Here is a 230,686-nt window from a genome sequence, read left to right on the forward strand (position 1 = left end):
AGCTTCTTGGTCGGCTGCCATGGCCAGGGTTTGTTGCTTCATCTTTGTCGCCTTGCGAGTGATGAATACAGGCATGCAAGTCACGCGCCAGTTCTGGACTTATTCAGCCTTGCCTTAAGGCAGTTGAATTTCCTATCCGTTCAACATTGAAAAACGGGTTTTCCCGCTAGTGGCGATGTCAGCCAAGCGACAGAATTTCACCGTTTAGTCATCAAATCCACCTAGCATTCGTCCCTTTACCCTCCGTCAGGAACTTACATGCAATTCACCCGTTTGGCATTGGCCGTGGCAGCTGCCGCCTTCACGCTCTCTACCGCCCAGGCGCAGACCGAGATCCAGTGGTGGCATTCGATGAATTCGGTCAACGGGGAGTGGGTTAACGATCTGGCCAAAGACTTCAATGCCAGCCAGAAAGACTACCGAATAGTGCCCACCTACAAGGGCCAATACGACGAGTCCATGACGGCCGCCATTGCCGCCTTCCGCGCGGGCAATGCACCACATATCCTGCAAGTGTTTGAAGTCGGAACGGCCACCATGATGGCCAGCAAAAAAGCGATTCAGCCAGTGGGTCAGATGATGAAAGACGCGGGCGAAAAATTCGATCCTAGCGCCTACATTCCCGCGGTGGCCAGCTACTACACGGCAGCTAACGGCCAGATGATGAGCTTCCCGTTCAACAGCTCGACCACGGTTTTTTACTACAACAAAGATGCCTTCAAGGCAGCCGGCTTGCCGGTAGACAAAGCCCCCGGCACCTGGCCGGAAGTAGCTTTGGCGGCGGCCAAGCTCAAGGCCAGCGGCCACAAATGCCCGTTGTCCATCGCGTGGCAGGGTTGGACCCAACTGGAGAGCTTTTCCACTTGGCACAACGTCGAATTTGCCACCAAGGCCAACGGCCTGGGCGGCATGGACGCACGCATGAAGATCAACTCGCCGCTGCACGTGCGCCACATCGAGAACCTGGGCAACATGGCCAAGCAGGGCCTGTTCGTCTACAAGGGCCGTGGCAACGTGCCCGAGGCCAGCTTTGTGTCTGGCGAATGCGCCATGATGACCACCTCCAGCGGCTTCTACGGCAACGTCAAAAAGAACGCCAAGTTCGCCTTTGGGCTGGCGCCCCTGCCCTTCTACCCCGATGTGCCCGGTGCACCGCAAAACACGGTGATCGGCGGCGCCAGCCTGTGGGTGATGGCCGGTAAAAAGCCCGAGGAATACAAAGGCATCGCCAAGTTCTTTAGCTACATATCCAGCCCCGAAGTGCAGTCCGCCAGCCACAAGCGCACCGGCTACCTGCCCGTCACCACAGCAGCCTTCGCACTGACCGAAAAGTCCGGTTTCTACACGGAAAACCCCGGCACCGACGTAGCCCCCAACCAGATGATCCGCAAGACCACTACCAACTCACGCGGCATCCGCTTGGGCAACTACCTGCAAATCCGGGCAATTGAGGACGAAGAACTGGAACAGGTCTGGGGTGGAAAAAAGACCGCCAAGGAAGCCCTGGACACCATCGTGCAGCGCGGCAACGAGCAATTAGAGCGCTTCGAAAAAGCCAATAAAGGCAGCTAAGTCCCATGAAAAGTAACTACTCACCCACCACCGATGGGCCAGACAGCCCTCAGGCCAGGAACCCGTGGAACCGGCTTTGCCGGGCCACTGGGTTCGCCCCCTGCAAGGGGGTTGGCGCAAACGCGAAGCGTGTAGCCTGGGGGTGTGCATAGTCCATGGAAAAACGCGTCGTCTTCTCGTCAAGCTGGCTACCCTGGGCGCTCATCACGCCACAGGTCATCGTGATTACGGTGTTCTTCTTCTGGCCTGCGGGGCAGGCGATGTTGCAGTCGCTACAGCAGTCCGACGCGTTTGGTACCTCGGTGGAATGGGTGGGGCTAGAGAACTTCCGCAACCTGTGGAACGACGCCAGCTACCTGGCCTCCTTTCAAACCACCGCCGTCTTCTCCATCCTGGTGGCGGTGCTGGGCATTGGCCTGTCGCTGATGCTGGCGGTGTTTGCCGACCGGGTGGTGCGCGGCAGCAGCATCTACAAAACCCTGTTGATCTGGCCGTATGCCGTGGCCCCGGCCGTGGCGGGTGTGCTGTGGCTGTTTATGTTCTCCCCCAGCATCGGCATCGTGGCCTACTGGCTGGGCCTGCTGGGCATGGACTGGAACCACCTGCTCAACGGCACCCACGCGATGGCGCTGGTGGTGGGGGCGGCGGTGTGGAAGCAGCTATCGTACAACTTCTTGTTCTTTCTGGCGGGGCTGCAAAGCATCCCCAAATCATTGATCGAAGCCGCCGCGATGGACGGTGCCCGGCCCTGGCGGCGGTTTTGGACCATCCAGTTCCCGCTGCTCACGCCCACCAGCTTCTTTCTGCTGGTGATCAACATCGTTTACGCATTTTTTGACACCTTTGCCATCATCGACTCCACCACCAAGGGCGGACCGGGCAAGGACACGGCCATCCTGGTCTACAAGGTGTATTACGACGGCTTCAAGGCGATGGACCTGGGCGGTTCGGCGGCGCAGTCGGTGGTGCTGATGGTGATCGTGGTGGCGCTGACGGTGGTGCAGTTCAAGTTTGTTGAAAAGAAAGTGAATTACTGATGGCGAATAGCAATGGTTGAGCGCCGCACCACCGGGGGCATTTTGGCCCACCTGATTTTGATTTTGGGCGTGCTAATCGTCGCCTTCCCGGTCTACATCACCTTCGTTGCCTCGACCCACACCGCCTCTGAAATGGTGCAAATGCCCATCCCCATGCTGCCGGGATCGCACCTGATCGACAACTACACCGCTGTGCTCAAAGGCGGCAGCGCAGCAGGCGGGTCGAACGCTCCGGTGGGGCAGATGATGCTGGTCAGCCTGATCACCGCGCTGACCATCGCCCTGGGCAAGATCACCATTTCGCTGCTGTCGGCCTTTGCGCTGGTGTACTTTCGGTTTCCGTTCAAACAGTTCTTCTTCTGGGCCATCTTCGTCACGCTGATGCTGCCAGTGGAGGTGCGCATCGGCCCTACCTACAAAGTGGTGGCAGATCTGGGCATGCTGGACAGCTACGCGGGGCTGACCATCCCGCTCATTGCCTCCGCCACCGCCACCTTTTTGTTCCGCCAATTTTTTATGGGCGTGCCCGATGAACTGGTAGAGGCCGCGCGCATGGACGGCGCCGGGCCGATGCGTTTCTTCTGGGACATTCTGCTGCCCCTGTCGCGCACCAGCATGGCCGCGCTGTTCGTGATCCAGTTCATCTACGGCTGGAACCAGTACCTCTGGCCGCTGCTGGTCACCACCAATGAGAATATGTACCCGGTGGTGATCGGCATCAAACGCATGATCTCCGGCGGCGACGGCCAGACCGAATGGAACCTGGTGATGGCTACCGCCATCCTGGCCATGCTGCCGCCCGCGCTGGTGGTGATGCTGATGCAGAAGTGGTTCGTCAAAGGCCTCGTCGATACCGAGAAATAATTTATAAGAAATAAGCCTCTAGCGCTTATTCCACCTGCACAATCAGCTACATATTTAATAGTAAACCGTATGGCCGCCATCACCCTTCACAACGTCATCAAGCGCTACGGCAAAGGGCCCAGCGCCAACCAGGTCATCCACGGGGTCAACGCCGACATTACCGACGGTGAATTCATCGTCATCGTCGGCCCCTCGGGCTGTGGCAAATCCACGCTGTTGCGCATGGTGGCCGGGCTGGAGGAGGTCAGCGACGGCAGCATCCGCATCGGCGGGCGGGTGGTCAACGACCTGGAGCCGTCAGAGCGCGACATCGCCATGGTGTTCCAAAACTACGCGCTCTACCCGCACATGAGCGTGTTCGACAACATGGCCTATGGCCTGAAGATCGCCAAAGTTCCGGTGGACGAGATCAAAACCCGCGTCGATAAAGCCGCCAAGATCCTGGAGCTGGGCCCATTCCTCGGCCGCAAGCCGCGTGAACTGTCGGGTGGCCAGCGCCAGCGGGTGGCGATGGGCCGCGCCATCGTGCGCCAGCCGCAGGTGTTTTTGTTCGACGAACCCCTGAGCAACCTGGACGCCAAGCTGCGCGCCCAAACCCGGCTGGAAATCCAGAAGCTGCACCGCGAACTCGGCATCACCAGCCTGTTCGTCACCCACGACCAGGTCGAAGCCATGACGCTGGCGCAGCGCATGCTGGTGATGAACGGCGGTGTGGTCGAGCAATTCGGCACGCCCGAGCAGGTCTACACCCAGCCCGCCAGCACCTTTGTGGCCAGCTTTATCGGCAGCCCGCCGATGAACCTACTCAAAAGTGCGCCCAACACCGCGCTCGGTGGCCCTGCCAACGCCATCCTGGGCATCCGCCCCGAGCACCTGCACCTGGGCGAAACGGGCTGGTCTTTGAAAGTCGAAACCACCGAAATGCTGGGGGCCGAGCGCCTGATCTACGCCCGGCTGGGCAGCACCCCCGATAGTGAGCTGCTGATCATCCGCACCGACGAGAGCCTGGCCGCCCCCGCCATCGGCAGCACCATCCACGCCACGCCGCGTGCCGACCGTTTGCACTGGTTTAATAGCGAAACTGGAAAACGAATTTAGACCATGCCCGTCACCGCCCCTGTCACCGCAAAGAATTGGCCCTACCCCCGCTGGGTAGCCCACCGGGGCGCGGGCAAACTGGCCCCTGAAAACACCCTGGCCGCCTTCCGCCTGGGGGCCCAGCACGGCTACCGCATGTTCGAGTGCGACGTGAAACTCAGCGCCGACGGCGTGCCCTTTTTGCTGCACGACGACACGCTGGAGCGCACCAGCAACGGGACGGGTATTGCGGGCGACCAAAACTGGGGCACTCTGGCCCAGCTCGACGCGGGCAGCTGGCATGCACGCAGCCATGCAGGCGAGCCGATTCCCACGCTGGACAACATCGCTACGTTCTGCCAGCGCAACGGCTTGTTTTTGAATATCGAGATCAAACCCTCGCCCGACACCGACCGCCTGACGGGCGAAAAAGTAGCCGATGCCGCCGTCCGACTGTGGCTGGGCCAGGCCGTGCCGCCGCTGCTGACATCCTTCAGCGTCGCCGCGCTGGAGGGCGCACAAGCCAAGCAACCCACGTTGCCACGGGGCTTGCTGCTCGATACGCTATGGGATGGCTGGTTAGATGCAGCGCTGCGCCTGGGCTGCTGCGCCATCGTCTGCAACCACACCCTGTGGACGCCCGACACCGTGGCCCAGGTGCAAGCTGCCGGGCTGCGCACCGCGAGCTACACGGTAAACGACGCAGCCTCGGCGCAGCGCTTGGTGGGTTTGGGCACCGATGCCATCATCACCGACCGGATTGATTTTTTCACCCCCGCCATGCAAGGCTTGTAAGACTTGCGCGCTTCTTGCTAGCATCGGCATCCATGTCCAGCCGTTCCACCCCCCGCCCCGTTGACCCGGAACTGACACCGCTACGCCAGCGCTTCTCGCGGATGGTGGCGCAGTGGGGCGCTTGGCGCAGCACGCTGGGGCTGAGTGCGGCGGTGTCGCTGCTGTCGCTGCTGTTCACCTACAGCTACATCCGGGCGCTGGGCTACGAGACTATGGGCGAGGCGTTCTACATCTCGCTGCTGGTGCCGCTGCCCATGACACTCACCAGCGGTTGGCTGATTTTTTCGCTTGTCGTGGCGCTGGAGCAGGCCCGGCATGCGGCCCATGTGCAGTCCATCACCGACAGCCTGACCGGCTTGGCCAACCGCCGCCACTTTGTCCACACCGCCCAGCAAGCAATGGACCTGGCCCTGCGCCACCAGTGGCCGCTGGCCTTGCTGATTCTGGACATCGACCACTTCAAACGCGTCAACGACACGCACGGCCACGACGCGGGCGACAAAGTGCTGGTAGAAGTGGCCCGCCGCTGCGCCCAGTGCCTGCGCACCACCGACCTGCTGGCCCGCTGGGGTGGTGAAGAATTTGTGGTACTGCTGCCCAACACACCGTTGGAGCACGCCCACCAGTTGGCCGAGCGCATGCGCGAAGCGGTGGGGTTTTCGGCCCAGCTCTACGCGCAGTCGGATGCGGTGCGGGTCACTGTCAGCATAGGCGCAGCAGGCATGCTCGCAGGCGAACCCATCACCCTGGACACGCTGGTGCAAGCCGCCGACAACGCCCTGTATGACGCGAAGCGTGCGGGCCGCAACCAGGTGTCGCTGGCCCCCAGCCAGCACAGCGGCCTATCGCGCTTCGGCGACTTAATGGCGACTTAACAGCCACTGGCTGCTGCCACTGGCCAGCACCAACAAGGCATAGGTGGCCATCTTGCCGTCATGCCCAAAGAACCACAGCCCCCCCAACAGCACCAGCAGGCATGCTACAGAATTTATAGCAGCCTGCGCATACCAATGTTGCGCTAACGGCTTATTTTTCATAAATAAGCTGGAGAACAGAGCCGTCAGCACGCCCACCACCAGCGCAGGCGCAGCAAAATTCAGCAGGTGAAAAAAGGTATCTATAGGTCCCATAGCGGTAATTTTGAGGCTTTGGCGGTGCGCAGGAAATTGTGCCCCGCACAAATTTTATAATTGCGGCATGGCAGTTTGGGCATTAGGCATTAACCACACCACCGCACCTCTGGATTTGCGCGGTCGGTTTGCGTTCGCCTTGGACCAGATCGCGCCCACGCTGCACGGCCTGCGTGCCGCGCTGCAAGGCCCCGAGGCCGCCATCATTGCCACCTGCAACCGCACCGAAATTTATTGCGCAGGCGACCAGCAGGCGCTGGCCCACACGGTGGACTGGCTGGCCCATACCGGTGGCGTGTCGCCCGCCCTGCTGCGCTCCCATTCCTACACCCTGCAAGACGGCCCGGTGGCCCGGCATGCCTTCCGTGTCGCCAGCGGGCTAGACTCGATGGTGCTGGGCGAGCCGCAAATTCTGGGCCAGATGAAGGACGCGATCCGTGTGGCCGAGCAGGCCGGCGCCCTGGGCAGCACGCTGAACCAGCTGTTCCAGCGCTCGTTCGCGGTGGCCAAAGAGGTGCGCACCTCCACCGAAATCGGCGCGCATTCCATCAGCATGGCCGCCGCTGCGGTGCGTTTGGCGGGCCAGTTGTTTGAAGACCTGTCCAAGCTGCGTATTTTGTTTGTGGGCGCGGGCGAGATGATCGAACTGGCCGCCACCCACTTTGCCGCCAAAAACCCCCAATCCATCGCCATCGCCAACCGCACCCTGGAGCGCGGCGAAAAGCTCGCCACCCGTTTCGGCGGCGAAGTGATGCGCTTGGCCGACCTGCCCAGCCGCCTGCACGAATTCGACGCGGTGGTCAGCTGCACCGCCAGCACCCTGCCCATCATCGGCCTGGGCGCGGTGGAGCGGGCCCTGAAGCTGCGCAAGCACCGCCCGATGTTCATGGTCGATCTGGCCGTGCCGCGCGACATCGAGCCCGAAGTCAAGGACTTGGAAGACATCTACCTGTACACCGTGGACGACCTGGCCCACGTAGTGCAAAGCGGCCAGGCCAACCGCCAGGCCGCCGTGGCGCAGGCTGAGGTCATCATCGACGCCGGTGTGCAGAGCTTTTTGCACTGGATGGACCAGCGCGACCCGGTGCACGGCGTGGTGCCGCTGATCCAGCAGCTCAACGCCCAGGCCGACGAATGGCGCACCACCGAACTGGCCCGTGCCCGCCGCCTGCTAGCCAAGGGCGACGACATCGAAGCCGTGCTGGAGATGTTGAGCAAAGGCCTGACGCAAAAAATGCTGCACGGCGCGATGGCCGAGCTGCGCGCAGGCGATGCCGGCAACCGTGAACACACGGTACAGGCCATCCACAAACTTTTTTTGCGCAAAGAGCGTTAGCGACGCTGCTGCCGCGCCCTCCCCGTCACACGGGGAACCCCACCCCGCACGGGGTTGTCTCCATTTGAATTACCCGTTATGAAACCCTTTCTCCGCCAACAGCTTGAGCGCTATGTTTTTCGCCTTGCAGAACTCGACTTTTTGCTGTCCCGCGAGGACATCATGGGCGATATGAAGCAGTTTTTGGCGCTGTCGCGCGAGCATTCCGACGTCGGCCAGGTGGCCAGCCGCTTTGTCCGCTTCACCCAGCGCGAGGCTGACCTGGCAGCGGCCCACGCCCTGAAAAGCGACCCGGAAATGGCCGAGATGGCCGAGGAAGAAATCACCTCCGCCGAGGCCGAGTTGCAAAAGTTGGAAGCCGAGCTGCAACGCATGCTGCTGCCCAAAGACCCGGACGATGCCCGCAACGCCTTCATGGAAATCCGCGCCGGCACCGGCGGCGACGAATCCGCCCTGTTCGCTGGGGACCTGCTGCGCATGTACACCCGCTATGCCGAACGCCAAGGCTGGAAAACGGAGGTCATGAGCGAGTCGCAAAGCGAGCTGGGCGGCTACAAGGAAGTGGTGCTGCGTATCGAAGGCGACAACATCTACGGCCAGCTCAAGTTCGAGTCCGGCGGCCACCGCGTACAGCGCGTACCCTCCACCGAAACCCAGGGCCGTATCCACACCAGCGCCTGCACGGTGGCGGTATTGGCCGAGCCCGACGAAGCCGTGGCTATCAAGATCAACCCGGCCGATCTGCGCATCGACACCTACCGCGCCAGCGGTGCCGGTGGCCAGCACATCAACAAAACCGACTCTGCGGTGCGCATCACCCACATCCCCACCGGCATCGTGGCCGAGTGCCAGGACGGCCGCAGCCAGCACAGCAACAAGGCCCAGGCGCTGAAGGTGCTGACCGCCCGCATCCATGAAAAAGACCGGTCTGAGCGCGCCGCCAAAGATGCCGCCGAGCGCAAGGGCCTGATTGGCAGCGGCGACCGCAGCGATCGCATCCGCACCTACAACTTCCCGCAGGGCCGCTGGACCGACCACCGCATCAACCTCACGCTGTACAAGCTGCTGTTCATCATGGAAGGCGACCTCAGCGAACCCATGGAAGCCCTGCGCGCCGCCCACGAGGCCGAGCAGCTGGCCGAATTAGAAGTCAACGTATAAAAGGAACCCTATGGCTCGCTCCATCAACAAAGGCCCCAAGCCGAAAGCCGGCTACGGCCAAGTGTCCAGCAAGTCCCTGAAAGAGGCGAAGGAAAAAACCGCCAAGCGCATGGCACCACGCCCGGTGCACCCCGGCCTGGGCAAACAAGCGCGCGCTGCGGCCCGTCCCATCGCGTCGGTGTATAGCGACGAGGCCAGCACCCTGCAAGTCGCCCTGCTGGGTGCGCAAAAGCATGGCATCGACAAGCTGGATGCGCGCATGCTGCTGCTGCACGCCCTGGGCAAAAGCCCGCTGGATGCCGCCTGGCTGCTGGCCCACGGCCAGGATGCCCTAAAGCCCGTGCAGGCGGCCGCATTCGGCACCGCCTGCACCCGCCGCCGGGCCGGTGAACCCGTGGCCTACATCACCGGCCAACGCGAATTCCACGGCATCAACCTGCACGTCGATGCCCGCGTGCTGGTGCCCCGGCCTGACACCGAAACCCTGGTGGATTGGGCGCTGGAACGCTTGACCGGACAGACCGCCCCGCAGGTGATCGACCTCGGCACCGGCAGCGGCGCCATCGCCCTGGCGATCCAAAAGGCCCGGCCCGACGCGCAGGTCACCGCCGTCGATGCCAGCGCCGATGCCCTGGCCGTGGCCCAGGCCAATGCGGTACGGCTGGCGCTGCCGGTGGCTTTTGTCCACGGCTCATGGCTGGAGCCGGTGGCGGGGAGCTTCCATCTGATCGCCACCAACCCGCCTTACATTGCAGAAGCCGACCCGCACCTGCCCGCGCTGGCCTTTGAACCCCGCAGCGCCCTGACCGCCGGTGCCGACGGCCTGGACGACATCCGCCAGATCATCGCCCAGGCCTCGGCGCACCTGCACCCCCAAGGCTGGTTGCTGCTGGAGCATGGCTACGACCAGGCCTCAGCGGTACGTGCGCTGCTAGAGCAGGCAGGATTTGCGCAGGTGCAATCACGGCCCGATTTGGCGGGGATTGAGCGCTGTAGCGGCGGGCAGAAAAACGGATAGTTTTAGGGCTCTAGCGCATATTTCACCTGCGCTAGAAGCTATCAAAAATGTAGCCATAAGCCTTAGCCTGCCGTAGTGTCTCTGGCAGCGGACAGCACGCAGAATAAAGGTCCCAATGGCGCAATCCGCCACTCAACGATGCGTGTCATGCACTCATTTACTATAAATTTAATGCACTATATTTTTATATCACTATAATTTCCTAGTAAGCCATTCAAAGGATCGTTCATGGACAATATTGCGGGCTCCCCTGTTGAAGGCGACAACTTCCACGGCCGCGAAGCCGATGTTGTCCGTCTGCGCGAAACCCTGGACCACCATGACATCTTGCTGCTGGGACCCCGGCGTATCGGCAAAACATCGATCGCCCGCGCCATCATCGCCAAAGTTCGCACAGATGGCTGGCGGGCGAGGGAGGTCAACGTCGCAGCGTGCCAAGATGAACGCGAGTTTCTCGACAAGCTGGATGCGGCGCTACGGCCAGAGTTGGCCACACTGCCGGGCAAGGTCAAAGACGCCATTGCCAGCACATGGGATGCCACGACCCAACGCATCAAGTCCATCAAACTGTCCATTGCAGGCACTGCCGCACTCGACGTAGGCATCACCAGCAGCGCGCCAGAAGACTGGACGCTGGTTGCCAATGACCTTCTGCGGCTGATTGCCCAAGCCAACCAGCCCTGGCTGATTTATGTGGACGAGCTGCCCATCCTGCTCTTTAACATTATCCGTACCGACCCTAAAAATGGTGTCCAGCGGGTGCGCCGCTTTCTGGACTGGTTTCGTAACGATGTACGCGCCATCCCCGAGGTTGGCAAAATCCGCTGGCTGGTATCCGGCTCGGTGGGCCTGGACACCCTGGTCCAACAACACGGCATGGCCGACACCATCAACAGCATGAAACCCGCAGGGCTGGAAGCTTTTACAGAACCGGTCGCCGTGGCCATGCTGGACAAACTGGCCCTGCGTTACGCCATCCCCTGGGCGGAGGGGGATGCGCAAAAAATCATCGCCGCCGTTTTATGGCCACAGCCTTACTACTTGCAGGTTGCTTTTAACCATTTGCGGGACTTGAAAACACAGATACCTACAGCCCAAACGGCTGCATTGATTGCGCAAGCCATCGACAAAATGGTGCAGCCGGGGGGCGACAACGACTTTCACCACTGGGAAAAACGGCTCACCATCCAACTCCCAAGCGCTGACGCTGCCCACTGCCAAGCCTTACTCAACCTCGCAGCAATCGATCCGCAAGGTATACGCGCCGAAAGCCTGTTGGCAGCATTACAAGAACGCCTACCTCAGGCAACAACCGAAGAGGCCACGCAAGTCTTCGTCAACCTGCGCGACATCCTGCAACGCGATGCCTACTGGTGGCCCGACGACAGTGCAGGCCACAAGCGCTACCGCTTCCGCCTGGAGCCTCTGCGCCTCTGGTGGTTACGGAGGAATACGCTATGAGCAACTCCACGCCCACCACGGCCCACCACCACTACAACCCCGACTGGCTCACTGACGACGCCCTGGTCAGCAACTTCGTCGCCCGCCAGGATGAATTTGCCTTCCTGCGCGGCGAGCTGGCCCATGCCCCCCCGCAAGGCAGTGCCCAGCACTACCTGCTGGTGGGCGTGCGCGGTGCAGGCAAAACCACCCTGCTCAAACGCTTGGCCGTGGCCATTCGCCGCGATGCCGATCTGCACGACCACCTGATCGCCTTGTCTTTCCCCGAAGAGCTGTACCAGGTCAAAAACCTGTCCGACTTCTGGTGGGCGGCGTGTGAAGCACTGGTGGATGAACTGGACCGCAACGACAACACCCAGGCCGATGCCGACCGCCTGATGGATGCCGTCACGCAGGCCAAAAAAACCAAACCACCCGCAGACCCCTTGTCGGACGTAGGCTTCCAGCTCTTGCAGCAAACCTGTGCCAGCCTCCAGCTGCGCCCGGTGCTGCTGGTAGACAACCTGGACATGGTGTTCCAGCGCATCGACAAAACGGGGCGCAAGCTCAAAGACCCGCACGCACCTGCCTACTGGGCACTGCGCGAAGCTTTGTCCACCACCACCTCGCCCATCGTGATCGGCGGCTCGGTACGCTTGTCGGAGCCGTTTACCGATTACGACAAAGCGTTTTACGACTTCTTCATCCCCAAGCGCCTGGGCAAGCTGGGCCTGGCCGAAGTGCGCGAAGTACTGAACCGCTTGGCCGATGCCCAAAACCTGCCCGAGGTCAAGCAACGCCTGCAAGACCACTCCGGCCGCCTGCAAACGCTGTACGAGCTGACGGGCGGCAACCCACGCGCCTTGGGCCTCATCTTCGAGCTGCTGCGCCAAGGCCCGAACAGCCGCGCCGTGGAAGACTTCGAGCGCCTGATGGACATCACCACGCCCTACTACAAGGCCCGGTTTGAAGAACTGGCCGAGCAGGCCCAGGTAGTGGTGCACGCCCTCGCCGTGGGCCGCCCCGACGGCGGTGCAGGTCTGCGCTTTGGCCTTACTGCGGCTGAAATCGGCACCCACGCGGGCCTGCCCACCAGTACCGTATCCGCCCAGCTCGACCCGCTGGAACGCGAAGGTTTGGTTGAAAAGTCTGCTTCCCACGGACGCACCCAATACCGCATGGCGGAACAACTCTTTCGCCTGTGGCTGCAAATGCGCGGCAACCGCCGCGTGCGGCAGAACGTGGTGGGGTTGACGCAGTTTTTGGAGGCCATGTTCAGCGTGGATGAACTGCAGACAGGCGTGCAAAAGGCGCAAAGTGCCAGCTTCTTGGCGCAAGCCCGCTACGCCTTCGCCTTCGCAGAAACCAGCGATGCCGTGCACTTACGCCATGGACTCAAAGCCAAGGCCGCCGACTACATCGTGCAGCATCTCAAGGCGCAAGGCGGCAGCATCGACGACTACGTGGTGGCAGGCGATTTACCCGAAGACGTGGAAGCGCTGGCGCGCTTGCGTGACAAGTTGGGGCAATGCCGCAATGGCCTGACAGAAGATGAACAGGAGGCTTTGATGGGCTCCATCCAACTCAGCCAAGACGAGAAGAATGCGAGTGTGCAGGCGCTGTGCACCGCCTCCATAGCTGCAGCAGAGCTGGATACCTTGCGCCCGAAACTAGTCCAGGAACATACCCATTTACTAAATGCAGGTCTCACCGAGGCAGATGTATCTATCTTGTTCCATGCCCGTGCATTGGGCTGTTTAGCGCTACCCGAGTTAAGTCCGCACGATGTCGAAAATGCATGTGTCGCAGTCAGTGACGGGCCTGCTTTACGTGCCATGGTTTGGCGTTTGCTTGGAGTAAGAAACATCATCACTATCCGCGATGAAGTCAAGGCAGATGCCTGGGTTGCTTGGGGTATGAAGCATGCAACGGAAGCAACACACAGTGAATGGGTCTACGTGGCATCAGAGTTGGGCTTATCCGGCTTCAGCAAGTATGCCCAACAGGTTTTAAAACAGGCATTTATTAAAGGTGAAAGCTTCTATGGGTGGCTGATCCAGGGTCTTACCCTGGAGGACTTAAATGGAGAAGCCGTAGAAATAAACCACGCATTTAGCAAGGCAATTGAGTTCGACGATAAGAATGACAGCGCTTGGTATTTCCTAGGCTGTTCCTTACTGCGAGAGGGTCGCCATGCAGAAGCTGAGGATGCATTCCGTCAGGCCATCAAACTAAGGCCTGAGGATACGAATTACTGGTGGACACTTTCAGCCGCTCTTTCAGAGCAAAGTCGGCTGATAGAAGCATTTGAAGCGTCTAAGAAGTCCATAGAATTCTATAAAAAATCTAACAAATTCATTTACGACTGGCATAAGGAGCTGCATACACGGCTGTGCATCGCTAACGCCTTGCAAGCGCTGGAAACCAGCAACTTGACGGCTGTTGCTGAAGCATTAACCCAACTCTTCACCGAATCCGCCGATCTTCCATCGGCACTGATCAGTGTCCACTTCGTTGAGAACTTCTTGGCTAAGTTACTAAGGCAACAAGGTCAAGCCACCACTGTCCGTGACGTCCTGGTGAACTTAGGCATTGCTCGCCATGCCCGCCCTCTGCTTCTGGCCTTTGAAGCTGCCATCGAAAAACGGCCCGACATGCTGCTGGAACTGGAGCCAGAAATCCAGAGCGCAGCACTACGGATGTACAAGCGACTGACAGATGAAATAAGCCTCTAGCGCAATTAGAACCTGCGCTAGAGGCCATCAAAACAATAGCATCAAGCCATCGCCCGCCGCAGCGTCTCCACCACCGGCCGGCGCAGCACGTCGCGCAGGCCCCACCAGCCTGCTGCCAACGCCAGCACGGCCCCGGCCAATGCGCCGAACACGGGCACCCATAGCGAGCCATTCCAGGCGAACTCAAACACAAAACGGGTCAAAGCCCAGCCCACGGCCATAGCCACCACGCTGGCCAAAAAGCCCGCCAGCAGGCCCACCCCGGCCAGCTCGGCGCGTTGCACCTGGCGCAGCAGGCGGCTGGGTGCGCCCAGGGCCCGCATGATGGCGAATTCGCGGGCGCGCTCTTCGCGGGTGGCGGTGATGGCGGCAAACAGCACCACCAAGCCAGCGGCCAGGGTGAAGCCGAAGAGGAATTCCACCGCCCGGATCACCTGGTCCAGCACGCGCTGCAACTGGCCCAGGGTGAGGCTCAGGTCCACCGCCGTGATGTTGGGGAATTGGCGCACTAACTGGTTGTCAAAACCCTTGGCGGCGGGGGCCTTGAATGCGCCCAGGTAGGTTACCGGCACGTCGGGCATCTGGCTTACGGGGTAGATGACGAAGAAGTTGGCCCGCATCGAGCCCCAGTCCACCTTGCGCAGCGAGGTGATTTTGGCATCCGACTGCACGCCGCCGATGTCGAAGCGCAGGCTGTCGCCCAGCTTCAGGTTCAGGGATTGGGCGATGCCCTCCTCTACGCTGATGGCAGCTTTTTCTTCGGCTGTCCAGCGGCCCGCCACCAGCGGGTTGTGCGGCGGCCGGGTGGCGCTGTGGGACAGGTTGAACTCGCGGTCCAGCAGGCGTTTGGCGCGGTCGTCCACAAAGTTTTCGGGGGCTACGGCTTTGCCGTTGATGGCCACCAGACGGCCCCGGAACATGGGGTACCAGTCGTAGTTTTTCACGCCTGCTGTGGCCAAGTTGGCCCGGAAATCGCTGGCCTGGTCGGGCATCACGTTGATGACGAAGCGGTCGGGCGCATCGGGGGGCGTGGCCTGGCGCCAGCTCTGGACCAAGTCGGTGCGCAGCAGCACCAGCAGGATCAGCGCCAGCAGGCCCACCGCCAGGGCGCTGATTTGCACCACGGCGTAGGCGGGCCGGGCCGATACCTGGCGCGTGGCCAGCACCAGCCAGCGCGGGGCGGTGGCCTCGTTCACGCTGCGGCGCAGCAGCTTTACCGCCACCCAGCCCAAGCCCGCAAACACCAGCACGGCGGCGGCAAAACCACCCACCGCAATCAGGCCCAGCGTGATGTCGCTGCTGGCCGCCAGCAGCAGTGCGGCAAAGCCCAGCACGCCCAGGCCCAGCACGCCGATGGAGGTGGGCTTCAAGCCGCCCACGTCGCGGCGAATCACCCGCAGCGGCGGCACGGCGGCCAGTTGCAGCACCGGGGGCAGGCCAAAGGCGAACAGCAGCGTCAGCCCCATGCCCATGCCCAAAGCGGCAGGCCACCAGGTGGCCGCAGGCAGGCTGGAATCGACCAGGCCCGCCAGCAGCAGCACGAACAGGTAGTGCACGCCAAAGCCGATGGCCAGCCCCAGCGCGCTGGCGAAGATGCCGACCAACGCAAACTCCAGCGCGTAGCTCAGGGCGATGGTGCGCTGGCTCTGGCCCAACACGCGCAGCATGGCGCAGTCGTCCAGATGGTTGGCCGCAAAGCCGCGCGCCGCCAGGGCTACGGCCACGGCGCTGAGCAGGGCACTCAGCAGGGCCACCAGGTTCAGGAACTTGTTGGCCCGGTCCAGGGTTTGGCGCATTTCGGGGCGGCCGCTTTCCAGCGACTCGATGCGCACGCCCCGGGAGTCAGGTTTTTTAACTTCGGCGGTGGCCCACTGCACATAGCGCTGCACGGCGGGGTCGGCCCCGGCTACGGCGAAGCGGTAGTTGACGCGGCTGGCGGGCTGGATGAGGCCGGTGGCGGCCATGTCGCTCTGGTGCAGCATGGCGCGGGGCGAGAAGTTGAGGAAGCCGCCGCCCCGGTCGGGCTCGACAGCAATGGTTTTGGTCACCCGCAAACGGCTGTCGCCCAGCAGCAGGCTGTCGCCAATCTGCAAGTTCAGCGACTCCAGCAGCGACGCATCGACCCACACCGTGCCCGGCGCGGGGATGTCGCGGGTGGGGTGGGCGGGCGCGTCGGCAGCGTCGGCAATTTGCAGGTTGCCGCGCAATGGGTAGCCGGGCACCACGGCTTTCAGCGCTACCAGCTTGCTGGCCCCGCCCTGCGCGTCTTCGGCCCGGGCCATCGTGGCCAGGGTCAGCGTGCCCACGGTTTGCAGGCCCTGCGCTTGCGCCTGGGCCAAAAAGGCAGCGGGCGTGGGGTTGTCGCTGGACACCACCGCGTCGCCGCCCAGCAGTTGGCGGGCATCGCGCTGCAAGCCGCCTTGCAAGCGGTCGGCAAAAAATCCGACGGCACTGAGCGCGGCCACGGCCAGGGTCACGGCAACGATGAGCAAACGCAGCTCGCCCGAGCGCAGATCGCGCCAGAGGGTGCGCCAGGCCAGGGCGATAAAGGGGGAATTCAAAGTGGGTTCTCCTAACTTGCAGGGACTCGGGTACCGAGCACCGCGAGCCACGCAAGTTGTTTCAGGTTAAGCAGGCTTCTATTATTCCCGCCCTGCCCGGCCTGCGGCGATCGCAGGGGCATACTGCTTATCCGACTAAAAAAGAGAGGCATCCGATGTGGCAACCCTGCGAGCGCCACCCCGACCCGGCCATCACCGTGCTGGACCCACGGTTTGAGGCCTACCGCCTGTTCAATGCCGCCGTGGAACGCATCGCCACCGGCATGCGCTGGGCCGAGGGACCGGTGTGGTTTGGCGACGGGCGCTACCTGCTGTGGAGCGACATCCCTAACAACCGGGTGATGAAGTGGGAGGAGCAGACCGGCGCGGTCAGCGTGTTCCGCCAGCCATCCCACTTTGCCAACGGCCACACCCGTGACCGCCAGGGCCGCCTGGTCAGCTGCGAGCACGGCGGGCGGCGCGTGACCCGCACCGAGTACGACGGCAGCTGCACCGTGCTGGTGGACCAATTTGCTGGCAAGCCGCTGAATTCACCCAACGATGTGGTGGTCCACACCGACGGTAGCGTGTGGTTTACCGACCCGCCCTTCGGCATTCTGGGCCACTACGAAGGCTTTAACGCCACGCCCGAGCAGCCCACCTGCGTCTACCGCCTCGACCCCGCTACCGGCCAGTGCACGGTGGTGAGCGATGCGGTAGACCGGCCCAACGGCCTGTGCTTTTCACCCGACGGGCGGCGGCTGTACGTGGTCGAATCCGGGGCCACACCCCGGCGTATCCGGGTGTTCGATGTGGACGGCGCGCGCCTTGGCAACGACCGGGTGTTTATGACCTGTGCCGACGGCCAAAGCCCCGACGGCTTTCGCTGCGATGTGGATGGCAACCTGTGGGCCGGCTGGGGCGGCGGCCCCGGCTTGGACGGCGTGATGGTGTTCGCCCCCGATGCCACGCCCATCGGCCACATCGCCCTGCCCGAGCGCTGCGCCAACCTGTGCTTTGGCGGCCCGGCCCGGAATCGCCTGTTCATGGCGGCCAGCCAGTCGGTGTATGCGCTGTATGTCAATACACAAGGTGTGGCTGGGGGCTGACAAGGATTTATAAGAAATAGGCTGCTAGCGCATATACCACCTGCGCTAGCAGCTATTTTTTATATAGCATTCAAAAAACCGTGGTCGCTCACGCTCGGGCCGCAGCAGCGGCACGGTGCGGGAGCGGATGTAGACCAGCACCTGGCTGGCCTGGGCGCGCAGCTTGGGCGGTGGAGTCCAAGAGCCCCAGCGCCAACCTTCAATTAGACCGGATAGTTCTGCACCGATGGCTCAATGGTGATCCACTTGAGTTCGGTGAATTCGTCGATCACTGCGCGGCCATCAAACTTGCCATAGCCGCTGTTTTTGGTTCCACCGTAAGGAGCCTGGGCCTCGTTTTGCACGGTGGAGCCATTGACGTGCACCGAGCCCGATTCGATGCGCATGGCAACGTCTAGTGCGCGGGTCACATCGCGGCCGAACACGGCTGCCGACAGTCCATAGTCGCTGTCGTTGGCAACGGCAATCGCCTCTTCTACGCCTTTGACGCGTACCACGGTGGTGATGGGGCCGAAGGTTTCATCGCCATAAATGCTCATGCCGGGCTTGACGTGGTCCATGATGGTGGCCGGCATGATGGCGCCAAGGGCCTTACCACCACACGCCAGGATGGCACCCTTGGCCAAAGCGTCGTCAATCATGGCATTCAAGCGGGCGCCCGATTCGCTGGACACCATAGGGCCGATCACGCAGGCGGGGTTCACGCGGGGGTCACCCATGACCAGTTCCTTGGCGCGGGCGGCAAACTTAGCGACAAACTCGTCGGCAACAGCCTCATCTACCACCAGGCGTTCGGTGGACATGCAAATCTGGCCTTGGTATAGGAAGGAGCCAAACACGGCGGCCTTCACGGCTTCGTCGATATTGGCATCGTCCAGCACGACCTGTGGCGACTTGCCGCCTAATTCCAGCAGGCAGCGCTTCAACTGGGTGGCGGCCTTTTGCGCAATGATGCGGCCGACACGGGTGGAACCCGTGAAATTAATGCGGCGCACTGCCTTGTGGGCAATTAGTGCATCGATCACTTCAGGGGCATCATTGGGTGCATTGGTCACCACATTCAACACGCCCGGTGGAAAGCCAGCTTCCACCAGCGCATCGGCCACCAACGTATGGGTCTTGGGGCTGGCTTCCGAAGCCCGGAACACCACCGTGTTGCCGCAGGCAATAGGGTAGGCAATGGCACGGGCGGCCAGCACCACAGGGCCGTTCCAGGGCACGATGCTTAGCACCACACCGACGGGCTGACGTACCGTCATGGACAGTGTGCCGGGCTTATCGGTAGGAATGGTTTCGCCCTGGATTTGGGTCACCAAGCCGGCGGCCTCGCGGAACAGGTTGGCGGCCAGGTACACGTTGAAACCGGCCCATAGCCCGGAAGCCCCCACTTCCGCGCCCATAGCTTCGATGAATTGCGGTGTCTTGGACTCCAGCACGTCGGCGGCCTTGAGCAGCAAACGGCGGCGCTCGGACGGCGCGCTGTTGCGCCAACTCAGGAAGGCGGTCTGGGCCGAGTTGACTGCGGCCAACGCATCTTCTACGCCACCTGCAGCGGCACGGGTTACCACTTCTCCGGTGTGGGGGTGGTTTCGGGTGAACGTGGCGCCGGATTTGGCGGCGACGGACTGGTTGTCAATAATGAGTAGGGATTCCATGCTGTATGCCTTGGTTAAATAATGGGGGTTTGTTTAGTTTGTCTGCGCGGCTTCAAGCGCGTTCGGTCAGGATGTCGGCCATACGTTCACCGATCAAGGCACAGGTCGCCATAGTGGCCACACCGGCAATGCGCGGCATGATGGAGCTATCGGCAATGCGCAGGCCCTGCACCCCGTTGACGCGCAGCTTGGAGTCCACCACGGCCTCGGCATCCTTGCCCATGCGGCAGGTACCAGACTGGTGGAAATAGGTGGTGGCACCATTGCGCACAAAGTCTTCCATGGCCTTGCCCGTCAATTTCTTGCCGGGTGCCACTTCCCGCTTGACAAAGTCTTTCATGGCGGCGGAGTTGCCAATCTCGCGGCACACCTCGATGCCAAAGGCCAAGGCCTTGACGTCATCCGGATGGCTCATGAAGCGGGCATCCACTACCGGGCGATCGGCCGGGTTGGCAGAGCTCAGGCGGATCTCGCCACGACTCTTGGGTGCCACCAAGCCAGCGCACAGCGCCCAACTGGTGCCTGGAGGTGCATATTCCTTGCCCACCACGTCGCTGGCATAAGGCAACTCGATTTGCACCAGGTTGACATCTGGCGATACCAGCGAGGCTTGGCTCTTGAGAAAACCGGCTGCATTGGCCCCGCTATTGCGGTGTGGAATGTGCTCTTTAGGCTCCCAGATACAGCCGCCATGCAGAATATGGTCCTGGAAGTTGCGCCCTACTTCCTTGGCATTGACCAGGGTCTTGATACCGTGCTGGCTCAGCTTCGCATCGTCGCCAATACCGCTGAGCATCAGCAGCTTCGGTGTATTGATACCACCGGCACTGACGATCACTTCGGTGTTGGCGCCAATGTTTTTCGGCCCAGCTGCGGTGGCAATCTGAACGCCCGTGGCCCTGGTACCGGCAAAGGTCAAACGGTCCACATGGGTATTCACCATCACGGTGACATTGGGACGCGACAGAATCGGGTACAGATACGAGCGGGCCATGCTCTGGCGACGACCGTCGCGGATGATCTGGTTCATCAGCGCGAAGCCAATGCCGCCTTCTTCGCGCACGCCATTTTGGTCGGCAAACACCGGATAGCCCAGAGAGCAGCAAGCCTCCAGCATGGCAGGTGCTGCGGGGTGTGGGTTGTTGGCAGGTTGGCACCAGACAGGTCCGTTCTTGCCACGGTAGCGGGCATCTGGCGCACCTTGCCAGTTTTCCATGCGCCGGTAGATTTCGAGCCCGGACTCGTAGCCCCAGGCGCGGTCACCGCTGGCCTCGGCCCAAAACTCCAGGTCGGCTTTGAAAGGACGGGCCCAGACGGTTGCATTGATACTGCTACCGCCCCCTACCACCCGGCCCATGTGTTCAGGAATGGCGCGGTTATTGGTGCTGGGTGCGGCCAGGGCTACGTCCTTCCAGTCGCGCTCGGAGCCAAGGTTGGTAAACCAGACGGTCGGGTCCATCACCGAGGGGGCTACATCCCAGTCGCCCGCCTCGATCATGAGAATGGAGGCATCCTTGCGGGTGGCCAACCGGCCCACCAGCGCACAGGCGGCAGAGCCCGTTCCAACGACCACATAGTCGTACGCCGCCTGCGGTTTCGCGCTACGTTCATTCTGGTTGGCACGAATGGCGTCCAGCTCATCTGCCAAGGCGCTGAGTCCCACGGTAGAGATGCCGGCAGCAGCGGCTGCACGCATAAAGCCGCGGCGGCTCATGCGACCTGCAATGAGGGCGCGTTCCAGGTGCTCCAGCAAGCCGTCCGAGGGTGCATTCGGGCTGGTTGAATGGGTATTCATAGTCATGGGAGTTGAATGGATAGTGGTTAAAAATGTTGTCTCCAGTGGCACTTGCCATGCGCACACACTGCGCCACTGAAGCCAACTTTAGAAACTTGCTAAAGATTCAAATACATCGGGATTTCCCTAGACGCTAGTTGTTCCATATGAGAACAACTGCAGCCCAAAAAGGAATGGACATCGGGCCCGCTGGCCCTACGCTGTAGCGATTTACGTAACCTGAATCCGGCGGTAAATCAGTCCGCGAGACACACGCAGTTTTTTAGCCGCTGCAGATACATTGCCACCACACTCCTTAAGCGTTCTGGCAATCAAATCCACATCAGCATCACGCAGGCTTGCCGACTCGGCTGGCTCACCTGGCTCTGCCTGTGCGACCGAAGGCGGCACCGACGTGTCCTCCGGCGCGCTCACAGCGGGCAGCACAGCATCTGTACGGAGGTACTCTGCCCGAGCGACGGGTGCAGAGTGCCCGACAGCAAACACTTGCGGGTGTCCGTCGCGCGCCTGTAGTTCGCAACGCACATGCACCTGTAGTCCATTGGGTAGACGCAACAAGGACGGGCGGGAGCCACGGACGGAGGCTAGCTCCGCAAAGCTGCTTTGCAAAATCTCGTCCACTTTGCTGTGCCCGGTCTGTTCGCCCTCTGGTCGCAACCCCAAGAGCCTGGACGCAGCAGCATTGCGCCAGACGATGTGCCCTTGCATGTCCACGCCCATCAGACCGGCCAAGGGGGTATCCAGCATGGCCGGGGAAATCTGGAAACGCACGATCAGGTGCTCATTGGACTGCGACACCAGCAGACGGTTTTCGATCGAAGACGCGTAAAGGCCCACGACCGATGCCACATCAAAATTAAAGGCAATGCCTTCGCTAGACAGGTCCAGCACACCGGCCAGATTGCCATGGATGTCGCGAATCGGTGCTGCAGCGCAGTGCATGAAGTTGACACTCTCGGAGAAGTGCTCAGCACCCTGTACACACGCCTGCTTGCCGGTCCGCGCCACAATACCGGGAGCGGTCGTGCCTACGGCCTCTTCTGCGAAGTTGACACCGATGCGATGCGCCACCGGCGTGATCTTTTCATGCACACGCCGGGAAGAGGTAGCCCCGATCAGCACGCCGCTGGGGTCGGCCAGCATGGCACCACAGTTCGTGGCCCCCAGCACTGCGTCGAGCTCGCTGGCTTCTGCCAGCCAGGCATCGCGCAGCAGGCGGTTCTTTTGCAAAGCCAGCTGCGACCGGCTGGCCGACACTGGCTGAAACTCCAGCTGCGCGCGCGGGTCCTGCTTTTGCCGCAAACACCGGGCCCAAGACTGGAACACGGCCTCGCTGACAATGCCTGAGCACAGCTCACCCTCTTCAAAATAGCGCCGCCGCGCCAGTGCAATCCGGTCCGCCTGGGTAGAAAAGAAGAGGGATTGCATGGCCGATCTTTCAAGAAGAGGCTGATGCTAAGCCAATTGCGGGGCGTCGGGTTGCGCCATGGGTGCTGCCCGCTGGAAAGCCTCCAGGGCGCTGCAGTTCGCATCCACTTCCATGATCAGTGGCCAGCGTCCCAGGTCCACCTTGAAGCGGCGTGCGCTGTCAATTTGCGGAATCAGGTACGCATCGGCCACGGTGGGTGCAGCGCCAAAGCTGTAGCCAACACGCCGGGTATCTGCCGCCAGTAGGGCCTCATACGCATCAAAACCATCGCTGATCCAGGTGCCACACCAGTGGTTGATGGCTGCTTCGTCTGCACCAAAACTGGTGCGCAGTGTGTCCAGAATGCGCTTGTTGTTGACCGGATGGATGTCGCAGCCCACCACCGCTGCCAGCGCACGCACGCGGGCCCTGTCGTTCTGGTCGGTGGGCAGCAGCGCAGGCGTGGGGTAGCGCTCTTCCAGCCACTCGATGATGGCTACGGACTGTGTCAGCACCTGGTCTGCATCTACCAGCGCGGGTACCAGGCCCTGCGGATTGAGGGCTTTGAAGGCCGCTCCCAGGTGTTCGTTCTTGCGCAAATCTACCGCCGCATACTCGTAGGCCAGACCTTTGAGGTTGAGCGCAATGCGCAGCCGGTGCGAGGTGCCGCTGCGAAAAAAGTTATAGAGTTTCATCGTCATCAATCCAGAGAAATTTTGGCGCGTTTGACGATTTCACTGAACATGCGCGAATCACGTTCCATGGCCTTGGTGAGTTCACCGGGCGCACCGACAAAAGGTTCGAAGCCGAAGGTGGCCAGGCGTTCCTTGACCTCGGCGGTTGCCATCACCTTGCCAACATCGGCATTCAACTTGTCGATGGCCGCCTTGGGGGTGCCGGTGGGGGCGAACAGGCCGACCCAAGTCTTCACCTCGAACCCAGCCGGGCCGCCTGCCTCGCTGACCGTCGGCACATCGGCGTAGCCCGGCAGCCGCTTGGGTGCAGCAAACGCCAGAAACTTGACCTTCTTCGCTTGGTACATCGGCCCGGCGGTCGCTGCCGTACCGAACGCCCACTTGATATCACCGGTCGCAACAGAGGTGTAGACATTTCCCATGTCCTTGAATGGGACGTGCAGCATCTTCGTGTCTGTCGCCGCCTCGAGCATGGCTGCTCCAACATGGGCAACGCTGCCGATACCCCATGAGCCATAGGTAATGTCGCCGGGCGCGGCCTTGGCCGCCTTGATCAGGTCGCCCACATCCTTCCACGGCGAATTGGCGGCCACAACGACGAAGAAGTTGGTGAAGTAGATCGGTGCAACCGGCTCGAAGTCCTTCACCGGGTCATAGGGCAACTGCTTGAACAGGTGCGGTGCCAGGGCCATGTGCGTGTTGTCCACCTGCAGCACGGTATAGCCGTCTGGTGCGGCCCGTTTGGCGTCTGCGATTGCAATGAAGCCATTGGCACCGGGCTTGTTGTCGATCACGAGTTGCTGACCCCAGCTGCGCGACAACTTGTCGCTGAGGATGCGCATCACCGCGTCGGGACCACTGCCGGGCGAGTAAGGCGCCACCGACCGCACCGGCTTGGTGGGGAAAGTCTGCGCCATGGCGCTAGACAGGTACGTGGTGCCCATGAGGAAAGCGGCGCAGAGCGGAATGGCAAAACGAAAAATCGGTGTTTGATCGGTGGTGTGCATGGCTGAGTCTCTCTTGAATTAATGGCCGAACTCGGCCGGGTGAAAGATGGCTGGCTGGATGGGGTTGGGTTGGATATCCGATGGGTGTGCGCGTTGCGGGCCGCTTTTTAGCCGGTGACTTCGGCCCGATGCGCATGCAGCGCCTCGAAAATGGGCGCGTCACTGAAGCGGAACAGGTCCAGCGCGCCACCGTTGGATGCCTGCGCCGAGAACGGTTGCCACGAGGGCACGACGAACAGGTCGCCACGTTCCACCTGCCAGGTGCGCTCACCCACCGTGACGCTGCCGCCCCCATCAAACACCTGGAACACGGACGAGCCCACTTCGCGCTGCACCCGCGTCGCAGCGCCCGCACGCACGCGGTGCATCTCGGTGCGCATGGTCGGCAGCACATCGCCACCGGTGGTCGGATTCGTGAAACGCACGGCCGCGTGGCCGGGGCTCAGCGTGCCGGCCTGGCCCTCGGCCTCCAGCGCGAGCTGGTCGGCCAGCGCCCGGTCGGTGTCGACCCAGCGGTAGGCCAGGAGTGGCGTGGCGGATTGAGCCCCCAGACTGGAGACCGGGCGCAGCCCGGGGTGGCCCCAGAGCCGCTCGGAGAACGAACGCTCGGCCGTAGTGCGCTCGGCCGGTGAGATCTTCTCGCGGCCCACCTCGAAGAACTGGCTCTCGGTGTAGTACGAGAACGGGATGTCCAGGCCATCGATCCAGGCCATCGGCTCGGTGGCGGCATTGTGGTGGGCGTGCCAATTCCAACCGGCCTGCGGCAGGAAGTCGCCGCGCGACATGCGCACCGCGTCGCCATTGACCACCGTCCACACACCCTCGCCCTCCACCACGAAGCGGAAAGCATGCTGCGTGTGGCGGTGCTCCGGCGCATCTTCCCCCGGCATCAGGTACTGGATGGCGGCCCACAGCGTGGGCGTGGCGAAGGGCCTTCCGCCCAGGGCCGGGTTGGCCAGCGCGATGGCGCGGCGCTCACCGCCACGGCCCACGGGTACGATTTCACCGGCCTGCGCGGCCAGGGCCTTCAGCCGACTCCAGCGCCACAGGTGCGGCACGGCCTTGGACTTCGGATGCCGGGGCATCAGGTCTCCGATCTCGGTCCACAGCGGCACGAGCAGCTCCTGTTCGAAGCCGCGGTACAACTGCTCCAATGCGGGCGAGGGATCGGGTTGGCCGTGGCCCGCAACGGCATGTAGCCGCACGGGGGAAGGCGTCAGGTCGGTGATCATGGTGGGCTTGTCTCCTCTTTGTTCAGCGATGTGTCATTCGGCCGGGCCGACGTTCAGCACGATGCCGCCGACGCCTTCGATCTGGCCCTCGATGCGGTCGCCCGCCTGCACGGCGCTCACGCCTTCGGGCGTGCCGGTGAAGACCAGGTCGCCAGGCTGTAGGTGGTAGAACTTGGACAGATCGGCAATCAACTCGGGGATGTTCCAGATCAGCTTGGAGAGGTCCGACTTCTGCCGCACCTTGCCGTTGACCGACATCGACAAGTCGCCCTGGCTCAGCACCGTGTTCGGCAAGGGCACGATCTCCGAGACGATGGAGGACTCTTCCACGTCCTTACCCAGGTCCCAGGGCCGGCCCTTCTCACGGGCCACGAGTTGCAGGTCGCGTCGCGTCATGTCCAGGCCGCAGGCGTAACCATAGATCAGGCTGGGCGCGTCGGCTTCACTCACGCGAAAACCTGGGGCGCCGATGGCCAGCACCAGCTCCATCTCGTGGTGGTAGTCCTGGGTGCCAGGTGGATAGGCCACTGTGGCACCGGACTCGACCAGGGTCGATGGTGCCTTGGTGAAGTAAAACGGCACCTCGACCGACTTGTCCACGGGGCGGCCCATCTCTACCGCGTGCGCGTGGTAGTTGCGGCCGACAAAGAACAGTCGGTTGATGGGCAGACGCTCGCTGCGGCCGCGCACAGGTAGGGAATAAACGGGAGGTGGGGTCCAGAGGTAGGTGGTCGCGGTCATAGGATTTCCTTTGAGGGTGGGTGGGAGAAAAAAGTAACTAGCGAATGCTGCGCGGGTAGGAGCCATTGCCGAATCGGTACGTAGAGCTGGGCGCTACGCTATAGCCGATTTGCGGTGATCGATCCGTTATGAATGGGGCCAGCTCTATCAGAGCTTGGACATGGGGGTGTTGGGGTCTGCCAAGCGCTCGGTATCCACCGGTTTTCGCTGCTCAATCAGCCGACGCGCAAATCGCAGGTCGCGTGCGGCGTTGGGTCCGATCGCCGCCTGGATCACGTCGTCGGCCAGATAGAACAACACAAAACTGCCGGACGCAGGATCGCCGCGCCGCACAACCCGGTGGGTAGGCATGGGCATGCCGTAGATTTGCAGGTTCATACCGTACTGGTCGGACCAGAACCAGGGCAGCGGCTGGTAGTCCACCGCGAGCCCCAGGGCTGAACGTGCAGCAGCGATACCCTGCTCTTGGGCGTTTTGCCAGGATTCAAGCCGGAGCCGACGCCCGGCCCAGGGGTTGGCGGCCACAGCGACATCGCCTGCGGCCAAGATATCTGGGTCGGAGCTCTGGCAGCGCGCATCGACCAGCACACCGCCATCGCAATCCAGGCCCGCCTCCCGCGCCAGTTCGTCGTTCGGCACCAGGCCGATGCCCAGCACGATGGCATCACAGGCCAGCACACTGCCGTCACTGAGCTGAACCAGCGAACGGCCATCGGCGTTCTGCGCAAAGCCACTGACGCCCGCGCCAAGCAGCACCCGCGTCCCTTGCGCACCGTGCAGCGCCAACAGGTGTTCCGATATCTCGGTCGGCACCGTTCTTTCGCACAGACGGCTCTGGGTTTCGACGACCACCACCTCGGCACCGCGCAGGCGTGCCGTGGCGGCAACCTCCAGGCCGATCCAGCCGCCGCCGATCACCACCACGCTGTGCCCCGGCGCCAGGACTGGCGACAAGGCTAGCGCGTCCTCAATGGTGCGCAAGGTATGCAGTTGCACCTTATCTGCACCCGCAAGGGAAATCTGACGCGCCCGACCACCGGTGCACAGGATCAGCTTGTTGTACGCCACCGCCGTGCCGTCGGCCAGCATGACCTGCTTGCTTGCGCGATCGATACGACCGACCCGGGCGCCGGGCATCCAGTCGAGCGCCAGCGCATCAAAGGCCTCGGGTGTCATCAGCCGGGTGCTTTCGGGCAATGCCTCGCCGGACAAGACCGCCTTGGACAAAGGCGGTCGCTCATAGGGTGGGTGTAATTCGTCGCCGATCAGGACTACCCGTCCGGCAAATCCCTCCTTGCGCAGTGTCTGGGCGGCCCAGCCACCCGCTTGCCCGGCACCAACGATCACAATGGTTGCGTTCGGGTGCGCAGCGGCTGCGACCTCAGGTCGCTCAACAGCATTCATACGGGTCTCCTTGTGGTGTGGGCTACGTGTCAGTCGAGGGCCAGCCAGACGCGGCCAGCCTCGATCTTCACGGGATAACTTCGCAACGCCGTGGTCACCGGGGCGCAGGTCGGCTGTCCCGAGCGCACGTCGAACTTGCCCTGGTGCAGCGGGCATTCGATCTCAAAGCCATCCAGGAAACCATCGCACAGCCGTGCGTGTCCGTGGGTGCAAATGTTGTCGGTAGCGAAGACTTCGCCGTCCACGCCGTACAGCGCAATATCGCGGCCCGCAATGGCCAGGCCCATGACATCGTCCTGCGGCACCTCATCTTGGGCGGCTGCATCGATCCAGTGTGTGGTCATATTGGCACCTTAGATGGGGTAGATCAACGAGTTGGGAATCATCTCGCTGTCGTAGATGACCAGGCGAGAGGCAAACTTCAGGCCCTCCGGCGTGCGAACCACCACATCCAGCGTGCGGCCGACATTGAATACGGTTGACTCCTTGGACAGGCGCGTGCGAAACACTGCGTAGTTGGCTTCGCAGTGGATGCGACCGTCCGCATCCACCTTGTGCACGACCGGAGCACCAACTACATGGCGTTGGTAATAGGGATCGTGAAACAGCGTCTCCCGAATGCCATAGACACGGTCTTTGAGCATTCCTTTGCTGTCGAAGGCCAGCGTCGACAACGGGAACCCACGGTCGTAGTTTTCACGTGGCTGCAGTTTGTATACGCAGTCTTCAATGAAAAACTCGGGCCAGGCATCCCAGTCAGCCGCGTCCAAGGCCGAGGCGTACTGGCCGTACAGCTGGGTCAATTCGAAGTAGTTCTGTAAGTCCATCATCATGCCTCCATCACTTTGCGCCAGTATTCGTACATGCCGCGGATCAGCGTCTCAGTGACCATGTGGTCTGCGTCGCCCACCTCACGCCCCCCAAGCTCGACGAGCGTGCGGTGCGAGGGCTTGGTTTCGAAGCCTTCCTGCGACCATTCGATGACCTCGCCGTCATCTGCCGATACAAACCCTGCCGGGCCGAACAGATTGGCCTGGCGCAGGCGGCGCTGCGTCATCTCCTCGCTGTCGTCCTCAAAGCCGAAGTGGGTCCATACGAAGTTGAACGCCCCATGGCCATCGGGTTGGATATGGCGGGTAGACACGCTGTTGACCTGCTGCTGGAAGATGACGCTCGGAAAGACCGTCATCATCACGGCGGTCGGCCCGCCCCACCAAGGCTCTTGAACGATGTCCAGGAAGCGCGGATCATTCAACTCCATGTTGGCCTTGAAGCTCGAAACCTGCGTCACGTCAGAGGCTTTGTCGGAGGCCTTGCCGGCGGTACCCCGCGTGGACACCATAGCCGCATGGCGGTGGTGCGCATCCATCAGCAACTGCGATTTGTTGTCGGCGCGCCAGAGCCCGAAGGTGACGAACCAGGTGTGCAGCAGCCCTGGGTGGTAGGGGTCCTTGATGTTCTCCTGCATCAGCTTCCAGTTGCCCGGAATGCGCTGGCGGTTGTAGCCCAGGATCTTCAGCTTGCGCCCGTCAAACAGCCGATCGAAGTAGCCGGTGATCACCGGGCCGAGGAAGTCTTCCAGCGGCTCCACGCCGTGGTCGAACGAGGCAAAAACCACGCCGCCCCGCGTGGCGACCTTGAGCTTGGTGAGGTTATGGTCAGATGGTTTGAAGTCCGCCGGCATACCTCCGTTGACCTTACCGTCCTGCTTGACACCACGGCGGAACGGCACGCCCTGCAGATCGCCCGACAGCGTGTAGTTCCACTGGTGGTAGGGGCAGGTCAGGCTCTCGCGGTTGCCATGCCGTTCGCGGCAGAAAGCCATACCGCGGTGTGCGCAGACGTTCTCAACCACATGGATGGAGCCATCTTTGTCTCGCACCAGCAGTACCGAGCGCTCGCCTATGACGGTGCGCTTGAAGTCGCCCGCATTCGGGACTTCCGCTTCCAGGCCAACGTAGCACCAGTGGTTGTTGTAGAACAGGCGATCCAGTTCCTTCTTATATAAATCCTCTTGGGTGTAGGCCCAAAATGGCACACGGCTGTTTCCCTCTTCCGGCCACGTAGGGCTTTCGGGGAACACGGTATTGGTTTCACGCATTACTTGTCTCCTTTAGTTGCTTGGGTGTCAATAAATCTGGTGCGTTTCAGACACCGCTGGGATAGAAGGCATCCCCATGGACGTGGCCGGGCTCTATGCCCAGTCGGGTCACGAACAGGTTGAGGGCATCGACCAAGGCCGGAGGGCCGCACAGATATGCGCGCCAGCCCTTCAGGGTTCCAAGGTCCCCTCCAATGGCATCGGTGACCAGGCCGCTGCGTTGGCCCGTGCGGGCCGCGCCGGTGGCCACGAGGATGTGAACTCTCACATTCGGATGCGCAGCGGCCAGTGCTTGCATGCGATCTGCGTCGTACACATCTTTTGCACTGCGCACGCCAAAGTACAGGTGAATGGGGTTGTCCATGCCGGCAGCCAATGCACCTCGCACGATGGACAGGGTGGGCGCCAGGCCAGTACCCGCACCGACACAAAGCATGGGGCCGGGGTGCTGTGTGCGCAGGTAGCCAGTACCCATTGGGCCGCTGATGCGAAGAGTTGCCCCCACCGTCAATTCGTCAAAGATGAAGGCTGTTACCCGACCATCGGGAACGCGGCGAACCTGGAACTCCCATTCACCGTCGTCGTGCAAACCGGCCATGGAGTAAGGCCGAATGTGTTCAGGCGTGAATTCGACCATGGCAAACTGACCTGCGCTGAATGAAATCGGCTTGGCCAACTTCACGCGGATACGTCGGATGTCATGGGTAACCGCTTCGATGGCAGTGACTGTGCCCTTCACAATGCGGGCGGTGTGAACCACGACCTCGTCCACCTCGGGCAATTCGATGGTGCAGTCATCCATGAGCACCGTCTGGCAGGCCAACACGTAGTCGGCCTTGCCCGAATGGGGTCTACCCGCCTCGGGGCCGCTATTACGCACCTGGCCAGACAGTACCCGGCAACGGCAAATGCCGCAACGGCCCGACATGCAACTATAGGAAATCGGAAATTGACCCGCCCTGAGCACGTCCAGCAGATTGCTTCCGCGATCCACGTTCAAGCGCACGTTGAGGGGTTCTAGAACGAGTTCCATGTTTTGAAGGCGGATGCCTTTGTCTCCTGTTTGTAGCGATTCTGGAGACTTGCGTCATATAAGTCGATAACGCAAAACCAATAGATAAAATCACCAACGTGAATAATGGGGTGCTCTATGGAACTGCGTGAAATTGACCTGAACCTGTTGCTGGTCTTCAACCAGTTGCTGCTGGACCGCAGCGTATCCATCGCCGCCGAGAAACTGGGCTTGACGCAGCCCGCTGTCAGCAATGCTCTCAAGCGCCTACGCGCCGTGCTGAAGGACGAACTATTTTTGCGGACCTCACGCGGCATGGAGCCGACGCCCTATGCGCTGCATCTGGCAGAACCGGTTATTTATGCGTTGAATGCGCTACAAACAGCGTTCACCACACGGGACACGTTTGATCCGCTCACCAGTACCCGCAGCTTCCAACTGGCCATGACCGACATCGGCGAGATGTACTTCATGCCACCCCTGATGGTGGCCCTGTCCAAGCTAGCGCCCCATTTGCGGATCAGCACCGTGCGCCCCTACTCCGCAAACCTGAAGGAAGACCTGGAGTCCGGCACAGTCGACCTGGCGTTGGGGCTGTTGCCCAACCTCCAAGCAGGCTTCTTTCAGCGCCGGCTGTTTCGCCACAGGTATGTCTGCGTCTTTCGCAAAGACCACCCCCTGGCCAAATCACCTATGACGCTCAAGCAATTTTCAGAGTTGGACCATGTCGGTGTCGTGGCGGCAAATACAGGGCACGGTGAAGTCGATAACCTGCTGGAGCGCGCCGGCATCAAACGCAATATGCGGTTAATGCTGCCGCATTTCATAGCAGTGGGACACGTACTACAGAACACGGATCTCATCGCCACCCTGCCAGAACGCTTCGCCGAACGCTGCGAGGCTCCGTTTAGCCTGGTCACCTCACCGCACCCGGCGCGCCTGCCCGACATTGCCATTAATCTTTTTTGGCATGCGAAGTTCAACCGAGATCCTGCCAACATGTGGATCAGGCAGCTCTTTGTGGAACTTTTTGCCGATCGCGATGGCGATAAATCACCTTCACTCACGGCACGCAGAAAACCCCCATCCAAGTGACCACAGTTGCCTCGGGCAGCTCTGCAAGACTGGCTGCCTCTTGGCCATCTGGCGTACTGTCAAGATTCGCCAGAAGGTGTCGGGCTGCTTGTCGCACGGACGCGGGCGCCACGACGTTCTTCACCATCCGCTCGTATCTGCAAACCATACGCAAGCAGCAGGCATGTTTGTTTGATGGCCTCATCTGCGTCTTCAAGGGCCAGCCGATTCAGCCCTCTTGGGCTAGTTGAGCTGTAGGTTTTGCCTCAGGCTCCATTGGGACCTGAGTCGGTACAAAAATTTATAAGAAATAGGCCGCTAGCGCAAGTACCACCTACGCTAGTAGCTATTTTTTATATAGCATTCAAAAAACCGTGGCCGCTCAGGCCCGGGCCACCGCCAAGCCCTGCCAGCAGGTGGTGTAGCCGGTGGAGCGGAGTTCTTGCTTCATGGACCAGGTGCGCGCTGCCCCGGCTAAACCGGCGCTGCCCAGCAGCACCGTACCCCGGCCGTAGCGCTGGTTCAAACTATCCAGTGCGGACATCAAGCGGCGGCGGTCTGGCGGCGCAGTGGGTTCACTGTGCAGCGCCAGTTCGCCCTGCTGCTGCGGGTCGGGCTGCAGGTCCAGCAGCATCACCCCGGCCTTGGACAGCAAAAATCCGGGCTGGTAAATGGCCTGCAAACCATCCAAGGCCGCGCCCACCAACACGGTGGTATCGGCGCTGGGCCGCAGCAGCGGCACGGTGCAGGAGCGGCTGAACTGGGCCTCGTGCCGAAACGGGCTGGTGCGGATATAGACCAGCACTTGGCTGGCCAGGCTGGCCTGGGCGCGCAGCTTGGCGGTTGCGTGGCTGGCGAATTCGGTCACCGCCTGTTGTAGCTCCACCAGGCTGGACACGGGCTGCCCAAACGACCGGGTGTAGGCGATCTGCTGGCTGCGCGCGGGGGCGGTGTCCAGCGTGAAGCACGGCGTGCCTTGCAGTTCGCGCACCGTGCTCTCCAGCACCACCGACCAGCGGGCCCGCACCATCGCCGGCTCCAGCCGGGCCAGCTGTAGCGCGGTGGTAACACCCATTTTTTCTAGCTGGGCGCCAATGCGCCGACCCACGCCCCACACGTCCTGCACCGCCGTGGCACCCAGCACTGCGGCCCATTCCGCCGGGGCCAGGGCCGCCAAGTTGCAGACCTGCGCCAAATGCGCCGGGTAGCTGCCGGGCGTACGCTCGGCCGTTTTAGCCACGTGGTTGGCCAGCTTGGCCAGGGTTTTGGTGGGGCCCATGCCAATGCCGCAGGGAATGCCCACCCATTGCAGGATGCGGGCGCGGATTTTGTACGCCCGCGCCACCAGGTCGCCGCGCACGCCGGCCAGGTCGATGAAGCTTTCGTCGATCGAATACACCTCCTGGCCCGGCCCCAGCCCGGCCGCCAGGCTCATCATGCGGTCGCTCAGGTCGCCATACAGGGCAAAGTTGGCCGACAAGGCCACCAGCCCGTGCGTATCGGCCATGTGCCGGATCTTGAACCACGGCGCCCCCATCTTGATGCCCAGTGCCTTGGCCTCGTTGCTGCGGGCAATCGCGCAGCCGTCGTTGTTGCTCAGCACCACCACCGGGCGGCCATGCAGGCCGGGGCGGAACACCCGCTCGCAGCTCACATAAAAATTGTTGCCATCGACCAGGGCGTACATGGGGCTACACGCTGAATTGCTTGATGCTGCTGGTCACCACGCCCCAGACCTCGATGGTCTGGCCGTCGCGGGGCACGATGTCGGGGTAGCCGGGATTGGCGGCCTGGAGCCAGATGCGGCCGGCCTGCCGGTGCAGGGTTTTGACGGTGAAGTCGCCGTCCACCACGGCCACTACGATGTGCTTGTGGCGGGGCTGGATGGCCCGGTCGACCACCAGAATGTCGTTATCGAAAATACCCGCCCCCACCATCGACTGGCCGCTGGCCCGCAAAAAGTAGGTGGCCTGCGCATGCACCACCAGCAGCTGGGTCAGGTCAATCCGCTGGGCGCCCAGGTCCTCGGCCGGCGACGGAAACCCGGCGCTTACCCGGTTGGCCAGCAGCGTCGCCCACAGCGGCACCTCGGAGATGGGCACGGGGGTGTGGGCGGCAAAAAAACTGTTCATCCATACAGTATATTCGCCGTGGCTGTTTTTGAAAGGCCCGAAATAGCAAGAGGTCAATCACAGACAAATTTAGGCATGAAAAATGCCTTTGGCGCAATTACCACCTGCGCCAATAGCTATTAAATATATAGCAAATACTAAACAGCGGTATAGCGCACCGCGCGCGGGTCGCGGCACAGGCCCCAAAGCTGCAAACCGGCGGTGTTGGCAATCTGGATCGCCAGCGCGGTGGGGGCCGAAATGGTGGCCAGGGCGGCGATGTTCAGGCGGGCACATTTGCGCACCAGCTCGTAACTGGCGCGGCTGGACATGACCACAAAACCGGGCTCGCCCAGCCTCCCCTGTTGGGCCAAGCGGCCCAGCAGCTTATCCAGCGCGTTGTGCCGGCCCACGTCTTCCAGCACCTCGGTCAGCACGCCGTCGGGCGTGGCCCAGCCAGCGGCGTGGAGGGATCCGCAGGCGGCGTTCAGCACTTGCAAGGCGGGCATGGCTTGCATGGCTTGCAGCACGGTGGCTGCCGGCAATTGCGTGGCCCAGGCTTGGGGCGGCATGGGCGCAGGGTCCAGGTCCAATGCACTCAGGCTGTCGATGCCGCAGACACCGCAGCCGGTGCGTCCGGCCAAGGACCGGCGGCGCTCTTTGAGGCGGGCAAAGCAGCGGGCAGATACCTCCAGCTGCACCTCCACAGCATCGGCATGGGCTTGCACCTCGATGCCGTAGCAGTCGGCCACGGCATCCAGAATGCCCTCGCTCAGCGCAAAGCCCAGGGCGAAGGCTTCCAGGTCTTGCGGCGTGGCCATCATCACCGCATGCGAGATGCCGTTGAACACCAGCGCCACCGGCACTTCGGCGGCCACCATGTCCTGCTCGATGTACAACTCGGTATTGCCCTGTGGAAAGCGCTGCACCGGAGTGGCGACCAGCGGGGCGGGCAGATTAGCCATGCCTAGCATTCCTGCGCGCAAAACTGCCGCCCGGCATCGGTCAGCACCACCGTCCAGCGTTCATCGTGCAGGGCCACGGCAACCCAGCCGGGGCCGGGCTGGCCGCCCAGGGTGGCCGGGCCCATCAGGGTCAGGGCGCGCATCAGCACGCTGGCCCCCTGGCCGAGGCGTTTGCCCAGGCGGGGCAGCGAAATGGGTTCGGCCTCGGGTAGCAGCGCCGCCAGGATGGATTGCTGTAACGGGTCCATCACGGTTTCTGGTGCGGCAGCATCAGCACCGGGATGCATTTGGAGGTGGGCGTGCCCGCATTGGCCGCCACCGACGACAGCGGCACCAGCGGATTGGTCTCAGGGTAGTAGGCCGCCACGCAGCCACGCGGGATGTTGTAGGCCACCAGCTTAAAGCCGTCGGCACGGCGTTCCTCGCCGTCGTCCCAGACGGTGTGGAAGTCGATCCAGTCGCCGTCTTTCAGCCCCAGGTCGCGGATGTCTTCGGCATGCGCAAACACCACCCGGCGCTGGCCGTACACGCCCCGGTAGCGGTCGTCGGCACCGTAGATGGTGGTGTTGTACTGGTCGTGCGAGCGGGTGGTCATTAGCGCGAAGACGATGGCGTCACCCTTGCGGGCACGGGCGCGCTGCAAGGGGGTGTCGGTCGGCACCTGGTGGGTTTTAAAGACGGCTTTTTTCGACTCGGTATTCCAAATCCGCTCGCTGGCGGTGTTGCGCAAGCGAAAGCCGCCGGGCACCTGGATGCGCTGGTTGAAGTCTTTGAAGTCGGGGAACACGGCTTCAATCTTGTCGCGGATGCGGCTGTAGTCCTCCAGCAGCCAAAGCCACGGGGTTTTGCTGCGGCCGCGCAGCACGGTGGCGGCCAGCCGGGCGACGATAGCGGGCTCGGACAGCAGTTGCTCGGACGCGGGCGGGTTGATACCCACCGAGATGTGCACCATGCTCATCGAGTCTTCCACCGTCACGCCCTGGGCACCACCGGCCTGCATGTCCACTTCGGTACGGCCCAGGCAGGGCAAGATCAGTGCGGCCTTGCCGTGCACGATGTGGCTGCGGTTGAGTTTGGTGGTGACGTGGACGGTCAGGTCGCAGTTGCGCAGGGCCTTCCAGGTTTGCACGGTGTCAGGGGTGGCAGCAGCAAAGTTGCCACCCAGTGCGAAGAACACTTTGCCGCGCCCGTCGAGCATGGCGCGGATGGCTTCGACGGTGTCAAAACCGTTCTCGCGCGGCGGGGTGAAGCCAAAGACTTTTTGCAGGTTGTCCAGCAAGGCGGCAGGCGGTTTTTCCCAGATGCCCATCGTGCGGTCGCCCTGCACATTGCTGTGGCCACGCACCGGGCAGGGGCCGGCACCGGGGCGGCCAATGTTGCCGCGCAGCAGCAGCAGGTTGGTGATCATCTGGATGGTAGCCACCGAGTTTTGGTGCTGGGTGATGCCCATGCCCCAGCAGGCGATGACGCTCTTGGCTTTGCGGTAGACCTCGGCGGCAGCGCGGATGTGCTCAGTACCCAGGCCACATTCGGACTCCAGCAACGCCCACGATTCGGCCCGCAGGTCGGCCAACATGGCATCGAAACCAATGGTGTGCTCGGCTATGAAAGCGTGGTCTAGCACGGCCTCGCCAGCGTCCTCCAGTTCCACCAAATGCTTCATCATGCCTTTGACAAAGGCAAAGTCGCCACCGATGCGCAGCTGGTAGTAGTGGGTGCTGATGGCGGTGTCGCCCATCGTGGCCATTTGCAGTTTGTCTTGCGGGTCGGCAAAACGCTCCAGCCCGCGCTCGCGCAGTGGGTTCAGGCTGACGATGCGCGCACCGCGTTTGGCGGCCTGGCGCAGCTCGCCCAGCATGCGCGGGTGGTTGGTGCCGGGGTTTTGGCCGAAGACGAAGATGGCCTCGGCCAGCTCGAAGTCGTCCAGCGTGACCGTACCCTTGCCGATGCCCACGCTCTCGCGCATGCCGCTGCCGCTGGGCTCGTGGCACATGTTGGAGCAGTCGGGGAAGTTGTTGGTGCCGTATTCACGCACCATCAGCTGGTACAGAAAAGCCGCCTCGTTGCTGGTGCGGCCCGAGGTGTAGAAGATGGCCTGGTTGGGGTCGGGCAGCGCGTTCAGGTGCTGGGCGACCAGCGCAAAGGCGGCATCCCAGGCGATGGGGTGGTATTTGTCATCGGCCGGGTCATAGACCATCGGCTCGGTCAGGCGGCCCTGGTCTTCCAGGTAGAAGTCGCTTTGGGTGGCCAGCTCGGCCACGGTGTGCTGGGCAAAGAAGTCGGCCGTGACGCGGCGCGCTGTGGCTTCTGCTGCCACGGCTTTGGCACCGTTCTCGCAAAATTCAAAGGTGGATGCGTGGTTGCGGTCAGGCCAGGCGCAGCCGGGGCAATCAAAACCGTCGGGCTGGTTGGCCGACAGCAGGGTTTTGGCACCTTTGAGCGCGGCATCCTGGTGTATGAGCGCTTTGCCCACACTTTTAAGGGCACCCCAGCCGCCTGCGGGGCCGGTATAAAACTCGATTTTTTGTTCGCTCATGGGGATTCCTTTGCATGAAAAAAACAGCCAGACTTCAAGTCTGGCTGTTCATTCCGGTTTATACGGCTTGCTTTAAAGCAGCGTTCAGCCTGGGGTTTTAAAGCTGTTGACAGCGGCACCCAGCATGGATGCTTGTTCGCGCATTTTCATGGCGGCAGCGGCCGACTGCTCGACCAGCGCGGCGTTTTGCTGGGTCATCTGGTCGATCTCGCCGACGCTGCGGTTGACATCTTCGATACCGGTGCGCTGCTCGTTGCTGGCCAGCGCAATGCCGTCGATATAACCAACGACTTGCTGGATGGAGCCGGTCATGTCGGTCATGGCCTGCTGGGCTTGCGCGACCAGTTCACCACCGGTATTGGCGGTTTCGACCGAGGCCACGATCAGCGTGCGGATTTCTTTGGAGGCGGTCGCCGAGCGCTGGGCCAGGCTGCGCACTTCCGAGGCCACCACGGCAAAACCCCGACCTTGCTCGCCTGCACGGGCGGCTTCCACCGCCGCATTCAGCGCCAAAATATTGGTCTGGAAGGCGATGCCGTCGATCAGGCCAATGATGTCGTTGATGCGGGTCGCGCTGGTCTTGATCTGGCCCATGGTGTTGACTACCTGGCCCACAATGCCGCCGCTGGTGCGTGCCAGGCTGGACACATCACCCATCAGGCTATTGACCTGGTTGGCCTTGTCGGCGTTTTGGATGACGGTGGCCGTGAGCTCTTCCATGGCCGAAGCCGTGGCGTTCAGCTCGCCCGCCTGCTTTTCGGTACGCATCGCCAGGTCATTGTTGCCGTCGGCGATTTCGCGGCTGCCGTCGGACATCAGCGCGGCGGCCTGCCGCACATTGCCCACCAGCCCGGTCAGGCCCACGCTGATGCCGTTGATGGCCAGCAGCAACTGGCCCAGGTCGTCGCGGTCGCGCACATGGACCTGGTTGGTCAAATCGCCACTGGCCAAGCGCAAAGCCGCTTCCCGGCCTTGTTGCATAGGCAGCGTGACATGGCGGTGCATCAGGCCATAGGTCAGCGCCCACACCAGAGCGGTGAGAAACACAGAGAAACCCAGGTACACAGGGTCGGTCAAGCTCCCCACGGCCGCATGGAACGCCACTTGCCCAGCCCCCACCACCAGCGACAGGGTCAACGCCATCTTGCCAGCCACGCCCAGGCCCGACATGGTGCTCACATCCAGACCCACATACAGCACGGCCACCACCTGACCCGACGCATCGCGCACCGGGTCGTAGCGGGTCATGCACTGCTTGCCAAAAATCGTGGCGTAGCCCACATAGGGCTGGCCCGCCAGCGCACAACGGTAGGCGGGCTGGGAGCGGTCTAGTTGGGTGCCGATGGCACGCGCGCCATCTTGCTTGCGCACCGAGGTGGTGATGCGGGTGAAGTCATCACCATTGCGCACAAAAATCGTCGCCATCACCCCGGTTCTTTGGGTGAATCCGTCGGGGATGGCGAAGTCTAAATTCAGTACCCGTGCGCCATTGCGCAACACAGGGGTGGATTTGCCCTGCACCTCGACTTGCCGAGATACATCCAGTGCAAACCGGTCTGGCAAAGCTTTGGCAAAAGCCGTTGCAGCAGACTCAATCCGTTGCTTGAGAGTCATCAAAAAAAACATCTACGTTCACTCCATCAAAGACCACACACACACGCTCTTGCCCGATATAGCGGGCAAGAGCGTGCAGGTTTAGTGGATGAACTTAGCTACGCTGAGCAGCGTGCGGTACACACCCCAGGCCAGTGGCAGGCCCACAGCAGCCCAAGCCAAAGCAACCCACACAGGGCTCACGGCGTGGTCATCCACTACGCCGCTGCTACCGACTTCAGAAGCGGCGGCTTTTTCATGCGCCAGCTTCTTTTCGTGCGCCAGCTCTTCGGTCGTCATGAAATGCTTGTCAGCCACCGGTTTGACCAGCAGATTGCACACCAAGCCCACCACCAGCATACCCACCAGGATGTACATGGTTTGGTTGTACACCTGCTCACGCGGGATTCCCAAGCCGAGTTGGTAGTCACGCATGTAGTTCACCACCACCGGGCCCAGCACACCGGCAGTCGCCCAGGCGGTCAGCAAACGACCGTGGATAGCGCCCACCATTTGGGTGCCAAACAAATCGGCAAGGTAAGCCGGCACCGTGGCAAAACCACCGCCGTACATGCTCAAAATAATACACAGCGCGCCGACAAACAGCACGATATTGCCAGCGGAAGCACTGCCAGGCACGCTGAAATACATTGCGCCACCCAGTACAAAGAACACCACATAGGTCAGCTTGCGGCCCATCTTGTCGGACAAACTGGCCCAGAAAAAGCGGCCACCGATATTGAACAGACTGAGCAATGCGGTAAAGCCAGCGGCCACCGAGGCAATTGCCGCCAGCTGCACTTTGTCGAGCTCACCAAACTTTTGGGTCACACCAATCAACGAACCGCCAAACACTTCTTGCAACATGGGCGAAGCCATACCGATCACGCCAATACCGGCGCTCACGTTCATGCACAACACCATCCAGATCAACCAGAACTGGGGAATGCCCCAGACCTTTTTCACATGCACATGGCGCTGCGTGATCATGGTGTTATTGACTTGCGCGGGCGGAGGGGTCCAGCCAGCGGGTTTCCAGCCGGTTTCGGGCACGCGGTAGGTGAGCGCACCCGCCATCATGAACACGAAGTACACCAACGCCATCACCACAAAGGTCTGGGCCACGCCCACATCGGTGGGGGTGGCGAAGTGCTTCATCAAATCGGCAGCCAAGGGCGAGCCAATCATGGCACCGCCACCAAAGCCCATAATGGCCATGCCCGTGGCCATGCCGCGACGGTCAGGGAACCACTTGATCAAGGTAGACACCGGTGAGATGTAGCCCAGCCCCAGGCCAATGCCACCAATAATGCCCGAGCCGACAATCATCAGCCAGAACTGGTGCAAGTACACGCCCAGCGCCGACAGCAACATGCCGCCACACCAGCATACGGCGGACACCACACCGGCTTTACGCGGACCTGCGCGCTCCAGCCAACCACCCCACAGTGCAGCCGAAGAACCCAGCAGCACGAAGAACAAGGTGTACATCCAACCCAGGGTCGAAATCTTCCAGTCGCAACTAGAGGTAAACAGTTCAGCCCAAAAACCCACATCGGGACCACACTTAATGGCCTCTTTAATGCCTAGCGCCTTGGACAGCGGAAGCCAAAAAACCGAAAAGCCATACGCCATACCAATGCACAAATGGATCGCCAGCGCAGCCGGAGGCACCAACCAACGGTTGAAACCAGGGCCCGCAATAGTGCGTTCCTTGTCAAAAAATCCTGCCATTCATTTCTCCCTTGCGTTGAATGCCCGAAACGGGTTGTTTCAGTTTACACAATTAGTAACAATCAACGATGTCACCAGGGTATCAAATTTCACCGTTTGAGAGGCCACTAAAAACACCTGACCTCCACCCGGTACGACGCTAATCAGGTGTTTTTCGAAATCGTAATGGAGGGAAATTTAGCCGAAAAATCCTTATTTTTTCCGGCGATAGACACCGCCACCTGGCGGGCAATGGACTTGTACAGCGTGGCTATCTCGCCCTCTGGCTCGGACACCACCGTGGGCTGGCCACCGTCGGCCTGGACGCGGATCTGCATGTTCAGCGGCAGCGCGCCGAGGTAGTCCATCTGGTAATCCGCCGCCATCTTTTTGCCGCCATCGGCCCCGAAGATGTGCTCTTTATGGCCGCAGTTGCTGCATACATGCACGGCCATGTTTTCCACAATACCCAAAATCGGCACGCCGACCTTCTCGAACATCTTGATGCCCTTGCGGGCATCCAACAGGGCGATGTCTTGCGGCGTGGTGACGATGACCGCGCCGGTCATGGGCACGCGCTGGCTCAAGGTGAGCTGGATGTCCCCGGTGCCGGGCGGCATATCGACGACCAGATAGTCCAGATCTTTCCAGTGGGTTTGGCGCAGCAGCTGCTCAAGCGCCTGGGTGGCCATCGGGCCGCGCCAGACCATCGCCTGGTCCTGGTCCACCAGGAAACCAATCGACATGACCTGCACGCCGTGGTTCTGCATGGGCTCCATCGTCTTGCCGTCCAGGCTCTCGGGTTTGCCTTGCAGGCCCATCATCATCGGCAGGCTGGGGCCGTAAATATCGGCATCCAGCAGGCCCACACAGGCCCCTTCGGCGGCCAACGCCAGCGCCAGATTGACGGCGGTGGTGCTCTTACCCACACCGCCCTTGCCAGAGGCCACGGCCACAATGTTTTTCACACCCGGCAGCAGTTGCACGCCGCGCTGCACGGCGTGGGCGGAGATTTTGGTGGTGATACTGACCGCCACCTGGCCCACGCCGGGCACGGCCTGCACGGCCGCCGTCAATGCGGCTTGCAATGCGGCATGCTGGCTCTTGGCGGGGTAGCCTAGCTCCACGCCAAAAGCGACATCGTCGCCTTGAATGGTCAATTGGCGGATGGCCTTGGTGGATACGAAATCTTGGCCGGTGTTGGCATCTACCACGCTTTTGATCGCGTCCAGCACCTGTTGTTCTGAGAAAAGCATGCATAACTCCTATGGGCCGGGTAGTCTAGACCAGCAGCCCGGTAGTACCCTTGTAAAAGCAGAGAATCACCCTACTCCACCCACCGAAAAACTTAGCCCATGACCGAAGCCTTCAGCTACCGCCACCTGCATTACTTCTGGGTCGTTGCCCGTGAAGGTGGCATGGCCCGCGCCGCCGACCGCCTGGGCATGGCGGTGCAAACCGTGAGCACCCAGGTGCGCGAACTGGAGCGCTCGCTGGGTGTGACTCTGCTCAAACCCGTGGGGCGCGGCCTGGTGTTGACCGAAGCCGGGGTGGCTGCCATGCGCCAGGCCGACCTGATCTTCCAGTTGGGCGAAGAGCTGCCCAGCGTGGTGCGCGATGCCATCAGCGCGCCGTCGGTGCGGCTGGCCGTGGGCATCTCGGAGGGCCTGCCCAAGCTGGTGGTGCGCCGCCTGCTGCAGCCGGTGATGCCCGAGCCACACCTGCGCCTGCTGTGCCACGAAGACGAGTTCGACGACCTGCTGGGCGACCTGGCCCTGCACCGGCTGGACGTGGTGCTGGCCGACCGCCCTGCCGCCCCGAACCCCAACATCAAGGTCTACAGCCACGCACTGGGCACCTCGGCGATGGCCTGGTACGCGCCTGCGGCCTGGGTAGAGGCCGCACAACACAACTTTCCCCACAGCCTGGCCACCGTGCCGGTGCTGCTGCCCACCACCCACGCGGCAGTGCGCCCGCGCATCGACCAGTGGTTTGAGCGCATCGGGGTCAAACCGCACATCGTGGGCGAATTTGAAGACAGCGCCCTGCTAGTGACCTTTGGAGCGGGCGGCATGGGCGTGTTTGCCGCCGCCGAATGGGTGCACGACGAGCTAACCACCCGCTTTGGCGTGCAGCGCATCGGCCCGTGCGACGGGGTGGAAGAGCGCTTTTATGCCATCGGCACCGAAAAGAAGGTGCAGCACCCACTGGTGCAGCGGCTGCTGCCGGGCAAACCGTGATCAGGCCGCCCCCAGGGCCCCAGCCATGCCCAGCCCCTTAGGTGCCCGCCGGATGCGCGGAGCGCGGCGCAGCGCAGCAGGTTGCGCAATCTGAAAATCCACCGACGGCTCGGCACTCAGCCGCACCAGCACCGCCTGCGGCGCAATCCAGCTGCCGTGCGTCTGCAACCACACGTCTTCGGTGCAGCCCTCCTGCGTCAGCCACAGGCGGCCGGTGCGAACACGGAGCACCGCGCCTGCGGGCAAACGCAGCGCCACCACCTCGGGCGTGCGCAGTTCAAACTGTTCGATCTTGACCATCGCCGTCTCCTGAAAAACCCTCCACCACGGCTTGCGGTGGAACGGCATTCACTGTAGCCTTGTAACCTATACAGCACCAATACAGTTAGCGGGATACGTCACTCCACTGGCCTGCCTAATCCACCAATACAGTCCATGCCCACCAACACCCCCGCTACCGACCACAGCGCCACCCTGGGCGCACAGACTACCCTGGTAGACCAGCTGGTGCAGTGGGCCGAGCAGCGCATCCAGCAGCAGGTGTTTCGCCCCGGTATGCGCATGCCGTCGGTGCGCGAACTGGCGCAAGAACGCGGTGTGTCGCGCTTTACCGTGGTGGCGGCCTACGAGCGGCTGGTGGCGCGCGGGCACCTGCTGGCGCGGCGCGGGGCGGGGTTTTTTGTGCGCGAAGCCCAAACCAACCCGCGCAGCAAGTCGGCCCCGGTCCGCGCCAAACCCCAGCAGGCCATCAACATGGGCTGGATGGTGCGCAACATGACCAGCGGCATTCCGGCGAACCTGTCGCCGGGTTCAGGCTATATGCCGCCCGACCTGTGCGGCGGCGACCTGCTCAAAATGGGCCTGCGGGCGCTGGCCAACCACAGCACCAGCCAGCAGCTGGCGCAGGGGGCTTCGGCCCAAGGCTACGCGCCGCTGCGGGCACAAATCCAGCGCACCCTGGCCGAGCGGGAGATTGAGGCCCATCCGGCGCAAATCCTCACCACCACCGGGGCCGCCCAGGCGATTGATTTGATTTTTCGCATGGTGCTGCGCCCGGGCGACACCCTGCTGGTGGGCGAACCGGGCTGGTGCAACCCGCTGCTGGGGCTGCAAGGGGTAGAGGTGGTGGGCGTGCCCTACACCCCGCAAGGGCCCGATGTGCAAGCCCTCACCGCGCTGGTGGAAAAGCACAAACCCAAAATCCTGTTTCTCAACCCCGTGCTGCACAACCCCACCGGCACCCTGTTGAGTGCCGCCACGGCCTACCAAATCTTGCGGCTGGCCGAGGCCCACGACATCCTGGTAATCGAAGACGACATCTATTCCGACTTTCTGCCCCCGGGCATGGCCGTGACCCGGTTGGCCAGCCTGGACCAGCTACGCCGGGTGGTGTACGTGAACAGCTTCTCCAAAATGCTGGCGCCCAACATCCGCGTGGGCTATCTGGCGGGCCCGGCCGAGCTGGTCGATACCCTGACCACCCACAAGCTGTTGACCTCGCTGAGCACCCCCGAAATCAATGAACGCATCGTCTACAAGGCCCTCACCGAGGGCAGCTACCGCAAGCACTGCCAGCGGGTACACGCCACCTTAGACAGCCTGCGCGAACCGGCCTTCAAACGCATGCAAGACCTGGGGCTACAGGCTTTTAGCCAGCCGCAGGCCGGTTTCCTGGGCTGGTTCAACACGGGGGTAGACACCAACCACCTGGCCGCACTGGGGCTGGACGCGGGCTACCTGCTGCGCCCGGGCGCGCTGTTTTCGCTCCAGCAAACCGCCAGCCCGTGGATGGGCATCAACATCGCCACCAGCCAAGACCCCGGCATGCTGGCCTGGCTGGCCACCACCCTGGAGCAACTGCGCCAGCGTAACGGAAAACCCTGATAACTTCGCCGCAAAATGCCCCCCCCGACCGCCGACACCGGCTTCCATAATCGGGCATGCCCCTCACATCCACTTACACCCAGCCGCCGCCCCATAACCAGGCTGTGGGCCTGCTGCTCACCGGCGGTGGGGCCCGGGCGGCCTACCAGGTGGGCGTGCTGGAAGCCATTGCCGACCTGCGCCTGGCCAGCGGCGCAGGGGGCACAGGCAACCCCTTCCCCATCATCACCGGCACCTCGGCCGGAGCGCTGAACGCGGCCGCACTGGCCTGCGGGGCGGATGACTTTGACACGGCGGTGCGGCGCATCGTCAGCGTATGGCAAAACATGCAGGCGGACCAGGTCTACCGCACCGACCCCATCGGTGTGATGCGCAGCGGCGCACGCTGGCTCACGCTGCTTTCGGTGGGCTGGATGCTGGCCAAATGGCGCAAGGTGCAGCCCCGCTCCCTGCTCGACAACCGCCCCCTGCGCGAATTGCTGGCCAAGATGGTGCCGCTGGAGCGCCTGCCCGGCCTGATTACCCAAGGCCATGTGCGGGCGTTGGCGGTTACCGCGTCGAGCTACAGCTCGGGCGAGCACCTGACCTTCTTCCAGGGCAGCGACGATCTACAGCCCTGGACCCGCACCCAGCGCCAGGGCCTGCGCGACCCGCTCACGCTGGACCACCTGCTGGCCTCGTCGGCCATTCCGTTCGTCTTTCCGGCCATGCCGCTGCCGATGCGATCCCACACCGAATACTTCGGCGACGGCTCCATGCGGCAATCGGCCCCGGTGGCAGCCGCTATTCATTTAGGAGCAGAGAAGGTCCTAGTGATAGGCGCTGGACGCATGGTTGAACCCAAAGGTGAAGCCCCCACCCTGGCCGTTGACAGCTATCCCTCGCTGGCGCAGATCGCGGGCCACGCCCTGTCCAACATCTTTCTGGACGCGCTGGCGGTAGACGTAGAACGGGTGCGCCGCATCAACACCACGCTGGCGCTGATCCCCGCCGACCTGCGCCACAACAGCCCGCTGCGCCCGATCGAGATGCTGCTGATCGCCCCCTCCCAGCGCATCGACGCGATTGCCGCCCGCCACGTGCACGACCTGCCGCCCACCATCCGCACCATGCTCGGCGGCCTGGGCATGTCCTCGCAAACCGACGACGCCAAGGGCTCGGCACTGGCCAGTTACCTGCTGTTCGAGACCGGTTTCACCCGCGAGTTGATGGCCTTGGGCTATGCCGATGCCAAGGCCCAAAGCGCCGAGGTATGCCGGTTTTTTGGCTGGGCCGATGCAAAGCTGCCCGACTAAAATCGCGGGTTGTTCTAAAAGCCGCACGCCCCATGTCCCCACGCCAACTCTTCGTCACCACCGCCCTGCCCTACGCCAACGGCAATTTCCATATCGGCCACATCATGGAATACATCCAGGCCGACATCTGGGTGCGGTTCCAGCGCATGCAGGGCCATGCGGTGAACTTCGTCGGGGCCGACGACACGCATGGCGCGCCGATCATGATTGCGGCCGAGAAGGCAGGCATCACGCCCCAGCAGTTCGTGGCCAACATCGCCGCCGGGCGCAAGCCCTACCTAGACGGCTTCCACATCGCCTTCGACAACTGGCACAGCACCGACGCGCCCGAAAACCACGCCCTGGCGCAGCAGATCTACCGCGACCTGAAAGCCAACGGTCTGATCTCCAGCAAAGTCATCGAACAGTTCTTCGACCCCGAAAAGAACATGTTCCTGCCCGACCGCTTTATCAAAGGCGAGTGCCCCAAGTGCCATGCCAAAGACCAGTACGGCGATAACTGCGAAGTCTGCGGCGCGGTCTACGCACCCACCGATTTGATCAACCCCACCTCCACCCTGTCCGGTGCCACACCCGAGCTAAAAAGCTCTGAGCACCTGTTCTTCCAACTATCCGACCCGCGCTGCGTGGCGTTTCTGGAAAGCTGGACCCAAGACGGCCGCCTGCAGCCCGAAGTGGCCAACAAGGTCAAAGAGTGGTTCTCCGTGCGCACCAACCCCGACGGCAGCACCAGCGAAGGCCTGGGCGACTGGGACATCAGCCGCGACGCGCCCTACTTCGGCATCGAGATTCCCGACGCACCCGGCAAATACTTCTACGTGTGGCTAGACGCGCCCGTGGGCTACCTGGCCAGCCTGAAAAACCTGCTCGACAAGCGCGGTGAAGATTTCGAGGCCTACATGGCCCAGCCCGGGCTAGAGCAGTACCACTTCATCGGCAAAGACATCGTCACCTTCCACACCCTGTTTTGGCCCGCCATGCTGAAGTTCAGCGGCCGTAAGACGCCGGATTCGATCTTTGTGCATGGCTTTTTGACCGTCAACAACGGCGAGAAGATGAGCAAGAGCCGGGGCACCGGCCTAGACCCGCTGAAGTACCTGGGCCTGGGCATGAACCCCGAGTGGCTGCGCTACTACATAGCCGCCAAGCTCTCGGCCCGCAACGAAGACATCGACTTCAACGCCGACGACTTCATGGCCCGGGTGAACAGCGACTTGATCGGCAAGTACGTGAATATTGCCAGCCGCGCGGCGGGCTTCCTGGCCAAGCGCTTTGCGGGACAATTAAGTGCCTTATCGGCCTCTAGCGCAGAGCTTATAAGCGCCATTAGCTCTCAAAAAGAGAGCATCTCTAGTTTGTACGAACAGCGCGAGTACGCCAAGGCCCTGCGCGAAACCATGCTGCTGACCGACCGCGTGAACGCCTACGTGGATGCCAACAAGCCGTGGGAACTGGCCAAGCTGGACGGGATGGATGCCAAGCTGCAAGACGTGTGCAGCACCTGCATCGAAGCCTTCCGCCTGCTGACTATCTACCTCAAGCCCGTGCTGCCCGCACTGGCGGCGCAGGTGGAGGCCTTCTTGAACGTCACCCCTCTGGGCTTTGCCGATGCCGATACCCTGCTGGGCGCAGGCCACACGATTGGCGACTACAAGCACCTGATGCAGCGCGTCGATGCCAAGCAACTTGAAGCATTGTTTGAGGCTCCAGCGCAGGTAGAGCCTGCGCAAGAAGCTACAGAAACCATAGTACCCGGCGGCGAGGCGATTGCCCCCACCATCACCATCGACGACTTCGCCAAGGTCGATCTGCGCATCGCAAAAATCGTCAACTGCGAACCCGTCGAGGGCTCCACCAAGCTGCTGCGCCTGACGCTGGACGCGGGCGAGGGCCGCATGCGCAATGTGTTCAGCGGCATCGCCGCCCACTACACGCCAGACCAGTTGATCGGCAAACTCACCGTGCTGGTGGCCAACCTGGCCCCGCGCAAGATGAAGTTCGGCATCAGCGAAGGTATGGTTCTTGCTGCCAGCCATGCCGACGCAAAAGCCCAGCCAGGGGTCTACGTCCTGGAACCCTTCCCCGGTGCGCAACCCGGTATGCGCATCGGCTAACCACAAAGCACCTCCATGACCCTACCCCTCGCCCGCTTCCACCCCCGCCTGCTAGACGCACTCAAGGGCTACAACCGGGAGAGGCTAGGCAAGGATGTGGGCTCGGGGCTGACGGTGGGTATCGTGGCGCTGCCGCTGGCGATGGCGTTTGCGATTGCCAGCGGCCTCAAGCCCGAGGCCGGGCTGTGGACGGCCATCATCGCCGGGTTCATCATCTCAGGCCTGGGCGGCACCACGGCACAGATCGGCGGCCCGGCGGGGGCCTTCATCGTCATCGTCTACGGCATCGTCGAGCGCTACGGCGTGGCGAATCTGCTGATTTCCACCGCCTGCGCAGGCGTGCTGCTGTTTGCCTTGGGCCTGTTCAAGCTGGGCACGCTGGTGCGCTACGTGCCGGTGAGCATCGTGATCGGCTTTACCAACGGTATTGCGGTGCTGATTGCGCTGTCGCAGGTGAAAGACCTGCTGGGGCTGGAGATCGCCAAGATGCCGGGCGACTTCTTCTCTCAGCTCAAAACCCTGGCCGCCCACTTCCACACGCTGAACTTTTACGCGCTGGCGCTGGGCATGGTGTGCGTGCTGGGGCTGTTTGTGTGGCCCAAGGTGTTTGTGGCGGGCTCGCCCATCATCCGCCTGCTGGAAGGCCGCTCGGTGCGCACCTTTGCCCGCGTGCCGGGGCCCATCGTGGCGCTGGTCACGCTATCGCTGCTGGCCTGGGCCCTGGGCCTGCCGGTAGAAACGCTGGGCAGCAAATTCGGCAGCATCCCCAGTGGCCTGCCGGTGTTTGAACTGCCCGACTTCACCTGGGACACGGTGCGCCTGCTGGTCACGCCCACGCTGACCATTGCCCTGCTGGGCGCGGTGGAGTCGCTGCTGTGTGCCCGCGTGGCCGACCAACTGGCCAGCGACCCCCACCACATGAAGCACGACCCCAACCAGGAGCTGATGGCCCAAGGCGTGGCGAATTTTGTGGTGGCCTTCTTCGGCGGCATGCCCGCCACCGGCACGATTGCCCGCACGGTGACCAACATCCGCTCCGGCGCCACCTCGCCCATCGCAGGCATCGTGCATGCGCTGGTGCTGGCCGCCGTGGTGCTGCTGGCCGCGCCGCTGGCACTGCACATTCCGCTGGCAGTGCTGGCGGGCATCTTGCTGTTTGTGGCCTGGAACATGGGCGAATGGCACGAATTTGTGCGGCTCAGGCAGTTCAGCAACCACTACCGCTCGCTGTTGCTGGGCACGTTTTTCCTCACCGTGGTGTTCGACCTGACGGTGGCGGTGGAGGTGGGCATGCTGCTGGCCTGTGCCTTCTTCATCCGCCGCATGAGCACGCTGTTCCATGTGGATGCGGTGGCCGTGGACAACGGTGCGTTGGTCTACAAGCTGTACGGCGCGCTGTTTTTTGGAGCGGTGGCCAAGATCGACCCCATCGTGCAAGCCGTGGAAAGCCGCCACCAGGGCACCCGCGTGGTGCTGGACGCCTCGCAGCTCATCTCGCTGGATGCCAGCGGGCTGGACGCGCTGGAGCAGCTGTTCAAAGCCATCACGCACCGGGGCGGCCAGCTCACCATCCACAACCTGAACGCGCAGCCGCGCGGACTGATGGAGCGATCGGGCTTTGCCGGGCGGCTGAAAGATTTCCAGACCAGCACTGCGGCGGCACTGTGATTTTTAGCGGCTGCGTTCAGCCTCTGGATCCGGCACCGACAGGGTCCGCAGCACCCGGTAGTCGGGGTCGAACACCACGGTAAACACCATCGAGGTGTTCGGCGGCTCCAGGTAGCGCCAGTCGTAGTGCACCTCGTTTTTCAGTTTGAAGGGCGTGGTCTTCATTGGCTTGCCCAGCATTTTGCGCACCTCTTCCATCACCATGCCGGGCTGCACTTTGGCAAAGTTTTGCGGGGTCAGCACCTGGCGCAGGGCGCTCATTTTCCCATCCACACCGATGGTGACCATGTAATTTTGGTGGCCTTGCGGCTGGCGGCTGTACTCGAAGGTGCGGCCACCACCGGGGGCATCCCACACCTGTTCAGGCGCGCCAAACTGGGCCCGCACATCGGCCTCGGTCGAGAAACCCTCTTCCAGCTTGTCAATGCGCTGCGGGTCGCAACCCGCGAGCAGCAAAGCCCCGCACACACCCGCCAACCATTTTTGAAACATACCCAGCAGCCCCCGTAAAATCCAGCCAACTATAAGGTTCATCAATGTCCATCTTCGCCCGCCCCCACTACCAATCCGATGCCACTTTGTTCATTGACCAGCTCAAAGCCCAAAACCCAGAACTCGAAGCCCAGCAACTCGCAGGCCGCGCCTTGCTGTGGGAGCAAAAAGTAGACCGCAGCGCCCAGGAAGAGTACCGCGAAGGCCGCGTGGCGCAAAACTCCTACGTCTACCAAACCCTCAATAAATAATTAGCCAAATTGGCCGCTAGCGCATATTTAACATGCGCAAGTAGCTATTATTTATATAGCAAACACCGTGGTTGAAGCCTTAGCACTTCCCGAGGCTCTAGACCCGGTGGCACGGGCCCGCCTCTACGGCGAGCCGATGTTTGCCATGCCGCTGGATTTGTACATCCCGCCGGATGCGTTGGAGGTGTTTCTCGACGCGTTCGAGGGCCCGCTGGACCTGCTGCTGTACCTGATCCGGCGGCAAAACTTCAACATCCTCGACATCCCCATGGCGGCCCTGACGCGCCAGTATCTGGTGTATGTCGACGAGATCCGCAGCCGCAACCTGGAGCTGGCAGCCGACTACCTGCTGATGGCGGCGATGCTGATCGAGATCAAGTCGCGCATGCTACTGCCGCCCAAAAAAGCCGCTGAGGGCGAGGAGGCCGAAGACCCCCGCGCCGCCCTGGTGCGCCGCCTACTGGAGTACGAGCAAATCAAGCTTGCCGCAGCCCGGCTCAACGCCCTGCCCCAGTTTGGCCGCGACTTCCTCAAGGCCCAGGTGTTCATCGAACAGGCGCTGCAACCCCGTTTGCCCGAGGTGCATGTGGCCGATCTGCAAGAGGCCTGGCGCGACATCCTGCGCCGCGCCAAACTCATCCAGCACCACACCATCACCCGCGAAGAGCTGTCGGTGCGCGAGCACATGAGCTACCTGCTCAAAACCCTGCAAGGCCGCAAGTTTGTAGAGTTTGAAGAGCTGTTCGATGCCGCCAAAGGCATGTCGGTGCTGGTGGTGACCTTCATCGCCCTGCTGGAACTGGCCAAGGAGACGCTGGTGGAGATCGTGCAGGCCGAAGCCTTTGCGCCGATTTACGTGCGCTTGGCCTACTCGCCGGTCACGGTGGCTTAACCGGCGAAGTGCTTGCGGTAGCGGGCGGGCAGGTCCGCAATCCGCAACAGCATCGGCAGGTCGGCGGTGTTGAAATCTGGGTCCCACGCAGGCGCACCCAGCACCTTGGCACCCAGGCGCAAGTAGCCCTTGATCAAGGCCGGTGGCTCGATAGCCAGCGTGCTGTCGAACTGCTCGATCGGCAGCGGTAGGCGCGGCTGCACGTGGTATTCGATCGGTGCCATGTGGGTTTTTTGCAACTGCTGCCAGATGCTGGCCGCCGCGTCGCCGCCCACCACGCCGTTGTGCAGCATAGGAATACTGGCACAGCCGACCATCGTGTCGAGCTGGTTGCGTTGCATGAACTCTGCCAGCGCGCCCCACAGGGCTAGAATTACACCGCCGTGGCGGTGGTCGGCGTGCACGCAGCTGCGGCCCAGCTCGACCATGCGGCTGCGCAGGTTGCGCAAGCGCACCAGGTCAAATTCCATATCACTGTAGGTGCTGCCCACGCGCTTGGCCTGCACCGGGGTGAGCACCCGGTAGGTGCCAATCACCGCGTTGCTGGCCACGTCGCGCACCAACAGGTGTTCGCAAAAATCATCGAACAAATCCACATCGTGCCCCGGCAGTTTGGTGGACAGGCGCGCGCCCATTTCCACCGCAAACACCTGGTAGCGCAGGCGCTGGGCTTCGCGGATTTCATCCTGGTGCCGTGCCCACGACACCACGATCCCGGCTGCGGGCGGTGCGTCCACACGCGGATGGGGTACAGCCACCGGCTCGTCCCGCCGTTGCAGCGCCCCGCGCAGCAGCGATGCAGGATTAAACGCCGACACCAGAGAAATAGGCGACAGCGCGAAGGTGGGGGTGGGCAGTTCTTTCATGGACTTCTCCTGTGTGTAGGAGAGAGTCTGAAAGCGGGGTGTGACGCGGGCGTGTAGGTTGCGTGGCGGTTTCGTGACACCGCCCGCACAGGCAAGCCCCAGAAAGACGAAAGACCGCATATAGCGGCCTTTCCATTTGGTGCATCTTTCAGCTTGTTAGCGTTCAGAGCGCATATCCCAATCGACTTGGTAGCTTGTAATGTAAAGCACAAGCGGTTACAAGTACGGACGAATCAAGGGAGATAGTTTGAAAATTACAAAAATGCGCTATCGGTTGGCGCTAGATCTGGGATCGACATCTTTAGGCTGGGCGATGGTTCGGCTCACTCCGCAAGACGTGCCGTGCGCCGTCATCAAAGCCGGAGTGCGCATCTTTTCGGATGGTCGCAACCCCAAAGACGGATCGTCCTTGGCTGTCACCCGCCGTGATGCCCGCTCCATGCGCCGCAGACGCGACCGCTTGCTCAAACGCAAAGCGCGCATGACCCGCTCCCTCATCGAGCACGGCTTCTTTCCGGCAGATACGGCACAGCGCAAAGAACTTGTCACGCTTGACCCCTACGCCTTGCGCGCCAAAGGGCTGGACGAAGCACTCACTCCCGCCGAGTTTGCGCGGGCCTTGTTCCATATCAACCAGCGGCGCGGCTTTAAAAGCAACCGCAAGACCGATAAAAAAGACAACGATAGCGGTGCGCTCAAAACCGCGATCAGCAAACTGCGCGAAGCGATGCAACTGGAAAATTGCCGCACCGTGGGGGAATGGCTACACCGGCGTGACGCGGCCGGGCTAACCGTACGCGCCCGCTACAGACAAACTAAGGTCGCCAGAGAAGACGGTAAGACCCGCATCGACAAGAGCTACGACTTGTATATCGACCGCGCGATGATTACGTCCGAATTCGATACGCTGTGGGCCAAGCAAGCCGAACTCCAGCCCAGTCTGTTCAATGACACGGCGAGAGATGACCTGAAGGACGCTTTACTGCACCAGCGCCCGCTCAAACCCGTCAAACCGGGGCGTTGCACCCTGCTGCCCGACGAGGAACGTGCGCCCTTGGCCCTGCCAAGCACGCAACGCTTTCGCATGTACCAAGAGGTCAACAACCTGCGCATCTTGCGGGATAGGTTGCATGAGGAATCACTCTCTTTAGAACAGCGAGATCAAATCATTGCCCTGCTGGAAAAGAGTCGCAAGGTCACATTTGCCAAAATCAAACGCGCAGCCGGGATTGGATCCGTCAAATTCAATCTAGAAGATGACAAGCGCACAGAACTCAACGGCAACTCCACGAGTGCAGAACTCGCCAAGAGCATCTACTTCGGGGATGCATGGTTTTCTTTCACTGAAACCCAGCAAGATGCCATCGTGCAGCAACTGGTGAGCGAAGAAAACGAAGCCAAGCTGGTCCGTTGGCTGCAAGACCAAACCGGCATCAGCGAAACGCGTGCAGAGGCGATTGCCAGTGCCGGTTTGCCAGACGGTTACGGCAGCCTGAGCAGCGCCGCGCTGGCACGCATCCTGCCGGAATTACGCCGCGAAGTGGTGACGTATGACAAGGCCGTCATCGCAGCGGGTTTTGAGCACCACAGCAACATCAGCCCGGCAGCCAGCGGTGAAATCCTGTCCTCGCTGCCCTATTACGGCCAAGCCCTGCAACGCCACGTCGGTTTTGGCAGCGGTGTTCCAGAGCACACAGACGAAAAGCGCTACGGCAAGATCGCCAACCCCACGGTGCACATTGGGCTCAACCAAGTACGGTTGGTGGTGAATGCGCTGATCCACCGCTACGGCCATCCCAGCGAGGTGATTGTGGAGTTGGCCCGCGACTTGAAGCAGAGCCAGGAACAGCGCAAAGAAGACAACGTGCGCCAAGCCGAAAATCAACGGCGCAATGAACGTATGAGCGCCGATATTGCCGCAGCACGCGGCACCAGTCCGGAACGGGTTAAGGCGTTGGATATCCAGAAAATGATTTTGTGGGAGGAGCTGAGTTTTGACATTGCGGATCGCCGCTGCCCCTACTCGGGCCTACAAATCAGCTTGGCAATGCTACTGAGCGAGCAAGTGGAGATCGAGCACATCCTGCCGTTTTCTGAAACCTTGGACGATAGCCTCAACAACAAGACGGTAGCCATGCGCCAAGCCAACCGTATTAAGGGCAACCGCACGCCTTGGCAGGCGCATGAGGCCTTTGCCGCACAAGGCTGGGCATATGCGGCCATGTTAGAGCGGGCAGAGCAGATGCCATTGCACAAGCGCTACCGTTTTGGCGAAGAAGGCATGGAGCGCTGGCTCAAAGATGACAAAGGCTTTTTAGCCCGCGCATTGAACGACACCCGCCACCTGAGCCGCCTAGCCCGCGAATACCTGAGCCTGGTGTGCCCGCAAAACACCCGCGTGATACCGGGTCGCATGACGGCCATGCTGCGCGCCAAATTTGGACTGAACGATGTGCTGGGTGTAGACGGTCTGAAAAACCGCAACGACCACCGCCACCACGCCGTGGATGCCTGCGTGATTGCCGTCACGGACCAGGGCTTGCTACAACGCTTTGCCAAAGCCAGTGCCGATGCACGCACGCAGCAACTCAATCGCTTGGTCGAAAACATGCCCTTGCCGTGGGAGAGCTACCGCGAACATGTGGCACGGGCTATCGACAACATCTGGGTTAGCCATAAACCGGACCACGGGTACGAAGGTGCCATGCATGAAGATACGGCGTGGGGGCTATTGCCTGGTGGCTTAGCGACACGCCGCTTACGAGGCGAAGACGGACGGCGACAGAGAGAAACAAAAACCCGCACTGTCATACCATTCAGTAGCACTTGCGATAAAGATCGACACGGACTCGACGAAAAAGGGCTACCAAAGCCGTACAAAGGTTATGTGGGCGGCAGCAACTTTTGCATGGACATTGTGCGCAACGAAAAAGGTAAGTGGGAGGGCGAAATAATATCGACCTTCGCTGCCTATCAATTGGTGCGCGAATTGGGGCAGGAACAGGGTTTAGCACGGCTACGCTCTCGCACCTTGAGCATTTCAGGAAAACCGTTGGTAATGCGGTTGCAAAACGGCGATATCGTCAAAGTAAAAACTGATGATGACTGGCGACTCATGCGAATTGTCAAAATGAACAGCCAAGGACAAATTTCATTTGCCGCAACAAATGAAGCCAACGTGAGTGAGCGCGATGCCAATAAAAATGATGCTTTCGCCTACTACAGGAAAAATGCCGGTCCTCTGCAAGCCATCCAAGCCCGGCGCGTAACCATTTCCCCCATCGGCGAACTCAACGACCCCGGCTTCAAGGAGTAGCAAAAATGATCGGTCGCATCGTAGAAGTGGCCGATGACAGACGGCATCTGTTCCTGCACCGGGGCTTCATGGTGGTGCAAGACACCGAAGGTGAACGCAAAGAACTGGGCCAGGTGCCGCTGGACGACATAGCCGCCGTAATCGCCAACGCACATGGTCTGAGCTACACCAATAACCTGCTGATCGCGTTGGCCGAGCGGGGTGCCCCTTTTGTGCTGTGCGCAGCCAACCACAATGCTGTCGGCATGCTGTTGCCCATAGACGGTAACTTTGAACAAGCCAAGCGGATCGAGGCGCAGATCGCGGCCAGTTTGCCGACCCACAAACGCTTATGGGCCACGGTGGTTCGGTCCAAGTTAGAACAACAGGCCGCAGCATTGGAAGCCACCGGAAGACCACCAGCCCCGCTGATGGCATTGGTAGCCAAGGTCAAAAGTGGTGACCCGGAAAACATAGAAGCACAAGGAGCGCGCCGCTATTGGAGCTTACTTTTCGGTGACGGCTTCCGGCGTGACCAGAATGCAGGCGGGCTGAACGCACTGCTCAACTATGGCTACACCGTGCTGCGTGCCACAACCGCCCGCGCCATCGTCGCGGCCGGACTGCATCCCAGCATTGGCCTGCACCATAGCCATGACAACAATGCCATGCGCTTGGTTGACGATGTGATGGAGCCCTTCCGCCCCATGATTGACCTCAAGGTGTGGCAACTCAAACGCAATGGAGAAGAGCTGGTGCTACCAGAGACAAAACGCGCCTTGGTACGCACCATGTACGACGATATGCAAACCCCCAACGGCGCAACACCGGTCATGGTCTGCGTACAAAAGTTAGCCACATCACTGGCTCAGGTTTATCTAGGTGAACGAGACAAACTCGACTTGCCCCTACCCGGCCTGCCGTTGACACTGGCCTCGGCCCTGCTCGATGAATAGCGGCGGGCAACCATGCTGTCTGGATACCGACTGATGTGGATAGTGGTCATGTTCGACTTGCCCGTGGTGGAGAAAGTCGAGCGCAAGGCCGCCACCGCTTTTCGCAACACCTTGCTGGACCAGGGATTCGAGATGAGCCAGTTCAGCGTCTACATGCGCTTCTGCACCAGCTCCGCACAGGTGGACACTTTGTGCAAACGGGTGGAAGGAGCCTTACCCAAAGGCGGCAAGGTAAATATCCTGCAATTCACCGACAAACAGTACGAACGCATCATCAGTTTTCATGGAAAAGCCAAACTCCCGGCGAATAAAACGCCAGATCAATTCGATCTTTTCTGAAAATGACAGCTGTTTTTAAGCCTCAAAAAACGAAAAACCCCTTGACGAATCAAGGGGTTATCGCAGCGCTAGTCTAGACGATTGGGATATGCGCTCTGACCGGAACAGCACACGCACGTACTGCTCGTCACCGTTGAGTCTAGACGATTGGGATATGCGCTCTGACCGGAACACCTTGGGCACGGTGAAGGCGACGCAAGCGAGTCTAGACGATTGGGATATGCGCTCTGACCGGAACTTACTTGAAGTGCTAGAGCTATATTGCCGCAGTCTAGACGATTGGGATATGCGCTCTGACCGGAACCACGCTGACGCGCTGGCTAGCATGATAGGAGTCTAGACGATTGGGATATGCGCTCTGACCGGAACGTAGAGGTTGTAGGCCAGCACCACGGCGGGAGTCTAGACGATTGGGATATGCGCTCTGACCGGAACTAAAAGACCACCATGCCCATCAACCTCAACAGTCTAGACGATTGGGATATGCGCTCTGACCGGAACCGCAAGCCGAAGCGCAAGCGCGCACGGCTCAGTCTAGACGATTGGGATATGCGCTCTGACCGGAACCCGCAGCGGCCGCTGGGGCCACCGCCCAGAAGTCTAGACGATTGGGATATGCGCTCTGACCGGAACCCTGTGGGCCGACAGCGCCGAATCCGACCAAGTCTAGACGATTGGGATATGCGCTCTGACCGGAACCATCTGGTCGTGCGAGCAAACGCGACGCGAAGTCTAGACGATTGGGATATGCGCTCTGACCGGAACAAGTGCTCGGTGAACTGCTCCACCGTCTCGAGTCTAGACGATTGGGATATGCGCTCTGACCGGAACCGACGTAGATGTAGGGGGCCGACACCTCGGAGTCTAGACGATTGGGATATGCGCTCTGACCGGAACTTTTGGGCGTAAGAGATGATTAGTTAAAAGTCTAGACGATTGGGATATGCGCTCTGACCGGAACAGCTTGCCCGTGTAGGAGCAGATGGTATCGAGTCTAGACGATTGGGATATGCGCTCTGACCGGAACACATAGCTGGTGCGCCGCCACCAGCGAATAAGTCTAGACGATTGGGATATGCGCTCTGACCGGAACGAGATGGCCAAGATCAAGCCCATCGTCACCAGTCTAGACGATTGGGATATGCGCTCTGACCGGAACCTGGATGACCGACTCCATGCCTGCCAGGGCAGTCTAGACGATTGGGATATGCGCTCTGACCGGAACTGGCTGGCCCGTGGCTTTGGCGATGGCTTTAGTCTAGACGATTGGGATATGCGCTCTGACCGGAACCATGCCGCTGTATATGATCTCGGCCTCGGGAGTCTAGACGATTGGGATATGCGCTCTGACCGGAACCGTGGGGGCATCGCTCCGGATGCATCGGATGAGTCTAGACGATTGGGATATGCGCTCTGACCGGAACACCGGCAGGGGATGGGGATCAGATCACCTAAGTCTAGACGATTGGGATATGCGCTCTGACCGGAACCTGACGGACGTCCACCTCTTTCAGCTCTTTAGTCTAGACGATTGGGATATGCGCTCTGACCGGAACCCCTCAGCATGTACTTCGCGGGCAAGCTGGAGTCTAGACGATTGGGATATGCGCTCTGACCGGAACATGCCCGGTTTCCCCCTTGCCACGCTGCAAAGTCTAGACGATTGGGATATGCGCTCTGACCGGAACTTGACGAGCAGGCGCACGGTGTTGGCGGGGAGTCTAGACGATTGGGATATGCGCTCTGACCGGAACCCCTGCGCGCCTGGCAGAGCTGACCGCCAGAGTCTAGACGATTGGGATATGCGCTCTGACCGGAACACGGGGACCACCGTGCCGTCGGGCAGGGTTAGTCTAGACGATTGGGATATGCGCTCTGACCGGAACGCATAGAACAGGGGGACGCGCAGGTTGGAGAGTCTAGACGATTGGGATATGCGCTCTGACCGGAACCAAAAAGACATGAGCGAAGAGTCGGGCTTGAGTCTAGACGATTGGGATATGCGCTCTGACCGGAACGTGGACGTTGATGGCTTCGCGGCGGGCCAGAGTCTAGACGATTGGGATATGCGCTCTGACCGGAACATCTATATTGTTGGATGCAATACAGATATAAGTCTAGACGATTGGGATATGCGCTCTGACCGGAACTGCACACCATGAGGCGCGACCAGTGAGCGCAGTCTAGACGATTGGGATATGCGCTCTGACCGGAACCACCGCGTTGATGGTCAGCAGGGTGAAACTAGTCTAGACGATTGGGATATGCGCTCTGACCGGAACTGCATGCGCGTCATGTCCGTTCGCTGCTCGAGTCTAGACGATTGGGATATGCGCTCTGACCGGAACCCGCGTGCCGTCTGGCTGCACTTGGATGGTAGTCTAGACGATTGGGATATGCGCTCTGACCGGAACTAAGAAGGGATGGGGAGATGGCCGTACGCAAGTCTAGACGATTGGGATATGCGCTCTGACCGGAACTTTACTGACGATCGCCGGATGGCTGGCCACAGTCTAGACGATTGGGATATGCGCTCTGACCGGAACTGCGGCCTTCAACGCCATGGAGGCCCAGCTAGTCTAGACGATTGGGATATGCGCTCTGACCGGAACCCGCGCTATCAGCGGCACGGGCAGCGTCGAAGTCTAGACGATTGGGATATGCGCTCTGACCGGAACAATCGAGTTCGTGAAGTGTTAAAGGTTCCAAGTCTAGACGATTGGGATATGCGCTCTGACCGGAACTCCAGCTCGTAGGCCTGCCCATGCCTGCTGAGTCTAGACGATTGGGATATGCGCTCTGACCGGAACTTGTCGTCCCATGGGGTCTTTCTGTGGTGGAGTCTAGACGATTGGGATATGCGCTCTGACCGGAACGTGTGTGGTCGTCTTGCCCGGCGCTGGCTAAGTCTAGACGATTGGGATATGCGCTCTGACCGGAACCACTGGCATTGCCTACCGTTTCCAGATGAAAGTCTAGACGATTGGGATATGCGCTCTGACCGGAACCTCTCTGGTTGGCTGTAGCCCGCACCCGGCAGTCTAGACGATTGGGATATGCGCTCTGACCGGAACGTTCTTGTAGCGTGCCCCGGTGCTGGCCCGAGTCTAGACGATTGGGATATGCGCTCTGACCGGAACGCCGGGGGCCAGATCCACCACGCGGCCTTTAGTCTAGACGATTGGGATATGCGCTCTGACCGGAACTGACGGCATGCGCAGTAGCGGGCGGCTGGAAGTCTAGACGATTGGGATATGCGCTCTGACCGGAACAAGAATTTACAAAACGAGCTGGAGCGAAAGAGTCTAGACGATTGGGATATGCGCTCTGACCGGAACGACAACGGCGTTCAGTGTGTCGGTGCTAAAAGTCTAGACGATTGGGATATGCGCTCTGACCGGAACTTAATGACCACCCCCACCAAGCCCGGCCAGAGTCTAGACGATTGGGATATGCGCTCTGACCGGAACATTGTTTAAGGCGAATCCAAAATGACAATCAGTCTAGACGATTGGGATATGCGCTCTGACCGGAACTGACCACAACGCCACCGGCTGCGCACTCTGAGTCTAGACGATTGGGATATGCGCTCTGACCGGAACGCGTACACCTGCCCAGCGGCAAACGGGGCGAGTCTAGACGATTGGGATATGCGCTCTGACCGGAACAGGATTCCCGCTCCTACGTGGGCAACGATGAGTCTAGACGATTGGGATATGCGCTCTGACCGGAACTGCGTCTTTCGTGTGTACTCAGCCGTCAATAGTCTAGACGATTGGGATATGCGCTCTGACCGGAACCTTGAGGCGGGAGGTAAGCGTCGTCTCGCGAGTCTAGACGATTGGGATATGCGCTCTGACCGGAACTCGGCCAGCTGATCGAGGTACACGGCTTCGAGTCTAGACGATTGGGATATGCGCTCTGACCGGAACCCACGCACCGCATCTATGAATGCGTGGCGGAGTCTAGACGATTGGGATATGCGCTCTGACCGGAACCCAAGGGGTCGAAAGAAGCCACGGCATTTAAGTCTAGACGATTGGGATATGCGCTCTGACCGGAACACAAACTCGCCATCACCAAAGACCGCGTAAAGTCTAGACGATTGGAATATGCGCTCTGACCGGAACGACTCTGGATGACAAAGGGGAGCTGCTACAAGTCTAGACGATTGGGATATGCGCTCTGACCGGAACTAATGCCCAGCACGTTCGCAACCATGTTGAAGTCTAGACGATTGGGATATGCGCTCTGACCGGAACTAGCGACTGCCTGATCCATGACGGGCAGACAGTCTAGACGATTGGGATATGCGCTCTGACCGGAACCAAAACCGGTCAAACCAATGCCCAGCGAAGAGTCTAGACGATTGGGATATGCGCTCTGACCGGAACAGTCGTAACGACTACCCGTGCGCTTGCTAAAGTCTAGACGATTGGGATATGCGCTCTGACCGGAACTGCAACAATGGAATGCCAAAACGCATTACTAGTCTAGACGATTGGGATATGCACTCTGACCGGAACTTCAAAAGGATCGGTCGTGATTACCGCAACGACAACTAAAATAATTCGGGGCGACTGTGTGTGTGTAAATGTCATGACCACCCACACAGCCCCCCCCAAAAAACGCCAATCTCCACTGACTACCGCAGCGTCGCCGCGATCCGTTCCGCGCACGCCTTGGCCTGCTCCGCATCCCGGGCTTCCACCATCACCCGCACCAAGGGCTCGGTGCCGCTGGCGCGGATCAGCACGCGGCCGTTGTTGCCGAGTTCGGCTTCGGCGGCCCGGGTGGCAATGGGCAGCTGGGTGTTGGCTTTCCAGTCCTGGCCGGGTTGCAGGCGCACGTTGACCAGGGTTTGCGGGAACAGGGTCAGGTCGGCCAACAGTTCGGCCAGGGTTTGGCCGGTGCGCATGCAGGCTTGCAGGACTTGCAGGGCGCTGACCAGGCCGTCACCGGTGGTGTGCTTGTCCAGCGCCAGCAGGTGGCCTGAGCCCTCACCGCCGAGCAGCCAGCCGCGCTTTTCCAGCTCTTCCAGCACGTAGCGGTCGCCCACTTTGGCGCGGACCAGCTCCACACCTTTGTCTTTGAGCGCGAGTTCCACCGCCATGTTGGTCATCAGCGTGCCGACCACGCCGGGCACGGCATCGCCCGCCCGCTTGCTGGCCGATTTGCCACCACGAGACAGGCGTTCTTTGACCATCAGGTAGAGGATTTCATCGCCGTTGAACAGGCGGCCATCGGCATCGACCATTTGCAAGCGGTCGGCATCGCCGTCCAGCGCCACGCCGAAGTCGGCACGGTGGGCCTTGACCGCATCGACCAGCGCCTGGGGGTGGGTGGCACCGACGTTTTCGTTGATGTTGATGCCGTCGGGCGTGCAGCCAATGGCGATGACTTCGGCACCCAGCTCGTGGAACACTTTGGGCGCAATCTGGTAGGCCGCACCGTGTGCCCCATCGACCACAATGCGCACGCCTTTGAGGGTCAGGTCGTTCGGGAAGGTGCTTTTGCAGAATTCGATATAGCGGCCGGACGCATCTTCGAGGCGGCGGGTTTTGCCGAGCGAGGCGGAGTCGGCCCATACGGGTGGCGTGTCCAGCGCGGCTTCTACGGCCAGCTCCCAGGCATCGGGCAGCTTGGCACCCTGGGCACTGAAGAACTTGATGCCGTTGTCATAGTAGGGGTTGTGGCTGGCGCTGATCACCACGCCCAGACTGGCGCGCTGCGCACGGGTCAGGTAGGCCACGCCGGGGGTGGGCAAGGGGCCGAGCAGCACCACATCGACACCGGCGGAGTTGAAGCCGGATTCAAGTGCGCTTTCCAGCATGTAGCCAGAGATGCGGGTGTCTTTGCCGATCAGCACCGTGGGGCGGGCTTCGGTTTGCTTGAGTACGCGGCCTACTGCATGGGCCAGGCGCAGTACGAAGTCGGGGGTGATGGGAGCCTTGCCGACCGGGCCACGGATGCCATCGGTTCCAAAATACTGACGGGACATAAGTTTCCTTTTATTTTTAGGGTCACACCGGGGTCTGGGCTGGGCTGCGAGCTTACCCGCGCGCAGCAGCCCACACCTTGACGGCTTGCACTGTAGCCGCAACGTCATGCACCCGCACCACCCGTGCACCACGTTCAATCGCCAACAGGGCCGCTGCGACGCTGGGAATCAAGCGCGCATCGGGGCCCAGAGGGGTATCGGACATGCCGGCCAGTGAGGATTTGCGCGACCAGCCCACCAGCAGCGGATAGCCCAAGGCCAGCAAGGCGGATTGCTGTGCCAGCAGGGCGAAATTTTGGGCAACGGTTTTGCCAAAACCAATGCCCGGGTCCAGCAAAATACGAGCCTTTTCGATACCTAGCGCATATAGTTCCTGCGCATGCAGCTCTAAAAATAATAGCACTTGTTCCACCACATCACCCTGCATGGGTGCGGTCTGCATCGTTAGCGGATCGCGGTGCATATGCATCAGGCAGACACCGCAAGAAGGGTGCTGCGCCACCACGTCCGTAGCGGCAAGCGGGTGCAATGGGTCGCTCCAGCGCAGGGCCCAGATGTCATTGAGGATGTCGATGCCCGCATCCAGCGCCGCCTGCATGACCTGCGGCTTGTAGGTATCGACCGAGATGGGCACGCCCAGCGTGGTGGCGGCCCGCAGTACCGGAAGCAAGCGGGCAAGCTCCTGTGCCACAGGCACCGGCTGGGCCCCGGGGCGGGTGGATTCCGCGCCAATATCGAGAATGTGCGCCCCTTCGCGCAGCAGCTGTTCGCATTGCGCCAGCGCAGCCGAGGTGGTGGCGTGCTGCCCACCGTCAGAAAATGAATCGGGAGTGACGTTCACGATGCCCATCACCTGCGGCTGGGCCAGGTCGATGTGAAAGCGGGTGGTTTGCCAGATCATGGAAATGGAATGGTTGTTCGGACTAGACGCAAGTCCTGTGGGTCTGAAATTATCAGAAATGGAAACGGGGCCCAAAGGCCCCGTTATCAAAATCACCGCGTTCGCAGATGGCTGTTATGCAGCGGTTGGTGCGGGTTCAACCGCCACTACGGGTGCGCCACCGCTATCACCGTTGCTGCCGCCGCCGGTGGGCGTGCGGGGGGTCCAGTCTTTCGGTGGACGGGGTTCGCGGCCAGCCATGATGTCGTCAATCTGCTCCACGTCAATGGTTTCCCATTCGAGCAAGGCCTTGGCCATCGCGTGCATCTTGTCGCTGTTGCCTTCGATCAGCTTGCGCGCTAGGGCGTACTGCTGGTCGATGATGCGGCGCACTTCGCTATCGACCTTTTGCATGGTCTGCTCGCTCATATTGGTGGTCTTGGTGACCGAGCGGCCCAGGAACACTTCGCCTTCGTTCTCGGCGTAAACCATAGGGCCCAGCGCATCGGTCATACCGTAGCGGGTCACCATGTCGCGGGCGATGGCGGTGGCACGCTCGAAGTCGTTGCTGGCACCGGTGGTCATTTGGTGCATGAACACTTCCTCGGCGATACGGCCACCGAACAGCATGCTGATCTGGCTCAGCATGTATTCGCTGTCGTAGCTGTAACGGTCTTGTGCGGGCAGGCTCATGGTGACACCCAGGGCACGGCCACGGGGGATTACAGTGACTTTGTGCACCGGGTCGCACTTGGGCAGCAGCTTGCCGATCAGGGCGTGGCCAGACTCGTGGTAGGCCGTATTGCGGCGCTCTTCCTCGGGCATAACCATGCTTTTGCGCTCGGGTCCCATGAGGATCTTGTCCTTGGCCTTCTCGAAGTCTTGCATCTCCACCACGCGGGCACTGCGGCGGGCCGCCATCAGCGCGGCTTCGTTACACAGGTTGGCCAGATCGGCACCCGACATACCGGGCGTGCCACGGGCAATCACGTTGGGGTTCACGTCCTGGCTGACCGGGATCTTGCGCATGTGGACGACCAGAATCTGCTCGCGGCCACGAATATCGGGCAGCGTGACGTAGACCTGGCGGTCAAAGCGGCCGGGGCGCAGCAGGGCCGCGTCCAGTATGTCGGGGCGGTTGGTAGCCGCCACCACGATCACGCCGAGGTTGGTTTCAAAGCCGTCCATCTCGACCAGCATCTGGTTCAGGGTTTGTTCGCGCTCGTCGTTGCCACCGCCCAGGCCCGCGCCACGTTGGCGGCCCACGGCATCAATTTCATCGATAAAGATGATGCAAGGTGCGTTCTTTTTGGCATTCTCGAACATGTCACGGACCCGGGCCGCGCCCACGCCGACGAACATTTCCACGAAGTCGGAACCGCTGATGCTGAAGAAAGGCACTTTGGCCTCGCCAGCAATGCTCTTGGCCAACAAGGTTTTACCGGTGCCAGGAGGGCCGACCAACAGCAAGCCCCGGGGGATGCGACCACCCAGCTTCTGGAACTTGGCCGGGTCTTTCAGGAAATCGACGACTTCCTTGACTTCTTCCTTGGCTTCGTCGCAACCGGCCACGTCGGCAAAAGTTACGACATTGTTGTTTTCGTCCATCATGCGGGCTTTGCTTTTACCGAAGCTGAACGCGCCGCCTTTGCCGCCGCCCTGCATCTGGCGCATGAAGTACACCCACACGCCCACCAGCAGCAGCATCGGGCCCCAGCTGACCAGCAAGGTCATGAGCAAGGAGCCTTCTTCGCGGGGTTTAACATCAAATTTGACGTTGTTGGCGATCAGGTCGCCCACCAAACCCCGGTCGAGGTAGGTGGCGTTGGTGCGGATACGGCGGTCGTCATTGGTGACAGCCACAATCTCCGTGCCACCCTGGCCCTCTTGGATAGTGACAGTTTTGATGCGGTTGCTGCGTACTTCGTCCAAAAAGTCCGAATAGCCAACATACCCAGAACCCACACCCGCGCGGGTGTCGAACTGTTTAAAAACCGTGAATAGCACCATCGCAATGACGAGCCATACGGCAATTTTGGAAAACCACGGATTTTTCAAGCAATGCTCCGGTAGGAAAGACTTCAACGTAAGTGCGTACCATTTTAGGCGTTTCAAGTGCGCTTACAGCAATTCTTGGGCCGTGCAGCCATAGAGGCAACAAGGGTTTAGCGGCTTGACTAGCCGTTTTCAGGCTCTAAATGCGCGGGTTTGGGTGCGACTTTCAAGCCTACGCCGACCAAAAAAGTTTCTGTGGATTTGTCCCGCGAGGCTTTGGGCTTGATCGGTTTGACCATGTGAAAGGTCTGCTTGAAGAGCTTCACCAGCGGGTCGTAGGCCCCGCCGTGGAACAGCTTGACTACCAGCGCACCCTGCGGCTTCAAATGGCTGTGGCAGAAATCTACCGCCAGTTCAACCAGGCCCTCAATGCGTGCGGCATCGGCGGCATGGATGCCCGACAGATTGGGGGCCATGTCCGACAAGATGACATCGGCCAAGCGTCCATCCATAGCCTGGGTCAATTTGTCCAACATTTCGTCTTCGCGGAAATCCCCCTGGAAGAACACCACGCCTTCCACCGGCTCCATCGGCAGCAGGTCGATGGCGATGATGCTGCCATTGAGTGCCCCCACCGCCGCACCGCCGCCCGCCGCCGTCTTGGGCGACATCTTGCGCCGCACGTACTGGCACCAGGCACCGGGGGTAGAGCCCAGATCAACCACCAAGTGGCCGGGCTTGATGAGGTGGAAAGTCTCATCAATTTCCTTCAATTTATAGGCTGCGCGGGCACGGTAACCCTCGCGTTTCGCCAACACGACATAGGGGTCGTTGACGTGGTCGTTAAGCCACGCCTTGTTGACTTTTTTACTTTTTGTTTTAACTTTCATCTTGGCCTTGATAATACGCACATGTCACAAATACAACTTACCCCTGCCCAGCGCAAGGTGCACCGCGCCGAAGCCCACCATTTAAACCCTGTGGTGATGGTTGGCAGCGACGGCCTGACCCCCGCTGTCACCAAAGAAATCAACCTCGCGTTGAACTCCCACGGCCTGATCAAGGTCCGCGTTTTCTCGGACGACCGTGTCGCCCGTGAAGCAATGTTCCTGGCCTTGGCCGACGAACTCAGCGCGGCCCCCATCCAGCACATCGGCAAACTGCTGGTGCTGTGGCGCCCACAACCTGAAATCACCAAAGAACGCCGGGTGGACGAAGACCGCATGGCCGGTCCACGCGATTTCAAGGTGCTCAAACACAGCACCCGTGGTGGCCAACGCCCTGAAGTGAAGACTTTGCGCGTGCTGGGCAACCAGCGCCTAACCGCAGGCGGCACGGTAAAACGCGCCAAGCCGAAGCCCAAAACCAGTCTGAAAAAGCGCAGCCAGACCTGATCTAGCCGCGCTGGGCCGACACTTTCCACAGTGTCGCGCCCGCTGCCAACCATTGCAGCAGGTATAAGGCACTGCCCAGGCCGTGCCACAGTTTCAAGTTCTCCCGCGCCACGATGTGCGGCGAGATCGCAAATTCCACCAAGACCGCAGCCAACAAACCCAATGCTACAAAAATAGTAGCTACATGCGTAGGTACGATATGCGCCAGAACCTGTTTTGACCTAAGAGTCAGCAGCAGGATCAGCGTACAAGCCATTGACAGCCAGGTCTGCGCTGTGAACAACTTGGCAGCCATGCCCCCGGCCATCGCCGGGGTCGGCAGCACCGCAAACAGCATCGGCACCACCATGAAGCCCAGCGTCGTCAGGCTGCCCCACCAGAGGGCCGCCAGCAGCACGGGCAAGCGTTGGCGCATCGACTTCAGATGTAGCTGACAGCCATCACTTCATAGCGCTTGATGCCGCCGGGTGCGTTTACCTCGGCGGTGTCGCCCACTTCCTTACCGATCAGGGCGCGGGCAATAGGGCTGGAAACGTTGACACGGCCCAGCTTGAGATCGGCCTCGTCTTCGCCCACGATCTGGTACTGCACGGCCTGGCCGCTGTCTTCGTCTTCCAGATCGACCGTGGCACCAAACACGACGCGGCCACCGGCATCCAACGCGGTGGGGTCGATAATTTGCGCTGCCGACAGCTTGCCTTCAACCTCCTGGATACGGCCTTCGATAAAGCCCTGGCGGTCTTTGGCGGATTCGTATTCAGCGTTTTCGCTCAAATCACCCTGGGCACGGGCCTCAGAGATGGCGTTGATGACCCAGGGGCGCTCGACCGTCTTGAGCTTGTGCAGCTCGGCTTTAAGGCTCTCAGCGCCACGTTTGGTAATGGGGATAGTCAACATGGTGAAATTCCAGGGTTCTTATTGGGCCGCCAGCTGCGCGTGCATTTCTTGTACCGAGATCACATCCAGGTCGTCCAGGTACTGCATGCCTTCCACCGCCGCTTCGGCACCAAAAATGGTGGTGAAGGTGGTGACGCGGGCCAGCAGGGCCGAGGTGCGGATGTGGCGTGAATCGGCAATCGCGTTGCGACGCTCTTCCACGGTGTTGATGACCAAAGCAATCTCGTTGTTCTTGATCATGTCCACGATGTTCGGCCGACCTTCGGTGACCTTGTTGACCGTGGTGCAAGGAATACCTGCCGCCTGGAAAGCAGCTGACGTGCCCTTGGTGGCGATCAGATCAAAGCCCAACGCCGCTAAACCACGCGCCACTTCCACGGCACGCGCCTTGTCGTTGTTCTTCACCGACACAAACGCCTTGCCCGAGCGTGGCAACTTAGTGCCCGCACCGATTTGCGACTTCACGAAGGCTTCACCAAAGGTCTTGCCCACGCCCATCACCTCGCCGGTGGACTTCATCTCTGGGCCGAGAATCGTATCCACACCAGGGAACTTGACGAACGGAAACACGGCTTCTTTAACGCTGAAATACGGCGGCGTAACTTCTTTAAAGATACCTTGCGCATCCAGCGACTGGCCGACCATGCAGCGCGCCGCAACCTTGGCCAGCTGGATGCCAGTGGCCTTGCTGACGAAGGGCACGGTGCGCGAGGCACGCGGATTCACTTCGAGTACGTAGATCACGTCCTGGCCATCCACATGCTGGATGGCGAACTGCACGTTCATCAGGCCCACCACCTTGAGCGCATGCGCCATGGCCGTGGTCTGGCGTTTGATTTCGGTCACGGTGGCGGCCGACAGGTAGTACGGGGGCAGCGAGCAGGCCGAGTCGCCGCTGTGCACGCCGGCTTGCTCGATGTGCTCCATCACGCCGCCAATGAACACGCGCTGGCCGTCGCAAATCGCGTCCACATCGCATTCGATCGCGTCGTTCAGGAAGCGGTCCAGCAGCACGGGCGAATCGTGGCTGACCTTGACGGCCTCGCGCATGTAGCGCTCCAGATCGCGCTGCTCGTGGACGATTTCCATCGCCCGACCGCCCAGCACGTAACTGGGGCGCACCACCAAGGGATAGCCCAGGGCGGCCGCCTTCTCCAGCGCTTCGGGCTCGGTACGGGCCGTGGCATTGGGTGGCTGGCGCAGGCCGAGCTCGTGCAGCAGCTTCTGGAAGCGCTCACGGTCTTCGGCGGCGTCAATCATGTCGGGGCTGGTGCCGATGATGGGCACGCCATTGGCTTCCAGGTCGAGCGCCAGCTTCAACGGGGTTTGGCCGCCGTACTGCACGATCACGCCGAAAGGCTTTTCTTTGTCGACGATTTCCAGCACGTCTTCCAGCGTCAGCGGCTCGAAGTACAGGCGGTCGGAGGTATCGTAGTCGGTGGACACGGTTTCGGGGTTGCAGTTGACCATGATGGTCTCGTACCCGTCTTCGCGCAGGGCCAGCGCGGCGTGCACGCAGCAGTAGTCAAATTCGATGCCCTGGCCGATACGGTTCGGGCCACCGCCCAGCACCATGATCTTTTTGTTGTTGGTCGGCGCGGCTTCGCACTCGCCTCCCTCGGCCTCATAGGTGGAATACAGGTAGGCGGTGTCGGTGGCAAATTCGGCAGCGCAGGTGTCCACGCGCTTGTAGACCGGACGCACACCAAGTGCAATGCGCTTCTGACGGATCGCCGTGTCGGTGGTTTTGAGCTGCTTGGCCAGGCGGCGGTCGGAGAAGCCTTTTTGCTTCAAGGCCCGCAAGGTGGCCGCGTCGAGTTCTTCTAGCGTCTTGGTCTCCAGCTCCAGCTCGATCTTCACGATCTGCTCGATCTGCACCAGAAACCAGGGGTCGATCTTGGTCAGCGCGAACACTTCGTCCACCGTCCAACCGGCGGCAAATGCGTCGCCCACGTACCAGATGCGCTCGGGGCCGGGTTCGCCGAGTTCTTTTTCCAGTACTTCGCGGTCCTGGGTTTTCTCGTTCATGCCGTCCACGCCCACTTCCAGACCGCGCAGGGCTTTCTGGAAGGATTCCTGGAAGGTGCGGCCCATCGCCATCACTTCGCCGACCGACTTCATCTGTGTGGTCAAACGCGAATCGGCGGTGGGGAATTTCTCGAACGCAAAACGCGGGATCTTGGTGACCACGTAGTCGATGCTGGGCTCAAAGCTGGCGGGCGTGGCACCGTTGGTGATGTCGTTACGCAGCTCGTCCAGCGTGTAGCCGACGGCCAACTTGGCCGCGACCTTGGCGATCGGGAAACCCGTGGCCTTAGAGGCCAGGGCCGAGGACCGCGAAACGCGTGGATTCATCTCGATCACCACCATCCGGCCATCTTCCGGATTGATGGAGAACTGCACGTTGGAGCCACCGGTGTCCACACCGATTTCGCGCAACACGGCCAGGCTGGCGTTACGCAGCAGCTGGTATTCCTTGTCGGTCAGGGTTTGGGCCGGGGCCACGGTGATCGAGTCACCGGTGTGCACACCCATCGGGTCCAGATTTTCGATCGAGCAGACGATGATGCAATTGTCGGCGGTGTCGCGCACCACTTCCATTTCGTACTCTTTCCAACCCAGCAGCGACTCTTCGATCAGCAGCTCGTTGGTGGGCGAGGCCTCCAGGCCGCGCTTGCAGATGGTTTCGAACTCTTCCGGGTTGTAGGCAATACCGCCACCGGTACCACCCAGGGTGAAGCTGGGGCGGATGACGGTGGGAAAGCCCATCTCGCGCTGCACAACCCAGGCCTCTTCCATGCTGTGCGCAATGCCGGAACGGGCCGAGCCCAGACCGATCTTGGTCATCGCGTCCTTGAACTTCAGGCGGTCTTCGGCCTTGTCGATGGCTTCGGGCTTGGCGCCAATCAGCTCGACCGGCTTGCCGGTGGCCGCGCCGGTGTACTTGGCCAGCACGCCGTTGTGCCACAGGTCCAGCGCGCAGTTCAGCGCAGTCTGGCCGCCCATGGTGGGCAGGATCGCGTCGGGGCGCTCTTTGGCGATGATCTTCTCGACCGTCTGCCAGGTGATGGGCTCGATGTAGGTGACGTCGGCCGTGGCCGGGTCGGTCATGATCGTGGCAGGGTTGCTGTTGATCAGGATGACGCGGTAGCCCTCCTCGCGCAGCGCCTTGCAGGCCTGCACGCCGGAGTAGTCGAACTCACAGGCCTGGCCGATGATGATCGGGCCAGCGCCAATGATGAGGATGGATTGAAGGTCGGTCCGCTTAGGCATTTTTTGTTTTCTCCATCAGTGCGGTAAAGCGGTCAAACAGGTACGAGATGTCGTGGGGGCCGGGCGAGGCTTCAGGGTGACCCTGGAAGCAGAACGCGGGTTTGTCGGTACGGGCCAGGCCTTGCAGCGTGCCGTCGAACAGGCTGATATGGGTAGCGCGCAGGTTGGCGGGCAGCGTGGCTGCATCGACCGCGAAGCCGTGGTTCTGGCTGGTGATGCTGACGCGGTTGTCGTCCAGGTCTTTGACCGGGTGGTTTGCACCGTGGTGGCCGAACTTCATCTTGAAGGTCTTGGCACCGCTGGCCAGGGCCATGATTTGGTGGCCCAGACAGATGCCGAAGGTAGGAATGCCAGACTCGATTAGCTCTGCCGCAGCGGCAATCGCGTAGTCGCAAGGCTGTGGATCGCCGGGGCCGTTGGACAGGAACACGCCGTCCGGCTTCAACGCCAGCACCTCGGCAGCGCTGGTTTGCGCAGGCACCACAGTGACCTTGCAGCCCCTTTGGCTCAGCATGCGCAGGATATTGAATTTGACACCGAAGTCGTAGGCCACCACGTGAAAACGCGGCGCGTCTTGGTTGCCGTAACCACCGACCAGATTCCACTCGGTCTGGGTCCAGACGTAGGATGCCTTGGCAGACACCACTTTCGCCAAGTCCAGGCCCGCCATGCTCGGGGCAACCTTAGCAGCAGCCACTGCCTGGGCAGTATTTTCAGCGTTGACGCTCTGGCCTGCGGGCAGGGCCAAGATGCAGCCGTTTTGCGCGCCATGGGTGCGCAGGTGGCGGGTCAGCTTGCGGGTGTCGAGGTTGGCAATGGCGACCGTGTTTTGCTGAACTAAATAGTCCGACAAACTGAGGTGGCTACGAAAGTTGGAGGCAACCATGGGCAGGTCTTTGATGACCAAGCCAGCGGCGTGGACGCGGGCGGCCTCCACGTCTTCCACATTGACGCCGGTATTGCCGATGTGCGGGTACGTCAGGGTGACGATCTGCTGGCAGTAGCTGGGGTCGGTGAGGATTTCCTGGTAGCCGGTCATGGCGGTGTTGAACACCACTTCGCCTACAGTGGAGCCGGGAGCGCCAATGGAGTTGCCAACAAAGACCGTGCCGTCTGCGAGCGCCAAAATGGCGGATGGGAAGGTTCCCTGAAGAGACAAAAGCACTGGGTTCTCCGAAATAGTTACGGGTACGCCCACGCTGACCAAGAGAAAACTCTTGCAAATGCTTTGGAGGGGGATGCGGGGCAGGCGCTAGGCGTACGGGGATGCGGGAAAGCCCACGATTATAGCCGAGCACTGTTGCAGATTTCGGCCCAAACTCCGTGCAAACCCTGAGCGACTCAACGCCCTAGCGACGAGGCATGCAGACAAATCGCGGCAGCAGCGGCCACGTTCAATGACTCTTCACCTCCTGGCTGGCCGATCCGCACCGCCACTGTGGCGCGCGCCAGCAGGGCCGGACCCACGCCCTGCCCTTCGTGGCCCATCGCCCAGGCGCAGGGGAAGGGCAGCTTCTGGTCTTGCAACAACGCACCTTGGTGGGAGCTGGTGACGACCAGCGGCACGGTCAGGGCATCCAGCGCATCGGGCTCCACGCCTTCGACCAGGCGCAGGCCAAAGTGCGCCCCCATGCCGGCGCGCAAAACTTTGGGACTCCACAGCGCCGCCGAGCCTTTGAGGGCGATGATTTGCTTGAACCCAAACGCCCCCGCACTGCGCAGAATGGAGCCGACATTGCCCGCATCCTGCACCCGGTCGAGGATGACGCTGGCCGCTGCCGGGTCCAGCGCGGCCACCGTGGGCACATCCACCACAAAGCCCATCTGGGCGGGTGACTCCAGGCTGCTGAGGTCGGCAAACAGCGCATCAGCCAATACTATTGTTTTAGTAGCTGCTTGCGCATACTGCACCTGCGCTAGAGGCCAAAAAGACTCTGAAAAAATTGCCAGTGCAGGTTTCCAGCCCCGGGCCAGCGCGGCGCGGCACAGGTGATCGCCTTCGAGCCAGACCCGGCCTGCTTTTCGGTAAGCGGTGCTGTCTTGCGATAAGCGGCGCAGTTCTTTGAGCAGCGGGTTGTCGCGCGACTGGATGTGGGTAATAGGATCGGAGCTCATCGCAGGCCCTGAGAAATAACCGCCGTGACGGGGGCAAAGGTTTTTCGGTGCAACGGGCAGGCCCCGTGCGCCTCAAGCGCCGTCAGATGGGCTGCCGTGCCATAGCCCTTGTGTCCGGCAAACCCGTACTGCGGGTACACGGCATCGACCTGGGCGCACCAGCGGTCGCGGGTCACCTTGGCGAGGATGGACGCAGCGGAAATGGCAGGCACTAAAGCATCGCCTTTCACAATCGCCTCGCTGGTCATGGCCAGCACCGGCACGCGATTGCCGTCCACCAACACATGGCCGGGCTTGAGGCGCAGGCCCTGCACGGCACGCTGCATGGCCAGCATGGTGGCTTGCAGGATGTTGAGTTTTTCAATTTCTTCCACGCTGGCCTCGGCGATCGAGCAGCACAAGGCTTTGGCGAGGATTTCGTCATACAGCTGGGCGCGGCGCTTGGCGCTGAGTTTTTTCGAGTCGGCCAGGCCCGCAATCGGCTGGCGCTCGTCCAGGATCACGGCGGCAGCCACCACCGGTCCGGCCAGCGGGCCGCGCCCGGCTTCATCTACCCCAGCGACCAGGCCGTGGGTGGGCCAAGTCAGCTCAGCTTGCGCGGGTGGCAATAATTTTTTGGATGGCATCGGTGGCTAACTGGGCGGTGTCGCGCTGCAAGCTATGGTGCAGCGTGGTGAATGTGGCTTCAAGGGCCGAGATTCTCGCAGAGGCAGAAGGGGATGCAAGGGCCAGCCACTGTAAGCAGGCATCGGCCAGGGCTTGGGGCGTGGCCGCGTCTTGCAGCAACTCGGGCACCACGAAGTCGCGGCACAAAATATTCGGCAAACCCACCCAGGGCTGGAGCTGCTTGCGCTGCATCAGTTTCCAGGACATCCAGTGCATGTTGTAGGCAATCACCATGGGCCGCTTGAACAGCGCCGCCTCCAGCGTAGCCGTGCCGCTGGCGATCAGGGTCAGGTCACAGGCCGCCAGCACGGTGTGCGATTGGCCGGAAACGATCTGGATGCGCCCGGCCATGCCCGCTTGCGCCGCCAGGGCTTCAATCTGCGTGCGCAGCGTAGGCACCGCAGGCACTACAAATTTAATAGCTGGATGTGCAAGCAACATAAGCGCTGCAGCCTGAAAGAACCTTGAAGCCAGGTATTTGATTTCTGACTGGCGGCTACCGGGCAGGATCGCGACCACGGTGTCCTCCGGCGCAAGGCCCAGCTTCTGGCGCGCAGCGGTGCGGTCCGGCTGTAGCGGAATCACATTGGCCAACGGGTGGCCTACATAGGTCGCTTTGATTCCGTGCTGGGCCAGCAAATCGGGCTCGAACGGGAAGATACACAGCACATGGTCGGCAGCGCGGCGGATTTTTTCCACCCGGTCGGCACGCCAGGCCCAGATCGACGGGCAGACAAAATGCACCGTGGGAACACCGGCCTCTTTCAACGCCGCCTCCAACCCCAGATTGAAATCAGGTGCATCCACACCGATGAACACGTCGGGCCGCTCGACCAACAGCCGTTTGCGCAACTGCTTGCGGATGCCCAAGAGTTCAAACAGGCGGCGGAACACGTCCATGTTGTAGCCATGCACCGCCAGCCGTTCGCTGGGCCAGTGGGCCAGGAAACCCCGCCGGACCATCTGCGGGCCACCGATGCCACTGGCCTGCAAATCGGGCCAGCGGGCACGCAGGCCGTCGAGCACCAAGCCCGCCAGCAGGTCGCCAGAGGCCTCGCCTGCCACCATGGCGATGCGGGGATCGGACATTAACGGGCGATGCCGCTGACGGAGGTGGCGAGGAAGTCGTCCATCAAAGCAATATCGGCCGCCGCTTCGGGCACATCCAAGGCCTGGATGGCGCTACGGGCCTCAATCAGCGTCTTGCCCTGGCGGTAGAGCAACTTGTGCATTTCACGGATAGCTTTGATGCGTACATCAGAGAAGCCACGCCGCTTCAAGCCGACCAAATTGACGGCACGCACCGCCAGCGGGTTGCCGTCCACCACCATGAAAGGCGGAATGTCTTTACCCACATGGCTGGCAAAACCGACCATGGTGTGGGCACCGATACGCATGCGTTGCAGCACGCCGGTGAGGCCACCCACGGTGGCCCAGTCGCCCACCTGCACATGACCGGCCAGGGTGACGCTATTGGCCATTGTGATCTGGTCGCCCAACAGGCAGTCGTGCGCAATGTGCACGTAGGCCATGATCCAGTTGTCGTCGCCGATGCGGGTCACGCCTGCGTCCTGTACCGTGCCGAGGTTGAAAGTGCAGAACTCGCGGATGGTGTTGCGGTCGCCCATCACCAACTCGGTGGGCTCGCCTGCAAATTTTTTGTCCTGCGGGTCGGCACCCAGGGAATTGAATTGGAAGATGCGGTTGTCACGGCCAATGGTGGTGTGGCCCTGGATGACGCAATGCGGCCCCACGCTGGTGCCCGCGCCAATTTTGACGTGCGGGCCGACCACGGTGTAGGGGCCAATGGTGACCGATGCGTCCAACTCTGCGGACGGGTCTACCAGGGCGGTGGCATGGATAGCGGTCACGCGGTCAACCCTTACGCAATGCTGCGCATAGCGCAGGTCAGCTCGGCTTCCACCGCCAGCTCGTCACCCACGGTGCCCTTGGCCTTGAACTTGAAAATGCCAGACTTCATGCGGACCAGCTCCACGTCCAGCATCAGCTGGTCACCGGGCTCGACCGGGCGCTTGAAGCGGGCGTTGTCGATGGCAGCAAAGTAGTATACGGTATCGTCATCGGGTGATTTACCCAGCGCATCAAACGCCAGCAAAGCCGCCGCCTGGGCCAGCGCTTCCAGCATCAGCACGCCGGGCATGACGGGGCGGCGCGGGAAGTGGCCTTCAAAAAACGGCTCGTTGATGGTGACGTTTTTGAAGGCGCGGATGGATTTGGATTTTTCGATGCTGACCACCCGATCCACCATCAAAAAGGGATAGCGGTGTGGCAGTTGCTTGAGAATTTGGTGGATGTCCATCATGTTTTTTCGGGGCTCTGTTGGAGTTGTTCTAAAGTTTTCTCGACTGCCTTGAGGCGGTCGCGCAGGCTGTGCAGCTGCTTGAGGGAGGCGGCATTTTTTTCCCACTTGGCGTTGTCGTCAATCGGGAACATGCCGGTGTAGTGGCCGGGCTGGCTGATGGAACGAGTGGCCACGGTGCCCGCCGAGATGTTGACGTGGTCGGCCAGGGTTAAATGTCCCAGCACGATCGCGCCGCCACCCACAGTGCAGTGCGCGCCGATGTGGGCGCTGCCCGCCACGCCCACGCAACCGGCCATCGCGGTGTGGGCACCCACAAACACGTTGTGGCCGATCTGGATCAGGTTGTCGAGCTTCACGCCGTCGGAAATCACAGTGTCGAGCAGCGCACCCCGGTCGATACAGGTGTTGGCGCCGATTTCCACATCGTTGCCGATGCGCACCGCACCCAGTTGTTCGATTTTTTCCCAGGCACCCGCGTTGGGCGCAAAGCCAAAACCGTCGGCTCCGATCACCACGCCCGCGTGCAACAGGCAGCGTTCGCCAATTTGGCAATCTTCGCCCACTGTGACGCGGGACTTGAGCACGGTATCGGCTCCAATGCGGGCTCCACGTTCGACCACACATAGCGGACCGATGCGGGCGCGGGGGTCAATATGGGCACTGGGGTCGATGACCGCGCTGGGGTGGATGGCTGGGCCGGTGGTTGCAGGCCGCTGGCGCTTCCAGAGCTGCGTCACTTTGGCAAAGTACAAATACGGCGTGTCGGCCACGATGCAGGCACCACGCACCAAAGCCATCGCGGCCTGAGCCGGGCCCACGATCACGCAAGCCGCTTGGGACTGGGCCAGTTGTTGTTGGTATTTAGGATTGCTTAAAAAGGCTAACTGCGCAGCGTTAGCCGATTCAAGCGGGGCAATTCCCTCGATCAAGAGGTTTGCATCCCCGTGCAACACGCCCCCAAGGGCTTCCACTATCGCGCCTAGACGCAGCGCCATGCTGGAGCCCTTTCGCTTGGAGTTACTTACTAGGAACCGCGTTCAAGGCCTTGATGACCTTGTCGGTAATGTCGTACTTAGGGTTGATGTACACGGCCTCTTGCAGCACGGCATCGTACTTTTCAGTTTCAGCCACTTGCTTGATCACCTTGTTGGCTTTTTCGAGCACTTGCTGCAATTCTTCGTTTTTGCGGGAGTTCAGGTCTTCCTGGAATTCACGGCGCTTGCGCTGGAAGTCGCGGTCTTGGTCCACCAGCAGCTTCTGGCGCGAGGTGCGCTGGCTTTCGGCCAGTGTGGCGGCTTCGCGTTCAAACTTGTCGGAGGCAGTTTTCAGCACCGTACCAGCATCGCTGAGTTCTTTTTCGCGCTTGGCGAATTCCTGCTCCAGCTTGGCCTGGGCCGTCTTGGCTGCGGCCGACTCACGGAAGATACGGTCGGTGTTGACGAAGCCGACGCGGAACTCGTCGGCTTGTGCGTGGGCAGACAGCAGCATCGTGCTGAACAAGATGCCAGATCCGCATTGGCGTAGAAAGTTCTTCATTAGAAAGACGTACCTATTTGGAATTGCAAGGACTGGATTCTATCGCCAGCAAACTTGCGAATTGGCTTGGCATAGGCCAAACGCAGAGGGCCGACCGGAGAAATCCAGCTCAAGCCAACACCCGCCGAAGCGCGCATCTCGCCAAAGCGAATTTTGTCGTTTTCGCCGTAGACATTACCCACGTCGCCAAAGGCAAACAAGCGCAGGGTGCGGTCATTGCCCGCACCCGGAAACGGCGACTGGATTTCGGTATTCAGGGTGAACTTCTTGGGGCCGCCAATCACCGATCCGGTCACATCGCGCGGGCCCAGGGTGCCCTGCTCAAAACCACGCACCGAGCCCAAACCGCCGCCGTAGAAGTTCTTGAACACCGGGAACACCCGGTTGCCCAAGCCTTTGCCAAAGCCCACTTCGCCATTGAATGCCAGCGTGAATTGCTTGGTCAACGGCACATACTGCTGGTACTGGTAGTTGGTACGCACATAGCGCGCATCACCAAACAGACCCGCTTCGGTGTTGAGCCGCTGGTACACGCCAGAACTGGGGGCCAGGGTGCTATCGCGGTCATCCCGGGACCAGCCGATGGTCAATGGAATAGCCATGCTGGTGTAGCCGAATTTTTCGGCATAGGCCAAGTAGGCCGCCGGGATATTGGTTCCCGGCTTGATGGTTGTGCGCTCCAGGCTACTGCCAAAATACACCGTATCCAGCTCGCTAAATGGCACGCCAAACCGCACACCGGCACCCTGGGTCACCAATTGGTAGTTACCGCCTTGGTCGTTGTAGGGTTTGGTCGCGCGATGGAAGACATCAAACGCGCGGGAAATGCCGCCCTCGGTGAAATAGGGGTCTACCGTGCTGACCACCACCACCTGGTTGTACTTGCTGGTATTGACCTCTAGGCCCAGGTAATTGCCCGAACCAAAAGCATTTTCTTGCTTGATGCTGAACGACAGCGAGAGCTTGTCGGCGCTGGAAAAACCGGCCCCCAGCTGGATGCTGCCACTGGATTTTTCTTCTACATTGACCTGCACATCCACCTGGTCCGGTGAACCCGACACATCTTGTGTCTCCACCCCGACTTCTTTAAAGTAGCCCAGTCGGTCCACCCGGTCCCTTGAGAGTTTGATCTTGTCGCCATCGTACCAAGACGATTCAAACTGGCGGAATTCCCGGCGGATCACTTCGTCACGGGTGCGGCTGTTGCCTGCCACACTGACCTTGCGCACATACGCTCGGCGCGAAGGCTCGGACTGCATCACCAGCACAACCCGGTTGGTGGTGCGATCGATCTCTGGCTTGGCTTCCACTTGGGCAAATGCAAAACCGAAGCTGCCGAAGTTGTCTTTGAAGGCTTTGGTGGTTTTGGCCACCAGATCCGCGTTGTAGGCCTCGCCGGGTTGGATGCTGACCAAGGACTTGAACTCGTCGTCTTTGCCCAGGTAGTTGCCGTCCAGTCGCACCGCTGAGACCACGAAGCGTTCACCTTCGGTCACATTGATGGTGATCGACATGCTGTCTTTTGCCGGGGAGATGGCCACCTGGGTGGAGTCCACCTTGAATTCGAGGTAGCCGCGCGACAGGTAATAAGAACGCAGGGTTTCGATGTCGGCATTCAGCTTGGCGCGGGTGTAGCGGTCGGACTTGGTGTACCAGCTGAGCCAGCCGCCGGTGTCCAGCTCGAACTGGTTGCGCAACGTGGATTCGCTGAAGGCCTTGGCCCCCACGATGTGGATGTCGGCAATCTTGGCGGGTTCGCCTTCGGTGATGGTGAAGGTCAGGTTGACGCGGTTGCGCTCCACCGGGGTGACGGTGGTCACCACTTCGGCGGCGTACAGGCTCTTGTTGATGTACTGGCGTTTGAGTTCTTGCTCAGCGCGGTCGGCCAGGGCTTTGTCAAACGGGCGGCCATCGGTCAGGCCCACGTCACGCATGGATTTTTTCAGTGCATCCTTGTCGAATTCTTTGGAGCCCGCAAACTCCACATCGGCAATCGTGGGGCGCTCTTCGACCACCACCACCAGCACGTCGCCGCTGACCTCTAGGCGCACGTCCTTGAACAGACCCAGCGCGAACAGCGTGCGGATGGCCGCCGAGCCCTGGTCGTCGTTGTAGGTATCGCCCACACGGAACGGCAGGGACGCAAAGATGGTGCCCGGCTCGACGCGCTGCAAACCTTCGATACGGATGTCGCGCACGGCAAAAGGGGTTACGGCCCAAGCGGTATTGGCAACCAATACCAGCGCTACAGCAGCCGACAAGGTCCGCAGGCGAAAGCGATTCAAATGATTTTTCATGGAATGTATAGGTACTGAAATGGGCTAATCGTTGAACGATCAGCCAAAGAGACGGGTGACATCGTTAAACAGGGCAATGGACATCATGAGCAACAGCACGGCACCACCGCCGCGCTGTAAGCGTTCCATCCAAGCGTCCGATACGGGCTTGCCTGTCACGGCCTCCCAAAGATAATACAGCAGGTGTCCGCCGTCCAAAATCGGCACCGGCAGCAGGTTCAAGATGCCAAGGCTAACGCTAATCAGGGCCAAAAATACCAAGTACTGGGTAAAGCCCAGGCTGGCCGACTTGCCGGCATATTCGGCCACCGACAAGGGGCCACTCAAATTCTTGATGGAAGCCTCACCCACCAGCATGCGGCCCATCATGCGCAAGGTCAGGCCCGACACCTCCCAGGTGCGCGCTACGCCCTGCCACAGGCCGTCGAACACGCCGTAGCGGATGGTCAACATTTCCGGCGGCGCTCCCACGTAGGCACCAATACGGCCAACCGACTGCAGGCCGTCAGGTTTGACGTCGGGGGTGACAGTCACCGCCAGCCGCTGGCCCGCCCGGTCGATCTGCCAGACCTGCGCCAGCGCCCGCCCACCCGACAAAGAACTGCGGATGGTGTCGCGCAACTGCTGACCGTCCACTACGGGCATATTGCCCACCCGCAGCACCAGGTCGCCGCTGCGCAGGCCCGCACGTGCGCCTGCACCGTCGGCCACCAACTCGCCCAGCACCGGGCGGGTCCAGGGGCCGAGCACGCCAATGGTGCGAAATAACTGGGCATCGGCTTCCTGGACATCCAGCGAAGCCAGCGCCATGACCACTTCACGCCGGGCTCCGTGGGCCGAGGGGGCTAACTCCAGGCGCACATCGCGGTTGTCCAGTGCGCCCCGGGTCAGCAACCAGCGCAGCCCATCGAACGAGGCCACCTCTTCCAACACCTCGCCGTCCCAAGCGGCACGGGTGACGGTCTCGCCACCCTGGATACCGGCTTTTTCAGCCACAGAACCGATGGTGGGGCTGGCCAGAATGGCCTTGGGCTCCTCCACCCCATTCCAGTTGACGATGGCGTAGAGCAGCACCGCCAGCAGCAGATTCGCCGCCGGGCCCGCCGCCACGATGGCTGCACGTTTGGACAAAGACTGTGTATTGAAGGCCAGATGCCGCTCTTCAGCCGCCACCGGAGCTTCGCGCTCGTCCAGCATCTTCACAAAGCCACCGAGCGGAAACGCGCTGATGACAAATTCGGTTGGCGAACCTTTCGGCTGCCAGCGCAGCACGGTCTGGCCAAAGCCGATGGAGAACTTCAGCACTTTGACGCCGCAGGCCACGGCGACCCGGTAATGGCCGTACTCGTGCACTGCAATCAGCAAAGCTAGGGCAACGATGAAAGCGACGATGGTCAGCATGGCTGTCCTTGGTTCAAAGGGTCAGACGGGACACAGCCTGCTGCGCCACGGCGCGGGATTCGCTGTCCAACGCCAGCAAATCTTCCAGCGTCTGCGGCTTGGAGGGGCTCACCGCCGCCAAAGTTGCAAGATTAATCGCGTGGATCTGGTCAAAGCGGATGCGCCGGTCTAAAAACGCCGCCACAGCCACTTCGTTGGCCGCATTCAGTACGGCGCAGGTGCCCGAGGGCGCGCGCAGGCTTTCCCAAGCCAGTGCCAGACAGGGGAAGCGCTCGAAATCTGGCACCTCGAAGGTCATGGCCGCCATTTTGGAAAAGTCCAGCCGGGCCGTGCCGCTTTCGATCCGCTCGGGCCACGACAGGCCGTAGGCAATCGGCACCCGCATATCGGGCGTGCCCAGTTGGGCCATCACCGAGGCATCGTGGAACTGCACCATCGAATGGATGATTTGCTGCGGATGGATCACCACCTCGATCTGCTCGGGTGTTACGCCAAACAGATACTTGGCCTCGATCACCTCCAGCGCCTTGTTCATCATGGTGGCCGAATCCACTGAAATCTTGCGGCCCATCGCGAAGTTGGGGTGCGCGCAGGCCTGCTCGGGAGTCACATCGCGCAGGGTTGCGGGATCGCGGGTGCGAAACGGGCCGCCGGACGAGGTCAGCATGATTTTCTCGATACGCCGGGGCCAGACGGCCGGGTCTTCGGGCAGCGACTGGAACACCGCCGAATGCTCGCTGTCGATCGGCAGCAGCAAGGCACCGCCCTGCTTGACTGCCGCCAAAAACACCTCGCCGCCGACCACCAGCGCTTCTTTGTTGGCCAGCAGCAAGCGCTTACCGGCACGGGCTGCGGCCATGCAGGGAGCCAGACCCGCCGCACCAACGATGGCCGCCATGACCACATCCACCTCGGCGTGAGATGCTACCATTTCTATAGCTACTTGCGCAGATAGCACCTGCGTTGGAATGCTATTTTGCTTAATTTTTTCAGCCAACAGCGCGGCATGCGGCGTACTGGCCATCACCGCGAAGCGGGGCTGGAACTGCGCGCACTGCTGCAACATCAGGTCCACCTGGGTGGCGGCGGTCAGCGCGAACACGGCAAAACGGTCTGGGTGGCGGGACACCACGTCCAAGGTACTGGTGCCCACCGAGCCGGTGGAACCCAAAATCGTCAACTGCTGCATGCGTATACCTTAACTGACCAGCGACACCAACATCATCGCCAGCGGCAACGTGGGCAAAAGAGCATCCACCCGGTCCAGCACACCGCCGTGGCCGGGCAACAGGCCGCTGCTGTCCTTGACCCCGGCGCTGCGCTTGACCAGCGACTCCACCAAATCCCCCACCACACTCATGGCCGCCATGAACAGTGCGGCCAGCACCAGCAGAACGCCGCTTTGCTGCGCCAGCCGGGTGTAGAGGCTGGCCACCGGGGAAGCCCAAGCGTGATCGGCCCAGACCCAGACACCGGCCAGCACCAGCACGCCCAGCATGCCGCCAAACACACCTTCCCAGCTTTTACCGGGGCTGATGGCGGGGGCCAGTTTATTTTTGAAAAATTGCGTGCCGAACGCCCGACCCGCAAAGTAGGCACCGATGTCAGCCACCCAGACCAGCAACAGCACCGACAGCAAAAAATTGCTGCCGATGACCCGTGCCTGGCAAATCGCCAGCCACGCCAGCCACAGGGCAGCAAAACCGACGATGCAACGCACCAGCTTGTCGATGGCGGACCAGCCGTCCACCCCATTGCGCAGCAGCCAGCCACCGCCCAGCACCCAGGCGGCACCGGCGAAGGTCCACAGCATCGGCGTGTGCGCAGTGAGCAGCCCCATGATCCACGCCAGCAGGCAGGCAAATACCATCGCCAGCGCCAGCGCCACCGACTTGGGCTGCGACATGCCGTTCATGCGGCCCCATTCCCAGGTGGCAGCAGCAATCGCAATGATGGCCAGCAGGCACAGGGGTTCGGGAGCGGGATAGAACAACGCAGGCAGAAGAAAGGCCAGCAAAACCAGGGCCGTGATAACGCGTTGCAGCAGCATGGGGATGACTCAGGTAGTGGGATCGGCAGCCAAGGGTGCTACCTGCGCCGAGGTTTTGCCAAATCGGCGTTCGCGGCCGTTGTAGACGGCAATCGCTTCGTCTAGCGCGGCCTCGTCAAATTCGGGCCACAGCTTGTCGCTGAACACCAGCTCGGAATAGGCGGTTTGCCAAAGCAAAAAGTTACTAATGCGGAACTCGCCACCCGTGCGGATCAGCAGGTCCGGGTCGGGCGAATGGGCCAAGGCCATAGCGCGGTCCAGGCTTTTTTCGGTGATCGGCTCACCCGCAGCCGCCAATTTTTGCGCCGCCTGGGCAATGTCCCAGCGGCCACCGTAGTTAAAGCAGATATTGAGCACCAGCTTGCGGTTGCCCGAGGTTTCTTTCTCCGCCTCCAGCAGACCGTTGCGCACCTTATCGGACAGGGCCGAAAGGTTGCCCACAAAGTGCAGTTGCGCACCATTGGCCTTGAGTTTGACGACCTCTTTGGCCAGCACACTGACCATCAGCGACATCAAACCAGAGACTTCTTCAGCCGGACGGTCCCAGTTCTCAGACGAAAACGCAAACACGGTCAAAGTGCCCACGCCCCGGTCCAAGCAAGCCTGCACGCAGCGGCGTAGGGCATCCACACCCTGGTGGTGCCCGGCTAAGCGGGGCATGAAGCGCCGGTTAGCCCACCGGCCATTGCCGTCCATGACGATGGCAATGTGGTTGGGAACGGGGATAGCCATTGGCGCAGCCAGGACTAGACCGCCATGATGTCGGCTTCTTTGGCGACTACGAGCTGATCGACTTCGATGATGTAGCGGTCGGTCAACTTTTGCACATCGGTTTCGGCGCGCTTTTGGTCGTCTTCAGAAGCCAGCTTGTCCTTCACCAGTTTTTTGATGGCTTCGTTGGCATCGCGGCGCACGTTGCGCACGATGATTTTGGCGTTTTCGCCTTCGGTACGGGCCAGCTTGGTGAGCTCTTTGCGGCGCTCTTCGCTCATGGCGGGCATGGGTACGCGAATCAGGTCACCCATGGACGCAGGGTTCAGACCCAAATGGCTATCGCGGATGGCTTTCTCCACCTTGGCGGCCATGTTCTTTTCCCAAGTTTGCACGCCGATGGTGCGCGAGTCGATCAGCGACACATTGGCGACCTGGCTGATCGGCACCATGGAGCCGTAGTAATCCACGTGCACAGTGTCCAGCAGGCCGGGGTTGGCGCGGCCCGTGCGGATCTTCGACAGGTTGTTTTTAAACGCCACGATGGCTTGGTCCATCTTGGCTTGTAAATTGGTTTTAACGTCGGCAATAGTCATTTGTGTACTCCTCAGTAATCCGTATCAGGCGTGGACCAACGTACCTTCGTCTTCGCCCATCACCACGCGCTTGAGTGCGCCGTGCTTGAAGATCGAGAACACCTTGATCGGCAGCTTCTGGTCACGGCACAGCGCAAACGCGGTAGCGTCCATGATGCCCAGATTCTGCGACATGGCCACATCGAACGTCAGCGTGGTGTAGCGGGTTGCGCTGGGGTCTTTCTTGGGGTCGGCGGTGTAGACACCATCGACCTTGGTGGCCTTGAGCACGATCTCGGCACCAATTTCGGCACCGCGCAGGGCGGCCGCCGTGTCGGTGGTAAAAAACGGGTTGCCGGTACCGGCGGCAAACACCACCACCTTGCCCTCTTCGAGGTACTGCAAGGCCTTGGGGCGTACATAGGGTTCGACCACTTGGTCGATGGCGATGGCCGACATGACGCGGGCGGTCAAACCGGCCTTGTTCATGGCATCGGCAAGCGCCAGCGCATTCATCACCGTCGCCAGCATGCCCATGTAGTCGGCGGTGGCGCGGTCCATACCGACCGAGCCGCCCGCGACACCGCGAAAAATGTTGCCGCCACCGATCACCACTGCCACCTGCACCCCTAAACGGGTGATCTCGGCAACCTCTTCGACCATGCGCACGATGGTGTCACGGTTGATGCCAAATTGGTCGTCACCCATCAGCGCCTCCCCCGACAGCTTGAGCAAAATACGCTTGTAGGCTGGTTGGGCTTGGGTCATGGGGTGTCCTTGAAATGGTGGATGGAAGTCGGTAATGGTAGGGGCAAAACAGGTCAGTACAGAGTCAGAAACCTTACGCTGCGGCCTTGGCAGCAGCGATCTGGGCAGCCACTTCGCCAGCGAAGTCGTCTACCTTCTTCTCAATGCCTTCGCCCACCACAAACATGGTGAATGCCTTCACGGTGGTGCCGCTGGCTTTGAGCATTTGCTCAACCGTTTGCTTGTCGTTCTTGACGAAAGACTGGTTGAACAAGGAGACTTCCTTCAGGTACTTCTGCACGCCGCCTTCGATGCGCTTGGCAACGATTTCGTCGGACTGCACGGGCTTGCCAGCAGCGACGGCCACGGAGGCATCTTCAGCGGCTTTCGCAGCTGCCACCGAACGCTCTTTGGCGATCAGCTCGGCAGGCACGTCGGCGCTGGTCAGAGCCACGGGCTTCATGGCAGCAATGTGCATGGCCGTGTCTTTGGCAGCCACGTCGTCGCCTTCAAACTCGACCACCACGCCAATGCGTGTGCCGTGCAGGTAACCGGCCAGCTTGGAGCCAGAGAACTGTTTGAAACGACGGAACGTCATGTTCTCACCGATCTTGCCGATCAGGCCCTTGCGCACGTCTTCCAGGGTGGGGCCGAAACCGTCCTGGGCGTAAGTCAGTGCGCCCAAGGCTGCCACATCAGCAGGGCTGTTCTTGGCGATCAGTTCAACCGCGCCCTGGGCCAGTGCCAAGAAGCTGTCGTTCTTGGTCACGAAGTCGGTTTCGCAGTTGACTTCCAGCAAAGCGCCAACGCCTTCGCCAAAGTAGCTGGTGACCACGCCTTCGGCGGTGATGCGCGAAGCGGCCTTGCCCGCCTTGCTACCCAGCTTGACGCGCAGCAGCTCTTCGGCCTTGGCCATGTCGCCTTCGGCTTCGGTCAATGCCTTCTTGCATTCCATCATGGGGGCGTCGGTTTTGCCACGCAGTTCAGCGACCATGCTTGCGGTAATTGCAGCCATATATTTCTCCGTCTTCAATAATCAAAAATTGGTAAAAAAAAGGGGCCTCACAGCCCCTCTTTGATCGCAGCGGTGCGCCGCGCCATGGGGAACGCTTAGGCTGCAGCAGCCTCGTTCACTTCCACGAATTCGTCGGCGCTTTCAGCAGCAGCCACGGCCTTGACCACATCGTTGCCAGCACTGTTGCGGCCTTCGATGATCGCGTCGGCGATGCCACGGGCGTACAGAGCGACAGCCTTGGAGGAGTCGTCGTTGCCAGGGATCACGTAGTCGATGCCTTCTGGGGAGTGGTTGGTATCCACCACGCCGATCAGTGGGATGCCCAGTTTGCGGGCTTCGAGGACAGCAATCTTGTGGAAGCCCACGTCGATCACGAAGATCGCGTCAGGCAAAGTGGCCATATCCTGGATGCCACCGATGTCTTTTTCCAGCTTGAGCATTTCGCGAGCGAACATCAGCTGTTCTTTCTTGCTCATCGCGTCCAGACCAGCTTCTTGCTGGATCTTCATGTCCTTCAAGCGCTTGATCGAGGTCTTGACGGTCTTGAAGTTGGTCAGCATACCGCCGAGCCAGCGCTGGTCCACGAAAGGCACGCCAGCACGGGCGGCCTCACCGGCAACGATTTCGCGGGCTTGGCGCTTGGTGCCAACCATCAAAATGGTGCCACGGTTAGCGGTCAGCTGCTTGGCAAACTTGGCCGCTTCCTGGAACATCGGCAGCGATTTTTCCAGGTTGATGATGTGAATCTTGTTACGGTGACCGAAGATGAACGGGGCCATCTTGGGGTTCCAGAAACGGGTTTGGTGGCCAAAATGGACACCAGCTTCGAGCATTTCGCGCATGTTGACGGACATGGAATTTTCCTTAAGGTTGCGTCTAAAATTCAGTCCGATTTGCCACTGTTTCGTATACAAAATACGACAGGGCAACACCTTGAATGGACTGGTTTGCGATTTGTTTTAACCAACCAATCAAATTATTTGACCGACTAGCAAAACCCAAGGAGTCTAGCACACTCCCCCTTCACCATGCGCCCAGACCTCACCTCCACCCTCCAGTTCTGTCAAGCCGCGCAGACCACCCCGGCAGCGCAGATGGCCCAGTCCATTGCCATCGCCCAGCTGCCGTCCTGCCGCCATGCGTGGTTGAACACCCGCTTCGATGCCGCGCAGACCTCGGCGGAACACGCAGGCATCGCCAGCAGCCCCCTGGGCGGGTTGGCGGTGTCGGTCAAAGACCTGTTTGATGTGGCGGGTGAAGTCAGCACGGCGGGCTCCACCGTCATGGCCGACCACGTTCCCGCACCCAACGACAGTGTGGCGGTGGCCCGGCTGCGGGCCGCCGGTGGCATTCTGCTGGGGCGCACCAATATGACCGAGTTCGCCTTTTCGGGCGTGGGCGTGAATCCGCATTTCGGCACCCCTGCCGCCTGGGACGGGCGCTACGACCAGGCCGCCGGAGCCCGCAGTTATGGTGCCGTGGCCCGCGTGCCGGGCGGCTCATCATCGGGTGCGGCGGTATCGGTGGCCACCGGCGCGGCCTTCATCGGGCTGGGTTCGGACACCGGCGGCTCGATCCGCATCCCGGCGGCGCTGAACGGCATTGTCGGCTTCAAAAGCACCACCCGCCTGGTGCCCACTGCCGGTGCAGTACCGCTGTCGCACACGCTGGACACCGTCTGCGCCCTGACCCGCAGCGTGCGCGATGCCGTGCTGGCGCATGAAATTCTGGCCCAGCGCCGCGTGGTGCGCAGCGCCGCACCGCTGTCGGGCTACCGGCTGGCCGTGGCGCAAAGCGGCTTTCTGGACAACCTGGACCACACCGTTAGCTACGCCTTCGAGCGCGCCCTGCAGCGCCTGCGCGATGCCGGGGCCACGCTGGTGGAGATTGCGCTGGAACCCGTGCGCGAACTGCATGCCATCCAGGCCACCGGTGGTTTTTCAGCCGTGGAAGCCTATCTCTGGCACCGCCCGCTGCTGTCACGCGGCCCCCACATCCGCGCCGCCTACGACCCGCGCGTGCTGGCCCGCATCGAGCGCGGGGCCCAAATGCGGGCCTTTGAGTACTTTGAACTGGTCGAGGCCCGCCGCGTCTGGATCGCCAAAATGGAGGCCGCGCTGCAAGGTTTTGATGCCGTGCTGTCGCCCACCGTTCCGGTCGTGGCCCCGCCCATCGCCAATGTCGGCCCCGGCGTGGAGCGCGACGATGCCTTCTTCCACACCAACGGCCTGCTACTGCGCAACCCCAGCGTGGTCAATATGCTGGACGGCTGCGCCCTCTCCCTGCCCTGCCACACCGCCGACGAACTGCCCGTCGGCCTGATGCTGTGGCATGCCGCGATGCACGACGACACCGTATTGAACCTGGCTTTGCAAGCCGAGGCCACACTACAGTTTTAATAGCTAACAGCGCAATCAGAATATGCGCTACAGGCACTTTTTATATATATCTAAGGCTTCCATGTTGTTTGAGAAAATGCGAGCGTCTGCCGCATGAAGATCGCCGTGATTGGCGCGGGCGTCGTAGGCGTCAGCACCGCGTATGCCTTGGCCGCTGACGGCCATGTAGTAACCGTTTTCGAGCGCCGCAGCGCTGCCGCCGAAGAAGCCAGCTTTGCCAACGCAGGCGTCCTCCTGCCCCTCACTCCCGGCCATGCCATGCCGTGGGATGCACCCAGCAGCGTTTTCAAAGGCCTGTTCAGCCGCCAAGCGCCCTTGCAACTGGGCTGGAACCTCAGCAGCCGCGAACTCGCCTGGCTCTGGAAGGCCCGCCGCGCCCAAGCACCCGCCGCCTCCCTGCGCCACCAGGCCCGCCTGCAAACCCTGGCGCACTACAGCGCCGAATGCCTGCAAGCCCTGACCCACGGCCTGCACCTGGACTACGACCGCAGCGAAGGCTGCCTGCTACTGCTGCGCACCGACAAAGAAGTGGCCCAGGCCCAGCCCACGCTGCAACGGCTGCAAGACGCAGGCATTGCGGCGCTACAGATCGGTGCCGCCGCCGCCCGCCTACGTGAGCCCGCCCTGCACCCCGACACCGCCCTCGCCGCCGCCATCGCCCTGCCCGGCGATGCCGTGGGCAACTGCCGCCAGTTCACCATGCTGCTCAAGGCGCAGGCCCAGCAATGCGGCGTGCAATTTGAGTTCAATCGCACGGTAGCGCATATAACACCTGCGCCAGAAGCTACTATTTTGATAGCAAATGAAACTACACCACGCCGCTTTGACGCGGTGGTGGTGTGCGCCGGGCTGGACTCGGCAGCGCTGCTCAAGCCGCTGGGCCTGCCGATTCCTCTGGCGGCAGTGGTCGGCTACTCCCTGTCGGCCAACATCCGCGAGCCGCTGAATGCCCCGGTCAGTGCCGTGCTCGACGCGCAGCACGGCACCAGCATCGCCCGCATGGGCCAGCGCGTGCGGGTCGCCGGGGGCATGGACATCGGCAGCCGGGCCGATGCCAAAGACCCCGCCGCCATCGCCCGCCTGTACAAAGTGCTGTACGACTGGTTCCCCGGCGCGGCCCAGCTCGCCAGCAACGTGCAAATCTGGAAAGGGGCCCGCCCCACCCTGCCCGACGGTTGCCCGCTGATCGGCCCCAGCGGCCTGCCCGGCGTGTGGCTGAATCTGGGCCACGGTGCGCACGGCTGGGCCCTGGCCAGCGGCAGCGCCCGCGCCACTGCCGACCTGGTAGCAGGCCGCGTCCCCGAAGTAGATTTAACCGGCCTGGGGCTGGATCGCCGCTGACCGCCGCACAATCGGGAAATGCAACGCATCACGCCCGACCGCCCGTACCCCTTGTTCAACACCGCCGCCACGCGACGCATCGAACAAGCGGCCATGGCAAATTTGCCGCCCCACACCCTGGTCCAACGTGCCGGGCTGGCCGTAGCCCGGCTGGCCCTGGCGCTGGCCCCACATGCCCGCACCGTCTGGATCGCCTGCGGCCCCGGTAACAACGGCGGCGACGGGCTAGAGGCCGCGCTGCAACTGCATCTGCGCGGCAAAACCGTGGTGGTGACCTGGCTGGGCACGGAAGCCAGAGCTCCCGCCGACAGCCTGGCCGCCCTGGCCCGCGCCCGTGCTGCTGGTGTGCCCTTTGCCGATGCGCCGCCCACCGCCCTGACCGCCCAAGACCTGTGCATCGACGCGCTATTGGGCATCGGCAGCAACCGCGCTCCGGCGGGCAGCATGGCCGCGTGGATCAGCGCCATGAACGCCAGCCCGGCACCCACGCTGGCCATCGACCTGCCCACCGGCCTGCAAGCCGATACCGGTAGTTTTGCTATTAATTCCGCAGCTACTAGTGCAAATAGCATAAGCGCTAGCGGCATAATTCATGCTAAAAATACGCTCTGCCTGCTGGGCCTGAAACCCGGCCTGTTCACCGGCCGGGGCCGCGACACCGCAGGCCAAGTCTGGCTGGACGATTTAGACACCTCCCCCGACCATGCCGCTACCGCCCAACGGGTCGGCGCACCGCCGCCCACCTGCCGCACGCATGCCAGCCACAAGGGCAGCTACGGTGACGTGGCCATCCTCGGCGGCGCGCCGGGCATGGCCGGAGCCGCCCTGCTGGCCGCCAGCGCCGCCCTGCACACAGGGGCCGGGCGCGTCTTCGTCGGCCTGCTGGACGGCGGCAGCCTGGGCGTACACCCACAGCAGCCCGAGCTGATGTTCCGCACGCCAGGGGCTCTGCCGCTGCACGCGCTGGCCGTGGTCTGCGGATGTGGCGGCGGCGAGGCGGTGCGTGCCCTGCTGCCCAAAGTGCTGGCCGAGGCCGCCCGGCTGGTGCTGGATGCCGACGCGCTCAACGCCATCGCGGCCGACACGGCCCTGCAAACCCAACTCCGCGCCCGTGCCGCCCAGGGCCTGCCCACGGTGCTCACGCCCCATCCGCTGGAAGCCGCCCGCCTGCTGGGTTGCAGCACCACCCAGATCCAGGCCGACCGGCTCAGCGCCGCCCAACAACTGGCCGATCGATTCGCGTGCGTGGTGGTATTAAAAGGATCAGGCACCGTCATCGCCGCGCCCAGCCAGATCCCCAGCATCAACCCGACGGGCAATGGACGGCTGGCCACCGCAGGAACCGGGGATGTATTGGCCGGGATGGTCGGTGCCCGGCTGGCGATGGGCCAGTACGCCGTGGCCGCCGCCTGCGAAGCGGTGTATGCGCACGGGCTAGCGGCGGACCACTGGCCTGCGGGCGTGCCGCTGACGGCCAGCGCGCTGGCCAGAACCTAGCCGCGTCCGACGAAGGGCATCTTGGTGGCCATCACCGTGTGGAACAACACGTTGGCCTCCAGCGGCAGGCTGTCCATGTACAGCACCGATTTGCCGACGATGGCTACATCCATCACCGGCTCCACCACCATCTCGCCATTCGGCTGCAAAACGCCGGTGCGCATGCGCTGGGTCATGTCGGTGGCGGCGTTGCCGATGTCGATCTGGCCCACGGCGATGTTGTATTTGCGGCCATCCAGTGCGGCGGCCTTGGTCATGCCGCGCACGCCGTGCTTGGTGGCGGTGTAAGCGATGGAATTCGGGCGCGGCGTACTGCTGGAGATGGAGCCGTTATTGATGATGCGGCCACCCTGCGGGCTTTGCGCCTGCATCACCCGAAACGCCTGCTGGATACACAAGAACATGCCGGTGAAATTTACGTTCACAACGCCCTGCCACTGGGCCAGCGTCAAATCCTCCAGCAGCACGGCGGGCGTGCCGGTACCCGCGTTGTTGAACAGCAGATCGACCCGGCCAAACGCAGCCACGGCCGCCGCGAACAGGGCCTGCACGGCGGCGGGATCGGTCACATCGGTGGGCACGGCCAGCGCACGCTCTGCGGCAGCGGATTCGAGTACCACCGCTTGCAAGGGTTCGGCACGACGGCCCGCCAGCACCACCCGGTAGCCATCGGCCAGCAGCGCCAGGGCCACCGCGCGGCCAATACCGCTGCCTGCGCCGGTGACGATGGCGACTTTTGAAACGCTGTGCATGGCGGTGGTCCTTTAGCGACGGGTGCGGGGCTTCTTTTTGGCTGCGCCATTCTTGGCGGGCGCTTTGCCTGCGGCGGGGGCCTGGATCGGCCCGCGCTCGGCATGGTCACGGTCACGCGGGGCCGCAGCGCCCGGTTTACGGCCCGAGCGCTTGGCCGGGGCAGGCTCGGGGCGGCCCGGGCCTTCGCGCTGCACGCCCTTGTCTTTCATGGCGCGGTTGACCAGCTCTTCGCCTTCACGGATCAGGCGGAAGTCGATCTTGCGGCCATCCAAATCCACGCGGCTGACCTGCACCTGCACCCGCGTGCCGATGGCGTAGCGGATGCCGGTGCGCTCACCGCGCAACTCTTGGCGGGCCTCGTCGAACTTGAAGTATTCGCCGCCCAGCTCGGTGATGTGCACCAGGCCTTCAACGTACATCGCGTCCAAAGTGACGAAGATGCCGAAGCCGGTGGCGGCGGTGACCGTGCCACCAAATTCCTCGCCCAGATGTTCGCGCATGTATTTGCACTTCAGCCAGGCTTCCACGTCGCGACTGGCCTCGTCGGCACGGCGCTCGTTGGCACTGCAATGCAGGCCTGCCGCCTGCCAAGCCAGCGTTTCGGGGCTGACTTTTTTGATTTTGATGTCGGGTTCGCCGACCTTGCCTTCCAATTTGGAGGCTGCGCCCTTGCTCAGGCGCTTGGCCAACTTGGCATGCGCCTCGCCCGGGGTGGGCAGCGCCGGCAGCTGGTATTTGCGGTGCGCCAGAATCGCCTTGATGACGCGGTGCACCAGCAGATCGGGGTAGCGCCGGATCGGGCTGGTGAAGTGGGTGTAGGCATCAAACGCCAAGCCGAAATGCCCACCATTCATCGGCGTGTAGATCGCTTGCTGCATCGAGCGCAGCAACATCGAGTGGATTTGCGGCGCGTCGGGCCGGTCTTTGGTGGCGTTGGCAATGGCCTGGAATTCGCCGGGTTTCGGATCGTCGCTGATCGACATGCCGACACCGGTGGCTTTCAGGTAGTTGCGCAGGATCTCGATCTTCTCGGGCGTGGGGCCTTCGTGCACGCGGAACAGGCCCGGGTGCTTGCCTTGGGCAATGAAGTCGGCGCTGCACACATTGGCGGCCAGCATCGCCTCCTCGATGAGCTTGTGGGCTTCGTTGCGGGTGCGGGGAATGATTTTTTCGATCCGGCCGCCTTCATCGCAAACGATTTGCGTCTCAACGGTTTCAAAATCTACCGCGCCGCGCACCTTGCGGGCCACCAGCAGGGCCTGGTAAACATCTTGCAGGTTCAGCAAGTCGGTCACGCGGTCTTTGCGGCGCGTCGCTTCGGGGCCACGGGTGTTGGCCAGAATTGCGGCCACTTCGGTGTAGGTAAAGCGCGCGTGGCTGAACATCACTGCCGGGTAGAACTGGTAGGCGTGCACATCGCCCTTGGCCGTGACCAGCATGTCGCAGACCATGCACAGGCGTTCCACATCCGGGTTCAGCGAGCACAGGCCGTTGGACAGCTTCTCAGGCAGCATGGGAATCACACGGCGTGGAAAGTACACGCTGGTGGCGCGCTCATAGGCATCTACGTCGATGGCAGAGCCGGTTTCCACATAGTTGCTCACGTCCGCAATGGCGACCAGCAAGCGCCAGCCCTTGCTACGGCCGACCTTGGCCGGTTCGCAGTAGACGGCATCGTCAAAGTCGCGGGCATCTTCACCGTCGATGGTGACCAGGGGCACATCGGTCAGATCGACACGGTTCTTTTTGTCCTGGGGGCGCACTTTGTCGGGCAAGGTGCGGGCCAAGGCAATACAGGCATCGGAGAACACATGGGGCACATCGTATTTGCGCACCGCAATTTCGATTTCCATGCCAGGGTCGTCCACCTCGCCCAGCACCTCTTTGACGCGGCCTACGGGTTGGCCAAACAGCGCGGGGGGCTCGGTCAGCTCAACCACCACCACCTGCCCAGCCTTGGCGCTGCCGATACCAGCCTTGGGGATCAAGACATCCTGGCCGTAGCGCTTGTCTTCAGGGGCGACGAGCCAGATGCCGCTTTCTTGCAACAGGCGGCCAATGATGGGCTGAGGGGGCCGCTCGACAATTTCCACAACCCGGCCTTCGGGGCGGCCTTTGCGGTCGCTGCGCACGATGTTGACCTTGACCCGGTCCTTGTGCAGCACGGCGCGCATCTCATTAGAAGGCAGGTAAATATCGGACTCGCCGTCGTCGCGCAGTACAAACCCGTGTCCATCGCGGTGACCCTGGATGGTGCCTTCAATCTCGTCCAGCAGGCCGCTGGTATGGCTGGTCGTTTTGATAAGTATTCTCTCTTTACTAATGTGCCTAGAGCGTATCAGGAGTTGGGGCAAGGAACAAAACCCGAATTAAATGCGCAAGTTGGGGCCGCAGCATTTGAAACACTATTTTTGTGATGTTATACTTTAACTCGTGGGCCCAGATGGCGAAATTGGTAGACGCACTGTGTTCAGGTCGCAGCGCTGCAAGGCGTGCTGGTTCGAGTCCAGTTCTGGGCACCACACCTTATCTTGAAAAAACCGCTGTGTAATTGGCGGTTTTTTTATGGTTAAAAATCTGCAAAATACCAATTGCAGATTGTGAGAGTTTCGTGGGCCCAGATGGCGAAATTGGTAGACGCACTGTGTTCAGGTCGCAGCGCTGCAAGGCGTGCTGGTTCGAGTCCAGTTCTGGGCACCACACCTTTCAAAGAAAAAGCCGCTAACAAGTTAGCGGCTTTTTTTTGCCCATTTTTAGCTTACCCGATTTGCATCGGGCAAGCCAGGCGCAACCTAGATCGGCAACGCTACCAGGTCATGGCCTTGCGTACCCACAATGCGGGCCTTGGTGAACTCACCCACCTTCAAGGTTTTGCTGATTTTCTCAGGCGGTAACAGGCGCACGATGCCGTCAATCTCGGGCGCATCGGCATAACTGCGGCCAATACCGCCCTTTTTACCCATGCCAGGTGCGGAATCCACCAGTACCTGCATGGTGGCACCAACGCGTTTGAGTAGCTTGGCCGCAGACACCTCTTCGGCAACGGCCATAAAACGGGCGCGGCGCTCTTCGCGCAACTCAAAGGGCAGCATGCCGGGAATGTCGTTGGCGGCGGCTCCATCCACCGGGCTGTAGGCAAAACAGCCCGCACGGTCGATCTGGGCTTCGCGCATAAAATCCAGCAAATGCGCAAACTCTTCTTCGGTTTCGCCCGGAAAACCGGCGATGAAGGTGCTGCGGATCACCAGTGACGGGCAGGCTTCGCGCCAGCGCTGGATGCGCTCCAGATTTTTCTCGCCACTGGCCGGGCGCTTCATACGCTTGAGCACATCGGGATGGCTATGCTGCAAAGGCACATCCAGATACGGCAATACGCGACCCGTGGCCATGAGAGGAATAATTTCATCCACACTGGGGTACGGATAGACATAGTGCAGACGCACCCAGGCACCATACGGCTCGGCGATATCGGCAAGCGTTTGCACCAGCTCCAGCATGCGGGTTTTGACGGGCTTGCCATCCCAGAAGCCGGTGCGGTACTTCACATCCACACCATAGGCAGACGTATCCTGGCTAATCACCAGCAGCTCTTTCACGCCGCCTTCAAACAGAGCCTTGGCATCGCTGAGCACATCGCCAATATTGCGCGACACCAGGTCGCCGCGCATGGACGGGATGATGCAGAAAGTGCAGCGGTGATTACAGCCTTCGCTGATTTTCAAATACGCATAGTGCCGAGGCGTGAGCTTGATGCCCGCCGTGCCAAAGGCATTGGGGACCAGATCCATGAACGGGTCGTGCGGCTTGGGCAAATTGGCGTGGACGGCATCCATCACCTCTTGCGTGGCATGCGGGCCGGTGACGGCCAGCACACTGGGGTGCATTTGCCGCACCAGGTTGCCGCCGGAATCACCCGCCTTAGCACCCAGGCAGCCGGTGACAATCACGCGGCCATTGATGGCCAGCGCCTCACCAATGGTGTCCAGGCTCTCCTTGACGGCATCGTCGATGAAACCGCAGGTGTTGACAATCACCAGATCGGCACCCTCAAAGGTTTTGGAGGTTTGGTAGCCTTCAGCGCTGAGCTGGGTAAGGATGAGTTCAGAGTCGGTCAGCGCCTTGGGGCAGCCCAGGCTGACGAATCCGACTTTGGGTATTTTGGTGGGGACTAATGGGGGGGATATTGCTTCGATCATCCCCATATTGTCGCCGCCCCCGAAAAATCTAGGGCTTCAACCCAAAACTACCCAGCATTTGGGCGGTTTGCTTTTGCATTTGCTCCTGCATTTGCACAAAGACATTTTTGGATTGCTCGACGTAGCTGCCCATCATGCCCTGCATGGCAGGTGACTGCAATTTCAGCATTTGCGCCCAGGCCTCGGGGGTCATACCCTTGGCTTGCTCACCCATAGTGGACTGCAAATCGACAAAAGTTTGCACATTTTTTTCAAGGTACGGACCCAGAAAGCCTTGCATGGTATTGCCGTAGAAGCGAATCATATTGGCCAGAGCTTGCTCGGTGAACATGGGGGCACCACCGGACTCCTCTTCCAAAATGATTTGCAGCAGGATGGCACGGGTCAGATCGTCGCCGGTTTTGGCATCCACCACCTGCACCGGTTCACGCTCCATGACCAGCTTTTTGACTTCGATCAAAGTGATGTACGTCGATGTATCGGTATCGTAGAGGCGGCGGTTCGGGTACTTCTTGATGACGCGCTGGGCGGTGTTCGCGCTGTTCGGAGAATGGCTGGGCACTGCTGTCTTTCGTTGTGTGGATGGCAGCTTACTGCACTGCAACATATTTTAAAAAACCACCAGGCACACCGCTTCAAGGATTACCCTGAAAACAGATAAAAAGGCCCCGCCACAAAACCAAAAGCCCTGTACATCACTGATGTACAGGGCTTGAATTTGGTAGGCGCGAATGGACTCGAACCATCGACCCCCACCATGTCAAGGTGGTGCTCTAACCAGCTGAGCTACGCGCCTAAAGTCTGCCAAATGCAGAGCGCTAGTATAGCATGGGTTTTAAGGGCACTTAGCGCCGCCGGGCCGAACGCACGCCTGCCACGTCGGACACCACGCCCAGCACCTTGCCCAGGCGGGCGGCATCGGCGACCTCCACGGTGAAGGTCATCCAGGCCGTGCCTTTGACCGACTGGGTCTGTACGCCGATGACATTCATTTTCTCCTTGGTGAAGACTTCGGAGATGTCGCGCAGCAGGCCCTGGCGGTCGGCGGCCTGCACCGAAACATCCACCGGGTAGACAGACACACCTTCTTTTTTGCCGCTGCCCCACTCCACCTCGATCACCCGCTCGCCGTTGCGCACCGACATTTCGCGGAAGTTGCTGCAATCGGCGCGGTGGATGCTGACCCCCTTGCCACGCGTGATGAAACCCAAAATGGCATCCGGCGGCGCGGGCTTGCAGCACTTGGCCAATTGCGTCATCAGCGACTCCACGCCCACCACCAGCACGCCGCCTTTGGGCGAACTCTCGGGGGTGCGGGCTTTTTTGAGCAGCAGATAGTCGTCCGGCGCCAGCACCGGCTCGGGCGGGCGCAGCAGGATCTCGATGGTGCGCAGCGAGAATTCGTCCTTGCCCACCACCTCAAACAGGTCATCGGCCGACTTGAAGCCCAGGCGGGCCGCCAGATCGTCCAGCTTGGTGGCGGTTTTGCCTTCGCGCTGTAGCAGCTTTTCCACCGCCTCGCGGCCCCGTGCCACCGTGGTGTGCAGGGCCGCAGCATTGAACCAGGCACGGGCCTTGGCCCGGGCACGGTGGCTGGCCAGGTAGCCCAGGTCCGGGTTCAGCCAGTCGCGCGACGGGCCACCTTCTTTGGCGGCGGTGATCTCCACCGTTTGGCCGTTTTGCAGCGGGGTGTTCAGCGGCACCTGCACGCCGTCTACCTTGGCACCCCGGCAGCGGTGGCCCAGGTTGGTGTGCACGCTGTAGGCAAAGTCTACGGCGGTGGACCCGGCGGGCAGCTCGACCACGGCGGCATCGGGGGTCAGCACGTAGATGCGGTCGCCCAGCAGGTCGGCGCTTTGCGGCGCGGCGCCAGACAGATCCCGCTCCCAGGCCAGCAACTGGCGCAGAACGGTGATTTTTGCGTCGTATTCGCCGCTGGCCGAGACACCAGCGTAGCCCTTGGTACCCGCCTCTTTGTAAGCCCAGTGGGCGGCCACGCCGTGCTCTGCATGGTCGTGCATGGCCTGGGTGCGAATCTGGATTTCAATCGGCAAACAGGCCACGCCGCCCACCATTTGCAGCACCACGGTATGCAGCGACTGGTAACCGTTGCCCTTGGGCTTGGCGATGTAGTCGTCAAACTCTTCGGTCATGGGCACGAAGCGGGCATGCACCCAGCCCAAAGATGCGTAGCAGTCGGGCACGCTGGGCACGATCACGCGCAGGGCTCGGATGTCGAACAGCTGGTCAAAACCCAGCGACTTACCGCGCATCTTTTTGACGATGCTGTAGATGTGTTTGGGCCGCCCCTGCACCGTGGCCGTGATGCCCTGACTGGCCAGCTCGGCCTCCAGGCTGGCGCGCAGTTGCTCCATATTGGCTTCGCGCTCGATGCGCTTTTCGTCCAGCAGGCGGGCCACTTGTTTGTAGACATCGGGCTCGGTGAAGCGAAACGCCAGGTCTTCCAGCTCCCATTTGATCTGCCAGATGCCCAGGCGATTCGCCAGCGGGGCAAACACTTGCAGCGATTCGCGGGCCAGCCGGGGCGACACCGGGGTTTTGCTGGCGGCGCAATAGCGCAGGGTTTGCAGGCGCGAGGCCAGGCGCAACATCACCACCCGCAAGTCGCGCGAGAAGGCCAGCAGCATCTTGCGTACGTTCTCGGTTTGCACGGCAGGGTCGTCTGCCAGGTGGGCCGACGACTCGGCCCCGCGCGACAGGCGCTGGACCCGCATGAGCTGCGTGGTCTCCAGTGCCAGGGCGGCGAAATTGGCCCCAAAGGCCTTGGTGATGACCTCTTGCGGTTTGTTCAGATGCTCGCAGGCGTAGACCAGGTAACTGGCGGCCTGCATGGCCTCAGAACCACCCACGGCGCGCAGGATGGCAGCCACGGCATCGGCGTGGGCCAGGGTGTTTTCGCCGGTGTCTAGCAGTTCATCGGCGATCAACGGCTCGGCAAAATTACGCGCACGGGCCAGGGCGTGGGCCTGCTCGGGCAGGGTCTGGGCGGTGGCGGCCACTACGCCGGGAATGCCAGAGAGTCGCTCTTCGTTGGCCGCTGTGGATTGCGCGGTCTGCAAACTTTTCATCCAGCAGGCTTTCTCAATTCTGTAAAAAATCGACAACCACGGCGACCTGGTCATCCGCGACGAAGGTGGGTGCATGGCCTACACCCGTAAATTCCACCAACCGGGCTTTCGGGCCGCGCTGGGTCATGGCCTGGACGGTGGCGATGGAGAGCAAATCCGACTCTGCGCCCCGCAGCAGCAAGGTCTGTGCCGTGATGGCCTCATACAGCGTCCACAGCGCCGCCTCGCCCGCAGCAGCGGATTCGGCGGTAAACGTACCAAACGCAGCGGCCAGGGCCGGGTCGTAGTGCAGGGTGAGCGCCGGCTCGCCCGCCACCAGCGGGCGCACCATGTGGCGCGACAGCTCCAGCCACTGGGTGGACGTGTGCGGGCCAAAGCTGCTGGAGATGGCCCACATCGCGTCGGCGGCTTGTTGCAGGGTATCGAAGCGACCGGTTTTGCCCAGGTAGCTGGCGATACGCTGCAAGGCGGGCAGGTCCAGGGTGGGGCCAATATCGTTGAGCACCAGGCGGCGTACCGGCACGGGCAGCGGCAGGCCGGGCGTGCCCAGCAGCGCCAGACCGATCAGGCCGCCCATGCTTGTGCCTAGCCAGTCCACCGTGTTGATGGGGGACTCGGCATGCACCTGGGCCAGCAGCGCCAGCATGTCAGCGGCGTAATGCGGGATTTGGTAGGCCTGCGGGTCTTGCAGCCAGTCGCTCTGGCCCCGGCCCACCACGTCGGGGCAGATGACGCGGGCGAAGCGGCTAAGGGCGCGGGCCAGCACGTCGAAGTCGCGGCCCTGGCGGGTCAGGCCGTGGGCACAGACCACCACATGGGGGTTGGCCGCGTCGCCCCACTGCCAATAAGCCATACGGTGGCCGACTGTGCCGTGGGTAGAGGCCGCTCCGGGACACGGGACGTAGCAAAGGCGGGGTTCGGTCATGGGTAGGCTCAAACGGAAAGATAAGGCCATCCTAATCCAAACGGAATATACGGCGGCCAGCGTGGTTAGCGGTCAAAAATATAAGCAAAAAGTGCCTCTAGCGCATATTTAATATGCGCAAGCAGCTATTATTTATATAGCACTATGCAGCGCACGAGCGAAAGCCCACAAAGCGCACGTCATCGCCCGGTAAGGCAAAACCCCGGAACTTGGGGTGCTTCATGCGGGCGCGGGTGGCAAAGGCGGCCCCGCGCAGCACTTTGGCCTGGCCAAACCAGGGTACGGAATAGAGCATCCACGGGTCGGCGCTGAAGCCCGGCCAGGGGCGGAAGGTATTGGCGGTCCACTCGTGCACCTCGCCCCAGCGGAAGCCCTGGCCTGCGGCACCGATGGCGGCGCGCTCCCATTCCACCTCGCTGGGCAAGCGCCGCCCGGCCCAGCGGCACCAGGCATCGGCCTCCCACCAACTCACATGCATGGCAGCCTGGCTGCCCGCCACGCGCAGCCGCTGGCCAAAGCGGGTTTGCAGCACCGCGCCGCTGGCCACGCCGATCTGGTCCACGTAGCGCGGACCGCGCCGTCCCTCGCCTTCGGCCAGGGCTTGCAGCCAAGCCCAGCCCTCGGGCAGCCACCAAGCGGCGTGGTCGTAGCCGCCATCCATTACAAATTCGACGAACTGGGCCCAGCTGACGGCCTGGGCGTCGATCTCAAAGGCGGGCACGGCCACCGGATGGGCCCATTTTTCGTTGTCAAACACAAAGCCGCCGGGCGGTGAGCCCAGTTGCCAGTCCATCGCGGGCAAGGCCAACGGTTGGCGCGGCTGGGCCGCGACGGTCACGGGCAGTTGCAGGGGCACGCCGTGCAGTTGGGCCAGGGTGATGAGCTGTTCGCTGCGCAGGTCTTCATGGAACAGGGCCAGGCGGTAGAAGTACAGCGCGTCATCGGTCTCGGTGGTTTTCTCCAGCAGCTCTAGCGTGCTCTCCAGTGTGTGCAGAAGAAAATCTTTGGTGGTGGCCAGATCGGGAGGGGGAATCGTGCTGCGGCGGTCCATTTGCTCGGGGTTCCACCAAACATCGGCCAGGGGTTCGATAGAAGCCAGCCGGGTGGGCTGGAACGGGCAAGACGCGCCGCGCCCACGCTGGGTGTTGCGGCCCAGCCAGGCCTCGGCCATCCAGCCGATATGGCCGGCCAGCCAGCGCGGCTGTAGGTTGCTGGCAGCGATGGCGGGGGCCGATTCAAAATGGTCGAGCAGGTGCAGGGTGTGGTTGCGCGCGTCCATCAGCGCCAGCGACAGCAGGTCGCGCCCGGCGTGGCGCATGGTGGGCGAATCCAGGTGTTGGGGTAGCACGTACGGTGCGCGGATCGGCATAGACGATTATTGACTGGCTTGTGAAGCCCGCCACCTGCAACGTGCTTATCTTGTTACGCCAGCAAACGGGCGCAGTGTTCGCGCGAGTTGACGGCGTACTCCAGCGGGCCGGGCGCCCAGTGCGCCATGTTGGGCGAGGCATTGAGGATGTTGCCCCAAGTTTCGCGCATGGTGTCAGAGTCTTGCGGCTGGTGTGCCTGTTGGTGCAGGCTGCGGATCTTGCGCATATCGGCAGCGCAGACCGGGTGCTGCTCTATGCGCTCCACCAGCATGGCCAGCCATTGCCGGGCGGGCATCCATTCGCAGACTGCCGGGTTGAACAGCCGGGCCTCCATGCCGTCGCGGCAGGCCATGAACCGGCTGACGCGCTCGGTGTTGAAGGGAATCGCGATCGGGGCGTAGCCCGGTTGGCCGTGCAAGGCCAGGGCCGCGCAGCCCCGGGTGAATGCGGCCAGGGCGACGGCCTTGCGCACGCTCAGGGGCGTATCAAACACCCGCACTTCGACCGTGCCAAATTCGGGCTTGGGGCGCACATCCCAGTAAATATCTTTCAAGGTTTTGGCCAAACCAGAATCAAATATTTCTTGGGCTATGGTTTCGAATTCGGCCCAGCTGGTCACGCGCGGCATGGGGCCGCCATATGGGTAGACCAGAGGCTCCAGGGGCCGTGCAGAGCAAAAACCGGTATCCACGCCCTGCTGAAACGGGGATGCGGCAGACAGTGCAATAAACAGGGGGCACAGGCTTTGCAGCACATTCGCGACCTGGATGGCCTCTTCCTTACCCGGTACGCCAATATGGACGTGCATGCCATAGGTGGAAAAGCGCTTGGGCAAGAAGCCGTATTGGGCTTGCAGCTCGGCGGCGCGGTCGGTTTCGGTGAACTCGCGCTCGTTCCAGAACTGCAAGATGTGGGTGCCGCCACCGCGCACGTCAGCCCCTTGCCTGCGGGCAATTTTTTTCAAGGTGCGTACGTTTTCACGGGTTTCGGCCTCCAGGGCATCGGAATCTTCGTGGATGGAACTGGTGACCTCCATCGTGGAGCGGGTGGCCTCCAGCGAGAAGCGCTCGTGCTCGGGCAGCACCTCCAGCTCGGTCCACAGCTCGGCGCTGCACGGTGACAGCTGGCCGGTGTCTTCGTCCACCAGTTGCAGTTCCAGCTCCATGCCGAATGTGAGTGCTTTTGAATGTTTGAAATCCATGCCTTGGCTCCTTGGGGTGCGATGGGGTTGAAGGGTTTCTCCAGCAGGGTGGAGAGCGGACGTTAGGCCCTGAAAACCACGGCTGGGTGCCGCAATAGGAGGCCGCGTGGCGAGCCTCTTCAGGCTTGGGCAGCGCACACAGTGCACGTAAAAATCGCCTACGGGTCCGATGAGCGTCGGTCTTACCGTACCCTAAAACAGGGGCATCGCAAACAATACCCCCACAAACCACCTATTGAACGGGGGGATTGCAGGGGATCTGTAGGCGTAACCACTAGCCCACCGGGCCTGTATTCCCCCATTCAGGCATGGGCGTGCAAAGGTATCATCGTGGGCTGCCAAACCTTCACCCTGCGGTGCGGGCATTGCGCCTGCCAACCGCGCGTTTCGCCGAACCCAACCACCTGGGACGTACGCAACACCCCGTACCCGCCCTCTGGGTCCACAAGGTGTTTTGCGAAAGTTCTGTTACCACCGGAGACACCCGTGTCAGTACTCCTCAAACTTGCACTCGGCATGGATTGGGTCAGCCATCAAATGGGCCGACTCGCCGCCTGGGCCGTGCTGGCCGCCGCCATGATCTCGGCGGGCAACGCGTTTGTACGCTACGGCCTGGACATCAGCTCCAACGGCTGGCTCGAAATCCAGTGGTACATGTTTGCCACCACGGTGATGCTGGGCGCACCGCTGGTGCTCAAGCTCAATGAACATGTGCGGGTAGATATTTTTTATGGCCGCCTCAAGGGCAACAAGCCGGTCTATGTAGACCTGTTCGGCCTGCTGGTGTTTTTGCTGCCGGTAATGGCCACCATCGCCTGGCTGAGCTGGCCGCTGTTCATCGGCATGTTCCGCTCGGGCGAAATGTCGAACAATGCCGGTGGCTTGATCCGCTGGCCAGTCATGATGCTGCTGCCACTGGGCTTTGCGCTGATGTTCCTGCAAGGCCTGGCCGAAGTCATCAAGCGCATTGCCTATTTGCAAGGCAAGTTTCAGATGGACATGCACTATGAAAAACCGGTGCAATGAATAGGTTCTCCCCCGTTTCTTGCTCACTTCCCCGGACTCGGCTTGCAAAGCCGAGAACGCATGTCGCCGCATACCCCCCAGGGGGGCAACACCAGTGGCCCGGCAAAGCCGGTTCCACGGTGTTCACCGACTGAATTGAGCGCCAATCGCACCGATTACTGGATAAAAAAATGCTGATGGAAAATTTTGCGCCGATGATGTTCGGCGGGCTGGTGCTGATCATGCTGATCGGCTTTCCGGTGGCCTTCTCGCTGTCGGCGCTGGGCATGGCTTCGGGCCTGTTTGCGATCCATATGGGCTGGTTTCCGGCGGTGTTCATGGAGAACCTGCCGATCAACATCTTCGGCATTTTGTCGAACGATTTGCTGCTGGCGATTCCGTTCTTCACCTTCATGGGCGCGATTCTGGAGAAATGCGGCCTGGCCGAAGACATGCTGGATTCGATGGGCCAGCTGTTCGGCACCGTCAAGGGCGGCCTGGGCTACTCGGTGATCATCGTCGGCTTCATCCTGGGCGCGATCACCGGCACGGTGGCCGGCCAGGTGATTGCGATGGCGATGATTTCGCTGCCGGTGATGATCCGCTACGGCTACAACATGCGCTACGCCACCGGCGTGCTGGCGGCCTCGGGCACCATCACCCAGCTGGTGCCGCCGTCGCTGGTGCTGATCGTCATGGCCGACCAACTGGGCCGTTCGGTGGGCGATATGTACCGGGGGGCCTGGGGTCCGTCAATCCTGCAAGTGCTGATCTTTGCCGGCTACACCTTCTTGCTGGGGGTGTTCAAGCCGCACCATGTGCCCGGCATTCCCAAAACCGCCCGCACCCTCACCGGTGCCAAGTTGTGGGCAAAGTGCCTGCGCGGCATCATTCCGTCGGCCATTCTGATTTTTGCCGTACTGGGCTCGATGGGCGGCCTGCCGGGCATCGACACCGCCATTGCCACGCCGACCGAGGCCGGGGCGATGGGCGTGGTGGGTGCGCTGATTTTGGCGGCCATCCACAGGCGGCTGACGCGGATCCTGATTTGGGATGCGATGGTGGGCACCATGCGGCTCACCGCCATGGTGGTGTTCATTTTGATCGGAGCGCGGGTGTTCTCGATGGTGTTCCAGGGCGTGGACGGTGCCAAGTGGGTCGAGCACCTGCTCACCGGCCTGCCGGGCGGCCAGGTCGGCTTTCTGATCGTGGTCAACCTGTTCATCTTCTTCCTGGCCTTCTTCCTCGACTTCTTTGAGATCGCCTTCATCATCTTGCCCATGCTGGGGCCGGTGGCGGCCTCGCTGGGCATTGACCTGGTGTGGTTTGGCGTGCTGCTGTGCGTGAACATGCAGACCAGCTTCATGCATCCGCCGTTCGGCTTTGCGCTGTTCTACCTGCGCGGCATTGCCGACACGTTGTTCAAGGAAAAGCGGATCGAGAAACCTATTCTGTCCAGCGACATCTACATGGGTGCGATTCCGTGGGTAGTGATGCAGGTGATTCTGGTGGCCATCGTGATCTTTGTGCCGCAAACTGTCACCATGTTCTTGCCCAAAGAGGTGAAGGTAGATACCTCCACCATCCAGATCGAGGTGCCTGACAACGACATGCAGCCGGCAGACGAGAGCAACGGCGAAAACCCGTTTGGCGATGCGCCTGCCGATGCCCCGGCGGACGCACCCGCGCCCGCAGCCGCGAAGCCCTGAGCGTGGGCCCCGCTCCTTTCCGCTTTGTACCGGGCAATGGCAGCCCGGTGGAAGCCGCCGCCTTCTCCCCGCTCTTCAAGCTGCTGGCCACGGCCATCGTCGGCGGGTGTGCCGTCTGGCTGGCAGAGTTGCTGACCAGCGGCATGCTGGCTACCACCCGCAGCACCGGCGTGGTGTGGTTTGCCGCCGGGCTGGCGATGATGGCCTGGACCTGGTGGCACATCCTGCGCAGTCGCACCCGCGTCAGCGCCGAGGGCCTGCACCAGGGCTGGATTTGGGACAAGCAGATGCCGTTTGACGACCTGGCCTACGGCAAGCTGATCCGCATCCCCGGGCTGGACTGGCTCATCGCGCCCCGCCTGTATGTGCGCACGCTGATGGGCAAGTTCATGGTGTTCTACGGCGCAACGCCCGAGCTGGTGGCCGAGTTCGAGCGCATCGTCAAAGAGCTGAAGGCGTTTCGGAACCTCTAAACGAAAAAAACCGCGCCAAAGCGCGGTTTTTTTAGGGGCGTGGCTTACAGCTTCACACTTTGCATGTAGCTGTCAAACCGGCCTTCGGCCACGCGGAACCAGGCCACCTGGTCGCGCTGGAAGGCGCGGAAGTCGGCAAAAATCTTCTTCCACTCGGGGCTCTTTTCATCGTTCTCGGCATAGACCTGCTGCGCCGCCTTAAAGGACGCGTCCATGATCTCTTTGGAGAACGGCAACAGCTTGACCTTGGCACCGATCAACTGCTTCAGTGCCGTAGGGTTACGGGCATCGTACTTGGCCAACATGTCCACTGCAGCTACGGTGGTGGCGGCTTCCACGATCGCGCGGTTCTCGGGCGACAGGGCATCCAGAGCCTTGCGGTTGATGAAGAAGTCGACCTCGGGGCCGCCCTCCCACCAGCCAGGGTAGTAGTAATGCGGCGCAACCTTGGCGAAGCCGAGCTTCTGGTCGTCGTAGGGGCCGACCCATTCGGCGGCGTCGATCGTGCCTTTTTCCAGCGCCTGGTAGATTTCGCCACCAGGGATGCTCTGGGGCACCACGCCCATCTTGGCCATCACCTCGCCCACCAAGCCGCCTCCCAGGCGCATCTTCAGGCCCTTCAGGTCGGCCACGGTCTTGACTTCCTTACGGAACCAGCCGCCCATCTGCGTGCCGGTGTTGCCGCCGGCATAGCTGACCATGCCATAGTTGCCGTAGAACTCGTTCATCAGCTTGCGGCCATTGCCGTGCATCATCCAGGCGTTCATTTGGCGTGCGTTCATGCCAAAGGGAATGGCGGCACCGATGGCGAATGCGGGGTTCTTGCCGTAGAAGTAGTACGGCACGGTGTGGCACATCTCAACCGAGCCCTGCTGCACGCCGTCTACCACGCCGAATGGGGGCATCAATTCGCCGCCCGCGTGGACCGAGATTTCAAACTTGCCGCCCGACATGGCCTTGACCGCGTTGGCAAACACCTCGGCAGCGCCGTAAATCGTATCTAACGGTTTGGGGAAGCTGGAGGCCAGGCGCCAGCGAACGGCTGCCTGGGCGTGCACTGCCGGAGCCATGCCAGCGGCCAAAATGCCTGCGATGCCGGAATGTTTGATGAGGGAACGACGGTCCATTGAAATTACTCCCATTGATGAATTAGATGCTGCCGCAGTTGAGGCCGGCAGCGGGTGCGGTCAGCGCAGATTGTAGGGAGCCGCAAACACCGTTTTGGCGCGGGTTTTCCCCTGCGCCGCCCACCCCATCACGCTACCAATTTAATAGCTACTTGCGCTTTATATACCTGCGCTGGGAAGCGTTTTTCTATAGATTTTTGAAAACCCGCTGCATCCAGCCCTTGCAGGGCCATGAGCACCGCCGGGTCGCCGTGTTCGATGAAGGTATCGGACAAGCCCAGCGTCAGCACCGGCAGGGTGATACCTGCGGCCTGCAAGGCCTCCAGCACCGCACTGCCCGCACCGCCCAGTACGGCACCGTCTTCTACCGTGACCAGGGCGGTGTGGGTGGCGGCGATCTGCAACAGCAGCGCCACGTCCAGCGGCTTGGCCCAGCGCATATTGGCCACCGTGGCATCCAGCGCCTCGGCCACCGCCAGCGCGGGGTAGAGCAAGGTGCCGAAGGCCAGAATAGCGATGCCGCCGGGCTGCGCACCCTGGCGGCGGATTTCGCCCTTGCCGTAGGGCAGAGGCTGCAAACCCGGCTCCATCGCCGCACCAGCCCCGGCACCGCGTGGGTAGCGCACAGCGACCGGATTGTCTTGCACAAAGGCGCTGCTCAGCAGGCGGCGGCATTCGTTCTCGTCTGCCGGACAGGCTACGCCCATGTTGGGGATGCAGCGCAGAAACGGGATGTCGTAGGCCCCGGCGTGGGTGGCGCCATCGGCCCCTACCAGCCCGGCGCGGTCCAGGGCGAACACCACCGGCAGGTTTTGCAGGGCCACGTCGTGGATCAACTGGTCGTAGGCGCGCTGCAAGAAGGTGGAGTAGATGGCCACCACTGGCTTCAGGCCCTCGCAGGCCATGCCCGCCGCAAACGTCACCGCGTGCTGCTCGGCAATGCCCACATCAAAGTAGCGCTGGGGATAGCGTTTTTCAAACTCCACCAGGCCCGAGCCTTCGCGCATGGCGGGGGTGATGCCGACTAGGCGGCTGTCTTGCGCAGCCATGTCGCACAGCCAGCTGCCAAACACCTGGGTGAAGGTGGCTTTGCCGGGTGCAGCGGCTTTTTGCAGACCCACGGCGGGGTCGAACTTGCCGGGGCCGTGGTAGGCCACGGGGTCGGCCTCGGCCAGTTTGTAGCCCTGGCCTTTTTTGGTCACCACGTGTAGAAACTGCGGGCCGGTGAGGTGTTTGATGTTTTCCAGCGTGGGAATCAGCGATTCGAGGTCGTGGCCGTCGATGGGGCCGATGTAGTTGAAGCCAAACTGCTCAAACAGCGTGGCGGGCACCACCATGCCCTTGGCGTGCTGCTCCAGGCGGCGGGCCAGCTCGAACAGCGGCGGCGCGCCTTTAAGCACCTGTTTGCCCACATTTTTGGCAGCGGCGTAGAACTGGCCGCTCATTAGCTGGGCCAGGTAGCGGTTCAGCGCGCCCACCGGCGGGCTGATGCTCATGTCGTTGTCGTTCAGGATGACCAGCAGGTTGCAGTCGCAGACACCGGCGTTGTTCAGCGCCTCAAAGGCCATGCCCGCGCTCATCGCGCCGTCGCCGATGATGGCCACGCTGTGGCGCTTGTCGCCCAGTTGCTTGGCCGCCATCGCCATGCCCAGCGCGGCCGAGATGGAGGTGCTGGAATGCGCCGTGCCGAACGCGTCAAACGAACTCTCGGTGCGGGTCGGAAAACCCGACAAACCGCCCATCTGGCGCAGGCTGTCCATGCGGTCGCGCCGCCCGGTGAGGATTTTGTGCGGATAGGTCTGGTGGCCTACGTCCCACACCAGCCGGTCTTCCGGCGTGTTGAACACGTAGTGCAAGGCCACCGTCAATTCGACCGTGCCCAGGTTGGAGCTGAGATGGCCGCCGGTTTTGGAGACGCTGTCGATCACGAAGGCGCGCAGCTCGTCGGCCAGTGGTTTCAAGTCGGCACGCGGCAGACGGCGCAGGTCGGCAGGGGTGTTGATGGTTTCCAGCAGCGGGTAGGACGCAGGGTTCATAATTTTTTTCTTGAAGCGGGCACCGTCTAGCTGGACCGGTTGACCACCATGTCGGCTAGCGCACGCAGCGCCTGGGTGTTGGGTAATGCGCTGGCATCCAGCGCCGCCAGAGCCTGGGCCAGCAGCTCCTGGGCGTAGGCCAGGGAGCGGTCCAGCCCGAGCAGGGAGACGTAAGTGGGTTTGTCTTGGGCGGCATCCTTGCCCGCAGTTTTGCCCAAGGTGGCCGAGTCGGCGGTCACATCCAGAATGTCGTCCACCACCTGGAAGGCCAGGCCCAGGGCCGCGCCATAGGTTTGTAATGCGGTGCGGGTAGCTGCAGGCAGAGGCTGGGCGGCACAGGCCGCGCCCATCATCACGCTGCCTTGCAGCAGGGCCCCGGTTTTCAGGCGGTGCATGCAGCGCAGTTCGTTCTCAGACAGGGCCAGACCGATGCTGGCTAGGTCGATGGCCTGCCCGCCCGCCATGCCCTGGTAACCGGCAGATTGCGCCAGCAGACGGCACAGCGTGGCCTGCACGCTGGGCGGCACTAGGGCACCTTCGGGGGTCAAAATTTCAAACGCCAGGGCTTGCAGGGCATCGCCCGCCAGCAGCGCCTGGGCTTCGCCAAACTGCACGTGCACGGTGGGCTTGCCCCGGCGCAGGATGTCGTTGTCCATGCAGGGCATGTCGTCGTGCACCAATGAATACGCGTGGATCAGCTCGGCAGCGCAGGCGGCGCGCAGGGCGGCGTCATCCAGACCCACGGCCACGCCAGCAGGATCAAAGCTGGCTACAGCTTCGCGGGCGGCCAGCACCAACAGTGGGCGCAGGCGCTTGCCGCCGTCCAGCACGGCGTAGCGCATGGCTTCGATCAGGGCGGCGGGGGCGGGGTGCTCGGCATCGACCCAGCCCCCAGCGGCCACCCAGTCGCTCAGCGCCTGTTCGACACGGGCCAGTCCATCACGGCTCCAGCGCGGTAAATCGAAGATGGCCGGGGTCATTCTTGCGCCCAGGGCTTGAGCACGCCCTGGTCCAGCACCTTGATCTGCTGCTCCACAGCCTCCAGCTTGTCGCGGCAAAACTGCAACAACTGGGCCCCGCGCTGGTAGCCGCCCAGCAGCTGCTCCAGCGGCATCTGGCCTGATTCGAGCTGGCCGACCAGTTGCTCTAGCTCGACCTGGGCGGCCTCGTAGCTGGCAGGCTGGGCTGCGGTGGATTCGGGTTTGGCGGCGGCCTTGGGCATGGGGGTGCTGTGGATGGAATATAAAGAGACGGTCGATTTTACGGGCAGGCACTGGCGCAGCAGGCCCGGGCAGAAAAACCGGTCCGACCGTTACAATGCCCCCTCTTTTCGCCACGGGCTGGAGCCCTTTTTCCAGCGCTGTCGGAGCCCTTTCCGCGCAAACATCTTCGGTCCGTCCACAGATCTAGCGCCTACCCTGCCCCTTCATAGGGGGAGCCTTGTCAGGACAACCCATGTCTGATTTAAGTCTTCAACTGCAGCAGGCCGCAAGCCAACTACCAGTTTCAAGCTACTTTGATGACGCGCTGTTCCAGCGCGAAGTCGCCACACTTTTCCAGCGAGGGCCACGCTATGTCGGCCACACACTGGCCGTGCCCGAGGTGGGCGACTACTATGCCCTGCCGCAAGAGGGCGAGGGCCGGGTGCTGACGCGCACGCCTCGCGGTGTGGAGCTGATATCCAACGTCTGCCGCCATCGCCAGGCGGTGATGCTCAAGGGTCGGGGTTCGTTGAACACGACCCAGCAGGGCAGCGCGGGGGGGAATATCGTTTGCCCACTGCACCGCTGGACGTACAGCGGAGGTGCCCACGCCCCTACCGGCACGCTGCTGGGCGCGCCGCATTTCGCCCAAGACCCGTGTTTGAACCTGAACCAGTACCCGCTGCAAGAGTGGAACGGGCTGCTGTTTGAAGGTAGCCGCGACGTGCAAGCCGACCTGGCCGGCATGGGCCCGCTGGCCGACCTGGATTTCACCGGCCATGTGCTCGACCACGTGGAACTGCACGTGTGCGACTACAACTGGAAGACCTTCATCGAGGTCTACCTAGAGGACTACCACGTCGGCCCCTTCCACCCCGGCTTGGGCGGCTTTGTGACCTGCGACGACCTGCAATGGGAGTTCAAAGAGCAGTATTCGGTGCAAACCGTCGGCCTGGCGCAGCGCCTGGGCGCGGCGGGCAGCCCGGCCTACCAGCGCTGGCAGGATGCGCTCAGTGCCTACAACCAGGGCACGAAGCCGAAGCACGGCGCGATCTGGCTCACCTACTACCCGAACGTGATGGTCGAGTGGTATCCGCACGTGCTCACCGTGTCCACCCTGCACCCGATCGGCCCGAACAAGACGCTGAACATGGTGGAGTTCTACTACCCCGAAGAAATCGCCGCCTTCGAGCGCGACTTCGTCGAAGCCCAGCAGGCCGCCTACATGGAAACCTGCGTGGAAGACGACGAAATCGCCCTGCGCATGGACGCGGGCCGCAAGGCTTTGCTGCAACGCGGCGACAACGAGGTTGGCCCCTACCAGAGCCCGATGGAAGACGGCATGCAGCATTTCCACGAGTGGTACCGCCGGTCAATGGGCAGTGAAACGCTATAAAATAAATAGCTACTTCCGCTTGTTTTATATGCGCTAGCGGCCTATTTCTTATAAATTTAACTCACACATAATCCCAACCTAACGCCAGAACGGTCAGCGCCAGAGATACCGTGGAACCGGCTTTGCCGGGCCACTGGTATCGCCCCCTGCAAGGGGGGTGGCGCAAGACGCGCAGCGCTGTAGCCTGGGGGTGTTCCAAAAATATGCAGGCACTTTGGATGGTTTTGGCGGCATTTGTGTTTGCCAGCATGGGGGTCTGCGTGAAGATTGCCTCGGCCCACTTCAACTCGGCCGAACTGGTGTTCTACCGGGGTCTGATCGGCATGCTGTTGCTGGCCGCGCTGGCCCGCGTCCAGGGGGTCAGCCTGAAAACCGCCTACCCCGGCATGCACGCCTGGCGCAGCACCATCGGCGTGGTCTCGCTGGGGTCGTGGTTTTACGCCATCGCCCACCTGCCGCTGGCCACCGCCATGACCTTGAACTACATGAGCAGCGTGTGGATTGCGGCCTTTCTGGTCGGCGGCATGCTGCTGGCGTGGCGGCCCGGTAACGGCATCGCCGCCTTGCAGCAAGGCCCGCTGGTGCTCACGGTGCTGGCCGGGTTTGTCGGCGTGGTGATGGTGCTGCGCCCCAGCCTGGACCAGAACGAGATGTTTGCCGGGCTGATCGGCCTGCTCTCCGGCCTGGGCGCGGCCTTTGCCTATATGCAGGTGATGGCCTTGTCGCGCATGGGTGAGCCCGAAGCGCGCACCGTGTTTTACTTTGCCGTGGGCTCCGCTATCGCGGGCGGTGTGGGTGTGCTGGTGGTGGGGCCACAGTCGGCATGGGATGGGGCGGCGGCGCTGTGGCTGCTGCCGATCGGCCTGCTGGCCGCGCTAGGCCAGTTGTTCATGACCCGCGCCTACTCGGGAGCCAAGACCGAAGGAGCGATGCTCACCGTGGCCAGCCTGCAATATTCGGGCATTGTGTTTGCCGCCATCTACAGTCTGGTGCTGTTTGGCGACAACATCAGCCGCATGGGCTGGGCCGGCATGGCGCTGATTACGGCCAGCGGCATTGCCGCCACCGTGCTGCGCGCCCGCGCTGCGCCGAACGCACCTGCCGAAGAACACTAAGGACTTACGCAGCGCCCTCTGTGTCGCCCTCTGGGCGCACAGAGGGTCTTGCGTAAGTCCTGACACTAAAGGAAGCTTATGTACGCCACGATCATTTCCGCCGAGCAACTCCAGACGCTGACCACGCCGCACATGGTGTTCGACTGCACTTTCGACCTCATGCAGCCCGACGCGGGCGAGCAGGCCTACCGGGCGGCCCACATCCCCGGCGCGGTGTATGCCCACCTGGACACCGCCCTCAGCGCCAAAACCGGCCCCGCTGCCTCCGGTGGCCGCCACCCTTTGCCCACGCAGGAAGCCTTTGCCACCTGGCTAAGCAGCGTGGGCTTTGCGAATGGAATGCAGGCGGTGGTGTACGACCGCAACGGCGTGAACTACGCGGGCCGCCTGTGGTGGATGCTGCGCTGGGTGGGCGTGGAGGCGGTGGCCGTGCTGGACGGTGGCCTACAAGCTTGGGCAGCCGCAGGCGGCGCGGTGACCGCTGAGGCCGAGTCCCATAAATTCTCAACAAACTTCGTTCCAGCGCAATCACTGTCTACGCTAGTAGCTACAAAAACAGTAGCAAACAATCTGGGCCGTGCCATCCAAACCATCGTCGATGCCCGGGCCACCCCGCGCTTCAAGGGCGAGGTGGAGCCGCTGGACCCGGTGGCCGGCCACATCCCCGGTGCACTCAACCGCCCGTTCAGCCAGAACCTAGGGCCCGACGGAAAATTCAAATCCGCAGCCCAGTTACGCGCCGAATTCACCGCCCTGCTGGGCCACCGCGACCCGGCCACGGTAGTTCACCACTGTGGCAGCGGGGTCAGCGCCAACCCGAACCTGATCGCCATGGAAATCGCCGGGCTGGGCCGCACCGGGCTGTACGCAGGCAGCTGGAGCGACTGGTGCAGCGACCCAGAACGCCCTTTTGCAAAGGGCTAAGCAGGTCAGCGAAAGCCGCTTGCCAACCGTTGAACACTCAGCGTTCCACCCTAGGAGACTTGCAATGCAACTTCGCTGGCCCTGCGCCTTCCTGCTCTTGCTGCTGGCAGCCTGCGCAACGCCCCGTGCGCCGACCGTCGCAACGCCCGTCGCCGAGGCCTACCAGCACACCAACCGCCTGACCTGGGGTGCCAATTCGGCCGCCCTGGCGCTGGCCGAGCAGCAGGGCCTGAACGCCTATCTGGGCCAGCAACTGCACCCCGGTCCGGCCACCCTGCCCCCTTTAGTCCAGCAACAGATTGCGGCCATGACCATCAGCCAGACCGCGCTGGTGCCGCTGGCGCAAGACATGGACAAGCGCAGAAAAGATGCCGATGCCACCTTTGCCAATGACGACGACAAAAAAGCCGCCCAGCAGGCCTACCAGCAGGAGCTGAACCGCCTGGGCCGCGAGGCCGCCACCCGGCATCTGCTGCGCGCGCTGTATTCCAGCAACCAGGTCCAGGAGCAAATGGCCTGGTTCTGGCTGAACCACTTCAACGTCCACCAGTACAAAGCCAATCTGCGCGCCCTGGTGGGCGACTATGAAGAAACCGCCCTGCGCCCGCACGCACTGGGCAAGTTCCGCGACCTGCTGGGTGCGGTAGCCCACCACCCGGCCATGCTGCGCTACCTGGACAACGAGCAAAACGCCGCCAACCGCATCAACGAAAACTACGCCCGCGAACTGATGGAACTGCACACCCTGGGCGTGGGCGCAGGCTACAGCCAGCAGGACGTACAAGAAATGGCCCGCGTGCTCACAGGCGTGGGCGTAAACCTGGGCACCGACGCACCGAAACTGCGCAAAGAACTGCAAGCCGACTATGTGCGCCAAGGCCTGTTCGAATTCAACCCGAACCGGCACGATTACGGCAGTAAGACCCTGCTCGGCCAACCCATCCGTAACCACGGTCTGGCCGAACTGGACGAAGCCCTGGACCGCCTGGCCCGGCACCCGGCCACCGCCCACCACATCAGCCGCAAGCTGGCCCAGTACTGGCTCAGTGACACCCCGCCGCCCGCGCTGGTGGAGCGCATGGCGCAGCGCTTCTTGCAGAGTGACGGCGACATTGCCGCCACCTTGCAGACCTTGCTCTCCTCACCTGAATATGCGCAGGGCGCGGGGCAAAAGTTCAAAGACCCAATCCACTACGTGGTGTCTGCCGTGCGGCTGGCGTATGACGACAAGCCCATCCTCAACGTCGGCCCCCTGCTGAACTGGCTCAACCGCATGGGCCAGCCCCTGTATGGCCGCCAAAGCCCCGACGGCTATGCGCTGGACAGCGCCGCCTGGTCTAGCCCCGGCCAGATGGCGACCCGGTTTGAAATTGCCAAGGCCATCGGCTCGGGGAATGCCGGGCTGTTCAAAACCGACGGCCCCCAGCCACTGGAGAAGCCCGCCTTTCCGCAGCTGGCCAACGCCCTGTACTACCGCGCCCTGGGCCAGACCCTCAGCCCCACCACCCAGAACGCCCTGGCCCAGGCCACATCGCCGCAGGAATGGAACAGCTTTCTGCTGTCGTCGCCCGAACTCATGCACCGGTAAAGGAATCGCATGCACCGCCGCCACCTGCTCCAGTCTCTCGCTGCCCTGCCCTTGCTCAACGCCGGGCAGCTGTTCGCCGCGCCCGCCGCCCAGTCCCGGCTGCTGTTCGTCTTTCTGCGCGGAGCCTACGACGCGGCGAATCTGCTCGTGCCCACCTCCAGCGACTTCTATTACGCGTCCCGCCCCGACATTGCCGTACCCCGCCCGGGGGCAGACCTGAACACGGCCATCGCCTTGAACACCGACTGGGGCCTGCACCCGGCGCTGCGCGACACGATCTACCCGCTGTGGCAAAAGGGCGAGGCCAGCTTCATCCCGTTTGCAGGCACCGATGATGTGTCGCGCAGCCACTTCGAGACGCAGGACAGCATCGAGCTCGGCCAGCCGCTGACGGGCCCCAAAAACTACCGCTCCGGCTTCATGAACCGCCTGGCCTCGGTGGTGAATGGTGCCGAGCCCATGGCATTCACCGACAGCCTGCCGCTGGTGATGCAGGGCAGCGTGCAAGTGCCCAACACGGCCCTCAAATCCATCGCCAAACCGGCGGTAGACCCGCGCCAAACGGCCATCATCGCCGCCATGTACCAGGGCAGCGCGCTGGCGGGCCGGGTCAATGAGGGCTTTGCGGTGCGCGACGAAGTGGCCCGCGAACTCAGCACCGAGATGGTGGCCGCCAGCCGGGGGGCGATCAACGCCAAGGGCTTCGAGCTGGAAGCACAGCGCATCGCACGCCTGATGAAAGAACGCTACAACCTGGGCTTTGTGGACGTGGGCGGCTGGGACACCCACGTCAACCAGGGCGGTGCCAGCGGCTATTTGGCATCCCGCCTGGAAGAGCTGGGCCGGGGCCTGGCCAGCTTTGCACAAGAGATGGGGCCCGCCGCTTGGCGCAACACCACGGTGGTGGTGGCCAGCGAGTTTGGCCGCACCTTTAGGCAGAACGGCAACCGGGGCACCGACCACGGCCACGGCTCGGTCTACTGGGTACTGGGCGGCGGCCTGCGCAGCGCGAAAATTGCAGGCGAACAGGTGCGCGTGGAGCAAGCCAGCCTGTTCCAGAACCGCGACTACCCGGTGCTCAACGAATACCGCGCCGTGCTGGCCGGGCTGTTTGGACGGCAGTTTGGGCTGAATGGCAAGCAGCTGGAGCAGGTGTTTACCGGGGTGGCTCCTCGGGACCTCGGCCTGGTGTAAGCCGCACGAGCTCGGGCCACAGCCGCAAGCCCAGGGCTGCCAGCAAGATCAATACCGGCACTGCATACGCCCCCGACTGCGGCAGCCGCTTGCCAAACGTCACCATGAAACTCACCCACAAAAAGTACACGCCGCCCACATGCAACCAGCGCCAGGCGCGCGGCCCCAGCCAGGCGGCGCTGCGGTCAAACGAGGTGGCGGCCATAGCCACGATAAAGGCGTAGCCGATGTAGCCCGGCACCGGGTTGCTCTGCACCAGATGGACCTGGAAAGACAAGGGGTCGAGCAGCGCATAACCCGCAATCGCACCCGCGTGGATGGCATGCGACACCGCCATCGCCAGCCCCAGTTGCCTGCGCTGTTGGCACAGCCACTGCGACCAGGCACCCGGCCACAGCCGCGCCTGGGCCGACGCGGTAAACGCCAGCACAAACAGCAGCAAGGAGGTGCGCGCCGTGGCGCGGATCAGCTGGCGCATGCCGGACGCATCGGGCATCGCGGCCAGAATCAGCGCCGCCATGGCCAGCAGCGCCAACGACAGCCCGGCCAGCAAGGTCCAGCGCGGGCCAGTGGCCGCAGTTCGGCTGGCAGAGATTCCCACCAGCGGGGAGAGAGGTTTGGTCATATCGGTCCTTTGTTTTCTGCACCGTGCAGAGCTGGCCGCAGACTAAGGGCTTGGGTGCACGCCGTCGAACCGCGTTACAAGGTGCTCACATTATTGCGATGGTCTATATTGGCTTCTGGTCATATGATGAAAAACGCTCACATATTGGACACGCCCATGCCCACGCCCCGCGCCTACCACCATGGCAACCTGCGCCAGACCCTGCTAAACGCGGCCGTACAACTGACCGAAGAGGTGGGCACCGAGCACCTCAGCCTGCGCGAAGTGGCCCGCCGCGTGGGCGTAGCGCCAAGCGCGCCGTACCGGCATTTCGCATCGCGCAAAGCCTTGCTGACAGCGGTGGCCGAAGAGGCCACCGAGCGCTTGCGCATCGGCATGGCCACCGGCGTGGCCGCCCACCGTCAGCACGGCCTTGAGCAACTGCAGGCGCTGGGCGAGGCCTATCTGGGATGGGCCGAGCAGCACCCCATGCACTTTCGGGTGGTGTCGGCGCGCGACCAGATCGACTACGCCGCCGCCAGCGGCATGGCGCAGCGCAACCAGGAGCTGCGCGACATGACGGTGCAAGCAGTTCAGCTGGCCCAGCAGCAAGGCGCGGCCCAGTCCGTCGACCCGCAAACCCTGGCCGTGCTGGCCCGGGCCACCGTCTACGGCCTGGCCCGCATGCAGACCGACGGGCATTTCGCACAATGGGGCCTGGACTCGGCTACCGGCTGGCAGAGTGCGCACAAGTTGCTTGGGGTGTTTATTGGCTTGCTGAGCCAGGCGACTCAGAAGGCTTAAGAAGGTGTCGCATACCAACTACTTTGTGGTGCCGTATTGAAAGCAAGCATTTGCTGAATGCCTAGCCTTGTGTCCTATACAACCGGGAGACGGGGATGGGAAAACAGCTTGTGCTGGGCGTGGTGGCCGCCATATTTGCCGCATTTGCATGGTCGCTGGGCTTTATTGCCCCCTACGTGATCGGCCCCTATTCCATCTACGACCTGGCGGTGTGCCGGTTTTTGATCTCGGGCGTATTTGCGCTGGGCATCTTGCTGGCCGCGCCCCGCCAACTGCGTGGGCTGAGCGCAATGGACTGGCTGGTGGCGGCCTGGCTGGGCCTGATTGGCTACGTGGGGTATTTTTTGACCATTGCCGCCGCCGTAATTTACGCCGGACCGGTGATCCCCCCGGCCTTTGTGGCCACGGTGCCGGTGGTGCTGGCCATTATTGGCAATTTCGGACCCGACCGCATCTCCTGGCGCAGCCTGGCACCGCCCTTGGCCCTGGCCCTGGTCGGGCTGCTGCTGGTCAACGCCGAAGGATTCACCCGCCACACCAACACCCCCCTGAACCACACGCTGCTCGGGATCGGCTTCTCCATCGCCGCAGTCGCACTGTGGACACTGTTTGGCATCAGCAACCAGGCGGCGCTGCGCAAACGGCCCCACATGGGCGCGCTGACCTGGACCGGCCTGATGATGCTGGGCGGCACCTTCGAGGTGGTGGCCTTTATCCCGCTGGGCCTGTCGCTGGATTTGTTCCACGTGCCGCGTATCGGCCTGGCGTGGGCCACCGCTGCCCCCTTGCTCATGTCGGCTCTGGCACTGGCCATACTGGGGTCGATTGGTGCGTCCTGGGCCTGGTCCATCGCCACCCGGCGCTTGCCGATAGGCCTAGCTGGGCAACTCATCGTGACGGAAACCATCTTCGCCACCACCTTCGGCCTCATCGCCCGGCAGCGCTGGCCCAGCGTGTCCGAGGCCGGCGGTATCGCACTGCTGCTGCTGGGGGTGATTGCGGCGGTGGGATCGTTCCACCGGGCGCAGCAGCCTGCGCGCAAGCTGGGTAGCCCACAGCCTGCCGCCTGAACCTCAGCGCGGCCTGTCCAGCTGCGTCACCGACGGCTTTGCGGTGCGCGACAAAGTGGCTCACGAAAAGTGGCGGGTGAACAGGTGCGTGTGGAGCACGTTCAAAGCGTATGGCCTTGCAGCAGACCGCGTTGGGCCAGGTTGCTGATGAAGGCGCGCAAGCCAAAGCGCCAGGGGGCCGCCGTCTCGCTGTGCGTTACGCGGTTGTGCAGGCCGCCCAGCCAGGCGCTGCGGATGGTGACCACATCGCCCAGTTTGTGGGTGAAGCCGCCACCGGGCTGGTCGCGGTCTTCGATGGGGGCGAACAGCGTGCCTAAAAACAGCATGAAACCGTCAGGGTACTGGTGGGCCGACAGGGTTTGCGCCACCAGGTCCACCGGGTCGCGGCTGATGCTGGCCATGGTGTTGATGCCGCGCAGCTGGTAGCCGTCGGCCCCGGCCACATGCAGGTGTACCGTCTCGTTACGCACCGCATCCAGCCCAAAGCCCGCGTCGAACAGGCGGATGAACGGGCCGATGGCGCAGGAGGCGTTGTTGTCCTTGGCCTTGCCCAGCAACAGGGCGCTGCGGCCCTCGATGTCGCGCAGATTCACGTCGTTGCCCAGGCTGGCGCCCACGATGTTGCCCCGGCTGTTGACGGCCAGCACCACCTCGGGTTCGGGGTTGTTCCAGGCCGAATCGGCGCGGATCCCGATGTCTTCACCGCAGCCCACCGAGGCCAGTACCGGTGCCTTGGTAAACACCTCGGCATCCGGGCCAATGCCCACCTCCAGGTACTGCGACCAGAGGCCTTTTTCTTGCAGCAGGGTTTTGAGCGCCATCGCCTGCGGTGAGCCGGGGCGCATGTCGGCCAGGCTGGCCCCTATCAACCCGGTGACCTGGCTGCGCAGGCTCTGGGCACGGCTGGCATCGCCCCGGGCCTGCTCCTCGATCACGCGCTCGATCAGGCTGGCGGCGAAGGTCACGCCTGCCGCCTTGACCACCTGCAGGTCGCACGGGGCCAGCAGATAGGGCTGGGTGGTGTCACGGCTGCCGGGCAGGCTGTTGGCCAGCAGGGCATCTACGCTGCACAGGCGCTGGCCGGGGACTTTGCGCACGGCCTCGGCAGGCTGGGCGGTATCAAGCAAGGTGCTCATCGTGGGGTAGTGCGCGCTCAGGTCGAAAACGCCCTCGGGCCGCAGGGCCACCACGGCCGGGCCGGGCAGCACGCCAGGCAGCCAGACGCGGCCCACCAGGGTGCCGGCCAGGCCGTCGTGGGGAAGGATGTTGGGGGCTTCGCTCATGCAAATCTTTCAGTGGTTGTGACGGGGGGTGTTTTCAGAAATGCGCCGGTAGTCCAGCGCAAAGTCCATCGTGGCGCCGTCTACCAGTTGGCCGGTTTTCTCGCGGTACAGCGCTTCCCAGGGGGAGTGGCTGGGCGGGATCGGCGGGGCGGGTAGCTCGCGGCGACGGCGGGCGATTTCTTCTGGCGGCACCAGCGCATTGCAGCTTCCCGCGTTCAGGTCGATGCGGACCGTATCGCCACTCAGCAGCCAGCTCAGGCCGCCGCCTACCGCGCTCTCGGGCGAGGCGTTGAGGATCGACGGGCTGTCGGCCGTGCCCGACTGGCGGCCATCGCCCAGGGTCGGCAGGGTCAGGGTGCCGCGCTGGATCAGCGCATCGGGTGGCTGCATGTTGACCACCTCGGCCGAGCCCGGCCAGCCGATCGGCCCTGCGCCGCGCATCACCAGAATGCAGCCTTCGTCGATGTTCAGCGTGGGATCGTTGATGCGGGCGTGGTAGTCGTCGGCCCCTTCAAACACCACGGCGCGGGCCTCAAAAATGCCCTCAGCGCCCGGGCTGCTCAGGTAGCGTGCGCGAAAGGCGGGCGAGATGACCGAGGTCTTCATGATGCCAAAGTCGAACAGGTTGCCGCTCAGCACCAAAAAGCCCGCCTTCTCCATCAGCGGCGCGGCAAACGGGTAGATCACCTCGCGGTCGTTGGTTTCGCGATTTTCCAGGTTGGCGGCGATGGCTTTGCCGGTGACGCTTAAACAGTCGCCATGCAGGCGGCCCGCCTGTTGCAGCTCCCACATCAGCGCGGGCACGCCCCCGGCGCGGAAGAAGCGCTCGCCCAAAAATTTACCGGCGGGTTGCATGTTCAGCAGCAGGGGCAGGTCGTAGGCGTGGGTGGTCCAGTCTTGCGGGTGCAGTTCCACCCCGGCGTGGCGGGCCATCGCCATGATGTGGACCTGCGCGTTGCTGGAGCCGCCCGCACAACTGACCACCGACAAGGCGTTCAAAAAGCTCTCGCGCGTCAGGATGCGCGAGGGGCGCAGATCCTCATAGGCCATCTCCACGATGCGCCGCCCTGTCGCATAGGCCATCTGCCCGCGCTCCCGGTACGGGGCCGGAATGGCGGCGCAGCCGGGCAGCGACAAGCCCAGCGCCTCGGCCACCGCATTCATGGTGGAGGCCGTGCCCATAGTGTTGCAGTGGCCCGCCGACGGGGCGCTGCTACAGGCGCGCTGCAAAAATTCTTCCTCATTAATCTCGCCTGCGGCCAGCTGGCGGCGGCTGCGCCAGATCACCGTGCCCGAGCCCACCAGCTCGCCGTTGTGCCAGCCGTCCAGCATCGGCCCGCCCGACAGCACGATGGCCGGAATGTCCACGGTGCTGGCGGCCATGATGCCCGCAGGCGTGGTTTTGTCGCAGCCGGTGGTCAGCACCACGGCATCGATGGGGTAGCCGTACAAAATTTCCACCAGCCCCAGGTAGGCCAGGTTGCGGTCCAGCGCGGCGGTGGGGCGGCGGCAGTTCTCAAAGATGGGGTGCACCGGAAACTCCATCGGGATGCCGCCCGCATCGCGGATGCCCTCACGCACGCGCCGCGCCAGGTCTACGTGGATGCGGTTGCACGGCGACAGGTCGCTGCCGGTCTGCGCAATGCCGATGATGGGGCGGCCCGAGCGCAGCTCTTCGGGCGTGAGCCCGTAGTTCATAAAGCGCTCTAAATACAGCGCAGTCATGTCCGAGCGCTGCGGGTCGGCAAACCACTCGCGGGAGCGAAACGGGCGGACAGGTGTTTTTTCCATAGTGGGGGGATTTAAAAGTGGAAGGGGGGAGGCCCCCACCCCAACCCTCCCCCGGAGGGGGAGGGAGTAAGTCAAGGTCCCCGTTTTGCTCCCTCCCCCCACGGGGGAGGGTTGGGGTGGGGGCGGGCCATCGTTAACGGTGCGTATTTATTTCCGCAGCTTGGCCAGTTCAGCCGCCAGCTCGCTGCTGGTGTCCTCGCCAAATTCCTTGCTGAATTTGGCCAGCACGGGCTGCAGCTTGGTGCGCATTTTGGCCTGCTCGGCGGGCGCAAGTTCGGTGATCTGCATGCCTACTTTTTTCAGCTCGCCCAAGGCTTTGTCGCTGAATGCGCGGATGGTTTTGCGCTCATATAGCGTGGCTTCGCGGGCGGCGTCAGTCACGATGCCTTGCTCTTGGGGCGACAGTCCGTCCCAGGCTTTTTTGGACATCAGCAGCACCCAGGCGCTGTACATGTGGCGCGACAGCACCAGGTGCTTTTGCACCTCAAAGAACTTGCTGGCCAAAATGGTGGCGGGCGGGTTCTCCTGACCATCTACCGCACCACTTTCCATGGCCGAGTACAGCTCGGTAAACGGCATGGGCGTGGCGTTGGCCCCCAGGGCGCTGAAGGTGTCCAGGAACAGCTGGTTCTGGATCACCCGCAGCTTCAGCCCGGCGATGTCGTCGGCCTTGGTGATGGGGCGGCGCGAGTTGGTCACGTGGCGAAAGCCGTTTTCCCAGTAGCCCAGGCCGACCAGGCCTTTTTCGGGCAGTTTGGCCAGCAGCTTTTGGCCTAAGGGGCCGTCCAGCACCGCATCGGCCTCTTGTTCGTTGTTGAAGGTCAGCGGCAGGTTGAGTACGCCAAAGGGTTTGATCAGCGACACCAGGGTCGAGCTGTCGGGTACGGTCATCTCCAGCGTGCCTCCGCGCAGCGCCGAGGTCATGCTCACGTCGTTGCCCAGCGAGCCGCTGGCAAACAGCTTGGCGCTCATTTTTCCGCCGCTTTTGGCCATGAGCTGTTCGCCAAAATATTTGACGGCCAGGGCCTGGGGGTGGTCGTCGCTCAGGCCGATACCCACCTTGAACGCATGTTCTTTGATCTGCGCGGCCACGGGGGTGCTCAGGGCGGCCAAGGCGGTGCATACCGTGGCGGCTACGGCGAGGTGTGTGAACTTCATTTTTTTGTCTCCAATGGAATGGCTGGGGTGCGATGGAAGAACCCATAGTCACCACGCTACCCTTTGGCGGGCAGTCGTGGCACAGGGCGGAGGTTAGGCCCGGCAGCGGTTAGAGTCCACTGAATTTTTTGCCCTTATCCATTCCAAACGCTTATGAGTAAAGAGCCCTTTTCTGGTAAACCCTTGTCCGTAGCGCAAGCCTGCGGGCGGCTGCGGTTTCGGCATTTGCAGTTTCTGGACATCCTGGGCCAGACCCGCAACCTGCGCCTCACCGGCGAGCAGATGCACATCACCCAACCGGCGGCCACCAAGATATTGGTGGACATTGAAGACATCTTCCAGGCCCGCCTGTTCGACCGCCTGCCGCGCGGCATGCGGCCCAACGAGCTGGGGCTGTTCACCCTGCGCTATGCCGACACCGCACTGGCCGGGCACCGCAAGTTTGTGGACGGCTTCAACGCCCTCCAACAAGGCGGCCACGGCCACCTGGCGATTGGGGCCATCAGCGGATCGGCCGCGCACCTGCTGGTGGCCTCGGTGGCCGAAATCCAGCGCCTGCGCCCGCTGTTGGTGCTCAAAATTCTGGAGCAAAGCAGCGACCAGCTGATCGTGTGGCTAGCCGAACGCAAGATCGACCTGATGATTGGCCGCTTTACCGACCCGGCGCAGCGAGCCCAGTTCGCCTACACCCGCCTGTCCAGCGAGGCGCTACAGGTGGTGGCCGGGGTGGACCACCCTCTGCGTGGCGTGGCCGACCCGGGCCTGGCCGCGCTGACCCATTGGCCGTGGATTTTGTACCCGCCGTCCACCGCCCTGCGCAAGGTGTCGGACGACATCTTTGCCAGCACCGGCCTGACCCCCACCTCGGGCGTGGTCGAAACCCCGTCGTTCCTATTCGCCCTGGAGCTGCTGCAAACCACCCCCATGCTGTCCCTGCAACCCGCCGCCTTGGTGGATAAATACGTGCAAAAAGGCCTGCTGGCCCGTATCCCCATCGACCTGCCAGGCGGCATGCCCGACTACGGCCTGATCACCCGTTTGGGCGAGCCACTACCCCCCGCTGCGCAGGCCTTCATGGACGTATTGCGGGGGGTGGCGGACAAGCTTGCCGAAACCACCGCCGCCTAAAACCGTACGCAGCAGCTTTACCAAGGCGCATGGCTGTCCGCCTACACTGGTGCGTTGTATCTGGCGGAATGCCTGCCAGCCCGACTCCATTGCTACCGGAAGCCCTATGACCTTGATTAAATGCACCCCTCTCGTGCTGGTACTGGCCGCATCGGCCGCATTTTTTGCACCCCTGGTATCGGCCCAGACGCTGGCACCAGCAGCCCCTACCGCCAGTGCCAACCCAGAGCAACTCGCCAAACAAGCCGAAGGCCAGCTCGCCGCCGCCGGTTGGTTGTCCATGCTGGACCGGGGCAACTGGGGTGGGGCCTACGAGGCCAGCAGCCAATTGTTTCGCAACATGGTGCCGATTGGCGCGTGGATGGACAGCATCCCCGGCGTGCGTGCACCGTTTGGCGCATTTGAGAGCCGCACCGCCTCCACCGTAGCCTACAAGACCACCCTGGCCGGTCGGCCTGCCGGTGAATACGTCACCGCCGTTTTTGACACCCAGTTTTCGGACAAAAAAGACGTGGAAGAAGTGGTGACCACCGTACGCGAAGCCGATGGCCAGTGGCGCGTCATCGGCTACCAACCCAAATAGGCTTGGCACACCCCCAGGCTCCAGCGCAAGCGCTTTCCGCCCACCCCCTTGCAGGGGGCAACAGCAGCAGTCTGGCGGAGCCAGTCCTGCGCTGTTCACGAGGGGGCATCGCTGCGCTTGCCCTAGAAATGCACAGCCTGGGGATGAGCCAAATTTAATGTCCGTGGGCCAAGCGGCTCACCAACATGACCAAGCCCATACCCACCAGTAGCCAGGTAATCTGCGCAGCGGTGGCGCGGGCGCTGAGGCGGGTTTGTAGCTGCGGAATCAGATCGGCCAGCGCCACGTAGATGAAGCTACTGCTGGCCACCACCAGAAAGTACGGCAGCCAGTCGTGCAGCAAATCTACCAGCCCATAGCCCACCATGCCGCCCAGCGCGGTCACCGCGCCAGCCAGTGACACTTTGAGCAGGGCCACCCGGCGGTTGCTGGAGCTGCCGCGCAGCACCACCAGATCGCCCATGTGGTGTGGCACCTCATGCACCAACACCGCCAGCGCCGCCACAAAGCCCAATTTAAGATCGGCCATGAAAGCCGAGGCAATCAGAATACCGTCGCCAAATGCATGCACGCTGTCGCCGGTCAGCACCGCCCAGCCACCGGTGCGGGCAGGGGTATGTGCGTGGTCGTGGTGGCTGTGGCTATGTCCAGACGCAGCCTGGGGCCCGTGGTGGTGCTCATGCCCGTGGTGCCACAACTCGGCCTTGTCGAGCAAAAAGAAGAACACCAGACCCACCAGCAGCGTGCCAAACAGCTCTTGCGCGCTGGACTGGCTCTCAAACGCTTCGGGCAGCAAATGCATAAACGCCGTGGCCAGCAGCGCCCCCGCCGCCAGGCTCAGCATGTGCTGGGTGTAGCGGGCCAGCACCCCAAAACTCAACACCGCCGCCACCCACACGCTGCCGATACCGGCACACAGGGTGGCAACCAAAATTGCTACCAAAATCATAGCTGTATATGCACGCAGAATATGCGCAGAGGGGTTAAAAGGAAATTTCGTCACTGCACATACCCCTCGTGCAGACAGAACGTGCGCCTTCCAGAAACACCGCAGAACTGGCTCCGCCAGGCTGCTGGTGTTGCCCCCTGCAAGGGGGGTGGCGAAAGAAGCGAAGCTCTGTAGCCTGGGGGTGTGCCTAATTACATACCCAAGGATTTCAGGAAATCGTCGGTATCGCTGTTGCTGGCATGCACCGGGCCGGGGACGGCCAGCTCGTTGCTGTGTACCTGGTCCATCAGAGCGGTCGGGTCGGGGCGGTCTTGCACTTCAAAATCCACCATCTTGATGAACTGGATGTTGTCCACCGCCAGCTCCAGGTAAAAAATATTGTTTTTGCCGGTGTAGAAGGTCACCCGGCGGGCCTCGGGTTTGTCGAGATTGGCATCCACGCTCATGATCACCTGCTTGTTCAGCACCAGCATCTTGGGCTGGTTCTGGGTGATCTGGGTTTGCAGTTCGCGCTGCACCTTGCCGGTGAAATCGCCCACCACCTGGTTCATCAGCTCGCCCATCACGTTGCTCACTTCGTCCGAGGTGTAGCTGGTCACCAGCTCCTCTTTGGGCATGCCCATGTTGAGCAGATAGGTTTCATACAGCTCCATAGCCGCTTCGGCCGTGAAGTTGATGATCACCAGACCCGAAAAGCCGCCGTCAAACAGCACAAAACAGCCGATATCGGGCTTGAGGCAGGTTTTGCTGATGCGCTGCACCATACCGGAGTAATGGATATGGCTGTTGGTCGCCACGTTCAGCACCCGTGTCACCGAGTTGCACAGGCTCAACAGCAGATCTTCGGTGCCAAAAATGACGGGGGATTCTTGCATGCTCATGATTTTTAGGGTTCTGCTATGGGAAAACGAAAGAGTGCCAGAGCATAGGCGATGTAAGAACCTGCAAGCAAAAAAATACGGCCCCGTAACCAAAGTAGGCCATAGACCTCGCGGTCTGTCGGACTTACGCAGCGCCCTCTACAACGGGGGTGGGTTCTCCAGCAGGCGGCGCTCGTCGTCTTGCAAAGGCCGCAGCCCCAGCGGAATCCAGTTCGGCCGGCCCAGCACCCGCATCTTTTCAAAATACCGGTAGGCCCAGCCCGCCCAGTGCTGCCGCACCACCGGCCAGCCCAGCACACTGGGAAACAGTCCGGCAAAAAACGGATTGCGCCGCAGGCTGAAATACAGCTCCACCCGCACCGTCGGCTGCTGGCTCGGGGTGCGCCGGTGAAAGCCGCCCATGTCGGCCACCACCAGCGTGTTGGCCGCCACCCCGGCCACCGGCGGCACACGGTAGCCCAGGCCCTCCAAGCCAGCCGCATCGATGCGAAACGAGCCGTTGGCATGCATCGCATTGGTATCCAGGTGGGCGCACAGGCTTTGCTGGTACTCCCAATCCCAATGGGCGGGCGTGGGCCGGTGCGAGCCGGGCACAAACGCAAACGGCCCCTGGTCAGCCGCCACCGCATGCAAAAAGAACCAGGCTTTGCCCGCCGTGTGGAAGGTGTCGCGGTGCCAGTCGGTCTGCGGGTCGTGCCCGGCCTGCACGCCGTCGCTGCGGATGATCTGCACCCCCACAATCGGCGTGCCGGGGTAGCCCGCCGCATAGCGCAAGCCGCGCAGCAGCGCGCGGTCGGCGATCAAGCGGCCCAGCGCCGGAAACTGCTTGTCGCAGGTGGCCGCGTCCAGATTGATGCGCAAGGTGCGGGCGGGCGGCTGGCTCATTTCCAACGTGGGCCAGGCCACCGAAGCAATCTCGCGCTGCACCGCCTGCAGTGCCTGGGGCGGCAAAAAGTTCGGTTGCACCCATAGCCCCTGCTGGTCCAGCTGCTGACGCACCGCCGACGGCAGTCCCCAGCCCAACACCCCCCGCCGCAGCGCCGCCAGCCCCGCCGCCACCCGCTTGCGTGCCACATGCAGCCCCCACTGGTTCAGCCGGGGGTGGCCTACCCAGCGGTCGCACTTGAAACTTTTGGCTCCGGTGAAGAGGGTAAACATGGGTGGATGGTGGGCAGGTGGAGGAACGCGAGTGTAGGCGGCGGGTTGGACAGGTTGAGCGCAAACCCAAAAGCTGCATTTTCGGGAGCCAGCCGCCTTTACCTATAAATAATGCACCGCCAGCCCCCCCGCCAGCGCCGCCTGCCCCACCGGCACCAAATGCTGGTGGTGGGTAAACAGCAGCACCTGCCCGCCCTCGGCAAAGCGGGCCAGGGCCTGGAAGATGTAGCTGGCGCGGGTGTCGTCGCTGGTCATCAGCACGTCGTCCAGCACCAACGGCATGGTAGGGCCGCCCCCGTTTCCGTTTCCGCGTTGCAGTTCCAGCGCGGCCAGGCGCAGGGCCAAATACAGCTGGTCGGCGGTGCCTTCGCTCATGGCCTCGATGCCGATCAGGCGGCCGTCCAGACCTTCGGCTTGCAGCACCGGGCGCTCGGCAGAGGCATCTACCACCAGCTTGGGGTAACGGCCTCCGGTGATCAGGCCAAAGTATTCGGAGGCCAGCCGCACCATCGGGGCCTGGGCGCGTTCGCGGAAGCGCTTCAACGCCTCTTGCAGCAGGCTCTCGGCCAGGCGCAACTGCATCCAGGGCTGCACGGCGGCGCGCAGGCGGGCCACGGCGGATTCCATCTGTTCGCGGGCCTCGGCGGCAGCGGCGGAGGTGTCGATGGCGGCCAGCGCGTGCTGGGCCGCCTGCAAGGCGGCACTGGCGCTGGCGACATCGGCTTCCAGTTGCGTGGCCTGGCTTTCCAGGGCGGCGCGTTCTGCGTCCATATCTAGCGCATCGCGCCCGGCAAGCTCGGCGTGCAGATCGGCCAGCGGGCGGACGGTGGCTTGGCGCAGTTGGGCATCCAGTGCGTGCAGCTGGTCTTGCAGGGCACGCTGGGCAGTGGAGCGGTCTTCGGCCTCGGGCAATGCCTGCGGGGCATCCACTCCGGCCGTAGTACACAGGGCTTGCAGGCTGGTGTCGCTGGCCGTCATGCGCTGCTGGGCAATGGCGGATTGCTGTTGGGCGGCAGCCAAGCGGCGTGCCACCTCGCTGGCTTGCAGGGCATGGGCTTGTGCGCTGGTGAGGCGGGCGCTGAGGCGGTCGGCGAAGTCGTCGATCTGCTGCACCGGCTCGCCCAGCACGTCGGCCAGCGCCTGGGCCTGGGCTTGCACGTCATCGGCACGGGCCTGGTGCTGGGCGATGGCCTCGGCGCGGCGAGCGTGGGCGGTGTGGGCGGATTCCAGCGCGGCCAGTTCGGCCAGCCGGGCCTTGATGGCTGCGGGGCTGCTGGCGGTGGCTAGGAACAGGCGGGTGGTCCAGGCGGTTTGTGCCGTGTGCGCGGCATCCAGGCTGATTTTTTGCGCGGCGATGTGGCGCTCCAGCGTGGCGCGTTCGGCCTGTTGGGCGCTGCGCTGGGTGGCTTGGGCGCGGGTTTGGGCGGCGGCATCCTGGGCGCTGCGCAGCCAGGTGCTGGCCTGGGGCAGCAGGTGTGCGCCCACGGCCGGGCATCCGGCAGCGTGCAGGGCGTGCGCCAACGCCTCGGTGCGGGTCTGGATGGCGTGGGTGGCATCGGCCTGTTCGCGCTGGAGCTGGCCGTGGCGTTCGCACAGCTCTAGCGCCGTGGCGCGCAGGGCTTGCCATTCACGCAGGGCGGCGGGCGGGTGCGGGGGCAGGTGGGCGTCGGCCAGGGTCTGGAGCCAGTCGCGTTGCTGCTGCGCGGCGTGGGCTGTTGCATCCGTTAATTGCTGGGCGATGGCATGGCGGCGGGTGTCGGCCTCTGCGATGCGCAGCGCGCATTCGGCGGCCTGGGCGGCACGCGCGGCCCCTTCGCGCAGCAGGTCGGCCTGGCGGTCGGCCTCGGTTTGGGTGGGCTCGAAGGCGGCCAGGGTGGCGGGCGAAGCTGCGTCATGTCCATAAGAGGCTTTGACCTCCACCCAGCAGGCATCGCGCTGGTCGCGGGCGGTTTTGAGGCTTTGGGCGGTGACGATTTCGCCCACGGCGGCGAGTTGCTGCTGGCGCTGCTGCTGGGTGCTACGTTCGCGTTGCAGGTCGGCATCTTCCTTGCGCAGCGCCTCGGCGGTGGTGGCATGGTCGGTCTGGGCTTTTTCGGCCAGGGTGATGTCGGCCAGCAGCAGAGGGCGGGCGGCTTGCAGGGCGGCGGCAGTGGGCAGGCGCAGGTCGGCCAGGGCGCGCTGGAGGCGTTGCTCCACGGCATCGGTGTCGCGCTGCGCCTCGGTTTGGCGCTGGGGCGTGTCGTCCACGCCCAGGCCCAAGGCCAGGGCGTGCTGCAAGGCGGATTCGACGGCTGCCAGCAAGGCCGGGGGCACGGGTGTGGCATCTTCCGGGGTGTGGGCGAGCTGCGTATCCAGCTGCGCCAAGCGTTCTTGCTGCTGGGCCAGCGCCTGGGTGTGGCGGGCCAGGGAGTCCAGCAGTTCGTCCAGCGCCACGCGGTCGGCGGGGCCGGGCACGGCGGCCAGGATGGTTGCCAGACCTGCATCGGGGTGGATGCGGCGGGCCATCTCGGCCAGTGCCACTGCGCCCTGCCCGGCCTGGGTTTGGAGCTGTACCTGTTCACCGCGCTGCTGGCGAACGAGTGCGCAGGCTTGCACCACGCGTTCGATGGCGGGGGCGTGGGCCACCAAGGCGGGTTCCAGCAGCAGGGCGGACTGGGCCTGGGCGCAGACGGCTTGCTCGGCCTGGGCGGCATCCCACTGCTCGGTGGCGGTGTGCAGGCTGTGCTGGGCGGCCAAGCGGTGTTCGCGGGCCTCCGGGGGCAGTAAATTTATAGTGTTTTGTGCCTCTAGCGCATGTTGTACCTGCGCAAGCTGCTGCAATAAAGGTAGCACGGCGCGCAACTCGGTCAGGGTGTGGATGCGCCGGTGGGCGGCCTTGAGCTGGTCTTGCAGGGCGCTGCGCTGGTCGGTGGCGGTGTCTACCGCGCGCTGGCGGTCCTTCCATTCTGCTGGGCGGGTCAGGGCGGCTTTGAAGGCGGCTTTGTGCTCTTCAATCTGGCGCAAAGCTTCGGGAATGACGGCCTGGGTGGCACGCGGGCTGTAGTAGCTTTTGGCATCGTCTTGCAGGCTGGCCAGCTGGGCTTTGATGCCTTGCAGCCCGGCGCTGGCCTCGAACAGGGCGGCCCCGAGTTCGCCCTCGCCTTGCAGCAGTTGGCGCCCACCTTCGCGCAGGCGGGCGTGGTCCAGGCCAAAGCTGCGCTCGAAGGCGGCACGGTCCATGCCGCCGGTAAGGGCCTGGACCACCGCTGCACTGACCGGGGTGGCCAGCGGCTGGCCGGTGGCGGGGTCGGCAGCAGTGAGCGCGTCTTTGTTCTTTTTACGGCGGGCCACCGCTACCGGTTGGCCGTCGGCGTCTTCCAGCACGGCGGTGATCAATAGCTTGGGGCTGTCGTGCACAAAGTTGTCGGCGCTGCGCACGGGGATACCAAAGCGCAGGTCGGCCATCGCCCGCAACGCGGAGGATTTACCGGCCTCGTTAGGGCCAAACAGCAGATGCACGCGGGCGGCTGCATGGGGGGATGTGGCGGTGAAATCCAGCAACTTGTCGGTGAACGGGCCGAAGGCGGACAGGTAGAGTTTTTGCAGCTTCATGCAGCTCTTTCGGATACAGCCAGGCGGGCCAGCAGAGTGGATTCGGCATCCATCAGCAGGGCTTTCAAGGTGTCGGGGTCGGCCCAGTTGCCGTCGCCCTTGGCCTCGGCGGGCAGCTTGTGCAGCACGTCGCCACAGGCTCCGGCCGTCCATGCGGCCAGTGCAGCAGGGTCGGCGGCCAGGCTATCGACCAGGCGCAGCAGTTCGGCCACCGCGTCATCGCCCTGGGCCAAAGCGGCGCGATCCACGGGCGAGCTGAGTTGCAACTGCACCTGCTCGATCCACAGCTCGGCTCCGGCCACGTCTTGGGCGGCAGCGTGCACTGCGGCTTCCAGCGTGCCGGGCTGCTGGGCCTCGGTGGTGTGCAGCGTGGTGCGGCCGGTAAGCGTGATGCGCAGGGCGTGCAGGCGGTCGCCCTCCCCCACGGTGGCGTGTTCCAACGCGGTGGTGATGCTCTGGCTGGCCTGGGCCAAGTTATCCACGCCGTCCAGCGGCACGCTGAGCTGGTGCCAGCGCACTACGTCGAGCGGCACGAAACGGGCTTCCATGTGCCCGGCGCTGACGGTGACGAGTTCGCAGCCTTTGGCCCCGGTTTCATTGGCGTGGCGGCCTTGCAGGTTGCCGGGGAAAACAACACGGGGCGACTCGCAGACCACGGCGCGGGTGTGCACGTGGCCCAGCGCCCAGTAATCAAAACCCCGGGTTTTGAGCGTGGGGATGTCGGTGGGCGCGTAGGTGTCGTGGCCGCTGGCCCCAGTGAGGCTGGTGTGCAGCAGGCCGATGTTGAACTGGCCGGGCAGCGCATCCGGGTAATGCGGCACCAGGTCTTCAGGCACTTCGCGCTGGGGAAAGCTGCGGCCGTGGATGGCCACGCCCAGCGCGGGCAGGTGCACGGTCTCGGCGCTGCGGCTGGAGAACACCTTCACGTGCTCGGGCAGCGGCAGTTCGCGGGTGATGGTGCCCTGCGCGTCGTGGTTGCCCTGGACGATGAAAACGCGGATGTCGGCCCGGCCCAGTCGGACCATTTGGGCGCGGAAGAACAAACCGGTGTGGAAGTCGGGCCAGTCGCGGTCGTACAGGTCGCCGGCCAGCAGCACGAAGTGCACCTTCTCGGCCAAGGCCAGATCGACCAGGTTTTCCAAAGCGCGGCGGGTGGCGTTGCGCAGGCGCTCCACCGGGGCTCCGGCATAGCGGCTGAGGCCGCGCAGCGGGCTGTCGATGTGCAGGTCGGCGGCGTGGAGGAAGCGGAAAGTGCCGGGGGTGGCGGCCAAAGTGGCTACTACGTTATTCATAGCACCTAGTGTAGGTGGTATGTGCGGTAGAAGCCGTTTTTACTTATAAGCCGGGGAGCCCCCCACCCCGGCCCTCCCCCGGGAGGGGAGGGAGGAATACCGGGAGTTATTCCCCCAGATATGCGGCGCGCACCTTGGGGTCGTTCAGCATTTGTTTTGCATCACCGCTCATGGTGACGATGCCGGACTCCATCACGTAGCCCCGGTCGGCAATGCCCAATGCACGGCTGGCGTTTTGCTCTACCAGCAGCACGGTCACGCCCTGGGCGTACACGTCTTTGACCACTTCAAAGATCTTGTCCACCATGATGGGCGACAGGCCCATGGAGGGCTCGTCGAGCAGCAGCACCTTGGGGCGGCTCATCAGGGCGCGGCCCATCGCCAGCATTTGTTGTTCGCCACCGGACATGGTGCCGGCCAGCTGGTCTTTGCGTTCGCGCAAGCGCGGGAAGATGGTGAACATCTTCTCAATATCTTCCGCAATGCCGGCCTTGTCGTCGCGGATGTACGCGCCCATTTGCAGGTTTTCGGTGATGGTCATGCGGGTGAACACGCCCCGGCCTTCGGGCACCATGGCCAGACCGTCTTTGACCAGATCCCACGCGCCCCGGCCCTTGATGCTTTTACCCAGGTACTGGATGTCGCCGCCGACAAACGGCAGCGTGCCGGTGATGGCCTTCATGGTAGTGGTTTTGCCCGCACCGTTGGAGCCGATCAGGCTGACCAGTTCGCCTTCGCGGACTTCAAAGTCCACGCCCTTGACGGCCTGGATGCCGCCGTAGGAGACCTTCAGGCCGCTGACTTTGAGCAGCACTTCGCCGGTTTTTTTCATAGGTGTATTAGCCATCTCTAGTGTCCTCCGGTGCCTAGGTAGGCTTCGATCACTTTTTCATTTTTCTGCACTTCGGCAGGCGTGCCTTCGGCGATTTGCTTGCCGTAGTCGAGCACGGTCAGGCGGTCGCACAGGCCCATCATTAGTTTCACGTCATGCTCGATGAGCAAGATGGTGCGGTTGTCGTTGCGGATCTTGTTGATCAGCTCGCGCAGCATGACTTTTTCGGTCATGTTCATACCGGCAGCGGGCTCGTCCAGAGCGATGAGTTGCGGGTCGGTGGCCAGGGCGCGGGCGATTTCCAGGCGGCGCTGGTCACCGTAGCTCAGGGTGCGGGCCTTGAAGTCGGCCATTTGGCCAATGCCAACGTAGTCCAGCAGCTCTTGGGCGCGTTTGGCGATGGCCAGCTCTTCGGCCTTGAAGCCTTTGGTACGGAAGATCGCGCCCAGCAGCCCGGTGTGGGTGCGGATGTGGCGGCCGACCATAACGTTCTCTAGCGCAGTCATTTCGGCGAACAAACGGATGTTCTGGAAAGTGCGCGCAATGCCGGCCTTGGCCACTTCGTGCACCGCCGTGGGCGAATAGGGCTTGCCGGCCAGCTGGAACGTGCCACTGTCGGGGGTGTACAGGCCGGTGATGACGTTGAAGAACGTGGTTTTACCGGCGCCGTTGGGGCCGATCAGGCCGTAGACCTGGCCGCGTTTAATGGTGATACCCACATCGCTCAGGGCTTGCAGGCCGCCAAAGCGCTTGGAAATACCGGCAACTTGCAGGATCACTTCGGATTTTTTGCTGTCTGTCATGGGTATTCCTTACTTGACCTTGAGCGATTTACCGTGCTCGGGCGAAGGCCAGAGTCCGCGTGGGCGCATCAGCATGATGACGATCATGGCCACCGCAATCAGCAATTGGCGCAGGATGGCCGAGTCCAACCGTCCGCCAGTCATGGCCTGCAGCGGGCCTGCCAGGTAGCGCAGCACTTCGGGCAAGGCCGACAGCAGCACGGCACCCAAAATCACGCCGGGCAAGTGACCAATGCCACCCAACACCACCATCGCCACGATCATCACCGACTCCATCAGGCTGAAGGATTCGGGCGACACAAAGCCCTGGAACGCGGCGAACAGCGTGCCCGATACGCCACCAAACGTGGCACCGGCGCCAAACGCTAGGAGCTTCATGTTGCGGGTATTGATGCCCATCGCCTTGGCGGCGATTTCATCTTCGCGGATGGCCATCCAGGCGCGGCCGACGCGCGACAGCTCCATGCGGTGGCACACCACCACGCTGATCACCACCAGCACCAGGAACAGGTAGTAGTACAGGCTGACCGAAGCAATCTCGAAGCCAGCCACATGCAGCGGTTTGCCCAGGTCGATGCCGAAGAACTTCAGTGAGTCGATCTGGTTCAGGCCCTTGGGACCATTGGTGATGTTGATCGGGTGGTCGAGGTTATTCAAAAACACCCGGATGATTTCGCCAAAGCCCAGAGTCACGATGGCCAGGTAGTCACCGCGCAGCTTGAGGGTGGGCGCGCCCAGCAGCATGCCGAAGAGCCCGGCAATGGCCGCCCCCACCGGCAAAATGAGCCACAGCGGCATGTGCAGCCCCTCGGGGAACATGGCGGCAATGGCAGGGAAGGAGTCGGTCAGCTGGGGCGAAGCCAGCAGGCCGTAGGTGTAGGCACCCACGGCAAAGAAGGCCACATAACCCAGATCGAGCAGACCGGCAAAGCCGACCACAATGTTCAGGCCCAGGGCCAGCATCACGTAGATCAGCGCCATGTCGGCAATACGCACCCAGGCGTTGCCGAAGCTTTGCAGCACCAGCGGGAGGACCAGCGCCAGGATGGCACCGATGATGAGGTTGGTTTTATTCATTTTCATGGTGTTACTCCCCTTAAGCCCGGTCGGCCACACGTTCACCCAGCAGGCCCGATGGGCGCAGCGTGAGCACGATGATCAGCACGATGAAGGCAAAGATGTCGGAGTAGTTACTACCCAACACGCCGCCGGTCAACTGGCCGATATAGCCCGCGCCGATGGATTCGATCAGGCCCAGCAAAATGCCGCCGACCACCGCACCGCCCAGGTTGCCAATGCCGCCAAACACGGCGGCCGTAAAGGCTTTCAGGCCGGGCAGGAAGCCCATGGTGTGCTGCACGGTGCCGTAATTGGATGCGTACATCACACCGGCGATGGCGGCCAGCACCGCGCCGATGATGAAGGTGGCCGAGATCACCATGTCGGGCTTGACACCCATCAGGGCGGCGACGCGGGGGTTCTCTGCGGTGGCCCGCATGGCCCGGCCCAGCTTGGTGTAGTTGACCAGCCACATTAGCACCGCCAGCGACACGGCGGTCAGGGCCAGAATCAAAATCTGCGTGGGCGTGATGACCGCGCCGCCGATGTTGTACGGCGCAGCAGGCAGCAGCGTGGGGTAAGGTTTGTAGTTGGGCTTCCAGATGATCATGGCCAGGGTTTGCAGCAGGATGGACATGCCGATGGCGGTAATCAAGGGGGCCAGTTTGGGGCTGTTGCGCAGCGGCCGGTAGGCGACTTTTTCAATCACGAAATTGAGCGTGGCCGAGACGATGCAGGCAATGATGAGCGAGATCAGCAAGACCAGCCAGCCGGGCGTGCCGGGCATGCCCTCTTGCATCAGGCCAATGATGGTCCAACTGGTCAGCGCGCCGACCATCAGCACCTCGCCGTGCGCAAAATTGATCAAATTAATGATGCCGTACACCATCGTGTAGCCCAGGGCTACCAAGGCATACATGCTGCCCAGCACCAGACCGTTAATGATCTGCTGTAGCAAGATATCCATATAAAAATTCTCCGTTTGTGTGAAGCATCCACAGGCTGCAACGCCTGGTAAGACCTTGCCGCTATTTAGCAAAAAACCCGCCATGTCCAAAATGGTGCGGGTTTTCTGTGGCGGATTGTATCCAGCACGAAACGGGCCAAAACACAGGGTTTCAGGCGTATTTACCCTTGATAGGCCGTGGATTAGCGCCTTTGTGACAGTATTAGCGCTTCTGATTATTCAACCGCTTCAACTCCTCCAGCTTATCGCCAATGCGGATCTCCAAACCGCGCGGCACCGGCCGGTAAAAGTTTGGCGCGGCCATGCCATCGGGCAGATACTGCTCGCCCGCCGCGAAACCACCGTCCTCGTCGTGCGCGTAGCGGTAGCCTTTGCCGTAGTCCAGCTCTTTCATCAGCTTCGTTGGGGCGTTACGCAGGTGCATGGGCACCGGGCGGGTGCCGTCTTTTTTGATGAAGGCCTTGGCCTCGTTAAAAGCTTTGTAGACCGCGTTGGACTTGGCCGCCACGGCCAGATACACCACGCATTCGGCCAGCGCCAGCTCGCCCTCGGGACTGCCCAGCCGCTCGTACACATCGGCGGCATCCAGCGCCAGGCGCAAGGCACGCGGGTCTGCCAGGCCAATGTCTTCACTGGCCATGCGGACCAGGCGGCGGGCCATGTAGCGCGGATCGGCCCCACCGTCGAGCATGCGCACAAACCAGTACAGCGCCGCGTCCGGGTCGGAGCCACGCACGGATTTGTGTAGCGCACTGATGGTGTCGTAGAACTGCTCGCCGCCCTTGTCGTAGCGGCGCATGCGCTCGCCCAGCACCTTGAGCAGCCACACGTCTGTGATCTCGGCCTGCTTCTCCTGGGTGGCGGCCACGGCCAGGGTTTCCAGCGTGTTCAGCAGCCGCCGGGCATCCCCATCGGCATAGGCCACCAAACGGTCAATAGCTATTTTTTCTATAGCTACAACCGCATGTATAGCCTGCGCGTGGGCCACTATTTGTTCTAAATCTTCGGGGGTGAGCGGTTGCAGCACGTAGACCGCTGCGCGCGACAGCAGGGCCGAGTTGACCTCGAACGACGGGTTCTCGGTGGTGGCCCCCACAAAAGTAAACAGCCCGCTTTCCACATGCGGCAAAAACGCGTCTTGCTGGCTTTTATTAAAGCGGTGCACCTCGTCCACAAACACAATCGTGCGGCGGCCCTGGGCCTGGGAGACCAGCGCCTGCTCCACCGCCTCGCGGATGTCCTTGACCCCGCCCAACACTGCGCTAATGGTGATGAAGCGGGCCTCGAACGCATCGGCCATGAGCCGGGCGATGGTGGTCTTGCCGGTGCCGGGCGGGCCCCACAGGATGCAGCTGTGCGGCTGGCCCGACTCAAACGCAATCCGCAGCGCCATGCCCTCGCCCAGCAGGTGCTGCTGGCCAATCACTTCGCCCAGATTTTTCGGGCGCAGGCGCTCGGCCAGCGGGGCATCGGTAGACAAGGCGGTACGGGTCATGGAGCAGGATTCTCCCATGCGCTCTTGGCGCGAAACGGGTGCGTCATACCTTATCCTCCCCGCCATATGATTTATGTCCCCGTGCCCATTTCCCGCATCGAAATCCTCCGCCCGCTGCCCATCAACATCTGGGATTCCAAAGGCAACCTGCTGCTGCGCAAAGGACAGTCGATTTTGTCGGAGCACCACCGCGAACACCTGGAGGCCCACGGGGCCTGCGCCACCCAGCCCGACTACAAAGCCTGGGTCAGCAGCTACGACCGCCTGATCTACGGCTTGCTGCGCGACGGGGTGAGCATCCAGGAAATTGCCAAGGCCACCATGCCGCAAGACATCCTGGAGCTGGACTACACCGTGGGCGAAGACATCACCGGCGGCTGGACCGATGTGCAAGCCGTCTGGGGCACGGTACTGCACACGGGGCCCGCTGCCCACAACCCGCTGGGCCGCCTGCTAGGCGTACAAAAGCGGGCAATGGAACTGCTGGACAAAGACGTGGACGACAGCCTGTTTTGCCTGTTCCAGGCTCTGGCCGACCAAACCCTGGGCTACTGCGCCACCCACGCGCTGCTCTGCGCGGTGGTGTGCGAGCTGACGGCCCGCAAACTGGAACTGGACAGTTTTGTGCGGCCCATCCTGGTACAGGCCGCCCTGACCATGAACATCAGCATGGCCAAGCTGCAAGACACGCTGGCCACCCAGCCCACCCCGCCCGACGCAGCGCAAAAGCAGCTGATCCAGGAACACCCGGTTCTGAGCGAGGAAATTTTGCGCAGCTTTGGTGCCATGAATGACGACCTGCTAGACCTCGTACGCCTGCACCACAACCGGGATGAAACCCAGGGGCTGGATCGCAACCTCGAATGCCGCCGCATCCTGCACCTGGCCGACGTGCTGATCGGAAAAATGGCCCACCGTTCAACCCGGCCCGGCCTGTCGGCGCTGGGGGCCGCCAAATCCAACATCGTGGGTGCGCCGGACGAAGACGCCCGCGTCGGCAAAGCCATGACCAACGCCATCGGCTTCTACCCCCCCGGCACCTACGTGCTATTGGCCAATGGCGAAAAAGCCGTCAGCGTCAAAAAAGGGGTTGCCGTCAACACCCCGATGGTGGTCAGCGTAGCCAACGCCGAAGGCCTGCCGCTGGGCATCTACGTGCTGCGCGACACGCGTGAAAAACCGTTTGCCATCCAGTCGCCAGCGGCCGCCGACAACGTCAAGATCAACCATGAGCGGGTGTACAAGGCCATACTGAAAGTGATACCGGGGTAGCCCAAGCCCTCCCCAGGCTTTAGTGCTGCGGTGTTTCTGGATTTGCAACTACTGCTTCAGCACATCCGCACCTGCTGGCGGCTTGAACTGGAAGCTATCGGCCGCCAGTGCCGGGTTCACCTCCACCTTGGCAAATGCCATCACCGAGCGCTGGCCAAAGCTGTCCAGAATCTCCAGCGCGGCCAATTCGGTGGTTTTGCCGTCGACCTTGAAGCCCACGCGCACGCTTTGCAATTGGCCGTCTTTGGTCTTGGGCGTGGCCAACACCCATTGCAGGCCGTCCTTGTCTGGTGCGGCCAGCAAAGTGAAATCGGCCTGCAAGGCCCGCAGATCGACGGCGGTGGCAATCAGCGCGGCGGGGGTGGAGCCCAGCACCTGCGACTGCTTGCGGGCGGTGACCTGGTTCAGGTCCACGTCATACAGCCACAGGGTCTGGCCATCGGCCACGATGCTTTGCTCGAACGGTTTTTTGTACAAAAACTTGAATTTGCTAGGCCGCAGAAATTCGAAGCTGCCGGTAGAGGTTTTGACCCGCGCTGCCTGCCCCTCCTTGGGCGGCGAGGTCACCACCTGGGTAAATTCCGCCCGGCCAGATTTGACCGTTTTGACGAAGTTTTCCAAGCTTTCCAGGCCATTAGCGCAGGTAGCACCTGCACTAGTAGCTATTAATAACGTAGCAAATAATTTTTTCATAGTATTACTCGGTGCGGGCTGGAACGAGAATTTCGCGTTGACCAGCCCCGCTCATGGCGCTGACCAAACCGGCTTTTTCCATGTCTTCCACCAAGCGGGCGGCGCGGTTGTAGCCGATCTTCAAATGCCGCTGCACCAGCGAGATGCTGGCCTTGCGGTTCTTCAGCACCACTTCCACGGCCATGTCGTACATCGGGTCTTTTTCCGCGCTGCTGTCGCCGCCGTCGCCGCCCTCCCCGTCCTCGCCATCCACCGTGCCACCTTCCAGCACGCCTTCGATGTAGTCGGGCTCGCCCTGGCTCTTCAAGTAATTTACAACGCGGTGCACCTCTTCGTCGCTGACAAACGCACCGTGTATGCGCGTTGGCATGCCGCTACCGGGCATGTAGAGCATGTCACCCAGGCCCAGCAAGGCCTCGGCCCCCATCTGGTCGAGGATGGTGCGGCTGTCGATCTTGCTGCTGACCTTGAAGGAGATGCGGGTGGGGATGTTGGCCTTGATCAGGCCGGTGATCACATCCACGCTGGGGCGCTGGGTGGCCAGAATCAAGTGGATACCGGCGGCGCGGGCTTTTTGCGCCAGCCGGGCAATCAGCTCTTCGATCTTCTTGCCGACCACCATCATCAGGTCGGCCAGCTCGTCGATCACCACCACGATGTGCGGCTCGCGCTTCAAGGGCTCGGGACTGTCGGGCGTGAGGCTAAACGGGTTGTAGATGAACTCTTCGCGCGCCTTGGCCTCGTCGATCTTGGCGTTGTAACCGGCCAGATTGCGCACGCCCAGCTTGCTCAGCAGTTTGTAGCGGCGCTCCATCTCGGCCACACACCAAGTCAGGCCGTGCGCCGCCTGGCGCATGTCGGTGACCACCGGGGCCAGAAGGTGCGGAATGCCCTCATACACCGACATTTCCAGCATCTTCGGGTCGATCATCAGCAGCCGCACATCACGGGCTTCGGCCTTGTACAGCAGGCTCAAAATCATGGCATTGATCCCCACCGACTTGCCGGAACCAGTGGTTCCGGCCACCAGCACGTGGGGCATTTTGGCCAAGTCCACCACCACGGGGTTGCCAATGATGTCCTTGCCCAGGCCCATCGTCAGCAGCGACTTGGCCTCGTGGTAGACCTGCGAGCCCAAGATTTCCGACAAGGTGATGGACTGGCGTTTGGCGTTGGGCAGCTCCAGCGCCATGTAGTTTTTGCCGGGAATGGTTTCCACCACCCGGATCGACACCAGACTCAAACTGCGCGCCAAATCCTTGGCCAAGCCCACGATCTGTGAGCCTTTGACCCCCGTAGCGGGCTCAATTTCATAGCGCGTAATCACCGGGCCGGGCGATGCCAGTACCACTTTGACATCCACACCGAAGTCTTTGAGCTTCTTCTCGATCATGCGGCTGGTCATCTCCAGCGTTTCGTGGGCCACGGTTTCCTGGTGCAACTGCGCGCCGTCCAGCAAATCGACCTGTGGCAACTTGGAGTCGGGCATGTCGGCAAACAGCGGCTTTTGGCGCTCTTTGATGACGCGGGCACTCTTGGGCGGATCGACCAGCGTGGGTTCAATCTGCACCGGCGTGGGGTGGTGGATGGCGATTTCCACCCGCTCCTCGCGCACCACAGCTTCGCGCTTCTTGGCGGCGACCTTGCCCACGGCCAGGTCTTCGGCCACCACGCGCTTTTCGCGCCGTGTCTCGACCAGCGCATAAGCCCAGGCCCCCAGCCGCTCGGCCACCTGGCTCCACGAGAAGCGGAACACCGCCGACACACCAATCACGCCCAGCGCAATCCACACCAAACCCGACCCGGTAAAGCCCAGCCATTTGTCTCCCAACGGCCCGACCAGATAGCCCAGCACACCGCCCACATGGCCCGGCAACACAGGCGCCAGCCGGTACAGGCGCGACCATTCCAAAGCGCTGCTGGCGCACAGCAGCAAAACCAGCCCTACCCAAAAGCCCCAGGCCGTGCCCGCCAAATGGCCGCTGGGCCGGGGTTTGTCATCGGGGGCGTGGGCACGCATCCAGTCGGCCAGCCCGGCCAGCCAGGCGCGTACCCCGGCAGCCAGACACCACCAGACCGAAAAGCCCAGGCAAAAGTAGCTCATGTCGGCGATCCACGCGCCCAGCCGCCCGCCCCAGTTGTAGACCACGGCACTCTGCCCCGAGGTGGACCAAGCAGCATCCTGCAACGAGTAGCCCAGCAGCGCCATGCACCAAAACACCAGCGCCAGCAAGCCCAGGATCAGGCTGATTTCGCGCGCAAAACGGTTGATGCCGGTGCGCATCGGCGACACCACCGGACCGGAGGAATTCAGAGTATTGAGGGAGTAAGTCATGGGCAGAAAAAATCTGCGCCAAGCTTACCGCATGCGCGGGTGGCCCCGAAGCTGAGCCGCGCGGACTCAGGTCAGCGAACCGAGCACCGATTTGATGTGGGTGGAGCCGTTTTCATTGCCTTCGATGTAGCCGCGCTCTTCCAGGTCCTTCATCACCCGACTGACCATTTCCCGCGAGGCGCCGACCATTTTGGCCACGTCCTGGCGCGAGATTTTGTCGCGGATGACCATCTGCCCCTCGGCATCCAGCGTGGCGGCTTCAAGCAGCACATGGGCCACACGGCCATACACGTCCATCAGCGCCAACGACTCGATCTTCTGGTCAGCCCGGCGCAGGCGCTTGACCAGGCCGGACATCACCGACCGGGCCATCGCCGTATTGCCTTCCAGGCATTGGTCGAACTCGGCACGGCCCAGCACCAAGCAGTCGGTGGCGGTTTCGGTTTGCACCGTGGCAGAGTGGGGTTCGTTGTCGATGAGGCTCATTTCGCCCACATAATCGCCCACTTGCAAAGTTGCCAGAATCACCTCGCGGCCTCGGCCGTCGGTGGTGAGCACACGGGCCCGGCCACTCAGTACGATGAACAGCGCGTTGGACTTGAGACCCTGCTCGACAATCAACTCTCCGCGCTTGAACCGTTGCTTGCTCACCGCATTGGTCACCAGATCAGCCTGCTCGGAAGTCATGCTGGAAAACAAGGGCACACGCAATAAAAGCTCTATGTTGGACAACATCGACATCGTGACTTCCTTTCAGGAGAGAGTCCTGCAAGCGGTGGGTTTTTACAATTTGGTGCAAAATTTTAAAAAATTGCGGCCCACCCGGCAGGAATTGCTTGCTTGTTTGTAACAAGCAACAAACTGTACACGGCCGATTCCTCTTTTCACTACAGGTTTTATCCATGTCCTCAAATAAACACGCCAAAGTCCTGGTTCTAGGTTCCGGCCCTGCGGGCTACACCGCCGCCATCTACGCGGCCCGTGCCAACCTGAACCCGGTGCTGATCACCGGCATCGCCCAAGGCGGCCAGCTGATGACCACCACCGAAGTCGATAACTGGCCTGCCGACGTGATGGGCGTGCAGGGACCCGAGCTGATGCAGCGCTTCCAGGAGCATGCTGAACGCTTCAAGACCGAAATCATCTTCGACCACATCCACACGGTGGACTTCAGCCAGCGCCCCTTCACCCTCACCGGCGACAGCGGCACCTACACCTGCGACGCGCTGATTCTGGCCACCGGTGCCTCCGCCCAGTACCTGGGCCTGGAGTCGGAAACCGCCTTCATGGGCCGGGGTGTATCGGGCTGCGCCACCTGTGACGGTTTCTTCTACCGAGAGCAAGACGTGTGCGTGGTGGGCGGCGGCAATACCGCCGTGGAAGAAGCCCTGTATTTGTCCAATATCGCCGCCAAGGTCACCCTGGTGCACCGCCGCGACACCTTCAAGGCCGAAGCCATTCTGGTGGACAAACTGATGGAAAAAGTGGCGGCGGGCAAGATCGAGCTCAAGCTGTTCCACACTTTGCAAACCGTGCTGGGCGATGCCTCTGGCGTGACCGGTGTGCGCCTGCAAAGCACCCAAAGCGATGCCACCACCGACGTGCCGCTGAAGGGCTGCTTCATCGCCATCGGCCACAAGCCCAACACCGACATCTTCGCGGGCCAGCTGGAGATGAAAGACGGCTACATCATCACCCGCACTGGTCTGCAAGGCTTTGCCACCATGACCAGCGTGCCCGGCGTGTTTGCCGCCGGTGACGTGCAAGACCACATCTACCGCCAGGCCATCACCAGCGCCGGCACCGGCTGCATGGCCGCGCTAGACGCACAACGCTTCCTGGAACAAGGCGCGCACTAACACCAATATTTAGGCGTGAAAACAGCTACTAACTCAGGCAACACCTGCGCTAGTAGCTATTTTTTTGATAGCAAATAATCTTACGGTGACTGTGTCGGGTGCAGGGTAAAGCGCAGGCCTTCTGTGGTCACGTCGATACCACCGGGCACGTAGCCCCAGCCGTTCACCACCGCCATGTCTTTGGCGCTGATCTGGTGTAGCGGAATACCGTCCAGCAGGCGCTCGGCCAACTGCGGAGCCAGGCCTTGCACCACGGCCTGGTAGCGCTCGGGCACACCGGTGAAGTGGAAGCGGTTGACGTGTACATCGGCCATGCGCAGGGTCTGGTCACGGGGCTCAAACTGCACGCGGTAGTCCACATCCAGCACGCCTTGAAAAACCGCACGGCTCAGGCGCTCGGTGACCTGCACCTGTATCTCCGTACCCAGCCGGTTCTGCGCGGGCAACAGGCGCAACTGGGGCGCCTGGGCTTGCAGCTCGAACAGCGGGCCGATCTTGCCGGTGTAAGGGAAGCGGGCGGCCAGCAGGCTTTGCAGCTTCTCTTGGCTGACGATCGTGGTGCGCGGGCCGGGGGCGGCACAGGCGACCAAGAGGGCACCTAGCATCCAGCCCAGCATCTTTTTCATCAAAACAAGGCTTCCTTGTGCATACCACTGCGCCCGAGCTGGATGCGGAGTTTGCGCAGCGCTTCGTTCTGGATTTGGCGCACCCGCTCGCGGGTCAGGCCCAGGCGTTCGCTCAGGGTGTCCAGCGTTTCGGGTTCGCGGTGGTGCAAACCAAAGCGGCCGTCCAGCACCTCGCGCTCGCGCCGGTTCAGGGTGGCAATCCAGGTTTCCAGCAGCCGCTCCACCTCATGCGCCTGGGTGGTGGTGGCGGGATCGGGGGTGTTTTCATCTACCAGGGTATCGACCAAGGTTTGGCCATCCTCGCTGCGGTCCAGGCTGGCATCCAGCGAGCGCGGGGACTCGGCCAGCGCCAGCAAATCAGCGATTTCGTGCGCGTCGCGACCCATCAGGGCGGCCACGTCGTCCACCCGCACGCCGTCAGGGCGCAGGGCGGCAAAGGCCGGGTCGTGCTCCAGCGTGCGGCGGGCCCGCAGCACCTGTTGCAGCTCGCGCACCACATGCACCGGCAGGCGGATGACACGGCCTTGCTGCACCACCGCACGCTCCACCGCCTGGCGAATCCACCAGGTGGCGTAGGTAGAGAAGCGGAAACCGCGCTCGGGCTCGAACTTGTCGATGGAGTGCATCAACCCCAGGTTGCCCTCTTCAATCAGGTCGCCCATGGGTACGCCCCGGCCCAGGTAGCCCTTGGCGATGCTGACGACCAGCCGCAGGTTGTGCTCGATCATGGCCTGGCGGGCTGCAAAGTCGCCGGCGCGGGCGCGGGTGGCCACGGCAAATTCTTCGGCGGGGGTAAATAGCTCGGTACGCCGCACGTCGCGCAGGTACAGGCTGAGGGTGTCATGGTGGTCCACCCCCGTGGCCAGCCACGTGGCGGTGGGTGGCGGGCGGTCGCCCTCTACACCGTCTGCGCCCAACGCGTCCTCAAGCACAGTGTGGCCGGGAGCGTTGGGGGTTTTCATGGTGCGTTACCGGTTGGGCAGGTATTTGGCGGGATCGACAGGCTTACCCTGGCGGCGAATCTCGAAGTGCAGTTTGACACGGTCGGCATCGCTGCTGCCCATTTCGGCAATTTTTTGGCCCTTGCGCACCGACTGGTCTTCTTTGACCAGCAGGGTCTGGTTGTGGGCGTAGGCGGTGAGGTAGGTGTTGTTGTGCTTCAGGATCAGCAGGTTGCCGTAGCCGCGCAGGCCTGCCCCGGCATACACCACCCGGCCATCGGCGGCGGCCACCACCGCATCGCCGACTTTGCCGCCCAGGTCCAGGCCTTTGTTTTTGGCTTCGTCAAATCCGGCCACCAGGCTGCCACTGGCGGGCCAGATGAAGGCCAGATCGTCCTCACCTGCCGATGCCACGGGGGCCGGCGTGGCAGGCTTCGCGGGGGCGCTGGCCGCACTGGCGGGGCTGGAAGCAGATGCCACGGGGCCGGGCACCGCCACCGGGGTGATGGTGCTGGAGGCCACCGGGCGGGTGGTCACGCCGGTCTCGGTGGCCACCGCGTTGGGCGAAATCACCCGCAGCACCTGGCCGACTTCGATCACATTGGGGTTGTCCAGCATGTTCCAGCGGGCGATATCTTTCCAGCTTTGACCGGAGTCCAGGCCGATGCGGATCAGGGTGTCGCCGGGTTTAACGGTGTAGTAGCCGGGCTTGCCCGCATTCTCGGCACCGGGCAGGGGTTTGGCGGGCTCGGCGATTGGGCTGGCAGTGGTGGTGGTGGTGGGCTGCGAGCGGCTGGTGCCCCGGTCTTCCACCGGGGCCTTGTGCGTGATGGGGCCCGCGCAACCCGCCACCACTACCAACGCCAGCAAACTGACGATCTTCATCCAACCCTGACTGCGCAACGCGTGCATGTGTAATTCCTATAAACATGAAATAACCCGCCTGGCCCTATGTACTTTGCACGCCGGGCCAGGGAGGTTATGCAACCCCTGATTTTAGAGGGACAAAATGCACGGCTTCGAGCACCTGCTGGTGAAAACCCTGAGCGGTTCTGTCCACCACCACCAGCGCCTGCTTGCCGCCGCTGGTCACCATCGGTGCCACCAGCCGCCCACCCACCGCCAGCTGGTCCAGCCAGGCCTGCGGAATCGCGTCGCCCCCGGCAGCCGCAATGATGCCCGCATACGGCGCGCCCTTGGCATAGCCCAGCATGCCGTCGCCAAACAGCAGGTGCACATTGGGCAGGCGAAACGGGCGCAGATTGGCCCGGGCTTTGTCATGCAGGCCGCGCAGGCGCTCGATGCTGTAGACCTCACGCGCCAGCACGGCCAGCACCGCCGCCTGGTAGCCGCAGCCGGTGCCGATCTCCAGCACCCGGCCCAGCGGCCCGGCTTGGCCCAGCGGCGAGTCCAGCAGCAGCTCGCCCATGCGGGCCACCACATTCGGTTTGGAGATGGTCTGGCCCAGGCCAATCGGCAGGCTGGTGTCTTCGTAGGCCTGGTTGACCAGGGCGGAATCCACAAACCGGTGCCGCTCCACCAGCCCCATAGCGCGCAGCACCGGCGCCGAAGCAATGCCCATCGCCGACAGCTTGTGCACCATGCGGGCGCGCACCGCGTCCGAATCCATCCCGTGGCCTGCCGTAGGTTTTATTTCCAAGCTTTTTAGGGGCCTAGCGCTTATTCCAATTGCACCATAAGCTACAGTTTTGGTAGCACTGTTTTTAGCGACTGGTGCGCCGGTTAAAAAGTCCAACCGGGCCGGAAACGGGGGCCGCTGCGCCATTTAAGCCGCCGCCAGCCGGGCTGCGGTTTGCGCCCAGTAGCCCAGGTTGTCGTGGTCGGTCAGGTCTACTTTGAGCGGGGTCAGGGTGACATGGCCTTGCAGGCTGGCGTGGAAGTCGGTGCCCTCGGCATCGTCCTTGGCGGCCCCGGCGCTGCCGATCCAGTACATGGTGTCGCCGCGCGGGCTGTCCATCGTGATGACTTTTTCAGCCGTGTGGCGGCGGCCCAGGCGGCACACCTTCATCGGCTTGAGCTGCTCTAGCGGCAGGTTGGGAATATTTACATTGAGTAGCCACGGCGGCGCACCGGCGTGCTGCTGTTGGGCCATGCGCAGCACCAGGTCACGGGCGGTCTGCGCGGCGGCATCCAGGTGGCCCCAGCCTTTTTCGGTTTGCGAAAACGCGATGGCCGGGATGCCGAATAAATAGCCCTCCATTGCCGCGCCCACGGTACCCGAGTAAATCGTGTCATCGCCCATATTGGCACCGTTGTTGATTCCCGAGATCACCAGATCGGGCCGGTAGCCCAGCAGGCCGGTCAGGGCGATGTGCACGCAATCGGCCGGGGTGCCATTGACGTAGCGAAAACCATTTGCAGCCTGGTGCACGTAGAGCGGTGCGTACAGGGTCAGCGCATTGGACTTAGCGCTGTTGTTGTGCTCGGGCGCAACCACCTCGACCTCGGCCACGTCTTTCAGCGCTTCATACAGCGCCACGATACCTGGAGCCTGGTAGCCGTCGTCATTGGAAATCAGAATTTTCATAAAACATGCCAGAGTGTGGCGAGATTGTAGAGGCCGGATTACAGGCTCCCACCCTCCCATGCAGCACTAAACCGGCGTGGCGGTCAGGCCCTGCTGCAAGGCAAACACCTCGGGCCGCAGCGGGCGGGAAAAGTGGTAGCCCTGGGCGTAGGTGCATTGCAGGTGGCGCAGGCGCTGGGCGATTTCTTCGGTCTCCACCCCCTCGGCCAGCACCCGCAGCCCCAGACTCAACGCTAGCGAAATAATGCCGCGCACGATGGCGGCATTGTCCGGGTCGTCAATCAAATCGCGCACAAACGACTGGTCAATTTTGATCTTGTCAAACTTGATGCGGCGCAGGTAGGCAAAGCTGGAATAGCCGGTGCCAAAGTCGTCAATCGACAGCTTGACACCAAGAGCTTGCAGGCGGCGCAACACGGCCGTCACGGCCTCACCGTCGTGCAGGAGCACGCTTTCGGTCAACTCCAGTTCCAGCCGGTCGGGGGCGATGCCGGATATTTCTAACGCGGCCTCTACCTGCTTGAGCACCACACCGCGCTGAAACTGACGGGCAGACAAATTCACCGCCATGATCAGCTCGGGCTGGCCCGCGTCGTGCCAAGCGCGCAGCTGCAAGGCCGCAGTTTTCAGCACCCAACCACCCAGGGCCTCAATCAGTCCGCAGTCTTCGGCGATCGGAATGAACACGCCCGGCGCAATCGCGCCACGCTCCGGATGGTCCCAGCGGCACAGGGCTTCAGCCCCCACCACCCGCCCACTGGGCAAGTGGATCAGCGGTTGGTATTCCAAACGCAGGGCATTGTTTTCAATGGCCAGGCGCAAGGCGGATTCGAGCCGTAGGCGCTCCAACGCGGCCTCGTTCATGGTGGCATTGGCAAACTGGTAGGAGCCCCGCCCGCCGCGCTTGGCCGCATACAGGGCCGCATCGGCGCGGCCAAACAAAACATCAAACTGGTCACCATCCGCCGGAAACATGGCGATACCGGCAGAGATAGAAACATTGACCGGCAGTTCCGCCAAGGTCATGGGCTGGCCCACTGCGTCCATCAGTGCGGTCACCATGTGGGCCGCGTCGGCCGTGCTCTGTACGTTACGCAACAAAATCAAAAATTCATCGCCGCTCAGCCGCCCCACCACGGAGCGTTCGTCGGCAAACTGGCTTAGCCGCAGCCCAACCTCGCGCAACATCTGGTCGCCCGCTGCCTGGCCCAGCGAGTCATTCAGGGTCTTGAAATTGTCCACGTCGATCACGATCATGGCCACCTGCTCGTGCGTGGTCTTGGCATGTTTGAGCACCAAGGTGGAACGCAAAGCCACATGGGCCCGGTTCGGCAAGCCAGTGATCACATCCTGGCTGGACAAATAGGCAATTTTTTCTTCCGCCGCCTTGCGCGAACTCAGGTCGGAAAAAGCCGCCACGTAATGCGTTACTTCGCCGTGGGCGCGCTGGTGCAGGGCCGACAAACTGAGCCATTGCGGATACACCTCGCCATTTTTACGGCGGTTCCAGATCTCACCGGCCCAACGTCCGTCTTCGGCCAAGACCTTCCACATGTGTTGAAAAAATGCGGCATCGTGTTGCCCCGAAGCCAGGAACTGCGGGTCACGCCCCAGCACTTCACTGGACTGGTAGCCCGTGATCTCGGTGAACGCACCGTTTACCATAATGATGCGGTTGGCCTCGTCGGTCACGATGATGCCGTCGGTGCTTTGCTCCAGCACCCGACCCGCAAGCTCCAGCTTGGTGGCCGCAATACGCTGATCCGTAATGTCACGGCGCACTGACAGCAAATGCATACGCTGGCCACGCCGGCCAAAGGTCGGCACCCGAATCACATCCAACCAACGCAAATTGCCTTGGCCATCATCGGCCACCTCTTGCATATGCGAGGCCCGCCCCGATTGCCAGGTGGCCTCGTCGGTCAATGCCCCTTGGCGCAAACCTTCGCCCTGCGGGTGGTTGCGGTCGGCAATCTCCAGATTGGTGTAGCCATAGGCCTCTTGTTCGGTCAAACCCAGCACGGCACGTGCCGCCGGATTGGTCAGCAGCCAACGGCCTTCGCCATCTTTGAGATAGACCATGTCGGGCAGGTGCCGAAACACCGAGCCCAGTAATTTATCGCGGTCACGCAGCAGACGGTCTGACTCGGAACGGGCAGTGACATCCAAGCCCACACACCACACCACATCGGGTTGGGTATCGGCATACAAGCCATCGATGCTGGACCAGGCAATGCGCCGCTTGTCTCCAAACTTGGTGGTCAGCGTCCACTCCACGCCTCTAAAACTAGTGCCCAACTCCAGGAAGTCAGCCAATTTGCGCGCCAGATATAAGGGCTCGGGATACAACCACTGCAAGGCTTCAGAATGGTCTACCAACTCATCACTGCTGTAACCAGAGACAGCCTCGCACTCGCGGTTCCAATAAGTAATGGTGCGCTGGGTGCGTAAATCCATCGCACTGACCAAGACGGGCAAACCATCCAATACCGCCAATATCTGCGCAGCAGCACCGGCGCGGCTCACGCCGCCGCCATCCCACAGAACGTGCAGACTGGCGGATGCATCTCCTGGCGAAGTTCGGTCAATGCGATGGTTAGGGCGCTTGGTTTCCACACGGGGTTCCTACAGGTACGGCGGGGGCTCAAGTGGCGAAAAATTCTTAAAACTGTGTGCGCTTTAGTGGGCCATATTAGTACATGCTGCCCCAGTTTTGAAAAATTATCGGGACTACCGCACCCGTCTACCAAAGATGTAATTTACAGATCCCCAAACGAAAAGGGCGCTACCTAAAAGATAGCGCCCTTGCATTTATTTATTGGGGTGGCTGAAGGGGCTCGAACCCTCGACAACAGGAATCACAATCCTGGACTCTACCAACTGAGCTACAGCCACCGCAGCTTCATATTATAACCTGAATTTCCCCGGCGCAAGACCTTAGCCAGCATCAAGACCGGTTTTGGCCACAGGTTTGGCTACATTGATTTTGACTTTGAAGCGTTCCTTGAGTGTGCTGTAGTAAGCACGGCTCTCGGCACCCGCCCAGCCTTGGCCGTATTGCTCGCGACCTTGCTTGCGCAGGGTCTCGACCGGCGCATCGCGGGGCACCAATTTATTGATCTTGGCAATGGCATAACCTTGCGCACCCAGATCCGCACCCACCCAAACCGGTAAGCTGGCCAAGTCGGCACGCAGCGCGGCAGCTAGCAGCTGGGGTGGCTGCTGCTGGGCATTTTCACGCGACACCACCAAGGGTGCCGACAAGGTGGCAGCACCGGGATTTGCCTTCCAGGCGGTGAGTTTTTCCTGGCCTTCTTTTTGGGCCAATTCGGTGGCCCGCGCCGCCACTACGCGCACCCGTACCTGGTCTTTTACTTCGACAAAAGGCAGCGTGTGTGCAGCCGTGTATTGGGTAATGCGGCCAGAAACCAACTGGTTAGGCGCGGTTTCTACCGCTTCGGTATTGCGTTTTTTCTCGATCGAGTCCGAGGAAAAAATCGCATTCAAAAACTTGGCATTGGCCAGTACACCTTTGGCACCGGGCGCAGGGGTACGGGACAAGGACGCTGTCTGCACATTCAACTTGAGGCGATCCGCCACCGGCTTGAGGCTGTCGGCTTGTTCATAGACTCCGTTGGTAAAGGCATCTGCGGCTTCGGCAAATTTAGCCGGCGCTTGCTGATTCTTCACATCGGCTTCCAGTTCAGCGCGCATCTCTTCAAAGCTACGCTGCTTCGGTACACGGATGTCGGTGAGCTGGATGATGTGGTAGCCAAAATCCGACTCCACGATGCTGCTGATGTCACCCTTTTTCAAAGCGAAGGCTGCATCTTCAAAGGGTTTCACCATCGCGCCACGGCCAAAATAATCCAGGTCACCACCCTGCACGGCAGAACCTGTGTCTTGCGAGTTCTTCTTGGCGACTTCGGCAAAATTGGCCGGGTTTTTCTGCACCTGGGCAAGTAACTCTTCGGCTTTGGTACGGGCTACTTTGCGGTCAGCGGCAGACGCATCCTTGGGTGCGTTGAGCAAAATGTGGCTGGCGCGGCGCTCTTCCTTGCCGGCAAGGCGATCGGCGTTTTCCTTGAAGTAGGTTTTCAGGTCGGCCTCAACGGGTTGGACGCCTTTCTTTACGGCATCCAGGTCCAGCACGGCGTATTCAATGGTCGCCTGCTCCGGTGCCTGGAATAGGGCCGGATGGTCTTTGTACCAAGCTTCGAGTTCGGCATCGGTCGGGTTGACCTTGGCTGCAAAATCAGCGGTTTTAAACACAGCAACCTGCACTTCGCGCTTTTCAAACAAGGCATTCAACGCCACATCGGCCTCGGCACCCGCACTGAACGCGGTGCCAGCCACACCGGCAACCACTTGGCGCTGCGACAAATCGGTGCGTACCTGGGCTTCAAACATGGCCGGAGTCATGTTCTGGGCCGCCAGCAATTGGTGGTAACGCACCATGTCCAACGAACCATCGGGGTTGCGCAAAGATGCGATAGTGGGGTCGTCTTGCAGGCTACGGGCCAAGCGACTGTCACTGGTAGCCAGATGAAACTTATCGGCCGCTGCAGCCAACACACGTTGCTGCACCAGGTTTTCCAAGGTGGCGTACCGCGCCTCGGGAGAATCGAGCAATTTGGGATCGATACCGGGCTGGCTGGCCATGATGCGCTGCACTTCATTGCGGTGCGCGGCATCCCAGTCGCCCTGCTTGATCTCTTGGCCGGCCACCTTGGCGACTACTTCTCCGCCCTCGTTGAAGCGGCGGAAGCTCTCTTCGCCACCGACCAGAATAAACGCGGGGATGATCAGCAAGAACATCAAGCCCATCATGATCTTGGTGTGCTTGCGGACGAAATCAAACATGGCAGGACTCTTTTGAAAACATAACGGGCGCAAGCCCATTCTTAAAAACAAAAAAGGCGAACAATCTGTTCGCCTTTGCCGGGTGGGATTGGTGGGTGCTGACGGGCTCGAACCGCCGACCTACGCCGTGTAAGGGCGCTGCTCTACCAACTGAGCTAAGCACCCCACCTGAAACAGAAACCTCAGTTCAACGCATCTTTCAATGCTTTGCCTGGGCGAAATTTTGGAACTTTAGCGGCCTTGATTTTAATCGCATCGCCAGTGCGGGGATTGCGCCCGGCACGTGCAGCGCGTTTACCCACCGCAAAGGTGCCGAATCCTACCAGCGATACGGTACCGCCTTTTTTCAGCGTCGTCTTAACCGCACTGATGGTGGACTCCAGCGCACGTGTAGCAGCTGCTTTAGAGATGTCAGCATGCTTTGCGATGTGTTCAATCAATTCCGTTTTGTTCACAAGGAGCCCCTCGCTCAAATTTATTCAGACCACGATATTCAAAAATTTTCCGATGTCTTGCGTGTCTGCGGCGCGCAAAAAACAAGCCAGGGGAAAACGTAACTTTGCAGCAACCACTGCTTCGGCAATTAAAACCATGCACTTGCATGGTGCTAATCAGACAAACTGCTTTCGAGCGGCGCGGAGGCGGATTCTAGACCGTTTTTGGCCCACTCCTTGAACCCCTGCGACACTTTTTAAAACCTCTGATTCTCTATCCTCATTTCGTCCGCGCCCGAATTTCAGGCAGCGCTTTTTGCAGATAGTAAACCATCGACCAGATCGTCAACACGGCCGAAATCCAGATCAACCAGACACCCCACAGGTGCGTGTCCACCACTCCGAACAAGCGCCCATCGAACAGCAAAAATGGAATCGCCACCATCTGCGAGACGGTCTTGAGCTTGCCGATCATGTGCACCGCCACGCTCTTGGACGCGCCAATCTGCGCCATCCATTCGCGCAGTGCCGAGATAGCAATTTCCCGGCCAATGATGATCAGTGCCACGAACACGTCGGCCCGGCCCAGGTGCACCAGCACCAGCACGCAGGCGCAGACCAAAAACTTGTCGGCCACCGGGTCCAAAAAGGCTCCGAACGACGAGGTCTGGTTGAGCTTGCGGGCCAAATAGCCGTCTAACCAGTCAGTGGCAGCAAACACCACGAACATCACGGTGGCAATCAGGTTGCGACTGGGCTCGCTGATCGGCAGGTAAAAAACACCAATGATCAAGGGAATCGCGACGATGCGCGTCCAGGTCATGATGGTGGGAATGGTCCAAAACATGGCGTGATTGTGTCATGCCGCCAGTACGGTCGATCAGCGCAGCGCACGGTAGATTTCTTCGGCTAACTCCTTGGATATGCCGTCAACTTTTGCGATATCGTCCACTCCGGCCGCTGCCACGCCCCGGATGCCGCCAAAGCGTTGCAGCAGGCTGGCACGTTTTTTCGGGCCGATGCCTGCAATATCTTCCAACTTGCTGCCGCCCACGCGGACTTTGGCACGCTGGGCCCGCATACCGGTGATGGCGAAGCGGTGGGCCTCGTCGCGAATCTGCGCTACCAACATCAGTGCCGCCGAATCGCGGGCCAGCGTGGCCTTGGTGCGGCCATCGGCAAACACCAATTCCTCCAGCCCGACCTTGCGGCCCTCCCCTTTTTCGACCCCGACGATCAGCCCCAAGTCCAAGCCCAGCGACTCGAATACTGCCTTGGCCATCGACACCTGGCCCTTGCCGCCATCCACCAGGACCAGGTCCGGCATGCGCCCGGCCGGTGCTTCGGCAGAGGCTTCCGTCTGCACACCAAACTTGCTGTAGCGCCGCGTCAGCACCTGGCGCATAGCCGCGTAATCGTCACCCGGCGTGATGCCTTCGATCTTGTAGCGCCGGTACTCCGAGTTCTGCATCTTGTGCTGCTGGAACACCACGCAGGATGCCTGGGTGGCCTCGCCCGCCGTGTGGGAGATATCGAAACACTCGATACGCAGAGTGGCCAAGTCGTCCGGGGCCAGGTCCAACGCATCCACCAGCGCGCGGGTGCGGGCCTGTTGCGAACCCTCTTCGGCCAGCAAGCGGGCGAGTTGCAAACCGGCATTTTTCTGCGCCATTTCCAGCCAGCTACGGCGCTGCTCGCGCGGGTTGTGCACCGCCGTCACCTTGACCCCACTTTGCGACGACAAGGCATCCAGCAAGGCCTTGCCGACGGGCGCGCTGGTGATCAAAGCCGGAGGGATCGGGATGTCGATGTAGTGCTGGGCGATGAAGGCCTCCAGCACCTGCACCTCCACGGCCTGGGCGGCATCTTCGCCCTCCACCTCGACGGCGCTCATGAAAAAAGCATCTTCCACATGGGTCGGAAAGTAGGCCCGGTCGCCCAGGTGCCGCCCGCCGCGCACCATGGCCAGATTCACGCAGGCACGCCCGCCTTGCACCTTGACGGCCAGGATGTCTACGTCCTTGTCGGACACGTTGTCTACCGACTGCTGGTGCAGCACGGTGGACAAGGCGCTCATCTGGTTGCGCAGTTCGGCCGCCTGCTCGAATTCCAACTTGTCGGAATGGGCCATCATGCGCAGCTCCAGCGCTTGCAGGACTTGCTGGGTTTCGCCGTCCAGAAACTTCTCGGCGTTCAGCACGTCCTGGGCGTAGTCTTGCTGCGACACCAAGTTGACGCAGGGGCCTGAGCAGCGCTTGATCTGGTACAGCAAACAGGGGCGCGTGCGGTTGTTGAACACCGTGTCTTCGCAGGTGCGCAGGCGGAAGACTTTTTGCAGCAATTGGATGGATTCCTTCACCGCCCAGGCGCTGGGGAACGGGCCAAAGTAGCGGTGTTTTTTTTCGACCGCACCCCGGTAGTAGGCGACGCGGGGAAACGTCACCGCACTAGGCTCGGCGGCAAAGGCTGGCAAGGCGGTGATCTTCAGATACGGGTAACTCTTGTCGTCGCGGAACAGGATGTTGTACTTGGGGTGCAACGTCTTGATGAGGTTGTTTTCCAGCAGCAAGGCCTCGGCCTCGGAGCGCACCACCGTGGTTTGCATGCGCGCAATCTTGCTGACCATATGGCCGATGCGGGTGCCGCCGTGGTCGCGCTGGAAGTAGGTGGTGACACGCTTCTTTAAATTCTTGGCCTTGCCGACATACAGCACCGTGCCGTCGGCATCGAAGTAGCGGTAGACGCCGGGTAATGCGGGCAGCGCGGCGACTTCACTCAGCAACTGGTCGGAATGGACGGGTACGGCAACAGGAGCAACTGGCGGCTCAACAGGATTAATCTCGGACATAGACCGTATTGTGGACAATCCCCGGATGCTCCCCCTGAAATACCTGTCGGCCTACCCGGCCCACGTCACCGCCCAGGTGCAGCAACTGCTGGCCGACGACCAACTGGGCGCACTGCTGCTCAAAAAATACCCGCGCGCCCACAGCGTGCGCACCGACAAAGCCCTGTTCGACTACGTGATGGACCTGAAAACCCAGCACATGCGCAACGCCGCGCAAATCAACAAAGTGGGCTTTGATGCCAAGCTGCACGTCTACCACCACGCGCTGGGCACCCACACCACCGTGTCGCGGGTGCAGGGCAACAAACTCAAGGCCAAGCACGAAATCCGCATCGCAACGCTGTTCAAAGACGTGCCCGATCCGTTTTTAAAAATGATCACCGTGCACGAGCTAGCGCACCTGAAAGAGCGCAACCACGACAAGCCCTTCTACCAACTCTGCACCTACATGGAGCCCGACTACCACCAGCTGGAATTCGACGTGCGCCTGTACCTGACGCACATCGACGTGGCGGGCAAGCTGGACTGGCCAAGCTGATGCGCTGGGACATCTTCTGCGAGGTGATCGATAACTTTGGCGACATCGGTGTCTGCTGGCGGCTCAGTGCCGACCTGGCGGCGCGCGGCGAGCAGGTGCGGCTGTGGGTAGACGACCCATCTGCCCTGGCCTGGATGGCACCAGAAGGCTGCCCCGGCGTGGAAGTGCGGCGTTGGACGCAGCCTTTGGAGGTAAAGAACCTGGAACCCAGCTATGTATGGGTGGAAGCCTTCGGCTGCACCATCGCTCCTGAATTCGTAGCTGCTAGCGCAAACCACACCTGCGCTAACGGCCTAAAACCCTTATGGATCAACCTCGAATACCTGTCCGCCGAAGCCTACGTGGAGCGCTGCCACGCCCTGCCCTCACTGGTGCGCGACGGCCCAGCAGCGGGACGGCAGAAATGGTTTTTCTACCCCGGCTTTACGGCCCACACCGGCGGCCTGCTGTGCGAGGCGGATCTGGCGCAGCGGCAGGCCGACTTGGATGCCGAGGCCTGGCTGCACGCGCACGGCATCCCGCAGCGGCAGCCGATGGAGCGCCTCATCAGCCTGTTCTGTTACGAGCCCGCCGCCTTGGCTGCGCTGCTAGAACAACTGGCGCAAGCCGACCAGCCCACCCGGCTGCTGGTCACCGCAGGCCGGGCCACCCGGGCGGTGCAGGCGCTACTTGGGGATAAAAATAGCCTCCAGCGCATGGCTCACCTGCGCGAGCAGCTATCAATTTCATACTTGCCCCCCCTGGGCCAGCACGACTTCGACCACCTGCTGTGGGCCTGCGATGCCAACTTTGTGCGTGGCGAGGATTCGCTGGTGCGGGCCATCTGGGCCGGCAAGCCCTTTATTTGGCAGATCTACCCGCAAGATGATGCCGCCCACCACGCCAAGCTGGAGGCCTTTCTGGATATGGCCGATGCACCGTCGGCACTGCGGCAATTCCACCGGGTGTGGAACGGGCTGGAGGCCAGCGCCCTGCCCGCTTTAGCTCTGGACGACTGGGGCCCCAGCACCCAGGCCCTGCGCGCACGGCTGCTCCAGCAGCCTGACCTGGCCAGCCAGCTTCTCGGCTTTGCGCCTGAAACCCGTTAAACTCCAAGGCTTTGCCCGAATGGGCTGCTACCGGCAAACGCACCTATTTGCCCAACCCGCCGCCAACATATTCTTCGGAAATGGAGCGGCCCTCACTCCAGAGAATGCTATGAAAATCGCCCAAGATATCCGTGCTGGCAACGTCATCATGCACGGCAAAGACCCGATGGTCGTGCTGAAAACCGAATACAGCCGTGGTGGCCGCAACTCCGCCACCGTGCGCATGAAGCTCAAAAGCCTGATCGCCAACTTCAACACCGAACAAGTGTTCAAGGCCGACGACAAGCTTGACCAAGTTATCTTGGACAAGAAGGATTGCACCTACTCCTACTTCGCTGAACCCATGTACATCTGCATGGACACCGAGTTCAACCAGTACGAAGTCGAAGCCGAAAACATGGGCGACGCACTGAACTACCTGGAAGACGGCATGGAACTGGAAGTCGTGTTCTACGACGGCAAGGCCATTTCGGTTGAGTTGCCCACCAGCGTGCAGCGCGAAATCACCTGGACCGAGCCCGCCGTCAAGGGCGACACCTCCGGCAAGGTACTGAAGCCTGCCAAGATTGCCACCGGCTTTGAGTTCGGCGTGCCAATTTTTGTGGCCCAAGGCGACAAGGTAGAAATCGACACCCGCACCGGCGAATACCGCAAGCGGGTTTAAGTACACCCCCAGGCTACACACTGCGTGTTTCCGCCCACCCCCTTGCAGGGGGCAACACCAGCAGCCTGGCAAAGCCAGTTCTGCGGTGTTCTTGGAAGTGATGTCTACGTGCTGGGTTTATGCGTTTTAGACTGCTAGCGCTTAGCAGATAAACGCTAGCAGCTATCAAATACGCAGCAAAAAGGCTCCTTCGGGAGCCTTTTTTATTGCCCTGAAAATACCCCCATGACCGCTTCCAAAACCATCGCCCACTTCGTCCCCAAAGCCATCACGCCCACAGCTGAACAGTTGGCGATCCAGATCAGCCCGGCGCGGATGGCGATGGTGGAGGCCAATGCAGGGGCCGCCAAAACCACGGTACTGGCCTTGCGCATGGCCGAGGCCTGGACGCGGGGAACCCGGGCCGAGCAGATTTTTGCGCTCACCTACACCGACGCGGCCTGCACCGCTCTGAAAAATGCGCTGAAGAAAATCGGCGTGCCCGCAGCCGTGGCACAGCAAATGCGCATCCAGACCTTTGAAGCCTTCAGCACCCAGGTGCTGGCCGAGCTGGAAGGGGGTGCGGTGCCGGTCTACACCGAGGCCGAGCAGTTCAGCCCGGTGATCTGGGATGCGGTGCAACAGGTGGCCGAGCACCCCGATGCCCGCTGGCGCTCCGAGCTGCTGATGCCCACCCTGGGCGACCACGGCATGACGGATGCTTTTTTGCAGCAAAGCGAAATCCTCAAGGGCACGCTGCGCGATGTGCTGGAGCGCGACGAGCAGGCCGTGTCGCCCGACTACGCGGACAGCATTGGCACCGAATACACCCAGCTCAAGATTTACCTGGCGTTTGAACGCCTGCGCTGCGCCAACCCCGAAAAGCCCGCCTTCCGGGGCCCGCAAGATGCCACCTACGACCTGGCCTGCCTGCTGCACCACGGCGAATCGGTGCAGCACACCGCCAGCTGGCCACACGCCATGAAGGTGCTGGTGGTGGATGAAATGCACGACATGAACCAGGCCATGTTCACCCTGCTGCGCGGCCTGCTGGCCAGCAACCGCTGCTTCTTCTGCGGCGTGGGCGACATCGACCAGGTGATCCACAAAGCCACCGGCGCCGACGCGCAATTCATGCGCTCCACCCTGGAAGAACACAGCAGCCACGCGGTGCAGCGCTACCCGTTGACGCACAGCTTCCGCTTCAGCCCGGCCATCGCCCAACTGGCGGGCAAGGTGGCCGCCAAACCCTACGCCTCGCTGGCCCCGCACGCCAGCACGGTGGCGCTGCACCGCTACGCCGACAACGCCGACTGCGCCGCCCAAGTGGTGGCCGCCGCCGTGCAATGGAAGACCCAGCCCAAAGCCAAGATGGACGCGTTCGCGGTGCTGTTGCGGCATCCACACCAGTCGGTGCAGATCGAAAACGCCCTGATCGAAGCCGGTATTGCGTACACCACCCGGGGCTTCGACAGCTATGTGCAGCGCCCCGAGGTGCTGCTATTGCGCGGCCTGCTGGCGGTGGCCACCGACGACCTGGGCAGCATCACCGCCGAGCAGACCCGCAAAAACATCCTGCGCGCCCTGGTGTTTTTTGCCGAGTCGCGCATCCAGGTAGACGGCCGCGAACACGAATCCCAGCCCGAGCTGCTGGAAGACGCGGTACGCACCGTGGCCATCGCCCCGACGTTTTTAAAATCTTTTTTCGAGAACCAGGTGCTGCGCAACGCCCCGGCCGCCACCCGCACACGGCTACAGGTCGCCGTGGACACCATCCGCAGCCACCACCCAATCATCGGGGGGCCGGGCCTGCTGGATGCCGTGCTGGCGGCCCTGCACGCGCCGATGCTGGTGCGCAATGTGCTGACCTCCACGCGCCGCCGCCAAGAGGCCGAATCGAATCTGGCCTGGCTGGCCCAGGCGGCCGAACGGTTTGCCAGCCCGGCGCAGTTTTTCCAGCACCTCAACGCCACCGAGCACAAGCAGCACACCAGCCCCAAAGACAAGGCCGCCAGCCTGCTGATCGCCAGCATCACCAGCGTCAAGGGGCTGGAATTCGACGCAGTGCATCTGCCCTATCTGGTGCAGGGCGAGTTCCCGGATCCGCAGGGCGATGGAGACGAAGAGCTGAACACGCTGTATGTCGGCATCACCCGGGCGCGGCGCGCGCTGGTGGTGTATGCCAGCGCCACGCACCCGAGCCGCTTCATGGCCCAGATGGCCTAACTTTCACGTTAAGCCATAGACAACTGCGCGACACGCTCGCGCCCCTTTTCACGGCCTTGTCACGCCGCGCCTCTGTAATGCAGCCTCCCCACAGGAGCTTCTTTACATGTCAGATACGAACAACACCCCGGCTGCCAGCCGCCGCCATTTCCTTGTCCACACCACGTCTACGGCAGCCGCTTTGGCGGTCAGCGGCACGCTGGTGGCCTGCGGCGACGACAGCGCCGAGCCCGCAGAATTCAAATACGGCGTGGCCAGCGGCGACCCCCTGGCCACCAGCGTTATTGTGTGGACGCACGCCAAAATAGCCGGCAGCACCCGCAGCGTGGGCCTGACCTGGCAGCTCGCCAGCGACAGCAGCTTTGCCACGCTACTGCAATCGGGCCGGGTAGAGGCCACCGAGGCCACTTCGTTCACCGCCAAGGTCGATGTGACCGGGCTGGTGGCGGGCAACAGCTACTTCTACCGCTTTGTGGACGATGCCGGTGTGGCATCTACCGTGGGCAGCACCCGCACCCTGCCGGCCAGCGCTGCGACCTCGGTGAAGCTGGCGGTGTTTTCGTGCGCCTTGTATTCAGAGGGCTACTTCAACACCTATGACGCGGCCGCCAAGTCGGACGCGCAGTACGCCATCCACCTGGGCGACTACATCTACGAATACGGCTCCGACCCAAAGAAGTTTGGCAACACCGATGCGGTGGCCCTGGGCCGCGTCACCAGCCCAGCCAACGACATCGTCAGCCTGAGCGACTACCGCACCCGCTTCGCCCTGTACCGCGCCGACCCCAACCTGCAAGCGCTGCACGCCAAGATGCCGATGATTGCGGTGTGGGACGACCACGAGTTCACCAACAACGCCTACACAGGTGGTGCCGAAAACCACAACCCCGCCACCCAAGGCGACTGGGCCACCCGCAAAAACAACGCCGCCCAGGCCTACCACGAGTGGATGCCGATCCGCACCGATACCAGCAACCTGCTGAAAATCTACCGCCGCTTTGACTTCGGCAACCTGCTGTCGCTGCACATGCTGGACACCCGCATCGAAGGCCGTGACCAGCAGTACGACAACTTTGGCGATGCCGACGGCGGCCTGGGCCGCTACATCGCGGGCATGACCCCCAACGCCAGCGGCGTGCTGTCCGATGCCAGCCGCAAAATGGTCAGCACCACCCAGCAAAGCTGGTTGGCCAGTGGCATGGCGGCATCCACCGCCACCTGGCAGTTTCTGGGCAACCAGGACATCATGGCCCGCATGTGGTTCCCCGCGTCCATCCTGCAAGCGCAGGCGGCTGCGGCCAGCAACCCGGCGGGCGTGTCGGCCGCCATCAGCGCCTACCTGACGGCCAAGGCTACCCGCGCCGCCGGGGCCACGCTGACCGCCACCCAAACCGCCTTGCTCAGCGCCAGCAGCAACCCGCGCCTGCCCTACAACCTGGACAGCTGGGACGGCTACCCCGTGCAACGCGAAACCATTTTGCAAACCGCCAAGGCGCAGGGCAAAAAACTGGTGGCCTTGTCGGGCGACTCGCACAACGCCTGGTTTGCCAACCTGACCACCCTGGCGGGCGACAAGGTGGGGGTGGAATTTGCCACCAGCTCGGTCACCGCGCCGGGCTTTGAAAGCGCGGGCCTGGGCGCATTGGCCAGCTCGCTGGACGGCAGCGCGTTGGGGGCCACTGCCGTGGGCGCAGGCCTGGGGCTGATCGACGACCTGCTCTACACCGACACCATCCGCCGGGGTTACCTGCTGGTGACCGTGACGGCGGCGGCGGTGAAGGGCGAATTTGTGTTCATGAGCACGGTGAAGTCCACCACCTACAGCACCACCGTGGGCAAAACCATCACCGTGGCCGCCAGCGGCGCGGTGACCTACGCCTAATTTTTATAAGAAATACGGCTCTAGCGCATATTTAATGTGCGCTAGTAGCTATTAAATATATAGCAAACAAACCCAACCAAGGTTCCCCATGCGCACTATTCCCTTCGCCCTGCTAGCCTGCGTAGCCGCCCCGGCCCTGCTGCTGGCCGCCTGTGCCAGCGACGACGGCCCGGCCGCACCGGCGGTGGGCACCCAGGCCACGCTGGCCCTGCTGGAAACCACCGACCTGCACACCAACATCGTCAGCTACGACTACTTCAAGCTGGCCGAAGACAAGTCGCTGGGTTTTGAGCGCACCGCCACGCTCATCAACACCGCCCGCAAAGAGTTCGTCAACACCTTGCTGCTGGACAACGGCGACACCATCCAGGGCACCGCGCTGTCGGACTACCAGGCGCTGGTGAACCCGCTGGCCTGCGAGCAAACGCTGGCCATGTACAAGGTGATGAACGCCGCCGGGTACGCCGGTGGCGGCATTGGCAACCACGAGTTCAACTACGGCCTGCCGTATTTGAGCCAGGTGACGGGCAACACCTTCAACGTAGACGGCATGCCCGAGCCCGCTGCGCAAAAGAAGTGCGCAGGCCCGGCGTTTCCGCAGGTGCTGGCCAATGTGTACAGCGTCAAAACCAAGGCCCCGCTGTTTGCGCCCTACGCCATCATCGACAAAACCGTCACCGCCACCGACCCCAGCGGCAAGGTGGTCAGCGCCACGGTGAAGGTCGGCATCATCGGCTTTGCCCCGCCCACCATCCTGAGCTGGGACAAACGCTGGCTCGACGGCAAGGTCTACACCGTGGGCGCGGTCGAGGCAGCGCAGCAGTTCATCCCCGAGATGAAGGCCAAGGGCGCCGACATCATTGTGGTGATCTCGCACGGCGGGCTGGACAACAGCACCTACAGCCCGACCATGGAAAACGGCAGCTACCACCTGAGCAAAGTGCCTGGGGTGGATGCCATGCTGATCGGCCATTCACACCAGATTTTCCCCAACGCCACCAGCACCGTGGCCCAGTTCAACCTGCCCGGGGTGGATAAAACCACCGGCATGGTCAACGGCGTGCCCACGGTGATGGGCAACTTCTGGGGCAAGCACCTGGGTGTCATCAAGCTCAACATGGCCTGGAACGGCACACGCTGGGCCATCGACACCAGCAAAACCACGGTAGAAGCCCGCAGCGCCCAAAACGCCGACAAAACCTATGTGGAAGCCGATGCCAGCGTGGCCGCCGCCATTGCCACCGAGCACCAGGCCACCATCACCTACGTCAAAACCCCCATCGGCAGCACCGACTACGGCATGAACAGCTACTTTGCCGACGTGGGCGACCCCGGTGCCATCCAGATCGTCAACCAGGCACAGGCGGACTATGTAAAAACCTATGTGGCGGCCAACCTGCCGCAGTACGGCAGCCTGCCGGTGCTGTCGGTGAGTGCGCCGTTCAAAAGCGGCTTTGCCGGGGGCAGCGACTTCACCGACGTGGCCCAGGGCAACGTGGCCATCAACAACGCCGCCGACCTGTACCTCTACCCCAACACCATTTACGCGGTCAAAGTCACGGGGAGCGACATCAAAAACTGGCTGGAAACCGCTGCCAAGCGCTTCAACCAGATCGACCCGGCCAAAACCACCGCCCAGGCGCTGGTCAGCAGCTTCCCCGGCTACAACTTCGACATGTTCACCAGCCCGGACATCACGTACGAGATCGACGTGACCCAGGCCACGGGTAGCCGCATCAAAAACCTGCTCTACAAGGGCGCGGCCATCGGTTTGGCGCAAGAGTTCATCGTGGCCACCAACAACTACCGCGCCAGCGGCGGCGGCAGCTTCCCCGGGCTGGATGGCAGCAAAACCATCTACGCCTCGCCCGATGCCAACCGCGACGTACTCATCAGCTACATCAAAACCGCCAAGGCCCTGACCCGCGTGGCCAACGGCAGCGCCCGCAGCTGGAAGTTCACCCCGGTCACCACCGCTGGCCAGGTCACCTTCAGCTCGGCCTCCGGCAAGCTGGCGCTGGCCACCGCCGCCGGTCTAAACGGCATCACCCAGGTGCTGGCCGACGACGGCAGCGGCAAGAGCCTGGCGGTGTACGCGATTGATCTCAGTAAATGAGCACCAGCCTGTCCACCCGCATGGCCAGCGGCGGCTTTGTCAGCGCCAGCCTGCTGCTGGCCGCACTGGCCCTGGGCGGCACCCGCCTGGCCCCGGCCACGGCGGGCCCCGCGCCCCGGCTGGATGCCGTGGCCGTGGCCCAGTTGCAGGTGCAAGCCAGCACCGGGCAAGACCTGCAAGCCAGCACCGCCCTGGCCACCCAGGCCCGCGCGGGCAATGCCCTGGCCCAGCGCGCCTGGGGGCTGGTGTTGCTGAAAATAGGCACTCAGACAGAAGGGCTCTACTGGCTGCATGCCGCCGCCACCCAAGGCGATGCCGCCGCCCAGGTGGCGCTGGGCAAGCGCTATCTGCACGGCTCGGCCCAGCTCCCGCGTGACTACGCGCAGGCCCTGCACTGGTTTGGCCTGGCGGGCCAGCAGCAGCACCCGGCAGCCGCCTACTACTTGGGGGTGCAGTACGCCAATGGCTACGGCGTGCCCGCCAACCCCACACAGGCGTTTAGCTGGTTTGCAATGGCCGCCCAAGACGGCCAGCCCGCCGCCCTGTTTATGCTGGCCAATGCCTACCGCCTGGGTCAAGGCGTGCGGGCCGACTATGCCAAAGCCCTGGCCGCCCTGGAAGCCGCCGCCGAACAAGAGCACCCGCAAGCCATCCAAACCCTGGCCCTGGCCTACCAGCACGGCGAAATGGGCCTGCGCCCCAACCCCGCCCAGGCGGCGCACTACATGGCGGAGACCGCCCACGCCCTGAAGCACCCGCCGCTGGAGCCTTGAAGGTAATTTTAGGCATAAAAATAGCCACTAGCGCATATTCCATATGCGCTAGTGGCTATTAAATTAATAGCAATTAAATCAAGCAACTGTGCGCACCGTGTTCTCTGCCGCCCAGGCCCAGGCCTGGCCCGACAACTCTTGCACCCGGGCGGCACTGGCGAAGCCGTCGGCCACGGCCCCGTCCTCGCTGGTGGTTTGGTTTTCGATGTCGAGCGCGGTGCGCAGGTAGACAAACCAGGGGCCGGATTGCGACAACAGGGCTTGCTCGCCTTCGGGCGGCAGGTTCAAGGTGACCGCCACTTCGGCTGGGGCCATTTTCAAAATCAGGCCCAACATCGAAGCCAGGCCCAGGGTGAAGAAGCGGCCCGGCTCGGATTCGCCGCGCTCGATGGCCAGCAGCTCCACGAACCGCGCCCGCCACAGCGCCACCTCTTGCAGCGCCGACGACAGCTGGCGGCTACCGGCAAACTGCATCAACATCAGCGACAACCAGCGGTGCAGGTCGTTGCGGCCCAACAGCAGCACCGCCTGGTCGATGCTGGACACGCCGCCCAGATGCGCGTAGCTGGCGCTGTTCATGCGCTGCAACAGGCGCACCGACACGCCAATGTCGCCCTTGATATCGCCCGCAATCACGGCCGTATCGGCACCCGCTGCCAGCTTGCTGATGAGCAGCGCCACGCGGCCCACTTCGGGGGCCAGCGGACCGGCTTCGGTCAGGGTTTTGGCCATGCTGCTGGCGGTCAAACTGCCGCTGGCCCAATGCACGCCAGCTTGCAGGGCCCGCTCCAGGTCGTCCACATGGGCCATGTCCGTGGCGATGAAGGGAATGCCCGCCAAACCCGGCGCGGGTGTCTTGAGCTCGGCCAGCAGCGCCGCCACCGACTCGGGGGTCGAGGGCCGCACCAGCAGAAAATCGGGGTTGGAACCCATCGCCTGCCCGGCCCCCCAGGCCAGCTTGGCACCCACCTCCCGAAACTGCGCCACGGTGCGGGCCACGCCCAAAATGGCTTCCGACGACATAGGCCCAGCTGCCGTATCAAACTCCACCCCGATCACCGTACCGGCATCGTTCTTGGGCACCACCGCCAGCGCCAGCCAAGCCGCCGGCAGGCGCGCAAAACCAATTCGCCCGCCCATAGCCACCAGCCGCGCCGACACCAGCACCGCCGCCACCTGGGCCGCTTGGGCCACTGCGTCACCGGCCAGCACCAGCTCACGCACGGTGGCCGCATGGATGCGGAATTCAAATCCGGCCACTTCGCCGTTAGACCCCATCAAGGGCCGCCGCACCGCCATCGCCGTGGCAGCAGGACGCGCTACCGGTGCCGCTACGGCGGGCTTGCGGGCCGTACGGGGGCGGGTTACGGGCGCAGGTGCGGGTGCGGGTGCGGGTTTGGCCGCTGGCGCTGACCCAAAGAGTTTGGACAGCACGCGTTGAAAAATAGAAGTCATGGCTTAAGGGGGGGTCAAAAAAAGGAGGGCGGCATACGGCCGGAGCGGTATGTGCAATGGTCCTGACTTTATCGCCTTCCATGCCCAATTGTAGGAAGTTGTAACTTTTTCCTGCGCCGCCGCACCTGCGAACGGGTTCCTAGATCGCCACCAAATTACGCACGCCGTGGGCTTCCATGTCCTTGCCCAGGCCGCGCGCGATGACTTCGCCGCGCTCCATCACCAGGTAGTCGTCGGCCAGCTCTTGGGCGAAATCGTAGTACTGCTCCACCAGCAAAATAGCCATGTCACCCCGGTCGGCCAGCATGCGGATAACGCGGCCAATGTCTTTGATGATGCTGGGCTGGATGCCCTCGGTGGGCTCGTCCAGGATCAGCAGCTTCGGCCCTGCGGCCAGTGCACGGGCGATGGCCAGCTGCTGCTGCTGCCCGCCCGACAAATCGCCACCCCGCCGGTGCAGCATTTGTTTGAGCACCGGGAACAGCGTGAACAGCTCGGCAGGAATCGGGGTGCTGGCGCTCTTGGTGGCCAGGCCCATCGCCAGGTTTTCTTCCACCGTAAGGCGGGCAAAGATTTCGCGGCCCTGCGGCACAAAGCCAATCCCGGCGCGGGCCCGCTCGTAGGGCGTGAAGCTCTGGATGGGTTTGCCGTCCAGCGCAATGCTGCCGCTTTTGATAGGAACCAGACCCATCAGCGACTTGAGCAGCGTAGTCTTGCCCACGCCGTTGCGGCCCAGCAGCACGGTGACTTTGCCCAGGCTGCATTGCAAACTCACATCGCGCAGGATGTGCGAGCCGCCGTAATACTGGTGGATGTTTTTGACATTTAGCATGGTGGATGGCTCTGGTTGACGATGGGTGCAACGCGCATGGTCTCGCGCCCTAGGCGCGATGGGGCGCAAGCCCCCGATCCCGGACCCCGGGGTCCCCCTCTAGATGCGCCGAGGAGCACAGCTTCAGGCGGAAAAGGGCTGGCGTTGTTTGAGCGCAGCGAGTTTAGCCAGACCCCGCCTGGAGCGAGCACCGCAGGTTTCCGCAGCGCAGCGAAGGACGCAGGTAGTGGGGGCGACGCATCAATGGTTACGCATCGATTGCGGAAAAGAAAAGTGACTGCCCTGCCGGGGGCACAGCCCGGCCGGGGATCACCGTTAGCGCCAACCCGCCAATGGGGGTCAGAGCCCAAATGCGAGATCGACTGCACTCGCCCCGCAAAAATGTGTCGCGCAATTGGGATCTGACCCCCATTGGCTACGACCCGTAGCGGCATCAAACCAATAGGGGTCTGACCCCTATTAAATTTACCGGCCAAGGTACACCTCGATCACGCGTTCGTCGGCTTGCACCTGGTCCAGCGTGCCCTGCGCCAGCACGGAGCCGTCGCACAGCACGGTGACGATCTCGCTGATGGTGCGGATAAAACTCATGTCGTGCTCCACCACCAGCAGCGAATGCTTGCCTTTGAGGGTCAAAAACAGCTCGGCGGTGCGGGCGGTCTCGTCGTCGGTCATGCCGGCCACGGGCTCGTCCAGCAGCAGCAGCTTGGGGTCTTGCATCAACAGCATGCCGATCTCCAACCACTGCTTTTGCCCGTGGCTGAGGTTGCCCGCCTGGCGGCCCACGCTGTCTGCCAAGTGGATGGTGACCAGCATCTCGGCCAGCTTGTCGCTCTGGGCCGAATCCAGCTTGAACAGCATGGAGGACAGAACGCTCTTGTCCATCTTCAGCGCCAGCTCCAGGTTTTCAAACACGCTTAAGTGCTCGAACACCGTGGGCTTTTGGAACTTGCGGCCAATGCCGAGCTGGGCGATTTGCGGCTCGTTATGGCGCAGCAAGTCGATGGTGCTACCGAAAAAAACCGTGCCCGCATTGGGCCGGGTCTTGCCGGTGATGATGTCCATCATGGTGGTTTTGCCCGCACCGTTGGGGCCGATGATGCAGCGCAGCTCGCCGGGCGCGATGTCCAGGCTCAGTCCGTTGATGGCCTTGAAGCCGTCAAAGCTGACGTGCACGTCGTCCAGGTACAGGATGCGGCCATGCGATACATCCACCTCGCCGGGCGTGTGCACCCGCGAGAAACCGGCTTCGCGGCCACCGGACTCGGTGTTGCCCGACACATAGGCGGGGTCTTTGGCGGCCAAGCGGCGCGCGCCCTCATCCATCAGATCGGGCGTCATGCTTTCGCTCCCTTCAACTTCTTCACCAAACCCACCACGCCATCCGGCAAAAACAGTGTCACGGCAATAAACAAGGCACCCAAAAAGTACAGCCAGAACTCGGGGTAGGCCACGGTGAGCCAGCTCTTGGCCCCGTTGACGATGAAGGCCCCCAAAATCGGCCCGATCAGCGTGGCGCGCCCCCCCACGGCGGCCCACACCGCAATCTCAATGGAGTTGGCCGGGCTCATTTCACTCGGGTTGATGATGCCCACCTGGGTGACATACAGGGCCCCGGCCACGCCGCACATCACGGCCGAAATCACCCAGATGCTGAGCTTGTAGCCCAGCGGCGAGTAGCCCGAGAACATGACCCGGGTTTCCGCGTCGCGGATGGCCTGCAAAACCCGGCCGTACTTGCTGCCGACCAACCATTTAGCGAACAAAAAGAAGCCCAGCAGCGTCAGCCCGGTCAGCACAAACAGCGCCATGCGCATCGAGGTGGTGGCCATCGGGATGTCCAGAATGCGCTTGAAGTCGGTAAAGCCGTTGTTGCCACCAAAGCCGGTTTCATTGCGGAAGAACAGCAGCATGGCCGCAAAGGTCATGGCCTGGGTGATGATGGAAAAGTACACACCCTTGATGCGCGAGCGGAAGGCGAAGAAGCCAAAAATCAGCGCCACCAGGCCCGGTGCCAACACCACCAAAAACAGCGTGGCGCCAAAGCTGCCGCTCAAGGCCCAGTGCCAGGGCAGCGTCTTCCAGTCTAGAAACACCATGAAGTCCGGCAGGTTGCTTTTGTAGTTGCCATCCAGGCCAATTTGGCGCATCAAATACATGCCCATCGCGTAGCCGCCCAGGGCAAAAAACAAGCCGTGGCCCAGGCTCAAAATGCCGGTGTAGCCCCAAATCAAATCCATCGCCAGTGCGCAGATGGCGTAGCACATGATCTTGCCCACCAGCCCCACGGCGTAGTCGCTCAGGTGCCACATACTGTCGGCAGGAACCAGCAGATTCAGCAGCGGTGCAGCCGCACACACCAGAATCAGCGCGACGACAAAACTGCTCCAGCCCGCACGGGTCAGCAGCGGCCCCTTCGTGGGCAAACTAACGTTGACAGGGGTTTTCATGCCTCGCGTCCCTTCATGGCGAATATCCCTTGTGGGCGTTTTTGGATGAAGATGATGATCAGCACCAGCACCGCGATCTTGGCCAGCACTGCGCCGGTGATGCCCTCCAAGAATTTATTCAAAATGCCCAAGCCCATCGCGGCATACACCGTGCCCGCCAGCTGCCCCACACCGCCCAGCACCACCACCATGAACGCATCCACGATGTAGCTCTGGCCCAGGTCGGGGCCGACGTTGCCGATCTGGCTCAAGGCGCACCCGGCCAGCCCGGCAATGCCGGAGCCCAGCGCGAAGGCGTAGGTGTCGATGCGGGCGGTATTGACCCCCATGCAGGCGGCGATGGGGCGGTTTTGCGTGACCCCGCGCACAAACAAGCCCAGACGGGTTTTGCCAATCAACCAACCCACACCCAGCAGCACGGCCACCGCAAACGCGATGATGACGATGCGGTTGTAGGGCAGCGACAGGTTGGCCAGCACCTGCCAGCCCCCGCTCATCCACACCGGGTTTTCCACGCCGACGTTTTGCGCACCAAAGATGCTGCGCACGGCCTGTTGCAGCACCAGGCTGATGCCCCAGGTGGCCAGCAAAGTCTCTAGCGGGCGGCCATACAAAAAGCGCAGCACGCTGCGTTCCAGCGCCGCGCCCACCAGGGCTGCAGCCAAAAAAGACACCGGCAGAGCGGCCAGCAGATACCAGTCAAACGCGCCCGGCAGGTATTTAAGGAAGGCGGTTTGCACCAGGTAAGTGGCGTAGGCGCCGATCATCATCAGCTCGCCGTGGGCCATGTTGATCACGCCCATCAGTCCGTAGGTGATGGCCAGGCCCAAGGCCACCAGCAGCAGGATGGAGCCCAGGCTGATGCCGCTAAAAATCGCCCCCAGCTTGTCGCCCCAGGCCAGCGCGGCCTCGACCTTGGCCAGGGCAGCGTTCAGGGCCACCTTCACATCGGCATCGGTCTCGGTTTGCAGGCGCGCTAGCAGCACGGTTTTGGTGGCGGGGTTGCCGCTGTCGGCCAGGGTTTTGGCAGCTTCCAGGCGGCGTGTTTTGTCTTCGCTGTTCAGCAGCAGTGCGCCGCGCAGCAGGCCCAGCTGGTCTTTGATGGCGGGCACGGCCTCCGTCGCAAAGGCCTTTTCGACCAGCGCCAGCAGGCCCGCGTCCGGCTCGGCCAGCAGAGTGGTGACCGAGGCAGCACGCAGCTTGTCGTCTTTGGAAAACAGCTGCAACGCGGCCAGCGCGTTGTCTAGCGCGCCGCGCATCTGGTTGTTGTTGATGAGGTCTTCGGCATCGGCAGGCAGGGCTACATCGGCACCGGTCAGCGGGTCTACCGCCTTGTCGCCCTGCACCCAAAACACCTGGTCGCCCAGCGTTTTCACCTGGTCATTGGCCATTGCCTGGATGAAAGCCACGGTCTTGTCGTCGGCGCTGACAACGGCTTTGTTCAAAGCCTCCATCCGCACCTCGGCGTCACCAATTGCCAAGCCTTTTACCTCGTCAGCGCTTAATGCATAAGCGTGACCAGCTATTAAAAGCATAGTAAATATAAAAAGTTGTCGGATCAACATGGGAACCCCAGGGAATAGTGAGGGAGCGTGGCGAACGACAACATCCGCCCTCACCCCAACCCTCTCCCGCGCGGCGGGAGAGGGAGAAAAACCGAACACCCAGCCCCCACCCCGGCCCTCCCCCGGAAGGGGAGGGAGGAAAACAGGAGACGCAATAAACACCCCGGCATTCCTCCCCGCCCCAAGGCAAGCGAAGCAACGCCCCTTGGTGAACTGCGCAGGGCTGGCTTTGCCAGACTGTTGCAGTTGCCCCCTGCAAGGGGGTGGGCGCTGCCACCTGCGTCCTCGGCTTTACAAGCCGATTCCGGGGCAGTGGGCAAGCCTGGGGGTGTGCTAATCCCTTTACTTCTTCACAGGCTCATCTGGCTTGCCAGCGTTGCCTTCGATGTACGGGCTCCAAGGCACGGCCTTGACCGGGCCGGGGGTCTTCCAGACCACGTTGAACTGGCCGTCGGCCTTGATTTCACCGATGAACACCGACTTGTGCAGGTGGTGGTTCTTGCCGTCCATTTCAGACACGATGCCCGAGGGGGCGTTGAACTTCTGGCCCGCCATCGCGGCGATCACCTTGTCGGTATCGGTGGACTTGGCTTTCTCTACGGCCTGCTTCCACATGTTGATGCCGATGTAGGTGGCTTCCATCGGGTCGTTGGTCAAAGGCTTGTCGGCACCGGGCAGGTTTTTGGCCTTGGCGTAGGCGCTCCACTTCTTGATGAACTCGGTATTGGCCGGGCTCTTGATCGACATGAAGTAATTCCAAGCGGCCAGGTGGCCCACCAGCGGCTTGGTGTCTACACCGCGCAGCTCTTCTTCGCCCACGCTGAAGGCGACAACCGGCACGTCCTTGGCCTTCAGGCCCGCATTGCCCAGCTCTTTGTAGAACGGCACGTTGGAGTCGCCGTTGATGGTGGACACCACGGCGGTCTTGCCACCGGCAGAGAACTTCTTGATGTCGGCCACGATGGTCTGGTAATCGCTATGGCCAAACGGGGTGTACTTCTCGTCGATGTCGGTATCCTTCACGCCCTTGCTCTTCAAGTAGGCGCGCAGGATTTTGTTGGTGGTGCGGGGGTACACGTAATCAGTACCCAACAATACCCAACGCTTGGCTCCGCCACCGGCCTTGCTCATCAAATAATCGACGGCCGGAATAGCTTGCTGGTTCGGCGCAGCACCGGTGTAGAACACGTTCTTGGACAGCTCTTCACCCTCGTACTGCACGGGGTAGAACAGCAGGCCGTTCATTTCTTCGACCACCGGCAACACCGACTTGCGCGACACGCTGGTCCAGCAGCCAAAGATCACGGCAACCTTGTCCTGGCCCAGCAGCTGCTTGGTTTTTTCGGCAAACAGCGGCCAGTTGGAGGCCGGATCGACGATCACGGGCTCCAGCTTCTTGCCCAGCACGCCGCCCTTGGCATTGATCTCGTCAATCGCCATCAGCACGGTGTCTTTCAACACGGTTTCCGAGATGGCCATCGTGCCCGACAGGCTGTGCAGAACGCCGACCTTGATGGTGTCGGCCGCATGCGCGGGAATGATGGACAAGGAAGACAGGGCGACAGCGGCGGTGAGCGCCTTGAGGGTAAATCGACGTTGCATGTGTGCTTCTCCAAAAAGTAAATGAACCCGGCTCGCCGTTGTGAAATGCGGCGATGGATGGACTGTAGGCAGGCCCGGACGAAGCGGGAATACGCCGGGTGGCGTATGCGGTCAAGTCTGCTGGCTACGCCGCGCGGGCGGTGGCCTGCACCTTGGCCAGCACATCAAACAACTCGGTCACCTGGGCCGAGCTGAACAGTGCATCGGGCCCCAGCGGGGCATAGCTGGTAAATGGTGGCTCATACAGCAGCGCCGCGTCCACCACACCGCGCTCGGTCAGGTGGGTGACGACCAGGTTGACGAACTCCAGCTGGTTGGCACTCAGGGTTTTGCCAGCCAAAAAACCATTCAGCGCCTGCGTGGCCGCCTCGCGGTCCAGCCCCACCAGCGAACGCACAAACAAACCCAAGCCCTGGGCCTCTAGCCCGGCGCGGGCAATGTCTTCGGCCGTGCCAGTACCACTGTCGATCAGCAGGCGTTCCAGCTCGGCCAGGTCGGTGGCCGTGAGCGGCTGGTTGCGCCGCAGTTTGTGCAGCGTGATGTGACTCGCATGCGCGCGCAAGAACACCCGTACCTTGAGGCGAAAGCGCTCAAAGTCGCCCGCACTGCCGCCCAGTGGCAAACCAATTTCTACAGACTCGCCCACCGCATCTTCAAAGTCGGTGTAGACCACCTTGCGGCGCATTTTCTCCAGCAGCTTGACCAACCCGCGCAGGTGGCGCCGGGCCTGCTCCAGCATGGGCAGGGTCACGTCCTGCCACCACATTTCACCCGCTACCGCCTCAATCAGCACCATGTGCTTTTGTACATCGGGGATGCTACTGAGCTCGCCCAAACCGTCCGCCAGCGACCGCACCTGTTCGCGCAAGCGGGCAAAGCCCACATCGCCGCGTGCGCTGCCTAGTTGGACACGCAACATCAGCACATCGAAACGCTTGGCATCTTCATCGTCAACGCCATCACCACCCGGCACGCTGCTGGGCAAGCCAGAAACATGCTCGGCCAGTTCCACCAGCTGCTCGCCCGTCACCCGGTGCCACGCCTGCGCATCGCTCCAGGGCTCCACCCAGCGGCGCTGGGGCCGCACCACAAAGTTGTCCAGCCGCATACCCGCCACCACGGCGTGCAAGTAGCTGGCGGTGTCTGCACGCAGAGTGGCTAGCGTCAAACCATAGCCTGCAACGGGCGCAGCGACGCGTCTACCGTCGGCCCCCTGCTCCTGCGCCAGTTGCGCGTCCAGCACCGCCAGCAGCTCCAATCGCGCCTTGAAGCTGCGCTGGCTCAGCGGCTCGGCCACATGGCCGCTACTGCCCTCCAGGTTCTGGCTAAAAAACTCCAGGTTTTGGCAAAAATCGAAGATTGCAAACTCTTGCTTGTCCTGCTCTGGGCCAAACAAGCCTTTGCACAGCCGCGTACCACGCCCCACCATCTGCCAGAACTTGGCCTTGGAGCGCACGATCTTGAAGAGCACTAGGTTCACCACCTCGGGCACGTCAATACCGGTGTCCAGCATGTCCACCGAGATAGCTATGTGCGGGGCTTTGTCCTTCACCGAAAAGTCGTCAATCAAACTCTGTGCGTACTCGGTCTGGTAGGTGATGACACGGGCAAATTTCCCCGCGTAGTGGGGGTAGTTGGCGTTGAAGCGCTCCGCAATAAAGTGGGCATGAGCCGTGTTTTTGGCAAACACGATGGTCTTGCCCAGCCGGTCGCCGCCCGCTACCTTGTGGCCCTGGGTCATCAAGGTCATCAGCACCTTGTCCACCGTGTCGGTGTTGAAAAGCCACTTGTTCACCGCCTCGGCGCCCACCTCGTCGGGGGCCTGGCCTTCATCGCCCCAATCCAGTTCGTCCCACTGGGCACGCTCGTCCTCGCTCAACTCGGCGTACTGGATGCCTTCGCGCTGAAACCGCAGCGGCACCGACACCGCGCGCGGTGGCACCAGATACCCCTCGGCAATCGCATCTTCCAGCCCGTAAGCATCGGTCGGCACGCCGTTCTCCAGACCAAACAGGCCATAGGTATTGCGGTCAATCTCATCTTTGGGCGTGGCCGTCAGCCCCACCAGCAGCGCATCAAAGTAGGCAAAGATGGCCTGGTACTTTTGGTAGATAGAGCGGTGCGCCTCGTCCACGATGATCAAATCGAAATGCCCCACACCGAAGCGGCGCAAACCTTCGTCGGTTTCGTTAATCAACCCCATCATGGTGGGGTAGGTAGACACAAACACACGGCCTTCGGTTTCCTTATCGGTCACCAAATTCACCGCAGCCGCGTCGGGCAAGTGCGCCTTGAAGGCATTGGCCGCCTGGTTTACCAGCGCCACGCGGTCGGCCAAAAACAAGATGCGCTTGGCCCAGTTGGCCCGCTGAAGCAGGTCTACCAGCGCAATCACGGTGCGCGTCTTGCCTGCGCCGGTAGCCATCACCACCAGGGCTTTGCGCTGGCGGTCGCGCTCAAAGGTTTCGCCAATGCGGCGGATGGCGCGCAGCTGGTAATGCCGCTCCACGATTGCCGGGTTAATAGCCACGCCCGCCAGCGGGCGGGCAGACGTGCGGCGCTGCACCAGCAGTTGCAGCTCGTCCTTTTTATGAAAGCCCTGCACCGGGCGCGGCGGGTAGGTGGTGTCGTCCCAAAACCAGTGCTCGTAGCCGTTGGTGGTGTAGACCAGTGGGCGCTGTCCGAACTGGGTTTGCAGGCAGTCGGCATACAGCTTGGCCTGCTGCTGGCCCACGCGCGCATCGCGCCGGGTGCGCTTGGCCTCCACCACCGCCAGGGGCTTGCCGTCCATGCCCCACAGCACGTAATCCACGAAGCCTACGCCTTGGTTGTTGGGCATTCCCTGCACCTCAAACTCACGCTTGACATCATTGCCGTGGGCTTGGTCCAGCTTCCAGCCCGCCTCCTTGAGCAGCAGGTCGATGTAGAGGTCGCGGGTTTGGGCCTCGTCGTAATCGTGGGTATCCGGTGTGGCCGTGTTCGCGGCGGTGGCGGCGGCCACCTCGGCGCGCAGCTGGGCCAGCTCGGCATCCAGCGCAGCGGATTTTTGCTGGGCAGCGGCCAGGGCGGCATCGCGCGCGGCCAGTGTGTCGGCCAGAGCCGCCAGTTTTTGCAGCCCGGCCTGCGTGGCCTGCGCGCTGGCCTGGGCGACCGCTTGCTCGGCTGACGCATCCAGCGGGCGGGGCAATAGATCGGTGCGAAATTGCAGCGCTGGGTCGGGCCGTTCCGCCGCGTGGCGACCATAGTTGCGGGCCAGCCAAAAAGCTACCTGGAACAGCTCGCGCAGCACGGCGGTAGCGTCTGCGGCCAGGATGGGCCGGGCGCTGTGTACGGCGTTATTGCCCTGTTTGCGCACCACGTCCATCTTGGCGTGCAGCGCAGGGCCTACCAAAACCTTAAAACTGGGCTCAAACAAAAAGGCCGACAGGTCGGGCTTGTAAGGCATTTGCAGCTTGCCCCTTTGCCCATTGCTCTGCCCGCCTTCGACCTGGTACAGCCACACCACCGCCAGCTCCAGCGTGCGCCGCGCGTAAAAGCAGGCAGTGCGCGGGTCGGTCAGCGCGGCCTGCTCGGCTTTACCGGCCTCGGCATACAGCGCGGGCCATTCGGCTTGCAGAAATGAGAAATTGGATGCCATTATTTTTGACCCCGTGGGATCATTTTTTTGCCGCAGACTTTTCGACGGCCTCGGCAATCAGAGGCGCCCATTTGCGCAGTTGGTCTACGGTAAGCCCCCCTGATAGATAGGCTTCATACCAAGACTGTCGCCAACGAAGAACCCGCTCCCCATCGCGCAATCCGAGTCGCTTCAGCGTGTATTCCGCCTTGGCACGCAAAGCGGCGGGTACAGCATCCGTTACCCGCATTTGCAACGACGGAAGTTCAACCTCAAACCACCCTGCCTTCACCTCGAACGGGTCCAGCACCGTGTCATCCGCATTGCGCTTGGATGAATTCAAAGTGCCGGATGCATAGCGGTAATTGCGCCAGTCATAGGCATTTTGGGGGTGGTTTTTGAAGCTCAAAAAGTGGTCTACCGTGCCCCCGGTAGGGTCGTGCATGGCCGCGTACCCACACAAACCCGAGAATGCATCCGCCAAAGTGGAGGTGTAAGGCGTCCAAAGTGCTTTGGGACGCTTGGCGGTCGGGTTGTCTTTGAGCCACTGGTCGCCAGGCCCTTTGACCTTGGCATCAAAATCTTTCGGCTTCTTGACCTTCGCCACCGGAATCATGCTTTGCCCTTCACTGCACCTTTGGGCTGGGTGCTGACAATCCAGCGTGGCCAAAACACATCGCCAGCGGGTAGCAAACGCTGCAAGCGTGCATGGATTGCGGCTTTGGTAGCAAGCCCTGGGGGCAAATTCTTCTCCCCCCGCATGCAGGCTTCAGCCGCTTCAATCGCCTCTTCCGCCTCTTTGGAGCGCGCTTGCTCCAAGCCAAAGGTCTCTGACACCAACCAGTTGGACACGTCGCCTTGCGTTGCCCAACCACCTTGGTCAATGGCGACTGCGCCGTCTTGCAAGGACAAATGGACCAGGTCATCCAACGCAGCATCAAAAATGGGCTCTATCGACGCTGCCACCAGCGGTGAGTGCGTCGCCACCATGACCTGCGGTGGAGTTCCCGCCTTGCCGCGCAACACATCCACCGCCTTAAATAAGCTAGGCAACACAGTGCGCTGCCAACGCGGGTGCAAGTGCGTTTCAGGCTCGTCAAACAAAATCACAAACCGGTCTTCCGGCTTCTTGCCCAGCAGCTTCGCCGCCACTGCATGCTCATGCCAAGCCCACACCAAAAAGTACACCAAAGCCAGGATGCGCCGAACTCCAGCAGAAGCCAGCGCCACGGGTACGGTTTGGTTGCCCACCAAAAGCGTAGGGCGGTCACGTCCCTCACCGATAAAAATGCGCTGCGGCTGCCCTGCACGCAAAGGCTCTTGCGCGGGCGACATGACGCGCAGCACGCTTTCTAGCGCCTGAAACTGCGGTTTACGCCCCTCTTGCCAATTCACCCAGTCGCGCTCCAAACCCTCGCAAACGCGCTGCCCATTGATGTCCAAACCATTCCAAACTTCGTCAGCCTTAAAGTGGTATGCAGCAGGGCGTGAAGGGTCGGTACGCCAGTAATTGCGTGCGGGGTCCCACACGGAGAAACCACCGTCAATACGGATGTACACCACAATGCCCGGCATCACGGGCCGGGCAGCAGGCAAGGGCCAGCTTGCATCGGGGCGATGGAACTCAGAGTGGATGGCCTTGGCTGCAGCGCCTTTGCCTTTGACGGCATAGCCAATCGAGGCCTTTTTGGTCGTCATCGGCAAGGCCACGGAGCCAGCCCAGGTGCGGGTCAAGGCCCACCACGCCAAGTCCAGCAAGAAGCTCTTGCCCAGGCCGTTGTCCCCCGCAATCAGGCTCAGGCGCTCGGCCCACTCCACCTGCACATCCGGGGCCAGCCCGACGTTCTTTAAGTGCAAATACTTCAGCATGTTTGTGGCCTAAAAATGGTGTAGTGTGAATTTACCCGACAACTCCCCCGCAAACGCCCGCTGCTGCAATGCGGCGAACAGGGCGTCTAGCTGGGCCAGGGCGGTGCGGTGGGTGGCTTTGAGGGCTTCGATGGCTTGGATGCGGGTGGCGAAGGTTTGTTGGAGGGGGAGTGGGGGCTGAATCACCTTGGTCTCGCAAATTTGTTTGATGTTCAGCGTGGGCTGGCTTACTGTCCTCAACTCAGATGTGAAATAGCGCTGCACATGCTCTGTTTGCAGGTAACTCGCGAGAAAGACTCGATTTACCTTGTCGGAAGCCGGGATACGGGAAACGGCACGCGCAATGTTGAATCCCGTCATCGATGAATCGACAAGCGCAACCACTCCAATCGAACCTACACAGGTAACCAATATTTCGTCACCCCGCAAACGTGATCTCTTGTAAGCAGCTTCAATTGTTGGGTCAATGCGTTTCAACGCGCCGGAGTCAAAGTTTCCATCGACCACATCACCAACCCGAACTAAGGGAACGCCCTTGTCCAGAGCGTCACCCGGCTGGATTACTCCGTAATTTATCGTGTCTCCCTCTCGTATCAACTGGTCCAGTTTCACGAATGACCACCCTTTCGGGTTCGCCACCGGGTCGCCAAACATATCGAGAAAGAGGGACTGGGTGAGGCTATCGAGGTGGGCCAGGGCTTGGCGGCGTTGGGTTCGGAGGGTTTCGGCCTGGTCCAGGATGGCGGCGATGCGGCGTTGCTCTTCCAGCGGGGGCAACGGAATTTCAAGATCAGCGACAACCTCCCGCGTAATGCCTTGGATCGTCGCTCCGCGCGCATGCTTGGCGAAATGACCTTGTTTGGTACGCAGGAAGTGGACGAGATACTCGGCGCTCAACTTCTTTGCATCTGGCGTGAGTGCAGTGATGTCCTGACTAAAGCACAAGCTCATGCCCGCGATTGCAACTTTGCCAACGCTGGTTCGAGTAACGAGCAACACCGTTCCGGCTGGGACTTGATTTGTCGCCGAAGACGCAATTGCCTCTTCCGTAATGAAGCTGCGAGCTTGAAGAGCAATTGGTCCAACCAAGTCCGCACCGGTAATCCACGGTATATCGCCGGTGAAATAGCGCTCAATACCTTTGCTGGGTGTGCCGCCGTTCTGGAAACGGCACACATCGGAGAGTCGAGCGCTGCTATTCAACGCTCTCACTGCAGCATCCCCTCCAACGCTTTCATCCCCGCCGCAATCTCCTCCTCCAACTTCGCCAGCTCCGCCAATATCTCCTGTGGAGCACGGTGCGCTACAGCCGCATGCACCACTTCCTTGTAGCGGTTGATGCTCAGGTCGTAGCCATTCGCGGCAATCTCGGCTTTGGGCACGCAGAAGCTTTGTTCGATGCGGCTGCGCTGCTGCTCCGCCCCATCCCGCTGTGACCAGCGGGCCAACACGTCGGGCAGGTTGTTTTTTAAATGCTCCTCTTTTGATAGCTTATTGCGCACAGCGGATGTGCGCTGGAGGCCTAATTTATCTTCAGGCAGCAGGGGCTGGCGCTTGTCGTCCAGGCTGTAGCCGTCGGCTTGGCAGTCGTAGAACCACACCTTGTCGGTGCCGCCGCTGTTGGTTTTGGTGAAGAACAGGATGGCGGTGCTCACGCCCGCGTAGGGCTTGAACACGCCGCCGGGCAGGCTGACGATGCCGTCGAGTTTTTGCTCTTCCACCAGCATGCGGCGCAGCTCTTTGTGGGCCTTGCTGCTGCCAAACAGCACGCCGTCGGGCACGATCACTGCCGCGCGGCCACCGGGTTTGAGCAGGCGCAGAAACAGGGCCAAAAACAGCAGTTCGGTCTTTTTGGTTTTGACGGTTTGCAGCAGGTCTTTGGCGACGTTTTCCACGTCCAGGCTGCCCGCGAAGGGCGGGTTGGCCAGCACCAAGCTGTAGCGGTCTTCCTCCAGGCCATGCTCTTGGCCCAGCGAGTCGCGGTAGGTGATGGCGGGGTTGTCCACGCCGTGCAGCATCATGTTCATGCTGCCGATGCGCAGCATGGTGTTGTCAAAGTCGTAGCCGTGGAACATGCCGTGGTTGAAGTGCTGGTTCAGCTTGGCGTCGTGGAACAGGCTGGGGTGCTGCTCGCGCAGGTATTCGCCCGCCGCCACCAAAAAGCCGCAGGTGCCGCTGGCCGGGTCGCAAATGACATCAAGGGGCGTGGGGGCGGTCATTTCCACCATCAGCTGGATGATGTGGCGCGGGGTGCGGAACTGGCCGTTTTGCCCGGCGCTGGCGATTTTGCCCAGCATGTATTCGTACAGGTCGCCCTTGGTGTCGCGGTTGTCCATAGGCACGGCGTCCAGCAGGTCCACCACCTTGGCCAAGAGCGCGGGCGTAGGGATGGTGAAGCGCGCGTCCTTCATGTGGTGGGCGTAGGTGGAGTCGTCGGCCCCCAGGGTGCGCAGGAAGGGGAAGACGTGTTCGCCCAAGATGGTGAACATCTCGGAAGGCGCTTCGTTCTTGAAGCGGCTCCAGCGCAGGCTGTCAAACGCCCTGCCCCGTGTGTCTGCGCCTGCGGGGAAGATGCGGCGCTCCAGCGGGCGCTGGAGCCGGTTGGCCTTGTTTTCTTCCAGGGTGTACAGGTCGTCCAGGCGGCGCAGAAAGAGCAGGTAGGTGATTTGCTCGATGACTTCGATGGGGTTGGCGATGCCGCCAGACCAGAAGGCGTTCCAGATTTGGTCGATTTTGCTTTTAAGGTCGCCGGTGAGCATGGTGGGGAGTTCTTGAAACGTGTAACGGCGAGGAGCATAGCCTACGCAATCTGGCCTCTGGCGCAAATAACACCGGCGCAAGCAGCTACGGAATCAATAGCGACTTAGAAGCCGGGCCCGGCCGACACACAACTGTCACCCCCTTCCATAAAAATGCCCCCGCTGCCTGCGCGGGCGGCCACGCCATTTTTATCCCCTGAACACCTCACTTGGCAACACGGCCGTACCGGCCCGGCAGGCCGATACAGCGTCCCGTTCGCCCCCAAACCCCAAGGACACCCATGCCTTTCATCCGCACCGTACTTTCTACCGCCGCCCTCAGCGCCCTGCTGCTCACGGCCCACGCCCAGGCGGCCGACACGCCGATCTACACCATCCAGGGCAGCACCAGCAGCAGCCCGCTGGTGGGCCAAACGGTCACCACCACCGGCGTGGTAACAAAGGTCAACAACAACAGCTTTTACCTGCAAGACCTGGTGGGCGACGGCAACCCGGCTACATCAGACGGCATTTTGGTATTCACCAGCAGCGCCCCCACGGTGGCGGTAGGCAACCTGGTGCGGCTGACCGGCCGCGTGGTTGAGTTCAACACCGGCGCAGCGGCCAATGCCGACACGGCGGCCCACACCGTGACCCAGCTGAGCACTATCACCGACCTGTCCGTCATCGGCACTGGCCAAAGCATTGCACCCGTGGTGCTAACCCTGCCGCTGGCAGACGGCGACGACCTGGAGCGCTTTGAGGGCATGCTGGTCACCGTCAACGGGCCGCTAACCGCATCGCAAAACTACTTCCAGGGCCGCTACGGCCAGCTCACCTTGTCGGCCCAGGGCCGGCTGGAGAACCCCACCAACCGCCTGCGCCCCGGCGCTGCCGCACTGGCCCTGAACGCCGCCAACGCCCGCCGCAGCTTCATTCTGGACGACGGCAGCAGCCTGCAAAACCCCAACCCCATGCCCTATGTGGGCGCGGACAACACCTTGCGCGCAGGCGACACCGTGGCGGCGGTGACCGGCGTGCTCGACTACGGCCTGGCCACCGCCACCAACACCGACTACGGCTCCTACAAAATCCACCCCACCGTGGCCCCGGTGTTCAGCCGCCAAAACGCCCGCACCACCGCGCCCGAAGCGGTGGGCGGCAACATCCGCCTGGCCAGCTTCAACGTGCTGAACTTCTTTACCACCTTCACCACCGGGGCCACGGCCTCCGGCCAAACCGGCCAAGGCTGCACGCTGGGTACCAGCAACGTGCGCAGCAACTGCCGGGGCGCCAACAGCCTGGCCGAATTTGAGCGCCAGCGCGCCAAGATCGTGGAAGCCCTGGCCGCCATCAACGCCGACGCGGTGGGCCTGATGGAAATCCAGAACAACGGCAGCACTGCGCCGCAAAACCTGGTCGATGCGCTCAACGCCCGCCTGGGTGCCACCACCTACGCCGTGGTGCCCGACCCCAGCACCGGCACCGGCACCGACGCCATCAAGGTGGCCATGATCTACAAGCCCGCCCGGCTGGGCCGCGTAGGCGATGCCACCAGCGATGCCAGCGCCATCCACAACCGCCCGCCCCTGGCCCAGACCTTTACCGCCGCCAATGGCGAACGCTTCACCCTGGTGGTCAACCACTTCAAGTCCAAAAGCTGTGGCGATGCCGCCGGTGTGGATGCCGACCAGGGCGACCTGCAAGGCTGCTGGAACAGCACCCGCCTGCAACAGGCCCAGGCGCTGCGCAGCTTTGTCGGCAGCCTGCAAATCCGCAGTGCCAGCAACGACGTGCTGCTGGTGGGCGACTTCAACGCCTACGGCCAGGAAGACCCGGTTAACCACCTGACCAGCAACGGCTTTGTGGACCAGATTGGCCGCTTCAGCAGCTTTGGCTACTCGTACGTGTTCAACGGCGCGGCGGGTCGGCTCGACCACGCCATCACCACCGCCAGCATGTCGCCCAAAGTGGCCCGCGCCACCGAGTGGCACATCAACGCGGATGAGCCCTCGGTGCTGGACTACAACCTCGAATTCAAACAGCCCGCCTGCGCTGCCTGCGGCCCCGACCTGTACAGCGCCACCGCCTACCGCTCCTCTGACCACGACCCCGTGGTGCTGGGCCTGAACCTGTACAAAACCATCACCGGCACGGCGGGCCGCGACACCTTGACCGGCACGGCAGGTGACGACCTGCTGGTGGGCGGCGCCGGTGCCGACACCCTGAGCGGCGGCGCAGGCCGCAACCTGTTTGCCATCACCCATTTGCGCGATGCAGGCGACACCATCACCGACTTTGTGCCCGGCAAAGACCAGCTCGACCTGCGCCTGCTGCTGGCCAGCCTGGGCTATGCAGCCGACGCACCCGGTGCCGAGAGCCTGCTGCGCGTACTGCCCAACGGCGCCCACAGCGTGCTGCAATTCAGCGCCAGCGGTGCCTGGCGCTCGCTGGCCACGCTGCAAAACCTGGCCCCTGTGGACATTCAAATCACCCGCGACATCGTGCTGCGCTAACCCTTCACACCCCCATTCACCATGAACTTCCTCTCCAAAACCACCCTGGCCCTTACCCTGATCGCCGCCCTGTGCGGCACCGCGCAGGCCAGCATCGTCAACGGCAACTTCGACTCCGGCCTGTCCGGCTGGGGCACCCTGGGAGACGCCAGCGTGCAAGGCGGCCAGCTCACACTGAACACCAGCACCGTGGTGGCCGACGATATGGACGCACTGGGCAACCCCATCGCCACGCTCAACCGCTCGGGTACCGATGCGGCGGATGCCAGCCTGCTGACCACGGCCACCGCCCTGGCCGCCGGTGCGCTGGACGTGTCGATGTTCGATACCGCCACCGAGGGTGCGCTGGCCCTGCAAAGCTTTAGCGCCAACGCCGGCCAGACCTTGAGCTTTCTGTGGAACTTTGGCACCCGCGACATCTTTGCCGACTACGCCTTTCTGGTGCTCGACGGCGTGCTGGTCCGCTTGGCCGGGTCGTCCGATGCCACACTCTCCAGCACCGGCGACGCCCTGCTGGAAACCGGCTTCAGCCTTTACAGCCTGACCCTGGGCAGCAGCGGCAGCCACAGCCTGGCGTTTGGCGTGGTGGACGTGGGCGACACGTCCGTGCTGTCCATGCTGAGCATCGACCAGGTGCAACTTAGCCAAAGCAACGACGTGCCTGAACCCGCATCGCTGGCCCTGGTGGCCCTGGGCCTGGGCCTGCTGGGCGGCCGAAAGCTCAAAGCCTTTTAGGCCTATAGCGCATATTCCACCTGCGGTAAATGCTATTTAATTTATAGCAAATTACCCCACCACCACAGTGTGCGGTGCGATGGTGGCGCGAACAGCTCGCTACAGAGGCAGGGTGTTTGCGCCCTACTTCCAGTCCTTACCCGGTGCGCCCCTGCCTATATTGATTTCAAGGGCGGCGTACCGATATAGAGCTGGAGAAGGAACGCATATGGGCAACATTCACCAAGACCTGGGCGGCCAAGTGCTGCTAGAGGTGGACTTCAAATGGCTGATGGCCGGCCAAGGCTACGCCGTGGACCCAGACCGCCTACTGCGCGACCCCGCCTACGCCCACACCTGCCTGCAATGTGCCCAGCGCTCCAGCTGCATCGCACTGCAAGAATGCGCACTGTGCCTACAGGCGGTGCTGGCGCAGGCCATCCACTAATTTTTAGACTGCCGGGCCAAGCGCAGCGCCAGCACACTCAGTGCGTCGTAGGCCGCACCCGCCTGCACATCCCACGCCTGCACCGCCAGCGCCTGGCGGGCGATGGCGGCGGTGTCGCCCCTTGCAGCCGGGCCGGTCAAGGCGGCAGCCGGGCCCAGCGTGGTGATGTTGTGTACCGCGTGGGCCAGCAGCTTGGCACGCAAATCGGGAATAAATTCAGCAGGCACACCCACCGCCCGCCACGCGTCTTCGGCCACGCTTTGCAGCACCGGCAGGAAGTTGGTGGCAAACACCGCCGCCGCGTGGTACAGCAGCTTGTGCTCCGTGGCCACGCCAAAACAGCGCGCGCCAATCGCCGTAAACGCCGCGTCCAGCAGGCCGCAAGCGTGGGGCTGCCCCTCCAGCGCGCAAGTCGTGCCGGGGAACTGCGCCACGGCCGCCTCCACCGAGGCAAAACTCAAAATACAGTGCGCACTGGCCGTCTGCCAGCCCAGCGCGGCCAAGGGGGCCAACTGCGCACTGCCCAAAGCGCCACTGCAATGGAAGGCCACGGTGTGCGTGCCCGGCGATGCCGCCAACGCCAGCGCCTGCGCCGCCTGCGGCAATTGCGCATCGGGCACGGCCAACATCCACACATCCGCCGGGCGCATGGCCCGCGCATCCGCCACCGGCGTGCCCGCTCCAATGGCCACACAAGCGGCCTGCGCACTGCCGGGCGTGGTGGTCAGCACATCTTGTATGGCAAACGTCGCCTGCTGCTGCCACAGCCGCGCCAGCGTCTGCCCCACGCGGCCAGCGCCTACCAGGTTGAGTGTTTTCACGGGAATGGCTTTCTGTAAGGGAGCGGGCAGAGAGGGGGCCGATTTTGCCAAAGATGCGGGGGTGGGCAGCGGGATAAATGCTATTTTTTTAATAGCTGCTTACGCAGATAAAACATGCGCTAGAAGCCTAAAAAGCTTGAAACTCACCCCGCCCCCCGTTATACCGGTCCACCTTGCGCATGCCCGATGCATCGCCCGGCACGGGGCGTTGCAAGGCCTCTTGCCCGCGCTGGTAGCCGTATTGCCATTGCGCTTGCATCGTCTGCACGTAGCCCGCGTAGTCGGTGGGCTGGGCCAGCACGATGCGGTTGCGCCACCACGCCAACTGCCTTTGCACCGGCTGCACGGGCAGCGCGGCAGCTACGTCGGAGGTGTCGAACCATACGTCGGCCCCCAGGGCGTTGCATTGGGCGTTGACATGGCGCAGGCGCTGGTTGCCGTCTAGCCCCAGCACGGCACGCCAGGCGGGGATTTCGAAGTGCTGGTCGAACGATTCCTTGAATTCCAGCATCACCGTGTCGGCCAGCCGGTGCGCCAGCTCGATGGGGAACAGGTCCACCACGCCGCCGAGGTAGTGGTCGGCCCCATGCCGGTAGGTGGGGAAGTAGTAGAAGTCGGTGATGGCCATGCGCGCGGCGGCATCCAGCGCCAAGCTGGTGTCGGTCTGCACGCCGGGCGCAAGTGCGTGGTCGCCCCAGCATGGGTCGGCAAACGGCGACGCCATGCCCTGCACCAGGGCCGCCACACGCGATGGGCCGAAGACAGTTTGCGCAAACAGCTTGCGGCCGCCCCGCGCCTGGCCGACTTCCGCCGGGCCAAACAGCAGCTTGCCGCCGATGGTGGCCACCGTCACTTCCGACTGGGCCGCAGGCGGCGGCAGGGGCAAAACCGGGGGGACTTCAAACAGGTAGTCGGTGAACAGGTCCGGCACGCGCGGTGCGGGCTGGCGCGACAGTTTGCGCTGGGCGGCCCCGCGCAAGGCGGTGCTGATGCGGGCTTGCGGTGCCGACTGCAAGCTGCCCCAGAACTGGTACATCTGCGGCGAGCACAGCCAGGCCATGCGCTGCGCATCGTCCGGCAGCGCCTGGATAATGGCCGCCGCAATCGCCCCGCCACAGGTGGCCAGCAGCAGATCGGGCGCACGGCCCGCATCGCGCGCAGCGGCATGCATGCCCAGATAGATGCCGAAGCGGAAACCGCCCCCGGCGAAGACCATGCAGCGTTGGTATTTAACCTGGTGGTTACCGTGGTTGTTAAGGGGTGTGGGGTGCATGCGGGGACGATAACCGACGCTGCACCCTGCTCTAGCCGATGGCGGCGTAGGCCCCTGTGCCTTCCGGCCAGGGGGTCAACAGCTCGAACCCGGTGTCGGTCACGGCCACCATGTGCTCCCACTGGGCGGAGAGCGAATGGTCTTTGGTCACCACGGTCCAGCCGTCGGGCAGCTCTTTGGTGTCGCGCTTGCCGGCGTTGACCATGGGTTCGATGGTGAAAATCATGCCCGTCTCCAGCCGCAGCCCCTGGCCGCGCTGGCCGTAGTGCGACACATGGGGGGCATCGTGGTAGATCTGACCGATGCCGTGGCCGCCGTACTCGCGCACCACGCTGAAGTGCTCGCGGTGCGCCACGGTCTGGATCGCGTGGCCGATGTCACCCAGAGTGGCGCCCGGCTTGACCTGCAAAATGCCCGCGCGCATCGCCTCGTAGGTGGTGGCCACCAGACGCTTGGCCAGCGGGCTGGGTTCGCCCACAAAGTACATGCGGCTGCAATCGCCAAACCAGCCGTCTTTGATGATGGCCACGTCGATGTTGACGATGTCGCCGCGCTTCAACACCTTGGCCGACGGAATGCCGTGGCAGATCACATGGTTGACCGATGCGCACACCGTCTTGGGATAGCCGTGGTAGCCGATGTTGGCGGGTACGGCATCCAGCACGTCCACGATGTAGTCATGGCAGATCTGGTCCAGCGCCTCGGTGGTGATGCCCGCCACCACGTGCGGGGTGATCATGTGCAGCACGCTGGCCGCCAAGTGCCCGGCACGGCGGGCCAGCGCCACTTCGGCCGGGCTGCGGATGGTGACGGGCTCGTCGTTCATGCTGCTCATGCCCGCGCCTTTTGCGGTAGTGCCGTGACCTGCGCTTCGGCCTGGATTTCATCCTGGATCAGCAGACGGCACAGCTCCCCGTACTTCAGCTCCGGGTGCAGCTCGCACATCATGCCAATGCGCAGCCAGTGCTCGGCCTGGGCGTTGATGGAGCGGTTTAAAGCGCCGCTGGCGATGCGCACGTTGGCGTGCATCGGTTCTGAAATTTTGACTAGGCCCAAGATGGCTCCAATATATGAAACGTTGATGTTTCGTATATTTTACCCAGCAGGGCTATTCGATGCAGAGGTCCAGCCTGGACACCAGTGCGCGGCTTTGGTCATTCATACCCACCACCTCCACCGCGCTGCCATGTTTGCGTAGCCGCTGGCAAATTTTATCGAGAGCAGTAACCGCCGTTACGTCCCAAAAGTGGGCTTGCGACAGGTCGATGGTGACGCGCCTGCCCACCACCTCCCGCACATCGAACGCATCCACCAGTAAGTCTGCCGAGGCAAAAAAGACCTGCCCGGCCACCCGGTAGGTCAGCGCGTCTTCTCCAATTTGGGTCACGGTCAAAAGTCGCGAGACCTTGAAGGTAAAAAACACCCCACTCAGCAGCACGCCCACCGCCACTCCGGCGGCGAGGTTATCGGTGGCCACCGTCACCGCCACCGTCACCAGCATCACCAAGCTGGACAGCTTGGGGTGCCGCAGCACAGCCCGCGCAGAGCCCCAATCCAGCGTAGAAGCCGACACCATCACCATGATGGCCACCAGTGCGGCCACCGGCACCTGCGCCACCCACGGCTTGAGCAGCACTATCAGAATCAACAGAAAGGCACCGGCAAACAGCGTGGACAACCGTCCCCGGCCGCCATAACGCACGTTGCTCACCGTCTGGCCAATCATCCCGCACCCGGCGATGCCCCCGAAAAGGCTGGCCGCCACATTGGCCAGACCCAGACCACTGCACTCGCGGTTTTTAGCGCTGGGCGTATCGGTCAGCTCGTCCACCACACTGGCCGTCATCAGCGACTCGAGCAGCCCCACCATCGCAATGGCGAAGGCAGGCAGCGCGATGAGCCGCAGCGTCTCCACCGAGAACGGCACCGAAGGCAGTGCAAACACCGGCAACGCGTCGGGCAACAGCCCCAAATCGGCCACAGTCATCAGCGGCAGGCCCAGCCATTGCCCCACCAGGGTCAGCACCACGATGCAGACCAGCGGCGACGGCACCGCCGTGGTGATGCGGGGCAGCCCGTAAATCACCAGCAGCCCCAGCCCCACCATGGCCCAGGTGGCGATATTGGCGCCGATAAGGTGCGGCATCTGCGCCGAGAAAATCAGAATCGCCAGCGCGTTCACAAACCCCGTGCGCACCGAGCCCGACACAAACCGCAGCAACACACCCAGTCGCAGCCAGCCAAACAGCATCTGCATCGCCCCGGCCAGCACGCCCGCCGCGAAAAGGTACTGCACCCCATGCGCATGCACGAGCGGTGCCGCCACCAAGGCCACCGAACCCGCCGCCGCCGACACCATCGCAGGCCGCCCGCCTGCGAAAGCAATAACGATGCTGATGACGAATGAGGCGAACAGCCCCACCATCGGGTCCACCCCGGCCACGAAGGAAAAGGCGATAACTTCAGGGATGAGGGCGAAGGTCGCCACCGCACCGGCCATCAGCTCACGCGGAATACTGGGCGCCCACTCGGCGCGAAAGGAATGGGGAAATTTGGACATGGCAAAACTGGCCCCGACAAGGAGCAAATCAAAAGGCGTGAACGGGTCAGGCAAGGGAACGAGGCATTCCGAGCCAAGCGAGGAAAGGGTGCCGGGCCTTTCAGGGCGGAGTCAGGCGCGAACAGCCCGACTGCCTACTGCATGCATCCCGCGTGATGCGGGCCAGTGTGAAGCTGTGGAACCGGGCCGCCATGCACGGGCGCAGGTACTGAACTGCGTTGGACGGGCGGTGGGTTGGGGGCATGGGGTGATTGTAAAAGGCGGGGGTGACGAGGCCCGCTGACCCGCAGCGCTAGCTCAACCAGCTTCCCCAACCGTGTGCTGCGCGGCGCGCGTGGGTGGCTAGCCACTGGCGGAAGGCATCGGGGGTTGGGGAAAAGCTCGGGGTCGGTGACATGGCGAAACCATAACCGACGCCCCCCAGTTCGCGACCAGCGCGATGCCCGGCGCAGCCGGGCCGATTCCGACCCCGCTCCCGGGTCCCCATCTGGTTGCGCCGAGGAGCACAGCTTTGGGCGGGAAAGGGCTGGCGTTGTTTGAGCCGCAGGCGAGTTTAGCCAGACCCCGCCCAAAGCGCACACCGCAGGTTCCCCGTAGCGCAAGCGGAGGGCGCAGACAGTTGGGGCGACGCATCCATGGTTACGCATCGATTGCGGAAAAGAACAAGTTACTTCGCCGCCGGGCGCATATCCCTGCCGGGGATGCTGGCTAGCTCCCAGAATGCGCCAATCCCGCCACTGTCCGTCACGGAGAACCGCCAGGAGGGGTCAGAGCCCCAATGCGGGCCACGACCACGCTTCTATCGCCAGCATCCGTTGCGCAATGGGGATCTGACCCCACCAGGCTCCGACCCCTCTGGCTCACGCCCGTTCGAGCGATGGGGATCGCTCCTCTTTTGATAGTAAAAAACAGGAGCTGTTTGTGCACACTCCATAAGCGCAAGCAGCCATTTTTACACCTGAAAATCGGCCTAAAAGCTTGAAAACTTTAGGAACCCACCCCCTGCGGCCCGGCAACGCCCTCTTCCACCAGCACGCAGCCCTTGCCGGTGCGTTTGCACTGGTCCGCCTCGCGCCAATAGCCGCCGTGGCTGATGCAACCGGTTTGGCAAATCACGCGGTCGGCGGCATCGGCGTGGGCTTGTAAATCTTCTGAAGACTCCGGCTCCAACTGCGCCAGACTTTCACGCAGCCAGGCCACCAGCGTGTCGCGCACGATGGCGCGGGCGCGCAGGCGCACGATCTGGGCTTGCAACACGGCGATCTGCTGCACGTGGTCCACCACCACCGCGCTCACCCGCGCCTGGGCGCTGGCCAGCATGCGCACCAGGGCGGCGTGTTCGCAGGCTACGTCGGACAGGGGCGGCTTCAAAGGCGGCTTGCGCGGGACGATGTGGATGCGGGCTTGCGTAATCAACATAAACAGCTCCTCTTCAGGCCATGAGTAATTGCAGACGGCCGTCCGCGTCGTGCACCGGGTGCACATCTACCTGCCAGATGCGGCGCACGGTGTCTACATCCAGCACCTGGGCGGGCGGGCCGTCGGCCTGGACCTGGCCGTCTTGCAGCAGCAGCACCTGGTCGGCGTAGCGCAGGGCCAGGTTCAGGTCGTGCAGCACGGCCACCACGCCCACGCCATGCTCGTGCGCCCAGCGGCGGGCCAGGCGCAGCACGGCATGCTGGTGGTGCACGTCCAACGAGGCGGTGGGTTCGTCCAGCAGCAGCCAGCGGCTATGGCCCTCGGGGGCAGGTTCCCAGATTTGCGCCAGCACCCGGGCCAGCTGGGCACGGGCGCGCTCGCCGCCGCTCAGGGTGTTGAGCACGCGGTGGGCCAGAGCCAGCACGCCGGTGGCCTGCATGGCACGCTGCACAATGTCGGTCTCGCCACTGTTGGGCTGCTGGCGGTGCGGGTAGCGGCCCAGCTCCACGACATCTTGCACGGTGTAGTCGAAGGCCACCGACAGGTCTTGCGGCAGCAGTGCACGGCGCCGGGCCAGAGCCTGGGCGGGGTAGCTGTCTAGCGTCTGGTTTTGCAGATAAACCTTGCCGTGGCTGGCCTTGCGCTGGCCACAGAGCAGCGACAGCAGCGTGGATTTACCCGCGCCGTTGGGCCCCAAGATGGCGGTAAACGCCCCCGTGGCGAACCGCGCTGTGAGCGAATGCAGCAGGGTGGCCCCGCCCACAATGCAGGACACCGCCTGCGCCTCCAAGTAATACGTCATACCCGTCCTTTGAACTGGCGCAGCAGCACCAAAAAGAAGGGTGCGCCCACCACGGCGGTCAGCACACCCAGCGGCAACTCGGCCGGTTGCACCACGGTGCGGGCCACGCTGTCGGCCAGCAGCACCAGGGCCGCGCCCAGCATGGCCGAGCCGGGCAGCACCACGCGGTGGTCCGGCCCGGCCACCAGGCGCACGCAGTGCGGAGCCAGCAGGCCGACGAAGCCGATCATCCCGGTGGTGGCGGTGACCGCCCCCACGGCCAGCGCGGTGACCACGATGGCCAGGCGCTTGGTGCGCTCCACATCCACGCCCAGCAACGCGGCCTGCGCCTCGCCCAATGCAATGGCATTTAAGGGCCTGGCGCAAGTAACACCTACGCACATAGCTACAAAAACAATAGCAAACACCAGCATGACGGCGCTCCAGCGTGCGCCACCCAGGCTGCCCAGCAGCCAGAACTGGATGCTGCGCAGCTGCTCGTCGCTGGCCAGAAAGGTCAAAGCGCCCATGCCCGCCCCGGCCAGCGCGTTGATACCCACGCCCGCCAGCAGCATCAGCCCCACCCGGGTGCCGCCCTCTGACTGGGCCAGCAGGTAGATCAGCGCCGTCACCGCCAGGCTGCCCGCAAAGGCCATGCTCACCAGGGTCCAGCTGCCCAGGCTGCGCGGCAAATCGGGAAAGTAGCGGCTGCCCAGCACGATGGTGATGCCCGCCGCCAGCGCCGCGCCGCTGCTCACCCCTATCAAACCGGGGTCGGCCAGCGGGTTGCGAAACAAGCCCTGCATCAGCGCGCCCGACAGGCCCAGCCCCGCACCCGCCGCCAGCCCCAGCAGCAGGCGCGGCAGGCGGATGTTGAGGAACACCAGCTGCTCGGATGAGCCGTCCAGCCCGCCAGACAGCAGCGCCCACAGCGTCCGGGCGATGTCGCCCACGCTGAGGGCATAGGCCCCGCGCGCGCTGGCGTTGAGCAGGCTCAGCACCACCAGGGCGCTGCCCAGCAGCAGCACATGGTGGCTGGACAGGCGGCGGGCGGGCAGGTTCATGCCTTGACCATCCGTTGGTGCAAGGCCAGCACCGTGGCAGGCAGGCGCGGACCAAAACCCAGCAACTCCAGCGCATCCAGATGCACCAGCGCCTTGGTTTTGAAGGCCGGGGTCAGGGCCAGCTCGGGGCGGGACCAGAACGTGGCCAGCCCGCCCTGGGCTGCTATGCCTTGGGTGGTGGTGAGGATCAGGTCGGGCGCGGCGGCGGCCATCGCTTCGGCGGTCATGGGGCGGTAACCCGCAAAGCCGTTCATCACATTCTGTGCGCCTACCAGCCGCAACATGGCATCGGCAGCGGTTTTTTCGCCCGCCACCTGCACGCTGGCGCTGTGCGACAAGATGAACAGCACGCGCGGTTTGCGGCCCTTGAACTGTGCCACTTGTTGCTGCACGCGGGCCCAGTCGGCATCCAGCTTGGCTTGCAGTGCACGGGCTTGGGTCTCGCGCCCGGCACCCCGCCCCACGGCTTGCAGCTTGCGCTGCACTTCGGCCCAGCTGTGGTCGGAGTCGATCAGCTCGACCTTGACCCCGGCGCTGCGCAACTGGTCCAGCACCACCGGTGGCCCGGCCTCGGTGGTGGCGATCACCGCGTCGGGCTTGAGCGCCAGCAGGCCCTCGGCCGACAGGGTGCGCATGTAGCCCACCTTGGCCGTGCTTTGCGCTGCCAGCGGGTACAGGCTGGTGGTGTCGGTGCCGACCAGTTGCGCCTCAGCGCCCAGGGCGTAGACGCATTCGGTGAGTGCGCCGCCCACCGTCACCAGCCGGGGGAGTTTGGCCGTCTGGGCCTGGAGCGCAGCAGGCGCAAGCGTAGCGCTGGCGACCCAGCTTAAGACGGCGCGGCGGCGGAGTAGGTTTTGCTTCATCAGAGGGTGTAGAGGGAAAAGTCATTCGTTGGGCAACTGGCCTACGGGCGCGAAGTCGGGGAGGTTTTGCCCCACGCGCCAGCACACGCCGCTGGGGTCAAAAAGCACAAAGTCGCGCATGCCCCAGGGCTGGTCTTCCAGCGGCGTGGGGGCGCGCACGCCGTAGCGCGTGGGCAAATCAAGCTGCTGCACATGGTCGAACCAGGCTTGCACGTCCACCACTTGCAGGTGCATTTGCAGGTTGTTGGCCAGGGCCGCATCGTAAAAATCTTGCAGCAAAAAGGCGCTGCGGCCGTGGTGAAAATAGCCTACGCCGCCGCCCTCGCTGGCCTGGGTAAAGCCCAGGTCGCGGTAGAACTGGCGCGACTGGGCGAAGTCCCGCGCGGGCACAAAGGCCTTGATCTCGACGGTGTCCAGGGTGCTCATGCGGGTAGCGCCTCCAGCGTGGGCAAGCCAGCCACCAGCTCGCGCCAGCTAGTGCGCTCGGGCTGGCCGGGCTTGCGTGCGCCGAAGAACATGGCCATCAGCTCGCCAGCGTGGTCAAAGGCTTCGACCGAGGTGACCACGCCGTCAGCGGTGGGTTTCTCCACCCGCCACACGTGGGCGATAGAGTCTTCGCGCAGGTGCAGGTTGAAGCTGGGGTCGATCACGTTGAGCCACTGGACTCCCCGGATGTCCATGGGCTCGATGCGTGTCACCGGGCCGGAGTGGATCTGGATGCAGCCCTTGCTGCCCACAAACACCATGATGGGCACGCCATCGAACGACGCGGATTGCAGCAGCTCGCGCAGCGCCATAGTGGACAGGCGCTCGGTAAACCGGCCCTGCACCAGGCGCAGGCTTTGCTGGCGCTCGGTGCCAAATTTTTTCAGCAGGCCGAAGAATTCGTGCGTGTCTTGCAGCGCGGCCCAGCCGGCGCCCAGCCCGGCCACGTCGATGTCGGCATCGGGCTGGGGCGGGGGTGCGGGCACGGCGGGTGTGAAGACGGCGGAGCTGGTGTCGGCGGTAAATCGCTGCACCACCGCCTCAAACGCGACGCGGTCGGTAGCATCGCGCTGGAATATCTTGTGCACCGCCAGGCCGTGGGCATCGAAGAATTGCAGGCTCACATTCGGGCGGTTCTGCGGATTCGCGGCCAGCTCGGTCACGGCAAACCCGGCATGCCAGTGGCCAAAGAACAGGCGCAGGTCGATGTCTTCGCCCAGCGCCAAACCCATGTTGCCATTCGGCCCCATCGCGGAGAGCTTGCGGTAGACACCGGTTTTCTCGTGCACGGTGCTCTGGTTGCGGGTCAGGCCCATCAGCGGGCCGCAGGGCTCCAGGGCTTTGAGCAGGTTGATCCACGGGCCGGTCAAAGCAATGGCCTTGGGTGGATAAGCGTGTTCGCCGCAATGGGCGGCCACGGCGGCACCTTCGCTGCTGCCGATGGATTCGGCGGCATCTTTGGCCCGCTTGCCACTGGCACGGGCAGCAGCAAAGGCGGCCCGCAGGTCTTCAAAAGTCGCAAATACAACGCTCATTGCATGGCCTCGGGGGTGGTGTGCCACAGGGGCGTGGCGGTGGGCAGGTGGGCGTGTTCGGCGGCGGTGCGGGCTGGGTGGGTCTGCTGCAGCCAGCGGGTGTGCAGGTTCCAGAGCAGGGTTTTGAAGTCGGGCGAGAGCATGGGGTGCTCGGACAGGCTGAGCAGGTTCTGCACGACTTTTTGCGCCATCTGGGTGCGGTGGTCGTCGCAGCAGCCTTGTACGTAGCCCGTCATGAGCGCCAGGGAGCTGGCCAGCAGGGCCTCGGCGCAGGGCATGGCGTATTCCTCGTCAGCGGCATGGTCAGTGAGATCAATGGAGCGGGACATGAAGGCCTCCGGTAGTTGAAGAGATGGTGGGCTAGGCACCCGCCACGCGGGCCGGTGTGGCTGGCTTGAAGAGGAGTTCACTATATGCGAATAATTCTCATTTGTCAAAATACACAAGGCCATGACAGCTACCGGGACTATAGGGTTAATACCAATAAACTATCGATGAGAGATATTTAATAGCTTATGATCCGTCTTGGCAGCAAAAGCAAATAGCCAGTAGCCATCCACCCATTTACCGTATTCAAAGGAAACACCATGTCCCTGATCAACACCGCAGTCCAGCCCTTCAAAACCGAAGCCTTCCACAACGGCAAGTTCATCACCGTGAGCAACGAAACCCTGCTGGGCAAGTGGAACGTGCTGATTTTTATGCCCGCAGCATTCACCTTCAACTGCCCCACCGAAATCGAAGATGCAGCCGACAACTACGCCGAATTCCAGAAGATGGGTGCCGAGGTCTACATCGTCACCACCGACACGCATTTCTCGCACAAGGTGTGGCATGAGACATCGCCTGCTGTGGGCAAGGCCAAGTTCCCACTGGTGGGCGACCCTACCCACACCCTGACCAACGCTTTCGGCGTGCACATCCCTGAAGAAGGCCTGGCACTGCGCGGCACCTTCATCATCAACCCCGAAGGTTTCATCAAGACGGCGGAAATCCATTCCAACGAAATCGCCCGCGACGTGAAAGAAACCGTGCGCAAGCTCAAGGCCGCCCAGTACACCGCCGCCCACCCTGGCCAAGTGTGCCCCGCCAAGTGGAACGAAGGCGCAGCCACCTTGACCCCATCGCTCGACTTGGTCGGCAAGATCTAAATCTGCGTAATTGACTAAACCCGCCGTTGGCTCACAAGGCTGGCGGCAGCATTGACTGAAAGAAATTTATGTTGGACGACAGCCTGAAGGCACAACTGAAGAGCTACCTCGAACGCGTCAAAAGCCCATTCGAGATCACAGCATCGCTGGACGACAGCAAAGGCGCAGATGAAATGCGCGGCCTGCTGGAGGACGTCGTGGCGTTGTCCGACAAAATTACCCTGAAGACCGACGGCACGGACGCACGCAAGCCGTCGTTTAGCCTGAACCGTATCGGCAGCGATATGAGCCTGCGCTTTGCGGCCATTCCTATGGGCCATGAATTCACCTCGTTGGTGCTGGCCCTGCTGTGGACCGGCGGCCACCCGCCCAAGGTAGAGGCCGGTGTGATTGAGAGCATCCAGGCACTGGATGGCGAGTTCAATTTCGAGGTCTACATGTCCCTCAGCTGCCACAACTGCCCGGACGTGGTGCAGGCGCTGACGCTGATGTCGGTGTTCAACCCCAAAATCAAAACCGTCATCATCGACGGCGCGCTATACCAAGATGAAGTCAACGCCCGGGAAGTGATGGCCGTGCCCAGCATCTACCTGAACGGCAGCCATTTCGGGTCGGGGCGCATGACGGTGGAAGAGATCGTTACCAAGCTCGACACCGGCGCTGCCGACAAAGACGCGGCCAAGCTTTCGGCCAAGGATGCCTTTGATGTGCTGGTGGTCGGCGGTGGCCCCGCAGGCGCAGCCGCAGCGGTGTATGCCGCCCGCAAAGGCATCCGCACCGGCATTGCCGCCGAGCGCTTTGGCGGGCAGGTAAACGACACGCTGGCCATTGAGAACTTCATCTCCGTGCTGGAAACCGATGGTCCCAAGTTCGCTATGGGCCTGGACGCGCACGTAAAGGCTTACGGCGTGGACGTGATGAATCTGCAACGCGGCGACAAGCTGATCCCGGCCACGACGCCCGGCGGCCTGGTCGAGGTGCAACTGGCCAACGGTGGCTCGCTGAAATCCAAAACCGTGATCGTGACCACCGGTGCGCGCTGGCGCAATGTCAACGTGCCCGGCGAACAAGAATACAAAAACAAGGGCGTAGCCTACTGCCCGCACTGCGACGGGCCGCTGTTCAAGGGCAAGCGCGTGGCCGTGATTGGCGGCGGTAACTCGGGTGTCGAGGCCGCCATCGACCTGGCCGGACTGGTGGCGCATGTGAGCTTGATCGAATACGGCGAGGCGCTGCGTGCCGATGCCGTGCTGGTCAAAAAGCTGCAAAGCCTGGCCAACGTCAGCGTCCATATGTCGGCGCAGACCACCGAGTTGACCGGTGATGGCAACAAGCTCAATGGCCTGACCTACACCGACCGCAAGAGCGGCCAAAGCCAGCACATCGCGCTGGAAGGCTGCTTCATACAGATCGGCCTGGTGCCCAACACCGAATGGCTCAAGGGCACCATCGAGCTGAGCAAGCACGGCGAGATCATCGTGGACAACCGGGGCCAGACATCGGTGCCGGGCGTGTTCGCCGCCGGTGACGCAACCACCGTGCCCTTCAAGCAGATCATCATCGCGGCGGGCGATGGGGCCAAGGCCGCACTGGGCGCGTTTGACTACCTGATCCGCAGCGCTGTTTAACGGCTAACGCTGCTCCATCAGCCGTTGCAGGGTGCATTGCAGCACCCGTGCATCGCTGCTGGCGCGGTGGCGCTGCACACCCAGCTCCTCGACCACCTGCTGCTTCACGTCGTGCCACTGCGCGGCTTCTTCTTCGCTCAGCAGGGAGCGCAGGTTCTCCAGCTTGAAGTACGGGCTCATGTCCACCGCTTCGAACAGCGCACCAATCCAGGTGAAGTCGTTTGCCCACCCGTCGGAATACACAGTTTGGCCGCGTAAGTGCTGGTTCAGTAGTTGCGCCACATCGCGTGCCGACTTGCCCGCCGTCTGCGCCAAGGCACGGGGAATGTGGTGCAGCTTCTCGGCCTCGGGGTCCCAATGCAACCAGTCCGGCTCGGGGCGAATCAAGGTACAAAAAGTCTGGCCATCCGGCAGGATGCAGCCCACCTCAATCGGGTAACTGCGCCGACCAAAGCCCGAGGCCTCGATATCGAGCACGGCGGGCATGGAGGTGGGTACAAGCATGCCCTCACTTTACATGGCGGCCATGTCGGGTCAATCCGTTACACCCCTTGCGAATACCTATCAAGCGTGTTCGTACTTAGAGTGAAAAGCTGGGGATATCGCTGCTGTTTTTTTGATTTACCACGCCACGTCGCCGACAATCCATACCAAAGCAATCTTGCGACCACACATTCAAAAAAGGACGGCCACCATGAAGGGCGACATCCAAGTCATCGCGCATCTGCAAGCGCAACTCAAAAACGAGCTCACCGCCATCAACCAGTACTTTCTGCACTACCGCATGTACAAGCACTGGGGCCTGGACAAGCTGGCGAAGAAAGAATACGAAGAGTCCATCGGCGAAATGAAGCACGCCGACAAGCTGATGGACCGCATCTTCATGCTGGACGGTCTGCCCAACGTACAAGACATGGCCAAGATTCTGGTCGGCGAAGATGTACCCGAATGCCTAGCCTGCGACCTGAAGGCAGAGCAAGGCGCACAAGCCACCATCAAGGACGGCATTGCCCACTGCGAAAGCGTGCGCGACTACGTGTCCCGCGACCTGCTGCAAGGCATCTTGGACGACACCGAAGAGCACATCGACTTCCTGGAAACCCAGATCGACCTGCTCGGCAAAGTCGGCATCCAAAACTACCTGCAAAGCCAGATGGGCGAGCTGGCGTAAGCCCCCTCCTCCTTCCGCGCATAGCGACTAGGCACACCGCCTAGTCGCTATTTTTTTGATAGCTACCAGCGCAGTATTTATATGCGCCATCGGTGTTTTTGGCACTAAATATGGGGTGCATCCAACGCCTCTGCCAAAAACGCCACCAGCGCCCGCACCTTCGGCGGCAAGTGTTTGCGGGTGGGGTACACGGCGTAAATCCCCATCTCCATCGCCAGATACCCGGGCAGCAGCTCCACCAGCGTGCCTGCGGCCAGATCGCGCCCCACCAAAAACGTCGGCTGCAAGATGATCCCCTGGTGCGCCAGCGCAGCGGCACGGCAGGTGTCGCCGTTGTTGGTGTGGATGCAGGGCCGCGTGGTGACGCTGAGCTTGCCCTCGGGGCCCTCAAAATGCCATTCGTCCTTGCTGGCCCAATAGCGGTAGGCGATCACAGCGTGCTGCGCCAGATCGGCCGGGTGCGCAGGGGTGCCGTGCTGGGCCAGGTACTGGGGCGACGCACACACCACCATACGGGTGCGGGCCAGGCGTTTGCTGACCAGGGTGGAGCTGGGCAAAGTCGCAATCCGGATGGCCATGTCATAGCCGTCCTCCAGCAAATCCACCACATGGTCTGACAGGGTGATGTCCAGCGCCACCCCGGGGTGCTGGCTGCGAAAAGCCCCCCACAGCGGCGCCAGGTGCAAGATCCCAAAAGTGACCGGCGCATTGATGCGCAACAGGCCGCTGGCCAAGGCACTGCGCGAGGTGACCTCCAACTCGGCCTCATCCACCCCGGCCAGCAGTTCCTTGCTGCGGGCGTAAAACACCTGCCCTTCTTCGGTGAGCGACAAGCGCCGCGTGGTGCGGTGCAACAGTCGCACACCCAGCCGCGCCTCCAGCTCGCCCACGTAGCGCGAGGCTGCGGCTTTGGACAAACCCAGCACCTCGGCCGCCTTGACGAAGCTGCCCGCGTCTACCACCGCGCTGAAGGTTTGCATTTCCAAAAAACGGTCCATTGTGTTTTCCAGTGAAACAATGAATTCCATTTTAGGCCGTTTATCTCACTCAGCAACGCTTATACAGTAGAGCCCATGACTTCCACACCCACCCTCGCTCCGGTCCTATTCGTCTCCCACGGTGCCCCTACGTTTGCCCTTGAGCCCGGCACGCTGGGCCCCTTGCTGACCACGCTGGGCCAGTCGCTAGACGGCATTACCGCTGTGCTGGTGGTGTCGCCGCACTGGCAAACGCGGGGTGTGCAGGTGATGGCCAGCGCCGCACCCGAGACGGTGCACGACTTTGGCGGCTTCCCACAGGCCCTGTACAGCCTGCGCTACCCCGCGCCCGGCCACCCGGCCTTGGCCGCCGAGGCGCATCGCGTGCTGATCGCAGCGGGCTGGCCCGCGACATTGGACGCGCGGCGCGGCCTGGACCACGGGGCCTGGGTGCCCCTGCGCCATCTGCTGCCTGCCGCCAATATCCCCGTGTTCCAGGTATCGCTGCCGCATGGTGTGGACACCGCCGGGGCCCTGCGCCTAGGCCAGGCCCTGGCACCGCTGCGGGCGCAAGGCGTGCTGGTGCTGGCATCGGGCAGCATGACGCACAACCTGTACGAATTCCGGCAAGCCCACGCTGCCGCTGCCGACTACGCCGTTGAATTCACCCACTGGATCCGCCAGGCCGTGACCGGCAACGCGGTGGACAAGCTGGTGGACTACCGCCGCCTGGCCCCCCACGCCGACCGTGCCCACCCCAGCGAGGAGCATTATTTGCCCCTGCTGGTGGCGATGGGCGCACGCAGCGCCGATGAAGCCCCCACCGTGATCGACGGCGGCATCACCCACGGCGTACTCAGCATGGAATCCTATGCCTGGGGTCTGCCCGCCCACACCCATTGAAATAAAGGAACCCACCATGACCACCCTGCACACCAGCCCCGACTTCGCCCTTGCGCATCGGGTACTCCAGCCGCAGCCTGCCCGCCCCACCGCCCTGGTCTTGCTACTGCACGGCGTGGGCGGGTCGGAAACCAATCTACTGGACATGGCCGCCGCCATTGCCGCACAGCAGCCCGGCACGCTGGTGGTGGTGCCGCGCGGGCCGCTGGCTCTGGGGCCGGGGCAATTTGCCTGGTTCCGCGTGGCGTTTACCGCCAATGGGCCACGCATTGATGCAGCCGAAGCAGACAGCAGCCGCCTGGCGCTGATCACCTTCATCGGGCAACTGCAACAGGCCCACGGCATTGCACCGCAGCACACCGTGGTGGCGGGCTTCAGCCAGGGCGGCATCATGGGCGCGGGCGTGGGGCTGACGGCCCCTGGGCAGGTGGCGGGCTTTGGCGTTTTGTCGGGCCGCATCCTGCCGGAGCTGGAGCCACATCTGGCCGCGCCCGCACAGTTGGCACAGCTGCAAGCCTTCATCGGCCACGGTACGTTCGACAGCAAACTGCCGGTGACGTGGGCCGAGCGCTCCGACCAACTGCTGACCACCCTGGGCGTGCCCCACCAGAGCCACCGCTACCCCATCGACCACGGCATCAGCGCAGCCATGCAGGCAGACTTTTTAGCCTGGCTGCAACGGGTGCTCACCACGCGGTGATAAAACTCCTGTTTTGATAGCTTCTAGCGCAGGTGAAATAAGCGCCAGAGGCCAATTTGGCACTTATTAATCAGTAGCGTTGATCCAGCGCACCAGGTCATCGGCCAGCAGCGGTCGGCTAAACAAGTAGCCTTGGCCTTTTTCACATTGCAGGCTACGCACCACGGCGGCCTGGGCTTCGGTTTCGATGCCTTCGGCCACCGTGCCCATGCCCAGGCTGTGGGCCACCCGCACGGTGGCTTCGATCAGCACGCGGTGGTGGTGGCTGGTGTCGGCCTGGCACACAAAAGACCGGTCAATCTTGACGATGTCTACCGGCAGCTGGTGCAGGCTGGCCAGCGACGAGTAGCCGGTGCCAAAGTCATCTAGCGCCAACGTCAGGCCCAGCGCCTTGAGCGCGTGCAGGCAGCTCTGCACGGTTTCGTCTTGCGCGGCCAGGCTTTCGGTCACCTCTAGCTGTAGCTGTGCAGGGTTCATGCCGATGCTGCGCAGCAGCTCGGCCACGTAATCGACCCAGCCGGGCTGGGCCAATTGCGCGCGCGACAGATTGACCGCCAGCAGGCGCGGTGCACGGGCCCCCAGCACGGTCTGCCACTGCACAAACTGGCGGCAGGCGGCGGCCAGCACAAAGTCGCCCAGCGCACAGATCAGGCCGCACTCTTCGGCCACGCCAATGAATTCAAACGGTGGCACCACACCCCGCGTGGGGTGCTGCCAGCGCACAAGTGCTTCGACACCTGCAGAGCGGTCTACCGAACCATCGGCCCGCTCGGGCCCCAACAGGCCGACCACCGGCTGGTAAACCACAAACAACTGCCCTTCGGCCAGCGCCAGCCGCAGCTGGGCTTCGATGCCAGAGCGTTGTGCTGCACGGGTATGCATGGCGGGCTCAAACACCACGTAGCGCCCGCCCCCGCTGCGCTTGGCCTCGTCCATGGCGATGCTGGCACTTTGCAAGACCGCATCGGCATCGCCCGCCGCCTGGGCGCGCAAGACAATGCCCATGCTGACGCTGCAATGCAGTTGGTGGGAACCGATGCCGTAGGGCTTGGCCAGCACGTCCAGCAGACGCTGCGCCAGGGCGTGCACGTCGTCAGGGTGCTCCAGGTCGTTTAACACCACCACAAATTCGTCCCCCCCGATGCGGGCGGCCATGTGGTCGCCGCCGCCGGGGCGGCTCTCGGCATCGCGCGAGCGCAAAGCAGAGCGCAGCCGGTCGGCCATCAGGGCCAGCACCTGGTCGCCAGTGCCGTGGCCGTGGGCATCGTTGATGTGCCTTAAGCGGTCGCAGTTCAAAAACAGCACACCGAACTCGTAGTCTGCATCGATGGGCCCGCGTTCCATCGTGCGTTGCAATTGCTCCAGTGCAACCGCACGGTTGGGCATGCGGGTCAGGTTGTCCACCCTGGCTGCGGCGCTGAGGCGACGGGCCAGGCCTTGCTGTTCGCGCTGCACTTCCAACGTGGCATCGTTGAGCACAGCCATCAGCCGGTTGCTGTTTAGCTTGAGCAGGCTGAACGACAACACCTGGGGCGCACTTGCGCCACGCACATCGGGCTGCAGCGGGATGCGCACCGATTCACACACCACCCCACTGGGCAAGGCAAAGGCCGTCACCCAACTGCGCAGCTGCGGCGCAACATCGGCCAGCACGTCAAACAGGTTGTCTAGGCTACCGTCGGGCGACACCGGCATCAGCAGCTGTGCCGACATCGGATTGACCATCTCGATGGTGCCGCTCAGGCTGGCCTGCGCCAGACCAATCGGGGCCTGGTACAGAAACTGCACCAGAGCCTCGTAGGCTTCGGTCGAGGTGTGTGTGCTCATAGAGACTCCTCGGTGGCGATGCGGTTACGGCCAGCGGCCTTGGCTGCATAGAGCGCTCGGTCGGCTTTTTTCATCAAGATATCCAGACCCAGCGCGGCATCGTGCGCCACCGCCACGCCACCACTGAGGGCGTAGCGGATGGCGTGGCCATCGACCAGCACCGTCTGCGCAGCCACCGCCTCGCGCAGCCGGTTGGCAACGGCGGTGGCCACCACCAGATCGGTAGAGGGCAACAACACGGCAAACTCCTCTCCACCCACCCGCGCCACTACATCCAAAGGCCGAAAAGTAGCCGTTAGCAGCTCGGCCAAGTGGCGCAACACCGCGTCGCCCGCAGGGTGGCCGTAGGTGTCATTGACCTGTTTAAAGTGGTCTACATCGAACAAGATCAGCGACACGGGCCGTGGCGAGCGCTGGGCGCGGTCCAGCTCACGCTCGGCGGCCTCAAAAAATGCCCTGCGGTTGGCAATGCCCGTCAGGTGGTCGCAGGCATTGGCCTGGCGGAGTTTTTCATTGGCCTCGCGTTGGTCCGAGATATCCCGAATCACCAAGCAATAAGCCGGTTCACCCGCCAGCCGCAACCCGAGGGGCTTGTAGGAGAGATGGCTGCCGTCACCTTGGCTGTCGCGTTGCGGCTCGCGCAAAGGAGCCAACATGGCACTGCCCCAGAAGCGGCTGCCGTCGGCCTTGAGCCGCCAGCCGTCATCCATGCTCCAGCCGTTGTCGTCGGCCTCGCGCAGCCGGTCCAGCAAGCGGTCGGGTGTCATGGCATCGACCGGGTAAAACACCGAAAACGACTGGCCCAGCACGGCATCGGAGCTGAAACCGGTGACCCGGCCAATGCTGGAATTCCATTCGGTCACCTGCCCCTGCGCATCCAGGCTGACCAGGGCGTAATCGGTCACACCGGTGAGGATGGCGTTAAACCAGGCTTCGTTCTGCTTCAGTTGCCGCTCGCGTTTAACCTCTAGCGTCACGTTCTTGAGCACGGCCATCAGTCGGCTGGCATCCAGCTTGAGCAGGCTAAGCGACAGCATGTGCGGGTCGGTCTTGCCGGGCACCCCCGCATTGACCTGGATGCGCAAGGCATCACACACCATGCCGTAAGGTGCGGCAAATTCGGACACCAGGTTGCGCAGTTCTGGGGCTACGGTTTCCAGTGTCGTAAAAAGGTTGGCCAAATTGCCGTCGCGCGACAAGGGCATCAGCAACTGGGCCAATAGGGGGTTGACCATGGCGATCTCGCCGTCCATGGCCGTTTGCGCCAGACCAATGGGCGCCAGGTACATAAACTGCACCAGCGCCTCGTATTCACTGGCAATATCCAGTTCCGTATCCATCATTTAGGCTCGCCGGTTCACCAGCACGTAGCGCATGTCCAGGCCCGGCTCGGACAGCAGACGCAATGCCACCTTGACGGGCCGCATCCGCAGCGTCAACACGTAGTCGAGGGTGGCATCAAGGGGCTGCGCGTTCAAAATGGCATCGTCAAAACGCTGCGCCACCATGAAGTTGTTCATGCACGGTGCCACAACGGTAAACAATGGATGCCCCATCACCCGCTCGGGAGCCAAGGCTGCGGCCTTGGACTCAAACGCGTTGTACACGGCGACCAAAGTCGCGGCATCAAAACCAATGACCCCAAAATCAAGCGCATCCAGCTCTGCCGCACTGCTTGCCGCCAAGCGCACAGCCATGTCCGCATCGTTGAAAAGCAGTGGTTTTAGATCAATCACGTCAAGGACTCCCAAAAATGTAGGATTTAGTTATACATGAGGCAAGCTGCGCAAACACTGCTTCTCTGAAATGCCCCTCATCCCGCTTGAGAACACATATCTCATCTCCACAACACGCAAAATAGCTACCAAACCATTTGCCATGAGTTGACACGGGCCCGTGCCCAGGTGGCCGGGCACCCGGCCCTGTGGAGCACCGATACCTGGGTAGCCGAAATGGCGCAGATTACCGGTGTGACCGGCACGGCCTTGTCCATCGAAGCGGGGGAGCGCCTGTTCGGCCTGCTGGCATCCCGAATACCCCTACCTTGCAGCGACCTTGCTGTGCTGCGCGAATTCATGCACTACCTGGTGGTTTGCAGAAATCCGTTGGACGGTTTAAGGCAGCTCTGAACAAGACAAATCAAAAGGTACCTTCCGGGTGCTGATACCAAGAAGTCACCGAATTCGGCCAAAACACCCCATTTCCTAGCCACTTCTAGCGCGGTTTGTGGACCTTTGGGCCGACTTTTCGCCCTTACGCACGCACCTACAGCTTCTTGACCACGCCAAAGACGTGCTCCACCCGGGCGCGGATCTTGGATTTATTGCGGTTCTTGCTGCGAATACCCTCATCGACCACACCGCCCCGGCGGCTACGCTGGTTCGCGCACGTCGTGGGCCTTGGCTGCTTCGCCCCGGATCAAGGTCTTCTGGCTGGCGCAGGCGGAGTCGCCGTACACGCGCCGCTCCTGGCCGTGCAGCAGGTCGGGCAAGAGATGTTTGTCATGGATGTTGGCGGCGGTGACTACCGCGTTGTGTGCCAGCCCGGTTTGGCTGTCCACGCCGATGTGCAGCTTCTTCACCGTTGTACCACTGCTGGCCTTTACGGGTGGAGTGCATCTCGGGGTCGCGCGCTTTGTCGGCGTTCTTGGTGGAGCTGGGCGCGCTGAGGATGGTGGCATCCACGATGGTGCCGGTGTTGACCTTGAAGCCCCGGGCTTGCAGCTCTTGTCCGACCTGGGCGAACAGGGCCTCACCCAGTTTGTGGGTATTCAGGAGCTGACGGAATTTGAGCACCGTGGTGGCATCGGACACCGGTTCGCGCCGCAGGTCGATGCCTGCGAAGCGGCGCAGGCTGGCGCTGTCGTACAGGGCTTCTTCGCAGGATAGGTCGGCCAGGTTGAACCAGTGCGGCAGGAAGTGGATGCGCAGCATGCGCTCTAGCCCTATGGGGGGGACGGCCATTACCCGCCTTGGGGGAGTGCGGTTCGATGACTGCGCACAGAGCACGCGCCAACTTGGGACTTATTCAGCGTTGCCTTAAACCGCCAACGCATCCTCGGGCAGCAGCAAGGCGATGCGCGCGCGGATGGTGTCGGCGCGCTCGGGTCCGGCGGCGGCCTCGATATCGGCCAGCATCAATTGGCTGACGGCCAACATGGAGGCCCGGTCGCGGGCGTTGCGCAAGCTTTCGCGGAAGGACTCGGCCAGCGCCGGGGCGCGGCGGGAAAACATGCGCTCGCAAATATCAAACAAAAACATGCGGGTGGTTGCCAGCGAGCGCTTGCCGTCAAAAGCATCGACCGCACCGCTAGCCGCCGGGGCTGCGCTGGCAACCACCAGGTGCTCCTGTGTACTGCGGGTGAAATAGCCCTCGCGCAACAGGTACTCCACCAACGGCTCGCCATCCGCACCCAAGTAGGCGGCTACTTCGCGGGCAGTTCTGCGCCCATCGGCCATGAGCAGCAAAGTGCGCTCGCGCTGGCCCAATGACCGGCAGCCAGGCTGCAACTCGGCACGGGCTTTGTCGGTCTTGTGGAGGGCCATGATCGCTTCTCAAAGGCAAAAAGCGATTGAAACAACATTTTGTTACATGCACATGACGCAGCCACAGCCCGGCTTTAATGCGCCACCGTAAACCGCTTCTGCACATGCCGAGGCTCCCCCGCCGCCACCATTCGGGAATCCGGCAACGAAAGCTGCGCCAAAGTTCGCCGAAGCTGCTGTCCCAGCACCGAAGCCAACTGCACCGGCACGGCATTACCGATCTGGCGCATCGCCTCACCCCAAGCACCCGTGATCAGGAAATCGTCGGGAAAAGTCTGTATGCGCTTGGCCTCAAACACCGTGAAATAACGCACAGTGCCATCCTCATAACGCACCATGTTTTCGCCCCCCGGCACACCATGCCCGCCCGCCTTGATGGTTTTGGCAGGCCAGTCGATATCGCTCCCCGTATGGCCAGGATAGGTGCGCGCCCCACCCCGGTACACATGGTCGGAGATGCTGTGCGGGGACTGCGGATCGGGCACATCCGCCAAGGCATCCCGCACCGTCTGCCAAGGCAAACCCGTGGGGGCAAACATACCGTACCGGCTACGTAACTTGCTGGCCGTTGTACCGGCGGATTCTCGAGACACCAGACCATGGCGCCGCCAATAATCACCCGACACCTGCATATCCCACACCAGCCGATCCTCTGAATGGGTGGCCGCCGGAAAATCCCATGTACAACCGATATCAGAGCGCACGCCGACAATCACAACCCGCTCCCGCGTCTGCGGCACACCAAAATCTGCCGCATTCAATAGCTTGAACTGCACGTGGTATTGAGTGCCGGTGTAGGGCATCTTTTCCAGGCTTTTCAAGAGCGCAAGATGCGTGCGCCAGTCAGCGGCAGCATCGGTCTTGAAGCCCGGATACGTCAACCGCAGCAGGATGTACTCAAAATAATCGGCAAACGAAGCGCGCAGCAAACCTTTGACGTTCTCAAAAACAAAAGCCTTGGGGCTGAGTTGCTCGATCGCCGCAATCGCATACGGAAACATATCGCGGCTGTCGTCGTGCGCCTTGTGCTTTCCCCCCAGCGAGAACGGCTGGCACGGTGGGCCACCCGCCACCACGTCAATGCCGCTCAGCGCCCCAAGATCAAAGTTTTTGATGTCCCCGTGGAACACCTTCTCGGGGTGAAAGTTGGCCTGTAACGAGGCGCACGCATGGGCGTTGAACTCCACAAAGGCGACATGCTGAAAGCCCGCCTGCTCCAAGCCCCTGGCCAAACCACCCGCACCAGAAAATAGCTCTAAGGACCGCATCCTTACGCGTCCAGTGCGTTGAAGTGACGCTGGATGTTTTCCAATACTTTTTCGGGGGTGTGTGGAATGCCTGTGCACTTTGCAGCCCAGGCCCGCCCCGCGTGCATCACATCCCAATCGGACTTAGCCTGGTTAAAGCGCCCATTACCCGGCGTATGGTTGCCAAAGCCATCCAGGCTGGTATTCCACAGCGGTTTGTGTAGCTTGATCAAAGCCGCTTCGATAGTGCCAATCATGTCCGACGCAGAGCCCTCCAAGATAGTGAACCGGCACATGAAATCGGACAGCTCCAGTCCCGACACCGTTGCGATGTTGCGGCTGTGCTCCTTGAGCCGCGATACGAGCTCAGAAGCTTGCGCATCTGGGTCGTCTACCACACGAGCCTGCCGCCAACCTTTGGGCACTGCTTTACCCACATAAATGGGGTGTGCGTAGGCCGTGCGGTTCAACTGCCCATACTTGCTGTAAAGGCCCGTGCGTCCGATGTAATACAAGGCATACACCCCTGTGCCACGAAACCGCGCGGCAGGTGGTAGGGCATGCACCGGCGTGCCGTTGAAAAACCGCACCGCATCCTTCACAAGTTCGGCGAACGCATCGTTCTTGTAAACGTGTTCGGAACGGTCAAATGCAGTGGCAGTCATGTCGGCGGGCAGGGAATGGAGGAAAGCCATTTTCCCACGCGCCGGTTATGCGCTTAGGTAGCAGCAGGTACGACGGGAATGGAGTTCACCCCCCGTCACCTAGCGCAATCCGCCGCGCATGGACCTTAACTCGCTACCGTAAACCGCTTCTGCATATGCCGGGGCGACTCAATCTCGTCCACCATCGCCACGGCCAGGTCGGCCACGCTGATGCCTGCGGGCGCGTCGCCCACGCCGGGCAGCGGGGTGTCGGCCCCCACGCGGTACTGGCCGGTGCGTGCGCCGGGGGCCAGGGCGATGGGGGGCGAGAGGAAGGTCCAGTCCAGCGTGGTCTCGCCCTGGATACGATTCAGCAGCTCACGGGCGGCCAGCGCGCCCTGCTTGTATTCGGCAGGGAACGGCGGGGTGTCCACCAGCTGCACGCCGGGGGCCACAAACAGGCTGCCCGCGCCACCCACCACCAGCAAGCGCTTCACCGCTGCCTGCTTCACGCCATCCAGAATCGCCTGGCTGCCTTGCAGGAACAGGTCGTGGATGTGTGGCTCGGTCCAGCCGGGGTTGTAGGCGCTGATGACGGCATCCGTACCGGCCACGGCCTTGGCCACTTGGGCGGCATCCAGCACGTCGACGGCCACCACGGTCAGGCCGGGCTGGGCGGTGAACTTGGCGGGGTTGCGGGCCAGCGCGGTGACCTGGTGGCCCCGGCTGAGGAGTTCGGTAAGGACTGCGCTGCCAACGAAGCCGGTGCCGCCGATGAGTGCGATTTTCATGGTGAATTCCTGGTGTTTGAAAGAAGACTGAAGTATCCCGGCTTCATCAACACCTGAATAGCGGGGTAAATTCGCCAACACTTTGAAGCACAGCTTATTAATTACAACTTATTCAGCGTTACCTTTATCCGCGCGCTCCACCTCCCCGTAGCCACCACCGCCCGGCGTGTGGATCTCGAACACATCGCCGGGCTGCATCTCGGCCTGGCCAATATGGCCCAAGGTTTCCACCAGGCCATCGGCACGCACCACGCGGTTCAGCCCCACCTGGCCCGGCTGGCCCCCGGCCATACCGAAGGCGCCATAAATCCGACCATTGCTAAGGATGCTGGCCGTCATCGGTTCCAGGAACTGGACCCGTCGCACACCGCCGTTGCCGCCCTTCCAGCGGCCTGCGCCACCCGTGCCCGGCTGGATCTCGAAGCTATTGAGCCGAACCGGGAAGCGGAACTCGAACACCTCGGGGTCGGTCAGGCGCGAGTTGGTCATGTGGGTTTGCACCACGCTGGTGCCATCGAAACCCTCGCCTGCTCCGCTACCGCCGCTGATGGTTTCGTAGTACTGGTGCTGCGCATTACCGAAAGTGAAGTTGTTCATGGTGCACTGCCCGCCCGCCAGCACACCCAGCGCGCCAAACAGCGCATTGGTGATGCAGGTCGAGGTTTCCACATTGCCCGCCACGACGGATGCCGGCGGGTTCGGGTGCAGCATGGAGCCGGGCGGGATGATCACGCGCAAAGGCTTCAGGCAGCCAGCGTTCAGCGGAATATCGTCGTCCACCAGGGTGCGGAACACATACAACACCGCCGCCATGCACACCGCCGTGGGCGCGTTGAAGTTGTTGCTCTGCTGCGGGCTGGTGCCGGTGAAATCCACCTCGGCGCTGCGGCGGGCCGTATCGACACGGATCGCCACCTGGATCTGCGCGCCGTTGTCCAGCGGCAGGGTGAACTGGCCGACCCAATCCGGCGCCGGGCCGCCCCAAGCCGGATTGCGCCCCTCGGGGGTGGGTGCGCCGGCAGGCGAGCCCTGGGGCCGTTTAGCGATGCGCGATATCACGCGGCGCACCGACTCCTCGGCGTTGTCCTGCACATGGCGCATATAGGCCTGCACCACCGGCAAGCTGTATTGCTCCACCATGCGGCGCAGCTCTTGCACACCCTTCTCGTTGGCGGCAATCTGGGCCCGCATATCGGCCAGGTTTTGCGCCGGATTGCGGCTGGGGAATTCGCCGCTTTGCAGCAGCGCCACCATCTCGGCCTCGCGCAGCACGCCGCCGTCAACCAGCTTGAAGTTATTGATCTGCACGCCCTCTTCCTCGATGCGGGTAGAGAACGGCGGCATCGAGCCCGGCGTGGTGCCGCCGATGTCGGCATGGTGGCCCCGGCTGCCCACGTAGAAGGCGACTTTGCCGTCCAGATAGACAGGGGTGATGACCGTCACGTCGGGCAGATGGGTGCCGCCGTGGTAGGGGTCGTTCAGCGCGTACACGTCACCGGGCTGCATGCTGCCAGCGTTCTCGCGCATCACGGTCTGGATGCTCTCGCCCATGCTGCCCAGATGCACCGGCATGTGCGGCGCGTTGGCGATCAGGTTGCCGTCGGCATCAAACAGCGCACAGCTAAAGTCCAGCCGCTCCTTGATGTTGACCGAGTAAGCGGTGTTTTGCAGTTGCAGGCCCATCTGCTCGGCAATGTTCATGAACAGGTTGTTGAACACCTCCAGCAGCACCGGGTCTACGGTGGTTCCTGCTGCGTATTTGATAGCACGTGGCGAAGAGCGGATAAGCGCCAGATGGTCAAAAGACGTCACGTTTGCGATCCAGCCGGGTTCGACCACGGTGGTGGCGTTTTTCTCGGCGATGATGGCCGGGCCGGGCACCTGGTCGCCGGGTTGCAGGTCTTCGCGCACCACCAGCAGGGCATCGTGCCACTGGCCACCCGAGTACATGCGCACCGTCTCGCGGTGGGGTACGGGGCGCGGGGCGTGCAGTGGGTGCACGGGCTCCACCGGGGCATCACCCGCCACCACGGATTCCACCGACACCGCCTCCACCACCAGCGACTTGCCTTGCATCAAAAAGGCAAAGCGCTGGCGGTAGGCGGCTTCAAAGCGGGCCTGGATCTGCGCCACCGTGCCAAAGGCCACGATCAATGCCGTGTCGCTGCCGTCATAGCGCACATGCACCCGGCGCTGGGTGGCAATCGCCCCGGCGCTGGCCTGCTGGCGCAGCAGTTCGGCCTCGGCAGCTCCAGCCAGCACCTCCAGCCGGGCGCTAATGCTGAGCAGATTCGACTCTTCCAGCGCCAGCTCCACCGCCTGTTCGCGGATCACGTTCTGGTCGGCCAGGCCCATGCCGTAGGCGCTGAGCACACCGGCCAGTGGATGTACGAACACTTTGGTCATGCCCAGCGCGTCAGCCACCAGGCAGGCGTGCTGGCCGCCCGCGCCGCCAAAGCATTGCAGGGTGTAGCGCGTCACGTCGTAGCCCCGGGCCACCGATATCTTCTTGATGGCATTGGCCATTTGCTGCACCGCAATGGCGATAAAGCCCTCGGCCACTTCCTCCGGCAAACGACCGGTCTGCGCGGCCAGCGCGGCAAACGGGGCCTGCACGGCCTCCAGGCTCAGCGGTTCATTGGCCTGCGGGCCAAACACCTTGGGGAAGTAGCGCGGCTGTACCTTGCCCAGCATCACATTGGCATCGGTCACGGCCAGCGTGCCACCGCGCCGGTAGCTGGCCGGGCCAGGATTCGCGCCCGCGCTCTGCGGGCCCACGCGAAAGCGCTCGCCATCGAACTTCAGCAGCGAGCCGCCACCGGCCGCCACGGTGTGGATGGCCATCATCGGGGCGCGCATGCGCACGCCGGCTACCTGGGTTTCAAATTCGCGCTCGAACGCCCCGGCGTAGTGGCTCACATCGGTGCTGGTGCCACCCATGTCGAAGCCAATCACTTTGTCATACCCTGCAATGGCGGCGGTGCGGGCCATGCCGACGATGCCACCCGCCGGGCCGCTCAAGATCGCGTCCTTGCCCTGGAACACCGCCGCATCCGTCAGCCCGCCGGACGACTGCATGAAAAACAACTTCACACCCGGCATCTCCTGCGCCACCTGCTCTACATAACGGCGCAGGATGGGCGACAGGTAGGCATCGACCACAGTGGTATCGCCCCGGCTGACGAACTTCATCATCGGACTGGTGCCGTGCGAGGTACTGATCTGCGTGAAGCCCACCTCGGCCGCGATACGCTGCGCCGCCTGCTCGTGCGCGGTAAACCGGTAACCGTGCATAAATACGATCGCAACGCTGCGTAGCCCTTGTTTGTATTGCACTAGCAGCTCCTGCTTCAATAGCACTTCATCCAACGCCTCGACCAGCTCGCCTTGGGCACCCACCCTCTCATGGGCCTCAACCACCGCGCTGTACAGCAGCTCGGGTAGCACGATGTTGCGGTCGAACAGGCGCGGTCGGTTCTGGTAGGCGATGCGCAGCGCGTCGCGAAAACCTCGCGTGGTGACCAGCAGCGTGGGCTCGCCTTGGCGCTCCAGCAGCGCATTGGTGGCCACGGTGGTGCCCATCTTCACGCACTCGACCAGTGCAGGCGTGACCGGCGCGCCCGGTGCCAGGCCCAGCAGGTGGCGGATACCGGCCACCGCCGCGTCGGTGTACTGCTCGGGGTTGTCGCTCAACAGCTTGTGGGTGAGCAGCGTGCCGTCGGGCCGCTGGCCCACCACGTCGGTAAATGTGCCGCCCCTGTCGATCCAGAACTGCCAGCGTTTCGTGTCTGTGGTAAGCAAGGTGTGGCTTTCTAAAAGTTGTGCAATAGAGGTTGTCGATTGCGGGGTGGACCACCAAAATGGCACGCAGTTTGCGTTATGTACGCTAGTTTTATTGTGTTTTCTTCTTGGAGTCTTTATGCCCGTAAAAGCAATTTTGGCGCTCGCCGCCGCAGCCCTGACCAGCTTAGGCGCTGCCGCCCAAACCAAATGGGACCTGCCCTCGGGCTACCCTGCTAGCAACTTCCACACCGAGAACATCACCCAGTTCGCCAACGACGTGGACAAGGCCAGCGGCGGCAAGCTGAAGATCACCGTGCACGCCAACGGCTCGCTGTTCAAGGCCAACGAAATCAAGCGCGCGGTGCAAGGCGGCCAAGCCCAGGCGGGTGAAATCATTCTGGCCAATTTTGAGAACGAGAGCCCCATCTACGGCCTGGACGGCGTGCCGTTTCTGGCCAGCTCGTATGCCGAATCCAAGCGCCTGTTTGATGCGCAAAAACCGGTGCTGGATGCCGTCTTGGGCAAGCAGGGCATGAAACTGCTGTACGCCGTGCCCTGGCCGCCGCAGGGCATCTTCGCCAAGAAAGAGATCAACTCGGTGGCCGATTTGCGGGGCATCAAGTGGCGCGCCTACAGTCCGGCCACCGCCAAGATCGCTGAGCTGGTGGGCGCGGTGCCCGTCACCATCCAGGCCGCAGAACTGTCGCAGGCCCTGGCCACCGGGGTAGTGGAGAGCTACATCAGCTCGGTCTCCACCGGCTATGACAGCAAAACCTATGAGAGCACCAAGTACTTCTACGACACCCAGGCCTGGCTGCCGAAGAACGCGGTGTTCGTCAACAAAAAATCGTTTGACGCACTCGACCCCGCCACCCAGGCAGTCCTAGCCAAAGCCGCTGCCGATGCCGAAGAACGCGGCTGGAAGATCAGCCAGGAAAAAACCGAATGGTACAAAAAAGCCCTCACCGACAAAGGCATGAAGATCATGGTCCCCAGCCCCAAGCTGATGGCCGACATGCGGCAACTGGGCGGCATCATGCTGGCCGACTGGCAGAAAAAAGCCGGTGCCGATGGCGAAACTATTCTGAACGCCTACAACAAGAGCAAGAAGTAAGGCCATGCGCCGCTTCCTGGACAAGATGTACGACGCGTCCGGCGCGGTGGGGGGCATCTTTGTAGCCCTTATCGCGGTGCTGATGCTGGGGCAAAGCCTGCTGCGCACGATGGGTATCCGCACCGGGGCGGTGAACGATGTGGTGTCGTGGTTCTGCGCAGCGGCGGCTTTTTTTGCCATGGCCCATGCGTTCAAGCACGGCGACTTTGTGCGCGTCACCCTGCTGCTGGACAAGGTGGGCAGCAAAACCCGGCGCGCACTGGAGCTCACCTCTTTGGCCATCGGCACCGTGTCCACCGCCTACCTGGCCTGGTCGGCGGTCAAGTTCACCTACGAGAGTTGGGAGTTCAACGACCTGGCCCAGGGCCTGCTGCCCATGCCGATGTGGATTCCGCAGCTGAGCTTTGCCTTCGGCTCCATCTTGCTGCTGGTGGCGGTGGTGGACGAATTCATCATCGTGCTGCGTGGCGGCGTGCCCACCTTTGTGCGGGTGGTGGAAGAGCGCCATGCGCGCGGCGACTTTTCTTCTGACGTGTAGCAACCAGCCCAGGACATCCCTATGGAAATATTATTCATCGGCGGGCTGCTGCTCGCCACCATGATGGTGCTGTTGTCGGGCGGTGTCTGGATCGCCATGACCCTGGCCATCTGCGGCTGGATTGGCCAGGCCTTCTTTACCAACACCGAGCCGGGAAAAAACCTGTTCTCGGCGTTTTGGGAGAGCAATGCCAGCTGGGAGCTGGCCGCGCTGCCCTTGTTCATCTGGATGGGCGAAATCCTGTTTCGCACCAAGCTCAGCGAAGAAATGTTCGAGGGCCTGCGCCCCTGGCTGAACCGCATACCGGGCCGCCTGGCGCACACCGCCATTTTGGGCTGCGGCATCTTCGGCTCGGTCAGCGGCTCGTCGGCAGCCACCTGCGCCACCATCGCCAAGGTCGCCCTGCCCGAGCTCAAGAAGCGCGGCTACGACGAAAACCTGGTTCTGGGTGCGCTGGCCACTGGCGGCACGCTGGGCATCTTGATACCGCCGTCTATCACCATGGTGGTGTACGCGGTGGCGGCCGATGCGTCCATCATCCGCATCTTTCTGGCGGGCTTCATCCCGTCGGCGGTGCTGATGGCCTTGTTCATGGGCTACATCGCCTGGTGGTCCATCCGCAACCCCGACAAAGTGCCCGCCGCCGACCCGCCCAGCAGCTGGGCCGAGAAATTCCGCAAAAGCGGCAACCTGATCCCCTGCACGGTGCTGATCATCTTCATCGTCTGGGTGCTGGTGGCCGGCTACGCCACCGCCACCGAATGCGCGGCCTACGGCGTGGCCGGCGCGCTGGCGATTGCCGCCGTGGGCCGCGCTTTAACCTGGAGCAACTTCTGGGAAGGCCTGATGGGCGCTACCCGCACCAGCTGCATGATCATGTTCATCCTGGCAGGCGCCGCCTCCCTGACCAAGACTATGGCCTTCACCGGCGTGCCCCGTGCGCTGGCCGAATGGGTGATGGCCATGCACCTCTCGCCCTATGCGCTGATTGCGGCGCTGGTCGGCATCTACCTGGTGCTGGGCACCGCGCTCGACGGCATCAGCATGATCGTGCTGACCAGCGCCGTGGTGCTGCCGATGATCCAGGCGGCCGGGTTCGACCTGATTTGGTTCGGTATCTTCATCATCTTGCTGGTCGAAATCGCCGAAGTCACGCCCCCCGTGGGCTTCAACCTGTTCGTGCTGCAAAACATGACCGGCAAGGACAGCAACACCGTGGCCCGCGCCGCCCTGCCGTTCTTTGGCTGCCTGGTGGTGTGCATCGCCATCATCACCATCTTCCCGCAAGTGGTCACAATACTCCCCGACCTGGTCATGGGAACTGATAAATGATGGCTGTAATTGCGATATGTGTAGGCGCCTGCTTTGGCGCGCTGGCCCGCTGGGGCCTGGGGCTGTGGCTGAACCCCGGCAGCGTACTGCCGCTGGGCACCCTGGTGGCCAACCTGGTGGGCGGCTACCTGGTGGGCGTGTGCGTGGGCGTGTTCCAAAGCCTGCCGCAACTCGACCCGGTGTGGCGGCTGCTGCTGGTGACGGGTTTTTTGGGGGCCCTAACCACCTTCTCCAGCTTCTCGGCCGAGGTGGTGGGCATGCTGCTCCAGCAACGCTACGTACTAGCCCTTACCACGGCCGCTGTACACCTGATGGGTTCACTGCTGCTCACCGTGGCAGGCATCAAGACAGCTCTGTTTTTTATAGCACCCAGCGCATGATTCACATGCACTAGAGGCCATTTTCATATAAAAAATTAATGCCGCAGACCGGCTGAGTCCATCACCGCTCCCAACGGCGGTCGTTGTCCCTGTCACGGTGGTGGCCGTGGCCATGGCGCCAGCCGGGGTACACCACCTGCGGCTCCATGTAGACGGGAGGGCGCTGGTACACCACCGGCTGCGGTTGGTAGTACACCGGCGCAGGCCGCACATATACCGGGCGCGGCTGCACATACACGGGCTGTGGCTGTTCGTAATACACCGGCTGTGGTGGTTGGTAGTACACCGGCTGTGGTTGGTAGTACACCGGAGCGGGCTGCACATACACAGCACCATTGCCCACCACCAGCTGGGCACCGGGAGCCCCCAGACCAATGGACCAAGACACATCGCTACGCGCCTGGGCCACGCTGGCCGCACCCAATGCGGCTAGTGCAAAAACAGCCGCAGACATCAAACGGTGGAACTTCATGCCGATCTCCTTGTTGCAATTTGGGAACCCCTACTTGGTGCAGGCCCCTTGTATCTGTTAACGCCGTACCACCCATCCGGTGGACAGGCTTGTAAACAGAAGCGTTGCGAAACGTAACGCACCCCCAGCCACCTAAAATCAGAATATGAGCGCACACCCCTCCTCCTCCGCCCCCGCCGACACCCCCAAACCCAGCAACTTCCTGCGCCAGATCATCGAATCTGACCTGGCCGCAGGCACCTATGCGGCCCGCCAATGGGCTGGCAGCCCAGGAGACGCCGCGCACCACGCCGCAGGCCAACCCGACCCCGCCAAAATCCGCACCCGTTTCCCGCCCGAGCCCAATGGCTACCTGCACATCGGCCACGCCAAAAGCATCTGCCTGAACTTCGGCCTGGCGCGCGACTATGGCGGCGTGTGCCACCTGCGCTTTGACGACACCAACCCCGAAAAAGAAGACGAGGAATACGTCCGCGCCATCATCGACACCGTCAAATGGCTGGGCTTTGACTGGAACGGCGCACCCGGTGCACCCGCCTATGAAGCCAGCAGCTACTTCGACTTCATGTACCGCGCCGCCGAACACCTCATCACCGCAGGCCACGCCTACGTTGACGAGCAAACCGTAGAACAAATGCGCCTGAACCGGGGCGACTTCGGCAAGCCCGGCACCGACAGCCCTTTCCGCACCCGCACCCCCGCCGAAAACCTGGCCCGCTTCCGGGAAATGCGCGACGGCCAGCACGAAGACGGCTCCATGGTGCTGCGCGCCAAGATCGACATGGCCAGCCCCAACATCAACCTGCGCGACCCCGCCATCTACCGCATCCGCCGCGCTACCCACCACCGTACCGGCGACACCTGGTGCATCTACCCGATGTACACCTTTGCCCACCCCATCGAAGACGCGCTGGAGCAAATCACCCACAGCATCTGCACCCTGGAATTTGAAGACCAGCGCCCCTTCTACGACTGGCTGCTGGCCCGCCTGTGCGAAGGCGGCCTGCTGGCAGCCCCCAGCCCCAAGCAATACGAATTTGCCCGCCTCAACCTGACCTACGTGGTCACCAGCAAGCGCAAGCTGGCCCAGCTGGTGTACGACCACAAGGTCAGCGGCTGGGACGACCCCCGCATGCCCACCATCGTAGGCCTGCGGCGACGTGGCTACACGCCCGAGGCGATGCACCTGTTCACCGACCGCATCGGCGTGACCAAAAGCGACAGCTGGATCGACTACAGCACCTTGGAGGGCTGCCTGCGCGAAACCCTGGACCACAGCGCCCCCCGCGCGATGGCCGTGCTCGACCCCATCAAGTTGGTACTGACCAACTGGGACGCGGTGATGGGTGCTGGTGTGCTCGATGCCTGCAACGCCCCGGTCCACCCCCACCTGCCGGATCTGGGCAAGCGCAATTTCCAGATCGGCAAAGAGGTGTGGATTGAACGCGGCGACTATGAAGAAACCCCGCCCAAGGGCTTCTTTAGACTCTATCCGCCGCAACGCTCGGAGGATGGTTCCATGACACCCGGCAACAAAGTCCGCCTCAAATACGGCCACGTCATCACCTGCACCGGTGCGGCCAAAGACGCCGACGGCCGCATCACCGAAGTCCACGCCGAACTCATCCCCGACACCAAGAGCGGCACCCCCGGCGCGGATGCCGTCAAGGTCAAGGGCGTGATCACCTGGGTCAGCGTGGCCGACGGCCTACAAGCCGAAGTCCGCATGTACGACCGCTTGTTCAGCGACGCCCAGCCCGACGCGGGCGGCAAAGACTTTATTGAGAGCCTGAACCCGAACAGCCTGAAAGTCGTGCAAGCCATCGTCGAGCCCTCACTGGCAACGGCCAAGGCGGACGACAAGTTCCAGTTTGAGCGGCACGGGTACTTTGTGGCGGACCGGGTGGACCACCAGGCGGGGAAGATGGTGTTTAACTTGGCTGTGGGGTTGAAGGATTCTTGGGGGAAGTGAGCCTTCTAAGTCAAAGCACCACACCCGTAACTAAAAAATAGTTACACTAACACCAAAACTAGCCGAAATGCATGTCGAAACACGTTAAAACACTTCAACGGCTAGCTGCGGTCCCAACACCCACAAATATTAAATGGGATGACCTAGTCGGAGCACTGGAGCACCTCGGCTACAAACTACTTTCCAACGACGGATCTCGAAGAAAATTCGTGTTTCCAGAAACCAATGAAGTAATTAGCCTGCATAAGCCGCACCCGCAACCCGAAGTAAAGCAGTACGCAATACGCGCAGTTGTTGATCACCTTAAATTACATGGTCGTATCAATTAGGAAAATCATGGAACTTCTCAGCCACAGGGGCTACCACGGATCAATCGAAACATCTCTTGCGGACAAAGTCTTGCACGGAAAAATTCTGTTTATTGATGATCTGGTTACATACGAAGCAGAGAACATTTCTCAACTTGAAATTGAATTCAAATCTGCATTAGAAGACTATTTGGAAACATGTGCAAGTATTGGCAAAACACCTCAAAAATCCGTCAGCGGACAATTTAATGTTCGGATACCGCCGGAACTACACCGTTTGGCGCAAATACGTGCTGCCAAAGATGCAACAAATCTGAACTCCGTTGCAACTAGAGCATTTGAAAAATACCTCAAAGAACCAGTTCAAGCAACGGACACCGTTATCTACTCAGAAACGGAGTCTTTCAATACGGTAGTTTCAAATGTCATAAATTTCAATGATTTTTGCCCCTCCGGAAGGCCTAAGCATATTGCATTTATCGAAGCTACAAACGCAGGTACTTCATCGACTCTCACCTTGAGGACCCCTCTGCCACCGGAGCAAGAATATGCCCACTAAAACATTGAAAAAACAACCTGATCCTATTGTTGTGCGATTCTATATGGCAGAGGATTTCCGAGAAGAGAAGGACGGCAAAGTATCTGCGATTTGCCTTTACACAGATCTGAATGTACTTCTGCAGATTCCGCCTGATCTTCCCGATCCGACACCGGAGAATCCAGCAGCACTACGCTCTTTGTGTTTTCTATTTAATATTATCAAAGCTCCAATAAATTCCTCAGTATCCATCGATCTACAAACCCCTGATCGTAAACAAAGCTTAGTCGCTTCACACGCATTGCCCGCAAATGATGGGGCTACGAATCTCATAATTCGTATGGATCCATTCATAGTGACAGAACTTGGAAGAAAAACTTTCACTGTAACTATTAATCAACAGAAATTTGAATTTGATTGTTATTTAGGTCGCCAAACAACTTCGCCTATTTCGATAAAAACAGTTCCACCTTCGACTAAGGAAATTCCGAAAAGCAGGGAAAAAAAAGTGCAAATTAAATCAAATTCTTGAGTAGCTTCTCATCGAAATTTCACGAGGTCAAGTCGTGCATTGACTTTTTTAATTTCACTGCGCTTTTTTGTATCAGCTTGCGCTTATAAATTATTTATGAAAGTTAATTTAACCCAAAGTTTTTATCAAACACTTCAAGCAAAGCCATTATTGAAGAAACTTGGTTGAATACACGCCTCTCGCCCCAGGTTTCCATCGTTCGTTAACGATAGAGTGCCTTCAGAAATCAACTAAAAGCCCTATGGCCAAACAACCCAGCAACCGGCGACAAAAACAGGGCATCCAAATCCTGAAACAAAAGGGCTTGCAAGCCATCATCCTCGGTGCAGCCATGCTGCTCGTCCCGCCGTTGTTTGCCAATTCCCCCATCCTGAAAACCGTTGCTAGTGCGCTGCGCACGCCCGCCTGGCTGGCAGTGGGTGTAGGCGTGCTACTACTCGGCGCATACGCCATCGTCAAACGGATGTCAGTTAAAGCTGGTGATCCGACGGACGGTGTGGCGCACACGCCATCGCCCGCCAAATCACGCGGACAGCTCAAGCTGGTAGAGCCAACGCTGGCACCCACCGCAGAACCTACACCACCCACATCCAGCCCCATACCCGCCAGCGCCTGGAGCCCTGCCGTATTCGCCGCCATCGAGTGGCGCAGGTTCGAAGCGGTGTGTGAGGCCCTGTTTGCCCAGGCCGGATACACCACCCGCGCGCAGTCGCACGGGGCAGACGGCGGCGTGGACATCTGGCTGCACACGGCTGGCACGGACAAACCGGTCGCCGTGGTGCAGTGCAAGCACTGGCAAGGCAAGCCCGTGGGCGTAAAGGAAATCCGCGAGTTCTTCGGCGTGATGGCATCAAACAAGCTGCAGCGCGGCATTTACGCCACCACGTCCACCTACACCGAAGATGCCCAGCAGTTCGCCACCGCCAATGGTGTCGCAGCCATGGACGGCTCTGCCCTGCTGGCCATGATCGCCAAGCGCACGCCCGAGCAACAGCAAGCCCTGCTGGCCGTAGCCCACGAGGGCGAATACTGGAAACCCACCTGCGCCAGCTGCGGCGTGAAGATGCTAGAGCGCACGCCCAGCAAAGGCGGTGCAGCGTTTTGGGGCTGCAGCAACTATCCCAAGTGCAAAACGCGACTGCAAATGCTGGCGGCACGGTAGGGACACAGCGCTACTAGTTTCATAGCTGCTTGTGTTTACTCAATAAGCGCTATCAGCCTATTTGATACATAAACCTGCCGCGCCGCTAAACTCCCATCCATGCGCCCCTCCGAAGCCCTGTCCCTGCACCGCACGCAAATCCGCGAGATTGCGCTGCGGCACCGCGTGAGCGATGTGCGGGTGTTTGGCTCTGCGCTGCACGGTGACGATACCGCCGACAGCGACTTGGACCTGTTGGTGGAGCCCACCGCCCACACCACGCTGATGGACATCGGTGCCATCCGGTTTGAGCTGAAGCAGTTGCTGGGCATGGAGGTAGATGTGCTCACACCCAACAGCCTGCCTGCCAGCTTCCGCGCGCAAGTACTGCGAGAGGCCTTGGCGGTATGAGCCGTGCGCATCCGCTGCGGGTGGCAGACTACTTGCTGCACATCCTGCAAGCGATTGGCAATGTGCAGGACTACACCGAAGGCATGGACTTGGTGGCCTTCATGGCAGACCGCAAAACCTGCGATGCCGTGATCCGCAACCTGGAAGTCATTGGCGAAGCCTGCAACAACGTGGCAAAAAACCACCCAGCTTTTGCGGCCTAGCATGCCACCGTACCCTGGGGCTTTGCCTACGAAATGCGCAATGCCTTGGCGCACGGCTACTTCACCGTAGACCTGGCCATCGTGTGGCAAACCATCCAGAACGATCTGCCTGCGCTACACGCGCAGGTGGCAGCATTGCCAGCCTAAGTTGCTGCTATTTTTATAGCTGCTCGTGCTGATTCCACGGGCGCTAGCCGCCCATTCGTTCGCATAAGCCCCCATGCCCCGCAAACACCACCACGTCTACGTGGTCGATCTCTCCAAAGACGTGCTGCTGGAGCCGCGCTTTCGCAAGGGCAATCCGGGCTATGTGGAGGGCAAGCTCTGCGTGTACGTGGGCATGACGGGTCTGGACCCGGATGTGCGCTTTGACAAGCACAAGGCGGGCATACAGGCCAACCGCTATGTGCAGCGCTATGGTTTGCGCCTGCTGCCGGATCTGTACGAGGCCTTCAACCCCCTGACCTACCAAGACGCGGTGGACAAGGAGATCGAGATCGGCATCGACCTGCGCTCGGCAGGGTTTGGGGTGTGGCAGGCTTGAGTTCCACACCTGGCTTGTAAACTCGTGGGCTTTGCCTGCCTGGGTACGGAGATCGCATGAGTAAACCTGACAACAACCACAAACCCTTCGTGATCGGTGTCGCAGGCGGCAGTGGCAGCGGTAAATCGACGGTGACGCGCCAAGTGCTGGCGTCCATCGGGCCAGAAATGACGGCGGTGCTGATCCAGGACGACTACTACTGCGACCAGACGCATATGTCGCCGGAAGATCGGCGCAAGACCAACTACGACCACCCCGACGCGTTTGACTGGCCCTTGATGGTGCAGCATGTGCAGGCGCTGCGCCGGGGCGAGGCGATCGAGATGCCCACCTACGATTTCACGCAGGACAACCGCGCCAGCAAAACCACCACCGTGCAGCCCGCGCCGGTGATCGTGATCGAGGGCCTGTTTGCGCTGTTTGATGCCGATTTGCGCAAGATGATGTCGCTGAAGATTTTTGTGGATACCGCCGCCGATGTGCGCTTTATCCGCCGCTTGCAGCGCGACATGGCCGAGCGCGGGCGCAGTGCCGAGAGCGTGATCCAGCAGTACCTGGAAACCGTGCGCCCCATGCATAAGCAGTTCATCGAGCCGACCAAACGCCGCGCCGATGTGATCCTGCCGCACGGTGCCAACGGGCCCGCCATCGACATCATCACCACCAAGGTGGTGAGTCTGGTGCGTGATTTGGAACGGGCCTGACAACGGGGTCAAGGCCCGCAGTTTGCTATTTTTTAATAGCTTCCTGCGCACATTCCACCTGCGCTAGCGGCCTATTTCACACACAAACTCCACCCCCGCACACACCGCTGCCACCTGCGCGGCAATGCACTGCTCCGGCGTAGCCCGGGCGCTGTCTGGATACACCTCGGTGGTCGTGGTGTAGCGCGCGCCCGAGATGCCTGCGCACAGGCCCAGTGCGTCCATCGCGTAGTGGATCACGCCATGCGCCACCAGCGGTGCGCCGATGATGCCGCCGTGCGCGTCGGCGGGGGCGATGTGGGTCACGCGCTCAACCGCCTGGATGATGGCTTGCTGGAAGGCGGGCTGGGGGTTGGCGGTGTCGTCCACCAGGTAGAAGCCATCGGGAATAGTGGCGGGCTCGAACGGCTGGCCGTCGCGGGCGGCTACGGCGGGGCGGTATTCTGACTCGTCGGTGTCGGTGGTTTCGTGCAGGTCGATGTGGGCGGCAAACTGGCCGTGCAGGGGTTCCACCAGACGCAGCAAGGCGGCAGATTCTTGCGCGGGGCTGTTCGGGCGGAAGGATCGGTTCGGGTCAATCGCATCGAAGTTCCAGCGCTGGATACGCTCGTAGGCCCAGGGGCTGACGCAGGGCACCACCAGCAGATTCACCCGGCCCGCATAGGCTTCGGCGTGCGCCTCCACAAAGCGCAGTGCGCCATGCACACCGCTGGTCTCATAACCGTGCACGCCGCCGGTCACCAGCACGCTGGGCAGGCCGGGCTGCCAATCGCGGCTGCGGATGGCGAACAGGGGGAAGCGATCCTCGGCATAGGCCACCTCGCCATACGCAACAACATCAAAGCGCCCACGCAAGCGGTCGATGGCGGCCAGCACGTCGGCGGCGTAGCTGCGCTGGCGCACCTGGCGGGCGCGCCATTGGGCCTGCTCTGCCGCGCCCCAGGCTTGGCCGGGGGTGCCGATGGGGTAGAAAGGGGGAGTGCGCATGGGGTACTTGTTGGAAAAATGACAGTGAATTATCGGGTTCGCGGTTCCTCGCAACACACCGCCCTTGCAATCCAGCCCACCCGCCACGACCTGCGGTCAATGACCGACACCCTGCACCTCGTCTGCCCCCATTGCCACACCACCAACCGCGTGCGTACCGACCAGCTCGGCAGCGCGCCCGATTGCGGCAGCTGTAAAAAGCCCCTGTTCACCGGCCAGCCGGTCGATCTGGACGGGGCGGCGTTTGACAAGCATTTACAGCGCAACCAGATCCCGCTGCTGGTGGACTTCTGGGCCCCGTGGTGCGGCCCGTGCCGCCAGATGGCGCCTGCCTATGTGCAGGCCGCTGGCCAGCTGGAGCCGCACATCCGCGTGGCCAAGGTAGACACCGAGGCGCACCAGGCGCTGGGCGCGCGCTTTCAGATCCGCAGCATCCCCACCTTGGCGCTGTTTGTGGGGGGCCGCGAGGTGGCCCGCCAGCCCGGTGCGATGGGCGCGGCCGATATCGTGCGCTGGGTGCGGCAGCACGCGCCACGCTGAAAAACCTACTCTATTTCGCAATAACCCGGCCAGTGAACCGTTATGCACGGGCTGTTACCGTTTGCCCCCTTTCCTCCACCAACCTGTTTGAACACCATGCTATTTACCCCTTTGCACATCGGCGCCCTCACCCTGCCTAACCGCATCTTGCTGGCCCCGCTGACCCGTGCCCGTGCCGACGCGGGCCACATGCCCAACGCGCTGATGGCCACCTACTACAGCCAGCGCGCCACCGGTGGCCTGCTGATCACAGAGTGCACGATGGTGGCCCCCGGCACCTCGGCCTTCATCAACGAACCCGGCATTTACAACGACGCGCAGATTGCGGCCTGGAAGCAAGTGACCGCCGCCGTGCACGCCAAGGGTGGCCGCATCTTCATGCAGATCTGGCACGCGGGCCGTGCGGCCCACCCGGACATCAACGACGGCGTGCCCACGGTATCCAGCAGCGCCACGGCGATTGAGGGCGATATCCAAACCACCACCGGCAAGGTGCGCCAGGCCGTGCCCCATGCGCTAACCGCCGAAGAGATTCCGGCCATCGTGGCGCTGTACGCCCAGGGTGCCAAGAACGCCATTGCCGCCGGTTTTGACGGCGTGGAAGTGCACGGTGCGAATGGCTACCTGATCGACCAGTTCCTGCGCGACACGCCCAACCAGCGCACCGACGGCTACGGCGGCTCGCTAGAGAACCGCGCCCGCTTCCTGTTTGAAGTGCTGACCGCCGTGACCGCCGCCATTGGCGCAGACAAAGTGGGCCTGCGCCTGTCGCCGCTGAACAGCTATAACAGCATGCAAGACAGCGACCCGCTGGCCTTCATCGGCTTCTTGGCCGACAAGCTCAACGCCTTCAAGCTGGCCTATTTGCACGTGATGCGCGCCGACTTCTTCGGCGTGCAAAAGGGCGATGTGCTCACCGTGGCCCGCGCAAAGTACCAGGGCGTGCTGGTCGGCAACATGGGTTACACCGCCGAAGAGGCCGAAGAAGCCATTGGAGCAGGCCAACTGGATGCCGTGGCCTTTGGCACCAGCTTTCTGGCCAACCCGGACCTGCCCGCCCGCATCCAGCTGAAGGCCCCGCTGAACACGCCAGACCAAAGCACCTTCTACTCGCCCGGCGCCAAGGGCTACACCGACTACCCGGCGCTGTAAATGCAGACGTGCGCAGGCGCTACTTTTTTAATAGCTGCTTGCGCATATTCCATAAGCGCCAAAGCCCGATTTTCTTTAAATCAGGCGGCACTGCACGCATCGGTTAACCTCCTCCCCATCTCAACCTTTGCGGATATCTGCCATGAAAAAACTCAACGTCACCATCCAGCTCGAAATGTCCGTCCCCGATGATTGGGTGCTGGCCACCACCTCCGAGGGCGGTCAGGTGCTCAAGCTGCCGAACGGCCAGTTCATGGACATGGCCATCGAACCGATGTTTGCCACCGATCCGGAAGACACCTGGACCAGCACCGGCGACGACGATGTGCTTAACGACGTGCTGGACATGATAGAAACCGAAGACGTGACCTACCAGTTCGTCACCCACTAAATGGCATGGACTCGGGTGCAGAGCACCCCGAGCCATGCAAGTTGTTTCACGCTAAGAGCGTGTTGTTTAACAAGCTGTTCGACACAAACTAAACTTACAATTTGTATCAACCTAGCCTCAGCCGACCAATGCCCCTATAAAGGAAAGCATGCACTCTTGTTACAGCTATGGCATGAGCGACTTTGAATCCATCGCAGCGGGCGCTGTGGTCCTGGCCAGCGGGGGTGGGGGCAGCTACCGCGATGCACTGGCAATTTTGCAAGAACTGGCCGACAGCGGCTGGAGCGGCAGCGTGACGGTACAGGCTTACGACGGTGCCACCAATGCCTGCGTGCTGGCCATGATGGGTTCGCCTAATGCCGGCGACCAGCTGACGCTGGCGGATATACAAAACTCGATTTTTAACACCGTGGCCGTACTGGATGCCAGCACGGGTTGCACGCTGGGTTGCGCCATTGCAGTCGAGACAGGGGCCATCAACTCACTGGTGCCCCTGATTGCGGCGGCCATGTCCGGCGGGGCCCTATGGGTTGTAGACGGCGACGGTGCAGGGCGCGCCGTACCCGAGCTGCCACAAACCACGTTCAACAACCAACTGCCGGTGGCCCCCTGTGCCCTGGCGACCGACACGGCCGACGCCAGCGTGCTCGAATCAGCCCTGCTCCACGCCAGCACGGCGACTAGGATGGAGACGCTGGCAGGCGGTGTGGTGGCAGGATTTGGCGGGTTTTCCGGCATCGCACTATGGCCGTCGAACGCCAGCAATGGCTATGCCCTGCGGGGCAACTACATTCCCGGCACCGTGACCCAGGCTTGGGGGCTGGGCCAGTTGTTGCTGGCGGCCACCACGCCACCCAGCACGGCCGATGTGGCCGCGCACATCGCGCTGATCACCGGCCGTGCGGCCATTGCCATCGTCACCAACTTCTACATTACAGCCATCAGCCAAACCACCACCACGGCATCGCTGGACGCGGGGGTGATCCAACTGAGCAACACCCAGAACCCATCCCTCAGCAGCGAGACGCACACCCTCTACAACCTGAACGAAAACCTTATCATGTACTCGGGCCAGAGCCAAGTACCCGACACCATCGCCCCGGATGCCATCTGCTACTACTCGGAAAGCACGGGCCGGGGCTTCTCCAATGCAAGCGACGATCTGGCGGTTTATTTCGACACGGCCACCGGCCAAAGTACCGGCCAGACGGTCAGCGTCATCCAAGTCGCCGCAGCCCCCCAGCTGTACGCCACGCCAGGGGTGCTGGCATCCTTCGCCAGCGTGCTGCGCAGCATCGGATACGCGGGTAGCCTGCCCCCTAACTAATAGCAACATGCGCTCTGACGACCTCAACAAAGAGCGCCTGGAACTGGCATTGGAAGCCGCAGGACTCGATCTGTGGGAGAACAACCTACACACCGGCGAAGTGACCCGCAAGGCCCAGAAAACCTTCTACGAACTGGGCTACAACAACGAAGAAGTGCAGCACCACTTGGAGCATATGTTCGAGTTCGTCCACCCCGACGACTTGGCCCTGCTCCAGTCTGCGATAAGCGCACATATGTCGGGCAGCACACAAGAGTACCGCTGCGAGTTCCGGCTGCTAGCCAAAAACGGCAACTGGGTCTGGTTTGCCAACTACGGCCGCATCATGGACGCGGCCAGCGACATACCGGGCCAGCGCTTCATCGGCGTGACCTTCAACATCGACGACCGCAAGCGCAAAGAAGAAGAAATCGACCAGGCCAACCGCGAGCTGGCCCAACAAAACGCCTTGCTGCAAGAGCTGAACACCGCACTGGAGGTACTGGCGGCCAACGATGCCCTCACCGGCTTGGCCAATCGCCGCACGCTGCTGGAACTGGGGGCCAAGGAATGCAAGCGGGCCGAGCGCTTTCAACACCCGTTGTCGGTACTGATGGTGGACATTGACCACTTCAAAAAGGTGAACGACACCTGGGGACATCTGGCGGGCGACCGGGTGATCTGCGCCGTAGCCGACACTTGCCGCCTGCGCATACGGATCGGCCTGGATACCGTCGCCCGGCTAGGGGGCGAGGAGTTTGTTGTCTTGCTCCCGGAAACCGACAATACCGGGGCCAGCCTGGTGGCCGAATCGCTGCGCCAGGCCATTGCCCTGCAACAGGTACAGACCAACGATGCCAAGGACACCACCACATTCACCGTCAGCATCGGCATTGCCACCCTCACGCCCCCGGGCGGCTCTTTTGAACAATTGCTGCACCGCGCCGACAC

The 230,686-nt window shown here is 62.2% G+C and carries 198 protein-coding genes, 5 tRNA genes, 2 pseudogenes and 1 CRISPR repeat array (1 of these 206 cut by a window edge); of the genes and pseudogenes, 77 read left to right on the forward strand and 128 right to left on the reverse strand.

The genetic code is table 11. The annotated features are described in order from the left end of the window. Positions 1-258 precede the first annotated feature (258 nt). From ugpB to AC0969_RS03985, 6 genes are all read left to right on the forward strand, one after another. Complete coding sequence (gene ugpB, locus AC0969_RS03960) at positions 259-1,572, forward strand: sn-glycerol-3-phosphate ABC transporter substrate-binding protein UgpB (RefSeq protein WP_479622838.1); 1,314 nt, start codon at positions 259-261, stop codon at positions 1,570-1,572. A 155-nt stretch (positions 1,573-1,727) separates the two neighbouring features. Beyond that, positions 1,728-2,609, forward strand: a complete 882-nt coding sequence (ugpA, locus tag AC0969_RS03965) for a sn-glycerol-3-phosphate ABC transporter permease UgpA (RefSeq protein WP_479622839.1) — start codon at positions 1,728-1,730, stop codon at positions 2,607-2,609. 12 nt (positions 2,610-2,621) lie between these two features. Then, entirely contained in the window at positions 2,622-3,473 is an 852-nt protein-coding gene (gene ugpE / locus AC0969_RS03970; protein ID WP_479622840.1) for a sn-glycerol-3-phosphate ABC transporter permease UgpE, read from the forward strand. A gap of 69 nt (positions 3,474-3,542) precedes the next feature. Beyond that, the gene (locus tag AC0969_RS03975) at positions 3,543-4,571 is read left to right on the forward strand and encodes a sn-glycerol-3-phosphate import ATP-binding protein UgpC (protein WP_479622841.1); all 1,029 of its coding nucleotides are present in this window, start codon (positions 3,543-3,545) and stop codon (positions 4,569-4,571) included. 3 nt (positions 4,572-4,574) lie between these two features. After that, complete coding sequence (ugpQ, locus tag AC0969_RS03980; RefSeq protein ID WP_479622842.1) at positions 4,575-5,345, forward strand: glycerophosphodiester phosphodiesterase; 771 nt, start codon at positions 4,575-4,577, stop codon at positions 5,343-5,345. A gap of 32 nt (positions 5,346-5,377) precedes the next feature. After that, entirely contained in the window at positions 5,378-6,220 is an 843-nt protein-coding gene (locus tag AC0969_RS03985; protein ID WP_479622843.1) for a GGDEF domain-containing protein, read from the forward strand. Here the strand turns inward: AC0969_RS03985 and AC0969_RS03990 are convergent. Then, positions 6,206-6,475 carry a hypothetical protein gene (locus tag AC0969_RS03990; RefSeq protein ID WP_479622844.1) on the reverse strand — a complete coding sequence of 90 codons (270 nt, stop codon included), beginning with the start codon at positions 6,473-6,475 and terminating at the stop codon, positions 6,206-6,208. The two genes, AC0969_RS03985 and AC0969_RS03990, sit on opposite strands and share 15 nt — an antisense overlap. A gap of 67 nt (positions 6,476-6,542) precedes the next feature. On the opposite strand from AC0969_RS03990, the gene hemA reads away from it, so the two are divergent. The 5 genes from hemA to AC0969_RS04015 all read left to right on the forward strand — a co-directional run bounded on the left by hemA (position 6,543) and on the right by AC0969_RS04015 (position 14,165). Further along, positions 6,543-7,811, forward strand: coding sequence for a glutamyl-tRNA reductase (hemA, locus tag AC0969_RS03995; RefSeq protein ID WP_479622845.1), 1,269 nt, complete (start codon positions 6,543-6,545; stop codon positions 7,809-7,811). A 78-nt stretch (positions 7,812-7,889) separates the two neighbouring features. Continuing rightward, positions 7,890-8,972 carry a peptide chain release factor 1 gene (prfA, locus tag AC0969_RS04000; protein ID WP_479622846.1) on the forward strand — a complete coding sequence of 361 codons (1,083 nt, stop codon included), beginning with the start codon at positions 7,890-7,892 and terminating at the stop codon, positions 8,970-8,972. A gap of 10 nt (positions 8,973-8,982) precedes the next feature. Then, positions 8,983-9,990 carry a peptide chain release factor N(5)-glutamine methyltransferase gene (prmC, locus tag AC0969_RS04005; RefSeq protein ID WP_479622847.1) on the forward strand — a complete coding sequence of 336 codons (1,008 nt, stop codon included), beginning with the start codon at positions 8,983-8,985 and terminating at the stop codon, positions 9,988-9,990. Positions 9,991-10,218: 228 nt separating this feature from the next. Then, positions 10,219-11,451, forward strand: a complete 1,233-nt coding sequence (locus tag AC0969_RS04010) for an ATP-binding protein (RefSeq protein ID WP_479622848.1) — start codon at positions 10,219-10,221, stop codon at positions 11,449-11,451. Further along, entirely contained in the window at positions 11,448-14,165 is a 2,718-nt protein-coding gene (locus AC0969_RS04015; protein ID WP_479622849.1) for an AAA family ATPase, read from the forward strand. Before AC0969_RS04010 ends, AC0969_RS04015 begins: the two co-directional genes overlap by 4 nt. A gap of 41 nt (positions 14,166-14,206) precedes the next feature. Here the strand turns inward: AC0969_RS04015 and AC0969_RS04020 are convergent, their stop codons facing one another. Then, the gene (locus AC0969_RS04020; RefSeq protein ID WP_479622850.1) at positions 14,207-16,726 is read right to left on the reverse strand and encodes an ABC transporter permease; all 2,520 of its coding nucleotides are present in this window, start codon (positions 16,724-16,726) and stop codon (positions 14,207-14,209) included. A 155-nt stretch (positions 16,727-16,881) separates the two neighbouring features. Here AC0969_RS04020 and AC0969_RS04025 point away from each other — a divergent pair, with 155 nt between their 5' ends. Beyond that, entirely contained in the window at positions 16,882-17,814 is a 933-nt protein-coding gene (locus AC0969_RS04025; RefSeq protein ID WP_479622851.1) for an SMP-30/gluconolactonase/LRE family protein, read from the forward strand. 203 nt (positions 17,815-18,017) lie between these two features. On the opposite strand, the gene AC0969_RS04030 is transcribed toward AC0969_RS04025, so the two are convergent. From AC0969_RS04030 to AC0969_RS04085, 12 genes are all read right to left on the reverse strand, one after another. Then, entirely contained in the window at positions 18,018-19,469 is a 1,452-nt protein-coding gene (locus AC0969_RS04030; RefSeq protein ID WP_479622852.1) for an aldehyde dehydrogenase, read from the reverse strand. A 52-nt stretch (positions 19,470-19,521) separates the two neighbouring features. Beyond that, positions 19,522-21,264, reverse strand: a complete 1,743-nt coding sequence (locus tag AC0969_RS04035; RefSeq protein WP_479622853.1) for a GMC family oxidoreductase — start codon at positions 21,262-21,264, stop codon at positions 19,522-19,524. 210 nt (positions 21,265-21,474) lie between these two features. Continuing rightward, the gene (locus AC0969_RS04040; protein ID WP_479622854.1) at positions 21,475-22,692 is read right to left on the reverse strand and encodes a helix-turn-helix domain-containing protein; all 1,218 of its coding nucleotides are present in this window, start codon (positions 22,690-22,692) and stop codon (positions 21,475-21,477) included. A 27-nt stretch (positions 22,693-22,719) separates the two neighbouring features. Continuing rightward, positions 22,720-23,367, reverse strand: coding sequence for a maleylacetoacetate isomerase (maiA, locus tag AC0969_RS04045; protein ID WP_479622855.1), 648 nt, complete (start codon positions 23,365-23,367; stop codon positions 22,720-22,722). 5 nt (positions 23,368-23,372) lie between these two features. Then, positions 23,373-24,374 (reverse strand): Bug family tripartite tricarboxylate transporter substrate binding protein, encoded by a 1,002-nt coding sequence (locus tag AC0969_RS04050; protein ID WP_479622856.1) that lies wholly within the window; start codon positions 24,372-24,374, stop codon positions 23,373-23,375. A 107-nt stretch (positions 24,375-24,481) separates the two neighbouring features. After that, positions 24,482-25,606, reverse strand: a complete 1,125-nt coding sequence (locus tag AC0969_RS04055) for a cupin domain-containing protein (protein ID WP_479622857.1) — start codon at positions 25,604-25,606, stop codon at positions 24,482-24,484. A 33-nt stretch (positions 25,607-25,639) separates the two neighbouring features. Next, positions 25,640-26,347, reverse strand: coding sequence for a fumarylacetoacetate hydrolase family protein (locus tag AC0969_RS04060; protein ID WP_479622858.1), 708 nt, complete (start codon positions 26,345-26,347; stop codon positions 25,640-25,642). A 147-nt stretch (positions 26,348-26,494) separates the two neighbouring features. Further along, complete coding sequence (locus tag AC0969_RS04065) at positions 26,495-27,751, reverse strand: NAD(P)/FAD-dependent oxidoreductase (RefSeq protein ID WP_479622859.1); 1,257 nt, start codon at positions 27,749-27,751, stop codon at positions 26,495-26,497. 29 nt (positions 27,752-27,780) lie between these two features. Beyond that, positions 27,781-28,095, reverse strand: a complete 315-nt coding sequence (locus AC0969_RS04070) for a non-heme iron oxygenase ferredoxin subunit (RefSeq protein ID WP_479622860.1) — start codon at positions 28,093-28,095, stop codon at positions 27,781-27,783. Between the two features lie 9 nt (positions 28,096-28,104). Next, a complete protein-coding gene (locus AC0969_RS04075; protein WP_479622861.1) occupies positions 28,105-28,578 on the reverse strand; it encodes an aromatic-ring-hydroxylating dioxygenase subunit beta in 474 nt (157 codons plus the stop codon). 2 nt (positions 28,579-28,580) lie between these two features. Further along, entirely contained in the window at positions 28,581-29,852 is a 1,272-nt protein-coding gene (locus AC0969_RS04080) for an aromatic ring-hydroxylating dioxygenase subunit alpha (RefSeq protein WP_479622862.1), read from the reverse strand. 46 nt (positions 29,853-29,898) lie between these two features. Continuing rightward, positions 29,899-30,885, reverse strand: a complete 987-nt coding sequence (locus AC0969_RS04085) for a 2Fe-2S iron-sulfur cluster-binding protein (protein ID WP_479622863.1) — start codon at positions 30,883-30,885, stop codon at positions 29,899-29,901. Between the two features lie 117 nt (positions 30,886-31,002). On the opposite strand from AC0969_RS04085, the gene AC0969_RS04090 reads away from it, so the two are divergent. Continuing rightward, complete coding sequence (locus AC0969_RS04090; protein ID WP_479622864.1) at positions 31,003-31,959, forward strand: LysR family transcriptional regulator; 957 nt, start codon at positions 31,003-31,005, stop codon at positions 31,957-31,959. A 361-nt stretch (positions 31,960-32,320) separates the two neighbouring features. On the opposite strand, the gene AC0969_RS04095 is transcribed toward AC0969_RS04090, so the two are convergent. The 8 genes from AC0969_RS04095 to apbC all read right to left on the reverse strand — a co-directional run bounded on the left by AC0969_RS04095 (position 32,321) and on the right by apbC (position 42,112). After that, positions 32,321-33,625, reverse strand: a complete 1,305-nt coding sequence (locus AC0969_RS04095; protein ID WP_479622865.1) for a Y-family DNA polymerase — start codon at positions 33,623-33,625, stop codon at positions 32,321-32,323. Positions 33,626-33,629: 4 nt separating this feature from the next. After that, the gene (locus tag AC0969_RS04100) at positions 33,630-34,070 is read right to left on the reverse strand and encodes a LexA family protein (protein WP_479622866.1); all 441 of its coding nucleotides are present in this window, start codon (positions 34,068-34,070) and stop codon (positions 33,630-33,632) included. 137 nt (positions 34,071-34,207) lie between these two features. After that, a complete protein-coding gene (gene fdhD / locus AC0969_RS04105; protein ID WP_479622867.1) occupies positions 34,208-35,014 on the reverse strand; it encodes a formate dehydrogenase accessory sulfurtransferase FdhD in 807 nt (268 codons plus the stop codon). Between the two features lie 2 nt (positions 35,015-35,016). Beyond that, the gene (locus AC0969_RS04110; RefSeq protein WP_479622868.1) at positions 35,017-35,262 is read right to left on the reverse strand and encodes a hypothetical protein; all 246 of its coding nucleotides are present in this window, start codon (positions 35,260-35,262) and stop codon (positions 35,017-35,019) included. After that, entirely contained in the window at positions 35,262-37,550 is a 2,289-nt protein-coding gene (locus tag AC0969_RS04115) for an FdhF/YdeP family oxidoreductase (RefSeq protein WP_479622869.1), read from the reverse strand. The genes AC0969_RS04110 and AC0969_RS04115 overlap by 1 nt, the downstream gene beginning before the upstream one ends. Before the next feature lie 84 nt (positions 37,551-37,634). Continuing rightward, complete coding sequence (locus tag AC0969_RS04120) at positions 37,635-39,164, reverse strand: Cache 3/Cache 2 fusion domain-containing protein (protein ID WP_479622870.1); 1,530 nt, start codon at positions 39,162-39,164, stop codon at positions 37,635-37,637. Between the two features lie 81 nt (positions 39,165-39,245). Then, the gene (locus AC0969_RS04125) at positions 39,246-40,877 is read right to left on the reverse strand and encodes an OFA family MFS transporter (protein WP_479622871.1); all 1,632 of its coding nucleotides are present in this window, start codon (positions 40,875-40,877) and stop codon (positions 39,246-39,248) included. A 143-nt stretch (positions 40,878-41,020) separates the two neighbouring features. After that, positions 41,021-42,112, reverse strand: coding sequence for an iron-sulfur cluster carrier protein ApbC (gene apbC / locus AC0969_RS04130; RefSeq protein WP_479622872.1), 1,092 nt, complete (start codon positions 42,110-42,112; stop codon positions 41,021-41,023). Between the two features lie 99 nt (positions 42,113-42,211). On the opposite strand from apbC, the gene AC0969_RS04135 reads away from it, so the two are divergent. Beyond that, a complete protein-coding gene (locus tag AC0969_RS04135) occupies positions 42,212-43,096 on the forward strand; it encodes a LysR family transcriptional regulator (RefSeq protein WP_479622873.1) in 885 nt (294 codons plus the stop codon). Here AC0969_RS04135 and AC0969_RS04140 read toward each other — a convergent pair whose 3' ends face one another. Continuing rightward, the gene (locus tag AC0969_RS04140; protein ID WP_479622874.1) at positions 43,097-43,444 is read right to left on the reverse strand and encodes a DUF2917 domain-containing protein; all 348 of its coding nucleotides are present in this window, start codon (positions 43,442-43,444) and stop codon (positions 43,097-43,099) included. A gap of 87 nt (positions 43,445-43,531) precedes the next feature. Here AC0969_RS04140 and AC0969_RS04145 point away from each other — a divergent pair, with 87 nt between their 5' ends. The 4 genes from AC0969_RS04145 to AC0969_RS04160 are packed head-to-tail and all read left to right on the forward strand — an operon-like array spanning position 43,532 to position 50,057. Continuing rightward, positions 43,532-44,980, forward strand: coding sequence for an aminotransferase-like domain-containing protein (locus AC0969_RS04145; protein ID WP_479622875.1), 1,449 nt, complete (start codon positions 43,532-43,534; stop codon positions 44,978-44,980). A 56-nt stretch (positions 44,981-45,036) separates the two neighbouring features. Next, complete coding sequence (locus AC0969_RS04150) at positions 45,037-46,275, forward strand: patatin-like phospholipase family protein (RefSeq protein WP_479622876.1); 1,239 nt, start codon at positions 45,037-45,039, stop codon at positions 46,273-46,275. A 32-nt stretch (positions 46,276-46,307) separates the two neighbouring features. After that, entirely contained in the window at positions 46,308-48,389 is a 2,082-nt protein-coding gene (gene metG, locus AC0969_RS04155) for a methionine--tRNA ligase (protein WP_479622877.1), read from the forward strand. 15 nt (positions 48,390-48,404) lie between these two features. Further along, complete coding sequence (locus AC0969_RS04160) at positions 48,405-50,057, forward strand: SulP family inorganic anion transporter (RefSeq protein ID WP_479622878.1); 1,653 nt, start codon at positions 48,405-48,407, stop codon at positions 50,055-50,057. Positions 50,058-50,060: 3 nt separating this feature from the next. Here AC0969_RS04160 and bamE read toward each other — a convergent pair whose 3' ends face one another. Then, a complete protein-coding gene (gene bamE / locus AC0969_RS04165; RefSeq protein WP_479622879.1) occupies positions 50,061-50,549 on the reverse strand; it encodes an outer membrane protein assembly factor BamE domain-containing protein in 489 nt (162 codons plus the stop codon). A gap of 44 nt (positions 50,550-50,593) precedes the next feature. On the opposite strand from bamE, the gene AC0969_RS04170 reads away from it, so the two are divergent. Continuing rightward, complete coding sequence (locus tag AC0969_RS04170) at positions 50,594-50,800, forward strand: DUF3460 family protein (RefSeq protein ID WP_479622880.1); 207 nt, start codon at positions 50,594-50,596, stop codon at positions 50,798-50,800. A 67-nt stretch (positions 50,801-50,867) separates the two neighbouring features. Then, the gene (locus AC0969_RS04175) at positions 50,868-51,692 is read left to right on the forward strand and encodes a segregation and condensation protein A (RefSeq protein ID WP_479622881.1); all 825 of its coding nucleotides are present in this window, start codon (positions 50,868-50,870) and stop codon (positions 51,690-51,692) included. Here the strand turns inward: AC0969_RS04175 and AC0969_RS04180 are convergent. Continuing rightward, on the reverse strand, positions 51,689-52,558 hold the full coding sequence (locus AC0969_RS04180) for a GNAT family N-acetyltransferase (protein WP_479622882.1): 870 nt from the start codon (positions 52,556-52,558) through the stop codon (positions 51,689-51,691). The genes AC0969_RS04175 and AC0969_RS04180 overlap by 4 nt on opposite strands. Positions 52,559-52,820: 262 nt before the next feature. Here AC0969_RS04180 and cas9 point away from each other — a divergent pair, with 262 nt between their 5' ends. The 3 genes from cas9 to cas2 are packed head-to-tail and all read left to right on the forward strand — an operon-like array spanning position 52,821 to position 57,148. After that, on the forward strand, positions 52,821-55,874 hold the full coding sequence (gene cas9, locus AC0969_RS04185) for a type II CRISPR RNA-guided endonuclease Cas9 (RefSeq protein ID WP_479623125.1): 3,054 nt from the start codon (positions 52,821-52,823) through the stop codon (positions 55,872-55,874). 5 nt (positions 55,875-55,879) lie between these two features. Then, complete coding sequence (cas1, locus tag AC0969_RS04190; RefSeq protein WP_479622883.1) at positions 55,880-56,809, forward strand: type II CRISPR-associated endonuclease Cas1; 930 nt, start codon at positions 55,880-55,882, stop codon at positions 56,807-56,809. Between the two features lie 33 nt (positions 56,810-56,842). After that, positions 56,843-57,148 (forward strand): CRISPR-associated endonuclease Cas2, encoded by a 306-nt coding sequence (cas2, locus tag AC0969_RS04195; protein WP_479623126.1) that lies wholly within the window; start codon positions 56,843-56,845, stop codon positions 57,146-57,148. A gap of 70 nt (positions 57,149-57,218) precedes the next feature. Next, positions 57,219-61,674: a CRISPR direct-repeat array (repeat unit 36 nt; unit sequence AGTCTAGACGATTGGGATATGCGCTCTGACCGGAAC). Between the two features lie 119 nt (positions 61,675-61,793). On the opposite strand, the gene glmM is transcribed toward cas2, so the two are convergent. The 4 genes from glmM to AC0969_RS04215 form a co-directional block, all read right to left on the reverse strand. After that, positions 61,794-63,149, reverse strand: a complete 1,356-nt coding sequence (gene glmM / locus AC0969_RS04200; protein ID WP_479622884.1) for a phosphoglucosamine mutase — start codon at positions 63,147-63,149, stop codon at positions 61,794-61,796. A gap of 52 nt (positions 63,150-63,201) precedes the next feature. Next, entirely contained in the window at positions 63,202-64,050 is an 849-nt protein-coding gene (folP, locus tag AC0969_RS04205; protein ID WP_479622885.1) for a dihydropteroate synthase, read from the reverse strand. Between the two features lie 114 nt (positions 64,051-64,164). Continuing rightward, the gene (gene ftsH / locus AC0969_RS04210; protein WP_479622886.1) at positions 64,165-66,087 is read right to left on the reverse strand and encodes an ATP-dependent zinc metalloprotease FtsH; all 1,923 of its coding nucleotides are present in this window, start codon (positions 66,085-66,087) and stop codon (positions 64,165-64,167) included. A gap of 119 nt (positions 66,088-66,206) precedes the next feature. Continuing rightward, positions 66,207-66,914, reverse strand: coding sequence for an RlmE family RNA methyltransferase (locus tag AC0969_RS04215; RefSeq protein WP_479622887.1), 708 nt, complete (start codon positions 66,912-66,914; stop codon positions 66,207-66,209). 21 nt (positions 66,915-66,935) lie between these two features. Here AC0969_RS04215 and AC0969_RS04220 point away from each other — a divergent pair, with 21 nt between their 5' ends. After that, complete coding sequence (locus AC0969_RS04220) at positions 66,936-67,418, forward strand: YhbY family RNA-binding protein (RefSeq protein ID WP_479622888.1); 483 nt, start codon at positions 66,936-66,938, stop codon at positions 67,416-67,418. A gap of 1 nt (position 67,419) precedes the next feature. Here AC0969_RS04220 and AC0969_RS04225 read toward each other — a convergent pair whose 3' ends face one another. The 20 genes from AC0969_RS04225 to rpsB form a co-directional block, all read right to left on the reverse strand. Continuing rightward, on the reverse strand, positions 67,420-67,833 hold the full coding sequence (locus AC0969_RS04225) for a DUF4149 domain-containing protein (RefSeq protein ID WP_479622889.1): 414 nt from the start codon (positions 67,831-67,833) through the stop codon (positions 67,420-67,422). Positions 67,834-67,838: 5 nt separating this feature from the next. Continuing rightward, entirely contained in the window at positions 67,839-68,315 is a 477-nt protein-coding gene (gene greA / locus AC0969_RS04230) for a transcription elongation factor GreA (protein WP_479622890.1), read from the reverse strand. Between the two features lie 18 nt (positions 68,316-68,333). Next, the gene (gene carB, locus AC0969_RS04235; RefSeq protein ID WP_479622891.1) at positions 68,334-71,588 is read right to left on the reverse strand and encodes a carbamoyl-phosphate synthase large subunit; all 3,255 of its coding nucleotides are present in this window, start codon (positions 71,586-71,588) and stop codon (positions 68,334-68,336) included. Beyond that, a complete protein-coding gene (carA, locus tag AC0969_RS04240) occupies positions 71,581-72,753 on the reverse strand; it encodes a glutamine-hydrolyzing carbamoyl-phosphate synthase small subunit (RefSeq protein WP_479622892.1) in 1,173 nt (390 codons plus the stop codon). The genes carB and carA overlap by 8 nt, the downstream gene beginning before the upstream one ends. A 176-nt stretch (positions 72,754-72,929) precedes the next feature. Further along, positions 72,930-73,703: a TrmH family RNA methyltransferase gene (locus AC0969_RS04245; protein ID WP_479622893.1), complete on the reverse strand. Its 774-nt coding sequence runs from the start codon at positions 73,701-73,703 to the stop codon at positions 72,930-72,932. Further along, entirely contained in the window at positions 73,700-74,329 is a 630-nt protein-coding gene (gene rnhB, locus AC0969_RS04250; RefSeq protein ID WP_479622894.1) for a ribonuclease HII, read from the reverse strand. Before rnhB ends, AC0969_RS04245 begins: the two co-directional genes overlap by 4 nt. After that, positions 74,292-75,458 (reverse strand): lipid-A-disaccharide synthase, encoded by a 1,167-nt coding sequence (gene lpxB, locus AC0969_RS04255; protein WP_479622895.1) that lies wholly within the window; start codon positions 75,456-75,458, stop codon positions 74,292-74,294. The genes rnhB and lpxB overlap by 38 nt, the downstream gene beginning before the upstream one ends. Next, the gene (lpxA, locus tag AC0969_RS04260; protein ID WP_479622896.1) at positions 75,458-76,240 is read right to left on the reverse strand and encodes an acyl-ACP--UDP-N-acetylglucosamine O-acyltransferase; all 783 of its coding nucleotides are present in this window, start codon (positions 76,238-76,240) and stop codon (positions 75,458-75,460) included. The genes lpxB and lpxA overlap by 1 nt, the downstream gene beginning before the upstream one ends. 11 nt (positions 76,241-76,251) lie before the next feature. Continuing rightward, positions 76,252-76,692: a 3-hydroxyacyl-ACP dehydratase FabZ gene (gene fabZ, locus AC0969_RS04265; protein ID WP_479622897.1), complete on the reverse strand. Its 441-nt coding sequence runs from the start codon at positions 76,690-76,692 to the stop codon at positions 76,252-76,254. Further along, positions 76,689-77,687, reverse strand: coding sequence for a UDP-3-O-(3-hydroxymyristoyl)glucosamine N-acyltransferase (gene lpxD, locus AC0969_RS04270; RefSeq protein WP_479622898.1), 999 nt, complete (start codon positions 77,685-77,687; stop codon positions 76,689-76,691). The genes fabZ and lpxD overlap by 4 nt, the downstream gene beginning before the upstream one ends. Positions 77,688-77,709: 22 nt before the next feature. Then, the gene (locus AC0969_RS04275) at positions 77,710-78,180 is read right to left on the reverse strand and encodes an OmpH/Skp family outer membrane protein (protein WP_479623127.1); all 471 of its coding nucleotides are present in this window, start codon (positions 78,178-78,180) and stop codon (positions 77,710-77,712) included. Between the two features lie 47 nt (positions 78,181-78,227). Next, positions 78,228-80,525, reverse strand: coding sequence for an outer membrane protein assembly factor BamA (bamA, locus tag AC0969_RS04280; RefSeq protein ID WP_479622899.1), 2,298 nt, complete (start codon positions 80,523-80,525; stop codon positions 78,228-78,230). 39 nt (positions 80,526-80,564) lie between these two features. Beyond that, positions 80,565-81,926, reverse strand: coding sequence for an RIP metalloprotease RseP (gene rseP, locus AC0969_RS04285; protein WP_479622900.1), 1,362 nt, complete (start codon positions 81,924-81,926; stop codon positions 80,565-80,567). 13 nt (positions 81,927-81,939) lie between these two features. Continuing rightward, positions 81,940-83,115 carry a 1-deoxy-D-xylulose-5-phosphate reductoisomerase gene (ispC, locus tag AC0969_RS04290; RefSeq protein ID WP_479622901.1) on the reverse strand — a complete coding sequence of 392 codons (1,176 nt, stop codon included), beginning with the start codon at positions 83,113-83,115 and terminating at the stop codon, positions 81,940-81,942. 9 nt (positions 83,116-83,124) lie between these two features. Continuing rightward, positions 83,125-83,976, reverse strand: a complete 852-nt coding sequence (locus tag AC0969_RS04295) for a phosphatidate cytidylyltransferase (RefSeq protein ID WP_479622902.1) — start codon at positions 83,974-83,976, stop codon at positions 83,125-83,127. Between the two features lie 9 nt (positions 83,977-83,985). Then, a complete protein-coding gene (uppS, locus tag AC0969_RS04300) occupies positions 83,986-84,708 on the reverse strand; it encodes a polyprenyl diphosphate synthase (RefSeq protein ID WP_479622903.1) in 723 nt (240 codons plus the stop codon). Between the two features lie 14 nt (positions 84,709-84,722). Next, on the reverse strand, positions 84,723-85,283 hold the full coding sequence (gene frr / locus AC0969_RS04305) for a ribosome recycling factor (protein WP_479622904.1): 561 nt from the start codon (positions 85,281-85,283) through the stop codon (positions 84,723-84,725). Between the two features lie 24 nt (positions 85,284-85,307). Beyond that, a complete protein-coding gene (gene pyrH / locus AC0969_RS04310) occupies positions 85,308-86,030 on the reverse strand; it encodes a UMP kinase (RefSeq protein WP_479622905.1) in 723 nt (240 codons plus the stop codon). A gap of 73 nt (positions 86,031-86,103) precedes the next feature. Beyond that, positions 86,104-87,024 (reverse strand): translation elongation factor Ts, encoded by a 921-nt coding sequence (tsf, locus tag AC0969_RS04315; RefSeq protein WP_479622906.1) that lies wholly within the window; start codon positions 87,022-87,024, stop codon positions 86,104-86,106. 95 nt (positions 87,025-87,119) lie between these two features. Beyond that, a complete protein-coding gene (gene rpsB, locus AC0969_RS04320) occupies positions 87,120-87,878 on the reverse strand; it encodes a 30S ribosomal protein S2 (RefSeq protein ID WP_479622907.1) in 759 nt (252 codons plus the stop codon). 174 nt (positions 87,879-88,052) lie between these two features. On the opposite strand from rpsB, the gene AC0969_RS04325 reads away from it, so the two are divergent. From AC0969_RS04325 to AC0969_RS04335, 3 genes are all read left to right on the forward strand, one after another. Then, positions 88,053-89,423 (forward strand): amidase, encoded by a 1,371-nt coding sequence (locus AC0969_RS04325; RefSeq protein ID WP_479622908.1) that lies wholly within the window; start codon positions 88,053-88,055, stop codon positions 89,421-89,423. Between the two features lie 93 nt (positions 89,424-89,516). Continuing rightward, entirely contained in the window at positions 89,517-90,764 is a 1,248-nt protein-coding gene (locus AC0969_RS04330; protein WP_479622909.1) for an FAD-dependent oxidoreductase, read from the forward strand. A gap of 18 nt (positions 90,765-90,782) precedes the next feature. After that, positions 90,783-92,261: an NAD(P)H-hydrate dehydratase gene (locus tag AC0969_RS04335; RefSeq protein ID WP_479622910.1), complete on the forward strand. Its 1,479-nt coding sequence runs from the start codon at positions 90,783-90,785 to the stop codon at positions 92,259-92,261. Here AC0969_RS04335 and AC0969_RS04340 read toward each other — a convergent pair. Both AC0969_RS04340 and rnr read right to left on the reverse strand, forming a co-directional pair. After that, positions 92,258-93,013, reverse strand: coding sequence for an SDR family oxidoreductase (locus AC0969_RS04340; protein ID WP_479622911.1), 756 nt, complete (start codon positions 93,011-93,013; stop codon positions 92,258-92,260). The genes AC0969_RS04335 and AC0969_RS04340 overlap by 4 nt on opposite strands. A 12-nt stretch (positions 93,014-93,025) precedes the next feature. Then, positions 93,026-95,323: a ribonuclease R gene (gene rnr / locus AC0969_RS04345; RefSeq protein ID WP_479623128.1), complete on the reverse strand. Its 2,298-nt coding sequence runs from the start codon at positions 95,321-95,323 to the stop codon at positions 93,026-93,028. A gap of 128 nt (positions 95,324-95,451) precedes the next feature. Between rnr and AC0969_RS04350 the strand changes: the two genes are divergently transcribed. Beyond that, positions 95,452-95,536 (forward strand) — tRNA-Leu (locus AC0969_RS04350). 93 nt (positions 95,537-95,629) lie between these two features. Next, positions 95,630-95,714 (forward strand) — tRNA-Leu (locus tag AC0969_RS04355). 92 nt (positions 95,715-95,806) lie between these two features. Here the strand turns inward: AC0969_RS04355 and rimO are convergent. From rimO to AC0969_RS04390, 7 genes are all read right to left on the reverse strand, one after another. Beyond that, positions 95,807-97,210: a 30S ribosomal protein S12 methylthiotransferase RimO gene (rimO, locus tag AC0969_RS04360; RefSeq protein ID WP_479622912.1), complete on the reverse strand. Its 1,404-nt coding sequence runs from the start codon at positions 97,208-97,210 to the stop codon at positions 95,807-95,809. Between the two features lie 28 nt (positions 97,211-97,238). Continuing rightward, entirely contained in the window at positions 97,239-97,817 is a 579-nt protein-coding gene (gene phaR / locus AC0969_RS04365) for a polyhydroxyalkanoate synthesis repressor PhaR (RefSeq protein ID WP_479622913.1), read from the reverse strand. Between the two features lie 112 nt (positions 97,818-97,929). Next, positions 97,930-98,006 (reverse strand) — tRNA-Val (locus AC0969_RS04370). 49 nt (positions 98,007-98,055) lie between these two features. Beyond that, the gene (locus AC0969_RS04375) at positions 98,056-100,299 is read right to left on the reverse strand and encodes a RelA/SpoT family protein (protein WP_479622914.1); all 2,244 of its coding nucleotides are present in this window, start codon (positions 100,297-100,299) and stop codon (positions 98,056-98,058) included. Between the two features lie 13 nt (positions 100,300-100,312). After that, on the reverse strand, positions 100,313-101,224 hold the full coding sequence (locus AC0969_RS04380; RefSeq protein ID WP_479622915.1) for an alpha/beta fold hydrolase: 912 nt from the start codon (positions 101,222-101,224) through the stop codon (positions 100,313-100,315). A 142-nt stretch (positions 101,225-101,366) separates the two neighbouring features. After that, positions 101,367-102,593: an SUMF1/EgtB/PvdO family nonheme iron enzyme gene (locus tag AC0969_RS04385; protein ID WP_479622916.1), complete on the reverse strand. Its 1,227-nt coding sequence runs from the start codon at positions 102,591-102,593 to the stop codon at positions 101,367-101,369. Between the two features lie 53 nt (positions 102,594-102,646). Next, positions 102,647-103,795, reverse strand: coding sequence for a carboxylate-amine ligase (locus AC0969_RS04390; protein ID WP_479622917.1), 1,149 nt, complete (start codon positions 103,793-103,795; stop codon positions 102,647-102,649). Positions 103,796-104,281: 486 nt separating this feature from the next. Between AC0969_RS04390 and AC0969_RS04395 the strand changes: the two genes are divergently transcribed. From AC0969_RS04395 to AC0969_RS04405, 3 genes are all read left to right on the forward strand, one after another. Beyond that, the gene (locus AC0969_RS04395; RefSeq protein ID WP_479622918.1) at positions 104,282-104,821 is read left to right on the forward strand and encodes a TRAP transporter small permease subunit; all 540 of its coding nucleotides are present in this window, start codon (positions 104,282-104,284) and stop codon (positions 104,819-104,821) included. 170 nt (positions 104,822-104,991) lie between these two features. Continuing rightward, positions 104,992-106,509, forward strand: a complete 1,518-nt coding sequence (locus AC0969_RS04400; RefSeq protein ID WP_479622919.1) for a TRAP transporter large permease — start codon at positions 104,992-104,994, stop codon at positions 106,507-106,509. Positions 106,510-106,511: 2 nt separating this feature from the next. Then, on the forward strand, positions 106,512-106,982 hold the full coding sequence (locus AC0969_RS04405) for a hypothetical protein (RefSeq protein WP_479622920.1): 471 nt from the start codon (positions 106,512-106,514) through the stop codon (positions 106,980-106,982). A 44-nt stretch (positions 106,983-107,026) separates the two neighbouring features. Here the strand turns inward: AC0969_RS04405 and AC0969_RS04410 are convergent, their stop codons facing one another. The 4 genes from AC0969_RS04410 to AC0969_RS04425 all read right to left on the reverse strand — a co-directional run bounded on the left by AC0969_RS04410 (position 107,027) and on the right by AC0969_RS04425 (position 111,367). Continuing rightward, on the reverse strand, positions 107,027-108,109 hold the full coding sequence (locus AC0969_RS04410) for a TRAP transporter substrate-binding protein (protein WP_479622921.1): 1,083 nt from the start codon (positions 108,107-108,109) through the stop codon (positions 107,027-107,029). Between the two features lie 128 nt (positions 108,110-108,237). Continuing rightward, a complete protein-coding gene (gene dxs / locus AC0969_RS04415; RefSeq protein ID WP_479622922.1) occupies positions 108,238-110,145 on the reverse strand; it encodes a 1-deoxy-D-xylulose-5-phosphate synthase in 1,908 nt (635 codons plus the stop codon). A 26-nt stretch (positions 110,146-110,171) separates the two neighbouring features. Beyond that, positions 110,172-111,125, reverse strand: coding sequence for a polyprenyl synthetase family protein (locus AC0969_RS04420; RefSeq protein WP_479622923.1), 954 nt, complete (start codon positions 111,123-111,125; stop codon positions 110,172-110,174). Beyond that, on the reverse strand, positions 111,122-111,367 hold the full coding sequence (locus tag AC0969_RS04425) for an exodeoxyribonuclease VII small subunit (RefSeq protein WP_479622924.1): 246 nt from the start codon (positions 111,365-111,367) through the stop codon (positions 111,122-111,124). The genes AC0969_RS04420 and AC0969_RS04425 overlap by 4 nt, the downstream gene beginning before the upstream one ends. A 233-nt stretch (positions 111,368-111,600) precedes the next feature. Between AC0969_RS04425 and AC0969_RS04430 the strand changes: the two genes are divergently transcribed. From AC0969_RS04430 to AC0969_RS04450, 5 genes are all read left to right on the forward strand, one after another. Beyond that, on the forward strand, positions 111,601-112,743 hold the full coding sequence (locus tag AC0969_RS04430) for an aromatic ring-hydroxylating oxygenase subunit alpha (protein WP_479622925.1): 1,143 nt from the start codon (positions 111,601-111,603) through the stop codon (positions 112,741-112,743). A 203-nt stretch (positions 112,744-112,946) separates the two neighbouring features. Continuing rightward, positions 112,947-113,858 (forward strand): DMT family transporter, encoded by a 912-nt coding sequence (locus AC0969_RS04435; protein ID WP_479622926.1) that lies wholly within the window; start codon positions 112,947-112,949, stop codon positions 113,856-113,858. Between the two features lie 78 nt (positions 113,859-113,936). After that, positions 113,937-114,782, forward strand: a complete 846-nt coding sequence (locus AC0969_RS04440; RefSeq protein ID WP_479622927.1) for a sulfurtransferase — start codon at positions 113,937-113,939, stop codon at positions 114,780-114,782. A gap of 64 nt (positions 114,783-114,846) precedes the next feature. After that, positions 114,847-116,370 (forward strand): DUF1800 domain-containing protein, encoded by a 1,524-nt coding sequence (locus AC0969_RS04445; RefSeq protein ID WP_479622928.1) that lies wholly within the window; start codon positions 114,847-114,849, stop codon positions 116,368-116,370. Positions 116,371-116,379: 9 nt separating this feature from the next. Beyond that, on the forward strand, positions 116,380-117,564 hold the full coding sequence (locus AC0969_RS04450) for a DUF1501 domain-containing protein (RefSeq protein WP_479622929.1): 1,185 nt from the start codon (positions 116,380-116,382) through the stop codon (positions 117,562-117,564). On the opposite strand, the gene AC0969_RS04455 is transcribed toward AC0969_RS04450, so the two are convergent. Continuing rightward, entirely contained in the window at positions 117,527-118,189 is a 663-nt protein-coding gene (locus AC0969_RS04455; protein ID WP_479622930.1) for a hypothetical protein, read from the reverse strand. The genes AC0969_RS04450 and AC0969_RS04455 overlap by 38 nt on opposite strands. A 156-nt stretch (positions 118,190-118,345) precedes the next feature. Here AC0969_RS04455 and AC0969_RS04460 point away from each other — a divergent pair, with 156 nt between their 5' ends. Both AC0969_RS04460 and AC0969_RS04465 read left to right on the forward strand, forming a co-directional pair. Beyond that, complete coding sequence (locus AC0969_RS04460; RefSeq protein ID WP_479622931.1) at positions 118,346-118,972, forward strand: TetR/AcrR family transcriptional regulator; 627 nt, start codon at positions 118,346-118,348, stop codon at positions 118,970-118,972. A 95-nt stretch (positions 118,973-119,067) separates the two neighbouring features. Next, a complete protein-coding gene (locus AC0969_RS04465) occupies positions 119,068-120,042 on the forward strand; it encodes a DMT family transporter (RefSeq protein WP_479622932.1) in 975 nt (324 codons plus the stop codon). Positions 120,043-120,143: 101 nt separating this feature from the next. On the opposite strand, the gene AC0969_RS04470 is transcribed toward AC0969_RS04465, so the two are convergent. The 3 genes from AC0969_RS04470 to AC0969_RS04480 all read right to left on the reverse strand — a co-directional run bounded on the left by AC0969_RS04470 (position 120,144) and on the right by AC0969_RS04480 (position 124,274). After that, the gene (locus AC0969_RS04470; protein ID WP_479622933.1) at positions 120,144-121,325 is read right to left on the reverse strand and encodes a fumarylacetoacetate hydrolase family protein; all 1,182 of its coding nucleotides are present in this window, start codon (positions 121,323-121,325) and stop codon (positions 120,144-120,146) included. 9 nt (positions 121,326-121,334) lie between these two features. Beyond that, entirely contained in the window at positions 121,335-123,116 is a 1,782-nt protein-coding gene (locus AC0969_RS04475) for an IlvD/Edd family dehydratase (protein WP_479622934.1), read from the reverse strand. Between the two features lie 147 nt (positions 123,117-123,263). Then, entirely contained in the window at positions 123,264-124,274 is a 1,011-nt protein-coding gene (locus AC0969_RS04480) for a TRAP transporter substrate-binding protein (RefSeq protein ID WP_479622935.1), read from the reverse strand. A gap of 153 nt (positions 124,275-124,427) precedes the next feature. Here AC0969_RS04480 and AC0969_RS04485 point away from each other — a divergent pair, with 153 nt between their 5' ends. Both AC0969_RS04485 and AC0969_RS04490 read left to right on the forward strand, forming a co-directional pair. Continuing rightward, positions 124,428-125,402 (forward strand): LysR family transcriptional regulator, encoded by a 975-nt coding sequence (locus AC0969_RS04485; protein WP_479622936.1) that lies wholly within the window; start codon positions 124,428-124,430, stop codon positions 125,400-125,402. 106 nt (positions 125,403-125,508) lie between these two features. Next, positions 125,509-125,985: a DUF4019 domain-containing protein gene (locus AC0969_RS04490; RefSeq protein ID WP_479622937.1), complete on the forward strand. Its 477-nt coding sequence runs from the start codon at positions 125,509-125,511 to the stop codon at positions 125,983-125,985. 154 nt (positions 125,986-126,139) lie between these two features. On the opposite strand, the gene AC0969_RS04495 is transcribed toward AC0969_RS04490, so the two are convergent. From AC0969_RS04495 to AC0969_RS04540, 10 genes are all read right to left on the reverse strand, one after another. Continuing rightward, entirely contained in the window at positions 126,140-126,934 is a 795-nt protein-coding gene (locus AC0969_RS04495; RefSeq protein WP_479622938.1) for a ZIP family metal transporter, read from the reverse strand. Positions 126,935-127,125: 191 nt separating this feature from the next. After that, a complete protein-coding gene (locus tag AC0969_RS04500) occupies positions 127,126-127,815 on the reverse strand; it encodes a DUF3334 family protein (protein ID WP_479622939.1) in 690 nt (229 codons plus the stop codon). Positions 127,816-127,953: 138 nt separating this feature from the next. Beyond that, on the reverse strand, positions 127,954-128,973 hold the full coding sequence (locus tag AC0969_RS04505) for a phytanoyl-CoA dioxygenase family protein (protein ID WP_479622940.1): 1,020 nt from the start codon (positions 128,971-128,973) through the stop codon (positions 127,954-127,956). A 102-nt stretch (positions 128,974-129,075) separates the two neighbouring features. After that, positions 129,076-132,564 (reverse strand): AAA family ATPase, encoded by a 3,489-nt coding sequence (locus AC0969_RS04510; protein ID WP_479622941.1) that lies wholly within the window; start codon positions 132,562-132,564, stop codon positions 129,076-129,078. Next, positions 132,561-133,856 carry a metallophosphoesterase family protein gene (locus tag AC0969_RS04515; RefSeq protein ID WP_479622942.1) on the reverse strand — a complete coding sequence of 432 codons (1,296 nt, stop codon included), beginning with the start codon at positions 133,854-133,856 and terminating at the stop codon, positions 132,561-132,563. The genes AC0969_RS04510 and AC0969_RS04515 overlap by 4 nt, the downstream gene beginning before the upstream one ends. A gap of 106 nt (positions 133,857-133,962) precedes the next feature. Next, complete coding sequence (locus AC0969_RS04520) at positions 133,963-134,703, reverse strand: ABC transporter ATP-binding protein (protein ID WP_479622943.1); 741 nt, start codon at positions 134,701-134,703, stop codon at positions 133,963-133,965. Positions 134,704-134,705: 2 nt separating this feature from the next. Continuing rightward, the gene (locus AC0969_RS04525; RefSeq protein ID WP_479622944.1) at positions 134,706-135,491 is read right to left on the reverse strand and encodes an ABC transporter ATP-binding protein; all 786 of its coding nucleotides are present in this window, start codon (positions 135,489-135,491) and stop codon (positions 134,706-134,708) included. Between the two features lie 9 nt (positions 135,492-135,500). After that, positions 135,501-136,574, reverse strand: coding sequence for a branched-chain amino acid ABC transporter permease (locus AC0969_RS04530; RefSeq protein ID WP_479622945.1), 1,074 nt, complete (start codon positions 136,572-136,574; stop codon positions 135,501-135,503). A gap of 13 nt (positions 136,575-136,587) precedes the next feature. Then, positions 136,588-137,517 carry a branched-chain amino acid ABC transporter permease gene (locus tag AC0969_RS04535; protein ID WP_479622946.1) on the reverse strand — a complete coding sequence of 310 codons (930 nt, stop codon included), beginning with the start codon at positions 137,515-137,517 and terminating at the stop codon, positions 136,588-136,590. A 202-nt stretch (positions 137,518-137,719) separates the two neighbouring features. Further along, entirely contained in the window at positions 137,720-139,012 is a 1,293-nt protein-coding gene (locus AC0969_RS04540; RefSeq protein WP_479622947.1) for a replication-associated recombination protein A, read from the reverse strand. Between the two features lie 66 nt (positions 139,013-139,078). Between AC0969_RS04540 and AC0969_RS04545 the strand changes: the two genes are divergently transcribed. Next, a complete protein-coding gene (locus AC0969_RS04545) occupies positions 139,079-140,284 on the forward strand; it encodes an HD-GYP domain-containing protein (protein ID WP_479622948.1) in 1,206 nt (401 codons plus the stop codon). A gap of 48 nt (positions 140,285-140,332) precedes the next feature. Here the strand turns inward: AC0969_RS04545 and lolA are convergent, their stop codons facing one another. From lolA to AC0969_RS04560, 3 genes are all read right to left on the reverse strand, one after another. Then, positions 140,333-140,977, reverse strand: coding sequence for an outer membrane lipoprotein periplasmic chaperone LolA (gene lolA, locus AC0969_RS04550; protein WP_479622949.1), 645 nt, complete (start codon positions 140,975-140,977; stop codon positions 140,333-140,335). 4 nt (positions 140,978-140,981) lie between these two features. Further along, on the reverse strand, positions 140,982-143,312 hold the full coding sequence (locus tag AC0969_RS04555; RefSeq protein WP_479622950.1) for a DNA translocase FtsK: 2,331 nt from the start codon (positions 143,310-143,312) through the stop codon (positions 140,982-140,984). Positions 143,313-143,378: 66 nt separating this feature from the next. After that, positions 143,379-144,053 (reverse strand): Crp/Fnr family transcriptional regulator, encoded by a 675-nt coding sequence (locus AC0969_RS04560; protein WP_479622951.1) that lies wholly within the window; start codon positions 144,051-144,053, stop codon positions 143,379-143,381. A gap of 161 nt (positions 144,054-144,214) precedes the next feature. Here AC0969_RS04560 and trxB point away from each other — a divergent pair, with 161 nt between their 5' ends. After that, positions 144,215-145,171, forward strand: a complete 957-nt coding sequence (trxB, locus tag AC0969_RS04565; protein WP_479622952.1) for a thioredoxin-disulfide reductase — start codon at positions 144,215-144,217, stop codon at positions 145,169-145,171. Between the two features lie 80 nt (positions 145,172-145,251). Here trxB and AC0969_RS04570 read toward each other — a convergent pair whose 3' ends face one another. From AC0969_RS04570 to uvrC, 12 genes are all read right to left on the reverse strand, one after another. Next, positions 145,252-145,797, reverse strand: coding sequence for a YceB family lipoprotein (locus tag AC0969_RS04570; RefSeq protein ID WP_479622953.1), 546 nt, complete (start codon positions 145,795-145,797; stop codon positions 145,252-145,254). Continuing rightward, a complete protein-coding gene (locus AC0969_RS04575) occupies positions 145,797-146,759 on the reverse strand; it encodes a sigma-70 family RNA polymerase sigma factor (RefSeq protein ID WP_479622954.1) in 963 nt (320 codons plus the stop codon). Before AC0969_RS04575 ends, AC0969_RS04570 begins: the two co-directional genes overlap by 1 nt. Before the next feature lie 6 nt (positions 146,760-146,765). Continuing rightward, the gene (locus AC0969_RS04580; RefSeq protein ID WP_479622955.1) at positions 146,766-147,650 is read right to left on the reverse strand and encodes a peptidoglycan DD-metalloendopeptidase family protein; all 885 of its coding nucleotides are present in this window, start codon (positions 147,648-147,650) and stop codon (positions 146,766-146,768) included. A 67-nt stretch (positions 147,651-147,717) separates the two neighbouring features. Then, the gene (locus AC0969_RS04585) at positions 147,718-148,368 is read right to left on the reverse strand and encodes a protein-L-isoaspartate(D-aspartate) O-methyltransferase (protein ID WP_479622956.1); all 651 of its coding nucleotides are present in this window, start codon (positions 148,366-148,368) and stop codon (positions 147,718-147,720) included. Positions 148,369-148,524: 156 nt separating this feature from the next. After that, positions 148,525-149,286, reverse strand: a complete 762-nt coding sequence (gene surE, locus AC0969_RS04590) for a 5'/3'-nucleotidase SurE (RefSeq protein ID WP_479622957.1) — start codon at positions 149,284-149,286, stop codon at positions 148,525-148,527. A 66-nt stretch (positions 149,287-149,352) separates the two neighbouring features. Beyond that, on the reverse strand, positions 149,353-151,902 hold the full coding sequence (locus tag AC0969_RS04595; RefSeq protein WP_479622958.1) for a sensor domain-containing protein: 2,550 nt from the start codon (positions 151,900-151,902) through the stop codon (positions 149,353-149,355). Between the two features lie 203 nt (positions 151,903-152,105). Further along, positions 152,106-152,181: transfer RNA gene (locus tag AC0969_RS04600), tRNA-His, on the reverse strand. 42 nt (positions 152,182-152,223) lie between these two features. Then, entirely contained in the window at positions 152,224-154,149 is a 1,926-nt protein-coding gene (locus AC0969_RS04605; RefSeq protein ID WP_479622959.1) for a SurA N-terminal domain-containing protein, read from the reverse strand. Positions 154,150-154,238: 89 nt separating this feature from the next. Further along, positions 154,239-154,314 (reverse strand) — tRNA-Val (locus tag AC0969_RS04610). Between the two features lie 17 nt (positions 154,315-154,331). Continuing rightward, positions 154,332-154,604 carry an HU family DNA-binding protein gene (locus tag AC0969_RS04615; protein ID WP_295957592.1) on the reverse strand — a complete coding sequence of 91 codons (273 nt, stop codon included), beginning with the start codon at positions 154,602-154,604 and terminating at the stop codon, positions 154,332-154,334. Positions 154,605-154,863: 259 nt separating this feature from the next. Next, on the reverse strand, positions 154,864-155,430 hold the full coding sequence (pgsA, locus tag AC0969_RS04620) for a CDP-diacylglycerol--glycerol-3-phosphate 3-phosphatidyltransferase (protein ID WP_479622960.1): 567 nt from the start codon (positions 155,428-155,430) through the stop codon (positions 154,864-154,866). 33 nt (positions 155,431-155,463) lie between these two features. Further along, a complete protein-coding gene (gene uvrC / locus AC0969_RS04625; protein WP_479622961.1) occupies positions 155,464-157,431 on the reverse strand; it encodes an excinuclease ABC subunit UvrC in 1,968 nt (655 codons plus the stop codon). Positions 157,432-157,456: 25 nt separating this feature from the next. Between uvrC and AC0969_RS04630 the strand changes: the two genes are divergently transcribed. The 7 genes from AC0969_RS04630 (at position 157,457) to AC0969_RS04660 (ending at position 166,697) form a co-directional block, all read left to right on the forward strand. Then, a complete protein-coding gene (locus AC0969_RS04630) occupies positions 157,457-157,969 on the forward strand; it encodes a YgjP-like metallopeptidase domain-containing protein (RefSeq protein ID WP_479622962.1) in 513 nt (170 codons plus the stop codon). Then, complete coding sequence (earP, locus tag AC0969_RS04635; RefSeq protein ID WP_479622963.1) at positions 157,969-159,057, forward strand: elongation factor P maturation arginine rhamnosyltransferase EarP; 1,089 nt, start codon at positions 157,969-157,971, stop codon at positions 159,055-159,057. Before AC0969_RS04630 ends, earP begins: the two co-directional genes overlap by 1 nt. A 109-nt stretch (positions 159,058-159,166) precedes the next feature. Continuing rightward, on the forward strand, positions 159,167-159,721 hold the full coding sequence (gene efp / locus AC0969_RS04640; RefSeq protein WP_295957602.1) for an elongation factor P: 555 nt from the start codon (positions 159,167-159,169) through the stop codon (positions 159,719-159,721). A 225-nt stretch (positions 159,722-159,946) separates the two neighbouring features. Next, positions 159,947-161,926 carry a UvrD-helicase domain-containing protein gene (locus AC0969_RS04645; RefSeq protein ID WP_479622964.1) on the forward strand — a complete coding sequence of 660 codons (1,980 nt, stop codon included), beginning with the start codon at positions 159,947-159,949 and terminating at the stop codon, positions 161,924-161,926. Between the two features lie 106 nt (positions 161,927-162,032). After that, positions 162,033-163,808, forward strand: coding sequence for an alkaline phosphatase D family protein (locus tag AC0969_RS04650; RefSeq protein WP_479622965.1), 1,776 nt, complete (start codon positions 162,033-162,035; stop codon positions 163,806-163,808). Between the two features lie 88 nt (positions 163,809-163,896). Next, the gene (locus AC0969_RS04655) at positions 163,897-165,924 is read left to right on the forward strand and encodes a bifunctional 2',3'-cyclic-nucleotide 2'-phosphodiesterase/3'-nucleotidase (RefSeq protein ID WP_479622966.1); all 2,028 of its coding nucleotides are present in this window, start codon (positions 163,897-163,899) and stop codon (positions 165,922-165,924) included. Beyond that, positions 165,921-166,697 (forward strand): tetratricopeptide repeat protein, encoded by a 777-nt coding sequence (locus AC0969_RS04660; protein ID WP_479622967.1) that lies wholly within the window; start codon positions 165,921-165,923, stop codon positions 166,695-166,697. The genes AC0969_RS04655 and AC0969_RS04660 overlap by 4 nt, the downstream gene beginning before the upstream one ends. 78 nt (positions 166,698-166,775) lie before the next feature. On the opposite strand, the gene AC0969_RS04665 is transcribed toward AC0969_RS04660, so the two are convergent. From AC0969_RS04665 to AC0969_RS04715, 11 genes are all read right to left on the reverse strand, one after another. Next, entirely contained in the window at positions 166,776-168,152 is a 1,377-nt protein-coding gene (locus AC0969_RS04665) for an HDOD domain-containing protein (RefSeq protein ID WP_479622968.1), read from the reverse strand. A 139-nt stretch (positions 168,153-168,291) separates the two neighbouring features. Next, a complete protein-coding gene (gene urtE, locus AC0969_RS04670; protein ID WP_479622969.1) occupies positions 168,292-168,984 on the reverse strand; it encodes an urea ABC transporter ATP-binding subunit UrtE in 693 nt (230 codons plus the stop codon). A gap of 465 nt (positions 168,985-169,449) precedes the next feature. After that, entirely contained in the window at positions 169,450-170,325 is an 876-nt protein-coding gene (gene urtD, locus AC0969_RS04675; protein ID WP_479622970.1) for an urea ABC transporter ATP-binding protein UrtD, read from the reverse strand. After that, the gene (gene urtC, locus AC0969_RS04680) at positions 170,322-171,434 is read right to left on the reverse strand and encodes an urea ABC transporter permease subunit UrtC (RefSeq protein WP_479622971.1); all 1,113 of its coding nucleotides are present in this window, start codon (positions 171,432-171,434) and stop codon (positions 170,322-170,324) included. The genes urtD and urtC overlap by 4 nt, the downstream gene beginning before the upstream one ends. After that, the gene (urtB, locus tag AC0969_RS04685) at positions 171,431-172,969 is read right to left on the reverse strand and encodes an urea ABC transporter permease subunit UrtB (protein ID WP_479622972.1); all 1,539 of its coding nucleotides are present in this window, start codon (positions 172,967-172,969) and stop codon (positions 171,431-171,433) included. Before urtB ends, urtC begins: the two co-directional genes overlap by 4 nt. A gap of 372 nt (positions 172,970-173,341) precedes the next feature. Further along, on the reverse strand, positions 173,342-174,601 hold the full coding sequence (gene urtA, locus AC0969_RS04690; protein WP_479622973.1) for an urea ABC transporter substrate-binding protein: 1,260 nt from the start codon (positions 174,599-174,601) through the stop codon (positions 173,342-173,344). Between the two features lie 124 nt (positions 174,602-174,725). Next, positions 174,726-178,238, reverse strand: a complete 3,513-nt coding sequence (locus AC0969_RS04695) for a DEAD/DEAH box helicase family protein (protein WP_479622974.1) — start codon at positions 178,236-178,238, stop codon at positions 174,726-174,728. A 19-nt stretch (positions 178,239-178,257) separates the two neighbouring features. Next, on the reverse strand, positions 178,258-178,833 hold the full coding sequence (locus AC0969_RS04700) for a hypothetical protein (protein WP_479622975.1): 576 nt from the start codon (positions 178,831-178,833) through the stop codon (positions 178,258-178,260). Next, complete coding sequence (locus AC0969_RS04705) at positions 178,830-180,086, reverse strand: AAA family ATPase (protein ID WP_479622976.1); 1,257 nt, start codon at positions 180,084-180,086, stop codon at positions 178,830-178,832. The genes AC0969_RS04700 and AC0969_RS04705 overlap by 4 nt, the downstream gene beginning before the upstream one ends. Before the next feature lie 9 nt (positions 180,087-180,095). Further along, positions 180,096-181,262: a restriction endonuclease subunit S gene (locus tag AC0969_RS04710; RefSeq protein WP_479622977.1), complete on the reverse strand. Its 1,167-nt coding sequence runs from the start codon at positions 181,260-181,262 to the stop codon at positions 180,096-180,098. 32 nt (positions 181,263-181,294) lie between these two features. Then, entirely contained in the window at positions 181,295-182,845 is a 1,551-nt protein-coding gene (locus tag AC0969_RS04715) for a class I SAM-dependent DNA methyltransferase (RefSeq protein WP_479622978.1), read from the reverse strand. 281 nt (positions 182,846-183,126) lie between these two features. On the opposite strand from AC0969_RS04715, the gene AC0969_RS04720 reads away from it, so the two are divergent. The 3 genes from AC0969_RS04720 (at position 183,127) to AC0969_RS04730 (ending at position 186,502) form a co-directional block, all read left to right on the forward strand. Beyond that, the gene (locus AC0969_RS04720; protein WP_479622979.1) at positions 183,127-185,340 is read left to right on the forward strand and encodes an ExeM/NucH family extracellular endonuclease; all 2,214 of its coding nucleotides are present in this window, start codon (positions 183,127-183,129) and stop codon (positions 185,338-185,340) included. Positions 185,341-185,361: 21 nt separating this feature from the next. Beyond that, positions 185,362-186,075, forward strand: coding sequence for a PEP-CTERM sorting domain-containing protein (locus tag AC0969_RS04725; RefSeq protein WP_479622980.1), 714 nt, complete (start codon positions 185,362-185,364; stop codon positions 186,073-186,075). Positions 186,076-186,283: 208 nt separating this feature from the next. Then, positions 186,284-186,502 carry a hypothetical protein gene (locus AC0969_RS04730; protein ID WP_479622981.1) on the forward strand — a complete coding sequence of 73 codons (219 nt, stop codon included), beginning with the start codon at positions 186,284-186,286 and terminating at the stop codon, positions 186,500-186,502. Here AC0969_RS04730 and AC0969_RS04735 read toward each other — a convergent pair. From AC0969_RS04735 to AC0969_RS04795, 13 genes are all read right to left on the reverse strand, one after another. Continuing rightward, entirely contained in the window at positions 186,499-187,323 is an 825-nt protein-coding gene (locus tag AC0969_RS04735; RefSeq protein ID WP_479622982.1) for a Rossmann-like and DUF2520 domain-containing protein, read from the reverse strand. The two genes, AC0969_RS04730 and AC0969_RS04735, sit on opposite strands and share 4 nt — an antisense overlap. Before the next feature lie 127 nt (positions 187,324-187,450). Next, complete coding sequence (locus tag AC0969_RS04740) at positions 187,451-188,596, reverse strand: patatin-like phospholipase family protein (protein ID WP_479622983.1); 1,146 nt, start codon at positions 188,594-188,596, stop codon at positions 187,451-187,453. A gap of 31 nt (positions 188,597-188,627) precedes the next feature. Continuing rightward, positions 188,628-189,431, reverse strand: coding sequence for a type I methionyl aminopeptidase (gene map / locus AC0969_RS04745; protein ID WP_479622984.1), 804 nt, complete (start codon positions 189,429-189,431; stop codon positions 188,628-188,630). Then, positions 189,428-189,652 carry a ParD-like family protein gene (locus tag AC0969_RS04750; protein WP_479622985.1) on the reverse strand — a complete coding sequence of 75 codons (225 nt, stop codon included), beginning with the start codon at positions 189,650-189,652 and terminating at the stop codon, positions 189,428-189,430. Before AC0969_RS04750 ends, map begins: the two co-directional genes overlap by 4 nt. A gap of 52 nt (positions 189,653-189,704) precedes the next feature. Next, positions 189,705-191,156: a SulP family inorganic anion transporter gene (locus AC0969_RS04755; protein ID WP_479622986.1), complete on the reverse strand. Its 1,452-nt coding sequence runs from the start codon at positions 191,154-191,156 to the stop codon at positions 189,705-189,707. 100 nt (positions 191,157-191,256) lie between these two features. After that, a complete protein-coding gene (locus AC0969_RS04760; protein WP_479622987.1) occupies positions 191,257-191,400 on the reverse strand; it encodes a hypothetical protein in 144 nt (47 codons plus the stop codon). Positions 191,401-192,143: 743 nt separating this feature from the next. Then, entirely contained in the window at positions 192,144-192,575 is a 432-nt protein-coding gene (locus AC0969_RS04765) for a hypothetical protein (RefSeq protein ID WP_479622988.1), read from the reverse strand. 13 nt (positions 192,576-192,588) lie between these two features. After that, positions 192,589-193,377, reverse strand: a complete 789-nt coding sequence (locus AC0969_RS04770; protein WP_479622989.1) for a heme ABC transporter ATP-binding protein — start codon at positions 193,375-193,377, stop codon at positions 192,589-192,591. After that, complete coding sequence (locus AC0969_RS04775; RefSeq protein WP_479622990.1) at positions 193,374-194,420, reverse strand: FecCD family ABC transporter permease; 1,047 nt, start codon at positions 194,418-194,420, stop codon at positions 193,374-193,376. The genes AC0969_RS04770 and AC0969_RS04775 overlap by 4 nt, the downstream gene beginning before the upstream one ends. Next, entirely contained in the window at positions 194,417-195,283 is an 867-nt protein-coding gene (locus tag AC0969_RS04780; protein ID WP_479622991.1) for a heme/hemin ABC transporter substrate-binding protein, read from the reverse strand. The genes AC0969_RS04775 and AC0969_RS04780 overlap by 4 nt, the downstream gene beginning before the upstream one ends. A 21-nt stretch (positions 195,284-195,304) precedes the next feature. Continuing rightward, positions 195,305-195,709, reverse strand: coding sequence for a VOC family protein (locus AC0969_RS04785; protein WP_479622992.1), 405 nt, complete (start codon positions 195,707-195,709; stop codon positions 195,305-195,307). After that, positions 195,706-196,803, reverse strand: coding sequence for a hemin-degrading factor (locus tag AC0969_RS04790; protein ID WP_479622993.1), 1,098 nt, complete (start codon positions 196,801-196,803; stop codon positions 195,706-195,708). Before AC0969_RS04790 ends, AC0969_RS04785 begins: the two co-directional genes overlap by 4 nt. After that, positions 196,800-197,132: a hypothetical protein gene (locus tag AC0969_RS04795; protein ID WP_479622994.1), complete on the reverse strand. Its 333-nt coding sequence runs from the start codon at positions 197,130-197,132 to the stop codon at positions 196,800-196,802. The genes AC0969_RS04790 and AC0969_RS04795 overlap by 4 nt, the downstream gene beginning before the upstream one ends. 258 nt (positions 197,133-197,390) lie before the next feature. Between AC0969_RS04795 and ahpC the strand changes: the two genes are divergently transcribed. Both ahpC and ahpF read left to right on the forward strand, forming a co-directional pair. Beyond that, positions 197,391-197,954: an alkyl hydroperoxide reductase subunit C gene (gene ahpC, locus AC0969_RS04800; protein ID WP_479622995.1), complete on the forward strand. Its 564-nt coding sequence runs from the start codon at positions 197,391-197,393 to the stop codon at positions 197,952-197,954. Between the two features lie 68 nt (positions 197,955-198,022). Further along, positions 198,023-199,582, forward strand: coding sequence for an alkyl hydroperoxide reductase subunit F (gene ahpF / locus AC0969_RS04805; protein WP_479622996.1), 1,560 nt, complete (start codon positions 198,023-198,025; stop codon positions 199,580-199,582). 3 nt (positions 199,583-199,585) lie between these two features. Here ahpF and AC0969_RS04810 read toward each other — a convergent pair whose 3' ends face one another. Further along, complete coding sequence (locus tag AC0969_RS04810; protein ID WP_479622997.1) at positions 199,586-200,086, reverse strand: 3'-5' exonuclease; 501 nt, start codon at positions 200,084-200,086, stop codon at positions 199,586-199,588. Between the two features lie 190 nt (positions 200,087-200,276). Here AC0969_RS04810 and bfr point away from each other — a divergent pair, with 190 nt between their 5' ends. Continuing rightward, the gene (bfr, locus tag AC0969_RS04815; protein WP_479622998.1) at positions 200,277-200,753 is read left to right on the forward strand and encodes a bacterioferritin; all 477 of its coding nucleotides are present in this window, start codon (positions 200,277-200,279) and stop codon (positions 200,751-200,753) included. A gap of 104 nt (positions 200,754-200,857) precedes the next feature. On the opposite strand, the gene AC0969_RS04820 is transcribed toward bfr, so the two are convergent. Then, the gene (locus tag AC0969_RS04820; protein WP_479622999.1) at positions 200,858-201,751 is read right to left on the reverse strand and encodes a LysR family transcriptional regulator; all 894 of its coding nucleotides are present in this window, start codon (positions 201,749-201,751) and stop codon (positions 200,858-200,860) included. 75 nt (positions 201,752-201,826) lie between these two features. Between AC0969_RS04820 and AC0969_RS04825 the strand changes: the two genes are divergently transcribed. Then, on the forward strand, positions 201,827-202,633 hold the full coding sequence (locus AC0969_RS04825; protein ID WP_479623000.1) for a DODA-type extradiol aromatic ring-opening family dioxygenase: 807 nt from the start codon (positions 201,827-201,829) through the stop codon (positions 202,631-202,633). A gap of 16 nt (positions 202,634-202,649) precedes the next feature. Beyond that, positions 202,650-203,333 carry an alpha/beta hydrolase gene (locus AC0969_RS04830; RefSeq protein WP_479623001.1) on the forward strand — a complete coding sequence of 228 codons (684 nt, stop codon included), beginning with the start codon at positions 202,650-202,652 and terminating at the stop codon, positions 203,331-203,333. Between the two features lie 66 nt (positions 203,334-203,399). On the opposite strand, the gene AC0969_RS04835 is transcribed toward AC0969_RS04830, so the two are convergent. The 3 genes from AC0969_RS04835 to AC0969_RS04845 are packed head-to-tail and all read right to left on the reverse strand — an operon-like array spanning position 203,400 to position 206,896. Beyond that, the gene (locus tag AC0969_RS04835; protein WP_479623002.1) at positions 203,400-205,160 is read right to left on the reverse strand and encodes a putative bifunctional diguanylate cyclase/phosphodiesterase; all 1,761 of its coding nucleotides are present in this window, start codon (positions 205,158-205,160) and stop codon (positions 203,400-203,402) included. Beyond that, complete coding sequence (locus tag AC0969_RS04840; protein WP_479623003.1) at positions 205,157-206,503, reverse strand: sensor domain-containing diguanylate cyclase; 1,347 nt, start codon at positions 206,501-206,503, stop codon at positions 205,157-205,159. The genes AC0969_RS04835 and AC0969_RS04840 overlap by 4 nt, the downstream gene beginning before the upstream one ends. Next, entirely contained in the window at positions 206,504-206,896 is a 393-nt protein-coding gene (locus AC0969_RS04845; RefSeq protein WP_479623004.1) for a phosphonate transporter, read from the reverse strand. A 147-nt stretch (positions 206,897-207,043) separates the two neighbouring features. On the opposite strand from AC0969_RS04845, the gene AC0969_RS04850 reads away from it, so the two are divergent. Then, the gene (locus tag AC0969_RS04850) at positions 207,044-207,289 is read left to right on the forward strand and encodes a hypothetical protein (protein WP_479623005.1); all 246 of its coding nucleotides are present in this window, start codon (positions 207,044-207,046) and stop codon (positions 207,287-207,289) included. A 139-nt stretch (positions 207,290-207,428) separates the two neighbouring features. Here AC0969_RS04850 and AC0969_RS04855 read toward each other — a convergent pair. From AC0969_RS04855 to AC0969_RS04880, 6 genes and pseudogenes are all read right to left on the reverse strand, one after another. Beyond that, positions 207,429-208,166: pseudogene (locus tag AC0969_RS04855) on the reverse strand (IS5 family transposase); the annotation flags it as partial. A 32-nt stretch (positions 208,167-208,198) separates the two neighbouring features. Continuing rightward, positions 208,199-208,705, reverse strand: coding sequence for a hypothetical protein (locus AC0969_RS04860; protein ID WP_479623006.1), 507 nt, complete (start codon positions 208,703-208,705; stop codon positions 208,199-208,201). Positions 208,706-208,779: 74 nt separating this feature from the next. Beyond that, positions 208,780-209,973 (reverse strand): DNA cytosine methyltransferase, encoded by a 1,194-nt coding sequence (locus AC0969_RS04865; RefSeq protein ID WP_479623007.1) that lies wholly within the window; start codon positions 209,971-209,973, stop codon positions 208,780-208,782. A 2-nt stretch (positions 209,974-209,975) separates the two neighbouring features. Further along, positions 209,976-210,647 carry an Eco29kI family restriction endonuclease gene (locus AC0969_RS04870; protein ID WP_479623008.1) on the reverse strand — a complete coding sequence of 224 codons (672 nt, stop codon included), beginning with the start codon at positions 210,645-210,647 and terminating at the stop codon, positions 209,976-209,978. Positions 210,648-210,742: 95 nt separating this feature from the next. After that, a complete protein-coding gene (locus tag AC0969_RS04875; RefSeq protein ID WP_479623009.1) occupies positions 210,743-211,387 on the reverse strand; it encodes an NAD(P)-dependent oxidoreductase in 645 nt (214 codons plus the stop codon). A 108-nt stretch (positions 211,388-211,495) separates the two neighbouring features. Beyond that, positions 211,496-215,188, reverse strand: coding sequence for a hydantoinase B/oxoprolinase family protein (locus AC0969_RS04880; protein ID WP_479623010.1), 3,693 nt, complete (start codon positions 215,186-215,188; stop codon positions 211,496-211,498). Positions 215,189-215,306: 118 nt separating this feature from the next. Here AC0969_RS04880 and AC0969_RS04885 point away from each other — a divergent pair, with 118 nt between their 5' ends. Genes AC0969_RS04885 through crcB form a run of 4 tightly spaced genes read left to right on the forward strand, consistent with a single transcriptional unit; the run spans position 215,307 to position 218,534 of the window. Beyond that, the gene (locus tag AC0969_RS04885; RefSeq protein WP_479623011.1) at positions 215,307-216,284 is read left to right on the forward strand and encodes a TRAP transporter substrate-binding protein; all 978 of its coding nucleotides are present in this window, start codon (positions 215,307-215,309) and stop codon (positions 216,282-216,284) included. A gap of 4 nt (positions 216,285-216,288) precedes the next feature. Then, complete coding sequence (locus AC0969_RS04890) at positions 216,289-216,822, forward strand: TRAP transporter small permease (RefSeq protein WP_479623012.1); 534 nt, start codon at positions 216,289-216,291, stop codon at positions 216,820-216,822. Between the two features lie 21 nt (positions 216,823-216,843). Beyond that, a complete protein-coding gene (locus tag AC0969_RS04895) occupies positions 216,844-218,154 on the forward strand; it encodes a TRAP transporter large permease (protein WP_479623013.1) in 1,311 nt (436 codons plus the stop codon). Beyond that, entirely contained in the window at positions 218,151-218,534 is a 384-nt protein-coding gene (gene crcB / locus AC0969_RS04900; protein WP_479623014.1) for a fluoride efflux transporter CrcB, read from the forward strand. Before AC0969_RS04895 ends, crcB begins: the two co-directional genes overlap by 4 nt. A 61-nt stretch (positions 218,535-218,595) precedes the next feature. Here crcB and AC0969_RS04905 read toward each other — a convergent pair whose 3' ends face one another. Next, on the reverse strand, positions 218,596-219,006 hold the full coding sequence (locus AC0969_RS04905; RefSeq protein WP_479623015.1) for a hypothetical protein: 411 nt from the start codon (positions 219,004-219,006) through the stop codon (positions 218,596-218,598). Between the two features lie 145 nt (positions 219,007-219,151). On the opposite strand from AC0969_RS04905, the gene AC0969_RS04910 reads away from it, so the two are divergent. The 9 genes and pseudogenes from AC0969_RS04910 to udk all read left to right on the forward strand — a co-directional run bounded on the left by AC0969_RS04910 (position 219,152) and on the right by udk (position 225,359). Continuing rightward, positions 219,152-220,978: a glutamine--tRNA ligase/YqeY domain fusion protein gene (locus AC0969_RS04910; RefSeq protein WP_479623016.1), complete on the forward strand. Its 1,827-nt coding sequence runs from the start codon at positions 219,152-219,154 to the stop codon at positions 220,976-220,978. A gap of 71 nt (positions 220,979-221,049) precedes the next feature. Further along, the gene (locus AC0969_RS04915) at positions 221,050-221,307 is read left to right on the forward strand and encodes a type II toxin-antitoxin system HicA family toxin (RefSeq protein WP_479623017.1); all 258 of its coding nucleotides are present in this window, start codon (positions 221,050-221,052) and stop codon (positions 221,305-221,307) included. A gap of 7 nt (positions 221,308-221,314) precedes the next feature. Next, the gene (locus tag AC0969_RS04920; protein WP_479623018.1) at positions 221,315-221,845 is read left to right on the forward strand and encodes a type II toxin-antitoxin system HicB family antitoxin; all 531 of its coding nucleotides are present in this window, start codon (positions 221,315-221,317) and stop codon (positions 221,843-221,845) included. After that, on the forward strand, positions 221,835-222,356 hold the full coding sequence (locus tag AC0969_RS04925) for a hypothetical protein (protein WP_479623019.1): 522 nt from the start codon (positions 221,835-221,837) through the stop codon (positions 222,354-222,356). The genes AC0969_RS04920 and AC0969_RS04925 overlap by 11 nt, the downstream gene beginning before the upstream one ends. A gap of 241 nt (positions 222,357-222,597) precedes the next feature. Next, on the forward strand, positions 222,598-223,518 hold the full coding sequence (locus tag AC0969_RS04930) for a restriction endonuclease (protein ID WP_479623020.1): 921 nt from the start codon (positions 222,598-222,600) through the stop codon (positions 223,516-223,518). A gap of 99 nt (positions 223,519-223,617) precedes the next feature. Then, complete coding sequence (locus AC0969_RS04935) at positions 223,618-223,908, forward strand: nucleotidyltransferase family protein (RefSeq protein ID WP_479623021.1); 291 nt, start codon at positions 223,618-223,620, stop codon at positions 223,906-223,908. After that, positions 223,905-224,258 (forward strand): annotated as a pseudogene (locus tag AC0969_RS04940) (HepT-like ribonuclease domain-containing protein). Before AC0969_RS04935 ends, AC0969_RS04940 begins: the two are co-directional and overlap by 4 nt. 73 nt (positions 224,259-224,331) lie before the next feature. Further along, positions 224,332-224,655, forward strand: coding sequence for a hypothetical protein (locus AC0969_RS04945; RefSeq protein WP_479623022.1), 324 nt, complete (start codon positions 224,332-224,334; stop codon positions 224,653-224,655). Positions 224,656-224,711: 56 nt separating this feature from the next. Continuing rightward, a complete protein-coding gene (gene udk, locus AC0969_RS04950; protein ID WP_479623023.1) occupies positions 224,712-225,359 on the forward strand; it encodes a uridine kinase in 648 nt (215 codons plus the stop codon). Between the two features lie 63 nt (positions 225,360-225,422). Here udk and AC0969_RS04955 read toward each other — a convergent pair whose 3' ends face one another. Continuing rightward, positions 225,423-226,346 carry a M14 family metallopeptidase gene (locus AC0969_RS04955; protein WP_479623024.1) on the reverse strand — a complete coding sequence of 308 codons (924 nt, stop codon included), beginning with the start codon at positions 226,344-226,346 and terminating at the stop codon, positions 225,423-225,425. 99 nt (positions 226,347-226,445) lie between these two features. Here AC0969_RS04955 and trxC point away from each other — a divergent pair, with 99 nt between their 5' ends. The 5 genes from trxC to AC0969_RS04980 all read left to right on the forward strand — a co-directional run. After that, on the forward strand, positions 226,446-226,886 hold the full coding sequence (gene trxC, locus AC0969_RS04960) for a thioredoxin TrxC (RefSeq protein ID WP_479623025.1): 441 nt from the start codon (positions 226,446-226,448) through the stop codon (positions 226,884-226,886). Positions 226,887-226,982: 96 nt separating this feature from the next. Further along, positions 226,983-228,038 (forward strand): alkene reductase, encoded by a 1,056-nt coding sequence (locus tag AC0969_RS04965; RefSeq protein WP_479623026.1) that lies wholly within the window; start codon positions 226,983-226,985, stop codon positions 228,036-228,038. A 142-nt stretch (positions 228,039-228,180) separates the two neighbouring features. Beyond that, a complete protein-coding gene (locus AC0969_RS04970) occupies positions 228,181-228,429 on the forward strand; it encodes a hypothetical protein (RefSeq protein WP_479623027.1) in 249 nt (82 codons plus the stop codon). Positions 228,430-228,577: 148 nt separating this feature from the next. Further along, a complete protein-coding gene (locus AC0969_RS04975; RefSeq protein ID WP_479623028.1) occupies positions 228,578-229,756 on the forward strand; it encodes an S-methyl thiohydantoin desulfurase domain-containing protein in 1,179 nt (392 codons plus the stop codon). Positions 229,757-229,763: 7 nt separating this feature from the next. Beyond that, positions 229,764-230,686, forward strand: partial view of a sensor domain-containing diguanylate cyclase gene (locus AC0969_RS04980; protein ID WP_479623029.1) — the 5' portion only. Its footprint extends 67 nt past the window's final position; 923 of the gene's 990 nt are visible here — the first part of the coding sequence; its start codon is at positions 229,764-229,766; the stop codon falls past the right edge of the window.

Source organism: Rhodoferax sp. LB1P47, assembly GCF_056521445.1.

Excerpts from the sequence above, each read along its gene's own strand:
- AC0969_RS04835 (WP_479623002.1), bottom strand. The coding sequence starts at position 205,160 with ATGAGCACACACACCTCGACCGAAGCCTACGAGGCTCTGGTGCAGTTT.
- AC0969_RS04890 (WP_479623012.1), top strand. The coding sequence starts at position 216,289 with ATGCGCCGCTTCCTGGACAAGATGTACGACGCGTCCGGCGCGGTGGGG.
- AC0969_RS04860 (WP_479623006.1), bottom strand. The coding sequence starts at position 208,705 with ATGGCCCTCCACAAGACCGACAAAGCCCGTGCCGAGTTGCAGCCTGGC.
- uppS (WP_479622903.1), bottom strand. The coding sequence starts at position 84,708 with ATGGCTATCCCCGTTCCCAACCACATTGCCATCGTCATGGACGGCAAT.
- AC0969_RS04435 (WP_479622926.1), top strand. The coding sequence starts at position 112,947 with ATGCAGGCACTTTGGATGGTTTTGGCGGCATTTGTGTTTGCCAGCATG.
- AC0969_RS04830 (WP_479623001.1), top strand. The coding sequence starts at position 202,650 with ATGACCACCCTGCACACCAGCCCCGACTTCGCCCTTGCGCATCGGGTA.
- ugpB (WP_479622838.1), top strand. The coding sequence starts at position 259 with ATGCAATTCACCCGTTTGGCATTGGCCGTGGCAGCTGCCGCCTTCACG.
- AC0969_RS04770 (WP_479622989.1), bottom strand. The coding sequence starts at position 193,377 with ATGACGTATTACTTGGAGGCGCAGGCGGTGTCCTGCATTGTGGGCGGG.
- AC0969_RS04245 (WP_479622893.1), bottom strand. The coding sequence starts at position 73,703 with ATGAGCTCCGATCCTATTACCCACATCCAGTCGCGCGACAACCCGCTG.
- AC0969_RS04060 (WP_479622858.1), bottom strand. The coding sequence starts at position 26,347 with ATGACCGCGACCACCTACCTCTGGACCCCACCTCCCGTTTATTCCCTA.
- AC0969_RS04695 (WP_479622974.1), bottom strand. The coding sequence starts at position 178,238 with ATGGCATCCAATTTCTCATTTCTGCAAGCCGAATGGCCCGCGCTGTAT.
- urtE (WP_479622969.1), bottom strand. The coding sequence starts at position 168,984 with ATGCTAAATGTCAAAAACATCCACCAGTATTACGGCGGCTCGCACATC.
- AC0969_RS04500 (WP_479622939.1), bottom strand. The coding sequence starts at position 127,815 with ATGAGCATGCAAGAATCCCCCGTCATTTTTGGCACCGAAGATCTGCTG.
- AC0969_RS04015 (WP_479622849.1), top strand. The coding sequence starts at position 11,448 with ATGAGCAACTCCACGCCCACCACGGCCCACCACCACTACAACCCCGAC.
- AC0969_RS04725 (WP_479622980.1), top strand. The coding sequence starts at position 185,362 with ATGAACTTCCTCTCCAAAACCACCCTGGCCCTTACCCTGATCGCCGCC.
- AC0969_RS04935 (WP_479623021.1), top strand. The coding sequence starts at position 223,618 with ATGCGCCCCTCCGAAGCCCTGTCCCTGCACCGCACGCAAATCCGCGAG.
- AC0969_RS04135 (WP_479622873.1), top strand. The coding sequence starts at position 42,212 with ATGACCGAAGCCTTCAGCTACCGCCACCTGCATTACTTCTGGGTCGTT.
- AC0969_RS04780 (WP_479622991.1), bottom strand. The coding sequence starts at position 195,283 with ATGAAGCAAAACCTACTCCGCCGCCGCGCCGTCTTAAGCTGGGTCGCC.
- greA (WP_479622890.1), bottom strand. The coding sequence starts at position 68,315 with ATGTTGACTATCCCCATTACCAAACGTGGCGCTGAGAGCCTTAAAGCC.
- AC0969_RS04110 (WP_479622868.1), bottom strand. The coding sequence starts at position 35,262 with ATGGACCCGTTACAGCAATCCATCCTGGCGGCGCTGCTACCCGAGGCC.
- AC0969_RS04665 (WP_479622968.1), bottom strand. The coding sequence starts at position 168,152 with ATGACTTCTATTTTTCAACGCGTGCTGTCCAAACTCTTTGGGTCAGCG.
- AC0969_RS04085 (WP_479622863.1), bottom strand. The coding sequence starts at position 30,885 with ATGGAACTCGTTCTAGAACCCCTCAACGTGCGCTTGAACGTGGATCGC.
- AC0969_RS04920 (WP_479623018.1), top strand. The coding sequence starts at position 221,315 with ATGGAACTTCTCAGCCACAGGGGCTACCACGGATCAATCGAAACATCT.
- AC0969_RS04430 (WP_479622925.1), top strand. The coding sequence starts at position 111,601 with ATGTCTGATTTAAGTCTTCAACTGCAGCAGGCCGCAAGCCAACTACCA.
- AC0969_RS04840 (WP_479623003.1), bottom strand. The coding sequence starts at position 206,503 with ATGATGGATACGGAACTGGATATTGCCAGTGAATACGAGGCGCTGGTG.
- AC0969_RS04515 (WP_479622942.1), bottom strand. The coding sequence starts at position 133,856 with ATGAATAACGTAGTAGCCACTTTGGCCGCCACCCCCGGCACTTTCCGC.
- pyrH (WP_479622905.1), bottom strand. The coding sequence starts at position 86,030 with ATGACCCAAGCCCAACCAGCCTACAAGCGTATTTTGCTCAAGCTGTCG.
- AC0969_RS03985 (WP_479622843.1), top strand. The coding sequence starts at position 5,378 with ATGTCCAGCCGTTCCACCCCCCGCCCCGTTGACCCGGAACTGACACCG.
- AC0969_RS04905 (WP_479623015.1), bottom strand. The coding sequence starts at position 219,006 with ATGAAGTTCCACCGTTTGATGTCTGCGGCTGTTTTTGCACTAGCCGCA.
- earP (WP_479622963.1), top strand. The coding sequence starts at position 157,969 with ATGCGCTGGGACATCTTCTGCGAGGTGATCGATAACTTTGGCGACATC.
- AC0969_RS04275 (WP_479623127.1), bottom strand. The coding sequence starts at position 78,180 with ATGCTGCTGTCTGCCCACGCACAAGCCGACGAGTTCCGCGTCGGCTTC.
- AC0969_RS04520 (WP_479622943.1), bottom strand. The coding sequence starts at position 134,703 with ATGGCTAATACACCTATGAAAAAAACCGGCGAAGTGCTGCTCAAAGTC.
- AC0969_RS04975 (WP_479623028.1), top strand. The coding sequence starts at position 228,578 with ATGCACTCTTGTTACAGCTATGGCATGAGCGACTTTGAATCCATCGCA.
- pgsA (WP_479622960.1), bottom strand. The coding sequence starts at position 155,430 with ATGTTTTGGACCATTCCCACCATCATGACCTGGACGCGCATCGTCGCG.
- AC0969_RS04030 (WP_479622852.1), bottom strand. The coding sequence starts at position 19,469 with ATGGAATCCCTACTCATTATTGACAACCAGTCCGTCGCCGCCAAATCC.
- AC0969_RS04410 (WP_479622921.1), bottom strand. The coding sequence starts at position 108,109 with ATGGACCGTCGTTCCCTCATCAAACATTCCGGCATCGCAGGCATTTTG.
- cas9 (WP_479623125.1), top strand. The coding sequence starts at position 52,821 with ATGCGCTATCGGTTGGCGCTAGATCTGGGATCGACATCTTTAGGCTGG.
- AC0969_RS04050 (WP_479622856.1), bottom strand. The coding sequence starts at position 24,374 with ATGCACACCACCGATCAAACACCGATTTTTCGTTTTGCCATTCCGCTC.
- AC0969_RS04120 (WP_479622870.1), bottom strand. The coding sequence starts at position 39,164 with ATGACTCTCAAGCAACGGATTGAGTCTGCTGCAACGGCTTTTGCCAAA.
- crcB (WP_479623014.1), top strand. The coding sequence starts at position 218,151 with ATGATGGCTGTAATTGCGATATGTGTAGGCGCCTGCTTTGGCGCGCTG.
- rpsB (WP_479622907.1), bottom strand. The coding sequence starts at position 87,878 with ATGTCCGTCAACATGCGCGAAATGCTCGAAGCTGGTGTCCATTTTGGC.
- urtB (WP_479622972.1), bottom strand. The coding sequence starts at position 172,969 with ATGCTTTTAATAGCTGGTCACGCTTATGCATTAAGCGCTGACGAGGTA.
- surE (WP_479622957.1), bottom strand. The coding sequence starts at position 149,286 with ATGAAAATTCTGATTTCCAATGACGACGGCTACCAGGCTCCAGGTATC.
- AC0969_RS04530 (WP_479622945.1), bottom strand. The coding sequence starts at position 136,574 with ATGAAAATGAATAAAACCAACCTCATCATCGGTGCCATCCTGGCGCTG.
- apbC (WP_479622872.1), bottom strand. The coding sequence starts at position 42,112 with ATGCTTTTCTCAGAACAACAGGTGCTGGACGCGATCAAAAGCGTGGTA.
- maiA (WP_479622855.1), bottom strand. The coding sequence starts at position 23,367 with ATGAAACTCTATAACTTTTTTCGCAGCGGCACCTCGCACCGGCTGCGC.
- AC0969_RS04765 (WP_479622988.1), bottom strand. The coding sequence starts at position 192,575 with ATGTTGATTACGCAAGCCCGCATCCACATCGTCCCGCGCAAGCCGCCT.
- AC0969_RS04295 (WP_479622902.1), bottom strand. The coding sequence starts at position 83,976 with ATGCTGCTGCAACGCGTTATCACGGCCCTGGTTTTGCTGGCCTTTCTT.
- AC0969_RS04930 (WP_479623020.1), top strand. The coding sequence starts at position 222,598 with ATGGCCAAACAACCCAGCAACCGGCGACAAAAACAGGGCATCCAAATC.
- AC0969_RS04895 (WP_479623013.1), top strand. The coding sequence starts at position 216,844 with ATGGAAATATTATTCATCGGCGGGCTGCTGCTCGCCACCATGATGGTG.
- ahpC (WP_479622995.1), top strand. The coding sequence starts at position 197,391 with ATGTCCCTGATCAACACCGCAGTCCAGCCCTTCAAAACCGAAGCCTTC.
- dxs (WP_479622922.1), bottom strand. The coding sequence starts at position 110,145 with ATGAACCCTGCGTCCTACCCGCTGCTGGAAACCATCAACACCCCTGCC.
- AC0969_RS04335 (WP_479622910.1), top strand. The coding sequence starts at position 90,783 with ATGCAACGCATCACGCCCGACCGCCCGTACCCCTTGTTCAACACCGCC.
- ugpE (WP_479622840.1), top strand. The coding sequence starts at position 2,622 with ATGGTTGAGCGCCGCACCACCGGGGGCATTTTGGCCCACCTGATTTTG.
- AC0969_RS04630 (WP_479622962.1), top strand. The coding sequence starts at position 157,457 with ATGCTCCCCCTGAAATACCTGTCGGCCTACCCGGCCCACGTCACCGCC.
- AC0969_RS04915 (WP_479623017.1), top strand. The coding sequence starts at position 221,050 with ATGTCGAAACACGTTAAAACACTTCAACGGCTAGCTGCGGTCCCAACA.
- cas2 (WP_479623126.1), top strand. The coding sequence starts at position 56,843 with ATGTGGATAGTGGTCATGTTCGACTTGCCCGTGGTGGAGAAAGTCGAG.
- AC0969_RS04445 (WP_479622928.1), top strand. The coding sequence starts at position 114,847 with ATGCAACTTCGCTGGCCCTGCGCCTTCCTGCTCTTGCTGCTGGCAGCC.
- AC0969_RS04955 (WP_479623024.1), bottom strand. The coding sequence starts at position 226,346 with ATGCGCACTCCCCCTTTCTACCCCATCGGCACCCCCGGCCAAGCCTGG.
- AC0969_RS04825 (WP_479623000.1), top strand. The coding sequence starts at position 201,827 with ATGACTTCCACACCCACCCTCGCTCCGGTCCTATTCGTCTCCCACGGT.
- folP (WP_479622885.1), bottom strand. The coding sequence starts at position 64,050 with ATGATCTGGCAAACCACCCGCTTTCACATCGACCTGGCCCAGCCGCAG.
- AC0969_RS04970 (WP_479623027.1), top strand. The coding sequence starts at position 228,181 with ATGAAAAAACTCAACGTCACCATCCAGCTCGAAATGTCCGTCCCCGAT.
- AC0969_RS04065 (WP_479622859.1), bottom strand. The coding sequence starts at position 27,751 with ATGAATGCTGTTGAGCGACCTGAGGTCGCAGCCGCTGCGCACCCGAAC.
- AC0969_RS04740 (WP_479622983.1), bottom strand. The coding sequence starts at position 188,596 with ATGCACCCCACACCCCTTAACAACCACGGTAACCACCAGGTTAAATAC.
- AC0969_RS04115 (WP_479622869.1), bottom strand. The coding sequence starts at position 37,550 with ATGAGCGAACAAAAAATCGAGTTTTATACCGGCCCCGCAGGCGGCTGG.
- AC0969_RS04580 (WP_479622955.1), bottom strand. The coding sequence starts at position 147,650 with ATGCACGCGTTGCGCAGTCAGGGTTGGATGAAGATCGTCAGTTTGCTG.
- AC0969_RS04570 (WP_479622953.1), bottom strand. The coding sequence starts at position 145,797 with ATGAAAAAGATGCTGGGCTGGATGCTAGGTGCCCTCTTGGTCGCCTGT.
- AC0969_RS04465 (WP_479622932.1), top strand. The coding sequence starts at position 119,068 with ATGGGAAAACAGCTTGTGCTGGGCGTGGTGGCCGCCATATTTGCCGCA.
- AC0969_RS04700 (WP_479622975.1), bottom strand. The coding sequence starts at position 178,833 with ATGATTCCGGTGGCGAAGGTCAAGAAGCCGAAAGATTTTGATGCCAAG.
- AC0969_RS04075 (WP_479622861.1), bottom strand. The coding sequence starts at position 28,578 with ATGGACTTACAGAACTACTTCGAATTGACCCAGCTGTACGGCCAGTAC.
- AC0969_RS04180 (WP_479622882.1), bottom strand. The coding sequence starts at position 52,558 with ATGAAAGAACTGCCCACCCCCACCTTCGCGCTGTCGCCTATTTCTCTG.
- AC0969_RS04375 (WP_479622914.1), bottom strand. The coding sequence starts at position 100,299 with ATGAAAAGTTTGCAGACCGCGCAATCCACAGCGGCCAACGAAGAGCGA.
- AC0969_RS04655 (WP_479622966.1), top strand. The coding sequence starts at position 163,897 with ATGCGCACTATTCCCTTCGCCCTGCTAGCCTGCGTAGCCGCCCCGGCC.
- AC0969_RS04025 (WP_479622851.1), top strand. The coding sequence starts at position 16,882 with ATGTGGCAACCCTGCGAGCGCCACCCCGACCCGGCCATCACCGTGCTG.
- tsf (WP_479622906.1), bottom strand. The coding sequence starts at position 87,024 with ATGGCTGCAATTACCGCAAGCATGGTCGCTGAACTGCGTGGCAAAACC.
- AC0969_RS04080 (WP_479622862.1), bottom strand. The coding sequence starts at position 29,852 with ATGCGTGAAACCAATACCGTGTTCCCCGAAAGCCCTACGTGGCCGGAA.
- AC0969_RS04455 (WP_479622930.1), bottom strand. The coding sequence starts at position 118,189 with ATGACCAAACCTCTCTCCCCGCTGGTGGGAATCTCTGCCAGCCGAACT.
- uvrC (WP_479622961.1), bottom strand. The coding sequence starts at position 157,431 with ATGTCCGAGATTAATCCTGTTGAGCCGCCAGTTGCTCCTGTTGCCGTA.
- frr (WP_479622904.1), bottom strand. The coding sequence starts at position 85,283 with ATGACTATTGCCGACGTTAAAACCAATTTACAAGCCAAGATGGACCAA.
- AC0969_RS04010 (WP_479622848.1), top strand. The coding sequence starts at position 10,219 with ATGGACAATATTGCGGGCTCCCCTGTTGAAGGCGACAACTTCCACGGC.
- AC0969_RS04910 (WP_479623016.1), top strand. The coding sequence starts at position 219,152 with ATGAGCGCACACCCCTCCTCCTCCGCCCCCGCCGACACCCCCAAACCC.
- trxC (WP_479623025.1), top strand. The coding sequence starts at position 226,446 with ATGACCGACACCCTGCACCTCGTCTGCCCCCATTGCCACACCACCAAC.
- AC0969_RS04965 (WP_479623026.1), top strand. The coding sequence starts at position 226,983 with ATGCTATTTACCCCTTTGCACATCGGCGCCCTCACCCTGCCTAACCGC.
- ispC (WP_479622901.1), bottom strand. The coding sequence starts at position 83,115 with ATGCAGCAGTTGACGATTTTGGGTTCCACCGGCTCGGTGGGCACCAGT.
- AC0969_RS04225 (WP_479622889.1), bottom strand. The coding sequence starts at position 67,833 with ATGCGCCAACGCTTGCCCGTGCTGCTGGCGGCCCTCTGGTGGGGCAGC.
- AC0969_RS04885 (WP_479623011.1), top strand. The coding sequence starts at position 215,307 with ATGCCCGTAAAAGCAATTTTGGCGCTCGCCGCCGCAGCCCTGACCAGC.
- AC0969_RS04505 (WP_479622940.1), bottom strand. The coding sequence starts at position 128,973 with ATGTTTACCCTCTTCACCGGAGCCAAAAGTTTCAAGTGCGACCGCTGG.
- AC0969_RS03990 (WP_479622844.1), bottom strand. The coding sequence starts at position 6,475 with ATGGGACCTATAGATACCTTTTTTCACCTGCTGAATTTTGCTGCGCCT.
- AC0969_RS04470 (WP_479622933.1), bottom strand. The coding sequence starts at position 121,325 with ATGAGCGAAGCCCCCAACATCCTTCCCCACGACGGCCTGGCCGGCACC.
- fabZ (WP_479622897.1), bottom strand. The coding sequence starts at position 76,692 with ATGATGGACATCCACCAAATTCTCAAGCAACTGCCACACCGCTATCCC.
- bfr (WP_479622998.1), top strand. The coding sequence starts at position 200,277 with ATGAAGGGCGACATCCAAGTCATCGCGCATCTGCAAGCGCAACTCAAA.
- rimO (WP_479622912.1), bottom strand. The coding sequence starts at position 97,210 with ATGATCGAAGCAATATCCCCCCCATTAGTCCCCACCAAAATACCCAAA.
- urtD (WP_479622970.1), bottom strand. The coding sequence starts at position 170,325 with ATGACGCCCGATCTGATGGATGAGGGCGCGCGCCGCTTGGCCGCCAAA.
- AC0969_RS04525 (WP_479622944.1), bottom strand. The coding sequence starts at position 135,491 with ATGACAGACAGCAAAAAATCCGAAGTGATCCTGCAAGTTGCCGGTATT.
- ugpA (WP_479622839.1), top strand. The coding sequence starts at position 1,728 with ATGGAAAAACGCGTCGTCTTCTCGTCAAGCTGGCTACCCTGGGCGCTC.
- AC0969_RS04585 (WP_479622956.1), bottom strand. The coding sequence starts at position 148,368 with ATGGATTCGGACGCGGTGCGCGCCCGCATGGTGCACAAGCTGTCGGCG.
- AC0969_RS04070 (WP_479622860.1), bottom strand. The coding sequence starts at position 28,095 with ATGACCACACACTGGATCGATGCAGCCGCCCAAGATGAGGTGCCGCAG.
- map (WP_479622984.1), bottom strand. The coding sequence starts at position 189,431 with ATGAGCAGCATGAACGACGAGCCCGTCACCATCCGCAGCCCGGCCGAA.
- AC0969_RS04555 (WP_479622950.1), bottom strand. The coding sequence starts at position 143,312 with ATGACTTACTCCCTCAATACTCTGAATTCCTCCGGTCCGGTGGTGTCG.
- AC0969_RS04540 (WP_479622947.1), bottom strand. The coding sequence starts at position 139,012 with ATGACCCGTACCGCCTTGTCTACCGATGCCCCGCTGGCCGAGCGCCTG.
- AC0969_RS04720 (WP_479622979.1), top strand. The coding sequence starts at position 183,127 with ATGCCTTTCATCCGCACCGTACTTTCTACCGCCGCCCTCAGCGCCCTG.
- metG (WP_479622877.1), top strand. The coding sequence starts at position 46,308 with ATGTCCCCACGCCAACTCTTCGTCACCACCGCCCTGCCCTACGCCAAC.
- AC0969_RS04475 (WP_479622934.1), bottom strand. The coding sequence starts at position 123,116 with ATGGAAAAAACACCTGTCCGCCCGTTTCGCTCCCGCGAGTGGTTTGCC.
- AC0969_RS04385 (WP_479622916.1), bottom strand. The coding sequence starts at position 102,593 with ATGCCGATCCGCGCACCGTACGTGCTACCCCAACACCTGGATTCGCCC.
- bamE (WP_479622879.1), bottom strand. The coding sequence starts at position 50,549 with ATGTTTCAAAAATGGTTGGCGGGTGTGTGCGGGGCTTTGCTGCTCGCG.
- AC0969_RS04660 (WP_479622967.1), top strand. The coding sequence starts at position 165,921 with ATGAGCACCAGCCTGTCCACCCGCATGGCCAGCGGCGGCTTTGTCAGC.
- AC0969_RS04100 (WP_479622866.1), bottom strand. The coding sequence starts at position 34,070 with ATGAACAGTTTTTTTGCCGCCCACACCCCCGTGCCCATCTCCGAGGTG.
- AC0969_RS04390 (WP_479622917.1), bottom strand. The coding sequence starts at position 103,795 with ATGGATTTCAAACATTCAAAAGCACTCACATTCGGCATGGAGCTGGAA.
- trxB (WP_479622952.1), top strand. The coding sequence starts at position 144,215 with ATGTCCTCAAATAAACACGCCAAAGTCCTGGTTCTAGGTTCCGGCCCT.
- carB (WP_479622891.1), bottom strand. The coding sequence starts at position 71,588 with ATGCCTAAGCGGACCGACCTTCAATCCATCCTCATCATTGGCGCTGGC.
- AC0969_RS04450 (WP_479622929.1), top strand. The coding sequence starts at position 116,380 with ATGCACCGCCGCCACCTGCTCCAGTCTCTCGCTGCCCTGCCCTTGCTC.
- AC0969_RS04795 (WP_479622994.1), bottom strand. The coding sequence starts at position 197,132 with ATGTCCCGCTCCATTGATCTCACTGACCATGCCGCTGACGAGGAATAC.
- AC0969_RS03975 (WP_479622841.1), top strand. The coding sequence starts at position 3,543 with ATGGCCGCCATCACCCTTCACAACGTCATCAAGCGCTACGGCAAAGGG.
- AC0969_RS04650 (WP_479622965.1), top strand. The coding sequence starts at position 162,033 with ATGTCAGATACGAACAACACCCCGGCTGCCAGCCGCCGCCATTTCCTT.
- AC0969_RS04925 (WP_479623019.1), top strand. The coding sequence starts at position 221,835 with ATGCCCACTAAAACATTGAAAAAACAACCTGATCCTATTGTTGTGCGA.
- AC0969_RS04220 (WP_479622888.1), top strand. The coding sequence starts at position 66,936 with ATGTCACAAATACAACTTACCCCTGCCCAGCGCAAGGTGCACCGCGCC.
- prmC (WP_479622847.1), top strand. The coding sequence starts at position 8,983 with ATGGCTCGCTCCATCAACAAAGGCCCCAAGCCGAAAGCCGGCTACGGC.
- AC0969_RS04145 (WP_479622875.1), top strand. The coding sequence starts at position 43,532 with ATGCCCACCAACACCCCCGCTACCGACCACAGCGCCACCCTGGGCGCA.
- AC0969_RS04705 (WP_479622976.1), bottom strand. The coding sequence starts at position 180,086 with ATGCTGAAGTATTTGCACTTAAAGAACGTCGGGCTGGCCCCGGATGTG.
- AC0969_RS04775 (WP_479622990.1), bottom strand. The coding sequence starts at position 194,420 with ATGAACCTGCCCGCCCGCCGCCTGTCCAGCCACCATGTGCTGCTGCTG.
- rnhB (WP_479622894.1), bottom strand. The coding sequence starts at position 74,329 with ATGCCATCCAAAAAATTATTGCCACCCGCGCAAGCTGAGCTGACTTGG.
- AC0969_RS04055 (WP_479622857.1), bottom strand. The coding sequence starts at position 25,606 with ATGATCACCGACCTGACGCCTTCCCCCGTGCGGCTACATGCCGTTGCG.
- rseP (WP_479622900.1), bottom strand. The coding sequence starts at position 81,926 with ATGCTGACCATCGTCGCTTTCATCGTTGCCCTAGCTTTGCTGATTGCA.
- ahpF (WP_479622996.1), top strand. The coding sequence starts at position 198,023 with ATGTTGGACGACAGCCTGAAGGCACAACTGAAGAGCTACCTCGAACGC.
- AC0969_RS04160 (WP_479622878.1), top strand. The coding sequence starts at position 48,405 with ATGACCCTACCCCTCGCCCGCTTCCACCCCCGCCTGCTAGACGCACTC.
- AC0969_RS04340 (WP_479622911.1), bottom strand. The coding sequence starts at position 93,013 with ATGCACAGCGTTTCAAAAGTCGCCATCGTCACCGGCGCAGGCAGCGGT.
- fdhD (WP_479622867.1), bottom strand. The coding sequence starts at position 35,014 with ATGGCTAATCTGCCCGCCCCGCTGGTCGCCACTCCGGTGCAGCGCTTT.
- AC0969_RS04380 (WP_479622915.1), bottom strand. The coding sequence starts at position 101,224 with ATGACCGAACCCCGCCTTTGCTACGTCCCGTGTCCCGGAGCGGCCTCT.
- AC0969_RS04560 (WP_479622951.1), bottom strand. The coding sequence starts at position 144,053 with ATGTCGATGTTGTCCAACATAGAGCTTTTATTGCGTGTGCCCTTGTTT.
- AC0969_RS04040 (WP_479622854.1), bottom strand. The coding sequence starts at position 22,692 with ATGCAATCCCTCTTCTTTTCTACCCAGGCGGACCGGATTGCACTGGCG.
- AC0969_RS04425 (WP_479622924.1), bottom strand. The coding sequence starts at position 111,367 with ATGCCCAAGGCCGCCGCCAAACCCGAATCCACCGCAGCCCAGCCTGCC.
- AC0969_RS04785 (WP_479622992.1), bottom strand. The coding sequence starts at position 195,709 with ATGAGCACCCTGGACACCGTCGAGATCAAGGCCTTTGTGCCCGCGCGG.
- efp (WP_295957602.1), top strand. The coding sequence starts at position 159,167 with ATGAAAATCGCCCAAGATATCCGTGCTGGCAACGTCATCATGCACGGC.
- AC0969_RS04140 (WP_479622874.1), bottom strand. The coding sequence starts at position 43,444 with ATGCCGTTCCACCGCAAGCCGTGGTGGAGGGTTTTTCAGGAGACGGCG.
- AC0969_RS04575 (WP_479622954.1), bottom strand. The coding sequence starts at position 146,759 with ATGAAAACCCCCAACGCTCCCGGCCACACTGTGCTTGAGGACGCGTTG.
- AC0969_RS04490 (WP_479622937.1), top strand. The coding sequence starts at position 125,509 with ATGACCTTGATTAAATGCACCCCTCTCGTGCTGGTACTGGCCGCATCG.
- udk (WP_479623023.1), top strand. The coding sequence starts at position 224,712 with ATGAGTAAACCTGACAACAACCACAAACCCTTCGTGATCGGTGTCGCA.
- lpxB (WP_479622895.1), bottom strand. The coding sequence starts at position 75,458 with ATGTCCGATCCCCGCATCGCCATGGTGGCAGGCGAGGCCTCTGGCGAC.
- AC0969_RS04215 (WP_479622887.1), bottom strand. The coding sequence starts at position 66,914 with ATGAAAGTTAAAACAAAAAGTAAAAAAGTCAACAAGGCGTGGCTTAAC.
- AC0969_RS04535 (WP_479622946.1), bottom strand. The coding sequence starts at position 137,517 with ATGGATATCTTGCTACAGCAGATCATTAACGGTCTGGTGCTGGGCAGC.
- AC0969_RS04495 (WP_479622938.1), bottom strand. The coding sequence starts at position 126,934 with ATGATTTTGGTAGCAATTTTGGTTGCCACCCTGTGTGCCGGTATCGGC.
- phaR (WP_479622913.1), bottom strand. The coding sequence starts at position 97,817 with ATGTTGCAGTGCAGTAAGCTGCCATCCACACAACGAAAGACAGCAGTG.
- AC0969_RS04545 (WP_479622948.1), top strand. The coding sequence starts at position 139,079 with ATGATTTATGTCCCCGTGCCCATTTCCCGCATCGAAATCCTCCGCCCG.
- AC0969_RS04945 (WP_479623022.1), top strand. The coding sequence starts at position 224,332 with ATGCCCCGCAAACACCACCACGTCTACGTGGTCGATCTCTCCAAAGAC.
- lpxD (WP_479622898.1), bottom strand. The coding sequence starts at position 77,687 with ATGGCGCTGCGTCTAGGCGCGATAGTGGAAGCCCTTGGGGGCGTGTTG.
- AC0969_RS04760 (WP_479622987.1), bottom strand. The coding sequence starts at position 191,400 with ATGCCCCCAACCCACCGCCCGTCCAACGCAGTTCAGTACCTGCGCCCG.
- AC0969_RS04090 (WP_479622864.1), top strand. The coding sequence starts at position 31,003 with ATGGAACTGCGTGAAATTGACCTGAACCTGTTGCTGGTCTTCAACCAG.
- AC0969_RS04865 (WP_479623007.1), bottom strand. The coding sequence starts at position 209,973 with ATGCGGTCCTTAGAGCTATTTTCTGGTGCGGGTGGTTTGGCCAGGGGC.
- AC0969_RS04330 (WP_479622909.1), top strand. The coding sequence starts at position 89,517 with ATGAAGATCGCCGTGATTGGCGCGGGCGTCGTAGGCGTCAGCACCGCG.
- AC0969_RS04125 (WP_479622871.1), bottom strand. The coding sequence starts at position 40,877 with ATGGCAGGATTTTTTGACAAGGAACGCACTATTGCGGGCCCTGGTTTC.
- AC0969_RS04645 (WP_479622964.1), top strand. The coding sequence starts at position 159,947 with ATGACCGCTTCCAAAACCATCGCCCACTTCGTCCCCAAAGCCATCACG.
- AC0969_RS04440 (WP_479622927.1), top strand. The coding sequence starts at position 113,937 with ATGTACGCCACGATCATTTCCGCCGAGCAACTCCAGACGCTGACCACG.
- hemA (WP_479622845.1), top strand. The coding sequence starts at position 6,543 with ATGGCAGTTTGGGCATTAGGCATTAACCACACCACCGCACCTCTGGAT.
- AC0969_RS04715 (WP_479622978.1), bottom strand. The coding sequence starts at position 182,845 with ATGCTCACCGGCGACCTTAAAAGCAAAATCGACCAAATCTGGAACGCC.
- AC0969_RS04790 (WP_479622993.1), bottom strand. The coding sequence starts at position 196,803 with ATGAGCGTTGTATTTGCGACTTTTGAAGACCTGCGGGCCGCCTTTGCT.
- lolA (WP_479622949.1), bottom strand. The coding sequence starts at position 140,977 with ATGAAAAAATTATTTGCTACGTTATTAATAGCTACTAGTGCAGGTGCT.
- urtC (WP_479622971.1), bottom strand. The coding sequence starts at position 171,434 with ATGAAAACCCCTGTCAACGTTAGTTTGCCCACGAAGGGGCCGCTGCTG.
- AC0969_RS04820 (WP_479622999.1), bottom strand. The coding sequence starts at position 201,751 with ATGGACCGTTTTTTGGAAATGCAAACCTTCAGCGCGGTGGTAGACGCG.
- bamA (WP_479622899.1), bottom strand. The coding sequence starts at position 80,525 with ATGAAAAATCATTTGAATCGCTTTCGCCTGCGGACCTTGTCGGCTGCT.
- AC0969_RS04605 (WP_479622959.1), bottom strand. The coding sequence starts at position 154,149 with ATGTTTGATTTCGTCCGCAAGCACACCAAGATCATGATGGGCTTGATG.
- AC0969_RS04095 (WP_479622865.1), bottom strand. The coding sequence starts at position 33,625 with ATGTACGCCCTGGTCGATGGCAACAATTTTTATGTGAGCTGCGAGCGG.
- glmM (WP_479622884.1), bottom strand. The coding sequence starts at position 63,149 with ATGTCCCGTCAGTATTTTGGAACCGATGGCATCCGTGGCCCGGTCGGC.
- urtA (WP_479622973.1), bottom strand. The coding sequence starts at position 174,601 with ATGCAACGTCGATTTACCCTCAAGGCGCTCACCGCCGCTGTCGCCCTG.
- AC0969_RS04510 (WP_479622941.1), bottom strand. The coding sequence starts at position 132,564 with ATGAAGCTGCAAAAACTCTACCTGTCCGCCTTCGGCCCGTTCACCGAC.
- AC0969_RS04485 (WP_479622936.1), top strand. The coding sequence starts at position 124,428 with ATGAGTAAAGAGCCCTTTTCTGGTAAACCCTTGTCCGTAGCGCAAGCC.
- AC0969_RS04480 (WP_479622935.1), bottom strand. The coding sequence starts at position 124,274 with ATGAAGTTCACACACCTCGCCGTAGCCGCCACGGTATGCACCGCCTTG.
- AC0969_RS04810 (WP_479622997.1), bottom strand. The coding sequence starts at position 200,086 with ATGCTTGTACCCACCTCCATGCCCGCCGTGCTCGATATCGAGGCCTCG.
- AC0969_RS04170 (WP_479622880.1), top strand. The coding sequence starts at position 50,594 with ATGTCCATCTTCGCCCGCCCCCACTACCAATCCGATGCCACTTTGTTC.
- AC0969_RS04875 (WP_479623009.1), bottom strand. The coding sequence starts at position 211,387 with ATGAAAATCGCACTCATCGGCGGCACCGGCTTCGTTGGCAGCGCAGTC.
- AC0969_RS04150 (WP_479622876.1), top strand. The coding sequence starts at position 45,037 with ATGCCCCTCACATCCACTTACACCCAGCCGCCGCCCCATAACCAGGCT.
- AC0969_RS04730 (WP_479622981.1), top strand. The coding sequence starts at position 186,284 with ATGGGCAACATTCACCAAGACCTGGGCGGCCAAGTGCTGCTAGAGGTG.
- AC0969_RS04035 (WP_479622853.1), bottom strand. The coding sequence starts at position 21,264 with ATGAATACCCATTCAACCAGCCCGAATGCACCCTCGGACGGCTTGCTG.
- AC0969_RS04400 (WP_479622919.1), top strand. The coding sequence starts at position 104,992 with ATGCTGATGGAAAATTTTGCGCCGATGATGTTCGGCGGGCTGGTGCTG.
- prfA (WP_479622846.1), top strand. The coding sequence starts at position 7,890 with ATGAAACCCTTTCTCCGCCAACAGCTTGAGCGCTATGTTTTTCGCCTT.
- ugpQ (WP_479622842.1), top strand. The coding sequence starts at position 4,575 with ATGCCCGTCACCGCCCCTGTCACCGCAAAGAATTGGCCCTACCCCCGC.
- cas1 (WP_479622883.1), top strand. The coding sequence starts at position 55,880 with ATGATCGGTCGCATCGTAGAAGTGGCCGATGACAGACGGCATCTGTTC.
- AC0969_RS04870 (WP_479623008.1), bottom strand. The coding sequence starts at position 210,647 with ATGGCTTTCCTCCATTCCCTGCCCGCCGACATGACTGCCACTGCATTT.
- AC0969_RS04460 (WP_479622931.1), top strand. The coding sequence starts at position 118,346 with ATGCCCACGCCCCGCGCCTACCACCATGGCAACCTGCGCCAGACCCTG.
- AC0969_RS04420 (WP_479622923.1), bottom strand. The coding sequence starts at position 111,125 with ATGACCCCGGCCATCTTCGATTTACCGCGCTGGAGCCGTGATGGACTG.
- AC0969_RS04755 (WP_479622986.1), bottom strand. The coding sequence starts at position 191,156 with ATGTCCAAATTTCCCCATTCCTTTCGCGCCGAGTGGGCGCCCAGTATT.
- AC0969_RS04325 (WP_479622908.1), top strand. The coding sequence starts at position 88,053 with ATGCGCCCAGACCTCACCTCCACCCTCCAGTTCTGTCAAGCCGCGCAG.